Consider the following 161,597-nt stretch of genomic DNA (forward strand, 5'->3'; position numbering starts at 1 on the left):
GCAAGGGTCAGACCGCTCCGGCCGGGACTTCCCAATCCTTGCGAGATCGGGTAAAAACAGACTGACAATCGTGCGCAAGGAGCAGCTCACGCGTCCCCAGTGGACCGCGGTTGGGATCGCGGCCGCGGGCGTCGCGGCCGCCGCGGTCGCCTACGGCGCCTTCCCGTGGATCGCGCTCGGCATCGCGACGTCGTTCGGCCTCTACGGCGCCGCGCACAAGCACGTGGGGGAGCAGGTCGACGGCATCACCGGCCTCACCGTCGAGACCTTCACATCGCTGCCCGTCGCGGCCGTGCAGCTGCTCATCGTCGCGGGCGTCTCGGGGATCGGCGTCTTCTCCTTCGGCCCCGGCATCACCGCGCTCGTGATGTTCAGCGGCATCATGACGGCGGTGCCCCTCATCCTCTTCGGAGAGGCCACGCGCAGGCTGCCGCTCTCCTATATGGGGTTCCTGCAGTTCCTCACCCCGATCCTCGGCTTCCTCTACGGCTACTTCGTGATGCACGAGGAGATGCCCGTCAGCCGGTGGGTCGGATTCATCGCGGTGTGGATCGCGCTCATCATTCTCATCGCCGACATGGTCGCGCAGATCCGGCGTTCGCCCACCGCACAGACGAACACCGGGCCGATTCCCTTAGACTGAACGGGGTAGGCGCCGCGATCCGGCCGCCTGAACCCACCGGCCCCCCCCCACACACAGCAAAAGAGGTTCCATGGAACAGCGCGACCCCTTCGCGTTCACCGGTCTGACCTACGACGATGTGCTGCTGCTCCCGGCGCACACCGACGTCATCCCGAGCGACGCGGACACCTCGACCCAGCTCACGCGTCGCATCCGCCTCAACATCCCGCTGATCTCGGCGGCCATGGACACGGTGACCGAGACCCGCATGGCGGTCTCGATGGCGCGCAACGGCGGCCTCGGCATCCTGCACCGCAACCTGTCGATCCAGGATCAGGCCGAGATGGTGGATCGGGTCAAGCGCAGCGAGGCGGGCATGATCACCAACCCGGTCACCACGTCGGTCGACGCGACCGTGGCCGAGGTCGACGCGCTCTGCGGCGAGTACCGCGTCTCGGGCCTGCCCGTCGTCGACTCGAACGGGGTGCTGCTCGGCATCATCACGAACCGCGACATGCGCTTCATCGATCCGAAGGACCGCTCGCAGGTGCGCGTCTCCGAGGCCATGACGAAGATGCCGCTCATCACGGGCCCCGTGGGCATCTCCCGCGACGACGCCGCGGCGATCTTCCGCCGGCACAAGATCGAGAAGCTGCCGCTCGTCGACGACGAGGGCCGCCTCACCGGCCTCATCACGGTGAAGGACTTCGACAAGGAAGAGCAGTATCCGCTCGCCACGAAAGACGACGCCGGCCGTCTGCGCGTGGGCGCGGCGGTGGGCTTCTTCGGCGACGCCTGGAAGCGCGCGGGCGAACTGATCGACGCCGGCGTCGACGTGCTGGTGGTCGACACCGCCAACGGCGACAGCAAGGGCGTGCTCGACATCATCGCGAAGATCAAGAGCGACCCCGCCTTCGCGGGCGTCGACGTGATCGGCGGCAACGTGGCGACGTACGCCGGCGCGAAGGCGATCGCGGACGCGGGCGCCGACGCCGTCAAGGTGGGCGTCGGGCCGGGCTCGATCTGCACGACGCGCGTCATCGCGGGCGTGGGCGTGCCGCAGGTGACCGCCGTGTACGAGGCGGCGAAGGCGGCGACCCCCGCCGGCATCCCCGTCATCGCCGACGGCGGCCTGCAGTACTCGGGCGACATCGCGAAGGCGCTCGTCGCGGGCGCGTCCTCGGTGATGATGGGGTCGCTGCTGGCCGGAACCGACGAGAGCCCGGGCGACCTGGTCTTCGTGGGCGGCAAGCAGTACAAGAACTACCGCGGCATGGGGTCGCTGGGCGCGCTGCAGACGCGCGGCGAGCGCACCTCCTACTCGAAGGACCGCTACTTCCAGGCCGACGTGCCGAGCGACGAGAAGCTGATCCCCGAGGGGATCGAGGGCCAGGTGCCCTATCGCGGCCCGGTGGGCGCGGTGACCCACCAGATGATCGGCGGCCTGCGCCAGTCGATGTTCTACGTGGGGGCCCGCTCGATCGAGGAGCTGAAGCAGCGCGGCGAGTTCGTGCGCATCACCTCGGCGGGGCTCAAGGAGAGCCACCCGCACGACGTGCAGATGGTCGTCGAAGCCCCCAACTACAAGCGCTGATCGCGCATGAGAAACGGACCTGATCGTGAGTAACGAGATCGAGATCGGGCGGGGCAAGCGCGCCCGCCGCGTGTACACCTTCGACGAGATCGGCATCGTGCCGACCCGGCGCACCCGCGACCCGGAGCTCGTCTCGACTTCGTGGTCGATCGACGCCTTCCACTTCGACATCCCGGTGCTCGGCGCTCCGATGGACTCGGTCATGTCGCCCGCCACGGCCATCGAGCTCGGGCGTCTCGGCGGCCTGGGCGTGCTCAACCTTGAGGGCCTCTGGACCCGGCACGAGGATCCCGAGCCGCTGCTCGCCGAACTCGCGGGCATCGAAGACGAGGTGCGGGCCGTGCACCGCATGCGCGAGCTCTACTCGGCGCCGATCCGACCCGAGCTCATCACGGCCCGGCTCGGCGAGATCCGCGAGGCCGGCGTGACCGTCGCCGGCGCGCTGTCGCCGCACCGCACCGCGGAGTTCACCGAGACCGTGGTGCAGGCGGGTGTCGACCTGTTCGTGATCCGCGGCAACACCGTCTCGGCCGAGCACGTCGCGAAAGAGGGGCGCGAGCCCCTCAACCTCAAGCAGTTCATCTACGAGCTCGACGTGCCCGTGATCGTGGGCGGCGCCGCCACCTACCAGTCGGCCCTCCACCTCATGCGCACGGGCGCGGCCGGCGTGCTCGTCGGCTTCGGCGGGGGAGCGTCCTCGACCACCCGCGCCACGCTCGGCATCCGCGCACCCATGGCGACCGCGATCGCCGACGTCGCCGGGGCTCGCAGCGACTACCTCGACGAGTCGGGCGGCCGCTACGTGCACGTGATCGCCGACGGCGGCCTCGGCACCTCGGGCGACCTCATCAAGGCGATGGCCTGCGGCGCCGACGCCGTGATGCTGGGCGCCGCCCTCGCGAAGGCGTCCGATGCCCCGGGCCTCGGGTGGCACTGGGGGCAGGAGGCGCACCACGAGGATCTGCCGCGGGGGAGGCGCATGCGCGTCGCCCCGGTGGCGCCGCTCGCAGAGATCGTGAACGGCCCGGCGCACGTCGCCGACGGCAGCGCCAACCTGATCGGCGCGCTGCGTCGGGCGATGGCGACGACGGGCTACTCGGAGCTCAAAGAGTTCCAGCGCGTCGACGTCGTGCACGCAGAGCGCTAGGGGGCCGCGAGGCAGTTGTCTTCGACCCAGCCCCCCTCACCGGACTCGCCCGACCCCGGTCGGCAGTCCGGCCAGCCGATCCGGCAACCGGATTCGCGGTCGTCTGCACCCGCGCGAACGGATCCGCCGCAGCGATCGAAACGCCCCGAGTACCTGGGCGAGCCCACGCTCGGGCGCGTGATGCGCAGGCCGCGCTGGATCCTCGCTCTCGTGTTCGCCATGATCGTGGCCTCCGTCTTCGCGTGGCTGGGGCAGTGGCAGATGGACAGCGCTGTTCGCAACGCCGCCGTCGAGGAGGTCGACACCGAGACGCCGCGCCCGCTCCAGGAAGCCTCTGACACCCTCGTCGGAGTCACGGACGAGGGGGCCGGCGTGGTGGTGCACCTCGACGGAGCCTTCGTCCGCGGAGACTCGCGCGTCGTGTCCCCGCGCGTCAACGACGGGCAGACCGGAGCCTGGGTGGTCGGTCACCTCGTGACCGAGGCGCCCGACGCCGCTCCGAGCGCGCACCTCGCCGTCGCCATCGGTTGGGCTGCGGACGAGGCCGCCGCGGAACGGGCGATCGAGAAGCTCGAGGCGGATCCCGAGTTCTCCGAGCCGCGCACCATCGAAGGGCGCTTCATGCCGCCCGAGGGGCCGCAGGTGCCGAAGGCGGGAGAGGACCCGCAGGTGATGCACACCATGATCCCGGCCTTCCTCGCGAACGTCTGGACCGGCGTCGACAGCCCCGTCTACTCCGGCTATCTCGTGATGCACGATTCGGACGCTGCCGAGCCGCTGCTCGCCGAGGCCGGGCTCGACCCCGTCGACTCGGTCGCGCCGCTGCCCGCGGAGACCGTGAACTGGCTCAACATCTTCTACGGCGTCGAGTGGATCGTGTTCGCCGGCTTCGCGATCTTCCTCTGGTACCGCCTCACGCGCGACGCCTGGGAGAAGGAGCACGAACTCAAACTGCTTCAGGCGGCGGACGCGGAGGCCGTCCGCTGAGCCCGCCAGCGGACCCCGTTCCCTTCGACAAGCTCAAGGAACGACTCGATAGAATGGAACCCATGCAACTGCAGCCCAAGCCGTCCGACTACCCGCGCATTCGCAAGGCGTTGAGCTTCTACAAGGTCACCTCGGTGATCACGGGCGTCATGCTGCTCCTGCTCGTGGCCGTGATGGTCATGAAGTACGCCTTCAACGTGCAGCTCTTCCTGTTCACCCCCGACGGCTTCGCGCACTTCTACCCGCTGGCCCCCGAGGGAGTGGAGGCCGACTTCCTGCCGCAGGGCTTCGACCTGTTCAAGGCGATCCTCATCGCCCACGGCTGGTTCTACGTGATCTACCTCGTCTCCGACTTCATGCTGTGGAGCCCGATGCGCTGGAACTTCTGGCGCTTCATCCTCATCGCGCTCGGCGGCGTGATCCCGTTCATGTCGTTCTTCCTGGAGGCCCGCATCGTGCGCGAGGTGGATGCCTTCCTCGAGGCCCGCGAGGCCGAGGCTGCATCTGCCGCGGAAGCCCGGCTTCACTAGACTTCTATCCCAGGGTCGCGCCGATGGCGCGGTCCATCAATCCCTGAAAGGCCTGCAATGGCAGAACAGTCAGATACGGACCACCGTCCGGTCCTCGTGGTCGACTTCGGCGCGCAGTACGCGCAGCTGATCGCTCGTCGGGTGCGCGAGGCCGGCGTGTACTCGGAGCTCGTGCCGCACAGCATCACCGCGGCCGAGGTCGAGGCCAAGCGGCCCCTCGGCATCGTGATGTCGGGCGGCCCGTCCTCCGTCTACGAGGAGGGGGCGCCGCAGTTCGATCCCGCGATCTTCGAACTCGGCATTCCGATGCTCGGCATCTGCTACGGGTTCCAGATCATGGCGCACACCCTCGGCGGCACCGTCGGGAACACGGGCGACCGCGAGTACGGCGGCGTCGAGGCGCAGATCATCGGAGACGGCGGCGCGATCCTGGGCGGCCAGCCCGAGAAGCAGAACGTCTGGATGAGCCACGGCGACGCCGTGCAGCAGGCCCCCGAGGGCTTCGAGGTGCTCGCGCGCACCGCGGTCACCCCGGTGGCGGCGTTCGGCTCGCCCGAGCGCAAGCTCTACGGCGTGCAGTGGCACCCCGAGGTGAAGCACTCCGATCACGGCCAGCGCATCCTCGAGAACTTCCTGCACCACGTGGCGGAGATCCCCGCCGATTGGAACGCGGGTAACGTGATCGCCGAGCAGGTCGAGCGCATCCGCGCCCAGGTCGGCGACGCGCGGGTCATCTCGGCGCTCTCGGGCGGCGTCGACTCCGCCGTCTCCACCGCGCTCGTGCACAAGGCCATCGGCGACCAGCTCACCGCGGTCTTCGTCGACCACGGCCTGCTGCGTCAGGGCGAGCGCGAGCAGGTCGAGCGCGACTACGTCGCCTCTACGGGCGTCAACCTCATCACGGTCGACGCGGCCGATGTCTTCCTCGGGCACCTCGAGGGCGTCACCGACCCCGAGCAGAAGCGCAAGATCATCGGCCGCGAGTTCATCCGTGCGTTCGAGCAGGTGCAGCTCGACCTCGTCGCCGAGGCGAAGGCCGAGGGCGAGAAGGTGAAGTTCCTCGTGCAGGGCACGCTCTACCCCGACGTGGTCGAGTCGGGCGGCGGATCCGGTACCGCGAACATCAAGTCGCACCACAACGTGGGTGGCCTGCCCGAGGACCTCGACTTCGAGCTGATCGAGCCGCTGCGCACCCTCTTCAAAGACGAGGTGCGCGAGATCGGGCGCGAGCTCGGCATCCCCGAGGCGATCGTCGGCCGCCAGCCGTTCCCCGGCCCCGGTCTCGGCATCCGCATCGTGGGCGAGGTGACCCGGGATCGCCTCGAGACGCTGCGCGCCGCAGATGCGATCGCGCGTGAGGAGCTGACGGCGGCCGGCCTGGACTCCGAGATCTGGCAGTGCCCCGTCGTGCTGCTCGCCGACGTCCGCTCGGTGGGCGTGCAGGGCGACGGCCGCACCTACGGCCACCCGATCGTGCTGCGCCCGGTCTCCTCGGAGGACGCGATGACGGCCGACTGGACCCGCGTGCCCTACGAGGTGCTCGCCCGCATCTCGAACCGCATCACCAATCAGGTGCCGGAGGTCAACCGAGTCGTGCTCGACGTCACCTCGAAGCCCCCTGGGACCATCGAGTGGGAGTGAGCCGCGAAGCAGCTCACTCCCACTCGATCGAGGGGGCGGCCAGCCGCTGAAGGCAAAGCGGAGCTTTGCGCGGCGTTGCCGCTGAGCGCGCCTCGCGCTCAGCCGACGTGCGAAGCACGGAGGATGCTAGCCGCGAAGCAGCTCACTCCCACTCGTGATCAGCATCGCGTGGCATGCGAACGCGCCAGCGGGCACATGGGAGTGAGCGCCTCGGCGTAGCTTAGGAGAGCCCGGCCTCGGTCGGGCTTTTCTGTTGCCCTTGCCGTACGGATCCCGATCCGGCCGTCCCGTGCTTCGGATCACACCGCAAATTCGGATGAGATCGCGTGAATCGATCCGAAGCAACGGTGAGCTCCGAAGTACGGGCCCGGGGAACGGGCCGGGCCCGGGGAACGGAGCCTGGCGGATGCACGAAGGCCCGGACCTCACGGTCCGGGCCTTCGCTCTGCCTATCGGAGAAGGATCAGTCGTTGCCGCGCAGGATCGCGAGGATGCGCAGGATCTCCACGTACAGCCAGATCAGCGTGACCATGAGGCCGAAGGCCGCCGTCCAGGCCCACTTCTCGGGCACGCCACGCCGCACTCCGTTCTGGATCAGCTCGAAGTCCATGACCAGCGAGTACGCGGCGAGCAGGACGGCGAGCACTCCGATAGCTATGCCCAGCCAGCCAGATCGAAGGCCCCAAGCGTCCTCACTCGACCCGAACATCACGATGCCGACGTTGATGAGCGAGAACACGAGGTAGCCCACCATCGCGATGAGCACGATCTTGGTCATGCGGGGGCTCGTGCGGACCTTGCCGCTGCGGAACAGCAGCATGGTGACGCCGAACACGGCGAAGGTGCCGATCAGGGCCTGGGTCACGATGCCGGGGTACATGCCCTCCATGAGGCCGGACAGGCCGCCGAGGAAGAGCCCCTGGAACACCGCGTACAGCACGATGAGCGGAACGCTCGGCTCCTTCTTGAAGGAATTGACGAGGCCGAGCACGAGGCCGACGATCATGCCCGGGAGCATGAGGATCGGCATGAACCAGCCGACCGCGGCGCCCGCCAGCACGATGAGGAAGAGCCCGATGGTCTTCGAGATGGTGTTCTCGTACGTCATGGGACGCTCGGAGGGCGTGGCGACGGGCGGCTGCTCGCCGCCGAAGCCCGCCTGCGTGACGGGTTCGTCGATGCCGGGCCGCTGCGTCTGCGCAGCGGGCTGATCGTAGATGCGGCGCAGCTCGTCAGCGGTGAGGGTCTTGCCGTTGAGTGCCGGGTTGTTGCTGAGAGCCGGGTTGCTCATGCGTCGGAATCCTTTCCTGGCGTATGGGTCTCTTCCACCCTAACGAAGAAAGGGCTTCCGGGGCTGTGACTCTGCCTGATCCTCGCGCGAGTTCGCGCAGCGCGGATCGGCGCTGCGGCGCGGATAGGGTGGGATGCATGGAGACCCCGGATCCTGCGCCCCTCATCATCGGCCACCGGGGTGCACCCGGATACCGACCCGAGCACAGCGCCTCGTCGTACCGCCTCGCGTTCGAGCTCGGCGCCGACGCCGTGGAACCCGACATCGTCGCGACGCGCGACGGCGTGCTGGTCGTGCGGCACGAGAACGAGATCTCCGGCACCACGGATGTGGCTCAGCACCCCGAGTTCGCGTCGCGACGCACGACGAAGACGGTCGACGGCCGGCGCCTCACCGGCTGGTTCACCGAGGACTTCACGTGGCAGGAGCTCTCGACCCTGCGCTGCATCGAGCGCCTGCAGCGGGTGCGGCCCGACAACCGCGAGTTCGACGGCGCCGAACCGATCCTGCGTCTGCGCGACGTGCTCGCGATCGTCGACGAGGAGAGCGCTCGGCGGCGTCGGCCGCTGCGGGCGGTCGTCGAGGTGAAGCACGCTGCGTATTTCGCTGGCCTCGGTCACGACCTCGGTGAGCTCTTGATGGGTGAGCTGGCCGCGACGGGGTGGGACGAGCGGCCGGATCGCCTGGTCGTCGAATCGTTCGAGCTCGGGGTGCTGGATCGGCTGCGCGCCGCTGGCGTGCGCGCCGACCTCGTGTTCCTCGCCGAGCGCTTCGGGTCGCCGGCTGATGAGCCGGTGGGCGACGCTTCGCGGCGCAGTTTCGCCTGGTACCGCAGCGATGCCGGGCTCGATCTGCTCGCGACGCCGGCCGGCGACGGGCGACGCAGGGTCGACGGGATCAGCGTGGCGAAGGGAAACCTGATCCGGGTGAACGCGCTGGGACGCGCGACGGGGGCGACCGACCTGGTGGAGCGGGCGCACGCGCGCGGCCTGCTCGTCTACACCTGGACGCTCAGGCCCGAGAACCGCTACCTCAACGTGCGATACCAGACTTCTCTGCGCGGCGCGGAGTGGGGCGACTGGCAGGGGGAGTTCGGGCTGCTGTTGGGTTCCGGGGTTGACGGCGTCTTCGTGGACCATCCCGACCTCGGGGTGGCGATCCGCGACGCTCAAAGGTAGCTCCACGCAGCGGCCCGGCCCATCCAGCGGCACCGATTCAGGTAAAAGCACCTCGTTTCGCTCGATCGCGGTGCTGGAAGGTGAATCGGTGCCCGAAGGGCGGAAGGCGTGGGGGTCCCCGTCGGCGGGCGACCGCCGGAGTCACGCGTCCGGGACCAGCTCACCCACGAGATTGCTCTCCATGAGGCTGCGCAGCTCTGCACCGCGGTGCCCCCTGTCGAGCAGGAATCCGAGCTTCGCGGCCGCAGCCTCGAGCGTGAGGTCGGATCCGTCGATCGTGCCGGCGGCCGCCAGTTCGCGCCCGACCGCGTAGCGGGCGAGATCCACCCCTCCAGTCGCGCACTGGGTGACGGCGACCACCGGCATCGACGCGCAGACCTCCCGCAGCGCGCCGAGCATGCCCGGCCGCGCCATCGGGGCATTGCCCGATCCGTAGCACTCGAGCACGAGCCCGTCGGGGCGACCGCCGACGGCGGCGCGCAGATCCGCGGCGGTGACGGCGGGGGTGAACCTGAACGAGAGCACCCGCGCGGGTGCGGCGGGGGAGTCGAGGCCGGAGGGCGCGGCGGGCACACCCGCGGCGTTCGGGGCGAGGGGGCGCTCGGCGCGGAACGCGGAGAGCGAGACGCTATCGTGCTTGACCGCTCGAACCGCGGGGAGGATCACGCCTCCGAACGCGACGGAGACGGGAGACTGCGGCGCTGCCTTCACCGAGGCGCGGATCGCGAGGGTGAGGTTGTCGACCGCGTCGGTGCGCGGTGCGCCGTGGGGCAGCTGGCTGCCCGTCACCACGACGGGGCTGCCGATGCCGGAGAGCTCGAAGGCGAGCCTGGCCGCGGTGTGCGCGAGCGTGTCGGTGCCGTGCAGGATCACGACGCCCCGCGGTCTGTGCGTGCGCACGCGAGCGCTGATCGCGCGGGCGATGCGCGGCGCGGTCTCGGCGTCGGCGTTGGCGCTGTCGATGGCCGGGAGCAGATGGTTGATGCGGGCCTCGATGCGAAGGGACCGGCAGATGTCTGCGACGAGCCGCTCGAGGATCTCGGGGAAGTCGGGATCGGACGCCAGGCCCGCGTCGGTCTCGTGCATGCCGATCGTGCCGCCCGTCGCGAAGACGAGCACGCTGGGAGTAACCATCCCTCTATTCTGGACCGTTTCCGCTGTGCGCTGGACGGGACGGGACCGGAGCCCGCCGCGGACGGGAATGTCAGGGGTCGCGCCTAGACTGGATCCCACGATGAGCGAGTTTGAACTTCTGGAGCCCGGCGCTCCTTTCGGTGGTCCTTCTGCGGGCGGCGCCCTCGGTGCGAGCGGGCAGGATCCGCTGCTCGACGGGCTGAACCCGGCGCAGGAGCGCGCGGTGGTCTCGCGCGGGCCCGCGCTGCTGATCGTCGCAGGCGCGGGATCGGGCAAGACCCGCGTGCTCACGCACCGCATCGCCCACCTCATCCGCAATAAAGAGGCGTGGCCGAGCCAGATCCTCGCGATCACCTTCACGAACAAGGCGGCCGCCGAGATGCGCGAGCGCATCGAGGGCCTGCTCGGCGAGGGCGCTCAGGGCATGTGGGTGTCGACCTTCCACTCCGCCTGCGTGCGCATTCTGCGTCGCGAGGCCGAGCGCTTCGGCTACGTCTCGGGTTTCACCATCTACGACTCCGCCGACTCGCGCGCCCTGCTCAAGCGCATCATCAAGGAGCTCGACGCAGACACGTACGGCTTCACCCCGGCCAATGCCGGTTCGAAGATCTCGAAGCTCAAGAACGAGCTCAGCGACGCCGACGACTACGCGGCGACGATGAACGAGAACGATCCGCGCGACCGCCTGTTCGTCGAGATCTTCAAGATGTACGAGCAGGAGCTGCGGCGCGCCAATGCCTTCGACTTCGACGACCTCATCGGCCAGACAGTGCAGCTCTTCCGCGCCCACCCCGACGTGGCCGCGATCTACCAGCGGCGGTTCAGGCACGTCCTCGTCGACGAGTACCAGGACACGAACCACGCCCAGTACTCGCTGATCCGGGAGCTGACGCGGCCGGTCGAGCCCGAGCAGGTCGACGGGCTCACCCCTCCCGCACGCGATCGGGAGCTCGACGCGAGCGGCAGGATCCCGCCGGCCAGCCTCACCGTCGTCGGCGACAGCGACCAGTCGATCTACGCCTTCCGCGGTGCCGACATCCGCAACATCGTGGAGTTCGAGCGCGACTTCCCTGGGGCCGAGGTGGTGAAGCTCGAGCAGAACTACCGCTCGACGCAGAACATCCTCTCGGCGGCCAACGCCGTGATCGGCAACAACTTCGATCGGCAGGAGAAGAACCTCTTCACCACCGAGGGCGACGGGGCGAAGATCGTCGGCTTCACCGGCTATTCGCAGCACGACGAGGCGCGGTTCGTCGCCGAGGAGATCGAGGATCTGCATCGGGGCGGCATGGCTTACGGCGACGTGGCGGTGTTCTACCGGACCAACTCCCAGACGCGCGCGCTCGAGGAGCTGCTGATCCGATCCGCGATCCCGTACCGCGTGCTCGGCGGCACCAAGTTCTACGAGCGCGCCGAGATCAAAGACGCGATGGCGTACCTCACGAGCATCGCCAACCCGTACGATCCGATCGCGTGGTCGCGCCTGCTGGGCGCGCCCAAGCGCGGGATCGGGCCGATGGCCGAGGCGCACCTCGCGAACTTCCAGGAGGCGCAGGGCATCTCGTTCCACGAGGCGATGCTGCGGGCCGACGAGGTCGGCGCGCTGGGGCCGAAGCTGCGCGGCACCGTGCAACAACTCGCGGCACTCCTGACCCGGGCTGCGCGCATGGCGGCCGGGGGCGGCGCGACCGACGACTCCGCAGAGGAGGCGAAGCCCGCGCCCGTCGGCGACGTGCTCAAACTGATCCTCGACGAGACCGAGATGATCGAGAAGCTGCGCGCCAAGCGCGATCCGCAGGACGACGCGCGGGCCGAGAACCTCGAGGAGCTCATCGCTGTTGCCCGGGAGTTCGACGCCAAGCAGCCGGGCGCGGGCCTGCTCGCCTTCCTCACCGAGGTGAGCCTCGTGGCCGCCGCCGACGACCTCGATGACACGAGCGGCACCGTCTCGCTCATGACCATGCACACGGCCAAGGGCCTCGAATTCAAGGCCGTGTTCATCACCGGCGTCGAGGAAGGCCTGCTGCCGCACCAGATGTCCGTCGACGAGGTCGGCGGCATCAGCGAGGAGCGCCGGCTCATGTACGTCGGCATCACCCGGGCGCGCGAACAGCTCTATCTCACGCTGGCCTCCACCCGCGCCACCTTCGGCGACGTGTCGGTGGCGATGCCGTCGCGCTTCCTGCAGGAGATCCCCGAGGGCCTGATCGACTGGCGGCAATCGCCGGGCGAGGTCATGGGCCGCGGGGGCACGGAGTCCCGCGCGCTCAACGCGCCGCGCTCGTCGGGGTATGGCTCCGGCGGCGCGCGCTCGCGGAACCGGGTCGACTCATCGGTCTCGTTCGGCGCGGCCGGGTCGCGCGGGGGCTCCGGGGCCGCGGCCGTCAGCGAGCCGGCGAGCGGCAATATGCAGTCGGCGCTGGAGAAGTGGCGCGAGCGCAAGCGTCAGGCGAAGGCGGCGCAGGCCGCGGGCGGCGGCTTCCCCAACATGATCGGGGGAGCGGCCCGCGACAACGGCGACCTCGAACTCGCCTCGGGCGATCGGATCCGGCACGACGAGTACGGTGAGGGGCGGGTCACCGGCATCACCGGCGTCGGATCGAAACGCATCGCGCACGTCGAGTTCGACGCGGTCGGCGAACGCAAGCTGCTCGTGAAGCTGGCACCCATCACCAAGGTCGACTGAGCGGGGTCCCGGGTCCAGCTCGATACAGGCGGCCTGGTGAGGCCGCGACGCGTCGCCCCGAAATGCGATGCATTTCGTAGTGGCTCCGCGTCCCCATCACCAAGGTCGACTGAGCGGCCGCTCACCCGATGAGGACGCGGTAATCCTCCAGTATTCGCTCGAGGTCGGCCTCATCGGCGGAGATATCGCCCTCGCGCTGCATCCACTCGCCCATCTGCGAGGTGATGATGCCGTGCGCGAGCGAGGCCGCCATTGTCGCCTCGCGTGCGGGCGAGCCGAGTTTGGAGTGCTCGGGGTGCGCGAGGAGCCAGGCTGTCGCCGTCCTCGTGATGTGGTGGGCCGATTCGAGCGTGGTGATGAGTGCCAGACGCCCGGCCTCCGGCTGCTCCGCGATGAGCCGGGCCCGCAGACGTGCTACTTCGGTGTTGACGTTGTTGTGGCCGATGGCGGCGAAGATCAGCCGGAGGATGCCGAGTGTGAGGTTGTCGGGGCAGCTGTCGAGCACGAGGAAGGCCTCGTCGCCCTCGGGAATGGTGATCGCGCGACCGACGATGGCGTAGTCGCGGCCCGCGAAGTAGTTGAAGAAGGTGCTGCGGGAGATATCGGCCATCTCGCAGATCGTCTCGACGGTGACGTTCTCCACTCCGTGCTCGAGAGCCAGCTTCACCGCGGAGGTCTCGATGATGTTCTCGGTCATCCGGCGCTTGCGCGCCCGCAACCCCTCGCGCTTCGGGGCCTCGTTCTGCTCCACGTCCACCTCCGTCGTCGCTGACCGCCGGCGAGGGCTCGTGTCGAGCGTGAGACCTTGTCGGCGGAAGCGCTCCCACGATACTCGCCGAGTCTGGGAACCGGCGGTCGGACAGATCGAGAACAGGGTGAATCGAGGTGATGGCGAGGGTGAAAATGCGGAGTTTCCTCCAGACGATATGTGTAACCTGTCAGAAATGCCGATCGGGTGCGCGGCAGGGGGATATGCGGGGGAAAGCGAGAGCTATGAAATGGCTGTCCTCGTTGAAACGACGCCATAATCCGCATTCTCTCTACATCCTGCTCGCGGCTTTGATGCTGGGCCTCACGCTGCTGGTCGACGTGCTCTTCCACCGGGACATGATCAATCCCGCGCTCACGTGGTCGCTTCTGCTGTTCTGCGTGGCGGGCGGCGCGGTGGTCTTCGTGCTGGGCAAGCAGGTGCCGAGGTGGATCGGCATCGTGAGCGTGGTGATCTTCATCGTGGCCCAGACCTTCTACCTCAGCCTCGCAGACGATCCCCAGTCGGTGATCTCCTCGGTGCAGCAGTTCCCGGTGGTCGCGTTCTACCTGGGATGGTTCGTCCGCCCCCGCGTCGCGATTCCTCTGATCCTGACCTGCGTCCTCGTCTTCGGCACGACGATGTCGATGAATCCGCTGCTGTCGCCGACGGGTCCGATCGGGACCCCCGTGGCAGTGCACGCCCTGCTCGCGATGCTCTTCTGCTTCAGCGCCGGAATGTACCTCTGGCGCCGGCAGGTCAGGGCGGCGACTATCGATCCCCTCACCGGCGTCTACTACCGTCACGCACTCATGGAGCGGGTTGAGCAACGGCTCCAGCGGCGCTCGACGCAGAGGGATCCGTTCTGCTTGGTGGCCATCGACTTCGACGACTTCAAGCAGCTCAACGATGTCCGCGGGCATGCCGCGGGTGATGCGGCGCTGTTCGAGACGGCGGCGGCGTGGCGCGCTGCCGTCAGATCCTGGGATGTGATCGGGAGGATCGGCGGCGACGAGTTCGTGCTGCTGCTCCCGCACACGAGGGCGGGCGAGGCCGCGAGGATCGTCGACCGCCTGCGGGAGGGATCGCCGTATCCCTGGTCGGCCGGGATCGCGCAGTCGCGGATCGGCGATACCGCCGAAGCGATGCTCGCGCGGGCCGATCAGGATCTGTATGCGGAGAAGCAGCGGAAACCCGGATGGCGGGTGCGGAACAGTGGATAGCTCGTTGACCTCGATCATCGCGCGGGACACGGACCGGCTCGCAGCGCTCCTGCGACGCTTCGTACGGTGGCAGACGCCGTTCTCCCTGGTGAGCGCCCTGGTGCCGCTGATGCTCGTGATCGTATTCGCGGTCGATCTGCTGATCGGTCATCCGGGCATACAGCGGCGCGCCGTGAGCCTGTGGTTGGTGCTGTACCTGACCGCGACGCTGCTCCCGCTCGTGCTCGGGCGGCGGTATCCGCTCTGGGGCGGCCTCGTGGTGGTCGCCGGGATGGAGGCCTGGTCCAGCTACTTCCTGGTCTTCTCGGATCACAGTCATGCAGAGATCAACGCGCTGCTGGAGCTTCCGCTGGTCGCGCTGTACGTCGCGTGGTTCTACCCGTCCGCCGTCGCGTGGGCCTTCATCATGCTGAGCATGCTGCGCGTGTCGGGCACCCTGATCTGGCACCCCGAACTGGGGACCGGGATCGGGTCACCGGTGATCATGGTCGGATACGCGCTGATCATCATGCTGTTCTGCTTCGAAGGAGCGCGCGCGGTACGGCGACAGCTCACCGCGCAGGCCAACGTCGATGCCATGACAAGCGCGCTGAATCGGCGGGGACTCGCGGAAGTAGGTCCGCGGGCGGTGCGGCTGGCTCGGAGAGCGGGGGAGCCGCTGTCGGTCGCCGTGGTTGACTTCGACGACTTCAAGAGAGTGAACGATCTGGGAGGCCATGCCGCGGGCGACGCCGCACTGCGGGAGTCGGTGAGCGCGTGGTCCGCGATGCTCGGGATGCGAGGGTACCTCGGCAGGGGTCGTGGTTTTGTGGTGCGGCTCGGCGGAGACGAGTTCGCACTCGTCGGGCGCCTCGGGGCAGGTGAGCTCGGCGCGGAGCTGAATCGGCTGCACGACGAGTCTCCGTTCAACTGGTCCTGGGGTGTGGTCGCGGTGCAGCCGGGCGAGGGGTTGAACGAGGCGATCGCGAATGCCGACGCCGAGCTGTATCGCGCCCGGAGGGCGCGTCGGGGCGAGGGGTGATCACGGATCACGGCCCCGATCCTGCTCCTCCGCTCGCCGCGCATCGGTCTCGCCCGGGCTCCGCTCGCCCGGGTCCCGCTCGCCCGGGTCCCGCCCACTCGGCGGTGATAGACTCTCGAACTGGTCGACTTATCTCGACATCGAGACATTTTTGCCTCGGGTAACCCGAAAATCCCAAGCAAAGGACAGTACGTGGATCTGTACGAGTACCAGGCACGAGATCTTTTCGAGCGATACGGAGTGCCGGTGCTTGCCGGCATCGTCGCGGACACCCCCGAGGAGGTGCGCGCGGCCGCCGAGAAACTGGGCGGCGTCGTCGTGGTGAAGGCTCAGGTCAAGACCGGCGGCCGCGGTAAGGCCGGCGGTGTGAAGGTCGCGAAGAACCCCGACGAGGCGTTCGAGGCGGCGCAGGCGATCCTGGGGCTCGACATCAAGGGCCATATCGTGAAGCGCGTGATGGTGGCGGCCGGGGCCGACATCAAGCAGGAGTTCTACTTCTCCGTGCTGCTCGATCGAGCCAACCGCTCGTACCTCTCGCTCTGCTCGGTCGAGGGCGGCATGGAGATCGAGGTGCTCGCCGTGGAGAAGCCCGAGGCTCTCGCCCGTATCGAGGTCGACCCGATCACCGGTATCGACGCGGCGAAGGCCGAGGAGATCGCGCGCGCTGCCAAGTTCCCCGAGGAGCTCGTCGGCAAGGTCGCAGGGGTGTTCGAGAAGCTGTACGAGGTGTACGTCGGCGAAGACGCCACGCTGGTCGAGGTCAATCCGCTGGTGCTCACCGGTGAGGGCGACATCATCGCGCTCGACGGCAAGGTGTCGCTCGACGCCAATGCCGACTTCCGCCACCCCGAGCACGAGGCGCTCGAGGACAAGTCGGCGGAGGATCCGCTGGAGGCCAAGGCCAAGGCTCAGGATCTCAACTACGTGAAGCTCGACGGCGAGGTCGGCGTGATCGGCAACGGCGCGGGGCTCGTGATGTCGACGCTCGACGTGGTGGCGTACGCCGGTGAGAACCACGGCGGTGTGAAGCCCGCGAACTTCCTCGACATCGGCGGCGGTGCGTCGGCTGAGGTCATGGCGGCCGGCCTCGACGTCATCCTCGGCGACCCGCAGGTGAAGTCGGTCTTCGTGAACGTGTTCGGCGGTATCACCGCTTGCGACGCCGTGGCGAACGGTATCGTCGGCGCTCTGAACAAGCTCGGCGACGCGGCGAACAAGCCGCTCGTGGTGCGCCTCGACGGCAACAACGTCGAGGAGGGCCGCGCGATCCTGAACGAGGCGAATCACCCGCTCGTCACCCAGGCCGCCACCATGGACGAGGGCGCCGACAAGGCCGCCGAACTGGCCAACGCCCGCTAACCGACGAGACTCACCGAAAGAAGCAACAGAATGTCGATCTTCCTGAACAAGGATTCCAAGGTCATCGTCCAGGGCATCACCGGCGGCGAGGGCACCAAGCACACTGCGCGCATGCTCGCGGCGGGCACGAACATCGTCGGCGGGGTGAACGCCCGCAAGGCCGGCACCACCGTGACCCACACCGATGCCTCCGGCGCTCAGGTCGAGCTGCCCGTCTTCGCCTCGGTGGCGGAGGCGATGGAGCAGACCGGTGCTGACGTGTCGGTGGCGTTCGTGCCCCCGGCCTTCACCAAGGACGCCGCGATCGAGGCCATCGACGCGGGCATCGGCCTGCTCGTGATCATCACCGAGGGCGTGCCCGTGAAGGACTCGGCCGAGCTGTGGGCGCACGCGAAGGCGACCGGCGGCAAGACCCGGATCATCGGGCCGAACTGCCCCGGCATCATCACCCCGGACGAGGCCCTCGCCGGCATCACCCCCGCTACCATCACGGGCAAGGGACCCATCGGCCTCGTCTCGAAGTCGGGCACCCTGACCTACCAGATGATGTACGAACTGCGGGATCTCGGTTTCTCGACCGCCATCGGCATCGGCGGCGACCCGATCATCGGCACCACGCACATCGACGCCCTCGCCGCGTTCGAGGCCGACCCCGAGACCAAGGCGATCGTGATGATCGGCGAAATCGGCGGCGACGCGGAGGAGCGCGCGGCCGACTTCATCAAGGCGAACGTGACGAAGCCGGTCGTCGGCTACGTCGCGGGCTTCACCGCGCCCGAGGGCAAGACGATGGGCCACGCCGGCGCCATCGTGTCGGGCTCGGCGGGCACCGCGCAGGCGAAGAAGGAGGCCCTCGAAGCCGCCGGCGTGAAGGTGGGCAAGACCCCCACCGAGACCGCCGAGCTGCTGCGCGAGGTGTACTCGGCGCTGTAGGCGCTGCTGCGCTCTATGCGCTGCGGTGCGAACGGACGGAAACGGCTCGGATCCCTCGGGATCCGGGCCGTTTCTGCGTTCTCGTGCGTTCGGGCGGCCTTGTCCCTCGGACTGTCTTGTGCCTCCGGGGCGTCGTGACCCGCCGCTGTGGCCCTACTTTGACGTTTCGCCGCCGAGATACGGGTTTCGCAGGCCGATTCGCAGATCCGCATGCGAAATTCGCCTCTCGACGGAAAGCCGGGGCGGAGGAAATGGCCTCGCCTTATCGGGCGTCGCTGGGATCAGTATTCTTCGAGCAGGATCAGGTGGAGAGCCGCCTTCTCACGGCGCCGACGCGGTTTGATGTGCAGGATCCGTTTCGGCAAGGTGCCGCGCTGGCAGAGGTAGCAGGCCTTCGAATGCGAAACTTCGCGATCGCCGCCTGTGCGGACGACGGGCACCCGTCCGCCGTGCCCTTCCCGTACTGATCGGTAGGCCCGGTAGAAATTGCGCTTGGTGCTACGGCTCATGGGCGTCTCCGGGGTGTGACTCGCCACCTAGGCAAGATTCAATTGTAAGCAGAGTTCAGCAAACCTGGGCAGGCTCGAGGCGCCTCCTGCTCATCACTATTTCACCGAGCGATCGAAGCTCTCCCGCAGAGCTGGTTCCAGATCGGGGTACGCGAACTCGAACCCGGCCGCCTCGAGGCGTGCCGGCAGCACCCATCGGCTCTTGAGCACGAGCTCGCTCTCCGTGCGGATCCCGATCGCGCCGATCTCCAGAGCCCAGCGCGGCGTTGGCGGTCCGATCCGCGCGCCCAGCACCCGACGCACCGCCGCCATGAACTCGCGGTTGTCGACGGGGTGCGGCGAGCTGACATTGAGCGGGCCCTCGAACTCGGGATACCGCTCCAGGAAGTCGAGCACGCGCGCCACATCCTCGATGTGCACCCAGCTGAACATCTGGTGCCCGCGACCGGTGCCGCGCGCGTGAGCCGTGCCCGCTGCCCGGCGCGCTCGGCTGACCGGCCACCAGCCGTCGTACTGCGGGCCGCCGAGGCCCAGGCGAGCCAGCGCGCGCAGCGGGCCCAGCACACCGCCGTGCCCGAGCACGATCGCGCTGCGCAGGGCTACTCTGCGTGTGCCGGGTAAGTCGTCGCGGAAGAGGGCGCGCTCCCACGTCTTCGCGACGTCGACGGAGAAGCCGGCTCCGATCTCGCCGTCGTCCTCGGTCATGGGACGATCCTCGGCATGCCGGTAGATCGTCGCGGTCGCCGCATTGGCCCAGAGCGGCGGGGGTGTCTCCGCGACGGCGATGGCTCGCGACAGCTCAGCGGTGGTCGCGAGGCGGGAACGGAAGATCTCGGCGCGGTTCTCAGGGGTGTACCGGCAGTTCACGCTCTTCCCGGCGAGCCCCACCACGAGGGCGGCCCCATCGACCGCCGCGGCGATCCCGCGCTCGTCGCCCCAGCGCAGATCGGCGCCCGAGCGCCCGATCGTCACGACCTCACGGCCGGCCTTGCGATAGCGGTCGGCGAGATAGCGCCCCATGAAGCCACCGGCCCCTCCGATGACGACGCGTCCGGGCGGCCGCTCGGGAGTCGGCTCTGAGTCGGGGAAGTGCGGGTGCGCGGTCATAGCGCCAGCCTATGCGAGAGCAGCGGGCGGAGAGACGGCACCGGGTATATCGGGGCCGAGAGGAGATAATCGCATGCGGGACCGCGGTCGGAGCTGCGAAATCCGTATCTCGACGAGGAATCGAGCGTTCCTCATGACAAGCTCGGGGAACAGGGTCCTGCGACGCGCAAGGGTGCGCAGGATGACGGCTTTGAAACAGCCCTGGTCACGCCTCTGCACCTGGCGCTCACTACACTGGAGCCCATGAACCAACCCCAGGGCGCCCACCTCGTCGGCAGCATCAACTTCGACGATGCCGAGACCACGATGCGCACCGCGGCCGAGCACCTCGGCGCGCATCTCAAGCGCATTCCCGACGGCGAGGTGGGGGAGCGATTCCACTGGATCGCCTTCCAGCCCGACCGTCTGGGCCGCACCCCGGGCATCGAGCGCGTGGGCGATACCCCGATCCCGTTGCGCATGCTCGATATGCGCCCGGTGCGGATCGCCGAGGGCGTCTCGGTCGATGAGCTCGAACTCGCGCCCCTGGGGTACGCCGAGGCCGCGCTCGAATCCTGGGAGGTCTTCGCGCGCCTGAAGCGCGAGGGCGCGATCCCCGGGCACATCCGGTTCCAGGTGTCGCTGCCGACCCCGCTCGGGGTGGTGGGCAGTTTCGTCCGAGCGGAGGATCGCGCCGCGTTCGAACCGGTCTACGAGGCGGCGCTCGCCGCCGAACTCGACCGAATCCTCGGTGCTATCCCTCACGATGAACTCGCGATCCAGTGGGACGCGGCGCTCGAATTCGCGATCCTCGAGGGCAGCAGCTACGCGGGCAACCGCTACGAGTGGTTCGACGACGTGTGGGCTGGTACGAGCGAGCGCCTCGCGCGCCAGATCGATCGGGTTCCCACCGAAGTCGAGGTGGGCGTGCACCTCTGCTACGGCGACGTCGCTGAGAAGCACTTCGTTGAGCCCGCAGACACGGCGAATCTCGTGCGCTTCGCGAACCTCGTGGTGGAGGCCGCCGCGCGACCGCTCACCTGGCTGCATCTGCCGGTGCCGATCGAGCGAGACGACGCCGAGTACTTCGCCGCGCTCGAGACGCTGGCGATCCCGCAGCAGACCGAGCTCTACCTGGGGCTCGTGCACCGCGAGGACGGCGTCGAAGGCGCGGGGCGGCGCATCGCAGCCGCGCAGCAGCACGTCTCGCGCGTATTCGGGGTCGCCACCGAGTGCGGGTTCGGTCGCGCGCCCGAGGGCACGACGGTGCCGCTGTTCGAGACGCATCGGGCGGTCTCCGCCGCGCTGTAGGCGACGGGGACGCGACTCCGGTTGATCCCGGCTCAGCCGATGAACGGCAGATCGAGTCCGAGCTGGGTCGCACCTGCGCGGGCCAGCAGGAACCCGATGATCCCCAGAATCCACGCGGTGTTCTCGGCGCCCGTGCGCTGGAGCCAATCGGTGAGACGCTGCAGCGGCCGATCGACGGCCCGGGCCGCGACCACCCGGGCAGTGAGCAGCAGTAGGGCGGGCAGGATCATGACGAGGCAGTAGCCCGCGAGCATCGCGAAGCGGCTCGGCATGCCGAGCGGAGCATCCGCGATCAGGGTCATGCCGATGAGATAGGGGAGCATGCCCGCGATCTCGGCGAGTCCCGCGGCGAGGGCAACTCCCATGACCGCGGCGCGGCTGGTGCCGTCGGCGAGCAAGCGCTCGCGCCAGCGGAGGAGCCGGCCGCTCGGCTGGGCCGGTGCTCGCTCGGCCCCCGCCGCTCCTCGCGATGGCCGATGCTGCTGCGCACCCGCGTCGCTCTCGGGGCCCGCCCCGGTGCCGTCCGCCGCGACCGCGGCGAGTTCGACGGCGGCTCTGCGCTTTCGGGAATCCGAGATTCCCATCAGGATCCCCGCCGCGAGCAGGGCCACTCCGGCGACGAAGAGCACCGTCTGTCCGAGCACCGAGTCCAGGAACTCGCGGCCGACATCGATCACGTTGACGAGGCCCAGGGTGAAGAGCACGCCGATCACGAGGTAGAAGAGCGTGATCGTGCCGAGGTACAGCAGGATCCTGGCCACCTTCGGCCTGCCGGGCGCGATGAGGAAGAACAGCGGGATGAGCAGCGTGCCGACGCTGAGACCGTCGAGCAGGGCGAGGATCGCGAGCGCGAGGGGGAGCGGTACATCGGTGAGGACGGGAAGCTGGGCGGAGACGAGCATGCTGCCACTCTCGCGTGCGCGCCTCGTGCGCCGCATCGGCGGAAAGCCCGAGTGCCCCTCATACTTTGGTCGGAGAGGAATGTCGGTGGTGCCTGATTGGATGGGAGCATGACCATCGACACCCTGCAGCCGCGCGGCGTACTGCGCAGGATCGCGGATCGCCCGGCGGCTCTCGCGGCGCTCTACCTGCTGCTCGCCGTCGTGCTCGCGGCGCTGGGCTGGTCGGGGCTGTGGAGCGTGTTCTCGCTGCTACCGGATCGGGTCTCGCCGTGGTGGACGCTGGTGACGGCATCGGCGGCCTGTTCGCTCCTGCCGCTGCGGCCCCGCGCTCCCGGCGTCGCGACCCTGGCTGCAGCGGTCGTCTTCGTCGCGGATCTGCTCACGGTCGGCGGTCTCGTTCCCCTGCTGGTGCTGCTCGATCTCTTCGACGCGCACATCGTGCGACTCGGCCCCGAGCAACGCCGAAGACTCCTCGTCGTCCTGGTGCCGAGTGCGCTGGCGCCGCTCGTCGTAGCCTTCGCGCTCTCGGGCGATCTGCGCGAGGCGGTAATGGTCGGCATCCAGTTCGGCGCCCTCGTCGGGATGGCCTACTGGTACGCGAACTTCAAAGCGCAGTCGCGCGAGATGGTCGAGCTGTACCGACAGCGCGCCGAGGACGCGGCCCTGCTGGCAGAGCTCGATCGGGCGTCCGCGGTGCGGAGCGAGCGAGAACGCATGGCGAGAGAGCTGCACGACGTCGTGGCGGGTCACGTGTCCGCCGTCGCAATCCGCAGCGAGGCGGCGCTCGGCCTTCCTTCGGACACAGGCGATGCGGAGGCCGCGCGCGGGGCGCTGCGAGCGGTGCGCGACGCGAGCCTCGAAGCGCACGGCGCTCTTCGGTCGATGATCCGGGTGCTGCGTACGGGGGAGCAGGATCTCGCTCCGCCGGGGCGGGCGGATCTCGCCGACCTCGTCGATGCCGCCAACGGTGCGGGAGTCACGGCGACGCTCAGCGATGAGTCCGCGGCCGAGCTTCCGACGCCGGTCGACCAGGCGATCGGCAGCGTCGTGCGGGAGGCGCTCGCGAACTGCGTGCGGCACGCCGCGGGAGCGGAGGTCGAGGTGAGGGTGACCGCGGCGTACGATGAGGCGCGGGTCGACGTGGTGTCCCGCGGCGGCGCTGCGCTCGCGCGGCCATCGCTCGAGGGCAGCGGGATGGGGATCGCGCTGCTGCGAGAACGGGTGCTCGCGCTCGAGGGCGAGCTCTCGGCCGGCCCCGAGGGCGAGGGCGTGTGGGCGGTGCGGGCGCGTCTGCCGGTGCCGGTTCGGCCGAGCGAGGGGATCCTGCATGAACGGAACTGACGGTGCCGCGCCGAGGGTGGTGCTCGCCGACGACCACGGCATGATCCGCGAGGGGCTGCGCATGATCCTCGAGTCCCACGGCATCCGCGTCGTGGGCGAGGCCGGCGACGGTGCGGCCGCGGTCCGCAACGCTGCTGCGCTGCGCCCCGACGTCGTGCTCATGGATCTGCGCATGCCCGGCGTCGACGGTGTCACCGCCACGCAGCGGATCGTGGCCGAGGGCAGCTCCGAGGTGCTGGTGCTCACGAGCTTCGACGAGGATGAGCTGGTGTTCGACGCGATCCGTGCGGGCGCGGCGGGGTTCCTCTTGAAGACCACCGAGGCGGCGCCCCTCGTGGAGGCCGTGCGGCGAGTGGCCGCGGGCGAGGGCGTGCTCGACCCGAGGGTCACTCGGCGAGCGCTCGCGGCGCTCGCCGAGGCCCCTGCGTCGCCGGAGCCGGTGCCCCTGCCGGGCCTCGACCAGCTCACAGCGCGCGAGCGCGAGGTGCTCGCCGCAATGCGCGCCGGCGGGTCGAATGCAAGGATCGCGGTGCAGCTCGGGATCTCGGTGCCGACCGTGAAGACGCACGTGTCGAGCATCCTCGTGAAACTCGGCGCCGAGAGCCGGGCGCATGCGGCGGCGCTCGCCCGCGACGCCCCGCTCGACCCGCGCTGAGCCCGCGGGCGGTGGGGCCGACGTCGCTGCCCGCGGACGGGCGACTGCGACCCGGCGTCTTCTGCCCGCACCTCCGGGATCCGGCGTTCCGCGCCTGCCGTAGAATGGTGGGGTTGCGCGGGCAGAGCCGCGCGCTCTCGCCGATCCTGAGCTCGGCGATCCGCCGAACCGACCTGCCGTCCCGCACCGACCGGCCGCCAGGCCCGCCCCGAAAGGACCCCCGTGACCCGCCGATTCCTCCGTTCGCTCTCCGTCACCGCCGCAGCGACCGCGGCTTTGGCCCTCGGCCTCACCGGCTGCGCCGGAGGCACGGGCGCCGACTCCGGGGAGAAAGGCGCAGCAGCCTCAGGCGAGACGATCCGCATGGGTACGCAGCCCTGGCTCGGCTACGGGCAGTGGTACGTGGCCGAGGAGCAGGGCTTCTTCGCGGATCGCGGCGTCGAGGTCGAGCTGTCGAGCTTCAACGCCGACGCCGACGTGAACGCGGCGCTCGCCGCCGGCCGCCTGGACATGGCGAACGTGGGCGCGCAGGCCGCGCTGCAGTTCATCGAGCAGGGCGTCGACGTGTCGATCGTGCTCATGCTCGACTCGGCCACCGAGGCCGACGCGATCATCGCGGGCGACGGAGTGTCGAGCGTCGAGGATCTCGCGGGTAAGAAGGTCGGCTTCGAACGCGGAGCGACGAGCGAGATCCTGCTCGCCGAGGCCCTCGAAGAGGCCGGCATGAGCTTCGACGACATCGAGACGGTCGAGCTCTCGGCCGACAAGGTGACCCCCACCCTCGTCTCGGGCAGCATCGACGCGGGCGTCACCTACGAGCCCTACATCAGCGAGGCGCTCGGCTCGGGCAAGGGCATCGGCACCGTGGCCACGGCGGGCGAGTACCCCGGCCTCATCACCGACGTGCTCGTGGTTCGCGACGAGGTGCTCGAGCAGCGACCCGACGAGGTCACCGAGGTGCTCGCCGCCTGGGACGATGCGGTCGCCTACTACGCCGCGAACACCGACGAGGCCCGCGACATCATCGCGACTGGCGTCGGCACGGACGCCTCCGAGCTCGAGACCGCCTTCGACGGCGTGCACTTCTACTCCCTCGCAGAGAACCGCGAGCTGCTGAGCGGAGAGTACCTCGAGGAGACGCTCCCCGCGCTCATCGAGGTGGCGAAGCGCATCGGCCTCGTCTCGGGCGACGTCGACGCCGCCAGCGCGATCCGCACCGGCTTCCTCGGGGAGCCCGTCGACTGAGCATGGCACCCTCACCCAGCAGCGCCCCTCGCCGTCGCAGGCGTGCCCGCGTCGCCTCACCCCTGGGCCGCTCGGCCTACCTCGCGACCGCGGTGACGACGTTCGTCGTGCTCATCGCCGTGTGGACGGCTGTGAGCGCGAGCGGGCTCGTCGATCCCATGTTCCTCCCGGGGCCGGGGGCGGTCTTCGGCGCGCTCGGCGCCCAGGCGGCGAACGGCGAACTGTGGAGCGACATCGGGGTGAGCTCGTTGCGCATCGTCGTCGGCTTCGTGATCGCCACCGTCATGGCGGTGCCGATCGGCACCCTCATGGGGGTGAACGCGAGGATCGAGGCCGCGCTCGAGCCGCTCATGGACTTCATCCGGTACATGCCGGTCGTGGCATTCGTGCCGCTCACCATCGTGTGGGCCGGCATCGAGGAGAACCAGAAGTTCCTCATCATCTGGATGGGCACCTTCTTCCAACAGGTGCTGATGGTCGCCGACGCGGTGCGCCGCACACCCCGCAACCTCGTCAGCCTGGGCGAGACGCTGGGCCTCAGCTGGATCCAGCTGCTCACCCGGATCGTGGTGCCGTCGGCCATGCCGCGCATCTGGGACGCGCTGCGGATCACCCTCGGCTGGGCGTGGACCTGGCTCGTGGTGGCCGAGCTCGTGGCGGCCTCGAGCGGCATGGGCTTCAGGATCACGGTGGCGCAGCGCTTCTTCCAGACGGACCTCATCATCGGTTACGTCTTCGTGCTGGGGCTGCTGGGCCTCGTGCTCGATCAGGTGATGCGAGCCGCCGGGCGTCGGATGTTCGCGTACCAGGAGGGACGCTCATGAGCGGGCAGGATCGGGCGAGGGCTCCCAAGCTGCGCATCGGCGGTCTCGTGAAGCGCTTCGGCGCGGGCGGAGGCGCCGTGACCGCTCTCGAGGGCGTGGATCTCGAGGTCGCCGAGAACGAGTTCGTCTCGATCGTGGGAGCCTCGGGGTGCGGCAAGTCGACGCTGCTCTCGCTGGTCGCGGGTCTCGAAGAGCCGACCGAGGGCACGATCGAGGTGGACGGGCGCGAGGTCGTCGGGCCGGGGCGGGATCGCGGGGTCGTGTTCCAGCAGGCGACCCTGATGCCGTGGCTCACCGTGCAGCAGAACGTGGAGTTCGCGCTGCGGGGGGAACCCGGGCTGACGCGCTCGGAGCGGGCGGATCGCGCCCGCGAGTTTCTGCGGCTGGTGGGGCTCGAGGGCTTCGAGCGCTCCTATCCGGCGCAGCTCTCGGGCGGGATGCAGCAGCGGGTCGCCCTGGCGCGCTCGCTGAGCTACGGCCCGGACATGCTGCTCATGGACGAGCCCTTCGGCGCACTCGACGCGCTCACCCGGCGCACGATGCAGGAACTGCTGCTCGAGGTATGGGAGCAGCACCGGCTCACGGTGCTGCTCGTGACGCACGACATCGACGAGGCGGTGGTGACGAGCGATCGTGTGGTCGTGATGAGCCCGCGGCCCGGTCGCGTGCAGCGAATCATCGACGTGCCGATCCCGCGCCCGCGCACGCTGGCCTCGGAGCGCACCCCCGAGTTCCAGGGGCTGAGCGACGAGATCCTCGCGCTCATCCGCGTGCATCCCGCAGCCGAGTGAACGGCGTCCGCGAGCGGTTCGAGTACCGAGCAAAGCATCGAGTGAGCAGAGTAAGCTGCTGGCGATGAGAGCCATAGTCACAGCGGTGGTCGCCGCGATCGAGGCGGCCGCCGTCGCCGTTGCGGGCCTCGCGGCGGTCATCGTGCCCGCGCTGCTGCTGTGGACGGTGGTGTTCGGTCTCGCCGCCGAACCGAGCGCGGTCGTCGCGGCGGTCGCGGGTGCTTGGCTGCTCGCGCACCGGGTGCCGATGCGGCTCGAGGTCGATGCGCAGACCGCGCTGAGCCTCGGTCTCGCTCCCGAGCCGCTCGAGTTCGTGCTCTCCCTCGCGCCCCTCGGCATCACGCTCATCACCGTGCTGCTCGCGGCGAGGGCCGGGTGGCGGTTCGGCGCGCGCGGCGGGATCGGAGCAGCGGGAGCGCTGGGCGGGATGCTGGGCTTCGGCGCGGTGGCGTTCGGAACGGCCACGCTGGCGGCGCCGCTCCAGGTGTGGCCGCTGTGGCTGGCTGCTCTGGTGCCCGCGGTCGGTTACGGCGCGGTCTCGACCGCTGCGTTCTGCGTGCGCGCGATGCGCGATGAGCACGACTGGTGGCGGGCCTGCGTGCGTGCGGTTCAGCGAGGCGTCGAGCGAGCCGGCGCCTCGGAGTGGGCCGCGGTGCTGCCTGCGCGGGCGGGGGAGACCGGGCGTCTCGCGGTCGCGATGCTGGTGGCCCTGCTGGGGCTCGCGGGCCTCGCATTCGCCGTTGCGATCGTCGTGGGATATCCGCACGTGATCGCGCTGACTCAGGGCCTGCATCTCGATCCGCTGGGCTCCGTGCTCGTGTTCATCGTGCAGGTCGCGCTGCTGCCCGTCGCGGTGATCTGGGGTGTCGCCTGGCTGACCGGAGCGGGCTTCTCCGTCGGGGCGGGGAGTTCGGCGACACCGTTCGAGGCTCTGCTCGGGCCGCTGCCCGCGCTCCCGCTCTTTGGCGCGATCCCGCAGGGCTGGGGGGCTCTCGGGGCGCTGGTCCCGGCCCTGCTGGTGCTGACCGGGGTCGCGGTCGGCGTGCTGTTCGCCCGCCGACCGCAGCAGCGACGGGTCGGCTGGATCGCGGCCCTCGTCACCCCCGTGGTCGCGGCCCTGCTGGTCGGCCTCGCGGTTGCCGCGCTGTGCGCGCTCGCGAGCGGATCGATCGGCCCGGGTCGGCTCGAGACCGCGGGGGCCGAACCGTGGATCGCCGGCGGTTTCGCCGCTGCCGAACTCGGTGCGGGCGCGCTCCTCGGAATCGCCGCGGCTCGCATCGATCTGGGGCGGATCCGCGAGGCTCTCCCCGAGACCGCCCGCGCGATGAGCGAGCGGGTGCGCACCGTGCGGGTGCCGGGGCGGTCACGTCGGGAGAACGCCGAGGCGCTGCCCGCGCTGAGCGGGATCGGCGGCGATGCCGGGAGCTGCATGGGAACCGCCGACGCCGCTGCTGATGCCGATGAGACCGTCGACCTCAGCGCTGATGCTGATGCTGATGCCGCTGACGCCCTCGATGCTTCCGCGGGCGAGGAAGCTGCGGAGGCCGGCGGCGAGCTCGCGGCCCCCGGCGTCCACGGCTCCGAAGCATCAGGATCCGCGGCTGACGGTCCCGCGGCTGACGGTCCCGCGGCTGACGACCCTGATAGCGATGACTCCGACCTCGACGAGACCGCGGATCTCGCGGGAGCCGTCGACGATCTGGACGAGCAGGACTCGGAGGCGCTGCTGCGCGCCTACGCGTGGGATGGGCGGCCGTTGGACGACGGCGATCCCGAACCTCCGCACCGCTCCCGGTGGCGCCGGGGCCGAGAGCAGCGGTGACCGTAACCTGTTAGGCTGAGAGGGCAATCCACGGGAGTCCCGACGCGCGGGGCTGAGAGGGAGCACGCGAGCTCCGACCGTTCAACCTGATCTGGTTCATGCCAGCGGAGGAAGGAAGCCTCGATGGTGCCTGTAAGTCGTACATCCCCGATCGCCCGAACCCGTCGCGCCGCGATCCCGGTGATCGCGCTCACCGCGGTCTGCGCGCTCGCGTTCACCGGATGCTCGGGATCGGAGCCCGGCGGCGGATCCGCCGAAGCCGATAAGGTCACGCTGGTCGTGCACGACTCGTTCCCGAACGACGAGGTCGCCGAGGCGGCCAGCGCCGCGACCGGGTACGACGTCGAGGTGATCTCCGCGGGCGACGGGGGCGAACTCACCAACAAGCTCGTGCTCACCGCCGGCGCCCCGATCGCGGACGCCTTCTTCGGCGTCGACAACATCTTCGCCTCGCGTCTCGTCGACAACGACGTGGTGGTGCCGTACACCCCGTCCGAGCTGCCGAAGGGGGCCCTCGAATACGTCCTGGGCGCAGACGGCTCCGAGGGGGACGGGTCGGGCGGCGGCAGCGATGCGGCACTCGCGCTCACGCCCGTCGACACGGGAGCCACCTGCATCAACATCGACACCGGATGGTTCGAGGAGAAGGGGCTCGACGAGCCCGAGAGCTACGAGGATCTCGCCGATCCCGCATACCGCGATCTCACCGTGCTGCTCGATCCGACCGCCTCCTCCACCGGCGCCTCCTTCCTCGTCGGCACGGTCGCGGCCTTCGGCGAGGACGGTTTCGCCGACTACTGGAAGCGGCTCACCGACAACGGCGCCCGCATCGAGCAGGGTTGGAGCGACGCCTACTACGGTCAGTTCACGCAGGGCGGCGAGGGCGGCACCAGACCCATCGTGGTCTCCTACGCCTCGTCGCCCGCCTTCACCGTCGACGATGAACTGACCGCGAGCACCACGAAGGCGCTGCTCGACACCTGCACCCGTCAGATCGAGTACGCAGGTGTGCTGAGGGGGGCCGCCAACGAGGCGGGCGCGAAGGCCGTGGTCGACTATCTCGTCTCGCACGAGTTCCAGCAGACGATCCCCGACGCCATGTACATGAGCCCCGTCGACGACACCGTCGAGATGCCCGAGGCATGGGCGAAGTTTGCGCCAGAGCCCCGGGCGGACCAGACCCACGACCTCACCCCCGCGGAGATCGAGCGGGGTCGCGAGCGCTGGCTGGGGACCCTGGGCGACACGATCGGCCTCTGACGTGCAGCGGCGGAGGACGACCGCCGCGCGTGCGAGCGCGTGGGCCGTCGCGGGGTGGACCCTCGCGACGGCCCTGCCGCTCGCCTTTCTGATCGTCTTCTTCCTGTGGCCGGTACTCTCGCTCGTGGCCACCGGCTTCGTCACGGACGGTCGCCTCGACGCCTCCGCTGTGCCCGAGGTGTTCGGATCGGCCCGAACCTGGCGAGTTATCGGGCAGACGCTGCTGCAGGCGGGCCTCGCGGCTGCGCTCGCAGTGGGACTCGGGGTGCCGGCTGCATACGTGCTCTACAAGCTCGACTTCCCCGGCCGCACGCTGCTGCACGGGCTCATGACCGTGCCGTTCGTGCTGCCGACGGTGGTGGTCGGCGTCGCCTTCTCCGCGCTCTTCGGGCCCGCGGGGCCGCTCGAATGGCTCGGGCTCGATCGCACGCTGACCGTGCTCGTGCTCGCGCTCGTGTTTCCGAACGTCGCGGTCGTCGCGCGCACGGTCGGCAGTTTCTGGGCGCGTCTCGACGAGAGCTCCGCGATGGCGGCCCGCGTTATGGGAGCGGGGCGGATCAGGGCGTGGGCCACGGTCACGCTGCCGGCCCTCGCGCCGGCGCTCGCGTCGGCGGCCGCCCTCGTCTTCCTGTTCTGCTCGACATCGTTCGGCATCGTGCTGATCCTCGGCGGGCGCGAGTTCTCCAACGTCGAGACCGAGATCTACCGGCTCACCGTGCAGTTCCTCGACCTGCGCGGCGCGGCGGTGCTGTCGCTCGCGCAGTTCGTCATCGTGGGGGCGACGCTCATCGTCTCCGCGCACCTGCGGCGAGCGGGTGAGCGAGCGGTCGAGCTGCGCGAGGATGCGCCGCGCGAGAAGCGGCCGGGGATCGCGGACCTCCCGGCGATCCTCGTCTTCGCGCTCACCGCGCTGCTGCTGCACGCCGCGCCGCTCGCCACCCTGCTGTTCCGATCCCTGCGCAGAGGCGGTGGTGACGGCGGTGACGACTCGGCAGGCGGGTGGACGCTCGCGCACTACGCCGCCCTCGTGCGCCCGCCGGCCGAGCTGCCCCTGGATGAACCGGTGATCCACGCGATCGGGTTGTCGATCCGCATCGCCGCGCTCGCCGCCGCGCTCGCGCTCGCGCTCGGCCTGCTGCTCGCGCTCGTGCTGTCGCGCCGCCCCCGGTCGCGCGGGCTGCAACGGGCCCAGGGGCTCTTCGACGGGCTCGTGATGCTGCCGCTCGGAGTCTCTGCCGTGACGCTCGGCTTCGGCCTGCTCATCACGATGCACCGGCCGCTCGGGATCGGCTTCGATCTGCGCACCTCGACCGTGCTGATCCCGATCGCCCAGGCGCTCGTCGCACTGCCGCTCGTGGTGCGCATCCTGCTGCCGGTGCTGCGCGGCATCGACGAGCGGATGCGCTTCGCCGCCGCGACCCTCGGAGCCGGCCCGCTCACCGTGCTCGGCACCATCGACCTGCCGCTGCTCGGTCGGAGCGCGGGGCTCGCGCTCGGGTTCTCGTTCGCGGCGTCGCTCGGCGAGTTCGGGGCGACCTCGTTCCTCGTGCGCCCCGGAGCGCAGACGCTGCCCGTCGCCGTCGGAGAGTTGATCGGCCACCAGGCGCCCGGCAGTTACGGGGCCGGGCTCGCGGCGGCGGTCGTGCTCGGCGCATTGACTGCGGCGATCATGCTGGTCGCCGAGCGGATGCGCGTGGGCGGACGGCTCGGCGCGAGCGCGGGGACGGGCGGTGCCGCACGGCAGGGGGAGCTGTTCTGATGGAGACGCGGGATCGGCGCCCGGAGTGGACGCCTCGGCCCTTCGACGTGCTGCTGATCGACGGCCGGTCGGGGTCGGGCAAGACCTCGCTCGCGGCGCGCATCGTGCGGGAACTGCGCGGTTCGGGCGGCCCGGGCGGCCCGGGATCCTGGACCGGATCCGAGCCGCAGCTGCTGCGCGTCGAGGATCTCTATCCGGGGTGGGACGGGCTCGCGGAGGGATCCCGAGCCCTCGCGGGAGCACTCGACCGGGGTTGCTACCGCCGCTACGACTGGTATGCCGAGGCGTTCGCCGAGGAGCACCGCATCGCTCCCCGCCCGCCCCTCGTGATCGAGGGGTGCGGCGCGATCACGGCCCCGAACCTCGCCGCGGCGCGGCGGTGGGCGGAGCAGGCGCTTCCCGGGCCGGTCGCCGGGGGAACGGTGCGCAGCCTGTGGCTCGAGTGCCCGGCCGAGCTGCGGCGATCCCGAGCCCTCGCGCGCGACGGCGCGAGCTACGAACCGCACTGGGAGCGCTGGGCCGCCCAGGAGCAAGCGCACTACGCCCGGCACGAGCCGTGGCGCCTCGCGGACGAGGTGCTGCGCGTTTGAGCTTTCCCCGGAGCCGGCTCGAGCCCCGCCGTCCCGTATTTCGGAGCTCACCCGTTATGCGGATGAAACCCGGTGATCCCATCCGAATAACGGGTGAGCTCCGAAGTTCGGGCGGCCTACGGAGGAGGAGCCCGGATCCGCGGCGGGTAGACTGGGGCGCGTGCTGAAACTTGCGGTTCTGATCTCCGGCGGCGGCAGCAACCTGAAGGCGCTGCTCGACGCGGCGGCGGATCCCGAGTTCCCCGCCCGCGTCGTATGCGTGGGCTCCGACACCGACGCGCCGGGCCTCGCCCACGCCGAGGCGGCCGGGATCCCGACCTTCATCGTGCGACCCGGGGACTACGGCGATCGCGAGGAGTGGGGGCGGGCGCTCGCCGCCGCGATCCATGAGCATGGCGTGGGTGCGGGATCGGAGCCCGGCCTTGTCGTGAGCGCCGGCCTCATGCGGATCCTCCCCGCGGGTTTCGTGGGCGAGTTCTCTCCGCGCCTCATCAACACCCATCCCGCGCTGCTCCCGCTCTACCCCGGCGCTCACGCGGTGCGCGACGCGCTCGCCGCGGGCGCGACCGAGACGGGCGTGACGGTGCACGTCATCGACGAGGGCGTCGACACGGGCCCCGTACTGCGTCAGGCCCGCGTCGTGATCCGCGACGGCGAGAGCGAGAGCGACCTGCACGAGCGCATCAAACAGCTCGAGCGCCCGCTGCTCGTGCAGACCGTCCGTGACATCGCCCTCGGCGAGCTCGATCTCGCGACCCACGCCTGACCCCCGCCCGATCCATCTCCCGCCCGCCCGCCCTTACCTCCGTCAGTCCACTCGCCGCCATCGATATGACATCAGCCGAAAATATGCCCGAATCGGGCTGAATCTTCATATGTTCGGCAGATCCCATATCGAGGGCAGATAAGGAAACCACATGGCAGTCCAGAGCCACGACCCCAGCCTCTACGAGCACCGAGACATCGTGCCGATCAAGCGCGCGCTCATCTCGGTGAGCGACAAGACCCGCCTGCTCGATCTCGCCGCCGCGCTCGCCGAATCCGGCGTCGAGATCGTCTCGACCGGGTCGACGGCCGCGACCATCCGCGAGGCCGGCCACCCGGTGACCGACGTCGCCGAGGTCACGGGCTTCGCCGAGGCGCTCGACGGCCGCGTGAAGACGCTGCACCCCGCGGTTCACTCGGGCCTGCTCGCCGACCTCCGCCTCGCCGATCACCGCGCGCAGCTCGAGCAGCTCGGCTTCGCCCCGTTCGAGCTCGTCGTGGTCAATCTGTACCCCTTCGAGCAGACGGTCGCCTCGGGCAAGCCCGCCGCCGACGTCATCGAGAACGTCGACATCGGCGGCCCCGCCATGGTGCGCGCCACCGCGAAGAACCACGCCAACGCCGCGATCGTCGTCTCGCCCGGCCGCTACGACGAGATCATCGAGGCCGTGCGTGCGGGGGGCACCACCCTTGCCCAGCGCCGCTCGCTCGCCACCGAGGCGTTCGTGCACACCGCGCAGTACGACGCGGCGGTCGCCAACTGGTTCCTCGACCAGGAGGACGCCGATTGGGGCGACGCTCCCGCCAACGAAGCCCCGGCTCAGGACGGCTCCATCGACAGCATCTTCGAGACGACCGAGGGCTACGTGGGCTACGAGGTCTTCGGGCTGCGCGAGGCCGTGCTGCGCTACGGCGAGAACAGCCACCAGCGCGCTGCGCTCTTCACGGAGAACGAGGGCGCCGGCATCGCCCAGGCCACGCAGCTGCACGGCAAGGAGATGTCGTACAACAACTACGTCGATGCCGACGCCGCGCTGCGCGCCGCCTTCGATCACGAGCGCCCCGCCGTGGCGATCATCAAGCACGCGAACCCCTGCGGCATCGCGGTCGCCCCTGAGTCGGCCGAGGATCCGATCGCCGCGGCCCACGAGCTCGCGCACGCCTGCGACCCCGTCTCGGCCTTCGGCGGCGTGATCGCCGCCAACCGCACCGTCACCGCGAAGATGGCCGAGACGGTCTCGGGCATCTTCACTGAGGTCATCGTCGCGCCCGCCTTCGACCCCGACGCGCTCGCGATCCTCACCCAGAAGAAGAACGTGCGGCTGCTCGTGCTGCCGGCCGACTTCACCCCGAACCCCGTCGAGATGCGCCAGGTCTCGGGCGGCTTCCTGCTGCAGGACGCCGACCGCTCCTTCAAGCCCGCCTCCGAGTGGGAGCTCGCCACCGGCGATCCGGCCGACGCCGCCACTCTCGCCGAGCTCGAGTTCGCCTGGCGCGCCTGTCGTGCGGTGAAGTCGAACGCGATCCTGCTCGCCTCGGACGGTGCCTCGGTGGGCGTCGGCATGGGCCAGGTCAACCGTGTCGACTCGTGCCGTCTCGCGGTCGAGCGGGCGGGCGATCGCGCGAAGGGCGCCGTCGCCGCATCCGACGCGTTCTTCCCGTTCGCAGACGGGCTGCAGGTGCTCATCGACGCCGGCGTGCGCGCCGTCGTGCAGCCCGGCGGGTCCGTGCGCGATCCCGAGGTCATCGAGGCCGCGCAGGCCGCGGGCGTGACCATGTATTTCACCGGGGAGCGCCACTTCTTCCACTGATCCCGCGTCGGGATCGAACCGCATCACCAGTAGGCCGCATCGTCCGCGGTGCGCGAAGAAGAAAGAGGGAACATGGAAATCGTCAAGGGCATTCTCGTCGTGCTGCACATCGTCGGCTTCGCGCTGGTGTTCGGCGGGGCGCTCGCGCAGATCCCCGCGGCGAAGAAGGGCACGGCGCGCGTGCTGCCGATCATGCTCTGGGGTGCGCTGCTGCTGCTCGTCACGGGTCTCGCGCTCGTCGGCATGACCTATGCGCTGGGCGGTGCGCCGAACAACGCGAAGATCGGAGTGAAGCTGATCGTGCTTCTCGCGCTGATCGGCCACATCTTCGGCGTACGCAAGAAGGAGAGCCTGTCGGCCGGAGGCCTGTACGCGATGGCCGGCATGGCGCTCGTGAACGCGGGCATCGCGGTGCTCTGGCAGTAAGGGGTCGCGCGGAGATGCCGGGGCCGCGGGCCCGATGAGAGTCAGCCCGGTCTCGTTCGAGCAGTCCGTTTCAAGGACTGCGAGAAGGAGGCCGGGCCGACTCTTGTGCTGGTTCCGGGGGCCTTTCGCAGATGTAGACCTCCGGCGCCGTTGTAGACCTCTCGCACCGTAGGAGAGATCTGCAGCGGTGGGAGAGGTCTACACCGGCGGCGGGTCGGTTATGACCGCGAGGCTGTACGGCGGGGCCGGTGACGGCGAGAGCCGCGGCGGCGGGGCCGGTGACGGCGACGACTACTCCGCAGCGCGCTCGAGGGTGCCGATCTCGGCGCCCTGCTCGTCGAGCAGGGTGAGCGTGTCGCCCGCCAGCTCGGCGGTTCGGGCCTGCGAGAGCCAGGTGTCGACACCCTCGCAGTACATGAGAGTCGAACGCATGACGCCGAGGTCGACCGAGTCGCCTTCTGCGCTCCACTCGCCGCCGAGACTGTTGCAGCCGTCGTCGCCCGAGTAGCTGCCGTCCTCCTCGAAGACCAGCGACGGTTCGCCGCGGGTGCCCGGCTCGCCCCACGCGCCGACGACCGAGGGGGTGTCGGGAGCGGGGTCGGCCGTGCATGCGCTGAGAGCGAGCAGCCCCATGAGAGCGGTGGCCGAGAGCGCGAGCACGCGCAGTGTGGGTTTCATGGTTCCACCGTACGGGGGCGACCTATGCGTAGCCCTCGAATCCGGGAATCAGGCCCCGAGCCCACGCCCCCAGGTGCGCGACTCGCCGGCGGGCGACACCGTCTGCGGTACGCCGAGCGGGTTGTCGTCGCGCAGCGCCTCGGGCAGGAAGGCGGCGGGCGCGTTCTGGAACGCGACGGGGCGCAGGAACCGCGTGATCGCCGCGGTGCCGACCGAGGTGCTCGAATCGTTGGAGGTGGCCGGCCACGGGCCGCCGTGCTGCTGCGCGGGCGTGACGGCCACGCCGGTCGACCACCCGTTGAAGAGCACACGACCGACCTGACGGCTCAGCGCCGCGACGAGCGCGCGAAGCTCTGCGGCGTTGGCGGTCTCGCCCGTCGCCTCGGCCTCGCCGAGGTGCAGCGTGCCGGTGAGGTTGCCCTCGTAGAACTCGGGCATGAGCGCCGCGAGGTCGGTGCCGTCGGGCGTCTCGACCAGGATCGAGAGCGGGCCGAAGGCCTCCTCGACGAGGGCCTCCTTGCCACGGCGGAAGTCGGCGAGAGAGATCGACACGACGGTGGGCGTGGCCCACCCCTGACCGGCTTCGTCGAAGCGGATGCCGCCGGGGACGACGGTGCTCGCACCGGGGGAGGCGAGGATCGCGGCGCGTCGCTCCTCGAAGCTGCGCGCGATGCGCGGGTCGAGCAGGCGGTGCTCGGCCGCGAACGCGCCCGCGGCGGCCTCGATGGCGGCCGGGAGCCCGGATCCCGCGGGCACGAACACGAAGCCGGGCTTCGTGCAGAGCTGGCCCGCCGACCCCGAGACGCTCGTGAGGAAGCCGCGCGCGATCTCGTCCGCGCGCTCGGCGATGGCCGCCGCCGTGATGAATACCGGATTCACACTGCCGAGCTCGCCGTAGAACGGGATGGGGGCGGGGCGTGAGGCCGCGATGTCGGCGAGCAAGCGGCCCACCCCGATCGACCCCGTGAAAGCGCCCGCCTTGATCCGCGGGTCCTTCAGCACCGCGACCCCCGCTTCGCGACCGTGGATGAGGTGGAAGACCCCCTCGGGCATCCCGGCTGCGGCGAGGGCTTCGCGCGCGACCTCGGCCGTCGCGTCGGAGAGCTCGGGGTGGCCTGAGTGCGCCTTGACGATGAGCGGGCAGCCCGCGGCGAGGATCGAGGCGGAGTCGCCGCCGAGCACCGAGAACGCGAAGGGGAAGTTCGAGGCGGAGAAGTTGATCACCGGCCCGAGGGGGATGTGCGTGCGGCGCACGTCGGGGCGGGCGCCGAGCGCGAAGTCGGGATCGGCCGGGTCGATCCGTGCGTCGAGGTATCCGCCGTTCACGAGTGTGTCGGCGAAGAGACGCAGCTGCACGGCCGTGCGCACCACCTCGCCGCTCAGGCGCGCCTCCGTGAGCCCTGTCTCGCGCATCGCGATCTCGACCAGGCGATCCTTCGCGGCCTCGAGCGCATCGGAGACCGCGACGATCGCGCGGGCTCGGTCGAGCGGGGCCGTGGCGGCGAACGCCGGCGCCGCGGCGGCTGCGGCGGCGACGACGGATTCGAGTTCGGGGGAGAGGGCTTCGTTGGTCATGTGGAGATTGTGCCACGCTCGAGCGGGGCGCGGGTTCGCGAGTCTGCACAGTGCGGGAGGTCGAGGCCGTGCGTACTCGGCCACGCCGCAGCTCGGAGTCCCGAATGGCTGCTATGGGCACCGCGGATGCAGCGGAATGGGACTCCGCGTTTCACAGTGGTGACGGGTGGCATCGCCACCGGCTACCCGATCACGTCGAAGCTCTTGAGCCGCTTGCGGTCGGCCTTCGACGCCGAGTGCTGCAGAGCGAGCAGCTCGGCGTAGATGCCGCCGGACGCCGCGAGCTCGGCGGGCGAGCCGATCTCGTCGACGCGCCCGTCGCGCAGCGTGACGATGCGATCGACCTCGGCGATGGTCGAGAGCCGGTGCGCGATGATGAGGCTCGTACGATCCCGCATCAGGTCGTCGAGACCCGCCTGCACCAGCCGCTCCGACTTCGTGTCCAGCGCCGAGGTCGCCTCGTCGAGCACGAGGATCGGCGCATCCTTCAGCATCGCGCGCGCCACGGCGATGCGCTGCTTCTGCCCGCCCGACAGCTTCATGCCGCGCTCGCCGATCACGGTGTCGTATCCGTCGGGAAGCTTCGACGCGAAGCCGTCGACCGCGGCTCGACGAGCGACCGCCTCGATCTCCTCGCGCGTCGCCTCGGGTCGGCCGTAGGCGATGTTCTCTGCGATGGTGCCCGAGAAGAGCGAGGGATCCTGGAACACCACCCCGATGTTGCGGCGCAGCGCCGCGAGATCCGATCCCGCCCCCGCGACCTCGATGCCGCCCTCGCGCACCGCGTACAGCCCCAGCAGCAGATTGATCAGGGTGGTCTTGCCCCCGCCGGACTCGCCGACGAGGGCGACGCGCTCGCCGCGGCGCACCTCGAAGCTCACGCCGTCGAGCACGAGTGCGTGCTCGTCATAGCCGAAGTCCACATCGCGGAAGCGCACGACGGGCCGTTCGGAGTCGGCGTCACCGATCCCGGTCGTCGCCTTGAGCTCTCGCGGCCTCGATCCCTCGCCTCCGACGACCGCGGGATCGAGATCCATCACCTCGAAGTACGAGCGGGATCCCGCAGCCGCCCGCTGCGCCGTGTCGACGACCCAGCTGAGATTCTGCACCGGCTGGCGGGCCATCGCCATGAGCTGGATCAGCATTACCATCTCGCCCGGCGTGAAGTGTCCCGTGACGGTGCGCACGAAGATCATCGCATAGAGGGCGAAGAAGATGAGATTGAGCACGCCGCGGCGCACCGCGTCCATCGTGTGCCAGTATCGGGACTGCTCGGAGGCGAGACGGACGGTCTCGCCGAAGTGCCCCGAGAACCGATCGAGCTCGCTGCTCTCCCTCGCGAACGATTTGACCACGCGGATCTGCCCCACCACCTCGGCGAAGCGTCCCGAGGCCTCGTCGACATGCTCGTTCTTCTCTCGCTCGATGCGCTGCCACTTGCGACTGGTCAGCGCCGTCAGCCACAGGTACGCGGGGTAGGCGAGCAGGAGGAGCACCGCGAGCGGCCAGTAGTGCCAGAGGCTGATGGCGAGCACCGCGACCGTGGTCATGAGCATCGTCACGAACATGTTCGAGAACGTCTTCATGAAGTTGGTGATCTCGGTGATCGAGCGGTTGAGGCGCGCCACGATCGTACCCGTGAGCTCGTTGTCGTAGTAGCGCTGGGGCAGGGCGAGCAACTGCTCGAAGTAGCGGGTCGACAGGATCGCGCGCATGCGCTCGCTCATCACATCGCCCCAGTATCCGCCGAGATTGCTCACCACGGTCTCGACGAGGCTCGCGGCCAGCAGCGCGAGGGCGAGCAGCATCACCGTGCGGATCGCGCCGTCGGGGATGCCGGAGCCGCCCGTGACCGAACCCACCGCGTCGACCACGGTGTCGGTCGCCGCGCCGGTGATGAACGGCACCGCGATACCGGCGATCGTGACGACGGCGGCCGCGGCCATGATGGCGAGGTAGTAAGGCGTGAGAGAACGCGTGAAACGCAGGATGCGCAGAATCGTGGACAAACGGGGTTCAGCCTCCGGTGAGAATCGGTACGAACAGTGCAACGCCTCGGAGGCCGGAAGATTCCGGCCTCCGAGGCGTTGCGCGGAGAAAGCGGTTACGCGAGCTTGGGCTGCTGCTGCGTGATGCAGTGGATGCCGCCACCGCGGGCGAAGAGCGGCCGCGCGTCGATCCCGATCACCTCGCGGCCGGGATAGACGTCGCGCAGCGTGGCGAGGGCCCGGTCGTCGGCGGGGTCGTCGAACGCGCAGGCGAGCACCGCGCCGTTGAGCACGACGTGGTTGATGTAGCTGTAGTCGACGAAGCCCTCCTCGTCGCGCAGCGTCTCGGGGGCCGGCAGATCGAGGATCTCGAAACCGGACGAGGTGTCGGCGCGGTACTGCTCGGCGACCGCGCGGTTCGTCTTCGCGATGACGTGATCGGGATGCGACTCGGCGTCCTGACGGTGCATGAGCAGCACCTCGGGGGAGGCGAAGGCCGCGAGGATATCGGAGTGGCCGCGCGTGCCGAAGGTGTCGTGGTCGCGAGTGAGGCCGCGGGGCAGCCACATGGCGCTCGTCGTGCCGATGGTGCGGGTGAGCTCGGCCTCGACCTGCTCCTGCGTCCAGCCGGGGTTGCGGCCCGGATCGAGCTGCACGGTCTTGGTGAGAATGACGTGGCCGGTGCCGTCGACCTGGATGCCGCCGCCCTCGTTCGTCATCTCCGAGTTCACGAGCTCGGCGCCGGCCGCCTCGGCAACGATGCGGCCGATGTGCTGGTCGTGATCCCACTGGGCCCAGTCCTGGCCGCCCCAGCCGTTGAACACGAAGTTCACGGCGCCGAGGCGACCGTCCTCGCCGATCACGAAGCTCGGCCCGATGTCGCGCATCCACGCGTCGTTGAGCGGTGCCGTGAGGCGATCGATCTGCGCGGACAGGTACTTCGAGGCGATCTGCTCGTCACCCGGGTTGACCACGACGGTCACGGGCTCGAACTCGCTCGCGGCGTTCGCGACGGCGGCCCAGGTGGTGCGCGCCTCCTCGACCTCCGCCTCCGTGTCGCCGAGCGTATAGCCGCTGGTCGGCCATGCGAGCCAGAGCCGCTCCTGCTCGTGTCCTTCGATAGGCATGCGCCAAGTAGTCATTCAACTGCTCCTTGAATCTCGCGGCGCCACCTCAAAGCAGGCAAGCAGGCCGCTAGCACTCAAGTGTATCGCCGCGTTTGCGGTGGCACGGGTGGGGCGAGAGGCAGAAAACACACGAGAATCTCGCGATGCACGTGCGTTTTCCGCCTCTCTGCGGGAATCGGCCCCGCTCAGGATTCGTCGTCGAAGCGGAGCGCCCGCGCGATGAGCTCCTCCTGCTCGACGGCGTGCACCTTCGCCGATCCGGTGGACGGCGCAGCGGAAGCGGGGCGCGAGACCACGCGGATGAGGTCGTTCGCGAGGTACTTCGACAGCTCGAGCGAGACGAACGGCCACGCGCCCTGATTCTCAGGCTCGTCCTGCACCCACACGAGTTCGGCGCCGGGATACTGGGTGAGCACGCGGCCGAGCTGCACCTTCGGAACCGGGTAGTACTGCTCGATGCGCACGAGTGCGACGCGCGGGTCGGGGTTCTTCTCGAGCGCGTTGCGCAGATCGTAGTAGGTCTTGCCCGAGACGAGCAGCACGCGCTGCACCGCCTGGCGGTTCTCGATCTTGGGATCGTCGAGCACGGGCTGGAACGTGCCGGTCGTGAAGTCCTCGACCGCTGACGTCGCCCCGCGGAGACGCAGCATCTGCTTCGGCGTGAAGACGATGAGCGGCTTACGCGGGCGGGCGTAGGCCTGGCGGCGCAGCAGGTGGAAGTAGTTCGCGGGCGTCGACGGGCGCGCCACGATCATGTTGTCCTCGGCGCAGAGCTGCAGGTAGCGCTCGATACGTGCCGACGAGTGGTCGGGGCCCTGGCCCTCGTAGCCGTGCGGAAGCAGCATGACGACGGAGGAGCGCTGCCCCCACTTCTGCTCGGCCGCCGCGATGTACTCGTCGATCACGGCCTGCGCGGTGTTCGCGAAGTCGCCGAACTGCGCCTCCCACAGCACGAGGGCGTCCTCGCGCTGCAGCGAGTAGCCGTACTCGAAGGCGAGCGCGGCGTACTCCGACAGCAGCGAGTCGTAGATCCAGAAGCGGGCCTGCTCGTCCGAGAGGTTGAGCAGGGGGATCCACTCCTGCCCGTTCGCGCGGTCATGGAACACGGCATGGCGCTGCGCGAAGGTGCCGCGCCGCGCATCCTGGCCCACGAGGCGCACCGCGGTGCCCTCCATGAGCAGGGAGCCGAGCGCGATCAGCTCGCCGAAGCCCCAGTCGATGCCGCCCTCGCGGCTCATCTCGACGCGCTTGTTGAGCAGCTGCTGCAGCTTCTGGTGAACGGTGAAGCCCTCGGGCTTGTTCGCGAACGCATCGCCCACACGCTCGACCACCGCGCGGTCCACGGCGGTCTCGAGCGGAGCGGGGCCGGGGCCGCCGACTTCGCCGACCTCCGCGATCCCGCCGGAGCCGACGATCGGGATCGACCCGGTCTGGGCCGCGTGGGTCTCCTGGAAGGCGACCTCGAGGCGATCCTGGAAGTCCTGCTTCGCCTTCTCGTACTCCTCCTCGGTGATGTCGCCGCGGCCGACCAGCGCGCTCGTGTACAGGCGGCGGGTGGAGCGCTTGGCCTCGATGAGGTCGGTCATGAGCGGCTGCGTCATCGAGGGGTCATCCCCCTCGTTGTGGCCGCGCCGGCGGTAGCAGACGAGATCGATGATCACATCGACGTGGAAGCGCTGGCGGTACTCGTAGGCGAGCTTCGCGACCCGCACGACCGACTCGGGGTCGTCGCCGTTCACGTGGAAGATCGGAGCCTGCACGACCTTGCCGATCTCGGAGGAGTAGACCCCGGAGCGCGAGTCGAGCGGAAGGGTCGTGAAGCCCACCTGGTTATTGATGATGATGTGGATCGTGCCGCCCGTGCGGTAGCCGCGCAGCTGCGACATCTGCAGCGTCTCGTAGACGACGCCCTGACCGGCCATGGCCGCGTCGCCGTGAATGAGGATCGGCAGCGTCGTGAACGAGCCGATCGGCTTGAGATCCTGCTTCGCGCGGACGATGCCCTCGAGCACGCCGTCGACGGTCTCGAGGTGCGACGGGTTCGCTGCGAGGTAGATCGGAACCTGGGCGCCGTTCGGGGCGCTGAACACGCCGTTCGTGCCGAGGTGGTACTTGACATCGCCCGAGCCGCCCTTCTGCGACTGGGCGCCCTCGAACTCGCGGAAGATCTGACCGTAGGTCTTGCCCGCGATGTTCGACAGGATGTTCAGACGGCCTCGGTGCGCCATTCCGATGTCGACGCTGTCGACGCCGTCCTCGGCGGCATCGATGAGCATGGCGTCGAGCAGCGGAATGACGGATTCGCCGCCCTCGAGGCTGAATCGCTTCTGACCCACGTACTTGGTCTGCAGGAAGGTCTCGAAGGCCTCGGCCTCGTTGAGCTTCTCGAGGATCCGCATCTGCTCGTCGTGACTCGGCTTCGCGTACGGCACCTCGAGCTGCCCGCGCAGCCACAGGCGCTGCTCGGGATCCTGGATGTGCATGTACTCGATGCCGATCTTGCGGCAGTAGGAGTCGCGCAGCACGCCGAGGATGTCGCGCAGCTTCATGGTGCGCTTGCCGCCGATGCCGCCCGTGACGAACTCGCGGTCGAGATCCCAGAACGTGAGCCCGTGGTTCTCGATCTCGAGGTCGGGGTGCGTGCGCTGCACGTACTCGAGCGGGTCGACGTCTGCCATGAGGTGTCCGCGCACGCGGAACGAGTTGATGAGCTCCTGCACGCGGGCGGTCTTGTCGACAGCGCCGGAGACGTCGACGTGGATATCGGTGGCCCAGCGCACCGGCTTGTACGGGATGCGCAGGGCGGCGAAGATCTCCTCGTAGAAGCCGTGGCCGCCGGTGAGGCGCTCATGCACGAGTTTGAGGAACTCGCCCGACCCGGCGCCCTGGATGACGCGGTGGTCGTAGGTGCTCGTGAGCGTGATCGTCTTCGAGATGCCGAGCCGCACGAGCGTCTCCTCGGAGGCACCCTGGAACTCCGCGGGGTACTCGAGCGCGCCGGCGCCGATGATGGAGCCCTGCCCCTGCATCAGCCGGGGCACCGAGTGCACGGTGCCGATGCCGCCGGGGTTGGTGAGCGAGATCGTGGTGCCCTGGAAGTCGGCCGCGCCGAGCTTGTTGTCGCGAGCGCGCTTCACCAGGTCCTCGTAGGCCGAGAGGTACTCGTTGAAGTCGAGCGTCTCGGCGCGCTTGATCGCGGGGACGAGCAGCGAGCGGGTGCCGTCGGGCTTGGGCACGTCGATGGCGATCCCGAGGCCGATGTGCGCGGGGGCGACGATCGACGGCTTGCCGTCGACCTCCGCGTAGGCGACGTTCTGGCTGGGGAACTCCTTGAGGGACTGGATCAGCGCCCAGCCGATGAGATGGGTGAAGGAGACCTTGCCGCCGCGGCTGCGGCGGAGGTGGTTGTTGATGACGATGCGGTTGTCGATCAGCAGCTTCGCGGGGATCGTGCGCACGCTGGTCGCGGTGGGGACCGTGAGGCTCTGATCCATGTTCTTGGAGAGCGTGCGCGACATGCCGCGCAGGGGCGTGACCTTGTCCTCCTGCTGATCCGTGGCCTCGGCGCGGGCGGCCTTATGAGGGGCGTCCGCGGGGATCGGAGCCTCGCGAGGGGCGGCGTTGGTGGTGCGCGCGGGCTGCGTCGAGGTGGGGACCGGCGTGGTCGGGGGAGAGGCGGGGGCCGCCTGCGCGTTCGTTGCGGGCTGCGCGGCCGGAGCGGGCCGAGCCTCGGCAGGTCGGGCGTCGGTCTGCCGGCCGGCCTCGCGACCGTACTGCTCGAGCACCGGCCACCATGACCGATCCACAGCGTTCTTGTCGACTTGATACTGCTTCCACAGCTCGTCGACGAGCCACTCGTTTGCACCGAAATCTCCTGAGAGACCAGCCTGTCCGGTGGTCTCCGTGCGCTCCGCCAAAGCGACTTCCCTTCGTTGATGTCGTATGTGGCAGCGTGTAGCCGGGGCCGGCTCCTTAGCCGGTTTCCAGTAGACAAGCCTACGCCTTTCGGGAGCCGGGTGGGGGATGATACTCAGGACGAATCTCCATGGTCGACTGCTAAGATCGGTAGGGCTATGGACTCAGACTCTCGAAGACCGTCAGACCCCCCGAGTATCGGCCGCGCTGAAGCGCGGCCCCTTCCCACGCCGAGGAGCGGCCGGTGAACGACTGGCTCCTTCTGCTCATCGGCATTCTTCTCACCTTCGGCACCGGCATCTTCGTCGCGGCCGAGTTCTCCCTCGTCGCTCTCGACAGGCACGACCTCGAGCGGCGCAGAGCAGACGGCCAGCGCGGTCTCGACCGCGTGATCCGCGGCCTCACCCGCACATCGACCCATCTCTCGAGCGCGCAGCTGGGCATCACGCTCACCACGCTGCTCGCGGGCTACACGCTCGAACCGGCCCTCAGCGGCTTCCTCGACGCTCCGCTCGGCGCGCTCGGGGTGCCGGAGGATCTGCGCCGAACCATCAGCGCACCCGTGGCGGTCGCCCTCGCGACCGTGTTCTCGATGATCGTGGGCGAGCTGGTGCCCAAGAACTTCGCACTCGCGAAGCCGCTCGCCACAGCGAGGGCGGTGATGCCGGCCCAGGCCGCGTTCACGGTGACTTTCAAGCCCGCGGTGCTTGCGCTGAACGGTAGCGCCAACGGCTTGCTTCGCGCGATCGGCATCGAGCCCAAGGAGGAGCTCTCGGGTGCGCGATCGGCCGAGGAGCTCTCGTCGCTCGTGCGGCACTCTGCGAGCGCCGGGCTGCTCGAAGCGGATACCGCGACGCTGCTCGACCGCACGCTGCGATTCTCCGAGCTCACCGCTGCAGACGTGATGACCCCGCGACTCCGCGTGGAGAGCGTGCAGCGGCTCGAGCCGGCTCAGGCGGTGCTCGAACTCTCGGGCCGCTCGGGGTTCTCGCGGTTTCCGGTGATCGACGAGGACCGGGACGACGTGGTGGGGGTCGTGCACGTGAAGCAGGCCGTGGCCGTGCCCCGGAGCAAGCGCGGAGAGGTGCCGGTCGCCGCTCTCGCCGAAGAGGTGGTGCGCGTTCCCGAGACCATGCACCTCGACCATCTGCTCGAAGAGCTGCGCTCCTCGGGGTTCCAGCTCGGCATCGTGGTCGACGAGTACGGCGGTACGGCCGGCATCGTGACGCTCGAGGATCTGGTCGAGGAGATCGTCGGCGAGGTCGCCGATGAGCACGACCGCGCCGCCGCCGGCGTCGTCGGCACCGCTGAGCGGATGACATTCCCCGCCGACCTGCGCCCCGACGAGGTGCTCGAGCAGACGGGGATCGAGATTCCCGACGATGACTCGTACGACACGGTCGCGGGTTTCGTGCTGCGCGAGCTCGGTCGGATTCCCGAGCCCGGCGACGAGGTCTCGCTGCCCGATGGCGCGACGCTGCGGGTCGAGCGCATGGACGGGCGGCGGGTCGCGCGCCTGCGGTACACGAGTCCTCCTCAGCCGTCGCCGACCGCTGACGAGAACGGGCGAGAGGGGGACCGGGCATGAGCGACTGGATGGGAATCGTCTGGCTTGTCGTGCTGCTCGCCTTCAACGCCTTCTTCGTCGGCGCCGAGTTCGCCGTCATCTCCGCTCGCCGCTCGCAGATCGAGCCGCGGGCCGAAGCCGGCTCCAAGCGGGCCAAGACCGCGCTGTACGCCATGGAGCATGCGACGCTGATGCTGGCGACGAGCCAGCTCGGCATCACCGTGTGCTCGCTGCTGATCCTGAACGTCTCCGAACCCGCGATCCACCACCTGCTCGAGGGGCCGCTCGCCTGGACCGGCCTGCCCGCCGAGGCGGTGTCGATCGGCGCGTTCGTGATCACACTGCTGCTCGTGTCGTATCTGCACGTGGTGCTGGGCGAGATGGTGCCGAAGAACGCCGCGTTCTCGCTGCCGGATCAGGCCGTGCTGCTGCTCGCCCCGCCGCTCGTCGCGGTGTCGCGCCTGCTCAAGCACATCATCGCCGCACTCAACGCTGTCGCGAACGGCACCCTGCGGCTGTTCGGCGTCGAGCCGAAGTCGGAGACCACGAGCACCTACACGCTCGAGGAGGTCGCGAGCATCGTGAACCAGTCGACGCGCGAGGGTGTGCTCGAGGACCGCAATGGAACGCTGACCGCTGCCTTCGAGTTCACCGAGAAGCGCGCCGAGGATCTGCTGGTGCCGTTCGAGCGGCTCGTCGTGCTGCCCGTGGGTGCAACGGCCCTGGACGTCGATGCGGCGGTCGCGAGGCACGGCTTCTCCCGGTATCCCATCGCCGACGCGGAAGGCGGACTCGCCGGGTACGTGCACATCAAGGATCTCGTGCGGCTGGGGGAGGACCGAATCGCCGAGCCGATCCCCGGTAAGCGGATTCGCGAGATGATCTCGATCCACGCCGAGACCGAACTCGAGGACGTGCTCGCCCGCATGCAGGCCCGCGGCATCCATCTCGCACGCATCTACGACGGAGAGGGCGCCGATCTCGGCGTGGTCTTCCTCGAGGATGTGATCGAGGAGCTGGTGGGCGAGGTGCATGATGCGACCCGGAGACGGCGCTTCGACTGATCTACGCCGGCTCGAAGCTCGCGCGCACGGGCGCGGGCGATTCCCTGGGCGCACTCCTCTCCGCGGCTTTGCTGGTAGCCGCGGCGGTGAGTCTTTTCGCCCGACGCGGCGCCGCGACTCCCTGAACCCTGCTTCGGGTCTCACCGATGTTTCGGATCGGGAAGCCTGATCCCGTCCGAAATATCGGTGAGACCCGAAGTACGGGTCACCCGAGCCCGTAGGAGGCCCCGGTTGCCCGAGCCCGTCGGAGGCCCGGGCCTCAGCGAGCTTCGAAGACCAGGTGAGCCGCGAGCTCGTCGACACCGAGGGTGTCCTCGGCGATGAGCGGATTGTCGGGAACCTCGAGTCGCACGTCGAACTCGGCGGCCTCATCGGTGAGCTTGGTGGGGGTGACGAGCAGGCTGGTGTCGGGCCGCGTGAATCCGTCGGCGGAGAGGGTGCCGACCGCGCTCACCGTCGCCTCATCGCTCACGTCGCGCCTCAGCTGAGCGGGTTCGGTGAGTTCGAACTCGGCGTCGGGCAGGCCGGCCGCGCTCACGTCGAGCCTCGCCTCGGTGATCACGCCGTCGAGCAGCACGATGTGGCCGCTCGCGGAGAGGGTCTCCGAGATCAACGTCGAGAGTGCGTCACCGTCGGTCTCGGACAGCAGCCGGGTCTCGGTGACCTCGTATACGCGCTCCGTCGCGGCCTCGAGGAGATCGGACTCCGGCGAGGTGTGCAGCTCGATCGCCTGCACGGTCGAAGGCGAGGCGGGGGAGCAAGCGGTGAGGCACAGCGGCAGCGCGGCCGAAACGGTCGCCACCACGCTGACGGTGCGCACGGTACGGCGCGACGATACGGCGGTCACGGTTCGCGGGCTCCCTTCGCGGTAGACAAACACTCGCCGAGACTACGCTTTGAAAGTGTGAGGCCGGTGGGAGGGGCGGGCAAGCCAGGTCGCGCGCTAGGAATCGCGGAGCGCGTCGACGGGTTCGATCCGCGCCGCCTTGAGCGCCGGATAGGTGCCGGCCGCGAGGCCGACGAGCGCGCCCACCACGACTCCGACGGGTGCGGCCCACACGGCCAGCACGGGCGTCCACTGCTGCACGAGGCACACGCCGATCAGCGCGAAGAGGCCGACGACCACTCCGATGAGCCCGCCGAGCACGCCCGTGGTGAACGACTCGAGCATGAACTGGGCGATGATGTCCCGGGTGCGCGCCCCGAGCGCCCGGCGCAGGCCGATCTCGCCCCTGCGCTCCGAGACGGAGAGCAGAGTGACGTTGGCGATCCCGATTCCGCCTCCCAGCAACGCGACGATGCCGATGGCGAGGAACAGCACGTTGACGTCGGCCTCGACCCCCGATTGCAGGGTGCTCGTGTCGGCGGGCGCCGACACCTTGAAACCGTCGGGGCTGTTCGGCGAGAGCGCGATCGGGGCCTGGTGGGCGACGACCGGCCCGGCGCCGACGGCGATGCGGATGTCGAGGCTCTCCGCGGCGGTCAGGCCGAGTTCGGCTCTGGCCGTCGACAGGGGAACGATCACCGAATCGAGCAGAACGTTGCGGGTGCCCACGTCGCTCAGGATGCCGATGACGGTGTAGGCCTGGTCGTCGATGAAGATCGCGGGTTGCCCTGTGACACGGTTGATACCGAGCTGCTCGGCCGCGTCGGCCCCGAGCACCACCACGCGATCCCGCCGCTCCTCGTGACCGGAGTCGAAGAACCGGCCGGTGCCGATCTCCCCCTCCACGGTGTCGAGCAGCTCGGGCGATGCGCCGACCACAGGCGGGGGAACCTTCGGAGCGACCGAGGGATCCTGCACCCGCACCGCGTCGACGCGCGGCGCATCGGCCACCTTGGCGTACAGCGCGGCGTGCTCCACCCCTGCGAGGTCGCGCACGCGATCCACGGAGTCCCACGGCAGCCGGGCCGTGGCGCGCTCCTTGCCGCCGGGGCCGGTGCTCTTGCCGGGTTCGACCGTCACCCGCGTCGCGGCCAGTGCATCGAACTGCTGCGCGATCTGCCCGGCAGCCGTCTGCGCGAAACCGATCGTCGCGACGAGCGAGGCGATCCCGAGCACCGTGCCGATGAGTGTGATCAGCAGCCGCGATGGCCGTGCGCCGACCCCCTCGAGGGACTCCCGGATCAGGTCGCGCCGCGAGATGCCCGGGATCGCGCGTCGGGCCCTCACGCGATCTCCGAGAGTTCGCCGTCGTGCATGCGCACCCGGCGGCGGGCGGACGCCGCAACAGCCTCGTCATGGGTGATCATGACGATCGTGAGTCCCTCGGCGCCCAACTCGTCGAAGAGCTCCATGACCGCCTGGGAGTTGGCGCGGTCGAGGTTGCCCGTCGGCTCGTCCGCGAGCAGCAGCCGCGGCGAGGTGCACACAGCGCGTGCGATCGCGACCCGCTGACGCTCGCCGCCCGAGAGCGTGGCGGGTGAGAAGTCGACGCGGTGGGCGAGCCCGACCCGGTCGAGCGCCTCGCGAGCCGAGGGCTCGCGCTGCTCGCGCGGGATGCCGGCGTAGGTGCCCGCGAGCATCACGTTCTCGAGCACGCTGCGCGTCGGGAGCAGGTGGAAGGACTGGAATACGAAGCCGATCGCGCGCGATCGGAGCGCGGCGCGCTCATCGTCGCCCAGCTGCGAGACATCGATGCCCTCGAAGAGGAACCTTCCGGTGCTCGGCCGGTCGAGCAGACCGAGCGTGTTGAGCATGGTCGACTTTCCCGAGCCCGAGGGGCCGACGATCGCGAGGTAGTCGCCGCGCTCGACGGCGAGGTCGACGCCGCGCAGCGCGTTGACCGGGGGCGGACCGGGGAAGAACCTCGTGACGTCCGCGAGCTCGATGATGGGACCGGCATGGTCGGTATCACCGACCGTGCCGCTGAGCGCGCCGGGCGCCGTGCCGCGCGCCGCGCTCCTCCGCGCTGCCCGGCGACGGGCTTTCACCCGCGCCCGCGCGCGTCGCACGACCTCGCGGTCGCTCGCGGGGGGCCGGAGCGGCGCGACCGCGGGGGCGTCGGTCGGGGGAACTGCGTCGGTTGCGGGATCCGCGTCGGCGAAGAGCGCTTCGATCCCGCTCGTCGACGGGTTCATCGGCCCACCACGACCTTGGCCCCGGCGGTGATGCGCGGATCTTCGGAGGCGATCTCGACGTAGCCGTCGGCCGCGAGCCCGGCCTCGACCGGGATGTTCTCGGTCTCGGCGTCGGGACCGTTCTTCGGGTCGATGAGCAGCTCGACGCGGTCCTCGCCGCCCGATCCAGCCGAGAGCGCCGCGATCGGCACCGCGAGCACTTCTCCGTCGGTCGACGCGATCGGGATGCGCAGGCGCACATTGGTACCGCGCAGCGCGTCGATCTGTTCCGGGGTGAGTTCGCCGGGGCTCAGTTCGACCGTGTACCGCCCCGCGCCGTCGTTCGATCCTCCGGAGCCGCCGGATCCGCCCGCTCCCTCCGGGTTCTCCCCGTCGCCGGATCCCGATCCGCCGCTCTTCGGAGCCGAGATCTTCTGCACGGTGGCTGTCAGCTCGGTGTCGTCGGGGCCGGGGAAGAACGCGGTGAGCCCCTCTTCGAGCAGCTCGGCGTCTTGCTGCGAGACCGAACCGACGATCGTGAGCGTCGCGCCCGACACGCTCATGGGTGTGCCCGACAGAATGTCACCCCGCGCCACCGAGACCGCGTCGACGCGGCGCGGCAGATCCGCCAGGAACAGCACCTCGCTCGACGGCAGGGTCGGCAGCACGGCCTCCTGGGCGGTCGCGAGCTGCTGCTGCGCGTCGTACACCTGATCGGAGGCGGCGTTCACGGCCGCCCGCTCGCCGAGCACGCTCGGAGCCTGGGAGCCGACCGCTTCGTTCAGCGCGGCCTGCGCTTGCGCCAGGGAGGTGTTGGCGTCGCGCACCGCACGCTCCGCGTCCCGCAGCATTTGCTGGGCCTCAGGGCCGCCCGTGGCCGCCTCATAGCCGATCTGCTCGTAGAGCGTGCCGACGGCGATCGCCGTGTCGTAGTCGAAGACGTCGGATGCAGGATCGCCGACCCCGTACCCCATGCCCGAGAGAGCGGCCTTCAGCTGCGCCACATCGGGGCCTCGCATGCCGACCGAGAGCGTGCGGTACGAGGGCAGCTCGCCCGGCAGCACGACGACGGGCCGCCCTGCGAGTTCGAGCGCGATGTTGCCCGCCTCGAACACCGTGCCGACCTCAGGCACGTGGCCCGTGACGACGGGGCGCTCGCCGGCAGCGGAAGCGTCGATCTCCACATCGACGGCGTCGGCGTAGGTGATCTCGCCGCGCGACACGATCGTGTTCTCGATGGTGCGCTGCTCGACGGGAGCGGTCACCGGTCCGGGCTCGGGCGCAGCGGTGCGCGCGGCGAGTTCGGCGGGGGAGACGATGAACTGCATGACCCCGACTCCGACCAGCAGCGAGGCGACGGCCACGATGGCGAGCAGCATCACGAGGCGGGGGCCCGACCAGCTCCTGCGGGGTTTCTCGGAACCGGTGCGAGGCGGTTCGGGCCCCTCGGGCGGAGCCGGTTCTCGCGAGAGCGTCTCGTCGCCGGAGAGCTGCGCAGCAGCGGAGGCCTCGGGATCCGGGTCACCGGTCTCGAGGCCGAGGCTGAGAGCGGCCTCCGCGCTTCCGCTCTCCGCGCTTCCGGCCTCGGCCTCGGCGCTCCGAGATGCGGCGCCCCTCCGGCGTCGAAGCGGTGCCACGTGCTACTTCTTCTCGTCGACGCTGTACTTGGCGATGAGCGCGTCGAGCTCCGCCTTGTGCTCGTCGACGAACTTCTGCTCGAGGTCGAAGGTGATCTGCTGCACCTTGTCGTCGTAGCCGAGCTTGTCCTTGCACTCCCAGTCGGTGACGGCCATCTCGATCTCGCGCTTCTTGATCTCCGACATCTGCTTCTCGCTCGGGCCCTCCCATTTCTCGGGATCCTCGCCCTCGGGCAGCTCGTAGAGCGAGTTCGACTCCTCCATGAAGACGTTCTGCGCGTGCATGGGATTCGTGAGGTCGGTGTAGCCGGCGTCGGCCATGCACTCCGACCACTCGCGGTCGAGCTTCGCGACGTCGTCGTTGGGGCTGGTGGCCGCCGGATCCTCGTAGTTGTAGATCCCGGCCCAGACTGCTTCCATGCTCTCGAACAGCTCGGCGAACTCCGGATCCTCCATCGCGGCCATACCGGGGCCGTACATCTCCTGGGTCTCGTGATCGGCGACGCCCGAGCAGCCCATCTTGCTCCAGTCCCACTCGAAGGTGCCGTCCTCCATGGCGGCCATATCCTCCTCCGTGGGCTGGGGGCCTGACAGTGCCTCGTAGAAGGCCTGCTGCTCGGATTCGCTGAGGGACTCGATGTAGTCCTGGTTGGGGTCGACGTACTCCTCGCCTTCGCCCTCGGCCTCCATCTCGGCGCGGCCGGGGAAGTCGGTGAAGCCGTAGCCGTACTGCTCGGCGTACTCGCGGCTGCCCCAGTCGATCTCTTCGTCGTCGAAGCTGACCATGCCACCGTTCTGGGTGTTCGGCTGGTACTCGAAGCCCTCGTCGGCCATGCACTCGGCGATGAGCTCCTCGCGCTTCTCGTTGATCTTGTCGTAGAACTCCTGGTCCTGCTCTTGGCTCCCGTAGAGAGCCGACATGTATTTGGTGAGCGGGCCCTCCTCGGGTTCGGAGGACTTCTTCGAGTCGCCGCCGCTGCAGCCGGCGAGCGCGAGTAGCGACACGGTGATGAGCGCGGGGAGCGCGAGTCGGGCGGAGACGGTTCGAGACGGCATCGGCACCTCATTCTGGGTTCGCTGGGCGATCTGCCCGTGCTCAGGCTAGCAAAACTTGTGCTGCATGGATAGCACAAGTTTTAGGGCGGTAACGTCAGAATAGCGCACAAGTGTTGATGAAACGGCTCAGGAGCGGAGCCTGAAGATTGCGATTCGGCAACAGAAACACCAGCCGCCGAGCCCGCACGTGCAGAGGCGCCGTGCGCGCGACACTGAGCCGGCCCATAAGTATCGAGTCGGCCGATATGTCGCGCGAATTGCGGGACGCCTCGATAGAAACGGCCCGTCTCGACGGGGCGGCGGAGTTCGAGGGGGAGCGCCCGCGGGAGCCCCGCTCACACCTCGAGCAGGCGCCGCAGCTGCTCGCCCACCTTCTCGAATTCGATCAGGAACGAGTCGTGCCCGAACGGCGAGTCGATGCGCGTCGCGCGATCCCCGTCGAGGCTGCCCGGCGTGTGGCGCGCGATCTCGTCCTGCCCCTCGAGCGTGAAGAGGCGATCGCTCGGGATCCCGAGCACGAGCGTCGGCAGCTCGAGCGTCGAGAGAGCAGCGCGCACCCCGCCACGCCCCCTCCCGACATCGTGCGAGTTCATCGCCTGCACGAGGGTGAGGTAACTGTTCGCGTCGAATCGTCGGGTGAACTTGTTGCCGTGGAAGTCGAGATACGACTCGACCGCGAAGCGGCCGCCGTCTCCGAGCGGGCTCACCGCCGACTGCCAGGCCCGGCCGAAGCGGTCGTCGAGCTCGGTGTTGCTGCGGTAGTTCAGCAGGGCGAGGCGGCGCGCGGTGGCGAGGCCGTGGTGGGGGCCGATGCCGTCGGGGGCGTCGTAGTAGTTGCCGCCGCGGTAGAACGGGTCGGAGCGGATCGCCTCCAGCTGCACGAGGTTGAGGCCGATCTGATCCGCCGTCGTGACCGGTGGAGCTGCGATCACCGCCAGCCGCTCAGCGCGATCCTGGTGCGAGATACCCCACTCGAGCGCGTGCATGCCGCCCATCGAACCCCCGATCACGGCGGCGAAGCGGTCGATGCCGACCCCGTCGGCGAACCGGGCGGCCGCTGCGACCTGGTCACGGATCGTGAGATAGGGGAACCGGCCGCCCCACTCCTGCCCCGCGGGGTCGAGCGATCCCGGCCCCGTCGAGCCCTGGCACCCTCCCAGCACGTTGGGTGCGACGACGCAGTAGCGGCTCGTGTCGAGCGGCAGCCCCGGCCCCACGATCTCGCTCCACCAGCCGTCGGTCGGATGCCCGGGCCCAGCGTCTCCCGCGAGGTGGCTGTCACCGGTCAGCGCGTGGAACACGAGGATCGCGTTGTCGCGGCGCTCGTTCAACTCGCCGAAGGTCTCGTAGGCGATGCGCACGTTCGGGATCTCGACCCCGGCCTCGGTCGTGAGAGCGCCGACATTCACGAACTCGCGATCGCCGACGGGGTCGCCGTCGCGCCACCCGCCCGAGATCGGCGGCCGCCCCATGAGCGCGCGCAGCTGCGCGTCGGTGATGAAGTCGGTCGGGAACGAGTCCTCGGGGGTCTGCCAGTCCATAACTCACCATTCTGCCTCGGCCGGCGTTCGGGCGGGCGAATGTTACGCGGGGTCGGGTGGGGTTGGAGTGGGTGGTGTCTGGCTGATGAGGGTTCAGGGGGGCGGGTGGGTGGTGGGGCCCGGGTGGTTTCGGGCGGGCCGGGTGGTCACGGGTCCGGGCGCGGCCCGGGCCGGCGGCCGACGGGCAGCGCGGATCCCGACGGTAGGGTGTTGAGGTGCCCGCCGATCCGCCCCGCATCCCAGCGAGTCTGCTCGCCGTTGCAGCCATCTTCAGCGTCCAGTTCGGCAACGCCTTCGTCGGGTCGCTCTTCGAGAGCGTCGGGCCGCTCGGCGCGGCCGCGCTTCGGCTGGGGTTCGCCGCGGTCATCCTCATCGTGCTCGTTCGGCCGCGGGTGCGGGGGTGGAACGCACGAACCTGGCTGGGGGTCGTGCTGCTCGGGATCGGCATGGGCGGCATGAACGTCTTCATCTACCTGGCGATCGCGGAGATCCCGCTCGGTCTCGCCGTGACGATCGAACTGATGGGGCCGCTCGCCGTGGCCGCCGCGGGGATCCGACGGGCCGTCGACGCGGCCTGGGTGCTGCTCGCGCTCGGCGGCATCCTGCTGCTGGGCCTCGACGATACCGGCACGGTGACGCTTCGCGGGGCGCTGTTCGCGGGTGTCGCCGCGGCGTTCTGGGCGCTCTACATCCTGGCCTCCGCACGCCTCAGCTCTCGGGTTCGGGGGATCGACGGGCTGGTCGCCTCGGTCGCGGTCGCGGCGGTCGTGATCGTGCCGCTCGGGGCCGGGCAGGCGATGCAGGGTGTACGGCAGGACCCGGGGCTGCTCGGCGCCTTCGCCGTTCTGGCGCTGATGACCAGTGTGATCGCCTACGGGCTCGAGTTCCTCGCGCTGAAGCGCATGTCGGCGCGCGTGTTCGGCGTGCTGTCGAGCCTCGGGCCGGCCGTGGCCGCCCTCGCCGGTCTCGCGGTGCTGCACCAGCAGCTCGATGCGCGGCAACTGCTGGCGATCCTGCTCGTCGTGGCGGCGAGCGCCGGGGTCGTGGCGAGCTCCCGTCGCACGGTCTGATGCGGTCTGCCATCCTGCCTGCCGGGTCTGCCCTGATCAGTCCCCGCCCGTTCGGTCCCCGCCCATTCAGTCCCCGCCCAGCCCGTATTTCGGAGCGCACCGTTTATTCGGATCGGATCGCTTGGGTTTGATCCGAATAAACGGTGCGCTCCGAAGAACGGGAGGACAGGCTCGCGCCCGAGCACAGAAGGAACAGCGGCGTGCTACGCCCGCGCGTTCGACTCGGCGACGACGCGCCGTGCCGCGGCGAAGCCCCGCTCGAGGTCGGACTTGATGTCCGCGATGCTCTCGAGACCGACGGATAGGCGCACGAGGCCCGGGGTGACGCCGGCGGTGAGCTGCTGCTCGGGGGTGAGCTGCGAGTGCGTGGTCGAGGCGGGGTGGATCACCAGGCTGCGCACGTCGCCGATATTGGCGACGTGGCTGAACAGTTCGAGCGCGTTCACGAACGCCTTGCCCGCCTCGACCCCGCCCTTGAGGTCGAACGAGAGCACGGCGCCCACGCCGTTCGGCGCGTAGCGGTTCGCGAGGGCGTACCAGGGGCTCGACGGCAGCCCCGAGTATGAGACGCCGGCGACGTCGTCGTGGTTGTCGAGCCACTCCGCGACCTCCTGCGCGTTCTGCACGTGGCGCTCCATGCGCAGCGACAGCGTCTCGATGCCCTGCAGCAGCTGCCACACGCTCTGCGGAGCGATCGCCGACCCGAGGTCGCGCAGCAGCTGCGTGCGCGCCTTGATGACGAAGGCCACGCCGTCGCCCACCGCGCCCGTGTAGCTGATGCCGTTGTACGAGGGATCGGGCTCGGTGAGTCCGGGGAAGCGATCGGCGTGCTGCGACCAGGGGAAGGTGCCGCCGTCGACGATCACGCCGCCGAGGGTGGTGCCGTGGCCGCCCAGGAACTTGGTGGCCGAGTGCAGCACGATGTCGGCGCCGTGCTCGAGGGGGCGCACGAGGTAGGGGCTGGCCACCGTGTTGTCGACGATGAGCGGCAGGCCGTTCTCGTGCGCGACGTCTGCGACGGCGCGGATATCGAGGATCGCCGAGCGCGGGTTGGCGATCGACTCGGCGAAGAACAGCTTGGTGTTGGGGCGCACCGCGCGCTGCCAGGCCGCGGGGTCGTCCTGATCCTCGACGAAGGTCACCTCGATGCCGAGCTTCGCGAGCGTGAACTTGAACAGGTTGTACGTGCCGCCGTAGATGGAGCTCGACGAGACGATGTGGTCGCCCGAACCCGCGATGTTCAGCACGGCGAAGGTCGACGCCGCCTGGCCGCTCGCGAGGAAGAGCGCGGCGGTGCCGCCCTCGAGAGCGGCCACGCGCTGCTCGGCGACATCCTGGGTGGGATTGGTGATGCGGGTGTAGATGTTGCCGGGCTCGGTGAGTGCGAACCGGTTCGCCGCCTGATCGGTGTCGGAGAAGACGTAGGCCGTGGTCTGGTGGATCGGCAGCGCGCGGGCGCCGGTTGCGTCGAGCTGCTGGCCCGAGTGGATCTGCTTGGTCTCGAAGCCCCAGGTCTGGTCGGTCATGAAAACTCCTCGGTGAGTGGGTCGTGCGGTGGAAGGGCGCGGTAGTCGACGCGTTCGCTCGGATGGGCGATGCTGTCGAGACTACGAACTGCGCCTGAGAAGGACAATGGTGCCAGACACGGCGCGTAACGTTGCGCGGCCCCGCTCACCATTCGGGCGCGAGCGCCGTCTCGAGCTCTCGGGCGAGGGCGAGAGCGCTCCGGTCGTCGAATCGGTGTCCTTGGAGCGTGACGCCCACGGGCAGCGCTCCGGGGGCGATCGGCGCCGGGAGCGTGATCATAGGCACGCCGAGGACCGTGCCCTGGGCGGTGTTGCGCGTGTAGAGGTTGAAGATGTGCAGTTCGCGCCCGAGGTGCTCGACGGTGCCACCGATTCCGAGGGCCGGCGCCGGTGCGGGTGCGGTGGGGAAGAGGAGCGCGTCCAACTGCAGCGAGAACATCAGGCGGGAGTACGCGGCGCGAACCGCGAAGACCCGGGATCGGGCCTCGGTGTAGGCCTCGGCCGTCACCGGCGACCGGAGCTCCGCGAGCAGCACCGACCGCACGTCGGGGCTGGCGACCTCGCGCACGAGGCGCTCGAACGCGGCCTCGGGCGGGAGCTCGAGTGCCCGGCCCGCGGCATCGCCGAGCAGCCTGCGGGATTCCCACATCACCAGCGGGGCCTCGGCCGCCATGGCCGCCTCCTGGATCTCGTCGAAATCGGCGTGCACCGTCTCGAACCGGGCGGGCAGGCGGTCGAGGGCGGCCTCGAACGCCGCTCGGGTCTCGGGCCGGAGGTCGTCGCACAGTCGGGTCGGCAGCCCGATCCGGATCGGCCTGTCGGCCGCCCCCGCTGTACTTGCCGTGCCCGGCACCTCCGCGCCCGCCGCCGCAGAGGCCGGCCGCTCGCCGGCGACCCAGCGATCCACCCGCTCGAGGTCGTTGACCGATCGCGCGAACACCCCGGGGGTGTCCCGCGTGGTCGACAGCCCGAGGATCTCCGAGGTCGGCCAGCGCCCGGTGCTCGGGCGGAACCCCGCGATCCCGCAGTGCGCGGCCGGGATCGACACCGAGCCCCCGGTGTCGGTGCCGAGCGCGATCGGCACGGCTCCCGAGGCGACCGCCGCGGCGCTGCCGCCCGAGGAACCGCCCGCCGAGAATCCCGGATGGCTCGGGATCCGCGCCGCACCGAACGCGGCGTTCTCCGAGGTGATGCCGAAGGCGAGCTCGTGCATGTTCGTCGTGCCGACGACCACGGCGCCCGCCCGCCGCAGCAGCGCGACGACAGGCGCATCGACCTCCTCGGTCACGGTGTCGAACACCGGGCAGGCGGCCGAGCGACGGAAGCCGCGCACCGCGATGTTCGCCTTGACCGCGATCGGGAACGGCGCGTCGTCGCTCTGACGGGACTGCTCCTCGATCTGCGCCTCGGCGGCGAGCTGGGTCCAGGTGCCCTCGTCGGGGTGCTCGATCGGCTCGACGATGCGCGCGATGCTCGTGCTCACTGGGAGATCTCCTCCAGGTTCTTGCCCCGCGTATTCACCGCGAGGAGGTTGACGAACGAACCTAGCACCAGGAACGCGACGAGCCCCAGCATCGTCGCCTGCAGCGGCAGCTGCCCGAGCGCCCCCACCAGGAGGAACACCCCGAGCCCGCCGCCGACGTGCCCGATGCTGTCGGCGAGTGCGTAGGCGGTCGTGCGGAAGCGCGTCGGGAAGCTCTCGGCCGTCAGCGCGTACTGTGCGGGCACCCAGAGGTTCTGGCCGAAGAAGAGGATGATCGCCCCGGCGAACACGACGAGCGGCGACTCCCCGCCGAACGCCACGAGCAGGGCGCCGACGACGGCGATCCCACCTCCGACCATCATCCACAGCTTCCGCTCGAGGCGATCCACCACGCTGCGGATCGCGAACGCCGCGGCGATGAAGCCGAGCAGTCCGACCGCCGACACCATGCCGGCCTCTCCCGGCGTGTAGCCCTGCCGCACGAGCACCGACGTGAACGCCCCCGAGAACGCGTAGATCGTCAGGTAGCCGAGGCCCCAGGCCGCGCCCAGCACCGCGAGCCGACGCAGATAGAGGGGCGAGCGGAAGAGCTCCCGGATCGAGCCCCAGGTGCTCGTCGAGGGCTCCGGGATCGCGACCGGGTTCACATCCGCCGGGAGCAGCGGGGCGCGACGTGTGGCGAGCGCCTCCATGCGGGAGATCACGGCGGCGGCCTCGTCGAGGCGCCCGCGATCCGCCAGCCACCTCGGAGACTCCGGGAGCGATATCCGCAGGAAGAGCGACACCACCGCGAGCACCGCGCCGATCCCGTACACCCAGCGCCACCCCGAATCGAAGCTTTCGGAGGCGAGCGCGAAGGGCAGCCCCGAGGGCCAGTCGCCCATCGGCGTCGTGAGCCACAGACCCAGCCAGATGCCCAGCGCCGAGCCGAACGCGGCCATGATGAAGAGCAGGCTCGTGTATTTCCCGCGCAGACGGCGGGGCGAGACCTCGCTCACGAAGACGTTGATGATCGCCAGGTCGGCGCCGACGCCGATACCGGTGATCAGGCGGGAGAGCACGAAGTGAGCCTCGTCGAACGACAGCATCGAGTACAGCGACCCGAGCCCCGTGACGACCATCGAGACGATGAGCATGCTGTGGCGCCCGAAGCGGTCGGAGAGCGGCCCGAGCAGCAGCGCTCCGATGCCGTAGCCGACGAGGCTCATGAAGACGGGCAGGCCGATGAACGTGTCCGAGTTCGTCGGCGAGCAGCCGTCGACGATCTGGAGGCAGGTCTGCACGAACGAGACGTTGATGTTGAAGATGTCGTACTGCACGAAGAGCATGCCGAGGCTGATCGTGAGCACCGAGGCGGCGGTCAGGCCCCAGCGGGGGAAGCGGTCGATGCGGCGGAGGAGTTCGGCTCGCGATGCCGGTGAGACGGCCGCGGGTGACGAAGTCATCGGGGCTCCTTTGGTCGATGGAGATTGCGTCCCCGAAAGTCTCAGCCGGAAGAGGCCCCGCCCGCCATCGTCATTTCTGATGATGCCGGAGGAAGTGGGCGGCCAGCCCGGCCCGGTTGCGGGTGCCCGTCTTCTCGAAGCTGTGCGAGAGGTGCGTGCGCAGCGTCGCCGCGGAGATCCCCAGCCTTGCGGCGATCTGCTTGTCGCCCCAGCCCTCGGCGACCAACTCGACGATCTGGGCCTCGCGCGGCGTCAGCCTCAGTGGCTTCCGCGGCTCCTCGGGCCGCCAGAGCTTCGTCACCAGGTCGCCCACGCTCTGCAGCACCCTGGCATCGACGGTGTCGAAAGGACGCGCGCGTCTGCCGCGCCAGAGTCGGAGGTCGATCGAACCGGGGCCGGGCTGCGCCGCGAAGTAGTTCACCCCGTGGTACATATCCCGTCGGTGCAGGAAGTCGCGCACGAACTCGTCGTCGGGATCCGGTGCGGGGGCGACCGTCGAGGTGCGGTGGCGTTCGAAGAGCCGCGGGGTCAGCGTGTCGACGTGCCGGAAGTGCCTGTCGTAATCCTCGAGCGCGTCCTCGCCCATGCTGATCTGCACGGGATCCGAGTACGGCCCCTCGGGATCGCACACATAGGAGACGAAGATCTCGGCGCCGAGCAGCCGCCGCAGCGTCTCGCCGAGCTGCAGCCTGCGCTCGGCGAGGGGAGCGGAGGAGACGGCGATGTCGATGGCCTGGCACATCAGGGTGCGCGAAGAGTTCACAGCGGCCTCGGATTCGACGTCGAACGGAAAGCGTGCGGACTTCTATGGTAGCGGCCCGGAGCCTCGGCCGAGCCTCGGTATAGGCTCGGACCGGGTGGGCGTCGTGGGACGCGCCCGAGGACGATGGGAAGCGGGGTCGAGATGCTGAGACGGGTGGTGGTCACCGGAGCGAGTTCCGGGATCGGGGCGGCGACCGTGCGAAGATTCGCCGAGCTCGGATGGCAGACCGTCGCCGTCGCCCGCCGCGAGGAGCGTCTGCGCGCGCTCGCCGCAGAGACGGGAGCACACCCCGTCGCCTGCGACGTGACCGACGAGGAGCAGGTGTCGCGCCTGGCCGCGGAGGTCGCCGCGACGGGCGGGGCTACGGGGCTCGTCAACAATGCAGGCGGTGCGATCGGCACTGAGTCCGTCGAGCACTCCTCGAACGAGGACTGGCGCCGCATGTTCGAGGTCAACGTGATCGGGCTGCGCTCGGTCACCTCCGCACTGCTGCCGGTGCTGCGGGAGGGCGCGCGACGCACCGGGTGGGCCTCGATCCTGAACCTCACATCGACCGCCGGTCACAGCGCCTATCCCGGTGGAGGCGGGTACAACGCCGCCAAGTACGCCGCGCACGCGGTGACGGAGGTGCTGCGACTCGAACTCGCAGGCGAGCCCATCCGCGTCATGGAACTCGCCCCCGGTCTCGTGCACACCGAGGAGTTCACGCTCAACCGGCTGCGCGGTGACGCCGAGGCGGCCGCGAAGCCCTACGCAGATGTCACTCCGCTGCTGGCGGAGGATGTGGCCCGCGTGCTGGTCGGCGCCTTCGAGCAGCCGCCGCACGTGAACCAGGACCTGATCGTGCTGCGCCCCGTCGCCCAGTCGAGTGTGTTCCACACCCACCGCGGCCCGCTCGTGCCGAAGGCGGAGTGAGCGCGATGGCGAAGACACTGAGCGAGCTCGCCGAGAACGGCCACATCGCAGCCGACTGGGCCGAGGCCCTCGCGCCGATGGGGGATCGGCTCGCCGAGCTCGGCCGCTTCCTGAACGCGGAGCGCGCGGCCGGGCATCGGGTACTGCCCGCGGGGGACCGTATCCTCGCCGCGTTCCAGCGGCCGCTCGCCGACGTGCGGGTGCTGATCGTGGGGCAGGATCCCTATCCCACCCCGGGTCACCCCATCGGGCTCTCCTTCGCGACCGCGCCCGAGGTGCGTCCGATCCCGCGCAGCCTGCAGAACATCTACAAGGAGCTGCAGAGCGACCTCGGCATCCCGCCCGCGCCCCACGGCGACCTCACCGCGTGGGCCGATCACGGCGTCATGCTGCTCAACCGGGTGCTGACCGTTCGCGCCGGTGCGCCCGCGTCGCATCGCGGCAAGGGATGGGAGGCGTTCACGGAGCACGCGATCCGCGCCCTGGTCGCCCGCGGCGGCCCGCTCGTGGCGATCCTGTGGGGCAACGACGCCCGTTCGCTCGTGCCCATGCTGGGATCCGTACCGCGGATCGAGAGCCCGCACCCCTCGCCGCTGTCGGCCTCGCGCGGCTTCTTCGGATCGCGCCCGTTCAGCCGCGCGAACGAGGCCCTCGTCGCGCAGGGCACGGACCCCGTGGACTGGCGGCTCGCCGGGTAGGGGTATCGCGGGGGCCGGTTCGTTTCGATATGACGAGCCGTGGGGTAAGATAGGTGGCTGTACTTCGGCGAGGGGCGCTCCAGCGCCCGTGATCGACGCGGTAGAGCCTCTTTGCGGGCCCTTCTGACGCGCCACACGGCGAGACAACATCAAGCAGGCGGGTCACCGCCTTCGGTTGGGCGAAAGCCCGCAAGGAGAAGAACATCATGAGCGAGACGAATCAGCTCGTCGCCACCATGCGCACCAACTTCGGCAAGGGTGCGGCTCGCAAGCTGCGCGCCGCCGGTCAGACCCCCGCGGTCGTCTACGGCCACGGCACCGATCCCGCGCACATCGCGCTCGAGACCCACCCGCTGAGCCTCATCATCCGCCACGCCAACGCCGTCATCGAGCTCGACATCGAGGGCCGCAAGGAGCTCGTGCTCGTCAAGGACGTGCAGAAGGATCCGGTGCGTCAGATCATCGAGCACGTCGACCTGCTCGTCGTGAAGAAGGGCGAGACCGTCGAGGTCGAGGTCCCCGTGCACGTCACGGGCGAATCGTTCTCGGGCACCAACGCCCTGCAGGAGCTGAACACGCTCCGCCTCAGCGTTCCCGCGACCTCGATCCCCGAGCACGTCGAGGTCAGCGTGGAGGGCCTGGAAGAGGGCGCTCAGATCCTCGCCGGTGACGTGACGCTGCCCAAGGGCGCGACGCTGCTCGACGCGGTGGAGCAGCTGGTCGTGCACGTGGTTACCCCGCGCGGCACCGCCGCCGACGAGGCCGAGGAGGCCTCGGAGGAGGCAGCCGCCGAGTAACTCGGAACCGGCATTCGGGCCCGTCGGAGCGTTGGACGACCACCGCTCCGACGGGCCTCCTGTTTCTGTACTGCAAGAATGTCGGTGGTATCTGCGAGCATTCCACCCGAAGGGAGGAGCAGATGCTCCGGTTCTGGCGCACGCGAGAGAAAGTCGAGGAGCGCATGTCGGATGACAGCTGGCTCATCGTCGGCCTGGGCAACCCCGGGGCGAAGTACGAGGCGACGCGGCACAACGTCGGGCAGATGGCGCTCGATGTGCTGGCGGGGCGCCTCGGGGCGCGCTTCTCGCCGCACCGTGCGGGCGCGCGCGTGGCCGAGGGCCGCGTGCGGCCGGGCGGGCCGAAGCTGATCCTCGCGAAGTCGAACGGGTACATGAACACCTCCGGCGGCCCCGTCTCGGGGCTCGCCAAGTACTACGGCGTGCCTGCCGAGCGCATCATCGCGATTCACGATGAGCTCGACATCCCCTTCGACTCCATCAAGCTGAAGCAGGGTGGCGGCCACGGCGGCCACAACGGCCTGCGGGACATCGCCAAGGCGCTCGGCACCCCCGAGTTCTTGCGCGTGCGGGTGGGCATCGGCCGGCCGCCCGGGCAGCAGGACGCGGCCGACTTCGTGCTGCGCCCCTTCGGGGCGAGCGAGCGCGGCGCGCTGGCCGTGCTGCTCGAGGACGCGGCGGATGCCGCCGAGGCTCTCGTGGACGAGGGCCTGCTCGCCGCTCAGCAGCGCTTTCATGGAAGGGCCGTCAAATGACACTGCGCGGGATCGACCGCCTGCTCGAGGCATCCCCGTCATTCGCGCGAGCGCTCGAGACGGCCGACGGATCGGTGGCGACCGACGCCGAGTTCTCGGTTGCCGAGGGGCTGCGGGCTCCGCTCGTCGCGGGGCTGCTGCGGAGGCGCCTCGAGGCGGGGGATCGCGGGGCACTGCTCGTGATCGCGGCGACGAGCCGCGAGGCGGATGCGCTGCGTTCGGCACTCGGCTCGCTCGTCCCCGAGGCGGTCACCGCGGAGTTCCCGGCTTGGGAGACGCTGCCGCACGAGCGACTGAGTCCGAGCGCGGAGACCGTCGGGCGCCGTGCGGCCGCGCTGCGACTGCTGCGGGAGCACGCGGACGACGCGCACGGTTTCCGTCCGCTCATCATGGTCGCCTCCGTGCGAGCCGCCCTGCAGCCGGTCTCCCCGCACGCCGCGCAAGCCGAGCCGCTGGTGCTGCGCGCGGGCGAGGATCCCTCGCGATCCCCGGGGCTGCAGAGGGGGGCGGACGGGGCTCGCGCTGCCTCCGCTCACGGGGGAGCGCTCGACCTGGTCGCCCGCGAGCTGGTGCTGCGCGCCTACACCCGCGTCGACATGGTCACGCGGCGCGGCGAGTTCGCGGTCCGCGGCGGCATCCTCGACGTCTTCCCGCCCACGGCCGAGCAGGCGCTGCGCGTCGACTTCTTCGGCGACGAGGTCGATCAGATCCGCCGCTTCGCGGTCTCCGACCAGCGCAGCGCCGGCGACCCGATCCCCGAACTCGAGCTCTGGCCGGCGCGCGAGCTCCTGCTCACCGACGAGGTGCGCGAGCGCGCGGCCGAGCTGCTGCCGCGCTTCCCCGCGCTTTCCTCGCTGCTCGAGAAGATGAGCCAGGGCATCCCCGTCGAGGGCATGGAGAGCCTGCTGCCGCAGCTCGTACCGGGCCTCGCCCCGCTCACCGCACTGCTGCCCGAGGGCGGTGCGGTGGTCGTCGCATCCCCCGAGCGCGTGGCGGGCCGAGCGGTCAGCCTCGCCGAGACCAACCGCGAGTTCCTCGAGGCGGCCTGGAGCGCCGCGACCGCGGGCGCGGACACCCCGGTGCCCACCGATGACAGTGGTATGCTCTCGGTCTCCGAGCTGCGCACGGCGTCTCGCGGTCGGCCGTGGTGGACGGTCTCGACGTTCGTGGCCGATGAGTCGGAGCCGGCGGAGCAGGCCGGTCCCGGGGCGGCCGCGGAGCCCTTCGGCGCCGGTGCCGCCGGGGAGCCCTCCGTCATCCTGCGCGAGCGTAGCGAGTCGCAGGATCCCGCGGCCCCTGCCGCCGCCGCGCTCGCGATCAACGTCGCGGGAAACCCGTTCCCCCGCCCCGCGAGCGGCGCCGATGCGACCGGCTCCGCGATCCGCCTCTTCTCCGAACGCCTGCGCGAGGGATGGCGAGTCGTCGTCACCGCGCAGGGCGTCGGGCTCGTCGAGCGCGCGAGGGATCTGCTGGTCGAGGCGGGGGCCGCCGCCCGCATGGTCGACGAGCTGCCCGAGCGGCTCGAGGACGGCGTGGTGTACCTCGTCGCGGGCACCGCCTGGTCGGGGTTCGCGAGCGAGGAGGCGAAGCTCCTGCTGGCGAGCGAGGCCGAGTTCTTCGGCCGCTCGGTGAGCTCGCAGGCGGCGAGCGGGCAGAAGCTCGCACGCCGCCGCGGCAAGAACGTGGTCGACCCGCTCAAGCTCGTCGCAGGCGACTACGTGGTGCACGAGACGCACGGCATCGGCCGGTTCGTCGAACTGACGCAGCGCATGGTGCCGACCGGTGTCGGACGCGACGCCACCAAGGCGCTGCGCGAGTACCTCGTGCTCGAGTACGCGTCGACCAAGCGCGGCATGCCCAAGGACAAGCTCTACGTGCCCACCGATCAGCTCGATCAGCTGTCGCGCTACGTGGGCGGCGAGGCGCCGCCGCTCTCGAAGATGGGCGGCAGCGATTGGGCCAATGCGAAGAAGAAGGCGCGCAAGGCGGTGCGCGACATCGCGGTCGAGCTGGTCAAGCTCTACTCGGCGCGCGTGGCGTCGAAGGGGCACGCCTTCTCGCCCGACACTCCGTGGCAGCACGAGCTGGAGGAGGCGTTCCCCTACGCCGAGACCCTCGACCAGCTCACCACCATCGACGAGGTCAAGCGCGACATGGAGCGCTCGATCCCCATGGATCGTCTCATCGCGGGCGACGTCGGCTTCGGTAAGACCGAGGTCGCGGTGAGGGCGGCGTTCAAGGCGGTGCAGGACGGCAAGCAGGTCGCCATGCTCGTGCCCACCACCCTGCTCGTGAACCAGCACCTCGAGACCTTCCAGAACCGCTTCGCCGGGTTCCCGGTGCAGTTGCGAGCGCTCAGCCGGTTCCAGAGCGACAAGGAGGCGAAGGACACGATCGACGGACTCGCGGCGGGCACGGTCGACGTCGTCATCGGCACGCACCGCCTGCTCTCGGAGAGTGTGCACTACAAGGATCTCGGCCTCGTCATCATCGATGAGGAGCAGCGCTTCGGCGTCGAGCACAAGGACGCGCTGAAGAAGCTCAAGACCAACGTCGACATCCTCGCGATGAGCGCGACGCCGATCCCGCGCACGCTCGAGATGGCCGTCACCGGCATTCGCGAGATGTCGACCCTGGCGACGCCGCCCGAGGACCGTCATCCGATCCTCACCTTCGTCGGCGCCCGCAGCGACAAGCAGATCACCGCGGCGATCCGCCGCGAGCTGCTGCGCGAGGGGCAGGTGTTCTTCGTGCACAACCGGGTGTCCTCGATCAGTCGAGTGGCCGCGCAGATCGCCGAGCTGGTGCCCGAAGCGCGCGTCGCGGTGGCGCACGGCAAGCTCAGCGAGCACCAGCTCGAGCAGGTGGTGCAGGATTTCTGGGAGCGCAAGTTCGACGTGCTCGTCTCGACCACCATCGTCGAGACCGGCCTCGACATCGCGAACGCCAACACGATCATCATCGACAATGCCGACAAGTACGGGCTGAGCCAGCTGCACCAGCTGCGCGGCCGGGTCGGCCGCAGCCGCGAGCGCGCGTACGCGTACTTCCTCTACGATCCCGACAAGCCGCTCAGCGAGACCGCGCACGAACGGCTCGAGACGCTCGCCACCAATAACGAGTTGGGATCGGGCATGCAGGTGGCGCTCAAGGACCTCGAATTGCGCGGTGCCGGCAACCTGCTGGGCGGGGAGCAGTCCGGGCACATCGCGGGTGTCGGCTTCGACCTCTACCTGCGGATGATCGGCGAGGCCGTGAATACGTTCAAGGGCGAGGAATCGACCGGCCCGGTCGAACTGGTGCTCGAGCTGCCCGTCGACGCGCACATCCCCGAAGAGTACGTGGAGAGCGAGCGGCTGCGCCTCGAGGCGTACCAGAAGTTCTCGGCGGCGTCGCACCCGCAGGCGCCCGAGGACCACGTGTCGCTCGTGCTCGAAGAGCTCACCGACCGCTACGGCGAGCCGCCCGCCGAGGTGCAGCGCCTCGCAGCGGTCTCGGCGCTGCGCCGCCGCGCCGCGAAACTCGGCCTGTCGAAGGTCGTGGCCGCCGGGCCCGCGCTGCGCATCGAGCCGGTCAAGCTGCTCGACTCCCGTCGAATGCGCATGAACCGCATGTACCCCGGGGCGCGGTACACGGAGGCGACGAGCACGCTCCAGATCCCCCTGCCGGGTGGCACGGCCTCCTCGCGCAGCCCGCTCTCGGGCGTCGGCCAGCGCAACGTCGGCGACGAGGGCGACATCGTCGCCTGGACGGGCCGCGTGCTCGCGACGCTGCTCGAGGAGGAGGCGGCTGCGGAGGGCTGAGCGCGTCTCTCCGTGATGAGTATGTCGATCCGGGGCCGAGACTCGGAGCGTCCTCCTCAGGTCAGCGTCAGAGGCCCTCAGTAGGCTGGATCGCATGGACCAGGACGACGATGCCGACCACCTCAGCACCGCCTCGAGCGCTTCGCGGGCCGCGAGCGCCCCGGGTGCCGCGAGTGCTTCGCAGGCTCCCGACAGCGTGAGTGGGGCGCCGGGCCGAGACGGGGAGGCGTCCTCCCGGGAGGCGGAGGCCCTCGCGGCGGTGATGCGCACCGTGCGCACCATGGTGCATCCCGGCGGCTGCGCCTGGCACGGGGCGCAGACGCACGAGTCGCTCACTCCGTTCCTGGTGGAGGAGACCGCCGAGTTCATCGACGCCGTGGAGCGCGAGCTGCCGCCGAACGAGGTTGCGGGGGAGCTCGGCGATGTGCTCTATCAGGTGCTGTTCCACGCCGCGATCGCGGAGCGCGACGGCGAGGGCTACGATCTCGCGCGAGTGGCCGAGGGGCTCGATGAGAAGCTCGTCGCCCGCCACCCGCACGTCTTCGGAGACCGCGGGTACATGTCTGTGGAGGAGCTGCACGCGGAGTGGGAGCGTCTCAAGGAGGATGCGGCGGGGGAGGAGCGCGGATCGCGGGATCCGCTCGAGGGGATTCCCGCCGGCATGCCCACGCTCGCTCGCGCTGCGAAAGTGGTCGAGCGTCTGAAGCGGGCTCGGCTCGTCGATCCGAGCGCGGGTGAGAGTTACCCGGATGATCCGCTCGCCGGATCGATCGGCCCCGACGAGCAGCGCATGGCTGAGAACGGCATCGGGGACGCGATGCTCGCGCTCGTGGTGCGGGCGAATGCGGCCGGCGTCGATCCCGACCGTGCGCTCCGGCTCGCGGTCGACCGCTTCACCGCCCGCGTCACACACGGCGATTAGAGCGGACTCAGGATCCGGGATCGCCCCACACCGCCCGCAGTACGGCGACCGCGTCGTCGATGCTCGACCCCTCGCGCTGCGCCGCCTCGGCCAGTGCGCGCGCGTGCTCGACGACCGCTCCGGCCGCCCGCGACGCGCCGGGGGCCACGCGGGTTCCCGCGGCGGTTCGGGTGACGACGAGCCCCTCCTGCTCGATCGTGCGATAGGCCTTGGCCGCGGTCGCCTGGGCCACCCCGAAGTCGCGGGCGGTCTGACGTACGGTTGGCAGGCGCTCGCCGTCGCCGAGTTGGCCGGAGCGGATCGCCCCGCGGAACAGTTCCGCGATGTCGTCGGCGGTGCGCGGTGCGGGAGCGTCCGGGCTCGCGGGAGTCATCGCGCGGCTCCGGTGCCGCTCGGGGTCGACGCTGTAGCGGGGGCGGGGGAAGACGGATCAGGATCCGACGATGCCGCGTGGCGCCCGGCGAAAGCCGCGCGCCCGGTGTCGACAGCGAGGCGCAGCAGCAGCGCGGCTCCGATGCCCTGCACCACGTACCCGCCCAGGTGCATGAGCGGTGCGATGCTCTGATAACCGGTGCCGACGACGAAGCGCTGAGGGTCAGGGGCTCCACCGTTGTCCTCGAAGACACCGACGATGATCTGCCCGATGAAGCCGACGTGAGCCCACACCGCTCCGAGCGTGAGCAGCAAGCCGCCGAGCGCTATGAGCGTGATGATCTGGGCTGTCGAGGTGCGTTCCTCGCGCACCTCCGCGGCCGAGGAACGCGCGAAGAGGGGGCGGTTCGCATCCGTGCTGAGCAGGGCGACGAGCGCGAAGGCCGCTGTCAGCAGGATGAGCAGCGTCGCGAGGTGGTTCGGCCAGCCGGCGCCCCAGACGTAGCCCATGCCGTTCTGCATCGTCATGTAGACGGGCAACCCGGTTTCGGGTGGCACGATCCCGTAGCGATTCGCACCCGGCGGTGCGGAGACGCCGATGAGCAGCTGCCAGGCCGTGGTGATGAGGAGCAGCGAGGAGGAGGCGAGCAGGATCCAGAGTGAAGCGCGCGGCGTGAATGCCCACCAGCGGCGCCTCGGGGAGATCGCGCGCTCGCCGGGTGCGGGCAGCGGCTCGCGTCGCAGGAGCAGGGCCACCACCAGGATCACGAGTGCGGCCGCCGCGAGCGGCGCGGGTCGCTGCCACCAGCCGCCCCAGTTGTTCAGGGGGTCGAGTGTGGCGATCCAGGTCGTGACGCTTCCGACGGCGACCACGGCGAGCGATCCGGCGATCCCGATCCAGCTGAGGGTCCCCACGCGGCGGCCGCTCGAGGGCAGCGAGACGATGCGCCTGGGGCGGATCCACGAGAGTCCGAAGAAGATCAGGCCGAGGGTGAGCGCCATCTCGATGGGTGGCAGGAATTGCAGGATCATCCGAAGCCCCCAGAAGATCCAGTTCATGACTTCCATATCGCGCTCCCATCGCTCGGCGGCCCAGGGCCGCGGATCTTTGTGCTGCAAATTTAGCACAATCTTGTATTGCGATCGCAATACAAGATTGAATGTGCCGTCGAAATGACGCTCGTGGCCTCCCGCCCACGGCTGTGAGGGCAGCACTCGTCATCTCGAGCAAAATGATCCGAGACCCCGGAGCGGTCCACCCGCTTGCCTCGCGCGTGGAAGAATAGGGGACCATGGCAGCACCCGTGAACCCGCCGCGCGGCATGCGCGATTTCCTCCCCGCAGACAAGGCGCGTCGTGAGCACGCGCTCGACGTGATCAAGAGCGTCTACCGGTCTCACGGTTTCGACGAGATCGAGACCCCGGTGGTCGAGGACTACGCGCGCCTGCACGCCGGGCTCGGGGGCGACAACGAGAAGCTGAGCTTCTCGATTCTGAAACGCGGGATCCGGCCCGAGCAGTTGCAGGCCGCCGTCGAGGCGGGCAACGCCGAGCAGCTCGCCGACCTGGGTCTCCGCTTCGACCTCACCGTTCCGCTGTCCCGCTTCTACGCGAGCCACCGCGCCGAGCTGCCTCCCGTCTTCAGGGCCATTCAGATCGCTCCGGTGTGGCGGGCCGAGCGGCCGCAGAAGGGCCGCTACCGGCAGTTCGTGCAGGCCGACATCGACATCATCGGCGAATCCGGGCTGCTCGCCGAGATCGAGCTGGTCACGGCTACCTCGCAGGCACTCGCCGCGCTCGGGCTCGAGGGCTGCGTGATCCGCGTCAACGACCGCCGCATCCTCTTCGGCCTGCTCGAGCACTGCGGCTTCGCCGCCGATACTCACGACCGCGCGCTCATCACGGTCGACAAGCTCGACAAGATCGGTGCCGTGGGCGTGGTCGAGGAACTGCGCGAGATCGACGCCGAAGCCGCCGATCGGATCGGGGCCGTGCTCGCCGCGGTGGAGCCCGCGCTCGAGGGGGAGGGGATCGCACTCACGCGATCCGCCATTGAATCCGTGCTGGCGGATACCACCGAGAACCCGGGGGCTGCGGCCGGCATCGAGAACCTCGCCGCGCTCGGCGAGGCCCTCCAGGGCGCGCTGCCCGAGGGCGTGGAGGTGCGCTTCGATCCGACGCTCGTGCGCGGCATGGGCTACTACACCGGCACGATCTTCGAGGTCGCGCACCCCGGCTCGGGCAGCTCGGTCGGCGGCGGAGGGCGCTACGACGGGATGGTGGGGCGCTTCCTGGGCCAGGACGTTCCGGCGGTCGGGTTCTCGATCGGCTTCGAGCGGGTGGTGGATCTCATCTCCCTGCCCGAGTCGACCGGCCCCGAGGCGGTCGCGCTCGTCTACGACGCCGAGGTGCCCTTCGCCGAATTGGTCGCCGTGAAGCGCGAGCTTGTCGCGCGCGGCCATCGTGTGCGGCTCGAGAAGCGGCAGAAGAACATGAAGACGCTGCTGTCTCGGATCGCGGCCGAGGGATTCACGAGCTTCGCGAACGCGCGGCCCGGGATCGCAGCCGACGAGCTGGAGTTCCGCACCCTCGCCGGCTGAGCGGGTTCAGTCGCATGGCCCGGGCCGGGCGTGCTCGGTGCGTTCGTTCGGGACGCCCCACGGAGTGCCTCCGGGGGCGATGCCGTCTTATGCCGGCTGTGTTCAGCGGGTGCTGATGTTGCCGGTGGTGCCGGCGATGGGGGCGAGGATGAGGGGTCGGGTGGCTGCGGTCGCGGTGATCGTGATGGCGAGGCCTGCGGTGAACCACCAGAACCCGGTCCAGGAGATGTCGGGGGTGCCGGCGTACATGTGGCCGAGGTTCTTGAGGGCGCCTGTGGTGAGTACGAGGAAGACGTGGATGATCACGAAGAGCACGAAGAACAGCATTGTGGGGTAGTGGATCGCGCGGGCGACGGGGGCGGGGTAGAACTTGTTCAGTTTCTTGGCGTGTTCGGGCCACCATTCGCTCATGCGGATGCCGGTGAGGATCGCGAGGGGTGCGGCGATGAACACGATCGTGAAGTACATGAGTTGTTGCAGGCTGTTGTAGTTCACCCATCCGTCTTCGACGGGCCATTCCAGGGTCAGGTACTGCAGGCCCGCACTGAGTGCGTTCGGGAACACGTCCCAGCTGGTGGGCACGATTCTGGCCCAGTGCCCGGTCACGAACAAGAGCGTGATGAAGGTGAGGCCGTTGAGGATCCAGAGCACGTCGAGGCTGGTGTGGAGCCAGAGATAGATCGAGACTTTCTTGCCGCCGCGTTTGGGGGTGTAGAACGCGGGGGGTTTCTGCTGGTGCCTGACGGCGAGCCCGGAGCGGACGATGAGGGTCATGAAGAAGAAGTTCAGGAAGTGCGTCCATCTCGCCCAGGCGGGGAACCCGTCCGCGGTGTCGACGCGGGGGTGGTACTCGCCGGGGTAGCGGTGTAGGAACTCGGGTACCCCGGGAAGGGTGGTGATGCCGCGGGCGGTGAGCACGATGATGCCCGCAGCGAGGATCGCGCCCCCGCCCCACAGTGTGAGGAGTTTTGTCCACTGGGGGAGGGTGCGGGACCCGAGCATGACCGGCTCCCGCACAGGCTTCGAAACCGCCGACTCCGAGGCCCCAGGCGCGGCAGGCACGGGCGCAGCAGGCACAGACGCGGCTTGCCCGGGCACCAGCGGAGCAGGTGAAGCAGGGGCGGGCGCGGCCGCGGTCGCGGCGACTGGTGCTGACTCCATTGGGAGAGGCGCGGGGGCCGGGGCGAGCGAAGCCGTAACCGGTGCAGGGGCGGGTGCGGTGTTCGGTGCGGGATCCGGGATCGGGTCACGGAGTGCGGGCCTGGAGGCCGCCTGCGCCCCCGAGGCAGGGGCTGTGGTGGGCTTACTCGCGGACGGCACTTCCGCATTCTGGGGAGCGGCGTGCGCGGCGCGGCTCGGAGCGGGCGCCACCGCGGGGGCGTGCTCCACGGGGGGCCAGGCCTCGCCGCCGGGGGTGCGGGGCAGGCCCCGGCGTAGGCGGACGCCCGCAACCGCACCGGTCCCGGACTCCTGCACCGGCACCGCCGACTCAGCAACGGCCGGTTCAGTGACGGTCGGGGCGGTCGGCGATGCAGGAGCGTCGACGGACTGGACGGCGGAGTGTGCCGGGGCGGTCGTAGTCGCGGTCGGGGCGTCCGCCGGGAGCACTGCCGCCGCAGGGGTGGCGTGTGCGGGGGGCCAGGGGTCGCCGCCGGGGGTACGGGGCAGACCCCGACGCAGAGTGGGGGTGGTCATGTGGGGGTTACTGCTTTCGGGCATGGAGGGCCGTGATCAGTTGCGGGACGATGGTGAACACGTCGCCGACGATGCCGTAGTCGGCGACCTCGAAGATCGGGGCGTCGGGATCGGTGTTGATCGCGACGATCGTCTTCGCGGTCTGCATCCCGGCCCGGTGCTGGATCGCGCCCGAGATCCCGAGCGCGATATACAGTTGCGGGGACACCTGCACCCCGGTCTGCCCGACCTGGTGCGACGCCGGCACGTACCCGGCGTCCACGGCCGCCCTCGACGCCCCCACGGCCGCGCCGAGCACGTCCGCGAGGTCCTCGACCAGCTTGAACTGTTCTTGCGATCCCAGGCCGCGACCGCCGGAGACCACTTTCGCGGCCCCGCGCAGCTCGGGCCGTGACGAAGACTCCACGACCGCGTCGAAGCTGTCGATCCGGGCGGCGGGCTTGCCCGACCCGGGCACCTCCAGCATTTCCACGACGAGGGGCTGCGCTTCGGCGCGGGCGTCGATCGCGCCCTGCCGCACGGTCACGATCAACGACCCGGTCGTCGCCGCGGAGGTGGTGGTGTAGGCGCCCCCGTACACGGAGTGCTCCGCGGTGATCCCTTCCGCGTCCCGGGCGACACCGACCGCGTCCAGGGCCAGCGCGAGGCGCAACCGCGCCGCGACCCGACCTGCCACGTCCCGCCCGTCCAGCGAGTGCGGCAGCAGTACCGCCTCCGGGCGCACCGCCCCGATCGCGGCCACCACCGCGTCGACCGCCGGCACCCCCAGCACCGACACCTCTATCGGCGCGGTCAGCACGCGCGCCGCGCCGAGTCCGGCCGCTGCCGCGGCCAGCGCCTCGTCGGATGAGGGAACCACTGCTACCGGGGTGCCGATCTGCGCGGCAGCCCCGATCAGCCCCGCCGTCGCGGGGGCGAGGCCTCCGCCCGGCAGGGTCTCGGCCACCACCAGGATCGTGCTCTTCGAAACGTCGTTCACGCCCGCATCCCTTCTCACGCCAGCCGGTTCTCGGCCAGGAACGCGGCCAGCTGCTCGCCCGCGTCACCCTCGTCCACGATCTTCACACCCGCTGCCCGCGGCGGCCGCTCCGCCACCGACACCAGAATCGACCGGCCCGCCGACCAGTCCTCCACATCCACCCCCAGGTCCGCCAATGACAGCGTCTCCAGGGGCTTCTTCTTCGCCGCCATGATGCCCTTGAAATTCGGGAACCGCCCATCCGGCAACGCCTCCGTCACCGACACCACCGCAGGCAGCCCCGCCGACACCCGCTGCACACCCCCCTCCACCGGACGCACCCCCGACACCGCGTCCTCGGTGATCTCTACCGTGGACAGGCCCGACAGCACCGGCATCGAGAGCAGTTCGCCCAGCATGGCCGGCACCGCCCCGCCTGCCCCGTCCGTCGACGCGTTGCCGGCGACCACTAGATCGAACTCCGACCGCCGGAGCGCGGCCGCGAGCACCTCCGCCGTCAGCACCGCATCGGCACCCACCAAACCGGCATCCATCACGTGCACCGCGGCAGACGCGCCCATCGCGAGTGCCCTGCGGATCGTCGCCGTGGTCCCCTCCGGGGCCATCGACACCACCACGACCTCGACGCCGTCATGCTGATCGGCGTGCCGGAGCGCGACCTCGAGCGCGCGCTCACCGATCTCGTCCAGCACCGCCTCAGACGCACCCCGATCAGCCAGCCCCGTCTCCAGAACCAGCTTCCGGTCCCCGTATGTGTCGGGCACCTCCTTCACCAACACCGCGATTCTCATTGCGCTTCCTTCGATGTTCCGGACTGAGGAGTGGCCGATGCGGCCGGCTGCGTGCGGATCAGCCCGGTCGATACGGGCGTCTCGATCCGGTACCCGCCGAGCCCGAGGGGCTGCGTGACCGCCTTCGTGAGCACGAGGTAGACGAGCGCGCCGACGAGACAGGAGGGGATCGATGCCGTCGTGTAGCCGAAGAGCGGCGACGGCACGTAAGCGATGGGGTGCAGCAGCAGCGTGTAGGTGACGGCACCCGCCGCGAGGGCGACGAACGCCACCGGGTTCCAGCCGTACCAGTAGCCGACCGCCGACTCCGAGGCCGGCTTGTAGAGCTCGCGGATCGGCACGCGGGTGCGGCGCAGCAGGAAGTAGTCGACGATCCCGATTCCCACGAGCGGGGCGACGAGGATCGCGCCCCACGATAGGAAGCGGCCGTAGTTGTCGTACACGGTGCCCGGGAAGAACACGAGCACGGCTGCGGGGCCGAGGATCACGACGCCCATGAGCGGCCAGGCCATGCGCTGGAACAGCCTGCCTCCGCCGCTGCGCAGCGCGAGCATCGAGCCGTAGCCCTGAGAGAGGATCGCCGTGATGTTGGCGAATGCGATCGCGACGAGCGCGATGATGCCGAACACGGTACCGGTGAGCGGGATCAGCCAGTCGGTGGGCTCGGTGATCTCGAGTACGAGTGCGGCGAAGGTGCCGATGAGCGCGGCGAAGACCGATGCGCCGAAGATGCCGATCCAGTTGGGCCAGAACGCGGCTCGGGCGCTGCGGGTGAGCCGGGCGAGGTTGCCCATGTTGGGCCACCACGCGAAACCGCCGGCAACGCCGAGTTCGATGGCGATCATGAAGCTGACGTGCGGGTTCTCCTCGGGGTCGAGCGCCGGGATCGCGGTGAGCTCCTCCCAGGAGACGCGCGTGAAGATGATGACGGTGATGACGACGAGCGCGATGACGAGCGCGGGGGCGACGACCTGGCTGACGCGCTCGACCGAGACGGGGCCTCGGGAGAGGATCGCCCATGCACTGACGATGGCGATGAGGCCGAGGATGCTGACCGCGGCGCCGGTCTTGCTGAGCTCGACCCCGAAGGCCGCGTTGATGATGTTGACGACGCCGTGGCCCAGCATGATGGCGAGGATCGCCGACCAGCCCGCCGCGAAGATCGTGGAGGTGGTGATCATTATGAGGCGGGCCCCGCCGTGGCCGAAGATACCGCGCAGCATCACGAACTGCTCGACACCGTACTTCGCGGAGGCGAGCACGGGGGAGAGAGCGACGAGCAGCACCGAGATGCCGTAACCGATCACGACGCTGGCGATCGCCTCGACGGCACCCACGTAGTAGGCCACGGTGGCGCCCTGCAGAAACGCCCAGGTGGCGATCGCGAGGCCGATATTGACGGTGGAGAAGTCCCAGAATCCCCAGATGCGCTCGCGGGGGAGCAGGGGTAGTTCGTTCAGTGTCGCGTCTTCGGGGACGCGGGCGACCTTGAGGCTCTCTGTATGGATCTGCTGCACCATCAGGCGGCCCACCAGAGCAGCAGCGCCGAGGCCGCCGCGAGCGCGCCGGCGGCGATGAGGAAGTCCCTCCACGGCAGGTTGGTCTGCACCATCCCGCCGCATCCCGGTGATTCCATGCGTTCCAGGCGTCGCTGCAGTTCGACTTCAAGTTCTACTTCGTTGTCCACGTCGACCTCGATTCATGATTGGTTGACCAATCAATAAACGAGCTTGGGGAAGAAAGCGCACGAAGTCAAGAGGGTGATCATAATTGTTTGACTGACCAGTTAATGATATACTGACGTGTTATGCAGACAGTGACGTCATTGCCGGAAACACTGCCGGAACGAACCTCGGTCGTCGTCGTGGGCGCCGGCTACGCCGGTCTCTCGGCCGCTCTCGAACTCCACGACGCCGGCATCGATGTGCTGGTGATCGAGGCCCGGGAACGGGTCGGCGGGCGCACGCTCTCTCTCGTGGATGAGGGAGGAGTGGTCATCGATCACGGAGGGCAGTGGGTGGGGCCCACGCAGCGCGACTTCCTCTCGCTGGTCGAGCGCTTCGGTGTCGAGACCTTCCCCACCTACCTCGGCGGGCAGAATATCGAGCGCTGGACGGACGGCTCGAAGCGTCACTTCAAGATCGCGGGCCCCGATGACGGCCCGGGTATGCGCGAGTATGTGCGGGTCATGGAGGAGATCGATCGGATGTCTGCCGCGGTGGATCTCGAGAACCCCGCCGCGACGCCGGGTGCTGTCGAGCTCGACAGTGAGACCGTGCACTCCTACTTCGAGCGGACGGTGCAGGATCCCGATGCCCGGTTGCGCCTCGCGCTCGCGGTGCAGAGCGTGTGGACCGTCGAGCCGCGCGATATCTCGATGCTGCACTTCCTCTTCTACGTCGCTTCCGCGGGCAGCTTCGATCAGCTGATGGAGGCCGAGGGCTGCGCTCAGGAGACTCGCTTTGCGAATGGCGCGCAGGAGGTCGCGAAGCGCATCTCGGCTCTCCTCGGTGATCGTGTGCGCCTCGGCGCGCCGGTGCGGAGCATCGAGCGCTCGGAGGATGCGGTGCGTGTCGTCACGGAGGCCGGAGACGTGCGGGCGGACCGTGTGATCGTCGCAGTGCCGCCGCCGGCGGGCCAGCAGATCCTGCACGAGCCCCCGTTGCCGACGCCGCGAGCCAGGTGGCTCGCGAAGAGCCCGATGGGCGACGTTGTGAAGATCCATGTCAGCTATAACCGACCCTTCTGGCGCGACCGCGGCCTGAGCGGTGAATCGACGCTCTACGGCGATCCGCTGCTCGGCTTCGTGTTCGATAACTCTCCGCATGACGCGTCGGCGGGGGTGCTGGTCTGCTTCGTCTACGCCGACCGGGTCCGGGCATGGCGGGCCCTCGATGAGCGGGAGCGCGTGCGGGAGGTCGTCGATACTCTGGTCGACCTCTTCGGGCAGGAGGCCGCGGCCCCGGTGCGCTACGCCGAGAAGGACTGGGCGGAGGAGCGATTCATCGGCGGAGCTTACGCTGCGAACCCCGCTCCGGGGGCGTGGATCGAGCACAGCGCTGCTGGGTGGCGCACCCCAGTCGGCCGCCTGCACTGGGCCGGCACCGAAACCGCGAGCGTCTGGAACGGGTACATCGACGGCGCGATCTCGTCGGGACGGCGGGCGGCCGCGGAGGTGCGCTCGGCGCTCGCTGAGAGCGAGCCGACGGGTTACGATGGGATTTCTGAGCCCTGAGAGGAACCGCCACCATGGTTCGACCGAGTGTTGAAGACGAGCGACGCGCGCAGATCATGGCGGCGACGCGCCGAGTGATGGTGCAGCGGGGGGTCGCGATGCTGCGCGTGGCCGATGTGGCGCGCGAGGCTGGGGTATCTCCCGGGATCGTGCACTACTACTTCGCAAGCAAGGATGAGCTGATCCGCGAGACCTTCGAGGACAACTTCGCGAGTTCGCTCGAGCGGCGCGCCTCCATCCTCGACGAGCCGTTGCCCGCCGATGAGAAGCTGGACGCGCTGCTCGGCTCCTACGTGCCGCTGGATGAGGCGACGCGCGAGTCCTGGCACGTGTGGCTCGAGCTCTGGGTGGGAGCGTTGCAGGACGAGCGTCTGCGTCAGCTCAATGATGACGCCTATGACGAATGGCGCAGCCTCATGGGGAGCGTCATCGCGGAGGGGATCGAGCAGGGCGTGTTCGAGACCGATGATCTCCGCACGGAGGTGAACCAGCTGGTCTCGATGATCGACGGTCTCGCCGTGCAGGCCCTGCTCGGATCCTCGGTGATCTCCGCGGATGAGATGCACCGTATCTGCCGTGAATTCGTTCGCGATCATCTGATCGCCCGCTGACCGCTCGGGCGTTGAGGTCGGAGGTCGATCTTCGATCGCCGGGGTTGACTTCGATCCCGCGCATTCGCTAAATTAACTGATGAATCAATTAATGGCAATGATGCCTCGGATCAAGGACGACGATGCTGTTATCCGCTACTTCTGCTCTCAGCGGCGCCGACCCGGCTTCGCTGGGCTCCTTCAGCACTCCGGCCTCGGTCGCCGTGGTGGGGGCCTCCGCCGACCCCTCGAAGTGGGGGCACTGGCTTGCGCGTGGCGCCGCCCTCGGCAAGGATCGCCGCAGGGTCTACATGGTCAACCGCTCCGGGGCCGTGATCGAGGGCGTGCAGAGCCACACCTCGCTCGCCGACCTGCCGGAAACGCCGGAGCTCGTGGCGATCTCGGTGCCCGGGCCGCTCGTGCTGGGCGTCATCCGAGAGGCTCTCGAACTCGGCACCCGCGCCTTCCTGGTCGTCGCGGCGGAAATGGAGGGGGAACGGGAAGCCGCGGAGCTCCTCGCGGACCATGGAGCCCGCATGATCGGCCCCAACAGCCTCGGCATCTACTCGGCCGAGGGCAAACTGCAGCTGATGTGGGGCGGAATGCGCCCGGGCAGCCTCGCCATCGTCTCCCAGAGCGGCCAGCTCGGCAGCGAGATCGCGGCGATGGGGCAGCGCATGGGCGTCGGGGTCTCTCGATTCGTCTCGCTCGGCAACCAGACCGATGTGCGGGCCGCCGAGGTGGTTCGCACTCTCGTCTCCGACGGATTCACGCGCACCATCGGCCTCTATCTCGAGGACTTCTCCGCGGCTGACGAACTGTTCGAGGCGCTCCGGGGAGCGACGGCCGCCGGCAAGCGCACGGTGCTGCTCACAACCGGTGAGAGCAGTGCGAGCCAAGCCCTCGCCCAGTCGCACACGGGTGCTATGACCTCCTCGATGGATCTCGTCGACGCGGCGTGCCGGGCCTCCGGAGTGCTGCGCGTGCGCACACCCGCCGAGCTCGTACAGGTGGCCTCGTATCTCGATCGCAGGCCACCGCCCGCCGGCCCGCGCGTTGCGATCATCACCGACAGCGGCGGCCAGGGCGGCATCGCTGCCGACGAGGCCGCCCGGCTGGGGCTCGAACTGCCCGAGTTGAGCCGAGGGCTGCGGGATCGCCTGCGACGTCACCTGTCGAGGAGCGCCTCCACCCGCAATCCGATCGATCTCGCGGGGTCGGGCGAGGCCGACCTGGCGGTCTACGCCGAACTCCCGCGTCTGCTCGCGGAGAGCGGCGAGGTGGACGCGGTAGTGCTCTCGGGATACTTCTGCAGTTACGGCCACGACACGCCCCAGCTGCTCGAATCGGAGCGCGCGATTGCCGATCGCCTCGCCGCGGTCGAGGGGGTGCCCGTGCTGGTGCATGCGATGGCTCCCGACTCGCGGATCGCCCATCACCTGCTCGACGCGGGAGTGCCGGTCTCCGGGCGCATCGAAGACAGCCTCTTCGCGACCGCGGCCGCTCATCGACTCGGCCGACCCGCGCCCGCGCGCGGGGAACGGTGCCGGCCCCTGGCGGCGGGCACGCAGACCGAGATCCGCGAGGCGCTCGCCGCGGCGGGCATCCCCTTCCCCGAACTGCGGGTCGTACGCACCGCAGAGGAGGCGGGGGCCGCGGCTGAGGCGCTGGGCGGCACCGTCGTGCTCAAAGCGGCCTGGCTCGCTCATAAGACGGAGGCCGGGGGAGTCGCGCTGCACCTTCGAGGGGCGGTCGACGCGCGTGAGGCCTTCATTGAGATGCATGCTCGGATCGGCGACGGAGACTACACGGTGGAGGTGCAGGACACGCGTGAGCACGTCGCGGAGTTCATCGTCGCTGCTCGACGCGACGAGACCTTCGGCCCGGTCGTCACCGTCGGTTACGGCGGCACCGAGACCGAGGTGTGGACCGATGTCGCACTCGAACTCGCCCCCGTCGGCATCGACGCGGCGCGCGGCATGATCGCGAGCCTCAAGAGCTCGCGGCTGCTCGCTCCCTGGCGAGGTCGTCCCGCACTCGACAGCGAGGCGCTCGCGCGCATCGTCGTGCGCCTCGGTGCCGTGCTCGCAGCGAGCCCCGGCATTCGCGAGATCGAGTTGAACCCCGTTCGCGTCGGCATCGACGACGCGCTCACGGTCGACTGCCTCGCGATCCCCGATCCCTGATCGGCGCGCCTATCCGGCCGCCGCCTCAACCCTGCAAGACCAGCCACAGCACGAGCGACGTGAAGACGCGTCCCGGCACCTCAACGGAAGGAACCCCACATGAACCTCATGGACAGCACCCGCAGCGTCTGGAAGCTCAGCGATGAGCAGGAGGCGATCGTCGAACTCTGCGGCGACTTCGCACGCGAGCAGGTGCGGCCGCTGGGCCGCGAGGTCGATGAGGCCGACGATGGCTCCCCCCTCGAACTGTTCCAGGCGGCCGCGCAGGTCGGCATCACCGACTTCATGATCCCCGAGGAGTTCGGCGGCGGCGGTTTCACCGATCTCTTCACGCAGTGCCTGGTGCAGGAGCAGCTGTGCTGGGGCGATCTCGGCATCGGCAACTTCCTGTGCTCGAACGGCTTCTTCGCCGATCCGCTGCTCGTACTCGGATCTGAGGAGCAGAAGGAGCAATGGCTGCGGCCCCTCACCGGCGAGAATCCGATCCTCACCGCGCTCGCCACCACCGAGCCGGGCGCGGGGTCGGATGCGGCCTCCATCACCACCCGCGCGGATCGCACCGACGGCGGGTACCTGCTCCGCGGGCAGAAGGCGTGGATCTCGAACTCGGGCTACGCGGATCAGTACGTGGTCTTCGTGAAGACCGACCCGTCGCAGCGCTCCCGCGGCGTCAGCGCCTTCCTGCTCAAGAAGGGGGCGGAGGGCTTCACGATGGGCGAGCCGATGAAGAAGATGGGGCAGCGGGCGATTCGCTGCCGTGAACTGTTCTTCGACGACGTCTTCGTCCCGGAGGAGAACCGCCTCGGCGCGGAGGGCGAGGGCTTCATCGGCCTCATGAAGACCTTCGACGCCTCGCGCATCGTGCTCGCCGCCGCCGCGACCGGCTGCGCCCGTGCCGCGTACGAGTTCGCGCTGAACTACGCTCGCGAGCGGGTGCAGTTCGGCAAGCCCATCATCGAGCACCAGGCAGTCGCCTTCCGGCTCGCAGATATGGCCACTCGGATCGACGCCGCCTGGCTGCAGACCCTCCGTGCGGCTACCATGTTCGATCAGGGCAAGCCCGTGGTCGCCGAGGCGGCGATGGCGAAGCTGCAGGCCTCGGAGACCGCCGCCTTCTGCACCTGGGCCGCGGTGCAGACGCTGGGAGGCTGGGGCTACTCGCGCGAGTTCCCCGTGGAGCAGTGGATGCGCGACGCGAAGCTCGAGGAGATCGAGGAGGGCACCTCCGACATCATGCGCCTCGTGATCTCGCGGAACATGTGACCTTCGGCTATATTGACTGAAGGATCAATTATGAACGTCAAGGAGGACGTCATGCGATACCCCAGGAGAACCCTCGTCGTCGCCTCGATCGCGACAGCGGGATTGGCCCTCACCGGTTGCGTCAGTGGAGGCGGCGGCGCTCCCGATGAGCAATCGCTGACCGTCACCATGTGGGGCGGCGCCGCGCAAGAGGGGCACGTCGCCACGGTCGTGCAGCCGTGGGCCGATGAGAACGGCGTCACAGTCCAGCAGGACTCGCCCACCGACTACGCCAAGCTCGACGCGATGGTCGATGCGGGCAAGGTGAGTTGGGGAGTGGTCGAGACGGAGCCCAACTACACCGATACGGCCTGCAAAGCTGGCACGCTCACGAAGCTGAGCGACGAGGTGAAGCAGGCGGCCGAGGAGGCCGAGGTCGATCCCGCATTCGTGAGCGATTGCGGGATTCCGATTCTGCAGTATGCGTTCACGATCGGGTACAACACGGAGAAGTTCGCGGATGCGCATCCGACGACGTGGGAGGAGTTCTTCGATACGGAGAAGTTCCCGGGGAAGCGGGGTTTCTGGAAGTATGCGACGGGCGGGATCTTCGAGGCGGCGCTGCTCGCGGACGGTGTGGCGCCGGAGGATCTGTATCCGCTTGATCTGGATCGTGCGTTCGCGAAGCTCGACACGATCAAGGATGACATCGTGTGGTACGACACGGGGGATCAGCAGACGCAGCTCGTCGCGAGTGGCGAGGCGCCCCTGGTGCAGGCCTGGAACGGCCGCATCACCCAGGCCGCCGCTGACGGCCAGCCCGTCGCCAATGAGTTCGGTGAGAATCTCACCACCTACGAGCATGTGGTGATCCCGCAGGGGTACCCCAATACCGAGCTCGCCGAGGACTGGATGGTCTGGTTCCTCTCGAACCCCGAGGCGCAGGCCGACCAGGCGATCGAAACCGGATACGGCCCTGCCTCGCCCCAGGCGCTCGAGTTCATCCCGACCGAAGTGCAGGCTGAGCTCGCAGGCAGTGAGGCGGTGGACTCCCAGGCCGCGGCCACCATGGACTACGGCTACTGGGCCGAGAACTACGGCGACGTCACCGAGCGCTTCAACGTCTGGATGGCGCAGTAGATTGAGGTAGAGAAGTTCGCAGACACCGGCCCCGTCGGCTGCGCTGCCACGTGCTCGTGCAGCCGGCGGGGCGAACTTCGTCCGGTGTCAGGGCGAGTGCATACGCTGTCGGTGAACCGTTCGACTGCACGGTTCACCTTCGAGGTGGAGGGGGACGCCGTGGCCGGCCAGGCGCGAGGGGCGGAGCGCCGGGAGGACATCCTCGCGGCGACGGTGGCGCTGGTGGGAGAGCGCGGTCATCAGGCCGTGCGCGTCGCAGACGTGGCGCGGCGACTCTCGGTCAGCGCCGGGCTCATCATCTATCACTTCGGGACAAAGGAGGAGCTGCTCGCGGCCTCGTTCGCCTTCGCCGCGGAGCGAGACCTCCAGGTGGCGCGGGGGATCGCCGAGCGCGAAACGGAGCCGCTGCGGCGCCTGGTGGTGATCGTCGACTGGTACCTGCCGACGGACGCGAGCTTGCGCAGCTGGCGGTTGTGGTTGGACGGCTGGGCGGCGAGTCAGTTCGAGCCCTCGCTCGCCGAGGTGATCCGCGGGTTCGACACTGCGTGGCGAAACCTGATGACCTCTGCGCTGCACGCGTGCGCGGAGAGCGGTGCGGCGGAGATCGACGATCCGGAGGAGGCCGCGGTGCAGCTGATGTCGTTCCTCAACGGTATGGCTGTGATGAGCGTCACCGCGCCCGAGTGGGCCGGCGTCCCGGATACGACCGCGCGGGTGCGCGGGTTCCTGGCGCGCCAGTTCGGCGTTTCGTGGGAGGCGCCGGCCGCGTGACCGGGCTCCGTCGAATCGGTCTTGACTTCATTTCGGTCCTGCTGCACACTCTTAACTGAACCGTCATTTAATAAACCGGTGACGGACCGAATCAGCCTGGTTCTCGAAGAGGAGACGTGCATGAGTGTGAAAACCGTCGATGAGCGGCCGTCGTTCATGGAGATCACCTGGCATGACAGCCGCTCGGATGCGGTGGGGTACGTCGTGATCGACCGGTTGCTGCGCGGCGTGTCGAGTGGCGGTCTGCGTATGCGAGCCGGATGCACCCTGGATGAGGTGCGCGGCCTGGCGAAGGCCATGACCAAGAAGGAAGCGGTGCACCTGAGCGAGCGCCTGAACTACGTGCCCGTCGGGGGCGCGAAGGGTGGCATCGACTTCGATCCCCGCGATCCCGATGCGGCGGGCGTGCTCGAGCGATTCTTCGACAGCCTCACCCCGATCCTGCGCAGCTACTGGGCGGTCGGAGAGGATCTCGGAGTGCGCCAGGACGTCATCGACGAGATCTTCGAGCGCCGGGGCTGGGGCAGCGCCGTCGCTCCTGTGCGCCGACTGCTCGGCGACGACGCGGCGGTGGAAGCCTCGGACGCCCGGGTGGCGAAGGCCTTCGGGGTCGCAGTCGACGGGATCGCGCAGGACGAGCTCGTGGGCGGGTACGGCGTCGCCGTCGCCGCCCTGACGACGATGCGGCTGCGGGGACTCGTTCCGGGCGACGTGCGCGCGGTGGTGCAAGGGCTCGGCTCGATGGGCGGTGCCACCGCGCGCTTCCTCGCGCGGGCCGGCGTGAAGATCGTCGGCGTCGTCGATGCGGCCGGCGCGATCACCGACGAGCGCGGGCTCGACGTCGAGGCACTGCTGGCGGCCCGGGATCGCTTCGGCACGGTCGATCGCGACCGGCTCCCCGAGGGTGCGGTCGCGCTGTCCGGCGACGAATGGCTGAAGGTCGACTGCGAACTGCTGGTGCCCGCGGCGATCTCCGACTGCATCACCGTCGACAACTGCGACGATGTCGCAGCGCGACTGATCGTCGAAGCGGCGAACCTGCCGGTGACCCCCGAGGCCGAAGCGCGGCTCGCGGCTCGCGGCGTCGAGGTGATCCCCGACTTCATCGCCAACTCCGGCACGAACGCCTGGTGGTGGTGGGTGCTGTTCGGAGACGTCGACGGGAGCTGGGAGCAGTCGCGGAGGATGCTCGACGAGCGACTGGGCGAACTTACCGAGGAGGCGCTCATCGCGGCCGACGCTGCGGGGATCACGCCGCGCGAGGCCGCCCTCGGCCTGGTGGGCGAACGACTGGACCGGATCGAAATCGACGAGAGCTGAGGATCGGGATGAGCAGCGAAGCAGGTATGAGCGGATACGCGGTGCCCGAGACGGAACGCGAGCGGGCGCTCGCGGCAGGAGTCGATCCCCGCAATACCGGTCTCGCCGTCATGCAGACCCTGCGCGGATACGGGATCGATGCGGTCTTCGGCATTCCGGGTACGCACAATCTCGAGTTCTATCGCCACCTGCCGCGACTGGGCATCCGCGCCGTGACCTCGCGCCACGAGCAGGGCGCCGGCTACGCCGCGGACGCGTGGGCGCAGCGCACCGGGTTGCCCGGGGTCGTCATCACGACCTCGGGGCCCGGACTGCTGAACGCGCTGTCGTCGGTGGGCACGGCCTACTGCGAATCGCGCCCGCTGATCGTGCTGTCGCCCGGTGCGCCGAGCGGCATGGAGGGCAGCTCCATCGGCATGCTGCACGAGACGAAGGATCAGCTGGCGGCTGCGCGCGCCATCGCGGACCGGGCCGTGCGCGTCGCCAGCGCCGAGGAGGCCGTCGAGGCCGTGCACGAGGCATTCGCTGTGCTCCGCTCCGGTCGACCGCGGCCCGTGTACATCGAGGTGCCGCTCGATCTGCTCGAGGAGCCCGCGGATATCGCGATCGAGTCGCTGAGTCCGCGCGAGGCGCCGCCGGCCCCGCAGCCGGATATCGCGGATATCGAGGCAGCGGCCCGGTTCCTCGCCGAGGCCGAGCGGCCGACGATACTGGCGGGATCGGGCGCGCGCTCGGGTCGTGAGGCGCTGCAGACCATCGCCGAGCTGCTGGGCGCCCCCGTGGTCACCAGCTCGAACGGCAAGGGGGTCGTCGCCGAGTCGCATCCGCTCGTCATCGGAGCCGAGCTGAGGCTGAAAACCGCGGTGGACGTGCTCAACGAGGCCGACGCGCTCCTCGTCGTCGGCTCGAAAGTCGCCGTCGGCGAGTTCGCCGCGGGTGAGTTGGCACCGACGGGGAGCGTGATCCGGATCGACATCGATGCGTCCCAGGGGTGCAACAACCTGGCGGCCGAGCGGGTGCTCATCGGAGACAGCGGCGAGGTGCTGCCGAGCCTGCTCGACGCACTGCGGGCGCTCAGTCGGGCGGGGGAGGCTTCGAATGGCCGCGCGCCCTGGATTCCGGTCGATGAGGTGCGCGCCGCGTGCCTCGCGGAATCTGACGGATACGGTCCCGGGGTCGGCGCGGTGGCGGCTCGTATCACAGCTGCGCTGCCCGAGGGTGCGATCCTCACCGGTGACTCGTCTCAGATCTGCTACTCGGGCATCGCCGGCCACTTCCGGGCCGAGGGGCCGGCCGAGTGCATCAACATGATCACCTATGCCACCCTCGGCTACGGCCTGCCGGCGGCGATCGGAGCGAAGATCGCCGACCCGGATCGCCCCGTCGTCTGCGTCACGGGCGACGGGGCGCTCATGTTCTCGGTGCAGGAACTGCAGACCGCTGCCGAGCAGCACCTCGATCTCACCGTGATCTGCGTCGATAACGGGGGCTACGGCGAGATCGAGCAGAACGAGCGTGATCGCGGTATCGACCCGATCGCGGTCCGCCTGAGTCAACCCGACTGGCCGGCGGTCGCGCGGGCGTTCCGCGGGCGCGGCTTCGCGGTCGAGTCCGCTGGTGAGCTCGAGGAGCGGATCGCCGAGGCGGTCGAGCACCCTGGGGTCTCGCTCGTGCACGTGCCGATGGGGCTGTTCGAATAGGTGCCCCTTCCGGCGAACGAGCTGCGGGCGCGCTTCGCCAGACTGTTGCCACGGTCGAGAATGAATGCCATAGTTATCACGGTTGATTGATTAATCAGTCAATTAAAGCGTCAAGGAGGACGTTGATGAAGAAGAGACTGGTCACCGCATTCGCCGGAGTGAGCGCCGCAGCTCTGATGCTGACGGCCTGCACCAACGGCGGGGGCGGCGTGAGCGAAGACACCCTGACGATGGTCGACTGGGGCGGAGAAACCCAGCGTGTAGCGATGGAGCAGCTCTACCAGCCGTGGGCTGAGGAGAACGGCGTCACGATGAAAGAGGACCAGCCCACCGATTACGCGAAACTCGACGCGATGGTCGAGGCAGGCAAGGTCAACTGGGGGACCGTGGAGGTCGAGCCCAACTTCACGGACTCCGCTTGCGCGAACGGCACGCTTGAGAAGCTCGGAAAGGAAGTGCTCGACGCGGCGGGCGAGAACGGCGTGGACCCCGAGCTGGTGAGCGATTGCGGGATTCCGATTCTGCAGTATGCGTTCACGATCGGGTACAACACGGAGAAGTTCGCGGATGCGCATCCGACGACGTGGGAGGAGTTCTTCGATACGGAGAAGTTCCCGGGGAAGCGGGGTTTCTGGAAGTATGCGACGGGCGGGATCTTCGAGGCGGCGCTGCTCGCGGACGGTGTGGCGCCGGAGGATCTGTATCCGCTTGATCTGGATCGTGCGTTCGCGAAGCTCGACACGATCAAGGATGACATCGTGTGGTACGACACGGGGGATCAGCAGACGCAGCTCGTCGCGAGTGGCGAGGCGCCCCTGGTGCAGGCCTGGAACGGCCGCATCTTCAAAGCCCGGAGTGAGGGCGAACCCGTTGCTAACGAGTACGGTGAGAACCTCGGCACCTACGAGCAGATCGTGATTCCGAAGGGCTATGCGAACAAGGACCTGGCGCAGGACTGGATGGTGTGGTTCCTGGGCGCCACGGAAGCGCAGGCGGAGTACTCGCGTCAGACCGGCTACGGGCCCGCAACCCCTGCCACGCTCGAAGAGCTCAGTGCTGACGAGCAGAGCGAACTCGCGAACAGCCCCGAGAACATCGAGCAGCGCTCGGCCATGATCGACTACGGCTATTGGGCCGAGAACTACAGCGAAGTCACAGAGCGTCTGAACGTTTGGATGGCCGGGTGACGAGATGACTGCTACGCAAACGGAGGCGATCGCCACTGCGGCCACGTCCGACCCAGAGGGGCCGGCGAAACCGAAGCGGTCGATGAAGCGCTACTTCGCGATCGACGGCTGGGGTGCCCTGGTGCTGCCGCTCCTGCTGTTCCTGGTCGTGGTCTTCCTGGTACCGCTCGTGGCGATGCTGGTGAAGAGCTTCACCGATCCCGAACTGGGCCTCGATAACTACCGCGCCGTCTTCGCCGAGCCGCTGTATATGAAGGTGATCTTCAACACCTTCTACGTGGCGACCCTGGTGACCCTGGTGACGCTGCTGCTCGCCTACCCGTACGCCTACCTCATGACGCTGGTGAAACCGTTCTGGCGCACGGTGATGATGGTGATCATGCTGATCCCGTTCTGGACCAGCGTGCTCGTGCGCAGCTTCGCCCTGATCGTGCTGATGCGCGATACGGGCGTGATGAACACCCTGCTCATCGACACGGGGAGCACGGATGAGCCGATCACCATGCTGCGCACCTTCGGCGGCGTCGTCTTCGGCATGGTGCAGGTCTCCCTGCCGTTCGCGGTGCTGCCGATGTACGCGACGATGAGCGGAATCGACAAGCGCCTCAGCCTGGCGGCGCAGAATCTGGGCGCCCGTCCCTCGGGCGCGTTCTGGAGGGTGTTCGTGCCGCTGAGCGTGCCCGGCGTGGCCGCCGGGCTGCTGCTGACCTTCATCCAGGCGCTGGGCTACTACATCACCCCGGCGCTGCTGGGCGGCCCGCAGAACACCATGATCGGTGAGCTGATCGTGCAGCAGGTCTCCGCGGTGCTCAGGTACGGCTTCGCGGCGGCTCTCGCGACGATGCTGCTGCTGCTCACGCTGGCGTTGCTGGGGCTGGCGAGCAAGTTCCTGAACCTCGAGAAGGCACTGATGAGGAGATCCTGATGACGAAGATTCTCACACGCACCCTTCTCGGCCTGCTCGCGGTCGCGATCGCCGTCTACCTGCTGATGCCCGTGCTGGTCATCATCCCGATGTCGTGGTCCGAGAGCCCCTACCTGGCGTTCCCGCCCGAGGGCTTCACCACGCAGTGGTACGAGCGGTTCTTCTCCGACATCGCCTGGATGAGCGCCCTCGGCAACAGCCTGACCGTCGGTCTGCTGTCGGCGCTGCTCTCGGTCGTGCTGGGCACGCTCGCGGCTCTCGCCCTGGTGCGGGGCCGGTTCCCCTTCCGCGGCATCATCATGGGCGTGCTGCTCGCGCCGATGATCGTGCCGTTCGTGATCGTGGGCCTCGCCGTCTACATCACGTTCCTCAGCCTCGGGCTGACGCAGACCACCCTCGGCTTCGTGCTCGTGCACACCTGCCTCGGCGTGCCGTACGTGATGATCAACGTCGTGGCCTCGCTGAGCTCGGTGGACCGCCGACTCGAGATGGCCGCGATGAATCTGGGTGCGGGACCCGTGGAGACGTTCTTCCGCATCACGCTGCCGCTGATCTTCCCGGGCATGTTCGCGGGCGCACTGTTCGCGTTCATCACGAGCTGGGACGAGGTCGTGGTCGCGATCTTCCTCTCCGGCCCCGAGATCACGACGCTGCCGGTGAAGATGTGGTCGGGCATCCGCGTGCAGATCGACCCGACGATCGCCGCCATCTCCACGCTCTCGCTCATCGTGATCCTGGCCGCCTTCGGCTGCCAGGGCCTGGTCAAAATGTTCTCTTCCGCTTCCGAGCGTCGTCGCCGTAAGCGTATTGCCCAACTGCAGGAGGAAGTCGCATGACTGCTCAGCCCACCTACACTCAGCAGCTCTCCACGATCGGGGAGCAGGCGGGCGCGGCGATCCGCGTCTCCGACGTCGTGAAGACCTACGGCGACGTGACCGTGCTCGATCGGGTCAGCCTCGATATCAACGCGGGGGAGTTCATCACGCTGCTCGGGGCGAGCGGCTCGGGCAAGTCCACGCTGCTCAACATCCTGTCGGGCTTCACGAAAGCCGACGGCGGGCGGCTCGAGGTCGACGGAGAGGACATCACGCGCCGGCCGCCGCACAAGCGCGGACTCGGCATGGTGTTCCAGCACTACGCACTGTTCCCGCACATGAACATCTTCGACAACGTCGCCTTCGGCCTGCGCCGGCAGAAGCGGCCCAAGGACGAGGTGCAGCAGCGCGTGACCGACGTGCTGCGCATGATCCAGATGGAGCACCTCGCCGACCGCAAGCCCGACCAGCTCTCGGGCGGACAGCAGCAGCGCGTCGCACTCGCCCGCGGCATCGTCTTCGAGCCGCGCGTACTGCTCATGGACGAGCCGCTCGGCGCGCTCGACAAGCTGCTGCGCGAGGAGATGCAGCTCGAGATCCGCAGGATCCACCAGGAGCTCGGCATCACCTTCATCTTCGTCACTCACGATCAGCACGAGGCGCTGACGATGTCGGATCGAATCGCCCTGCTCAAGCACGGCAGGATCGAGCAGCTCGGCACCCCGAAGGAGCTCTACGACGCTCCGAACTCGCGGTACGTGGCGGAGTTCATCGGGGAGTCGAACCTGTTCGAGGGGCGAGTCGCGGACGGGGCGTTCACCGACGCGGGTGGCAATCGGTTCGGTATCCCGGCCGGTCAGGGCGAGCTGCTGATGGTGCGCCCCGAGCACGTGCGCGTCGCGTCCAGCCCGGAGGGGCTGCAGAACGCCGTGCCCGTGAAGGTGTTCAACACGGTCTATCTCGGCAGCGATGTGGTGGTGTACGGCCGCGCGGAGTCGGGACAGGCCATCGTCGCGCGCACCCCGGTCTCGCACGGCGCGGCGGTGCCCCTCGAGGGCGACCGGGCCGTCATGACCTGGACCACCGAGGACAGCCGGCTCGTGCCCGACTCGGAATCCGCTCCGCGCGCGTAGAGGCCGGGCCGGTAGGGGAGCCTGCTGGTGCCGCCTCCGGGCTGGTTTCGCCCGGTACGACAAGGGGGTGCGGGATCGCGAGATCCCGCACCCCCTCGGCGTTGCCGCAGGTTCAGGTGAGCAGGCCCGCGAGGCGCGCCCGCACGATCGATTCGCCCTCGTTCACCACCCGCTCGACGAGCTCCGAGGTGCTCGGCACGTCGCTGATGAGCCCCTGGGTCTGCCCGGCCCACCACACGCCGCCGTCGACCTCGCCGTTGCCGAGGGCTCGCTCGCGGCCACGCGCCCCCGATGCGAGGTGGGCGATGTCTGCGAAGGTGGTGCCCTCGCGCTGCTCGATCTCGATGATCTCGTCTGAGACCGCGTTCTTCGCGACGCGGGCCGAATTGCGGAACTTGCGGAACACCACGTTGGTGGAGCGCTCGGTGTTCTCGACGATCTGCCGTTTGATGTTCTCGTGCACCGGAGACTCGGTGGTGGCGACGAAACGCGTGCCCATGTTGACCGCGTCGGCGCCGAGGGCGAGCGCTGCGACGAGGCCTCGCGCATCGGCGATGCCGCCCGAGGCGATGATCGGGATGTCGAGCTTGTCGGCGGCGGCAGGAATCAGCACGAGCCCGCCGATGTCGTCCTGGCCGGGGTGGCCGGCGCACTCGAAGCCGTCGATCGATACGGCGTCGACGCCGATCGCCTGGGCCTTCAGCGCGTGACGCACGGTGACAGCCTTGTGGATCACCTTGACCCCGCCGGCCTTGAACGCGGGGAGGAACGGCTCGGGGTTGTTGCCGGCGGTCTCCACGAACGGCACGCCGGCCTGCACGATCGCGTCGGCGTACTCGTCGTAGGGGACCGGGTTGATCGTGGGCAGCATGGTCAGATTCACGCCGAAGGGCTTGTCGGTGAGTTCGCGGGTGCGCGCGATCTACTGAGTCAGCTCCTCGGGCGTCGGCTGGGTGAGGGCCGACAGGAAGCCGAGCGCGCCCGCGTTCGCGACGGCGGCGATGAGGGGCGCGCGCCCCACGGCCGTCATGCCGCCGCAGACGATGGGGTGCTCGATGCCGAAGGTTTCGGTGAAGCGGGTGCGGAAAGGCATGGATCCTCCTTGATCTCAGAAGCGCGCTACCGTCTTCGTATAATTGACTGGCTAGTCAATCAAAATTGTAGCGCAGAGGGCCCGGGTTCTGAATACCCGGACGGGAACGAGCGGTTCTACGCTCCGATGAATCGAGGCGCCCGGCGTTCGACGAAGGCATCGGCGGCTTCGCGGGCGTCGGCGGTGTAGGCGCAGCGTTTCTGCGCGAGGGACTCCTCGTCGAGCGCTTCGCCGAAGTCGGCGGGCTGCGGGCCGAGCAGCCGCTTCGCCGTGGAGAGCGCGAGCGGCGCCTTCGCGAGGAGGGAAGCTGCGAGTTCGGTCGCGGCAGTCTCGAGCCGATCCGGATCCACAAGTCGGGACACAAGCCCGATCTCGAGCGCATGTTCGGCCGTGACCTTCGAGTTGAGCAGGAACAGCTCCTTGGCCCGCGCCTCTCCGAGCAGGCGCGTCAGCGACCAGGCGCCGCCGTAGTCGCTCGCGAGGCCCGCGTCGATGAACGCGGTGCGGAAGACGGCCGACGTCGAGGCGATGCGCAGATCGCAGGCGGCCGCCAGTGAGAGGCCCGCGCCCGCGCAGGGGCCGCCGATGGCGGCGATCGATACCGCATCAGCGCTGCGCAGCAACTCGACAGCGCGGGCGTGGCGGCGCAGCACCCCCGCCGACTGATCGACGCTCAGGTGCGGCGGCGCGAAGACTCCCGCGGCGAACTCGTCGAGGTCCCCGCCCACGCTGAAGCAGCGCTCGCCGCCGGTCACCACGATCACGCGCACCGTCGGATCGGCGACGGCCGCCTCGACGGAGTCGAGCAGCGACTCCATGAGGGCATCGGTGAATGAGTTGCGGCGTTCCGGCCGGTTGAGCCGGATCGTCGCGGCGGCGCCGTCGAGCGCGAGCGTCGTCTCAGGGCCGGCGGCTCCCGGCGCGTTGCCGGCGGGTGAGTCGGTCATGGGTGCTCCTGCTGCTCGGGCCGCGTCTGCGGATAGATTGACTCGTGAGTCAACTCTAACGGGGTGCGGTTCGTGCCGATAGTTCGGATCTCCCCGCTCATTCGGATCGAATTCCGGTGATTCGATCCGAGATAACGGCCTGATCCGAAGTTTGGGATGCAGCTTCTCCCCACCGAGCACGTCGGCGGCTGCCGCTACACTGGGGAGCGGCGCCGACAATCGCGCCGCATACCGGCAACTGAACTCCGAAGGAGCGCATGGTGGCATTTATCGACGCGGTGATCGCCCGCGAGATTCTCGATTCGCGTGGCAACCCGACCGTTGAGGTCGAGGTCGGTCTGACCGACGATTCTGTGGGCCGCGCGGCGGTGCCCTCCGGCGCCTCGACCGGCGCCTTCGAGGCGTACGAGCTGCGCGACGGCGACAAGGATCGCTACCTCGGCAAGGGCGTGACGAAGGCCGTCGACGCCGTCTTCGACGAGCTGGGCCCCGCTATCGAGGGCTTCGCCGCCGATGACCAGCGGATCATCGACGCCGTGCTCAAAGAGGTCGACGGCACCGACAACAAGTCACGCGTCGGCGCGAACTCGATCCTCGGCGTGAGCCTCGCGGTAGCGCACGCGGCGGCGGCCTCGGCCGAGCTGCCGCTCTACCGCTACCTCGGCGGCCCGAACGCCAGCACTCTGCCCGTGCCGCTCATGAACATCATCAACGGCGGTGCCCACGCCGATACCGGCGTCGACATCCAGGAGTTCATGGCGGTGCCGCTCGGCGCCGAGACCTTCTCGGAGGGGCTGCGCTGGGGCGTCGAGGTCTATCACTCGCTCAAGGCACTGCTCAAGGAGCAGGGGCTCACCACCGCGCTCGGCGACGAGGGCGGCTTCGCACCCGATCTGCCCCACAACTCGGCCGCGCTCGACCTCATCGTCGAAGCCATCAAGCGCGCCGGCCTCGAGCCGGGCCGTGATGTTGCCGTCGCACTCGATGTCGCCTCCTCCGAGTTCTACGAGAACGGCGTCTACAAGTTCGAGGGCCAGGAGCGCACGGCCGCCGAGATGACCGCCTATTACGAGGATCTGTTGACCCGGTACCCGCTTGTCTCGATCGAGGACCCCCTCGACGAGAGCGATTGGGAGGGCTGGGCCCACATCACCGCCGAGATCGGCGATCGCGTGCAGCTCGTCGGCGACGACCTCTTCGTCACCAACCCCGCGCGCATCACCGAGGGCATCGAGAAGGGCGCTGCCAACTCGCTGCTCGTCAAGGTCAACCAGATCGGCACCCTCACGGAGACCTTCGACGCCGTACAGCTTGCGCAGCGCGCCGGTTTCACCGCGGTGATGTCGCACCGCTCGGGTGAGACCGAGGACGTCACGATCGCCGACCTCGCAGTGGCGACCAACTGCGGCCAGATCAAGACCGGGGCACCCGCGCGCTCCGACCGCGTCGCGAAGTACAACCAGCTGCTCCGTATCGAGGAGGAGCTGGGGGGAGCCGCGAACTACGCCGGCCGCGGTGCCTTCCCCCGCTTCACCGCGTAATCGCACCGGCGAACGCGCACTCGGACGAGGGACAGCACGGTGAAACGTTGGGTCGAGGATCTCGGGGCGTGGGCCTCGAGCCTCCGATTCAGCGGTTTCACCGTGCTCGTCGTCGTTCTGGTCGCGGCGGGCGCCGTGATCGTGAGTCCCAGTCTCTCCACCTATGTGCAGCAGAGGCGCGAGATCTCCGAACTGCGGGAGAGCGTGCGGCTGCACCAGGAGGCCGTCAACGAGATCGACGCCGAGCGCGCCAAATGGAAGGATCCGGTGTACGTGCGCTCCCAGGCGCGTGACCGGCTCTTCTACGTGATGCCCGGCGAGACCCAGCTGGGGGTCATCGATGACATCGTGCTGCCGGTCGAGTCCGATGAGGAGACGAGCCCCGAGCTCTCGCGCATCCGCAGCGACTGGGTGCGCGGCATCGCGGCATCCTTCCTGACCGCGGGTACCACCGACGCGCCGCTCGAGGAACTCGAGGGCGATGCCGATCCCGAAACCGCAGAACCGGCCGATACCGATCCGCCCGTCACTGAAATCGATCCCACCGCCGAGGAGCCCCAGCAATGAGCCGCCCACCCTACACCGACCCGACCCCGGCCGATATCGCCGCCGTGAGCGAGCAGCTGGGGCGCGAAGCGCGAGGCGTCGTGGGTATCGCCGCGCGAGCAAGCGACGGTGCGCCCGCCGTGGTCGCGACCGCACCGCGCCTACCCGACGGCTCGCCGTTCCCGACCTTCTACTACCTGTGCCACCCCGAAGCGGTGGCCGCGGCTTCGCGACTCGAGGCCGCCGGTGTGATGAACGAGTTCAATGAACTGCTCGCCGAGGACGAGGCGGTGCGCGCGCAGTACGCTCGAGCGCACGAGCAGTACATCGAGGACCGCGACAGCGTGGGGGAGGTACCGGAGCTCGCGGGTGTGAGCGCGGGCGGCATGCCGACACGGGTCAAGTGCCTGCACGCGCTGATCGGACACTCGCTGGCCGCGGGCCCCGGGGTCAACCCGATCGGTGACCTCGCTCTCGAGCGCTGCGGATGGCGCCCCTGATCCTCGCCGGTCGATAGACGCGCCGTCCTGCTCGCGCCCGCCCGCCGCGGCACCTCCGCCGAGAGAGCCTTCCGCCCGGCTGAAATGCGGCTGAACAGCCTCTTCGCCGATGAATATCGTTGTTTTCTGCGGGATCTCCGTCGGACCGACAATATTCGCCGCCATCGAGATGTAGTATGGGGTGTCGGGCATGATGTGCCCGGTTTTTCTGTGCCCGCGATCCGGGCATTTCACGCTCATTGCATCAAGGAGACCGCTTCGTGGCGAAGAAGATTCTGATCGTTGGTGGTGGCTACGCCGGCTTCTACACCGCTTGGGGGCTCGAGAAGCTGCTGCGCGCGGGCGAGGCCGAGGTGACGATCGTCGATCCGCTGCCTTACATGGCCTACCTGCCGTTCCTTCCCGAGGTCGCCTCGGGATCGATCGAACCGCGTCACGCGGTCGTCGCACGCCGTCGCCATCTGAACCGCACCCACAACATCGCGGGCAAGGTCACGGGTATCTCCCACGCCACCAAGACGGCCACGGTCACCCCGAACGAGGGCGAGGCATTCGACTTCGAGTACGACCACATCGTCGTCACCACCGGTTCGGTGTCGCGCACCTTCCCGATCCCCGGCATCGCCGAGAACGCGATCGGCATGAAGACCATCGAGGAGGCCGTCGCGGTGCGCGACCGCCTCGTCGGCAACTTCGAGCGTGCGGCGTCGCTGCCCGCCGGTTCGCCCGAGCGCGCACGTCTGCTCACGGTCACGGTGGTCGGCGGCGGCTTCGCGGGCATCGAGTCGATCGCCGAGCTGCGATCCTTCGCCACCTCGCTGCTGCGCCGCTACCCCGAGATTTCCTTCGAGGAGACCAAGTTCCACCTGGTCGAGGCCATGGGGCGCATCATGCCCGAGGTCACTGAGAAGCTCGCCGACTGGGTCGTCGCCGATCAGACCCGCCGCGGCGTCGATATCCACCTCGACACGCAGCTCTCCTCGGCCGTCGACGGCCACATCGAGCTCTCGACGGGTGAGAAGTACGAGTCCGACCTGATCATCTGGACCGCGGGCGTCATGCCCCGTCCGTTCCTGCGCGGCACCGACCTGCCCATCGGCCCCCGCGGCCACGTCATCGGCAGCCCCGAGCTGCGCATCACCACCGAGGACGGCAAAGCGCTCGAAGGCGCCTGGACCGCAGGCGACACCTCGCAGACCCCCGACATCTCGTCGACCCCCGGCCCCGGCGGGTTCTGCGTGCCCAACGCGCAGCACGCGGTGCGTCAGGGACGCCTGCTCGCCAAGAACATCGTCGCCGACCTTCGGGGCGAGGGCGTGCGCAAGTACGAGCACAAGAACATGGGTGCCGTTGCCGGCCTCGGCGTGAACAACGGTGTGTTCCGCTCAGGCGGCAGCTTCGCGATGAAGGGCTACTTCGCGTGGCTCGCCCACCGCTTCTACCACGGCCTCGCGATCCCCACGTGGGAGCGCAAGTGGCGCGTGTTCGGCGGCTGGGTCGGACATTTCTTCCTGGGGCGCGACATCGTGAACATCGAGGCCCTGCAGGAGCCGCGCGCCATTTTCGAGGAGTTCGCCTCACGTCCCAAGCCGAAGACCGACTGAGTCTCGCGCCTCGCGCCTCTGGCGCTTTTCGCGCTGAGCCTCGCAGGCTGGAGCCCCGCAGCATCGAGTTGCGGGGCTCCGCGCGTCTCCCGGCTTCCGGTTCGTCCTGCCGTCGTTCGGCTCTGCCCGAGGTACGGGTTTCGCGCGCTGGATCGCGGTCAGAGCTGCAAAATCCGTATCTCGACGGGGAGGTGAGAGGAGCTCTTCCTCGTGATCGTGAAGACCCTCCCGTGCGTCTCCGGGGTTTTGCCGAGCCTTGTAGTCTGAGGGCGTGCGAGCGGGGCGGGGGTTCTGGGTGACGCGGTCCGCGTCCGCCCCGCGGATCGCCCGTGCCTACTTCGCGCTGCAGGCAGCCGCGGGAGCTCTGTGGTGGCTCGGCGTCGTCACGCTGCCGCCGGTGCGCCGGGCCACGCTCGGCGCCCTCGACCCGGTCACCGTCGCGCTCGCGGACATCCCACTGTTCGTGCTCGCCTCGGCGCTCGCGGCGGTGCTCCCGGAGCCGGGGCGGCGGTGGGCGACGCGGATCGCTGTTCCCTGGACCTTGCTCGTCACGGCGGCTCTGGCGGTCTACGCGACGGCGACCGGCCTCGCGGGCTGGGGAGCGGTCATCATGGCGGCGGCGAGCTGCGGGGGAGTCGCCGCGTGGTCGCTCGTGGAACTCGGGCGGATCCCCGCGGAGCGGCTGCTTCTGGGTCCCCTCTCGTTCGGAGTCGCGCCGGCGGCGCCGCCGCGACGTCAGCTCGGCTCGACGCTGCTGCAGATGCTCGTGTTCTGGGCTCTGTTCCTCGCGGTGCTGCCCGCGGGACTCCGCCTGCTCGAGACCCGGTGGGGGCTGCACGTCGCATTCGCGGCGCCACTCCCGGCACTCGGGGGCGCACTGCTGCTCGGCGCGAGCGCACTGGGGTTGTGGTCGGCGCTCGCGATGTCGCTGCGCGGGGAGGGCACGCCGCTGCCGTCCGCGAGCGCGCGGCGGCTCGTGATCACCGGGCAGTATCGGTGGGTGCGCAACCCGATGGCGGTGGCGGGGATCGCGCAGGCCGTCGGTGTCGGTCTGCTCGCGAGCTCGTGGTTCGTGACCGCCTACGCGTTCTGCGGCGCGGTGTACTGGCACACGCTGGTGCGGCCCTTCGAAGAAGCCGACCTCGAGGCGCGCTTCGGCGAGGAGTTCGCGGCCTACCGCCGGCGGGTGCGCTGCTGGGTGCCGCGGCTCGGGCCGACGCTAGAGCAGACCCGGGCCTTGCGGCGAAGCTGACGCGTTCAGCGAGACCGACTGTTTCAGCGGCGCTGGAACGCTCGGTCTCGCTGAAGCCGTCGGTCTCGACGAGGAGAGGCCGGATCGGATTGGCGCTCGGCGCCACGCCGGAGAAGCGGAAAGCTTCGCTTTCCGCCTAATTCTCCCCGGCTGGTGAGCCGGGCGCCTCCGGCGGACAAACGCTTCGCGTTTCTCCCTAAGCCTCCGGCGCATGCTTCGCCAGGAACTCGTACATCGCGGTGTCATCGACCCCGGGGAACGTTCCCGTCGGCAAAGGCGAGAGCACGTGCTGGTGCATGCGGGCGCTCGGCCACGCCTTGCCCTCCCAGCGGGCGAGCAGCTCGGGGGAGGGAGTGCGGCAGCACGCCTCGTCCGGGCAGGTCGAAACCCGGCGCTCGGGGGTGTCGCGACCGCGGAACCACTTCGCGTCGTCGAAGGCCACACCGCAGGCGATCGCGAAGGGGCCGTGCTCCGCGTCGCCCGTCTGCACGCTCGACCAGTAGGTGCCCGCGGGTGTGTCGGTGTACTGGTAGAACTCGCTCGTGCGGTTGGTGCGGTGGAACGCCGTGCGTCCGCCCCACTTGTGGCACAGGATCTCGCCCTCGATCGATCCCGAGGCATCGCTCGGAAACGGCAGATCGTCGTTCTCGTATCCGCGCACGAGGGTGCCCTCGCCGTCGGCACGGTAGTGGTGCACGCGCAGGTCGAGGTGGCTCGTCGCGAGGTTGGTGAAGCGGTGCGCCGCGGCCTCGTGCGTGACGCCGAACGCGTCGCGCAGATCCTCGATCGCCAGATTGCGATTGCGTTTGGCCTGCTGCAGGAAGTCGACGGCGCGCGCCTCTGGCATGAGGCAGGCCGCCGCGAAGTAGTTGATCTGGAGCCGCTGCTCGAGGAACTCGGCGTAGCTCGCCGGCTCGGAGTGGCCGAGCACGCGGTGCGCCATGGCCTGCAGGGCGAGCGAGCGCAGCCCGTGGCCGCCCGGGATCGACGCGGGCGGGAGGTAGATGCGCCCGTTCTCGAGGTCGGTGATGCTGCGAGTGTTCGACGGCAGATCGTCGACGAAGATGAGGGTGAAGCCCAGCATCTCGGCGAGCATCGCGACGGTGCGGTGGGTGACGGCGCCCGTGGTGTGGCCGACCCGGCGCATGAGGTCGGAGGCGATGAGCTCGATGTCGTGGATGTAGTTGTCGCGCTCGCGCATCTGCATGCGGATGGCGGTGTTCGCGCGGCGCGCTTCCTCGGAGGTCGCTGCCGCGGCTCGGGATCGCCTGGCCAGTTCGCGATGCAGGCCCACGAGCGACTCGAGGGCCTCGTCGCTGAGCGTGCGCGGCGTGCGCACGTGGGGGAGACCGAGGCGGAGGTAGCCCGGGGTGGTCTGCGCGCGCTCGAGCTCGATTTCGAGTGCGCTGCGGTGATCCGGAGCCTCGCGGCGCAGCAGCTCGGAGGGGTCGATCCCGAGTTCCCTGGCGATGCTCTGCAGAAGGCCGAGGCGCGGCTCGCGACGGCCGTTCTCGATGTGGGAGAGCTGACTCGCCACTACGCCGACGCGCTCTCCGAGCTGCTCGAGGGTCAGGCCGGCGCGCGATCTGAAGTGCCGCAGGCGCTTGCCGAGCAGAAGCCGGTCGAGTTCGGTTTCTCCCTGGGTCGGGGTGGTATCCGGGGCCATTCCTTGACTATATGTCAAGAAAGGTCAAAATTTACAGCGAGTTTGGTGAATGGCGGGTGAATCGACTACTGAGAATGGAGTTGTTACCGATTCTTCACCGACGACGTGTGAACCCGAGGAGAACGTATGAGCGCCACCCAGGTTATCGAGGCCGAGACTGCTGCATCGGAGTCCGTGATCGCGGAACTCGTGCGTGCGAATGCGACCACCGCGAACGAAGAGGTGCTGCAGTGGGTGACCGAGGTCGCCGAGCTGACGAAGCCGGTCGACGTGGTGTGGTGCGACGGTTCGCAGGACGAGTGGAATCGCATCACCGCCGAGATGGTGGAAGCGGGATCGCTGATCCCGCTCAACAAGGATCTGCGGCCCGGCAGCTTCCTCGCCCGTTCGCATCCGGCCGACGTGGCTCGCGTCGAGGATCGCACCTTCATCTGCTCCGAGAAGGAGGAGGACGCCGGGCCGACCAATAACTGGGTCGCCCCCACCGAGATGAAGGCGGAGCTCATGCCGCTCTTCGACGGCTCGATGCGCGGCCGCACGATGTACGTCGTGCCGTTCTCGATGGGACCCGTCGGCGGAGCGATCACGCAGCTCGGCATCGAGATCACGGATTCGCCCTACGCGGTGCTCAACATGCGCATCATGACCCGCATGGGTCAGGCCGCGCTCGACGGCATCACCCCCGGCAGCGAGTGGGTGCGCACGGTGCACTCGGTGGGAGCCCCGCTGGAGGAGGGCGCCGAGGATGCGGCGTGGCCCTGCAACGACACCAAGTACATCACTCATTTCCCCGAGACGCTCGAGGTGTGGTCGTACGGCTCGGGATACGGCGGCAACGCCCTGCTCTCGAAGAAGTGCTTCGCGCTGCGCATCGCCTCGGTGATGGGGCGCAACGAGGGGTGGCTCGCCGAGCACATGCTGCTGCTCAAGCTCACCAACGTCGAGACGGGCAAGGCGTACCACCTGTCGGCGGCCTTCCCGTCGGCGTGCGGCAAGACCAATCTCGCGATGCTGCAGCCCACCATCCCCGGTTGGAAGGTCGAGACCATCGGCGACGACATCGCCTGGCTGCGCCCCGGCAAGGACGGCCGCCTCTACGCGATCAACCCCGAGGCGGGCTTCTTCGGCGTCGCGCCCGGCACCGGCGAGTCGACCAACCCGGTCGCCATGGAGACCCTCTGGGGTAACACCATCTTCACCAACGTCGCGCTGACCGACGACGGCGACGTCTGGTGGGAGGGCAAGACCGACGAGGTGCCCGCTCACCTCACCGACTGGCAGGGCAACGACTGGACCCCCGACTCGGAGAGCCCCGCCGCGCACCCCAACTCGCGCTTCACCGTGCCGATCCAGCAGACCCCCTCGCTCGCGGCCGACTGGTACGAGCAGGACGGCGTGCCGCTCGACGCGATCCTCTTCGGCGGCCGTCGCGCCACGAACGTGCCGCTCGTCGCCCGCTCACTGTCGTGGGAGCACGGCGTCTTCATCGGCGCGACCGTCTCCTCCGAGAAGACCGCGGCTCAGGAGGGCACCGTCGGCGAGCTGCGCCGCGATCCCTTCGCGATGCTGCCCTTCTGCGGCTACAACATGGCCGACTACTGGGGCCACTGGCTCGAGATGGGCGAGAAGCTCGGTGACAAGGCGCCCAAGGTGTTCCAGGTCAACTGGTTCCGCAAGGGAGCCGACGGCCGCTTCCTCTGGCCCGGCTTCGGCGACAATTCGCGTGTGATCGACTGGATCATTCGCAGCGTCGAGGGCGAGGTCGAGGGCCGTGAGACCGCGATCGGGACGGTGCCCGCCGAGGGCGAGCTGAACCTCGACGGAATCGAGGTGCCGGCTGAGGACATGGAGGAGCTGTTCTCGATCGATCCCGCCTCGTGGCTCGACGAGGCCGACCTCACCGAGGAGTTCTTCGCCCAGTTCGGCGACCGAGTGCCGGCGGCGCTGCGCGATCAGCTCGCGCAGCTGCGCAATCGACTCGGTGCGTAGCCGCCGGAGTTCCCGAGCCCGAGGCTCCGGATCCCGCCGGCCCGCCCCCCGCCTCCTGACACTGCCGAGGGGGCGCCCACAGACTGTAAGCCCCGCCGTTCTGCCCGACGGCGGGGCTTACTCTTTCCGCTGAGCGCCGATACCACCTGCGGTCGGCTCCTGCAAGGGTGTTCCGCTGCGCTGTGCAGTCGACCACGCTGGAAGCATCGCTTCGAACGGAGAACGGAAGGTGGATGCGATGAGCACACGGAAACAGATCAAGAGGGCCGCGGAAGCGACCGCGTGGAACCCCATGAAGACGCTGAGCCAGTGGGGAGTTCGCAGCTCGCACGCCTACAGCTTGGGGCTGATCTCGGTGGGGATCTCGTTCCTGACCTGGCTGTTCTCGCGCGGAAAGGGCGATGAGAAGTCGCAGTCCGACCGCTGGGGTCTTTTCATCGGCGAGTGGGCGCCCACGTTCTTCGCGCTCGGCGTGGGTCTCAAGCTCGAGGAGGAATCATGAGGGGCGCCTCGACCCGGCCGTCCGGGGACGCACTCCGCCGAGTGCCCCCACTGGGATTCGAACCCAGACTGTGCCGATTCACCCAGTGCGTGGATCGTTGATTTCGCGCCAAATCTGAATACATGGGGATCGCTCGGCCCAGATCGCAGGCAATCGGCCTGTGATCTGGGCTTTCCCATTCAAACGATAGGGATAGCTCGGGATCGATCTGGATAGCACTGCTTGCCATGCTGTCGCGATGCTGTCATTCTCGGCGGTAATCTCGCCTCATGCTGCATACCGCGATCCGTAACGGCGAGTGCCGAGCGTGATCTTCGGCGGCCCTTGCCCGTCCTGCGATCGGGGGACGCTCGTGTGGTGGGAGGCGTGGTGGGAGTGCTCCCGCTGTGATGACGTGGTCTTCCCTGGGATCGTGTACTGCCTCGACCCCGAATGTGGTGTGGTGCGGATCTTGCCGTCGCTTCCCGATCGGCTTCCCTGGGAGCCCGAAAAGTAGCATCAGCGCTGCTTCGGCTGTTTCCGTTCGACGGCGTTTGCCCACACCCACACATCCTGTGGTCCCGTCCAGCCCGGTAGTTCCAGCCTCACGAGAACCGCTTTCGGGGTGTAGGCGATCACCTCGCCGTCGAAGAGTTTGTCGTCAACCCAAGTGCGGATGAGCTGTAGCGAAACAGACACTGGCACTGGTTCGCATTCGCGTGGGAGGCCGGTTTCTTTGGCCTGCCGCTTCGAAAGCCCCAGAGGGATGACTCTCGCTTGCCATCGGTCGATCATGCGATCGATATCGGACTCCTGGACAGAGCTGGGGCGCCCATCCCGTGATCCCATCAGACTGTCTCCGCTTCCCAATGGTCCCCGTGACGACGGAGCTCGAGGAGGGCGGTCTCGGTGCCGCCGTCGCGCCGCACTAGACATTTCCAGCCGGTCTGCAACGCGGGCGAGTGCGTGATGAGGGGGTGCTCGATCGTCTCGATGAGAGGCGTGGGGGTGCCCTCGACCCGCCACCTCGCGCGCCGGTACACGAGCCGGTCAGGGAGGCCGTCTGTGGTCCAGACCACGATGCTCTCCGGCGCGTCCGGGAGGCGAGGTCCGAAGATTGATTCGAACATATGTTCGATTGTAGGCCCCGATTTCGGGAGCGCAAGCCGACAGCGAGAGTCGCTAGATATGCGACGACCGACGCTCACCACACAATGTCAGAGGGGCGGTGTAACCTCCCCGACATGGCGATACGAGACAGCACCGGCCTCGACGCGAGCGCGTCCCGATACGATGCCGCGCACGCCGAAACGGTCATCGCGGAACTCGAAGCCCAATACGCGGCCGGCGAGATCGAGCGACACGCATACCTCGAGAAGAAGCGCGGACTCGTGCGCCTCTTCCTCAAGGCCACTACGCAGCCGAAGAAGCGCCGCCGCTACGTCGAGAACTACGACGGCGACTAGGGGCTACCGCAGTCCCAATGCGCGGCGTAGCCTGAGCGCATGTGCAACTCGTACGGGCTCGGCGGCTACCTCCACGACGGCGAAGAGCCGCGCAGCCCGCTCCGACCTCTGGACCAGCGCGAGTCCGAGCGTGCGATCGCAGAGTGGGCGCAGGGCCGCGGCGGCAGGGCCGCGATCACGGGGTCGAAGGCCCGCAACCTGAACCCCATCATCCGCGCCGGATCCGATGATCGTGAGCTCGTGTTCGCGTGGTGGTGGCTCTGGCTCGACTCGTCGGGGCCTGCGAAGTTCTCGGCGTTCAACGCGCGCGACGACAAGCTCATGCGCTCATGGAAGAAACCGTTCCAGACTCGCGCCCTGCTGCCCGCCGACTGGTATGTCGAGAAAAAGGGCCGCTTCACCCTGCCCGGCGGCGAGCAGTTCGGGATCGCGGCCATCACCTCCACCGTCACCACCGATGACGGAGAGCTTACGACCTACTCGATGGTCACCCGCGACGCCCCCGCTGGCAGCGAGGCGGCCGAGTACTGGCCGCGGATGCCGCTCGTGCTACCCCGTGTCGAGCATGACGATTGGCTCGACCCAGACCGCCCCGGCGATGCAGACCTCGTCGCGCGCGTTCAGCTCGCGAGCGAGGAGATCTCGCGCGCGATGACGACCTCGGCCTGAATACAGAGATAGGGCGCTAGGGACCTCCACCCACCATTTCCGCTGTATGAATCGTCGAGAATATTGGTCCACGTTTCACTCGACACTTTGAGGTACTGTGGGGTAAGACTACGGAGGTTGCGATGAAATACGAATTGCAGACCACGTTGGGTGTCATCCTGGATACGGGCGACTCGATCGATCAGGTAATCGAGCGCTTCAGGAATGCCATGCGCGAGGTGTTGAGCGATGCTCAGTACGCCGGTGTTGCCGCACACCGAGTAGTTCTCGGCGACCGCCCCCTAGAGATCGTCGTTGGCATCCTCTTCAATGACGGCGTACGCGCGGAGTACGCTGACGATATGGCGACTGAGATCTTGGATCAGGCGATCACCCGGTTCCGCGACGAGGAAAAGTTCAGCAGCGAAGATACGCAGGTCAGCGAGGAGTCTGTCCGGCTGCAGTCGGTTTATGCATGACGCCCAACCGGCCTCGCTCTCCCGGTGAAGCTGCTGGCGCCTGGGTAGAGGACAAGTTTCGTCGTTATGGCACCGAGTTCCTCTCAGTCGTCTCGGTTTTCGCCACCGCAGTTGGTTCACTGCCCGGAGCTTTTCTGGGGCCGCTGCCTTGGTTCGGGATCGGACTAGCGCTCGCCCTCTTTGCCGCTGTGCTCCGTGGCAAGTCAACTGAGTCCCTCGATTCGATACGGACAGAGAGGCACGACGCGGTCGAACGCGCCGATGCCAGCACTCAGGCCCTCCGTGATGCGATTCAGCCGCTAGCTCACAACCTCAGTGCGTACCTCGAACTCACCGAATCACATCAGCGCCTCTCCGTGTACTGCCATCACGTGAGCGAGTTTCGGATCCTCGCCCGAGTCGCCAAGAACCCACACTTTCAGTCGGGCGGACGATCGAGCTACCCCGAAACCCAAGGCGTCATCGGCACGGTCTGGACAGGAGGCAATGCTTCCGTACGCGCGGGCAACTCCGAGACATGGCATGACTGGGTGGCTCGATTTGGATTCACTCCAGAAGAAGCCTCAGACCTGAAGATGAAGTCACACTCCATCGCGGCGGTTCGTCTCGAGTACAACCGTGAGCCGGTGGGGATCGTGCTCATCGAGAGCGAGAATCGTAATGGGATCAAGCCCGTGCAATTCGAGAAGTTGCAGAGTTCGTACATCACCAGTTCTCTCGCAGAACTGCTAGCAATTGCTGGCCCCCTCATACTCTCTCCCACAGATCAAAGCGACGACGAATCTGGGTAGCAGCTTCATACGCAGAAGATGCCCCCACCCTCCCGGAGGAGAGTGGGGGCACAGTTCATTGATGGGTCAGTCGGTGGCGTAGCGGGGCACGTAGTGCGGGCGGGCGTCGGATCCGAGCATGATGCGCTCGACGGCCGGCCACCGATCGCCGAGCCACTGCGCGACCTTCTGGTAGGCGAGGATCACGAGCGCGATCACGAGCGCCTGCAGCAGTGCGAGCGCGGGCACCGACGCGATGCCGGCCTCGGCGATCAGGCCATCGACCCATGCGAGGGCGTCGGCGAGTGCGGGGATCTGTGCGACGAGGCGGGCGACGAGGACCGCGACGAGGGCGGCCATGATGGTGCGGCGGTCCTGCTGCCGCTTGTCGGTCGGGGTTTGGGTGATCACGGTTGGTCCTTTCGGGGGTTGAGGGTGGTCTCGAGGTCGTCGACGCGCTTAGTAAGTTCGGCGCGAAGCTCACGGAGTTCTGCGCCGTCTTCGATGTCGCGTCGGTCGAGTCGGCCGATGTCTTTGCGGAGGCCACGCACGTCGTCGGCGACATAGCCGAGCGCTTGTTCGGTGCGGGCGAGAAGAGCGGTGAGCCTGTCGATGTCATCGCGGAGGTTGGTTCCGTGGCTGTTCTGTACCTGCTCGCGCACAACCTCGACTTTCCCGGAGAGCGCCGCGTCGCGTTGCTTCTGCCGCTTCACGTGGACGACGCCGAAGATGCCGCCCACGAGAGCGACGAGCACCGGGCTGCTCGCGAGCGCGACCATGGTCGTTTCGCTCATTCATCCTCCCGGTCTCGCCACTTGCGGTCCTGGTGTCGGCGGTGCCCCATGATCGCGGTGAGCACGCCGAGCACGACGAGGACGACACCGTAGCCGGAGACCACGAGCCAGGCGTGCTCACCGAACATCAGCTGTACTTCTTCTGCAGCTCAAGCCACCGCTTCAGGGTGACTTCCATGGGCTGCCCGAACTGGCTCGCGAGGTTGTTGGCGTACATGCCGCGGGCAGTCGAGTTGTCGAACTCCTCCCACGAGCCCTTCACGCCGGGCTGGTAGATCGCGTACGCGGCCGACCCGTCCTTGCGGGCCTGCTGCTTGAGGATGACGAGATGCACGGCGTCATCTCCTTTCTGGGTGCGCCTGGCGAGGCAGCACGCCTTCGTGGTGGTGGTGGATGGTGCGGGCGCGGCCTGGCCGAGCCGGCCCGGGTTCAAGGTGCGGGGGTCGACCCAGGCACCCCAGGACCAGAGGCGGTCCCGGCGTAGCTCCCAGTGGAGGTGTGCGCCGCCAGGGCCAGGTGGCCACACTGCGCCGGAGTAGCCGGAGAGCACGAGGATCTGCCCTGGGGTGACGCGCTGCCCGACACTGACCCTTGCGCTGCCCCAGGTGAGGTGTCCGAAGCGGTGCAGCATCCCGTCGTCGGCGAGCAGGTCGATGGTGAAACCGCCGAGCCCGTCGTCGCCGACGCGCACGATCGTCCCTGCGGCGGTTGCAGGGACTGGAGTGCCGGCGGGGACGGCGAAGTCGGTGCCCCAGTGCGGCGCCCAACCGACGGGGCGGGTGCCGGGCCACTCCGACACGAGAGCGGTGGAGAACGGGTAGAAGATACTGGCCACGGTCCCTCCTTTCAAGAGACAGGGGCCAGCCCACACCGTGGCGCGGGCCGACCCCGAGAAATAGGTAAGCCCCGCGCGGTGGCGGGGCTTGAGTGTGTAGTGTTTGTCGAATGAGCGACCAGGAAACGCGATCGAAGAATGCGCGATTCAGGCTCAAGCTCTTCGGAGCCACTCTCATCAGCGCAGCGATGTTCGTAGGGGTAATCCGGCTCTATGTCTGGATTGGGACGCCGAGCCCATGGCTCGGGTACATATTGACCACCTGCCTGTTCTTGGTCGCGTTCATCATCTTCCTTGTGGACCTCATGACCATCTCGGAAGCGGACACCCGCGCACGGACGCCGTACCCTCGAGTGAAGGACTTGATCATGTCGCTGCCCTTCATCGGCGCCTCGATCTCTTTTGCCGGCTCCGCGCTCACGGTCATCGAGTGGGCGCTCGAAGCTGCTGCCGCCAACTAGCCCAGTCGTCATGGTGAGATGGGGTGCCACTTCACCCCCCCTAGAAGTGGGTGAGCCCCGCACTGTGGCGGGGGTTCACGGGTCGGCCCACACCGTGGTGCGGGCCGACCCGGAATAGATAAGCCCCGCGGTGGCGGGGCTGGTGATGTCGGGGGTTACGCCGTTTCGAGGCGCATCCAGTCGCCCCATTCGAGGGAGCCACCGATGCGCATCTCGCGCGTCCAGACGCCGGTGTGCATCGTGATGCGCTGCAGCGTCGCGGACTCTGACGAGGAGCCCGAGCGGACTTCGAGCACCCACGCGGTATCGTCGGGCAGGTCCGCGGGCAGGCCGCCGATGGTGCGTCCGAAGCCGCGCCAGTCTGCGAGGTGCTCGTCCCGGTACATCTCGTCCAGCGACGTGATGTTGTCGGGAATGTTGCCGCCCGTGACCGGTTGCAGCCCCCAGGTGTGCGGGATCGGCCCACCCTCGTACTCGAACGCGCGGACGGGCACGAACCGGTTATCGATGAGCCGGCCCGACTTCACCGCCTCCATCAGCTTCGCGACCTCGAGGTTTTTCGAGTTCACGTTGAGGACGGAGCCTTGAATGACGCCGACGTGGATGGTGCCGTCGAAGTGTCGCCACATGAACACGGAGCCGGCGGTGTAGATGCCGGTGCCGTCTTTCGAGGCGATCCATTCCCGCCAGCGCCCGTACACGTTGCCCGAGATGAACGTGTTCTCGATCACCACGGATCTCGCGTTGGGTCCGGTGATGGTGACGGTGTGCGAGATGGAACTCATCAGCGTCATCAGCAGCGGATCCTGAACCGCGTTGAGCATCATCTGCGCCGTGTGTCGCATCGAGATCCGCAACCCTCCGCCTGGGTTGCTCCGGATGGACGCCCCGTAGAACCCCCACGCATCCAGTTGGGCTTGCATCGCGCGAAGGTACTTCACGGTGGGGTCCCCGCTGCCGGGCAGTTGCACCCCCAACGTGCGTGCGACGGTGCGGGGTGCGGTGTTGTTGGAGGGGATCAGCATGGACGCGAGCAGGTCCCGATACGACACCACGTCGCCCGCGGCAAGATGCGGCGGGTTCGGGAGGAACTCGTCCGAGGCGATCACCTCGACCGTCTCGTTGAGCTTTGCTTCCGTGTCGAGGATGCTGCGCGCGACGACCGCGTTGAGGACCTTCGTGATCGACGCCACCGAAGTGGTCATCACGATGTCAGGATCGCCCCACACGACCGTCTCCCGGCCCCGCGAATCGATGTCGTAAGCGCGCACCGTGGGCGCAAACTGGGGCGGCATGTCCTGAATACCAGTCAGGGTGCGCAGCGTCTGCCGCATCCGGTTCGAGGCCCGCTCATCGATGCTGTCGCGGATGACGACCGGCCCGATCGTCCCCTGCCACGGGAACGAAACTGACGTGGGGCTCGTGCGGCGCCCACCACCGAGACGCAACGAGGCGAGCCCTTCCTGCTGGTTCGCGCCCGCGGGCAGGCCACGGTGGAAGAGCTGCCCGTCAATGTTGAGGATCGTGTTCGTCTCCTCGAGGCGCGTCTCCCAGATGTGCGGGCCGGGCTGAATGCCGAGGTTCCCGCGGGTCAGGTACGCGTTCCCGACGTACGCGGTCTCGGACGCGCTCACCCCCATCTGCAACCGGTTCGAGTCCCCATCGGAGCCGAGGAAGCCGCGCTGGAAGCCCCGGTACACGTCATCCCCAGCCACAGCCATCACGGTCAGCGGCTGCGGCATCACCTCCGGGAAAGTGACGGCAAGCTGCCCCATCCCGATACCCGCGAGTTCCCCGAACTCCGCCCGCAGGTACGGGGGCGCGACCGCCCCATCCACCACCAGCGGCGGGAAGTTCCCGAGGCTGTCGCGGATCTCGGTGACGTTGCCGAGCGCATTCACGCTCACGGTTTCGAGGTTCGATGGGTCGTAGAGCGCGGTCCACCCATCACGGCGGGCGCGCTGCAGCAGCGGCCGCTCGGACGGTTCCCCGATGTACTGCCACTTCGACCAGTTGCCCTGCGAGAACGCCTTCCGCCAGTAGAACCCTGCCGCGGTGAAGATCATCTGCACCGCACTGTTCCAGTCGTTGTCGCCACGCCACAGGATGAACACGCCGTCATCAACGATGGGAGCGCCCTCGACGGGATAGGTGCGTGTGTTGCGTAGCCGCCACGTCCCGACAAGCGCGCCCGTCTGGTAGGAGTTGAGGCTCGCACCGGCTGGGATCACGCCACGGTTCCGCTCGAGCAGATTCTTCCCCGCAATCGCGGCGTCGAGTGCGGCGATCGCAGCGGCCTGCACGTCAGGGTCCATGCCCGCAAGCTCCGGGCCGAGCGCCCGGATCCGGTCATCGACCGCGCGCTGCGAGTGCGACTGCGGGCGGTTGATGTTGGCGCCGGTCGTGATATCGCCGGCGGCTTGGATCTCGCCAGCGTTAATCCATCCAGCCATCTAGATTCGGTTCCCTTCGGGTAGATACAGGACCGGGTACTTGCCGGATCTGTCGATGTATGCGGTCGTGCTGGTGTCGTGCGGTTGCGGCGGTCCGTAACCATGGGTGATGCCTGGGGCGAGAAGCGGGCCCGTGCGCATGTCGGCAATTGAGCCGCCACCGACATCGGCGTGGAAAGATGCCCAGACCGTCCACTGCTTGACCCCGTCCTGGAGCCACTCGCAGATGAGGTCGTAGAGCATCGGCGGTGTCACCGACCCCGACGCCTCCAGCCACACCGAGAAGTGCCCACCGTTGTTAAGGTCGACGGTGACGGGGATGCGGTAGTCATGGATCAGGCCGGTCGCGCCGATCCCTGGGCGTTGCGGTTTCACAAACAGCGCCGCGTGCCGCGACTCGAGGAACGTTGCGCGCTGCGCGTTCGTCAGCCGCCCGGTGTACTCGTAGCTGGCCATAAGTAGCCCCTCTCTGGGTAAGTTGGATCGCATGAGCGAAATCGAAAGCACGATCAACGCAGTCAGCGAGAGCGGCCCGCTAATCGGCGTGGGCGTAGGGCTCGCCCTAGCTGCGAAGCGTTTGTTCGGGCCGACAGCAGACGTCGTAGCTGAGGAACTCGCGGAACGTACCCGCGATAGCTTCCGGCGACGGAACGCGCAACGAATTGTTGAGAAGGCTGAACCGCTCGCGTCAGGTGCCGGACTCGCGCCACACCCGCGCACCGTTGTGAAAGTTCTCGACAATGCCACGTTGTACGACGACGACGTGATGCAGTCCTATGTCGCTGGGTTGCTCGCCGGGTCAAGAAACAGTGATGGCAGCGATGATCGACCGATCTACTACCTCAACCTCATCGACGCTCTCACAGCTCGCCAGATGCAGCTGTTCCACGCGCTCTACACAGCAGTCGTTCAAACCGCGAAACGGGAGAAGCTTCGAAGCGAAACCCCAGCGATGTTGAGATTCGCGCTGAAGTGTGACGAGCTCGAAGAGCAACTACAAGCAGCGTTCGGGTCTACCCATGAAGACCCGGCAAAGAACTCGGCACCGTTCTTCGCTCTGATGCAGCAAGGCCTCATAAAAGGCTTCGCCGCGCACGAATATGAAGACGGCGACCAGCTGATCGCGTTCTATATGACGCCGACCGGGATCATCCTCTACGACTGGGCCTACGGCATCGAAGACGAGAACATCCAGAAGTTTCTGCACCGTGAACGGCCCGAGATCAACCTACCCTCATTAACGTTCAAGACTGGACGATTCAGAGAGACAGTCCTTAGCGATCTTGAGAGCCTGCTCTGAGAGCTCAACCTGCCGCGAACGGTGCCGATCGGCCGCTACTGCGTGCCTCTCAGCACGCCACAGCAACCAGTTCGCCCATACGAACTCGCGCCAAACGATGCGAGCCAAGCCTCGATATCTGCTCATTCCCGCTCTCCTTCACAGATTGGTAGGGTCATTCCCATGCGCGCACACCTCACAGCGGCAGCCACCGCCGCACTACTGCTTGGCCTCGTCGGGTGCGGCACTGCACCCGAGAAGGCCCCCGTAGAGGAGCCGGCGGCGAGCGCGGAGACGACCGAAGTCGAACCGCTGAAGGCCGAACCCGTCGAAGAAGAAGCGACAGCGGGGACTCCGGAAGAGGCGTACCTCGCTGCAATGCGTGGCCGGCTTGCTGAGGATCGGCCGCCGATCGAGGCGACGCAGATCCCGAACGCGACCGATGAGCAGCTGCTTGAGGCTGCCGCCGCGGCGTGCGAGCAGCTCGCGTCCGGCACGGTGCACGACGAGGTGCGGGTGATCGAAGGCGAAGAACCGAATCAGCTCGGCCGGTTCATCGACAGCAGCGACATCGCGCTCTACGCCTCCGAACACATCTGCACCGACTATCAGCTGTAGACGCGCTGCAGCAGGCCGGTAGTCGGGTTCATCATCAGGACATCCGGCGGTAGGCCGGTGCCGGTGACCTGGGGCACGCTGGCGGGATTGAATCGGATTCCCGCGCCGGAGACGCCCATTCCGACGCCACCAGATGAAAGCGTCACCTCGTCGTGAGAGACCCTCACGGACGACGTGCCCTGAGCTACCGAGACGCTATCCCCGCTCGATGAGACACGAGCGCCATTCGCGAACCGCACTGAGCCGTTCCCGGTCGGGTCGATGATCATGTCGCCGACGAGGATCTTGCCGTCGCTCGTGACGATCAGATCCGCCTCGAGCGTGGTCTCACCGCGGAGCCTGGTCTTCGCGGTGACGTCGAGATCCTTCTCGATGCTGACATTTGCGCTGAAGGTCGCGTCGCCGGATACGTCGAGCTTGCCGGTGATCTCCACGTCGCCGGAGATCGTGCCATCGCCCTGCATCTCCCAATCGCCGGTCCACCGCAGCATTCCGGACCCATCGACGTCGCCCGTGATCGTGCCCGGCCCCTGCATCGTCCACGGCCCGACCTGGAGCAGGGTGCCAGTGACTTCGAGACTGCCCGACACCAACGCCGTGCCCGTGACGGACAGGCCGCCGTTCTCGATGCGGATCCACCCGCCACCGTAGACGCGGATGCCCGCGCCGCCAATCGACGCGTTCTGGATCGTCTGCACCGCGGTGCGGGCGACCTGGAGGAAGAGATCGTCCATGTCCATGCGGAGGCCGGGATGATGGACCGCCATCAGGCACCTCCTGTCGGTTGAACGCCGATCTTCACGAACTCGCCCAGATCGCCGTTGACCTTCACGACGCGGCATCGCTGCCACCCGTCCGAGATGACGGGGTCACCGTCGAAGTGCAGCCACGTCGTATCGCCCACGTCGATGCCCTCGGAGGCACGGACCTGGAAATTGCGCTGCACGGTGGGGGAGCCGTAGAGGTCGAGGTCGGCGAGCGCCATCGAATCCAACTGCAACGCGTCAGACACCGTTTTCGACGGGGTCATGAGGTCCAACACCGGAAACGGAGAGTCGTCGTTGAAGCGGGACCGGGCGAGCATGTCGACCTCACTGCCTTCTCCGAGGCGGCCCGCGTTGGTCGCGACACGGTCGGCGTCGATATCCTCGGTGAACTCGAACACGTCGGGATCCTGGGTAGTGACAGTGAGGTCGAACTCGCGGCCCGACCGCCACTTCATGCCCGCCCGGTACGCCCAATCGAAGCTCCCGTCCAGCCAGCGCGGCTGCATATACACATCGAGGCCTTCGTCCATGAGCTTGGTGAGGATGTCCCCGATGTACTCGAGCAGGTGACCCTTGACCTTGTGCGTCACCACCTCGCCGCCGCCGACCTCGACTCGAGTGACGGGGAAGCGAGTACGGTCGAGCACGCCAGTGTTACGGCCGCGGCTGATGGCCTGCCAACCGTGCTCGCCCCGCACCCCGGTCACGGTCGTCGACCACGCCGCGGTGTAGGGATGGTTGCGGTCCCAGCCGCCACGCCGATTGAACATTCGCCAGATATCGCGCAGCACAACCTGCCGTGTGGACTTCGCCTGGCTGTAGCCGCCGCCGAGGACGTACCCTCCGTACTCGACTCTCCCGTCCCGGTCGAGCGCGAGGATCCGCCGCCACGGCAGCAGCAGATCGTTCAGGTCGGCGCGGGAGTGGGAACCGTCGAGCGGGATCGTGGCTCGCCCGTTTCCCCGCGCGGACAGCAGTCGCTCCCAACTCATGTCGGACACGGGGAGGACGCCGAGTTTCTCTCCGGTGAATGCGTCGCAGGACCAGAGCTGCAGCATGAACCCTCCTAGAGGTAGGTGTCTCGGATCTCGGTCTTCAGGGACAGCCCAGCCGTGATCGACTGAGAGATGGGGCTGCCGGGTGGGATCGCCCAAGGCTGGAACGTGGGGAGCGCGCGTTGCACCCGGCTCCCGCCGATCGTGAGCCGGCCCGTTGCAAGGTCCAGTCGGTGCGGGTTTCCCGCCGTGAGTGCGCGGGTGCAGACGATGCGGCGCCCGCCCGGCCCGGTGACGGTCCACCCACCACCGTTCGCCCCCGACACGATGAGCACCGGGGTCGCACGCGCATTCCCGCGATGCCACACCGGCTCATCCGTGAACGGGCGGAGTTCGCCGTAGCGGCGAGGATCCACCGCACGGAACGTGAGTCGATAGGTGGCGTACCGTCCGTACTTCGTGATGCGGATGTCGGGCTTATCGCCCAACCGCACCCGAGCCCACGTGGCGCCGGCCGCAGTTTCTACTGACAGGGTTTCGTCCTGCCCGTCCGCACCGATTCCGAGGAGCCGTGCGATGGCTTTCTCCTGGTCGATCTCGTTGCGGGTGTTGATCTGCCCTCGGATGATCACGAGACGCGCGTCGCGGTAGACGGGTAAGTCGAAGTCGCCGTGCTGGTGAGGGATCGGGATCCGCTCATCACGAACCCCGACCCCATCGAGCCAGCCCTTCAGCTCATCCGCGTAGATCGTGTACAGCGACCGCTGGTACTGGTCGAGCCCGTTGAGCTCGACGCCCGCGATCCGTGCGATCACCGTGCACCTCCCAACTCGTCATGGACTGCCGCGACAACGAGCCGTGCCAGCTCCTGCTCGGACTGGCCCGGCGCGCCGTTGATGTTCACGTTCAGATTGATCGCGGCGCTCGAACCGGCCGCGCTGTAGCTCGGCATGGTTCCGGTCGGTCTGCTGGACTGCATGCTGCCGGTAGCGAATGCGGGGACGCCGCGCAGCGCGGATACCGGGATCACCGGATGCCCGAGCCGCTGCAGCGCCTCCATCGCGATTGCGACGTTCCGCATCTCGTATCCCGGCTTCGGGGAGATGTACGCCTCCCACGGCAGCTCACGCTCGGCGAACTTATGGATCGCGTCCATGCCCGGCGGGGCGGAGTAGAACCCCGACGCCAGGCCGCCCGTCGCGAACGCCTGAGGCGCACCGCCGGAGAAGAGGTTCCCCGTGGCGCTCCCGGCCGGCTTGTACGGGATCCCGTGCGTTTCAACGGTTGGTTGACGCACGATCAGGTCGATGAACGCTTGCCGTTTCGTGTTCGCTACCTCGTTGATCGCGTCGCGGGTCGTCTCGAGGTTCGTCGCCTTCACGGAGATGTCGCCGTCCGGCAGCGTCTCCACGGCGATGCCGAGTTCCTCGAGGCGAGCCCGGATCTCGGCCGAGTTCGGGTCGTCGATGATGATCGACTCGCCCTCGCCCAGCTCGCCGAGCTTCAGCAGCAACTCGAGAGCCTGCTGATCGATCTCATCCAGGGTGCCCTCGGTGGTGAGAAGCGTCGCCACGAGTTCGGGTACGTCGAGGTACTTCCCGATGAGCCCGTCGATCTGCTCCTGGGTCAGCCCGGCGTCCGCCATCGTCTGCTGCAGGGTCCCGATGTACGCCTCGCCCGCGTTCCGGGCGGCGTCCACGGCGCCGACGAGGTCGCCGTTGGCGAGTGCCTGATCCGATGCCGCCAGAGCTGCGTCGAGCATCGCATCCCGGGACCGGCCCATCGAGTCAGCGAACGCCAGGCCGGCGCGCGAACTCAGATCGATCGCGCCAGCCCCATCGAGGGTGGACTGCCACAGCTTGGTGCCGTTCTCGTCGGCCTGTGCGAGCCCCTCCGCGAGGGTGAGGTTCGTCTCGGAGAGACGCTTCTCCGCCTCCTCAGCGGTGATCGCGCCGCCCTGCAGCTCGTCGAGAGCCTGCTTGAGCGCCCGCACGCGGGTCTCCGCATCCGCGGTGATATCCCGTGCGACCTGCAGGGCGTCGTTGAAGCGCTGATTACTGAGCGCCGCATCGGTCATCGCGGCCGCCGCGTCACGGTCGGCCTGGATCTGCTGCTGCTTCGCCTGCGCCGCAGCCTCGACCGAGGCGCGATGCTCTTCGAGGATCTCGGAGAAGTCGCGAACGTGCCCCTGGCCCGCCATGAAGGTGGCGTTCCAGGTATCGAGGTTCGCATCCCCGGTCATCATCGAATCCGCGTACTTATCGACCGCGTCGGTGACGCGCGCGTAGGCTTCTTCGTTGCCGAGAACGGCCTGCTGCACGTCGCGGTAGGACACGCCGATCTTCTCGGCCAGCTCGGCCGCCTTGGTGTCGGCGAGCTGCGATTCGACCTGCGCCGCCGTCGCTTCGGTGAGCGCGCCGGTGGTCTCGTTGAGGGTGTCCTTGAGCGACGCAACACGGTTCTGGTGCTCCTGAACCTTCTGCTGCGCACGCGCGTTCTCGGCAGCCCACAGGCCGACCGCGGTCGCGACCACAGTGAGTGCGATCCCGATCGGGTTCGACAAGAACGCCGTCTTGAGTGCGGTGCCCAGTGCTTCCACTGACCCCTTTGCACCCATCGACGCGGTCGACAACGCACCGACAGCGGTGGTGGTGCCCCCGAGTGCGGCCTGTACCTGCGCTCGTTGCCCGAACCTTTGGAAGGTCTCCACGACGGCCGCGAGGGGCCGCTCGAGCGTCTGTGACGCCCGGTGCATCGCGAAGAACGCCGCCGCCCCGGCGAGCACCGGAGTCGGCACGGCCTCGAGGAGACGCACCGCGGGCCGCAGCACCGCGGTGACGAGCTCGACGCCGTCGGCTGCGAGGGGGAGTGCCGCGTTCAGGCTGTTCGAGAGCACTAGCGCGAGATCCCCGACCACGGGAAGCAGAGGCTTCCCCGCGGCGAGGAGATCGGCGAGTGCGCCCCGCAGCTCCGGGGACGCGGCTGCGAGGCCGACAAACGCAGCCAGTACGGGGTTCGCACTGATCCCCAGCGTTGAGAACAGCTTCCCGAGCGGGCCCACGTTCGCCCCCAGGGTGAGAACGGCGCCGGCGGTCGCGGCGATGCCGGGGGCGTGGTCGGCGAGTCGATCGAGGGACACCTCGAGCGAGTCCGCGTTCCACCGCTGTACCGCCGCCTGCGCGGAATCGAGCCCTTGCGTGAGGCTCGCGAAGAACGGCATCGACCGCTGCGTGAGGATCGATACGACGGGGATGGCCTGCTTCTCGATCGCGCGCAGCACGTCGGCGACCTGGTTTGCCCAGGACACGGCCATGCCGCCGCCCTGCGCCGACACGAACGGCTCCGCGAGGTGGGCGCCGAGATCACGCTGTGCGGCCTTGATGCGGTCGACCGCGCCGTCCCAGTTCTCCTTCACACCGTCAGCGGCACCCGCGAACTTCGCGCCCATCTCGGTGACGAGAATGTCGAGCGCTTCGCGGCCGTCGAGGGTGCCCTTGGTGATGGAATCCCGGATCTCGTTGCCGGTCTTGTTCATCCCGGCGCCGATGAGCTCGGCAGCGTCGAGGCCTCGGTAGCCGAGCTGGTTCAGGGTTTCCGCGGTGAGTTTCCCCGTGGACTGCACCTGCGCGAGGATGTTCACGACCTCGGAGATGTCCTGATTCGAGCGGCCCATTGCGGCCATGGCCTGCTGGACGGAGTCGAGGGTGGGGATCACCTTCGACGCTTCCATGCCGAAGCCCAGGAGCTGCTGCTGCGCCTGGATGAACGTCGACTTCGAGAACGGGCTGTTGCGGGCGAAGTCGTCGAGCTTCGCCATCTGCTCGTTCGCCTTCTCGGCACCGCCGAGGATCACACCGAGCGCGGTGCGCGAGTTCTGCTGCAGGCTGTTGTACGCGACGCCCTGCTTCGTGAGGATCGTCAGATACGCGCCAGCCGCGGCGGTGAGCGAGGTAGTGGCGCCGGCGGCGGTGCGCACAGCGGCCTCGGCGGCACGACCGAACGAGGCGCCCTTCTGACCCGTGTCGGCGAGCTTGCGCCCGGCCGCGTCGAGTTGGTTGTGGAACTCGGGGACGCCGTCGAGGGTGAGCGCCGCGGAAAGGCGGCCAACTTCGAAGTTCACTCGTCGTCACCTCCGTTGCGTCGTCGGTGGAGGCGCGCGAACGTGCCGCCAGTCAGGCTGTCCGGGATACCGAAAAGGGAGAGGATCACCTCCCGCAGCGATCGCCACGGCAGCGCGAGTAGTGCGGTCTCGTCGTCGGCCGGCAAGCGCGGGTAGAAGCGCTGAAGATCGGGGAGGACGTAGCCGCGCCAGTGTTCGATCGCGTGTCCCCACAGCTCCCGCGAGTCCACGCCCTCGGGTTCGTCGGTGCGGGCGTTCTCTGCCTCTAGGCGCTGGTATTCGAGGTACCAGTCGGGGTAGTCGTAGGCGCCGTACCAGCCGCCTCCGAGCTCTGTTCCCGGTCGTCCCCACTGAGCCAGGTCTGCAGCGCTTTGAATTGCTCGCCCAGCCCGGAGGATTCCATCACGCGTGCGAGGGCTTTTGGGTAACCACCCGCCTCGTCGAGGAGATCCTGCACGGCTTCGATACCGCCCCCGCCGCAGTTCCACAGGATTGCCGCCTGGGCGACTATGGTCTGTCGGGCGGCTCGGAGGTTGTCGAAGTCGCGGGCGCGTTGCTGTGCGGCCTGCTCGGCCTTGTTGGGGGCCTTCCGCCGCTTCTTGCCGCCCGTCTCGGTGTCGGGGACGCCGAGGGCGAGCTTCGCGACCCGCTCCGTGTTCTCCATGTGCTGGTCGAGGCCCTGCCCGTACATCGTGGCGCCGGTGGCGACGCCTGCGAGGAGGGCCTGGATCTCGATGCCGATCTTGCCGGGGACGGGGTAGACGGTGAAGCCGGTGCCGTCGCCGAAGTCGATGATGAGGTTACCGACGTCTTCGCGTGCGGTGGTGGGCATGGTCGTGCTCCTTGAAGGTCAGTGGGTCGTGCATGAGGGGGCCTCGGGGCGCGGCACGACCAGGCGCGCCCCGAGGAGATGAACACCCCGCGGTTACTGGGTAATGGCGGGGTTGGGGATGACCTTGCGGTCGCCCTTCGCCTGCAGCGTCAGCGAGAAGAACTCGAGATCGCTGTTGCCCGTGTTCGCGCGGCCCCAGGACGCGCTCGCGGTGAACTCGTAGGCGAGGTCGGCGATCCAGTGGTGGTAGACGCGAACCAGGATGACTTCCTTGCTCGGATCTCCACCGTCGAGATGCGCGTTCGCGGAGGCGAACATGAGCGACAGCGCCGGGTGCACCTCGCCGGCCGCGTTCTTGACGGCCTTCCCGTTGAACTGCAGGTCGAAGTTCTCGCCGGTGGTGACCATGTCCTGCTTGCCCTTGTTGGCGTAGGTGCCGGCGTCCTGGCGGGTGAGGTTCGGGTTGGGGACGAGAGCGGTGATATCGGGGTAGTGGATCCAGGTCGGCTCAGCTTCGCCGACGGGCAGGACGGCGACGTCGACCAGCCACTCGTAGCTGACGCCGTTCTGGCCCCGGGTGGGGTTCGATTCGTTGGGGAGAGTCATGGGTGCCTCCTTCTGGGCATGGAAAAGCCCCCAGCGGATGCCAGGGGCCGAGAACAGTGGGTGAGGTTCAGTCGTCCGGGTATCGGTTGCCGCGGAACGTGAGATTCTGCGTCGTCTCCGGTGCTTCCGTCGTGTTTGGCTCACCCCAGGAGGTGGAGCCGGTCTGCCGCACCCGGTCGAACCACAGACCGCCGATGCGTAGGTGCGTGTTGTCGGGGAAGAGTGCGCGGAGGTCGTCGAGCCAGTCGCGCACCTCGAGCGACCCCATGCCGGGGTGGCGGGCCCGGATCTGCACCCGAGTGTGCTCGATGTCGAGTTCTCCCGACTGGGGCAGGTACGGGGTGATGACGCACGTCGCGAGCGTCTCGGCACCGCGCCCGGTCGGGGAGTGGTCGAAGTAGATGCCGCGCACGTCGGCCGGGTAGGGTTCGGTGTCGTGGTCGGGGTTGTAGACCGCGAGGCCCGCGTCGTGGATGCGTTCAGCGATGCCGACCATGAGACGCGCGGTGTAGCGGCGCGGCACATACGGGCTCATGATCCGAGCCCCCGCCCGAGCCGAGATGCGATCGCCTGCACGTACTTCGCCTCATTCTCAACGAGAGGCTGCTCGAGGTACTTCGCCTGCCCCTCGTCGTGGTGCCAGTCGAGTTCTTCGTGCTGACGAGCAGCGTAGGGAGTGTCATAAGAGACGTGCGCCTCGAGATTCTGAGCCGTGGCGGGCGTGACCTGGCCGGTCGCTCGGAGGATGCCGGTGTCGATCGGGGCGAGCGGCTGGGAATCGCCGCGCAGCAGCTCCGCACCGTGATTCAGCGCCTCGGGCGCGTTGGCGTTGATCATCGCCGAGACGATGTCGCCGTGCCACTCGAAACTGGTTCCGCTCATCGCAGCTTCACCTCCAGCAGGTCAGCGATCTCGGGATGCTCATACCGGCCGCACACCTCGACGTGCGCCTGCCGCTCATCCGGGGTGCCGGCCCAGATCGTCACCCGCGTCTCCGGAGTCGGGATCTCTGCCACCGCCTTGCGCTCGATGTAGACCGTAGCGTCGAGCGTGGTCTCCTTGTCGTACTGGTCACCGGAGAGCTTGGCTGCGTCGACGATCAGCGCCCGCTTCACCGGCACCGGATCGCCGTAGATGCGGCGGTTCGCAGCCCCGCCGAGGTAGGGCTCGACGGTGACGAGGCCGCGGTGGACGAGCAGCTTATCGAGTGCACGTTCCACACGGCGCCGGGAGATGGGCCTACGCATCGAGCACCGTCCCGGGGATGAGGCCAGCGACGCGCAGCGCCCGCGTTGCCTTCGGCGCGAACCGGGGCAGGGCCTGCGGGTTCGGCCCCGACGAGAACGCGCCGCCGAACGACAGCGGGCCGAGCTTGACCGACTCCCCGTCATTCAGGCGTTCGAGTTCGTCGCCGTACTCGGCCACGTACTCGGCCTGCGCGCACGTCGCATCCCGCAGCGCCTCCCGCACCTTGGGGTCGACGGGCATGTCGTCTTTGTCGACGCGGTACACCGCGGTGAGGAGCATCTCGTCGACGTCGAGGGAGGCATCGCGGAGGAGACGAGCCGCACCCGCGGGCACGGGATCCGGGGCGAGGTAGTCCCTGAGGTCGTCCTCGGTGGCGTAGGTCCGGCTCATCTCAGCTCCTCTACTTGCGGCGCCTGGGCGCGGGCTTGGGCGGCTCTGACTCTTCGGCCGCTTCGACGTCGGGCTCGGGCTGCTCCGGGGAGATCCCGGCCGCTTCGAAAAGCTCGCGGGCTGCCGAGCCCGGCTCGATGTCGGCGGTCACGCCGTCGACGAACTCGACGCCACCGAACACGGTCCGTCCGGCGGGGGCGCGGGGGTCGCGGTAGCGGGGCATCAGCCCTGCTCCTTGCCCTCACCGTCGGCGGGCTTCTGCTCGCCCTTCGCCTTGTGCTCGGCGATGCGGGCCTCGAGATCGTCCTTCGTGCCCTCCTCGGAGAGCCCGAGCTGCTTCGCCTCGGCCTGAAGCTTCTGCTTCGGCGTCAGCTCGGCTGCCTCGACGGTGTAGCCGTGCCGTTCGAAGTACGCGAGCGCCGCCGGATCCTCGGTCTCGCCGACGCCGTCCGCGAAGCTCACGCCCGCGACCTTGCCGGTAAAGCCCTTCACGGGCGTATGCACCTTGGGTGCCATGATGATTCCCTCCTCAGGGATAGTCGTGGGCGTGCGGGCCGCACAGAGCCTGCACGGCCCGCACACGGGGATCGGGTCAGACCGCGATCTCGCGGAGCACAGCAGCGGCCTTGGTGGCCTTGAGCGCGACGCCGACAGGGCCGAGCTCGACGCCGCCCTCCTGCACCGCCTTCACGTTGGTGAAGTCGGGCAGCCAGGTCTCGACGAGCTGGCCGCCGGCGGTGGAGATTCCGTGGAAGCCGTCGAGCGCGACGCGGTACGCGTAGAGGTCGGTCTTGCCGTCGGTGATCGGGATGATCGGGGTGTTGGTGCCGGCCTTGTTGCCGGGATCCGCGAAGTAGATCCCGCCGTAGGACTCGCGCGTGATGGGGCGTCCGTTGGCGCCCATCAGGCCCTCGATGGGCTCGCGCTGGTACATGGACGAGCGGCGCACGATTGCGCGCACCTTGGCGAGCGCCTTCGTATTGCCGAGGATCACCGTCGGCGTGCCATCGAGCAGCGACAGGAACTCGTCGAACAGATCGAGCGCCTTGTGCGGGGCTGCCGGGTCGGTGTCGAGGTCCTGCCACGACGCGGTCGTGGTCATCTCGGTCGACGAGCCAGTGAGGGCCTTGTCCAGGCCGTCGAAGCCGTGTGCCTCTACCGCGGTGTCGCCGTTGATGACGGCGTCCTGGAACTTCGTGACGGTCGCCTTGATCTTCTGCGACATGTTCAGCGCGACGCCACCGGAGGCGGCGGGGCCGAGCTTCGCGATGACGCGGTCGATCTGGAACGTGCCGCCGAGCACGGCGAGGCCGGTGGTGTGGTGCTCGGTCTCGACGTTCGCGGGCGTGTACTCGGTGTTGAGTTCACGGAACGCGGCGGTGGGCTGCGTCTTCAGTCGACGGTACCCGTAGGTCATCGTCGCGCCGCCGCCGGCGGGGTTGACGACGTCGTCGAAGATCATCGTGTCGAGCACGGCGGATTCCTTGCGGAACTCGTCGATGACGGCGACGTCGAGGTCGGTCTGGGTGTTGCGGTTGCCTTCAGCCAGGGTGATCGGCATGGGCTACTCCTTTCGGTTAGGCGCTCATCGCGGCAGCGACAGCGCCGTCGAGCGTGGTGGGCTTGCTGGTTGTGCTCCCGGCGGGAGTTCCGCCGGACGTGTGGGGAAGCTGCGGCCCGGCAGGCGCGGCAGCGTAGGCCGGGTTCTCCTGCACGAACGTCTCCACCGCGGCGCCGAGCGCGGCCGTGTCGGTGAGGTCGATGTCCTTCACCGCGGCCTGGAACTTCGAGCTGTCGAGGAGGAGGGCGGCGTTCGCCTTGCCGTCGGCGGCCGTCGTGACGGCCTTCTCGCGCTGGAACTCGGCGAGCTGGGCCTGGAACCCGTCGCGTTCCTTCTGAGCTTGCTCAGCGGCGGCACGGGCTTCCTCGGCGGCCTTCTGCGCGGTCTGGTTCTCGGTCATGAGCTTCTGCACCTGCTCCGGGGTGAACCCCTGGATCTGGTGCGGTGCTGTCGGCTGTGCCGGTGCCTGCGGCTGCGCAGGTGCGGCGGCCTTCCCGAGCGCCTGGAGCATCGACGCGACATCGGCAGGCGACGCGGCGGGAACGGGGGCTGCGGGCTGCTGGCCGCCGTTCTCACCAGCCGCGGGGGCAGAACCGCCCTCGCCTTCGATGAGACGGATGCCGCGGAGCGCGAGCGGGGCTCGGCCGATCGACCAGCCGCACTGCGCGGGGTCGCCCTGGCGTCGAAAAGTGGTGTTCATGTGGTCGTGCCTCCTCGGCATGGGTTGAGCCCTCGCGGGCGTGGTGGAACGCCGCGGATCGGCGTACACTGGTGGGCGTAGGGCCTCCCCGGACAATGAAACGGCCGGGCTAGGGCCCTACTTCTTTGCCTCAAGCGGGATCGGGAAGAGAGCGCCGCGCGACCATACCCAGAGCTCTCGGATCTGGTTCAGCGGGTTCCGATGGTTGTACTCGCCGAGCTGCTTCCTCACGAGGTCGTCGAGGTCGTGGTTGCCGAAGTCGAGGATGAACCGATCCTTTGTGAAGCCGTGGTTCTTCCTCGCCCGCTCGACGGCGCGCTGGACGAGTTGCTTGCTCGACGCGTAGCTCGGATTCGCGGGCCGCTTCACCTCGACCTCGACCCCGTCGTGCGAGATCCACCGGAAGTCGTTGGTTGGTTTCCGGTTCGTGCTCTTCGGGATGAGGCGCACATCGTGGCCGGCGTCGGTAAAGCGCTCGTAGAACAGCACCTCGTGTGGTTCGAGATCCCAGCGTGGGCCGGTCTGGAAACCGAGGCGGCGCTGACGCTGCGCCCACGTCTGCTCCTCACGCGGAATGAGCGGAGGCGTGGGTGTTTGTCGGCCGCGGGGGTTGTTGGTGCCGCCGTCGGCGAAGTCGAGCTGTTCGCGGTATTCGCGTCGGATGATGCCGGTCTCGGCGACGTGCTTGCGGAGTGCGGCCTGTGCGGCGCCGATCTCGTCGGGGTCGCCGTCGCGCTTCGCTTGGCGCACGTCGCGCTCGAGTTCGCGGAGCTTCTCACGGTTGGCCTGCTTCTGCGGGTCGTGCGTGGTGAGCTTCGTCGTGTCGGTGCCACCGGGTAGGCCGGGGATGAGCACGCATCGGCAGTTGGGGTGTCCCCATCCGCTGGCGCGCATCTCGGCGAGCGTCGCGTCGACGTACAGCGGGGTCGGCTCGGCGGTGACAGCGTGCGGGACGATGATGTCGCCGACGGGGCCACCGTCGGTGACGATCTTCCCCTGCCAGGCCCCGCACTTCGAGCATGCGGACGCGCCGATCACGGGCGTGAACGTTGTGACCCCGGCCGTCTCCATGCTGGCGACGCTTTGGTCGCGCCAGGCGCGGGCTGCGGCGCTCCTGGTGGCCATCTCGGAGTAGGCGCCGATCGTCCACCGGCGCCCGCTCTTGTCGGTGAAGCCGGTGATGCCGTCGGCGAGGTATTCGTCGAGGATGCGGCGGTGGAGAGCCCGCGACGTCGTGACCCCGGCGAGCAGGGAGCCGACGTGCTTCGAGGTCATCGCCTGGTAGGCGTCCACCGGGGCGCGCAAGATCCGCTCGTTCAGTGCGCGCAGGCTATCGCGCAGGTCCAGCTCCACCGCGGTGACAGCGTAGGCGCCGCCGGCGGTCAGTGCGGAGACGCCCTGTGCGGCGTAGGCGGGGAAGTCGAGCAGCACGCGTGAGATCTCCGCCGACGCCCCCTTGGCGGCCTCTTCGGTCGCCCAGCGCGCTAGTGCCTCGGGGTTGACCGTGCGCACCAGGCGCTCGGCCTGCTCCCGTAGATGCTGGATCGCACGATACCGGGCGAGCGTGTCGTCCGGGGCGTCGAGGTGCTGGTCGGCGAGCCGCTCGAGCGTCTCCCTGAGTGCGTCCTCGATGCGGCGGTAGCGATCTGCGATCGCGTGGCCGATGTCGTCGATCCACGCGGCGGGGGAGTTGCCGGGCCACTGCTCTGCCATGTTGGTCCTCTCGTCTCGGGGAGTGCGAGGTGAGAGGGCCAGGGCCCGGCGAGGTGTGCGCTATTTCTCCGGCTCGTCGGGTTCGTCGTCGACGCGGCCCTCGTTGAACGGGTCGGGCGGCTGCGGCTGAGATGCCTTCTCCTCGCGGATCCGGTCAACCTCGACCTGCACCTGGACGTCGTCCCACTCGGGGTTCGCGCGCTTCACCGCCTGCCACTGCGAGATCGCGCCCGCGAGATTCAGGATGCCGATCGTCTCGGCCTCTGCCTTCGGATCCGTACGCGACAGTTCAGGGAAAGCGACGTTGAGGTCGTACCGTCCGCCGCCCTTGCCAGGGAAGAGGAGGCCGTCGAGCTCGAGCGCCACGCTCCCCATCCTGCTCAGCACGCGCCGGTCGTAGAGGTTCTTCTTCGCCCGGGTACGCTCGGTCTGCTCGGTGCGCTGCTCGATCTCCGTCGCGGTCGCCTGCCCGCCCTTCTGGTCCGGGTCGCCCCAACTCGAGGGGGAGTAGCCGGCCTTGCGGAGGATCTCGCGCATGATGCCCCGCATCGTCTGCTCGTGCTCCTCAACACGGATCGCGAACTGCTGCGCAGAGAGGTCCAGGCCATCCGCAGGCTTGCCGGGGACATTGAGGCCGAGGAACAGCTCCTGGTAGGTGTCGAACGCCGCACCGGCGCCGGGCCCGAGGCTGCGGAGGTACGCCTCGGGCACGATGAGCTTGCCGGCGCCGAGCTTCAGGTCACGAATCCATGACGAGAACGCCTCGTCCATCGCGCCGAAAAGCGGAATGCACTGGTTGAAGTCGGAGCGGCCGGCGTCGGCGAGCACGCCCTTCTTCCTCCACGACCAGGCGGGCGCGTTCGGCAGGTAGCCCGCTGTCAGCCGGTCGATGCCGGTCGGGATGCGGGACTCGGCGTCGACGAGGTCGGCGTACGCGGCGGTCTCGGGGCGGTCCTGGAGCGGCTGGCGCGTGCCGAGGTTCGTCGCGGTGCCGCGGTAGAGGGCGTGCTCGATGTAGCCGGGAGCGTGGTGCTCGAGGTGTCGCCAGTACACGTGCCCGTCGAGGAACTCGGACCAGAGAGTGACCTCGACGAGGCGACGCTGCCGGAACACGGGCACCGCGGCGTCGGCGGCCGCGTAGTCGAGCCACACGTGGTCTTCGACGTCGGTGTCCCAGCGGGGAAGGATCACGGTGGCACCGAGCGCCGCCTTGATCTCGCCCTGGCTGTTGAACATGGCCCGCGCTTCGTCGCTGTTCATGAGGCCCTCGAGGCGCGCCTGCGCCTTCTCGTCCTGCTGCTCGTCGCCCGCGAATGTCGTTTCGGGCGGATCCGAATACTGAAGATCCGACGCGAGTGTCGCGAGGTCGGCGGGGATAGGCACGTGCAGGCGAGTGCGCTGCTGCCCGGCCGGGACGGGACGACCCCAGATGATCGTCGACATGGCGCCGGCGAGGCCACCGCGGCGCGCCTGCCCGTTGCGCACGTGCGTCGCGCCGCCGCCGCGCTGGTAGAGCTTCGTGAGAGCGTCGACGTCACCGGTGAGCCAGGCGTCGTTCTCCGCGTACTGAGCGTACGCGGCCTCCCACGCCTTCGGCGGCCAGGCAGAGTTCGCGGCAGGCATCGGCATAGTGGGAACCTCCCGGTATGGTCGTGAGCTATGGAACTGTGGAATGCTCTCGCTGGTGTTGGAGCGGCTGCTGCCGTGTTGGTGGCTGTCTGGTCAGCGATCGTGGCGCACCGCGCGAACGGCCGGGCGGACAAGGCGAACGACGCTGCCGCCGAAGCGAATCGAATTGCACGTGACGCCAATGACATCGCCATCGCTGCCCTTCCAGTGCCGCGAGTGGTACTCGAATCTCGACGCGTAGAAGGCCGCCCGAACTACTGGGAGATTTTCAACGTCGGTGACGCCGAGCTCCACGAGGCGACCATTACAGCTATCGAGTTCGGCGACTCTAATGATGCGCGCGGGACCATAGGCTCAGGATTCAACTTCTCTCCCAGTGCTGGTGTCGGCTTCTACATCGAGCGGGATCACCCCGCGACGCCCGTCCGTGTGCATTTCAAGGGCACTGAGTTCCGTCGCGGACTGAGGATCAACCGCGGCGCGTACGTGGACCTCGTCTAGGCGGCGAGGCCGTAGATGTCGTAGTGCCACTGCCCGACGGTCGACTGCACCGCGTAGCGTGCGGCGTCCATCGCATGATCGTCGCGCTTCACGACTTCGTCCTTGCCGTCTTCGGCGGCCTTCGAGTCCCACTCGTACTCGGTGACTTCGGCGAGGAACGTGCTGCAGCGGTCGGTGACCAGGAGCTTGCCCTGTGCGAGGAGTGAGCCGAGGGTCTGGATGCCGTCGAGCACGGCGTTGTCGGCCGCCCAGCTCGTGACGTTGTCGTTGTGGAGCTGGGAGCGCATGGACGCGGCGGAGGGGTCGAGGAACACGAACTCGGGCGCCGGGACGTACACCTGGTCGGTGCCGTGGTTCGTGCGCAGCCACTCGCGGAAGCGACGGGAGAGCTCGATATCGGGGAGCGTCTCGCCGTGGTGCTCGGCGCTCGAGTAGTGCCACTCGTCGATGAGAACGAGGCGCGGCTGCTCTTCAGCGGTGAGGCCGAGGAGCAGGGCAACGGTGGCGTTGGTCGTGCCGTAGTCCATGCCGACTGCGAGCGTGCGCGCGATCGGCGGCAGGTCGGCGTGCCGGATGAGGTGGCGTTCCTCCGTCCACATGGGGTAGACGGCGCCCTCTGCGTTGGTCCAGAGGCCCTGGATGAAGCGCTGGTAGAAGACACCGGCATAGCTGGCGCGCATCTCGGCCTTGAACTGTTCGCTCAACGACGGGTTGTCGTCCATGGTGAACGCGAAGTGGACGAGGTTCTTCTCGCGGGCCTTGAGAATCCAGGACTTCCGCAGCCAGTGTGACTTCGAGCCTGGGTTGGTGGTGGCGAGCAGGCGGGCCCCGTCGACGCTGAGGCGGGTGATGAGCATGTCCCAGAACGCCTCGGGGATGATCGTCGCCTCGTCGACGTACGCGAGGCTGACGGTGAGGCCGCGGATCTTCGTCTCGCTCGACGCGTCGTTGGCGCCGTAGAGGTGGACGGTGCGGCCGAGGATGGTCGCGGTCTTAGCGCCGGGGGTGTAACGGATGTGCTTCGTGAGCGGCCCGAAGATCTCGGGGTTCGTGAGCAGCGAGAAGATGTTGCCGTTGATTGTGTCGAGCGTGCGGCCGACGATGATGATGACGCCGGTGCGGGGTGCGCGGAGGATCGCGAAGAGGAACGCGAACAGGCTGATGAACGTCTTGCCCGAGCGCACCGCGCCGGACCAGAGCGCGATCTTCGCTCTCGTGCAGTCCGCCACGCTGAGGAGCTGCGCGCGCGACATGATCGAGGTGAGGCCAGCGAGCGCGTCCAATCAGGCCTCCTCGGTCGTCTCCGTTTCCGGCTGCCTGAGCACCTCCGCCGCGGCGAGGATGCCCGCCTCGAGCGACTGAACCACCGACTGCGCACCCGACACGTCGGGATCCTTCTCCACGATGCGAGTCAGCTTGTCGAACGTGATCCCCGCCGTCGTCACCGCGTTGCGGATCACCTCGACGGGAGGCTTCTTGAGCAGGTGCTCCGAGTACGTGTTGTCGCGGCCGCCGAACGAGTAGACCAGGTACTCGCCGTCGAGCGAATCGAGAAGCTGCTCGGCACGGTGCGCCATCTTCTCCGCAAGCCGCGTACGCGCCGCCGCCAGGTCGATGCTCTTCGCGGCCGTCGCCTCCGCGGTCTTCGAGCGGTCGAAGCTCAGACCCTCAGCCCGAGCCCACCGGGAAACGGTGCTCTTCGCGACCCCGAGCTCACGGGCGATCGCCGAAGCGGAGAGCTCTGCGGCGTGAAGCTTGCGGAACTGGGCGCGTTTCGGATGGGAACGTTCCGCGCTCTGTGCCAAGGTTTTTCCTCCTCGACGCTCATTCGGTCTGCATTTCGTCGGTCAGCGAGAAGTTAGGCTGTGGCTCATGACCGTGGATTATGTAGTTGGCACTGCTCTCGCCGCCTTCTTCGCTTCGCTCGCTGCTGTGCTGGTTTCGATGCTGTTGGACAGGCGTGCTCGGCGGAGGGAATCTAAGAGCGCAATCCTTCGCGCTATTCAGCGGCAGCAAGAACGGCTCTGGGGGTATGAGAATGCTTTTCAGAATTCGTGTCTGCTTGGTGTCGACAATGCGGCAAGGAATAAGGGGCAGTTCGCGCCTTCTAAGCCGCCGGTTTCGATTCTTACGACAGAGGTTCGGAGTGTTGCACATCATTTCAGTGCGGATGCGCAGATCGCTCTTATCGAGACGATACGTTGCATTGATGAGGCGGAGGTAGCTAACGACGACCGATCACGGCTTGCGGACTGGAGCAGAGAGAGCGACGAACTGCGGAAGATCGCTGAACGGGTTGCTTCATGGAATATGAGGTCGCCGAGGCTTCCGCCTTATGCGCCTTCGAGGAGCTGAGCTGCCGTGACGTGCGGCGGGCTGTGGGCGCCCTGACCCGACGCACGCCGCGGTGTTCGGAAGGAATGAGAAAGGGCCGGTGACTCGACGTGGTGTCGTGTTCCGGCCCACTTGCTCGATACTTAAGTTAAGCGGTACCCCCTTCGGGTGCGAAATCTTCGGCACTATGGCGTGTCGCCTGTCGTTTCTTCGATCTCGGTTAGGAAGTCGTCGGCGAACAGGGTGACGTTGGTGATGCCTCGGTTGCGGTTGTCTCGTTCGATGCAGCCCCGCCAGTAGGCCATGAGCGCATGGTGTTCGACGACGCGTCGCCCCTGGTTGTCCCACGACCAGCCGAGGGGCGAGCGCTGCCGCCATTTCTTCATCGTCTGTACGTGCTTTCCGGTTCGCTTGGCGGCTTGCCGGTAGGTGTACCAGGGGCGGTCTTCGGTCATTCGGGGCGTTTCTCCCAGGTCATCGGGCAGCTGTCGCACTTGGCGCCGGCGAGCCCGTCGGGTCCCCAGATAGGGAGGACGGTGGCTTGGCCGCAGCCGGGGCAGGAGCGGGGCCGGTACGCCTTGAACCTGGGCTCGGCACGCGGGTAGCGGCCACGCATTTTGCGGATGGTGGCGGCGAGGTGGTCGGGGGCGTCGCCGAGTTTCCCGTCGTGTGCCAGTTGCTCGAGGTCGGGGAGGAGGTTGATCAACCATGTGCGGATCTCCGCGGCCCACGCGTACGCCTCGTCAGGGTGACAGGAGGGCAGACCCTGGGGTTCGGTCGCTCCTTGCCACATTCCGGCGCGTACGGGGCGCGGGGAGGGCAGTCCGGTGCGGTCTGCGACCTCCCTCGCGAACAACACGAGCTCGACGTACAGGGCGTCCGCGTCGTCGGCCGCTTGGGCGTTGTAGGGGAGGCGGTCTTTCTCCCCGGAGCCGTCGACGACGACCGCGCTCGTGTCCTGCGCGCGGACGGTGTGTTCGGCGAGCTCGCGCATGTGCAGGATCTGGAACGGGGCCTGATCGAGATGCCACTTGAACCACTCAGGCCAGGTGCGATCGTCCGCGCTCATTCCCTGTCCCTTCCGCCCGTTGCGGTAGCGTTCGAAGCATGAGTGATTTTCCGGAGGCGGTGGCAAAGTTCCTTCCGACACTCCTGCCCCTTATCTCGGCAATCGCTGGCGCAGGAGTGGCGTTGCTTGGTGTTCTGCTTTCCGGCCGGATTCAGCGGCAGCGCGAGCTGCGGGACGCGCGAGGAAACGCGGTTGTTGAGCTCATTCGTGCGTGGGGAGAAGCGTATCGGCGCTCCGTGCAACGCGAGTTTGAGGGATTTGAGGTGGAGGTGGAGTCGTCGGTTGCGAGCGCCCGCCTCCTGCTGCTGGTGCGGAAGAAGGATGTGCGTGACATCAGTGCGATTACGGCGATCACCACTAACAACATTAACCAGGAATCCGCGCAAGGCTTGATCGCTTTCGCTCAGGACGCTCTGATGCACTGGCACACCACCGAGTGCAGCGGGAAGGCTGCTCTGAAGCGTTTCAAGGAGACCGCCGAGAGAAACGGACTGGTCCTTCAATAGCATCACTGCTCACCTCCTACCGGCAGCCGCTCCGTAGACTGGCCGGCATGTTCGACGCGATCATGACCTACCTGCCCATCTGGCTCCCCGCCGTCATCATTGGATGCGGCGTGCAGTGGCTCATCGTGCGTAGCGCCTCGCTCTCCGCCCTCAGAAAGCACGACAGGGAGCGCTCCTGACACCCCGACCGGCAGCGGCCCGGGAGTGTAGAGCAGTCGCACCCGCCTGTTTCCCGTGAATATCGGAGGCCAGTCCCGGTCCTCAACGCGCTGGAATCCGCCATCGGTCGACTGCCACTCGTGGCGAGGGCTCTTGAACTGCCAGTCGGGGACACCGCCGAACCGCTGCCACACGCGCTGCTCGTAGACCCCGAACACCTCGGGGTCAGTCTCCGTCATGACGACGCTTCCCACCGGCAGGGTCTGTACCTCTTCGGGCGAGAGATATGGGTTGGATGCCTCGTGGAGGTCGGGTGCAGCAGCGCGAGAGAGCGCGGATGCCGTCGCCTTGTCCCAGAACGCGGGTAGGAGCGCGTCAAGCGCGGACTCCAGCGCTTCATACCAGACCCGCGAGTCGTGGCGCATACGTCCGCGAGCGTCGATTTTTACGCCTTCGATCGCGATTTCGCGCACTTCCCGCGCGTCTCCGTCCGGTACCGTGAGCGCGATGAGGTTCGCGATGCGCTGCTGCTCCACCAGAGCGTGGAGCATATGCAGCAGCGATTCATGCGCTGGGTTGTCCACTGCATCCGGGTGCCCCCGGTCGATAGCGTTCTCCCATGTGCTCCACGCTTCCGTCGCGTGGTCAATGAACTCGGTCACGATTGTTGTTCTCCTGTTACCGTGTCGCGTATGGATATCTGGTTTGTAGTTGGTGGCGTGATCCTCGCCGCAGGAGCGCTTCTGTGGCTTGCCGGCAAGATCGTTGAACGCCAGGTACGCGCAAAGAACGCACGAAAGTACGGGCACCAGCAATAAGCCCCTGAGGGGCGAGACGATCACGCATAGAGCGTTCCGATCCCGAGTAGACGGGCAACCTCAGGGCGCAGCACGCGCTCCACAACCGGCTCCCCAACCATCAGTGACATCTCCGCAGCGCGCGCCACATTCGTACAAGCACGTGGGCTATCCATCAACGCGATCACGTTCGCGATGCGCTGCTGCTCCACCAGTGCGAGCGTCGCATGCACCTGGGCTCGGGCGATCACATCCGCCTTATGCTCGCCAGTCTGCACAGGCCATTCCTCGGATGCCCACTCGTCGGAATGCTCCAGATAATGCCGCGCTTCCGCGGCGTGGTCGGTTCGTTCAGTGGTCATGTTGCTGTCCTTTCTTCAACAAGCCAGCTATGGTCAGGGATGGGCACCGAACCCACCGAGGAGGTGAGAAGATGTCCAAGGATCGCGGCCAGAAGGCCGCTAAGAAGCCCGCTGCACAAACCCTGAAGGAGAAGCGTGCGGCGAAACGGGAGAAGCTAGAGGCAGAAAGCTCTCTGCTGAGCAAACGTAAGTAGGGTGCGGGGGCGCACAGGAGGCCTGTGCGCCCCTCATCCATTCCGGACGTCATGGTCGTGTTCTCCTGTCAGGTCGGTTTCGGTGACGCCGAGACGAGCAAGCACGTCGATCTCGGCGGTAGTGAGGTTGCGGAAGGCGGTCATGCCGCCCAGATGAGGAGTTCGGGCAGGGTGAGTACGTCGCGGCAGTCTCGGCAGACGACGGCGATGTTGCCGCCTTCGATGCGGGGGATGCCGCATCGAAGGCAGGGGATGAGTCGTGCGGCCATCAGCGGTTCGCCTTCACCAGGTCGAGGGCTTGGCCGAGTTCGGTGATGGTGGTGACGTGCCGCTTGAGCGGGGTGATGAAGATGCGGAGGCGGCCGGTGCTGGTGTGGGTGCCTTCTCCGATGGTGGTGCCGTCGGGGCTGGTGATGTGGATGATGGTGCCGGTGCGGGTGCTGCGGTAGCCGGCGGTGGTGATGGTTTCTTCGAGGAGTCGGGTGCTGATCTTCGCCATGGTGGGGGCCTTTCAGAACGGGGTGGTGTCGGGCAACGGCGCCGAGGCTGCGGCGTCGTCGGGGTCGGGGATGGTGATGGCGGTGCCGGGGAGGCGGGCTCCGCATTGGTGGGCGGGGAGGATCTGGTCGGGTGGGCCGCAGTAGTGGTAGCGGTGCCAGTAGCGGTCGCGGAGCGAGAGGTGCGGGGCGCCCTGGCGGGTGTGGAGGTTGTAGACGGGGCGGTCGAGGATCACGCAGGAGCTTTCGACGCCGGGTGTGATGTGGGTGGAGTCGGCGCGCATGAGGGGGACGCCGACGGCGGCGGCGAGGTCGTATTCGGCCTCGATGACGGGGGCGCTGCAGCGGGGACAGGAGGCGGGGAAGGCGTGCCGCTTCATCGGGCACCGCCGAGGGGTGCAGTGCCCAATAGCACCGGAATCTCAGTAGAACGTCTCGTGCGCGCGTATAACCTAGTCACCCTGTTACCTATCAATGAGCTGGGGCAACTGGGAAAGTCGGTCACTATCGGACCCTCTGCTCTGTTCTGTCGCATGATTTCAATGGAGCTGGCAGGGTCTGAAGCCGAAAACCTACTGTCCCTATCGGACCCTTTCGGACCCTGACGGTGAGGGTCCGACGCGGGAGGGAGGGTCCGATAGCCGATCGTGCTCATCGGTCGCTCCAGTGGGGCTGGAACAGGCCACCTTCGTTCTGATCGTTGGCGGGCTCTTCGGGGGCCGCGAGCATGACGCCGGTGTAGTAGCGGCGCCCGTTCGATTTCACGACGTCGATGTCGAACTTCTGGCGGAGCTGCCGCCCGAATGACTGGCCGGAGAGCTCGTGCTCGTTCTCGTCGCGGCACCACTGGTCGTAGACGCGGCGCAGCTCCGACGTTGCGATGCGGGCGTGTTCGCCGCCGCCGAGCAGGCATCGGTCTTCGACGAAGCGGGCGAGGTGGTCTTCCTCTTGCTGGTAGGTGGCGGTTGCGGCGCGCACGCTGGCGGGTTCGTCGAGGCCGTCCTTCACGTAGTCGACGCAGCCTTGGATGAGCCAGGCGAGGATGCCGGGGCCTTCTTCGTCGACGAGGCGCTGTTGGAGGTTTTCGATGCGCTCTGATTCGGGGATGATGCGGGTGAATGGGATGAGGCGGAGGCGGCGCCAGAAGCTGTTGCCGCCGGACTCGACCTTGGGTTGGTTGTTGCCCATGAGCCAGAGCGTGTGGGAGGGGGTGAAGGTGAAGAAGTCTTGGCGCATGAAGCGGGCGGTGATCTTGTCGCCGCCGGTGAGGGCTTTCACTTTGGCTTCGTCGAAGCGGGTGCCTTCGTTGATTTCGGCGGCGACGACGAACCGGCGGCCCTGCAGGCTGGCGAGTTCGGTTTCGTGGCGGTCGCGGCCGGCGAGGAGGAATCCGTGGGGTGCTTCGGTGGCGTAGTCGCCGAGGAGGGTGGTGACGGTTTCGAGGAACACGGTTTTGCCGTTGCCGCCGGCGCCGTGGAGGAAGGGGAGCACGTGCTCGACGACTTGGCCTGCGAGGGAGAGGCCGGCGAGGCGTTGCACGTAGGTGATCATGGGCTGGTCTTCTCCGAAGGTGGTGGTGAGGAAGCGGTCCCAGAGCGGGGTCGCCTGCTCGGTGGGTGCGATGGTGGTCTGTTTCGAGTGGTAGAGGTGTGGGGTGGCGGGGGTGATGGCGCCGGTGGTGAGGTCGACCACCCCGTCGGGGGTGTTGAGTTGCCAGGGGTGGGTGTCGAATTCGGCGGCGGGGGTGCGGAGGTCGGGGAGGGCGCGGGCGAGGCGCACGACGTTGGTGAGCGCACGGGTGCCGAGGGATTTCACGCGGTGTTTGCGGATCTGTTCGTTGTCGGTGGGGAGGCGGTCGGCGATGTCGAGGGCGGCCTGCAGGGCGGGGGCGTCGTCGGGCGCCCACTCCCACTTGGTGCCGGTCCATTCGGCCCAGCGTCCGGCGTCGGGGATGAAGCGGAGGCGGGCGGAGTGCTCGGTGGCGAGGAGTCGGGCGTTGCCGGCGTCGGTGAGGGCGCTGGGGTCGGAGCCGACGAGCGCCGACGCCGTCGGTGCGGGTGCGGGGGTGTCGGTGCCGGTGGGCTCGGCGCCCGCGCCGGTGTCGTTGGGGTTGGGGACGGCGGTGAGGTGGCGGGCGGGGGTGAGGGCGCGGGGTGCGCGGTGCCCGTATCCGTCGGCGGCGAGTTGCTTCGCGGCGGCGGCGTGGTCGCCGCGGTGCTCGAGTAGGGCGTAGGCGCCGAATTTGGTGTACGGGGTTTCCGGGTCGAACTCGGTGGAGCTCGTGAACACGTAGAGGCGGTCGCGGTCTGACGCCTTGCCGGTGGATGCTGAGATGCCGTGCTTTTTGCCGGGGCGGCACCAGTAGCGCAGCTGTCCGCGCTGGTGGATGAGGGTCCACCCGTGCGGGGTGAGGATCTCGGCCCAGTCGGTGCGCTGTTCGTAGTCGTCGCCGGGGGTGATGTCGCCGTCCTGCTGCCGATACGTCTTCCAGAGCTCGGCAACGGGGCCCGCGGGGGCGGGTGCGATGGGTGTGGGGGTTTCGTCGAGGGTGCGGATGAGGGTGTGCAGGGCGTCGCGCTCCGCATCGGTGAGGGTCGGCATGGTGGTGGGGCCGCCGGCGAGGCGCGCCCACGGCTTCCGGGTGGGGTGGGCGGTGCCGCCGGTGGGGGCGAGCACCACGAACCCGCCTTCGCCGCGGGTCTCGGCGAGGGTGGTCTTGTCGGCGTCGCTCGCGAGCTTGGTGTTGCCGGGAACGACGCCACCGTCGATGCGGTAGAACCAGTGCACACCGCCGCTGGGGGAGAGTTCGAGCCAGCCGGTGTTGATGCGCTGCCACAGCTTGCCGAGACCGGAGTGCTCGGCGAGTTGCGCGAGCTCTGGGAGGTGGTGGGCGGCGCGTCCTTCGAGTTCGAGCATTTCCACGCCGCCGGAGACGGCGCCGGTGATCATGCCGACGCCGTGCTGGGTGTCGCGCATGAACCAGGTGTCGAGTTGGTCGACGTCGGCGCGCTGCTGCGTGTACGGCTTCCAGGCGATCGCGGGCCGCTTCGTGCCGTCGGTCGCGACGGGCACGATGGAGATGCCGGCCTGGTAGAGCTGCGCAATGGTTTCGGCGGTGTGCACGGGGTTACTCCTGGTCGCGTCGGGTGACGCGGGTGGCGGGGACGGTGATGTCGATGCGGGGGTAGGCGTGGAGGCTGCTGGCGGTGATCTGGTGGCCGCGGCCGCGGGGGCGGATGGTGTGGATCTTCCAGAGGTCGGGGTCGCCGGTGATGCGGACGATGTCGCCGACCGTGAGGGGGCGGGGTGCAGGCATGGGGGCTCCAGGGGTGGGGCCGGGGCGCCGCGTGGTGGCGGCGCCCCGGGGTGGCGGGTTAGAAGGTGCCGGCGGCGATGTGGCCGACCTGTTCGGCGGTGATGCCGAGCGCGGCGCCGATCTGGGCGTGATCGAGGGCGCCGATCGCGAGGAGCTGCTTCGCCTTGTCGGCCTGCTCCTGGGTGACGCCGGCGGGGAGCGCGTTGAACCCGTCCGCCTGCGGCGCCTGGGCCTGCGGGGCGGCCGGTGTGGTGGGCGCTGCGGCAGGCTGCTGGTACGCCTGCTGCGGCGCCGCCTGGGGAGCCGGGGCAGCGGGCGGTGCCTGCGGTGCGGGAGCCTGCTGCGCGGCCGCCGGGCCGGGCGCTGCGAGGCCGCTCGCGGGCGGCGTGTACTGCGCCTGGTACAGCTTCGCCGGGTTCGCCGGATTCTTGCTGTTGGGGTCGTTGCCGACGTAAGTGACGGTGAGCAGGCCGCCGATCGCGACGTCCTGCTGGCCTGCGGCCTGGATCGCCTGCGCGATCGCGGTGCGCATGTTCTTCGACGACACGTAGATGGTGCGGGCGCCGTCGTCGTTGGCGTCCTCGCGGGGCACGTTCGTGTCCTCGAGGGGCACGACGATGTCCATCTTCGGATCACCGTTGGGCCAGTAATCGAGGTCCTGGGACCCGAACTTCGTGGCCTGCTTCTCGAACGGCATCTGCGCGATCTTCCCGGTGACAGTGGTCCCGGGCTGCAGGAACTTGGCGGCGCGGCCGCCGGAGGGTGCGAACAGAGACATGGGGTGCTTCTTTCTGGTTGTGCAGTACTTCGGTGTCTCGGTGCTGCGGGTTACTGGAAGAGGTTCGACCGCCGCGGTTGCGGGGTCTGGGGGATCTGCCCGAGGCCGGGCAGAGGTTGAAGGGGCGCCGGGCCGGGGTCCGGTGCCGGGGTGAGGGGTCTGGGGGTGACGGGGCCGCGGCCGGCCTCGAATACGTTGCGGCGCTCGGGTTGCGGCTTCTCGCGCGCGCACCAGGGGCACCACTCGTCGTCGCAGAGCGGCTTCGCGCGCAGCGCGGCGTCGAGGCCGACGATCTGCAACAGGCCCCAGAGCGCGTTGAGCCGGTTGAGGGCCTCGACCGCGATGTGCGGGTTGTAGGGCTCGTGCCACCAGTACGCCTTTGACAGTTCGCCATCGCGGGGAAGGAAGCTGATCGCGACCTGCTTCGCGTCACCCCACCCGCCGGTCTCGGTGAAGCCCTTGCCGTAGAGGTGGGCTTGCACCCGGTACTGGCGGGAGGGACCGTGGAGGCGGTACTTCGTGAGCTGCTTCGGGCCGACGACCTTGTGATCGATAACGGTCCCCGTGGGCACGTGGAACAGGTCGGAGTGCCCGGTGATGGGGATCGCGTCGGGGCCGGTGCCGAGCATCCCGACCGTGATCTCCCATTCCGTCACCCAGTCGGAGCGTGCGAGGTCCCCGGACGGGTTCGTCGCGTCGAACCAGCGCTCGAGCTGGTCGTGCACCGCGGTGCCCACGGCGGGCTTCCACGCGGGCGGCCTCGGGGGTTCGGGGATGCCGGCGAGCTTGTACAGGATGCGACGGTCGCATTCGATACCGATCTCGCTGGGCCCGATCCGCTTCTGCAGGCTGCGCGGGTGCGCGGCGATCGCGGCTTCGATCACCCCCAGGTAGAGGGCTTCGACGGTGGGATGCTCGGACACGGGGCGCTACCGGATCGTCACGGACGGCGCCGAGTACGACTTGTACGGTTCGAGCGCGGCCGGCGCGAACTGCTTCTTCATCGCGTCGGTCGAGATCACCGCCTCGTACAGCGTCGGGTAGCTTTCGGCGGGGTAGTCGGCGGCGAGGCGCTTCTTGTCGACGGTGCCGCGTCGGCTGATCGTGACGGTGGCGTGCTCGTGCTTGTGCGTGCCTTCCCCGAGCTTCTCGATGAGTTTCGCGTCGAGGGTTTCCATCTCGTCCTTGATGCGCTCGGTCATAGCCTTGAGCTCGGCGCGGCGCAGGATCCATTCGCCGACGTGCTCGTCGGTGGCCTGGGAGGTGGTGGTGTTCATGCTGGGGTTCCTTCCGTGGTGGGGGTGGGGTCCTGTCCGAGGAGTCGGAGCAGGGTGGGGAGCGTCAGGGTGACGTTCCACGCTTCGGGGGCGGCAGGGTCGATGCCGGCGAGCCCGGTGGGGGCGACCACGACGCCGAGGTCGGCGTCCGCGTCGCCGCGGTTCACTTCGGCGATCTCGAGACGCATGTCCTGATGCGCGGCGGAGCTCACGGGATCCGGGAACACGGTCGCCACGAGGGCGTGGCCGAGGGGCGTGGTGAGGCCGGTGACCGTGCTCGACTCCGTAGTGTCGGCGGGGCTGTCGTCGAGGAGGGAGCGTACGATCGCCGCTGCGCCGACGGCTCGCGCGCTCATGCTGTGGCCTCGCGATCCGCGAACGTGTTCCGGTGCTCACCGCTGTGCCCTTTTCGCAGGGTGCACAACGTCACCGTGATCACGCTGTCGAATGCGTCGAGGACGCCGTCCCACCTGATCTCGAACCGGCACTGCGACTCGCGGAACGCCGCTGCGGCCACGTTCACGCGCTCCTCTGCGGCCTTGTAAGCGGTCACCGCTTCGAGGTAGTCGGCCTCGAGTCGACGGTGCTCGCTATCCAACTGAGAGGTGGTCATGAGGGCGCTCATGCTGCATCACCACCCGCGGGGGCGAGCGGAGACAGCGGCGTCACCGGGGCCGGCTCGGTGTCGTCGTCGACGATCTCGGCGTCCTCGACACCCGCTTCGAGCTCGAGCGGCGCCTCTCCGGCGACGTCGGCGAACTCGTCACCTTCCTCGCCGGAGAGGTCGAGGGTGTCGGGCTTCTTCCCGAGACGCTGCTCGGTGGCCTGCTGCAGGAGGTCGCGGGCGTCGTCCTCGAGGTCGCCGGTTACGGGCTCGACGCGGAGGATCCCGACCTTGGGGATCTGGGCGCCGTCTTCGTGGTTGACGCCGAGCGACTCGAACACCACGATCGCGGTGGTGAGATCGCGCTGGTAGTAGCGCTTCGCGAGGTCGCCTGCGATCGCGGCGAGCCCGTTCTTGTCGTCCTTCGGCAGCGCCGAAGCGAGCTTCACAGTCATGAGCTAGTTCCTTCCGGGTTGGTCGTGCGGTGCGGCCACCGGACGGCAGCCACGGCCTGCACCCGCTGAGGGGTGGAGGGGTCGATGGGGGAGCCCAGGTGCCGGGCGCCCATGCAGGCGAGCGCGAACCCGTCTGCGACGTTGTCGTTGCTGAGCGCGAGGTGCGGGTGCTCGGCGGCGAGCGCAGCCACCACCTCCCGCTTGTCCGGGCCCTTCCGCGAGTTCTTCACGGGCTGGTGGCCGGCGGCGTACTTCGCCCGAGTGCGGGGATAAACCTGCGCGACGTCGTGGCCGCGGGAGTGGAGGTAGGCGGCGGTGCGCCACCACAGGCCCGCCCGCTCGTGCGCCTTCCCGTTCCGGGAGCCGAGCGAGGGTGCCTCCACGACGACCAAGCACCTCGTGATGGGGACGTGCGCGACAATGCCCCCGAGCGCGGCGTGCAGGCGGTCGAGCGTGCCGGACAAGCTCGGATCCTTGCCGGGCTTCGTCTCGACGAGGCCGAGGCGCACATGCCCGGTCTCGAGACCGATCACGGCGACACCCGTGCCCGTGAGTGAGAGGTCCAGGCCGACGCTGTAACGGGGCGCGGTCATTGCTTCACTGCCTGGTCGATGCGGTGGGAGAGGCGGACGAGCCACCCCCACCACCCAGCAGGAGTACGCCCGCGACGACCCACACCGGCACCGCGGCGACGGGCACCAACCCGTACGGGATCAGTCCAGCCAGCGTGCCGAGCACCGACATGATCGCGAGCAGACACAGGCACCGCCAGATCAGCAGCGACCGGGAGAACCTTCGTCTCCGTGTAGCGCGCATTCACTGCTCGCCCCGCTTCTGCTGCTCCGCATGCGCGATCCGGCGCTCTTCCTCGCAGTTCGGGCACTGACAGCCCATGCGGATCTGCTCGAGCAGCGCACGACCGAGCGGCGAGGACGGGTCGACCTCCACCATCCCCGCGACAGGGCCAGGGCGCCGGGCGAGGTCTGCTGTGAGCGCGTCGTTCGCGAGATCGAGCATCTCCGCAAGCGCACGCTCGCGCTTCCGGCGCCGATGCTCAGCGCGGATCGTGAGCACCAGATACGTGCCCGACACGATCACCACCGCGACCGACGCGGCGAGAAGAATGGGATCCATGAGGGTTTCCTTCCGAAATTGGCAATGCTGTAGCTGGCCCTCCCCAGCGAGGGCGCAAAATTTGGACTGGGAGAACGGGGGATCGTTAGACGCTGGCGCCGGCCGGCGAGCGCTCGATCCAGGCGAGAATGTCGGGCTTCAGGTAGCGCACCGCGCCGCCGAACTTCCGCCAGGGCGGGCCGACCATCTCGTCGACCGGCTTGCCCTTGTCCTTGGTGCGCCACTCCGCGAGCGTCGCCTCAGCGATATCGTCCAGAGCACGAGACAGGGTCTTCGCCGACATCACATCGGGTGCGTCAGCGAGCAGCAGCCGCGCGGCCTGGGGCTCAGACTCCGGGGCGGTTGCGACCGCTTCTGTCGGAGCGACCGCGAGCTGCACCACCTCGGCACTCATGCTGCTGCTCCGAGGTCGAGCTGATCCGCCGGCGCGTACTTCTCGATGAAGTACTGCTGCCCCTTCCCGGTGACCTTCGGGGTCTTCGTGAGCATCACGTGCCCGTCGGGGTGCTGCCTCGTCGACTCCTTGATCTCGAACAGGCCCAGCTCCATCGACTTCTGCGTCGGCATGTTCCAATCCGAACCACGACGCCGGATCAGGTACCCATCCGCGCGGAGCTTCTCGAAGAGGCGGTTGGCGCCGAACGGGGCACCGTTCGCGCGGAGGATCTTCGCGAGATCCCCCACGAGGATCGTCGACGGGGACGCGGCCACAGCCTCCGCGAAGTGAACCTTCGGTGCGTCCGCCGTGATCTTCGCCTCGAGCCGTTCGGTCTTCGCGACGAGGATCGTGAGCGCCTGGTGCACGATCTCATCCTCAGAGAGCGCCGGCTGCGCGTTGTAAGCGCCGGTCTTGCGGATCTGGGGGAGCACCTCGCCGGTGATCCAGCGACGGAACGCCGCGGCCTCTGGCTTGTCGGAGCGGATCACCACCTCGTACATGCCGGATTCAGAGACGATGGTCATCATCTGGCGGCCACCAAGGGTATCCGCCTGATGGACACCCTTCATGTCGTAGTCGAGGCGTGCGGAGGCATTGCCGACATTCTTGATGCCGAGCACCTTGCAGAGGTCGGCGAGCACGAACCACGGCTCACCCTCGAGGACGACGACGCGTACGTGGTGCTCGTTGAAATCGAACGGTACGATCTGACTGGACATTGGGCTACTCATTTCTCGGTGTTCGGCCCGGCGTTGCAGCGCCGGGCATTTTTCGTTGAAGAGAAGGAACGGGCGATGTCGGAATTGGTGGTCGGAATCCTCTTGGCGATCCTCGCCAGCACAGTGATCCCGTGGGTAACATCGCTCGCGAGCGCCTGGCTCGAAGCCCGACGCGATATGAAGAACCGCCGTCGCGAACTCTTCGAGAAGGCCTTCGTGGCGAACAAGATGGACGGGTTTCGCACTACCTCGGTCGACGAGCAAGAACGAAATCGCGACATACAAGCGAACTTCGACGAGAAGAACCGCACATCGCTCGCGCTCCGGTCCACCTTCGGGCTGCTCGACAAGAACGTCGCATCCGTGACCGAAGGGCGGGCGATAACTGAGACCGGCACTCCAGAGCATGAGGTTCTGCGGTTGTGGGCCAATGGCCACCTCTGGGTGGCCCGGTGGAAGGCACGCAAACTGGCCAAACAGACAGCGAACATCAGCTCAGAGCCAACCCAACCCCAATAGTCGAAACGATCAGCCCGAGGACCGCTGCGATCACGACCCACGTAAGCGGAGCGAGAACGACACCCAGCAGGGACAGCACAACCCACAGCAGCCCAACCAGAATGGCCGTGACGACCGCTGAGACGATCCACCCGATCAGAGCAATCAGCAGATCCTCCATTACGCTCCCACCGCCTCGCGCTGCTCGAGGGGCGCTGGTTCAGGCTTAACCACGATCTCGCCGAGCGCGAGCCCGAAGGCATCGGCGAGGTTCGCGATCGCACGGAGCGACGGCTCTTCACCGCTTTTGTAGCGCTGAAGGGTTGCCCTGCTGATGCCCATGATGCGGGCGAGGGCTTCGTCAGACTGGATGCCGTTGTTGGTCTTGATGCGGTCCAGGAGGCCGGGGCGGAAGACCCGCGTCGGCTGAACCGTAACCTGTTCGCTTGATTCGATCATGGTTCAACTATCTCTCACGTGAACGAGGCAGTCAACTTCGTGAGTAAAATGATTTGACACCGATTCACTCGTGAGTCATTATTGAGTCATGAATCTCGCGATGAAGTGGATCGACGACCTACGCGGAACTGACTCGATCCGAGAGGTGGCTCGAAAAGCCGAGATACCGCAGCCCACCTTGGCTCGCCAGATCAACAACGCTCAGCTCACCTTTGAAACGGTGCGCGACGTGTCCCGGGCATATGGTCGCTCTGTGCTCGCCGACCTCATCGCACTGGGACATCTCAGCGAGGCCGACGCTGGCATCGAGGGAATTGAGCGCGCGCTCGCTGCTGCGACTGACGAGCAGCTGGTCGTCGAAATCGGGAAGCGGCTCGACGTCACGCCGTCCTCGATGGTGTGGGATGCCCCGGTCTCTGACGCGGTCGAGCGCGCATCCAATGTCACACGTCTGCCGCAGACTGGTGGCAAGCTCTCCGCGATCGACATGCTCGACGACGCAGGCACCGTCGAATACGACGGCCGCAAGGCAGCAGACCGAGGAGAACACCTCGCCGACAGCATCCCCGCCGCCGACGAAGACCCCGAACCCGAAGACGACCCCAAGTAGCAGAAGGAGCACCGTGCACCGCCTGATCGCCATCGCCGCCGACGCGGGCCTCCGCATCGTCATCTCCACCATCACCCCAGGCATCAAGGGCTTCATTGATCTCGCGGAACGCACGATCTACCTCTCCCGCCGCCTCGCGCCGGTCGAACTGCTCTGCACGCTCGCACACGAGCTCGGCCACTACTTCCACGGCCACGAATGCAGCACGCAGCGCGCCGAAGACCAGGCCAACGCCTACGCGTGCCGGCTCGTCATCACCCCCGAGGCGTACGCGGCCGCGGAGAAGCTCTCACCGCACGCACACGACATCGCCGAAGAGCTCGGTGTCACCGTCGACATGGTGCTCCACTATCAGCAGTTCGCCCTGCAGCGCCTCGGCGCCACTACGATCGCCCGATCACCCCTCGGACTTACCGCCTAGAAACAGAAAAAGCCCCCGGACCGCGCCCGTCGCCAAACAGAACGCGGCCCGGAGGCCCGAACACGATCCACCAGGAAGATGAACCGATGAACAACACGATATCCCAGCCTGCCCGGAAGCAGGCCCGCTGATGGCCCGCGCATGGATCACCGACCTCTGGGTGAAAGACGCCGTCGCGCTCATGCCCGACGGCTCCAAGGTGCGGATCTCGCCGACCGCCGCGGAGCGGAAAGCGATCCGCAATCTCCCCGAGCACTTCCGCACCGCGAAGTACGGCACCGGCAGCCGGTGGCGGGCGGGCTGGTACGAGCCAGACGGGCGCGAGCGCGGCAAGCTCTTCGCGTCGAAGGTCGACGCCGAAGCGTTCCTCGCCGAGCTCGAGGACAACCTCCGGTCGGGCCGCTACGCGCCGCCCGAGCTCACAGGGCAGACGTTCGCGCAGCTCGCGACCACCTGGCTCGCGTCGAAGCGGCGCCCCAAGCAGGTCACACTCGACACCTACCGCGCAGACCTCGACACGCACATCCTCCCGAAATGGAGGACGGTGCCCATCAACACGATCCAGAAAACCAACATCGAGGACTGGATCGGCGACCTGCTCGACGGGACCGCGCCGCGCGCATACACCGGCAGAATGTCCGGACGAGAGAAGAAGCCGCTTTCGCCGAGCCGGGTCCGTGATGTCGTCGCGCGCACCTTCGGTAGCGTCCTCAGATATGCCGTCGACGCAGGATGGCTCCCCAGGCACCCGATGGCGCGAGTCGAGTTCCCCCGCACGGACACCATTGAAGACCTCGCGATCCTCGACTACGCCGAGCAAGAGCGTCTCGCGAAAGCCTGCGCCAAGGTCAGCGGCGAGCATCGAGACCGAGCACTGATCCACCTCTTGGCGTCCTCCGGACCGCGGATAGGGGAAGCGACGGCGTTCCAGATCCACGACGTGCGCGCGGCTGCGCGTCGCGCTGACGTGAAGCGCACCTGGACCACGGAGCACGGGAAACGGGTGATCGGCGCGCCGAAGACTTGGGAGGAACGCGCGGTCCCGGTCCACGGCTTCGTCCTCGAAGAACTCGAACCGCTCATGGAGGACCAGCCCGCGGACGCCTGGCTCTTCCGGGTGAAGCGCGGCGGGGGAGCCGTCGACCAGCGCAACTGGCGTAACCGCGTTTGGCTCGAAGCCATCGAGCTCGCGGACCTCGTCGACGAGCGCGTGCTCACGCCGCACAAGCTGCGCCACACTGCTGCGTCGTCGGCGATCGCTGCCGGCGCGGATCCGACCGTCGTGCAGCAGATGCTCGGGCACCGTTCGCTGCGGGAGATCCACCGGACGTATGCGCATCTGTGGCCTGATCGCCTCGACGAAGTGCTCGACTCCGTCGAGGAGCACCGCGCGCGGGTGCTCGAGAAGGCGGGGGCCGCGATCGAGCTGGTGGATCCAGAGGAGGAAGTGCCGGTGCTGCTGTCGGCGGCGTGACAGAGTGTGCCGTGCTGTCAGCGTGCTGTCAAGGCCCTGATTCGTGGTGCGGTCGTGGCTACGCTGAGGGTCGTGGTTGCCAGTCACTGTAAGGGGAGTCTCGGGGAGTCGAGTGCCCCCACTGGGATTCGAACCCAGACTGTGCCGATTTTAAGTCGGCTGCCTCTGCCGGTTGGGCTATGGGGGCAACCCCACCATCTTCCCACGAGCTCCGAGGGCACGTGGATCGGAACCGAATACGAACACGAAGGAGAACCGCCATGTCGATGATCGATGACGCATCCGACGAGACCAAGAACGCGATCAAGGAGGCTCGCAGGCGCGAGCAGGAGCGGCGCGAGCACGACTCGGAAGCCGCCGATGCACCCGCGGGCGGCTCTGACGACGACCGGGACACGAGCGGAGACGTGCCCGTGGCGAATCTCGAGTGAGCCCCCGCAGGCCCGCCGGCGCGGGCGATGACGTCCGCACAGCACACGAGGCGTGTCGCCGCAGCGTAGGCTGGGGCAATGGTCTTCGCCAAAGTGCTGCTCATCATCGCGATCGTCATCGCGATCCTGCTGGCGCTCTACATGAGGTGGAGGGCATGGCATGCTCGACGAGTCCGGGAGCGAGCGGCCTGGCAGGCCGAACTCGAGCGGGATCTGCGCCGCGATTGAGGCCCGGCTCGTCGCTCGCAAGCCCTACACTTCCCCTATGACACTCGATCTGGCCGCCCCGGGGGTACGCACCGCGGCCGCCGCGCGGCCCTGGGAGCAGGCGGATCGGTTCTGGCGAACGATGGATGAAGCGACTCGGGATCGCCCGGGCCCGGTGGTCGCGCTGAGCGTCGAGGCACTCAGCGAAAATGCGCACGATCTGTTGCGCCGGGCCGGGGGCCTGCCGATCCGGGTCGCCAGTAAATCCGTGCGCTCGCGGGCCGTGCTCGAGGCGGTGCTCGCACTGCCCGGTTACCGGGGCGTGCTCGCGTTCACCCTCGCCGAGGCGCTGTGGCTCGCGGATCGCGTCGACGATGTGGTCGTCGGGTACCCGACGGCGGATCGCGCGTCGCTCGAGGTGCTGGGGCGGGACGAGCGGGCCGCGAGCCGCGTCACCCTGATGATCGACGACGAGGAGCAGCTCGACCTCATCGATGCCGTGACCGGCGCGGGGGAGCGGGCGCGGATCCGCGTATGCCTCGACTTCGACGCCTCCTGGCGCACCCGGGCGCTCGGCCACCTGGGTGTCAGGCGGTCGCCGATCCGCCGCCCGGAACGGTTGCGCGCACTCGCCGAGCAGGTCGCGGCGCGCCCCGGGTTCGCGCTGGTGGGGGTGATGGCCTACGAAGCGCAGATCGCGGGGGTGGCCGACGCGCCGCGAAAGCCGGCCGAGGGGGCGATTCTGCGGGCGGTGCAGCGCGCGAGTGCGAAGGAGCTGGCCGAGCGCCGCGCGGCGGCGGTCGCCCAGGTGCGCGAGGTCGCCGAGTTGGAGTTCGTGAACGGCGGCGGAACGGGATCGATCGAGCGCACCGCCGCCGAATCGGCCGTCACCGAGGTCGCTGCCGGCAGCGGACTGTACGGTCCGCACCTGTTCGATCACTATCGCTCGTTCACGCCGGCCCCGGCGCTCGGCTTCGGGCTCGATGTCGTCCGCAAGCCGTCGCGCGATCGCGCGACACTGCTCGGCGGGGGCTGGATCGCCTCCGGGCCTGCGGCACCGGACCGGCTGCCGCTGCCGGTGTGGCCCGGCGGGCTCTCCTTCGAGCCGCGCGAGGGCGCCGGCGAGGTGCAGACGCCGGTGCGCGGGCGCGCCGCCAACGGCCTGCGCCTCGGGGATCGGGTGTGGTTGCGGCACGCCAAGGCCGGCGAGGCCGTGGACCACACGAACGAGATCGTGCCCGTGAGGGCGAACGGGACGGCGCTCGCACCGATCCCGAGCTATCGAGGAGAGGGGCGGTGTTTCCTGTGACGGGACGATCGCGCACACGAGCGGGCGAGGTCGCGGGGCCGAACGCACGCTGGAACACTCGCTGGAGCAACTGGGCGGGCACCGAGCACTCGCGGCCGGAGCTCGAGATCGTGCCCCGCCGGGCCGAGCAGATCGCGCTCGCGGTGCAGCGCGCTCGCGAGACCGGGCGCACCGTCAAGCCGATCGGCGCGTCGCACAGCTTCACCGGGATCGGCGCGACCGACGGCATCCGCATCGACATGAGCCGCATGCGCGGCCTCGTCTCCGCCGATCCGGCGCGCGGCCGCGTCACCCTCTGGGGAGGCACCCACCTGTGGGAGCTGCCGGCGATCCTGAACCCGCTCGGCCTCGCGCTCGCGAACATGGGGGACGTGGATCGCCAGACCGTCACCGGCGCCACGCAGACCGGCACGCACGGCACCGGTGTGCGCCTCGGCGGCCTCGCGACCGGCGTGGTCGGGGCGACGATCGTGACGGGCAGCGGTGAGACGCTCGTGATCGACGAGGATCACCACCCCGAACTGCTGCCAGCCGTCGCACTGGGGCTCGGCGCGCTCGGGGTGCTCGTCACGATCACGCTGCAGTGCGTTCCCCGCTACCTGCTGCGGGCCGTGGAAGCGCCCTTGCCGCTCAACGAGGTGCTCGACGGGTTCGTGGATCGCACGCGCGAGGCAGACCACTTCGAGTTCTTCTGGTTTCCGCACACCCGCCGGGCGCGCACGAAGACCAACACCCGCTTGCCGCTCGAGGCGGGGCGCGACCCGCTGGCGCCCGCCGCCCGCTTCGCCGATGAGGAGCTCGCGAACAACCTCGTGTTCGGCGCCTGCGTGGCGTTCGGCAGTGCCGCCCCTGGCGCGGTGCCGCGCATCAACCGCTTCATCGAGGGCGTGTCGAGCAGGCGGAGCTACGCGGACGAGTCGCACCGCGTCTACGTCACCCACCGCCGCGTCCGCTTCCACGAGATGGAGTACGGCCTGCCGCTCGAGGCCGTGCCCGACGCGATGCGCGAACTGCGGTCGATGATCGAACGGCGCCGGCATCGCGTCTCCTTCCCGGTCGAGGTGCGGTCGGCCGCGGCCGACGAGCTGCTGCTCTCGACGGCGAGCGGCCGCGACACCGGCTACATCGCCGTGCACCGCTATCGCAGGGATCGGGATCGCGGCTATTTCAGCGACGCCGAGGCCATCCTCGCCGCGCACGGCGGGCGGCCGCACTGGGGCAAGATGCACACGCAGACGGCGGCCGTGCTGCGTGAGCGCTACCCGGCATTCGAGGAGTTCGCCGAGATCCGGGATCGCCTCGATCCCGAGCGCCTCTTCGCGAACCCGTACCTCACGCGCGTGCTGGGGGAGTAGGGGCTCTCGAACAGGGGTCCGGATCCGCCGGCCCTCAGCGGTTTCATGGGCTTCTTGGATAGGATGCACCCATGTCTGGTGGATTGATTGCCGCGCTCATCGCAGTCGGCGTGCTCGTGCTGCTGATCGGCTACGTCTGGATCACGTACAACTCCCTCGTCACCCTGCGCGTGCGCGTCGACGAGGCGTGGAGCGATATCACGGTGCAGTTGAAGCGGCGAGCCGACCTGATCCCGTCGCTCGTCGAATCGGTCAAGGGCTACGCTGCGCACGAGCAGGGTGTCTTCGAAGACGTGACGAAGGCCCGCGCCGAGACGATCTCCGCTCAGGGGCCGGCCGAGGCCTCCGCGGCCGAGAACCACATGCAGCAGGCGCTCAAGAGCATCTTCGCCGTCGCGGAGGCGTACCCGCAGCTGCAGGCCAGCCAGAACTTCCTGCAGCTGCAGAGCGAGCTCGTCGACACCGAGAACAAGATCCAGGCCTCGCGCCGCTTCTACAACGGAGGCGTGCGCGAGTACAACACCAAGATCCAGGTCTTCCCCAACACGCTCTTCGCACGCGGCATGGGCTTCACCGAGCGCGAGTTCTTCGAAGTCGAAGACGTCGCCTCGATCTCCGAGCCCCCGCGCATCCAGTTCTGACCGAGGCGGCACGTGTACAGCGCGATTCGCCGCAACAAGATCAACAGCGTCCTCATCATCCTGCTGTTCATCGTCATCATCGGCGGGCTGGGCTGGCTCGCGGCGTACATCTACAACTCGCCCGGCATCGTGATCGCCGTCGTGGTCTTCGCCGCGGCGTACGCGCTGTTCCAGTACTTCGCCGCAGGGCGCCAGGCCATCATGATGAGCGGCGCGCAGCGCATCACCGAGGCCGACAACCCGAGGCTCTATCGCATCGTCGAGAACCTCTCGATCACCACGGGTACCCCGATGCCCGAGGTCTACATCGTGAACGATCCGGCGCCCAACGCGTTCGCCACCGGACGCAACCCCGAGAACGCGATGGTCGCCGCCACCACGGGTCTGCTCGACATCATGACCGACCCCGAACTCGAGGGCGTCATGGCGCACGAGCTGGGGCACGTGCGGAACTACGACATCCGCGTCTCGATGATCGTCTACGGCCTCGTCGTCGCGATCGGCATGCTCGCCGACATGTTCATGCGCATGGCGTTCTTCTCGCGCGGCAATAACAACAACGGCAACCCGGTGATGCTGATCTTCGGCCTCGTCGCGATGGTCGTCGCTCCGCTCATCGCCTCCGTGGTGCAGCTCGCCGTGTCGAGGCAGCGCGAGTACCTGGCGGACGCGACGGGCGCGCTCACCACCCGTCACCCAGAGGCTCTCGCGAGCGCGCTGCACAAGCTCTCGGAGTACGGGCGGCCCCTGCAGAGGCAGCAGTCGAGCATGGCGCATCTCTGGATCGCGGATCCGCTGAAGCCCGGCATCATGGATCGTCTCTTCGCGACGCACCCGCCGATCCCGGATCGCATCCGTCGCCTGCTCGACATGGGCGGAAAATTCTGACGCCCATTTACTTGCCCTGAGGGCAGGGCAAGCGGCATCGGCGCGAAACGCTGGCGCGTTTCTTTGAGCGCCTGGCCGGGGCGGAAAATTCTGACGCCCATTTACTTGCCCTGAGGGCAGGGCGGAGGGCTCGCGGAAAGGCGTAAGGTAGAGAGCACCGAGCCAAGGAGGTCGCCCCCGCCGTGTCGAACATGTTCCGCTCCCTGTCGGTGCGCAGTTACCGCATCTGGTTCATGGGGGCGCTGGTGTCGAACATCGGTGCGTGGATGCAGGCCACGACGCAGAACTGGGTGGTGCTGACCGAACTCACCGACAACAACGCGGCGGCGGTGGGCGCCACGATGGCGCTGCAGTTCGGTCCCCAGCTGCTGCTCGTGCCGTTCAGCGGGGCGGTGGCGGATCGCTTCGACCGCCGCAAGGTGCTGCTCGTCACGCAGTCGCTGCTCATGCTGCTCGCCGCAGGCCTCGGCCTGCTGCTCATCACCGGGCACGCGCAGCTCTGGCACCTCTACGGGTTCGCGCTGGCGCTCGGCATCGTCAACGCCTTCGACACGACTTCGCGTCAGGCCTTCGTCTCCGACCTCGTCGGGTCGGCCCAGCTCTCGAACGCGGTCGCGCTCAACTCGGCCTCGTTCAACTCCGCCCGACTGGTGGGGCCGGCCGTGGCGGGCGTGCTGATCGCGGCCGTCGGATCGGGGTGGGTCTTCCTCATCAACGCGGCCTCCTTCGTCGCGGTGCTGGGTGCGCTGCTGCTCATCGACTCCCATCCGCCGAAGCCGGCGACCGGCCCTCGAGAGTCGCAGCTCCGGCAGCTCTCAGCGGGTTTCCGCTATGTCCGAGCGAGGCACGATCTGCTGGTCATCTTCGTGATGGTGTTCCTCGTGGGGGCGTTCAGCATGAACTTCCCGGTGATCTCGTCGACCATGGCCGTCGAGTTCGGCCGGGGAGCGGGCGACTACGGGCTGCTCTCGTCGATCCTCGCCATCGGTTCGCTCTCGGGGGCGCTGCTCGCTGCTCGTCGACCCGCGGCGCGCATGCGCGTGGTGATCCTCGCCGTGGGAGGCATCGGCGTCGTGAGCCTGATCGCGGCTCTCATGCCCACCTTCTGGACGTTCGCGGCCACGCTCGTCTTCTTCGGCCTCGCGATCTCGACGATGCTCACCACGGCCAACGGTTTCGTGCAGACGACGGCGGATCCCGCGGTGCGCGGTCGAGTGCTGGCGCTCTACATGGCGATCCTCATGGGCGGCACCCCGGTTGGAGCGCCGCTCGTGGGCGCCGCCGCCGACGCGCTGGGTCCCCGGTCCACGCTGTTCATCAGCGCCGCGGCCGGTCTCGCGGCGTTCGGGATCGGCGTCACCTGGTTGTTCACGGAGCGCCGGCTGCGCTTCCACCGGGATCGCGGTCTGCACCTGCGAGTGACGCATGCGGGTCGCCCCGGCCTCGACGACGACCCCGGGCGTCAAGTGGAGACGCTCACGGCGCCGATCACCATCCTGCGCCGCAGCGCGACCGCGGTCGGTGCGGGGGAGTCGGTGCCGCAGGAGGGCTCGGCGGCGGCAGCCACCGGCGCCGTGCCGATCGCCGACCTCGAGACAGTGGTCGGGCCGGCGGGGGAGCCTGACGAGACCCCGAAACGGCGGTTCGGGGATGACGGCGAAGATCCTGCGGTGCAGCCGCGCTAGCACGGGGGTTCCTGCTGAATCGCGAGTAGGCTATGAGTCGTCCCCGCGGCCGTTGCCGCACGCTCTCTGACGATGGAGATTTGATACCTGTGAGTGACTTCTTGTCAGCACAAACCCGCACCGAAACGGACTCGCTCGGCAGCCTCGAGATCCCGGCTTCTGCGTACTGGGGGGTGCACACGGCTCGCGCTCACGAGAACTTCCCCATCGCGCGCCGCCCCATCTCGGTGTACCCCGACTTCATCCGCGCCTTCGCGTGCGTGAAGCAGGCCGCTGCACGGGCCAACCTCGAGATCGGCGCCCTCGACGAGCAGCGCGCGACGCTCATCGACCGGGCGTGCGAGGAGATCAAGACCGGTATGCTGCACGATCAGTTCGTGGTCGGCGTCGTGCAGGGCGGCGCGGGCACCTCGACCAACATGAACGCGAACGAGGTGATCACCAACCGCGCGCTCGAGCTGGCGGGGCATGAGAAGGGCGACTACTCCTTCATCAACCCGAACGATCACACCAACCGCAGCCAGTCGACGAACGACACCTATCCGACCGCGATCAAGATCGCGCTCGCCTTCTCGCTCACCAGCCTGCTCGACGAGCTCGCACTGCTGGCCGACTCGTTCGCCGCGAAGGGCCGCGAGTTCTCGCACATCATCAAGGTCGGCCGCACCCAGCTGCAGGACGCGGTGCCGATGACGCTCGGCCAGGAGTTCAACGCCTTCGCCGTGACTCTTCGCGAGGACATCGATCGACTCACCGAGGCCGTCTCGTTGCTCCGAGAGGTGAACATGGGCGCCACCGCCATCGGAACGGGCATCAACGCGGCCAAGGGGTACAAGGAGGCCGTGATCAAGCACCTCCGCGACATCACCGGCCTCGAGCTCGAGACGGCCGGCGACCTGGTCGAGTCGACCAGCGACACCGGCGTGTTCATCACCTTCTCGGGCGCCCTCAAGCGCAGCGCCCTCAAGCTGTCGAAGATCTCGAACGACCTGCGGCTGCTCTCGTCCGGGCCGCAGGCGGGGCTCGGCGAGATCAACCTGCCCGCTCGCCAGGCCGGCTCGTCGATCATGCCCGGCAAGGTCAACCCCGTGATCCCCGAGGCCGTCTCGCAGGTGGCCTACTCGGTCGCGGGAGCCGACGTCACCGTGTCCATGGCCGTGGAGGCCGGCCAGCTGCAGCTCAACGCTTTCGAGCCCATCATCGCGCACTCCCTGTTCCAGTCGATCACCTGGCTCGAGCGAGCCTGTCAGACGCTGCGCGTCAACTGCGTCGACGGCATCACGGCGAACGAGGATCGTCTCGCCGACACCGTCTCGCGCTCGGTGACCGTGATCACCGCGCTCGCCCCGGTGATCGGCTACGCCGAGGCGGCGAAGCTCGCGAAGGAGGCGCTCAGCACCAACGAGAAGGTCTCCGAGCTCGTGGTCGCCCACGGTCTGCTCGACGAGGCGCAGCTCGCCGATATCCTGCAGCCGCAGAAGCTCGCGGGGCTCGCTCCCGAGACGGGCGTCATCGAGACGGTGCGGGAGGCCGCTCCTGAGAAGACCGAGGACGGCGAGGCTTCCTGAGTCGTTCGAGGGGTGCTGCGCTTCGCGCCCCTCGAACAACGCCGAAAGGCTGATTCCGCATGCAGGATCTGCGATCCTCATGCGGAATCAGCCTTTCGGCCTGTCTAGCAGCCGCCGGCTGGCGCGGGCGGCGAGCCCGCAGCCGCTATGCCTCGACGCAGTGCGAGGTGAGTGAGCCGATGCCCTCGATCGTCACGGTCACATCGGTGCCGGGGCGCAGGTAGAGCGGGGGCTTGCGGGAGCGACCCGCGCCACCGGGCGAACCGGTCGAGATGACCGTGCCCGGCAGCAGCGTGAGCGACTGCGAGATCGACGAGATCAGTTGGGCGACGGAGCGGATCATGAAGCCCGTCGTCGAATCCTGCACGCGCAGACCGTCGACATCGGTCGTGATGTGCAGCGCCTGAGGGTCGGCGATCTGGTCGGCGGTGACCACGACCGGGCCGATCGGAGTGAACCCGTCGAACGACTTGCAGCGCGACCACTGCGGTTCCTGGAACTGCACGTTGCGAGCCGTGATGTCGTTGATCGCGGTGTAGCCGAAGACGTAGTCGAGCGCCTCCTCGGGGGTGACGTTCTTCGCGGGACGGCCGATGATGACGCCGAGCTCGCCCTCGTAATCGACCTCCTCGCTGATGTGCGCGGGAAGCGGCACCTCGCCCTCGTGCGGGCCGAGCGAGTTCGGGAACAGGGAGAAGAGCACCGGACCGGAGTCGTTGTCGAGGCTCAGCTCGCTCGCGTGCTCGTCGTAGTTGAGGCCCACCGCGAGCACGATGGGCGGGCCGATGACGGCCGGGGCGAAGGCCGCCTCGGCGATCCTCGTCCACTCGCTCTCGGGAAGATCGGCTGCGGCCGCGCGCAGCCGATCCAGCTCTTCGGGGCCGGCCTCGATGAGCTGCTGCAGCGTCGGGTGGTCGGCGCCGAGGCGAGCCGCGGGAACGAAGCGTTCGTCGTTCACCACCGAGAGCTCGGGGGTGCCGGCGGGGGAGAGGATCAAGTGCGCGAATCTCACGTATCCAGCGTAGCCGACATGCCGATACCCGATGCGTTTCGAGCGGTTCCCTGACGTGTCGGCACCCGATCTTTGTGGGGAGGGCACTGCCGCGCGCGACTGCGGGGTTCCCTCAGAGCGAACGCGGCCGTGCATGTCTCGGGGATCCGCGACAATGGGGGGATGAGTGAATCACCCATGACCAAGCCCGAGATCGAGTTCCCCGAGGGGCCGGCCCCCACTGAACTGCAGATCGTGGATCTCGTCGAGGGCTCCGGCGCCGAGGCGCAGGCGAGCTCGACCGTCGACGTGCACTACCTCGGCGTCGAGTACGACTCGGGCGAGGAGTTCGACTCGTCCTGGAGCCGCGGCGAGTCGATCAACTTCCCGCTGCGGGCGCTCATCCAGGGCTGGCAGGTCGGGATTCCCGGCATGAAGGTCGGCGGTCGCCGCAAGCTCATCGTTCCCCCTGCGCAGGCGTACGGCGCCTCCGGAGGACACCCGCTCTCGGGCAAGACCCTCATCTTCATCATCGATCTGCTGGGCGTCAGCTGACGCCGAGCCCGTCTCGGGCTCGGGGGAGAGAGAAGCGTCTCCACCGGTAGCTGATCGGCGAAGGCGATTTCTCGCCTTCGCCAGCCGACGATCACCATCCGTCTCAGAGCCCGCCCGGACCTCGGGCGGGCTCTTCTGCTGCCGTGAGCTCGGAGTTCTGCCCAGGTGGTAGCGTTGCTGTGTTCAGCAAACGCCCAGCAAGAACGGAGCGGCCGGTGGCAGAGGCTCGTCAGCAAACCAGTCAGCAGATCGCGGAACCGAAGCAGCCGAGCGGCGGCATCGATCGTTTCTTCCGCATCACGGAACGCGGATCCACCTTCGGAGCCGAGATCCGGGGCGGGCTGGTCACCTTCGTGACGATGGCCTACATCGTGATCCTCAACCCGATCATCCTCTCGGGCAGCCAGGATGTGCTCGGCAACTACATCGACGGCAGCCCCGGCGGAGAGCAGGCCTTCGCTCAGGCGAGTGCCGTCACCGCGCTCACCGCCGGTATCATGACGATCCTCTTCGGCGTGGTGTCGCGGCTTCCCTTCGGCTTCGCGGCGGGGCTCGGGATCAACGCCTTCCTCGCGTTCTCCGTCGTCGGGCAGGTGACCTGGCCCGAGGCGATGGCGATCGTGGTGATCAACGGCGTGCTGATCGTGCTGCTCGCGGCAACGGGCCTGCGCCGCATGATCTTCGACGCGGTCCCCGTCGAGCTGAAGCTCGCGATCACGGTCGGCATCGGGCTCTTCATCGCGTTCATCGGCTTCGTCAACTCGGGCTTCGTCACCTCGACGGGTTCGAACTCGCCGCCCGTCGGGCTCGGGATCGGCGGATCGGTCGTCACGATCCCGACCCTGCTCTTCGTGGTGACCCTCATCGTCACCGGCGTGCTCGTCGCGGCGAAGGTGAAGGGCGGCTTGCTCGTCGGCCTGATCGGCGGCACCGTGATCGCCGTGATCGTCGAGGCGATCGCGCACCTCGGCCCGCGCGCCGGGGCTGACGGGGAGATCGCCAACCCGGGCGGTTGGGGCCTCACCGTGCCCGAGCTCGGCTCCGCGCCCTTCAGCCTGCCCGATCTCGGGCTCGTGGGCGCAGTGAGCTTCGACTTCGGCCGCGTCGGGGTCGTCACGGTCGTGATGCTGGTCTTCACGCTGCTGTTCACGAACTTCTTCGACGCGATGGGCACGATGACGGGCCTCTCGCGCGAGGCCGGTCTCGCGGATGAGAAGGGCAACTTCCCCAACATCAAGTCGGCCCTGGTCGTCGAGGGCGTCGGTGCGATCGCGGGCGGCCTCACCTCGTCGTCGTCGAACACGGTGTTCATCGAGTCGGGCGCCGGTATCGGGGAGGGGGCCCGCACGGGCTTCGCCAATGTCGTCACCGGCCTGATGTTCCTGCTCGCGATGTTCTTCACGCCGCTCACCGGGATCGTGCCCACCGAGGTCGCGGCCGCGGCGCTCGTGATCGTGGGCGCGCTCATGATGGCGCAGATCAAGAACATCGACCTGAGCGACTTCCGGGTGCTGCTGCCCGTCTTCCTGACGGTCGCCGTCATGCCGATGACGTACTCCATCGCCAACGGCATCGGCGCGGGCTTCGTGGCGTGGGTGCTCGTGCACGCCTTCAGCGGTCGCGCCCGCAGCATTCACTGGCTGCTGTGGATCGTGGCCGCGGGCTTCGTGGTCTTCTTCGCCCGCGGTCCCATCGAGGCGCTGCTCGGAGCCTGATCGCGACGGCGCTCCGCACGAGAAAGCCCCCGGTTCCGCACATCGCGGCCCCGGGGGCTTCCTCGTTCACGCTCAGTTGCCCAGGATGCGCTGGAATGCCTGCGAGTAGCGGTTGTCCTCCTCGGCGGTGAGCGAGCGCATGTCGAAGATGCGCTTCGACATCGCCTCGTCGGGGAAGATCAGCGGGTTCTCGGCGAGCGCGGGATTCAGCTTCTCCATCGCCTCCCGCGCGCCGGCGACCGGGGTGACGTACTGCACGTATTCGGCGACCTGCGCCGCCACCTCGGGCTCGTAGTAGTAGTCGATGAGCTCGTGCACCTGCTCGAAGGCCTCCGTCGCCTTCGGCATGCAGAACGAGTCGACGAAGACCGAGGCGCCGGATTCGGGCACCACGAACTTCCAGATCTCCTCGCCGGCGTCCTCGTTGAGGATCGCGATGTCGCCCGACCAGGCCATGCCGGCCCAGACCGTCTCCTGCTCGAGATCCTGCGTGTACGAATTGCCCTTGACGGTGGCGACCTGACCGCTCGAGATGTGCTTCGCCGCTACTTCCAGGGCCGCCTCGAACTCGTCGTCGCCCCAGTCGCCCTCGATGTCCACGCCCTGCTCGAGCATGATGAGCGCCAGCGTGTCGTCCTGCTCGGTGAGCAGGTTCACCTTGCCCTTGAGCTCGGGCGCCCACAGGTCCGAGACCTCGCGCACGCCCTTGGGGTACAGCTGGGTGTTGTAGACGAGGCCCGTCATGCCGGCCTGATAGGGGATCGACCACGTGCGCTCGGGGTCGAAGGACGCGTGCTGCACGAGGTCGATCATCTGGGCGTCGACATTGGGCATGAGAGAACGATCGAAATCGGTGAGCTGCTCCTGCTCGAGCAGCCGCACGAGCGTGGTGTCGGACGGGACCATCACGTCGTAGCCCGTATCCTGCTCGAGCTTCAGCTGATCCTTGATCTTGGCGATGAACGTCTTGTTGTCGTCGATGTCCTCGAAGTACTCGACGCGGATGTCGCTCTGCTCCATGAAGGCGTCGAGCGAGGGCCAGCCGCCGGTCTCGTCGTCGTAGTCGAGGTAGTAGGTCCAGTTCGCCCATCGCACGGTGCCGCGCGAGCCGTCGCCCGGACCGCTCGATCCGGCGCAGGCGGCGAGCGAGCCCATGCCCAGCATGGCTGCGCCGAGCGAGGCGCCTCGCAGCAGCTGACGGCGGTTCATGCGGGCGGCTCGCGCCCGGTTCACCAGATCTCGCACGACGGGGTCCGACGGCTGACGGAGCATGTTCCCTCCTTTGGAAACGGCGTCGCGGGCGCGACGCATCTCCGCTCCATCTTCACACAGGCGGGAGACGAAGTCCACGCGGGTGTCAATTGCGTTGACAGAGGCTTCGCCTCCTGGAGTCGTCCAAACAGCCGGGGGTCGGCTCGCCCGTCTCAGCCGGCGGGGATCCCGCGGATCAGTCCCCGAGCACCGCGCTGCGGAGCTGCTCGACCAGCGCGGGGTCCGCGGCGAACAGGAACGGCGTACCCGGAGCGGTGTCCTCGTCGCGCCCGACCACGGCGGCCCCCGCCTCGCGCGCGATGAGCAGCCCGGCGGCGAAATCCCAGGGCTGCAGCCCGCGCTCGTAGTAGGCGTCGAGACGACCAGCGGCGAAGTTGCAGAGGTCGTATGCCGCCGAGCCGATCCTGCGGATGTCGCGCACCAGCGGTAGCACCCGGGTCAGGGTCTCGGCCTGCTCGATCCGCCGCTCCACCGTGTAGCCGAATCCGGTAGCCACGAGCGCGGTGGTCAGTTCGCGCTTGCCCGAGATCGTGATCGGGGAGCCGTTCAGACGCGATCCACCGCCCTCCCACGCATCGAAGAGCTCGCCGGTGCGGGGGTTGAAGACCGCCCCGGCGATCGCCCTCCGCCCGTCGGCGCTCGCCGACGCGTCGGGCACCGTGGCCGCGATGCTCACCGTGTAAGCGGGCAGGTCGTAGAAGTAGTTGACCGTTCCGTCGATCGGATCCACGACCCAGGTGATCCCGCTGGTGCCCTCGATCCCGGCCCCCTCTTCGCCGAGCACGCCGTCGTCAGGGCGGGCGGTGAGCAGGGCCTCGACGATCAGCCGCTCCGACTCGCGGTCGGCCTCGGTGACGATATCGACCTCGCTCGACTTGCTCGCCGAGACCGAGACACCGCGGGCGCGCAACTCGAAGATGCGTTCACCCGCGGTGACGGCGACGTCCGCGGCGAGGCGGGCGAGGGTCTGAGGATCATGGGCGTTCGAATTCGCAGAGGTCATGCTCCCCAGCCTAGAGGCGTGACGGTTCCGGGCCCGGTCACCGCACCGCGGGCACCTCGTAGGCGTAGGCCTCCTCCCCGTGAGCGCCGGCGTCGATGCCGGCCTCCTCGACCTCCACGGGCACGCGCAGCCCGGTCGCGGCCTTCACCGCCAGTGCGATGATCAGCGAGACGGTGAAGGAGTACACCATCACGGAGACCACCGAGATCGCCTGCACCAGCAGCAGGCCGGCGTCGCCGCCCATGAACAGGCCGTCATCGAAGGCGAAGAACCCGAGGTAGAGCGAACCGATCACGCCCGCCACCAGGTGCAGGCCGACCACGTCGAGGGAGTCGTCGTAGCCGAGGCGGTACTTCCACTCGATCGCGAACGCGCACGCCGCGCCGGCGATGAGCCCGAGGAGCAGTGCCCACACGGGGGAGAGGTTCGCAGCCGACGGCGTGATCGCCACGAGGCCGCCGACGGCGCCGGAGGCGGCTCCGATCACGCCGGGCTTCTTGCCGCGCAGCACGTCGACGATGATCCAGCCCACGATGCCGGCGGCGGGCGCCCCCAGTGTGTTGACGAGGATCAGGCCGGCCTCGCCCGTCTCGGTGGCGAGCCCGGAGTTGAAGCCGATCCACCCGAACCACAGCAGCGCGGCGCCGATCGTCACGAGCGGAATGCTGTGCGGCTTGTGCGATCCCGGTCCGAAGCCGAGGCGCTTGCCCGCGACGAGTGCGAGCGCGAGGGCCGCCGCGCCGGCGTTGATGTGGATCACGGTGCCGCCGGCGAGATCGATCACCTCGGGCGTTCCGAGCACCCCGCCGAGGTTCTGGATCCAACCCCCGCCCCACACCCAGGCCGCGACCGGGAAGTAGACGAGGGTCGCCCACACGCCCGAGAACAGCACCCACGAGCCGAGACCGACGCGATCGGCGATCGCACCCGAGATGAGCGCCGTCGTGATCATCGCGAACACCGCGCCGAACCCGACGCCGATGAAGTCCGCGGGCGCGGTGTCGATCAGCCCGAAGTCCTTGAACGGGCTGCCCGCGAAGCCGCTCTCGCCCTCGGCGAAGTAGTTCATGCTGTAGCCGAAGAGGATCCACAGCACTCCGACCACCCCCATCGCGCTCACGCTGAAGAGCATCATGTTCACCACCGAGCGCACGCGCACGAGCCCGCCGTAGAAGAGGGCGAGTCCGGGTGTCATGATGAGTACGAGCGCGGTGCTCGCGAGCGTCCACACGTCCTGCGGTGTGAGTTCCATGGCTGCCGCCTTTCCCTGTGCCGGCGTCGAGCCGGGATCCATCGTGCGACCAGTGTGCGCCGTCGCTGTTTCATGACGGTCTCAAGGCGGTGACGCGAGGATCACCGGTGTGTTTCGAGAGCGTCACGTCGGGCGGGGAGCGCCGCGGCGGCGAAACGGTGCTAAGATGTACAGGTTGCCGTTAGAACGGCCGCGGATAAAGAGAGCCCCAGCATCCCGCTGACGGCGCCGCGCAGCAACAGAAAGGGGATCCCTATGGCACTGAGTGCAGAAGTCAAGAAGGCGATCATCGACGAATACGCGACCAAGCCCGGTGACACCGGTTCCCCCGAGGTGCAGGTCGCAATGCTCTCGCAGCGGATCAAGGATCTGACCGAGCACCTCAAGGCTCACAAGCACGATCACCATTCGCGCCGTGGCCTGCTGCTGCTCGTCGGCCAGCGCCGTCGTCTCCTGGGCTACCTCCAGAACGTCGACATCAACCGCTACCGTTCGCTCATCGAGCGTCTGGGTCTGCGCCGCTAGTCGATCGCCTTCCCGGGCTTACTGGCGCCCCGTTCCTCCTCGGAGGAGCGGGGCGCTTCTGCGTGTGCGGGCACGGTGCAACGACTTCAGGTCGTCTCGTTCAAGTAGGAGATCTTGCTCCACGCGGGCGAATCTCCGGGGCGGGTTCAGGGGGTCGTGTGAACACCGGTGTGTTGATCGTTGCTGAGTAGCTTAGTCAGGGCTTCTGCTGGGGTGTGCCAGTCCAGGGTTTGTCTGGGGCGTCCGTTGAGTTCCGCGGCGACTTGATCAAGATAGTTCTGGCTGTGTCCGGATAGGACGGTGCCTTTGGGGAAGTACTGCCGGAGGAGTCCGTTCGTGTTCTCGTTCGTGCCGCGC

General features: G+C 68.4%; 161 protein-coding genes, 1 tRNA gene, 1 pseudogene and 1 riboswitch. Of the genes and pseudogenes, 79 read left to right on the forward strand and 84 right to left on the reverse strand.

Translation table 11 applies throughout. From position 1 onward, the window contains the following. The first annotated feature begins 70 nt into the window (after nt 1-70). From AC0KXF_RS10930 to guaA, 6 genes are all read left to right on the forward strand, one after another. Entirely contained in the window at nt 71-643 is a 573-nt protein-coding gene (locus tag AC0KXF_RS10930) for an EamA family transporter (protein ID WP_473109215.1), read from the forward strand. 70 nt (nt 644-713) lie between these two features. Then, nucleotides 714-2,216 carry an IMP dehydrogenase gene (gene guaB / locus AC0KXF_RS10935; RefSeq protein ID WP_473109216.1) on the forward strand — a complete coding sequence of 501 codons (1,503 nt, stop codon included), beginning with the start codon at nt 714-716 and terminating at the stop codon, nt 2,214-2,216. Between the two features lie 25 nt (nt 2,217-2,241). Then, nucleotides 2,242-3,363, forward strand: coding sequence for a GuaB3 family IMP dehydrogenase-related protein (locus AC0KXF_RS10940; protein ID WP_473109217.1), 1,122 nt, complete (start codon nt 2,242-2,244; stop codon nt 3,361-3,363). Between the two features lie 180 nt (nt 3,364-3,543). Further along, nucleotides 3,544-4,350 carry an SURF1 family protein gene (locus AC0KXF_RS10945; protein ID WP_473109366.1) on the forward strand — a complete coding sequence of 269 codons (807 nt, stop codon included), beginning with the start codon at nt 3,544-3,546 and terminating at the stop codon, nt 4,348-4,350. A gap of 62 nt (nt 4,351-4,412) precedes the next feature. Then, nucleotides 4,413-4,880, forward strand: a complete 468-nt coding sequence (locus tag AC0KXF_RS10950; RefSeq protein WP_473109218.1) for a DUF3817 domain-containing protein — start codon at nt 4,413-4,415, stop codon at nt 4,878-4,880. A gap of 57 nt (nt 4,881-4,937) precedes the next feature. Then, on the forward strand, nt 4,938-6,521 hold the full coding sequence (gene guaA, locus AC0KXF_RS10955; protein ID WP_473109219.1) for a glutamine-hydrolyzing GMP synthase: 1,584 nt from the start codon (nt 4,938-4,940) through the stop codon (nt 6,519-6,521). Nucleotides 6,522-6,984: 463 nt separating this feature from the next. On the opposite strand, the gene AC0KXF_RS10960 is transcribed toward guaA, so the two are convergent. Continuing rightward, nucleotides 6,985-7,812 carry a Bax inhibitor-1/YccA family protein gene (locus AC0KXF_RS10960; RefSeq protein WP_473109220.1) on the reverse strand — a complete coding sequence of 276 codons (828 nt, stop codon included), beginning with the start codon at nt 7,810-7,812 and terminating at the stop codon, nt 6,985-6,987. A 137-nt stretch (nt 7,813-7,949) separates the two neighbouring features. On the opposite strand from AC0KXF_RS10960, the gene AC0KXF_RS10965 reads away from it, so the two are divergent. Next, on the forward strand, nt 7,950-8,990 hold the full coding sequence (locus AC0KXF_RS10965) for a glycerophosphodiester phosphodiesterase family protein (protein ID WP_473109221.1): 1,041 nt from the start codon (nt 7,950-7,952) through the stop codon (nt 8,988-8,990). 141 nt (nt 8,991-9,131) lie between these two features. Here AC0KXF_RS10965 and AC0KXF_RS10970 read toward each other — a convergent pair whose 3' ends face one another. Further along, nucleotides 9,132-10,124, reverse strand: a complete 993-nt coding sequence (locus tag AC0KXF_RS10970; RefSeq protein WP_473109222.1) for an asparaginase domain-containing protein — start codon at nt 10,122-10,124, stop codon at nt 9,132-9,134. Nucleotides 10,125-10,224: 100 nt separating this feature from the next. Between AC0KXF_RS10970 and AC0KXF_RS10975 the strand changes: the two genes are divergently transcribed. Continuing rightward, entirely contained in the window at nt 10,225-12,810 is a 2,586-nt protein-coding gene (locus AC0KXF_RS10975; RefSeq protein ID WP_473109223.1) for an ATP-dependent helicase, read from the forward strand. A 121-nt stretch (nt 12,811-12,931) separates the two neighbouring features. On the opposite strand, the gene AC0KXF_RS10980 is transcribed toward AC0KXF_RS10975, so the two are convergent. Beyond that, the gene (locus tag AC0KXF_RS10980) at nt 12,932-13,561 is read right to left on the reverse strand and encodes a TetR/AcrR family transcriptional regulator (RefSeq protein ID WP_473109224.1); all 630 of its coding nucleotides are present in this window, start codon (nt 13,559-13,561) and stop codon (nt 12,932-12,934) included. A gap of 242 nt (nt 13,562-13,803) precedes the next feature. On the opposite strand from AC0KXF_RS10980, the gene AC0KXF_RS10985 reads away from it, so the two are divergent. The 4 genes from AC0KXF_RS10985 to sucD all read left to right on the forward strand — a co-directional run bounded on the left by AC0KXF_RS10985 (nt 13,804) and on the right by sucD (nt 18,094). Then, a complete protein-coding gene (locus AC0KXF_RS10985) occupies nt 13,804-14,781 on the forward strand; it encodes a GGDEF domain-containing protein (protein WP_473109225.1) in 978 nt (325 codons plus the stop codon). Nucleotides 14,782-14,785: 4 nt separating this feature from the next. Beyond that, nucleotides 14,786-15,802, forward strand: coding sequence for a GGDEF domain-containing protein (locus tag AC0KXF_RS10990; protein WP_473109226.1), 1,017 nt, complete (start codon nt 14,786-14,788; stop codon nt 15,800-15,802). Between the two features lie 192 nt (nt 15,803-15,994). After that, nucleotides 15,995-17,161: an ADP-forming succinate--CoA ligase subunit beta gene (gene sucC, locus AC0KXF_RS10995; protein WP_473109227.1), complete on the forward strand. Its 1,167-nt coding sequence runs from the start codon at nt 15,995-15,997 to the stop codon at nt 17,159-17,161. A gap of 30 nt (nt 17,162-17,191) precedes the next feature. Beyond that, nucleotides 17,192-18,094, forward strand: coding sequence for a succinate--CoA ligase subunit alpha (sucD, locus tag AC0KXF_RS11000; protein WP_473109228.1), 903 nt, complete (start codon nt 17,192-17,194; stop codon nt 18,092-18,094). A gap of 281 nt (nt 18,095-18,375) precedes the next feature. Here sucD and AC0KXF_RS11005 read toward each other — a convergent pair whose 3' ends face one another. After that, nucleotides 18,376-18,630 (reverse strand): hypothetical protein, encoded by a 255-nt coding sequence (locus AC0KXF_RS11005; RefSeq protein WP_473109229.1) that lies wholly within the window; start codon nt 18,628-18,630, stop codon nt 18,376-18,378. 69 nt (nt 18,631-18,699) lie between these two features. Beyond that, on the reverse strand, nt 18,700-19,710 hold the full coding sequence (locus AC0KXF_RS11010; protein WP_473109230.1) for an epimerase: 1,011 nt from the start codon (nt 19,708-19,710) through the stop codon (nt 18,700-18,702). A gap of 243 nt (nt 19,711-19,953) precedes the next feature. Between AC0KXF_RS11010 and AC0KXF_RS11015 the strand changes: the two genes are divergently transcribed. Then, nucleotides 19,954-21,000 carry a hypothetical protein gene (locus tag AC0KXF_RS11015; protein WP_473109231.1) on the forward strand — a complete coding sequence of 349 codons (1,047 nt, stop codon included), beginning with the start codon at nt 19,954-19,956 and terminating at the stop codon, nt 20,998-21,000. Nucleotides 21,001-21,032: 32 nt separating this feature from the next. Here the strand turns inward: AC0KXF_RS11015 and AC0KXF_RS11020 are convergent, their stop codons facing one another. Next, a complete protein-coding gene (locus tag AC0KXF_RS11020; protein WP_473109232.1) occupies nt 21,033-21,902 on the reverse strand; it encodes a GAP family protein in 870 nt (289 codons plus the stop codon). A 108-nt stretch (nt 21,903-22,010) separates the two neighbouring features. On the opposite strand from AC0KXF_RS11020, the gene AC0KXF_RS11025 reads away from it, so the two are divergent. The 12 genes from AC0KXF_RS11025 (at nt 22,011) to AC0KXF_RS11080 (ending at nt 35,191) form a co-directional block, all read left to right on the forward strand. Beyond that, entirely contained in the window at nt 22,011-23,243 is a 1,233-nt protein-coding gene (locus tag AC0KXF_RS11025) for a sensor histidine kinase (RefSeq protein ID WP_473109233.1), read from the forward strand. Further along, nucleotides 23,230-23,898 carry a response regulator gene (locus AC0KXF_RS11030; RefSeq protein ID WP_473109234.1) on the forward strand — a complete coding sequence of 223 codons (669 nt, stop codon included), beginning with the start codon at nt 23,230-23,232 and terminating at the stop codon, nt 23,896-23,898. The genes AC0KXF_RS11025 and AC0KXF_RS11030 overlap by 14 nt, the downstream gene beginning before the upstream one ends. A 222-nt stretch (nt 23,899-24,120) precedes the next feature. Continuing rightward, entirely contained in the window at nt 24,121-25,143 is a 1,023-nt protein-coding gene (locus AC0KXF_RS11035; protein WP_473109235.1) for an aliphatic sulfonate ABC transporter substrate-binding protein, read from the forward strand. Nucleotides 25,144-25,145: 2 nt separating this feature from the next. Then, entirely contained in the window at nt 25,146-25,967 is an 822-nt protein-coding gene (locus AC0KXF_RS11040; RefSeq protein ID WP_473109236.1) for an ABC transporter permease, read from the forward strand. Then, nucleotides 25,964-26,758 (forward strand): ABC transporter ATP-binding protein, encoded by a 795-nt coding sequence (locus AC0KXF_RS11045; RefSeq protein WP_473109237.1) that lies wholly within the window; start codon nt 25,964-25,966, stop codon nt 26,756-26,758. Before AC0KXF_RS11040 ends, AC0KXF_RS11045 begins: the two co-directional genes overlap by 4 nt. Nucleotides 26,759-26,822: 64 nt before the next feature. Beyond that, complete coding sequence (locus tag AC0KXF_RS11050; RefSeq protein WP_473109238.1) at nt 26,823-28,580, forward strand: cell division protein PerM; 1,758 nt, start codon at nt 26,823-26,825, stop codon at nt 28,578-28,580. A 20-nt stretch (nt 28,581-28,600) separates the two neighbouring features. Continuing rightward, a riboswitch (TPP riboswitch) is annotated at nt 28,601-28,710 on the forward strand. Continuing rightward, nucleotides 28,704-29,840, forward strand: a complete 1,137-nt coding sequence (locus tag AC0KXF_RS11055) for a thiamine ABC transporter substrate-binding protein (protein WP_473109239.1) — start codon at nt 28,704-28,706, stop codon at nt 29,838-29,840. Its footprint overlaps the riboswitch before it by 7 nt. 1 nt (nt 29,841) lies before the next feature. Then, nucleotides 29,842-31,599, forward strand: a complete 1,758-nt coding sequence (locus AC0KXF_RS11060; protein WP_473109240.1) for an ABC transporter permease — start codon at nt 29,842-29,844, stop codon at nt 31,597-31,599. Further along, nucleotides 31,599-32,189 carry a nucleoside/nucleotide kinase family protein gene (locus AC0KXF_RS11065; protein ID WP_473109241.1) on the forward strand — a complete coding sequence of 197 codons (591 nt, stop codon included), beginning with the start codon at nt 31,599-31,601 and terminating at the stop codon, nt 32,187-32,189. Before AC0KXF_RS11060 ends, AC0KXF_RS11065 begins: the two co-directional genes overlap by 1 nt. Before the next feature lie 160 nt (nt 32,190-32,349). After that, the gene (gene purN, locus AC0KXF_RS11070) at nt 32,350-32,955 is read left to right on the forward strand and encodes a phosphoribosylglycinamide formyltransferase (RefSeq protein ID WP_473109242.1); all 606 of its coding nucleotides are present in this window, start codon (nt 32,350-32,352) and stop codon (nt 32,953-32,955) included. Between the two features lie 151 nt (nt 32,956-33,106). After that, nucleotides 33,107-34,765, forward strand: a complete 1,659-nt coding sequence (gene purH / locus AC0KXF_RS11075; protein WP_473109243.1) for a bifunctional phosphoribosylaminoimidazolecarboxamide formyltransferase/IMP cyclohydrolase — start codon at nt 33,107-33,109, stop codon at nt 34,763-34,765. A gap of 72 nt (nt 34,766-34,837) precedes the next feature. Continuing rightward, nucleotides 34,838-35,191, forward strand: coding sequence for a hypothetical protein (locus AC0KXF_RS11080; RefSeq protein ID WP_473109244.1), 354 nt, complete (start codon nt 34,838-34,840; stop codon nt 35,189-35,191). 291 nt (nt 35,192-35,482) lie between these two features. Here AC0KXF_RS11080 and AC0KXF_RS11085 read toward each other — a convergent pair whose 3' ends face one another. From AC0KXF_RS11085 to AC0KXF_RS11105, 5 genes are all read right to left on the reverse strand, one after another. Then, a complete protein-coding gene (locus AC0KXF_RS11085) occupies nt 35,483-35,869 on the reverse strand; it encodes an META domain-containing protein (RefSeq protein ID WP_473109245.1) in 387 nt (128 codons plus the stop codon). Nucleotides 35,870-35,917: 48 nt separating this feature from the next. Next, the gene (locus AC0KXF_RS11090; RefSeq protein WP_473109246.1) at nt 35,918-37,444 is read right to left on the reverse strand and encodes an aldehyde dehydrogenase (NADP(+)); all 1,527 of its coding nucleotides are present in this window, start codon (nt 37,442-37,444) and stop codon (nt 35,918-35,920) included. A 182-nt stretch (nt 37,445-37,626) separates the two neighbouring features. Then, entirely contained in the window at nt 37,627-39,453 is a 1,827-nt protein-coding gene (locus AC0KXF_RS11095; RefSeq protein ID WP_473109247.1) for an ABC transporter ATP-binding protein, read from the reverse strand. A gap of 95 nt (nt 39,454-39,548) precedes the next feature. Next, nucleotides 39,549-40,574 carry an agmatine deiminase family protein gene (locus AC0KXF_RS11100; RefSeq protein WP_473109248.1) on the reverse strand — a complete coding sequence of 342 codons (1,026 nt, stop codon included), beginning with the start codon at nt 40,572-40,574 and terminating at the stop codon, nt 39,549-39,551. A gap of 170 nt (nt 40,575-40,744) precedes the next feature. Further along, nucleotides 40,745-44,476 carry a multifunctional oxoglutarate decarboxylase/oxoglutarate dehydrogenase thiamine pyrophosphate-binding subunit/dihydrolipoyllysine-residue succinyltransferase subunit gene (locus AC0KXF_RS11105; protein WP_473109249.1) on the reverse strand — a complete coding sequence of 1,244 codons (3,732 nt, stop codon included), beginning with the start codon at nt 44,474-44,476 and terminating at the stop codon, nt 40,745-40,747. 242 nt (nt 44,477-44,718) lie between these two features. Here AC0KXF_RS11105 and AC0KXF_RS11110 point away from each other — a divergent pair, with 242 nt between their 5' ends. Together AC0KXF_RS11110 and AC0KXF_RS11115 are read left to right on the forward strand one after the other, a co-directional pair. Further along, nucleotides 44,719-46,062, forward strand: a complete 1,344-nt coding sequence (locus AC0KXF_RS11110; RefSeq protein ID WP_473109250.1) for a hemolysin family protein — start codon at nt 44,719-44,721, stop codon at nt 46,060-46,062. Beyond that, complete coding sequence (locus AC0KXF_RS11115; protein ID WP_473109251.1) at nt 46,059-47,105, forward strand: hemolysin family protein; 1,047 nt, start codon at nt 46,059-46,061, stop codon at nt 47,103-47,105. Before AC0KXF_RS11110 ends, AC0KXF_RS11115 begins: the two co-directional genes overlap by 4 nt. A gap of 259 nt (nt 47,106-47,364) precedes the next feature. Here the strand turns inward: AC0KXF_RS11115 and AC0KXF_RS11120 are convergent, their stop codons facing one another. The 6 genes from AC0KXF_RS11120 to metX form a co-directional block, all read right to left on the reverse strand. Further along, nucleotides 47,365-47,952, reverse strand: a complete 588-nt coding sequence (locus AC0KXF_RS11120) for a hypothetical protein (RefSeq protein WP_473109252.1) — start codon at nt 47,950-47,952, stop codon at nt 47,365-47,367. Nucleotides 47,953-48,048: 96 nt separating this feature from the next. Next, nucleotides 48,049-49,278, reverse strand: a complete 1,230-nt coding sequence (locus AC0KXF_RS11125) for an ABC transporter permease (protein ID WP_473109253.1) — start codon at nt 49,276-49,278, stop codon at nt 48,049-48,051. Beyond that, complete coding sequence (locus tag AC0KXF_RS11130) at nt 49,275-50,186, reverse strand: ABC transporter ATP-binding protein (RefSeq protein WP_473109254.1); 912 nt, start codon at nt 50,184-50,186, stop codon at nt 49,275-49,277. The genes AC0KXF_RS11125 and AC0KXF_RS11130 overlap by 4 nt, the downstream gene beginning before the upstream one ends. Then, complete coding sequence (locus tag AC0KXF_RS11135) at nt 50,183-51,802, reverse strand: hypothetical protein (RefSeq protein ID WP_473109255.1); 1,620 nt, start codon at nt 51,800-51,802, stop codon at nt 50,183-50,185. Before AC0KXF_RS11135 ends, AC0KXF_RS11130 begins: the two co-directional genes overlap by 4 nt. A 3-nt stretch (nt 51,803-51,805) precedes the next feature. Further along, nucleotides 51,806-52,858 carry a hypothetical protein gene (locus tag AC0KXF_RS11140; RefSeq protein WP_473109256.1) on the reverse strand — a complete coding sequence of 351 codons (1,053 nt, stop codon included), beginning with the start codon at nt 52,856-52,858 and terminating at the stop codon, nt 51,806-51,808. Nucleotides 52,859-53,193: 335 nt separating this feature from the next. Further along, complete coding sequence (gene metX, locus AC0KXF_RS11145) at nt 53,194-54,399, reverse strand: homoserine O-acetyltransferase MetX (RefSeq protein ID WP_473109257.1); 1,206 nt, start codon at nt 54,397-54,399, stop codon at nt 53,194-53,196. Nucleotides 54,400-54,614: 215 nt separating this feature from the next. Here metX and AC0KXF_RS11150 point away from each other — a divergent pair, with 215 nt between their 5' ends. Further along, nucleotides 54,615-55,469, forward strand: a complete 855-nt coding sequence (locus AC0KXF_RS11150) for an EamA family transporter (RefSeq protein WP_473109258.1) — start codon at nt 54,615-54,617, stop codon at nt 55,467-55,469. Nucleotides 55,470-55,672: 203 nt separating this feature from the next. Here AC0KXF_RS11150 and AC0KXF_RS11155 read toward each other — a convergent pair whose 3' ends face one another. From AC0KXF_RS11155 to AC0KXF_RS11170, 4 genes are all read right to left on the reverse strand, one after another. Continuing rightward, nucleotides 55,673-56,995 carry a bifunctional o-acetylhomoserine/o-acetylserine sulfhydrylase gene (locus AC0KXF_RS11155; protein ID WP_473109259.1) on the reverse strand — a complete coding sequence of 441 codons (1,323 nt, stop codon included), beginning with the start codon at nt 56,993-56,995 and terminating at the stop codon, nt 55,673-55,675. A gap of 145 nt (nt 56,996-57,140) precedes the next feature. After that, nucleotides 57,141-58,478, reverse strand: coding sequence for an amidase family protein (locus AC0KXF_RS11160; RefSeq protein ID WP_473109260.1), 1,338 nt, complete (start codon nt 58,476-58,478; stop codon nt 57,141-57,143). Next, complete coding sequence (locus AC0KXF_RS11165) at nt 58,475-59,923, reverse strand: MFS transporter (protein WP_473109261.1); 1,449 nt, start codon at nt 59,921-59,923, stop codon at nt 58,475-58,477. Before AC0KXF_RS11165 ends, AC0KXF_RS11160 begins: the two co-directional genes overlap by 4 nt. Nucleotides 59,924-59,993: 70 nt before the next feature. Next, nucleotides 59,994-60,686 carry a helix-turn-helix transcriptional regulator gene (locus AC0KXF_RS11170; RefSeq protein WP_473109262.1) on the reverse strand — a complete coding sequence of 231 codons (693 nt, stop codon included), beginning with the start codon at nt 60,684-60,686 and terminating at the stop codon, nt 59,994-59,996. A gap of 123 nt (nt 60,687-60,809) precedes the next feature. On the opposite strand from AC0KXF_RS11170, the gene AC0KXF_RS11175 reads away from it, so the two are divergent. The 6 genes from AC0KXF_RS11175 (at nt 60,810) to AC0KXF_RS11200 (ending at nt 68,576) form a co-directional block, all read left to right on the forward strand. Next, complete coding sequence (locus AC0KXF_RS11175; protein ID WP_473109263.1) at nt 60,810-61,601, forward strand: SDR family oxidoreductase; 792 nt, start codon at nt 60,810-60,812, stop codon at nt 61,599-61,601. Nucleotides 61,602-61,606: 5 nt separating this feature from the next. Then, complete coding sequence (locus tag AC0KXF_RS11180; protein WP_473109264.1) at nt 61,607-62,299, forward strand: uracil-DNA glycosylase; 693 nt, start codon at nt 61,607-61,609, stop codon at nt 62,297-62,299. A 206-nt stretch (nt 62,300-62,505) separates the two neighbouring features. Further along, nucleotides 62,506-63,096, forward strand: a complete 591-nt coding sequence (locus AC0KXF_RS11185; protein WP_473109265.1) for a 50S ribosomal protein L25/general stress protein Ctc — start codon at nt 62,506-62,508, stop codon at nt 63,094-63,096. A 164-nt stretch (nt 63,097-63,260) separates the two neighbouring features. Continuing rightward, nucleotides 63,261-63,851 (forward strand): aminoacyl-tRNA hydrolase, encoded by a 591-nt coding sequence (gene pth / locus AC0KXF_RS11190; RefSeq protein WP_473109367.1) that lies wholly within the window; start codon nt 63,261-63,263, stop codon nt 63,849-63,851. Beyond that, nucleotides 63,848-67,654 carry a transcription-repair coupling factor gene (mfd, locus tag AC0KXF_RS11195; RefSeq protein WP_473109266.1) on the forward strand — a complete coding sequence of 1,269 codons (3,807 nt, stop codon included), beginning with the start codon at nt 63,848-63,850 and terminating at the stop codon, nt 67,652-67,654. Before pth ends, mfd begins: the two co-directional genes overlap by 4 nt. A gap of 94 nt (nt 67,655-67,748) precedes the next feature. Further along, entirely contained in the window at nt 67,749-68,576 is an 828-nt protein-coding gene (locus AC0KXF_RS11200) for a MazG nucleotide pyrophosphohydrolase domain-containing protein (protein ID WP_473109267.1), read from the forward strand. 7 nt (nt 68,577-68,583) lie between these two features. Here the strand turns inward: AC0KXF_RS11200 and AC0KXF_RS11205 are convergent, their stop codons facing one another. Then, nucleotides 68,584-68,949, reverse strand: a complete 366-nt coding sequence (locus AC0KXF_RS11205) for a GntR family transcriptional regulator (RefSeq protein ID WP_223044504.1) — start codon at nt 68,947-68,949, stop codon at nt 68,584-68,586. Further along, nucleotides 68,946-70,016: a hypothetical protein gene (locus AC0KXF_RS11210; RefSeq protein ID WP_473109268.1), complete on the reverse strand. Its 1,071-nt coding sequence runs from the start codon at nt 70,014-70,016 to the stop codon at nt 68,946-68,948. The genes AC0KXF_RS11205 and AC0KXF_RS11210 overlap by 4 nt, the downstream gene beginning before the upstream one ends. 224 nt (nt 70,017-70,240) lie before the next feature. Between AC0KXF_RS11210 and hisS the strand changes: the two genes are divergently transcribed. Next, complete coding sequence (gene hisS / locus AC0KXF_RS11215) at nt 70,241-71,548, forward strand: histidine--tRNA ligase (protein ID WP_473109269.1); 1,308 nt, start codon at nt 70,241-70,243, stop codon at nt 71,546-71,548. Between the two features lie 102 nt (nt 71,549-71,650). Here the strand turns inward: hisS and AC0KXF_RS11220 are convergent, their stop codons facing one another. The 4 genes from AC0KXF_RS11220 to AC0KXF_RS11235 form a co-directional block, all read right to left on the reverse strand. Beyond that, nucleotides 71,651-72,550: a cytochrome b/b6 domain-containing protein gene (locus tag AC0KXF_RS11220; protein WP_473109270.1), complete on the reverse strand. Its 900-nt coding sequence runs from the start codon at nt 72,548-72,550 to the stop codon at nt 71,651-71,653. Nucleotides 72,551-73,250: 700 nt separating this feature from the next. Then, a complete protein-coding gene (locus AC0KXF_RS11225; protein WP_473109271.1) occupies nt 73,251-74,222 on the reverse strand; it encodes an electron transfer flavoprotein subunit alpha/FixB family protein in 972 nt (323 codons plus the stop codon). A gap of 14 nt (nt 74,223-74,236) precedes the next feature. Beyond that, nucleotides 74,237-75,013: an electron transfer flavoprotein subunit beta/FixA family protein gene (locus AC0KXF_RS11230; protein ID WP_473109272.1), complete on the reverse strand. Its 777-nt coding sequence runs from the start codon at nt 75,011-75,013 to the stop codon at nt 74,237-74,239. Then, a complete protein-coding gene (locus AC0KXF_RS11235) occupies nt 75,010-76,533 on the reverse strand; it encodes a purine-cytosine permease family protein (RefSeq protein WP_473109273.1) in 1,524 nt (507 codons plus the stop codon). Before AC0KXF_RS11235 ends, AC0KXF_RS11230 begins: the two co-directional genes overlap by 4 nt. Nucleotides 76,534-76,838: 305 nt before the next feature. Between AC0KXF_RS11235 and AC0KXF_RS11240 the strand changes: the two genes are divergently transcribed. The 12 genes from AC0KXF_RS11240 to AC0KXF_RS11295 all read left to right on the forward strand — a co-directional run bounded on the left by AC0KXF_RS11240 (nt 76,839) and on the right by AC0KXF_RS11295 (nt 91,257). Continuing rightward, nucleotides 76,839-78,248: a flavin monoamine oxidase family protein gene (locus tag AC0KXF_RS11240; RefSeq protein WP_473109274.1), complete on the forward strand. Its 1,410-nt coding sequence runs from the start codon at nt 76,839-76,841 to the stop codon at nt 78,246-78,248. 14 nt (nt 78,249-78,262) lie between these two features. Then, nucleotides 78,263-78,859 (forward strand): TetR/AcrR family transcriptional regulator, encoded by a 597-nt coding sequence (locus AC0KXF_RS11245; protein WP_473109275.1) that lies wholly within the window; start codon nt 78,263-78,265, stop codon nt 78,857-78,859. 122 nt (nt 78,860-78,981) lie between these two features. Further along, complete coding sequence (locus AC0KXF_RS11250; RefSeq protein WP_473109276.1) at nt 78,982-81,024, forward strand: acetate--CoA ligase family protein; 2,043 nt, start codon at nt 78,982-78,984, stop codon at nt 81,022-81,024. Nucleotides 81,025-81,123: 99 nt separating this feature from the next. Then, entirely contained in the window at nt 81,124-82,287 is a 1,164-nt protein-coding gene (locus AC0KXF_RS11255; RefSeq protein ID WP_473109277.1) for an acyl-CoA dehydrogenase family protein, read from the forward strand. A gap of 30 nt (nt 82,288-82,317) precedes the next feature. Further along, complete coding sequence (locus tag AC0KXF_RS11260; RefSeq protein WP_473109278.1) at nt 82,318-83,406, forward strand: ABC transporter substrate-binding protein; 1,089 nt, start codon at nt 82,318-82,320, stop codon at nt 83,404-83,406. Between the two features lie 111 nt (nt 83,407-83,517). Beyond that, complete coding sequence (locus AC0KXF_RS11265) at nt 83,518-84,177, forward strand: TetR/AcrR family transcriptional regulator (RefSeq protein ID WP_473109279.1); 660 nt, start codon at nt 83,518-83,520, stop codon at nt 84,175-84,177. A gap of 120 nt (nt 84,178-84,297) precedes the next feature. After that, on the forward strand, nt 84,298-85,497 hold the full coding sequence (locus AC0KXF_RS11270; RefSeq protein WP_473109280.1) for a Glu/Leu/Phe/Val dehydrogenase dimerization domain-containing protein: 1,200 nt from the start codon (nt 84,298-84,300) through the stop codon (nt 85,495-85,497). An 8-nt stretch (nt 85,498-85,505) separates the two neighbouring features. After that, nucleotides 85,506-87,197 carry a thiamine pyrophosphate-binding protein gene (locus AC0KXF_RS11275; protein WP_473109281.1) on the forward strand — a complete coding sequence of 564 codons (1,692 nt, stop codon included), beginning with the start codon at nt 85,506-85,508 and terminating at the stop codon, nt 87,195-87,197. A 125-nt stretch (nt 87,198-87,322) separates the two neighbouring features. Next, nucleotides 87,323-88,384 (forward strand): ABC transporter substrate-binding protein, encoded by a 1,062-nt coding sequence (locus AC0KXF_RS11280; protein ID WP_473109282.1) that lies wholly within the window; start codon nt 87,323-87,325, stop codon nt 88,382-88,384. 4 nt (nt 88,385-88,388) lie between these two features. Further along, nucleotides 88,389-89,309 carry an ABC transporter permease gene (locus AC0KXF_RS11285; protein ID WP_473109283.1) on the forward strand — a complete coding sequence of 307 codons (921 nt, stop codon included), beginning with the start codon at nt 88,389-88,391 and terminating at the stop codon, nt 89,307-89,309. Beyond that, nucleotides 89,309-90,145, forward strand: coding sequence for an ABC transporter permease (locus tag AC0KXF_RS11290; RefSeq protein ID WP_473109284.1), 837 nt, complete (start codon nt 89,309-89,311; stop codon nt 90,143-90,145). Before AC0KXF_RS11285 ends, AC0KXF_RS11290 begins: the two co-directional genes overlap by 1 nt. Further along, entirely contained in the window at nt 90,142-91,257 is a 1,116-nt protein-coding gene (locus AC0KXF_RS11295) for an ABC transporter ATP-binding protein (protein WP_473109285.1), read from the forward strand. The genes AC0KXF_RS11290 and AC0KXF_RS11295 overlap by 4 nt, the downstream gene beginning before the upstream one ends. A 112-nt stretch (nt 91,258-91,369) precedes the next feature. On the opposite strand, the pseudogene AC0KXF_RS11300 reads toward AC0KXF_RS11295, so the two are convergent. Together AC0KXF_RS11300 and AC0KXF_RS11305 are read right to left on the reverse strand one after the other, a co-directional pair. Continuing rightward, a pseudogene (locus tag AC0KXF_RS11300) lies at nt 91,370-92,350 on the reverse strand (NAD(P)H-dependent flavin oxidoreductase). A gap of 116 nt (nt 92,351-92,466) precedes the next feature. Further along, nucleotides 92,467-93,297: an enoyl-CoA hydratase/isomerase family protein gene (locus tag AC0KXF_RS11305; protein ID WP_473109287.1), complete on the reverse strand. Its 831-nt coding sequence runs from the start codon at nt 93,295-93,297 to the stop codon at nt 92,467-92,469. A 260-nt stretch (nt 93,298-93,557) separates the two neighbouring features. On the opposite strand from AC0KXF_RS11305, the gene eno reads away from it, so the two are divergent. From eno to AC0KXF_RS11330, 5 genes are all read left to right on the forward strand, one after another. Continuing rightward, on the forward strand, nt 93,558-94,838 hold the full coding sequence (gene eno, locus AC0KXF_RS11310) for a phosphopyruvate hydratase (RefSeq protein WP_223045175.1): 1,281 nt from the start codon (nt 93,558-93,560) through the stop codon (nt 94,836-94,838). 39 nt (nt 94,839-94,877) lie between these two features. Then, the gene (locus AC0KXF_RS11315; protein ID WP_473109288.1) at nt 94,878-95,405 is read left to right on the forward strand and encodes an FtsB family cell division protein; all 528 of its coding nucleotides are present in this window, start codon (nt 94,878-94,880) and stop codon (nt 95,403-95,405) included. After that, nucleotides 95,402-95,884, forward strand: coding sequence for a DUF501 domain-containing protein (locus AC0KXF_RS11320; protein ID WP_473109289.1), 483 nt, complete (start codon nt 95,402-95,404; stop codon nt 95,882-95,884). Before AC0KXF_RS11315 ends, AC0KXF_RS11320 begins: the two co-directional genes overlap by 4 nt. 260 nt (nt 95,885-96,144) lie before the next feature. Then, a complete protein-coding gene (locus tag AC0KXF_RS11325) occupies nt 96,145-97,488 on the forward strand; it encodes an NAD(P)/FAD-dependent oxidoreductase (RefSeq protein WP_223044482.1) in 1,344 nt (447 codons plus the stop codon). A 271-nt stretch (nt 97,489-97,759) separates the two neighbouring features. Beyond that, nucleotides 97,760-98,740, forward strand: coding sequence for a methyltransferase family protein (locus tag AC0KXF_RS11330; RefSeq protein ID WP_473109290.1), 981 nt, complete (start codon nt 97,760-97,762; stop codon nt 98,738-98,740). Between the two features lie 196 nt (nt 98,741-98,936). Here AC0KXF_RS11330 and AC0KXF_RS11335 read toward each other — a convergent pair whose 3' ends face one another. Further along, on the reverse strand, nt 98,937-100,406 hold the full coding sequence (locus AC0KXF_RS11335) for a helix-turn-helix domain-containing protein (RefSeq protein ID WP_473109291.1): 1,470 nt from the start codon (nt 100,404-100,406) through the stop codon (nt 98,937-98,939). Between the two features lie 126 nt (nt 100,407-100,532). On the opposite strand from AC0KXF_RS11335, the gene AC0KXF_RS11340 reads away from it, so the two are divergent. Continuing rightward, complete coding sequence (locus AC0KXF_RS11340) at nt 100,533-102,395, forward strand: phosphoenolpyruvate carboxykinase (GTP) (protein WP_473109292.1); 1,863 nt, start codon at nt 100,533-100,535, stop codon at nt 102,393-102,395. A 238-nt stretch (nt 102,396-102,633) separates the two neighbouring features. Continuing rightward, on the forward strand, nt 102,634-102,897 hold the full coding sequence (locus AC0KXF_RS11345) for a hypothetical protein (protein ID WP_473109293.1): 264 nt from the start codon (nt 102,634-102,636) through the stop codon (nt 102,895-102,897). Nucleotides 102,898-103,724: 827 nt separating this feature from the next. Here AC0KXF_RS11345 and AC0KXF_RS11350 read toward each other — a convergent pair. Continuing rightward, entirely contained in the window at nt 103,725-104,006 is a 282-nt protein-coding gene (locus AC0KXF_RS11350; RefSeq protein ID WP_473109294.1) for a hypothetical protein, read from the reverse strand. A gap of 114 nt (nt 104,007-104,120) precedes the next feature. Between AC0KXF_RS11350 and AC0KXF_RS11355 the strand changes: the two genes are divergently transcribed. The 4 genes from AC0KXF_RS11355 (at nt 104,121) to AC0KXF_RS11370 (ending at nt 106,260) form a co-directional block, all read left to right on the forward strand. Next, nucleotides 104,121-104,342 (forward strand): hypothetical protein, encoded by a 222-nt coding sequence (locus AC0KXF_RS11355; RefSeq protein ID WP_473109295.1) that lies wholly within the window; start codon nt 104,121-104,123, stop codon nt 104,340-104,342. Nucleotides 104,343-104,381: 39 nt separating this feature from the next. Next, nucleotides 104,382-105,011, forward strand: a complete 630-nt coding sequence (locus AC0KXF_RS11360; protein WP_473109296.1) for an SOS response-associated peptidase family protein — start codon at nt 104,382-104,384, stop codon at nt 105,009-105,011. 122 nt (nt 105,012-105,133) lie between these two features. Further along, on the forward strand, nt 105,134-105,469 hold the full coding sequence (locus tag AC0KXF_RS11365) for a hypothetical protein (RefSeq protein ID WP_473109297.1): 336 nt from the start codon (nt 105,134-105,136) through the stop codon (nt 105,467-105,469). Next, on the forward strand, nt 105,466-106,260 hold the full coding sequence (locus AC0KXF_RS11370) for a hypothetical protein (RefSeq protein WP_473109298.1): 795 nt from the start codon (nt 105,466-105,468) through the stop codon (nt 106,258-106,260). Before AC0KXF_RS11365 ends, AC0KXF_RS11370 begins: the two co-directional genes overlap by 4 nt. Before the next feature lie 66 nt (nt 106,261-106,326). Here the strand turns inward: AC0KXF_RS11370 and AC0KXF_RS11375 are convergent, their stop codons facing one another. Genes AC0KXF_RS11375 through AC0KXF_RS11390 form a run of 4 tightly spaced genes read right to left on the reverse strand, consistent with a single transcriptional unit; the run spans nt 106,327 to nt 107,868 of the window. After that, nucleotides 106,327-106,650 (reverse strand): hypothetical protein, encoded by a 324-nt coding sequence (locus AC0KXF_RS11375; protein ID WP_473109299.1) that lies wholly within the window; start codon nt 106,648-106,650, stop codon nt 106,327-106,329. Then, on the reverse strand, nt 106,647-107,033 hold the full coding sequence (locus tag AC0KXF_RS11380) for a hypothetical protein (RefSeq protein WP_473109300.1): 387 nt from the start codon (nt 107,031-107,033) through the stop codon (nt 106,647-106,649). Before AC0KXF_RS11380 ends, AC0KXF_RS11375 begins: the two co-directional genes overlap by 4 nt. After that, nucleotides 107,030-107,161, reverse strand: a complete 132-nt coding sequence (locus AC0KXF_RS11385; RefSeq protein WP_473109301.1) for a hypothetical protein — start codon at nt 107,159-107,161, stop codon at nt 107,030-107,032. The genes AC0KXF_RS11380 and AC0KXF_RS11385 overlap by 4 nt, the downstream gene beginning before the upstream one ends. Continuing rightward, nucleotides 107,161-107,868: a M23 family metallopeptidase gene (locus tag AC0KXF_RS11390; protein WP_473109302.1), complete on the reverse strand. Its 708-nt coding sequence runs from the start codon at nt 107,866-107,868 to the stop codon at nt 107,161-107,163. Before AC0KXF_RS11390 ends, AC0KXF_RS11385 begins: the two co-directional genes overlap by 1 nt. A gap of 110 nt (nt 107,869-107,978) precedes the next feature. Between AC0KXF_RS11390 and AC0KXF_RS11395 the strand changes: the two genes are divergently transcribed. Continuing rightward, a complete protein-coding gene (locus AC0KXF_RS11395) occupies nt 107,979-108,329 on the forward strand; it encodes a hypothetical protein (RefSeq protein WP_473109303.1) in 351 nt (116 codons plus the stop codon). A 155-nt stretch (nt 108,330-108,484) separates the two neighbouring features. Here AC0KXF_RS11395 and AC0KXF_RS11400 read toward each other — a convergent pair whose 3' ends face one another. Further along, on the reverse strand, nt 108,485-110,782 hold the full coding sequence (locus AC0KXF_RS11400; protein ID WP_473109304.1) for a D-alanyl-D-alanine carboxypeptidase family protein: 2,298 nt from the start codon (nt 110,780-110,782) through the stop codon (nt 108,485-108,487). Further along, on the reverse strand, nt 110,783-111,238 hold the full coding sequence (locus AC0KXF_RS11405; RefSeq protein WP_473109305.1) for a hypothetical protein: 456 nt from the start codon (nt 111,236-111,238) through the stop codon (nt 110,783-110,785). A 31-nt stretch (nt 111,239-111,269) separates the two neighbouring features. On the opposite strand from AC0KXF_RS11405, the gene AC0KXF_RS11410 reads away from it, so the two are divergent. Both AC0KXF_RS11410 and AC0KXF_RS11415 read left to right on the forward strand, forming a co-directional pair. Beyond that, a complete protein-coding gene (locus tag AC0KXF_RS11410) occupies nt 111,270-112,082 on the forward strand; it encodes an Abi-alpha family protein (RefSeq protein ID WP_473109306.1) in 813 nt (270 codons plus the stop codon). A 162-nt stretch (nt 112,083-112,244) separates the two neighbouring features. Then, a complete protein-coding gene (locus AC0KXF_RS11415; protein WP_473109307.1) occupies nt 112,245-112,679 on the forward strand; it encodes a hypothetical protein in 435 nt (144 codons plus the stop codon). Here AC0KXF_RS11415 and AC0KXF_RS11420 read toward each other — a convergent pair. The 17 genes from AC0KXF_RS11420 to AC0KXF_RS11500 all read right to left on the reverse strand — a co-directional run bounded on the left by AC0KXF_RS11420 (nt 112,670) and on the right by AC0KXF_RS11500 (nt 127,234). Continuing rightward, nucleotides 112,670-113,446 carry a hypothetical protein gene (locus AC0KXF_RS11420; RefSeq protein ID WP_473109308.1) on the reverse strand — a complete coding sequence of 259 codons (777 nt, stop codon included), beginning with the start codon at nt 113,444-113,446 and terminating at the stop codon, nt 112,670-112,672. The genes AC0KXF_RS11415 and AC0KXF_RS11420 overlap by 10 nt on opposite strands. Then, the gene (locus AC0KXF_RS11425; RefSeq protein ID WP_473109309.1) at nt 113,446-114,504 is read right to left on the reverse strand and encodes a hypothetical protein; all 1,059 of its coding nucleotides are present in this window, start codon (nt 114,502-114,504) and stop codon (nt 113,446-113,448) included. Before AC0KXF_RS11425 ends, AC0KXF_RS11420 begins: the two co-directional genes overlap by 1 nt. Before the next feature lie 8 nt (nt 114,505-114,512). Continuing rightward, nucleotides 114,513-115,256: a hypothetical protein gene (locus AC0KXF_RS11430; protein ID WP_473109310.1), complete on the reverse strand. Its 744-nt coding sequence runs from the start codon at nt 115,254-115,256 to the stop codon at nt 114,513-114,515. Further along, nucleotides 115,253-118,561 carry a tape measure protein gene (locus AC0KXF_RS11435; RefSeq protein WP_473109311.1) on the reverse strand — a complete coding sequence of 1,103 codons (3,309 nt, stop codon included), beginning with the start codon at nt 118,559-118,561 and terminating at the stop codon, nt 115,253-115,255. The genes AC0KXF_RS11430 and AC0KXF_RS11435 overlap by 4 nt, the downstream gene beginning before the upstream one ends. Then, complete coding sequence (locus AC0KXF_RS11440) at nt 118,558-118,791, reverse strand: hypothetical protein (RefSeq protein ID WP_473109312.1); 234 nt, start codon at nt 118,789-118,791, stop codon at nt 118,558-118,560. The genes AC0KXF_RS11435 and AC0KXF_RS11440 overlap by 4 nt, the downstream gene beginning before the upstream one ends. Before the next feature lie 35 nt (nt 118,792-118,826). Next, the gene (locus AC0KXF_RS11445) at nt 118,827-119,393 is read right to left on the reverse strand and encodes a hypothetical protein (RefSeq protein WP_473109313.1); all 567 of its coding nucleotides are present in this window, start codon (nt 119,391-119,393) and stop codon (nt 118,827-118,829) included. Nucleotides 119,394-119,486: 93 nt separating this feature from the next. Next, on the reverse strand, nt 119,487-119,999 hold the full coding sequence (locus tag AC0KXF_RS11450) for a hypothetical protein (protein WP_473109314.1): 513 nt from the start codon (nt 119,997-119,999) through the stop codon (nt 119,487-119,489). A 67-nt stretch (nt 120,000-120,066) separates the two neighbouring features. Next, nucleotides 120,067-120,534: a hypothetical protein gene (locus tag AC0KXF_RS11455; protein WP_473109315.1), complete on the reverse strand. Its 468-nt coding sequence runs from the start codon at nt 120,532-120,534 to the stop codon at nt 120,067-120,069. Continuing rightward, on the reverse strand, nt 120,531-120,881 hold the full coding sequence (locus AC0KXF_RS11460) for a hypothetical protein (RefSeq protein WP_473109316.1): 351 nt from the start codon (nt 120,879-120,881) through the stop codon (nt 120,531-120,533). The genes AC0KXF_RS11455 and AC0KXF_RS11460 overlap by 4 nt, the downstream gene beginning before the upstream one ends. After that, a complete protein-coding gene (locus tag AC0KXF_RS11465; RefSeq protein ID WP_473109317.1) occupies nt 120,878-121,219 on the reverse strand; it encodes a hypothetical protein in 342 nt (113 codons plus the stop codon). Before AC0KXF_RS11465 ends, AC0KXF_RS11460 begins: the two co-directional genes overlap by 4 nt. A gap of 19 nt (nt 121,220-121,238) precedes the next feature. Continuing rightward, nucleotides 121,239-121,637 carry a head-tail connector protein gene (locus AC0KXF_RS11470; protein WP_473109318.1) on the reverse strand — a complete coding sequence of 133 codons (399 nt, stop codon included), beginning with the start codon at nt 121,635-121,637 and terminating at the stop codon, nt 121,239-121,241. A gap of 10 nt (nt 121,638-121,647) precedes the next feature. Then, entirely contained in the window at nt 121,648-121,860 is a 213-nt protein-coding gene (locus AC0KXF_RS11475) for a hypothetical protein (RefSeq protein ID WP_473109319.1), read from the reverse strand. After that, complete coding sequence (locus AC0KXF_RS11480) at nt 121,860-122,153, reverse strand: SAP domain-containing protein (protein WP_473109320.1); 294 nt, start codon at nt 122,151-122,153, stop codon at nt 121,860-121,862. Before AC0KXF_RS11480 ends, AC0KXF_RS11475 begins: the two co-directional genes overlap by 1 nt. 76 nt (nt 122,154-122,229) lie before the next feature. After that, nucleotides 122,230-123,198 carry a major capsid protein gene (locus tag AC0KXF_RS11485; protein WP_473109321.1) on the reverse strand — a complete coding sequence of 323 codons (969 nt, stop codon included), beginning with the start codon at nt 123,196-123,198 and terminating at the stop codon, nt 122,230-122,232. A gap of 16 nt (nt 123,199-123,214) precedes the next feature. Beyond that, complete coding sequence (locus AC0KXF_RS11490; RefSeq protein WP_473109322.1) at nt 123,215-123,898, reverse strand: hypothetical protein; 684 nt, start codon at nt 123,896-123,898, stop codon at nt 123,215-123,217. A 117-nt stretch (nt 123,899-124,015) separates the two neighbouring features. Next, a complete protein-coding gene (locus AC0KXF_RS11495; RefSeq protein WP_473109323.1) occupies nt 124,016-125,611 on the reverse strand; it encodes a phage minor capsid protein in 1,596 nt (531 codons plus the stop codon). A gap of 60 nt (nt 125,612-125,671) precedes the next feature. Further along, complete coding sequence (locus tag AC0KXF_RS11500; protein WP_473109324.1) at nt 125,672-127,234, reverse strand: hypothetical protein; 1,563 nt, start codon at nt 127,232-127,234, stop codon at nt 125,672-125,674. A gap of 36 nt (nt 127,235-127,270) precedes the next feature. Between AC0KXF_RS11500 and AC0KXF_RS11505 the strand changes: the two genes are divergently transcribed. Continuing rightward, entirely contained in the window at nt 127,271-127,741 is a 471-nt protein-coding gene (locus tag AC0KXF_RS11505; protein ID WP_473109325.1) for a hypothetical protein, read from the forward strand. On the opposite strand, the gene AC0KXF_RS11510 is transcribed toward AC0KXF_RS11505, so the two are convergent. The 4 genes from AC0KXF_RS11510 to AC0KXF_RS11525 form a co-directional block, all read right to left on the reverse strand. Beyond that, entirely contained in the window at nt 127,738-129,024 is a 1,287-nt protein-coding gene (locus AC0KXF_RS11510; RefSeq protein ID WP_473109326.1) for a PBSX family phage terminase large subunit, read from the reverse strand. The genes AC0KXF_RS11505 and AC0KXF_RS11510 overlap by 4 nt on opposite strands. Further along, entirely contained in the window at nt 129,025-129,546 is a 522-nt protein-coding gene (locus tag AC0KXF_RS11515; RefSeq protein WP_473109327.1) for a helix-turn-helix domain-containing protein, read from the reverse strand. A 714-nt stretch (nt 129,547-130,260) separates the two neighbouring features. Continuing rightward, nucleotides 130,261-130,530 (reverse strand): hypothetical protein, encoded by a 270-nt coding sequence (locus AC0KXF_RS11520; protein WP_473109328.1) that lies wholly within the window; start codon nt 130,528-130,530, stop codon nt 130,261-130,263. Then, nucleotides 130,527-131,144, reverse strand: a complete 618-nt coding sequence (locus AC0KXF_RS11525) for a hypothetical protein (RefSeq protein ID WP_473109329.1) — start codon at nt 131,142-131,144, stop codon at nt 130,527-130,529. The genes AC0KXF_RS11520 and AC0KXF_RS11525 overlap by 4 nt, the downstream gene beginning before the upstream one ends. A gap of 38 nt (nt 131,145-131,182) precedes the next feature. On the opposite strand from AC0KXF_RS11525, the gene AC0KXF_RS11530 reads away from it, so the two are divergent. Further along, the gene (locus AC0KXF_RS11530; protein WP_473109330.1) at nt 131,183-131,650 is read left to right on the forward strand and encodes a hypothetical protein; all 468 of its coding nucleotides are present in this window, start codon (nt 131,183-131,185) and stop codon (nt 131,648-131,650) included. Nucleotides 131,651-131,652: 2 nt separating this feature from the next. Here the strand turns inward: AC0KXF_RS11530 and AC0KXF_RS11535 are convergent, their stop codons facing one another. Together AC0KXF_RS11535 and AC0KXF_RS11540 are read right to left on the reverse strand one after the other, a co-directional pair. After that, nucleotides 131,653-132,651, reverse strand: coding sequence for a hypothetical protein (locus tag AC0KXF_RS11535; protein WP_473109331.1), 999 nt, complete (start codon nt 132,649-132,651; stop codon nt 131,653-131,655). Further along, entirely contained in the window at nt 132,648-132,968 is a 321-nt protein-coding gene (locus AC0KXF_RS11540) for a hypothetical protein (RefSeq protein ID WP_473109332.1), read from the reverse strand. The genes AC0KXF_RS11535 and AC0KXF_RS11540 overlap by 4 nt, the downstream gene beginning before the upstream one ends. Nucleotides 132,969-133,039: 71 nt before the next feature. Between AC0KXF_RS11540 and AC0KXF_RS11545 the strand changes: the two genes are divergently transcribed. Continuing rightward, nucleotides 133,040-133,162, forward strand: a complete 123-nt coding sequence (locus tag AC0KXF_RS11545; RefSeq protein WP_473109333.1) for a hypothetical protein — start codon at nt 133,040-133,042, stop codon at nt 133,160-133,162. A gap of 140 nt (nt 133,163-133,302) precedes the next feature. Here AC0KXF_RS11545 and AC0KXF_RS11550 read toward each other — a convergent pair whose 3' ends face one another. The 16 genes from AC0KXF_RS11550 to AC0KXF_RS11625 all read right to left on the reverse strand — a co-directional run bounded on the left by AC0KXF_RS11550 (nt 133,303) and on the right by AC0KXF_RS11625 (nt 142,381). Beyond that, entirely contained in the window at nt 133,303-133,431 is a 129-nt protein-coding gene (locus tag AC0KXF_RS11550; RefSeq protein WP_473109334.1) for a hypothetical protein, read from the reverse strand. Next, nucleotides 133,431-133,661, reverse strand: coding sequence for a hypothetical protein (locus tag AC0KXF_RS11555; protein WP_473109335.1), 231 nt, complete (start codon nt 133,659-133,661; stop codon nt 133,431-133,433). Before AC0KXF_RS11555 ends, AC0KXF_RS11550 begins: the two co-directional genes overlap by 1 nt. A 12-nt stretch (nt 133,662-133,673) precedes the next feature. Continuing rightward, a complete protein-coding gene (locus AC0KXF_RS11560; protein WP_473109336.1) occupies nt 133,674-134,039 on the reverse strand; it encodes a hypothetical protein in 366 nt (121 codons plus the stop codon). A 271-nt stretch (nt 134,040-134,310) separates the two neighbouring features. Beyond that, nucleotides 134,311-136,782: a phage/plasmid primase, P4 family gene (locus AC0KXF_RS11565; RefSeq protein WP_473109337.1), complete on the reverse strand. Its 2,472-nt coding sequence runs from the start codon at nt 136,780-136,782 to the stop codon at nt 134,311-134,313. A 4-nt stretch (nt 136,783-136,786) separates the two neighbouring features. Beyond that, nucleotides 136,787-136,975, reverse strand: coding sequence for a hypothetical protein (locus AC0KXF_RS11570; RefSeq protein WP_473109338.1), 189 nt, complete (start codon nt 136,973-136,975; stop codon nt 136,787-136,789). A gap of 58 nt (nt 136,976-137,033) precedes the next feature. Beyond that, nucleotides 137,034-137,753: a hypothetical protein gene (locus AC0KXF_RS11575; RefSeq protein WP_473109339.1), complete on the reverse strand. Its 720-nt coding sequence runs from the start codon at nt 137,751-137,753 to the stop codon at nt 137,034-137,036. 50 nt (nt 137,754-137,803) lie between these two features. Beyond that, nucleotides 137,804-138,676 (reverse strand): hypothetical protein, encoded by an 873-nt coding sequence (locus tag AC0KXF_RS11580; protein ID WP_473109340.1) that lies wholly within the window; start codon nt 138,674-138,676, stop codon nt 137,804-137,806. 6 nt (nt 138,677-138,682) lie between these two features. After that, on the reverse strand, nt 138,683-139,030 hold the full coding sequence (locus AC0KXF_RS11585; RefSeq protein ID WP_473109341.1) for a hypothetical protein: 348 nt from the start codon (nt 139,028-139,030) through the stop codon (nt 138,683-138,685). Then, on the reverse strand, nt 139,027-139,386 hold the full coding sequence (locus tag AC0KXF_RS11590) for a hypothetical protein (RefSeq protein WP_473109342.1): 360 nt from the start codon (nt 139,384-139,386) through the stop codon (nt 139,027-139,029). Before AC0KXF_RS11590 ends, AC0KXF_RS11585 begins: the two co-directional genes overlap by 4 nt. Continuing rightward, nucleotides 139,383-139,643, reverse strand: coding sequence for a hypothetical protein (locus AC0KXF_RS11595; protein ID WP_473109343.1), 261 nt, complete (start codon nt 139,641-139,643; stop codon nt 139,383-139,385). Before AC0KXF_RS11595 ends, AC0KXF_RS11590 begins: the two co-directional genes overlap by 4 nt. An 8-nt stretch (nt 139,644-139,651) precedes the next feature. Continuing rightward, on the reverse strand, nt 139,652-140,089 hold the full coding sequence (locus tag AC0KXF_RS11600) for a hypothetical protein (RefSeq protein ID WP_473109344.1): 438 nt from the start codon (nt 140,087-140,089) through the stop codon (nt 139,652-139,654). Beyond that, nucleotides 140,086-140,682: a hypothetical protein gene (locus AC0KXF_RS11605; protein ID WP_473109345.1), complete on the reverse strand. Its 597-nt coding sequence runs from the start codon at nt 140,680-140,682 to the stop codon at nt 140,086-140,088. Before AC0KXF_RS11605 ends, AC0KXF_RS11600 begins: the two co-directional genes overlap by 4 nt. 4 nt (nt 140,683-140,686) lie before the next feature. Then, nucleotides 140,687-140,905 (reverse strand): hypothetical protein, encoded by a 219-nt coding sequence (locus tag AC0KXF_RS11610; protein WP_473109346.1) that lies wholly within the window; start codon nt 140,903-140,905, stop codon nt 140,687-140,689. Next, the gene (locus AC0KXF_RS11615; RefSeq protein WP_473109347.1) at nt 140,906-141,223 is read right to left on the reverse strand and encodes a hypothetical protein; all 318 of its coding nucleotides are present in this window, start codon (nt 141,221-141,223) and stop codon (nt 140,906-140,908) included. It abuts the gene before it with no gap. 85 nt (nt 141,224-141,308) lie between these two features. Beyond that, complete coding sequence (locus AC0KXF_RS11620; RefSeq protein ID WP_473109348.1) at nt 141,309-141,617, reverse strand: hypothetical protein; 309 nt, start codon at nt 141,615-141,617, stop codon at nt 141,309-141,311. Further along, nucleotides 141,614-142,381, reverse strand: coding sequence for a phage antirepressor (locus AC0KXF_RS11625; RefSeq protein ID WP_473109349.1), 768 nt, complete (start codon nt 142,379-142,381; stop codon nt 141,614-141,616). The genes AC0KXF_RS11620 and AC0KXF_RS11625 overlap by 4 nt, the downstream gene beginning before the upstream one ends. A gap of 18 nt (nt 142,382-142,399) precedes the next feature. Here AC0KXF_RS11625 and AC0KXF_RS11630 point away from each other — a divergent pair, with 18 nt between their 5' ends. Then, complete coding sequence (locus AC0KXF_RS11630) at nt 142,400-142,900, forward strand: hypothetical protein (protein ID WP_473109350.1); 501 nt, start codon at nt 142,400-142,402, stop codon at nt 142,898-142,900. Here the strand turns inward: AC0KXF_RS11630 and AC0KXF_RS11635 are convergent. Together AC0KXF_RS11635 and AC0KXF_RS11640 are read right to left on the reverse strand one after the other, a co-directional pair. Continuing rightward, nucleotides 142,872-143,060 carry a hypothetical protein gene (locus tag AC0KXF_RS11635; RefSeq protein WP_473109351.1) on the reverse strand — a complete coding sequence of 63 codons (189 nt, stop codon included), beginning with the start codon at nt 143,058-143,060 and terminating at the stop codon, nt 142,872-142,874. The two genes, AC0KXF_RS11630 and AC0KXF_RS11635, sit on opposite strands and share 29 nt — an antisense overlap. Further along, complete coding sequence (locus tag AC0KXF_RS11640; protein WP_473109352.1) at nt 143,060-143,338, reverse strand: helix-turn-helix domain-containing protein; 279 nt, start codon at nt 143,336-143,338, stop codon at nt 143,060-143,062. Before AC0KXF_RS11640 ends, AC0KXF_RS11635 begins: the two co-directional genes overlap by 1 nt. An 88-nt stretch (nt 143,339-143,426) precedes the next feature. Here AC0KXF_RS11640 and AC0KXF_RS11645 point away from each other — a divergent pair, with 88 nt between their 5' ends. The 3 genes from AC0KXF_RS11645 (at nt 143,427) to AC0KXF_RS11655 (ending at nt 145,843) form a co-directional block, all read left to right on the forward strand. Next, nucleotides 143,427-143,948: a hypothetical protein gene (locus tag AC0KXF_RS11645; protein WP_473109353.1), complete on the forward strand. Its 522-nt coding sequence runs from the start codon at nt 143,427-143,429 to the stop codon at nt 143,946-143,948. A gap of 13 nt (nt 143,949-143,961) precedes the next feature. Further along, nucleotides 143,962-144,369: an ImmA/IrrE family metallo-endopeptidase gene (locus AC0KXF_RS11650; RefSeq protein ID WP_473109354.1), complete on the forward strand. Its 408-nt coding sequence runs from the start codon at nt 143,962-143,964 to the stop codon at nt 144,367-144,369. Between the two features lie 130 nt (nt 144,370-144,499). Further along, the gene (locus AC0KXF_RS11655; RefSeq protein ID WP_473109355.1) at nt 144,500-145,843 is read left to right on the forward strand and encodes a tyrosine-type recombinase/integrase; all 1,344 of its coding nucleotides are present in this window, start codon (nt 144,500-144,502) and stop codon (nt 145,841-145,843) included. A 113-nt stretch (nt 145,844-145,956) separates the two neighbouring features. Here AC0KXF_RS11655 and AC0KXF_RS11660 read toward each other — a convergent pair. Further along, nucleotides 145,957-146,030, reverse strand: a tRNA-Leu gene (locus AC0KXF_RS11660). A 73-nt stretch (nt 146,031-146,103) separates the two neighbouring features. On the opposite strand from AC0KXF_RS11660, the gene AC0KXF_RS11665 reads away from it, so the two are divergent. The 8 genes from AC0KXF_RS11665 (at nt 146,104) to AC0KXF_RS11700 (ending at nt 153,927) form a co-directional block, all read left to right on the forward strand. Continuing rightward, nucleotides 146,104-146,274, forward strand: a complete 171-nt coding sequence (locus tag AC0KXF_RS11665; RefSeq protein ID WP_473109356.1) for a hypothetical protein — start codon at nt 146,104-146,106, stop codon at nt 146,272-146,274. 78 nt (nt 146,275-146,352) lie between these two features. Further along, a complete protein-coding gene (locus AC0KXF_RS11670; RefSeq protein WP_223044476.1) occupies nt 146,353-146,502 on the forward strand; it encodes a hypothetical protein in 150 nt (49 codons plus the stop codon). Nucleotides 146,503-146,539: 37 nt separating this feature from the next. Beyond that, nucleotides 146,540-147,790, forward strand: coding sequence for an alanine racemase (locus AC0KXF_RS11675; RefSeq protein WP_473109357.1), 1,251 nt, complete (start codon nt 146,540-146,542; stop codon nt 147,788-147,790). Continuing rightward, entirely contained in the window at nt 147,787-149,145 is a 1,359-nt protein-coding gene (locus tag AC0KXF_RS11680) for a D-arabinono-1,4-lactone oxidase (RefSeq protein ID WP_473109358.1), read from the forward strand. The genes AC0KXF_RS11675 and AC0KXF_RS11680 overlap by 4 nt, the downstream gene beginning before the upstream one ends. 71 nt (nt 149,146-149,216) lie before the next feature. Next, nucleotides 149,217-149,786 carry a LemA family protein gene (locus AC0KXF_RS11685; RefSeq protein WP_223044474.1) on the forward strand — a complete coding sequence of 190 codons (570 nt, stop codon included), beginning with the start codon at nt 149,217-149,219 and terminating at the stop codon, nt 149,784-149,786. 12 nt (nt 149,787-149,798) lie between these two features. Continuing rightward, entirely contained in the window at nt 149,799-150,674 is an 876-nt protein-coding gene (locus tag AC0KXF_RS11690; protein WP_223044473.1) for a M48 family metallopeptidase, read from the forward strand. 191 nt (nt 150,675-150,865) lie between these two features. Then, a complete protein-coding gene (locus AC0KXF_RS11695; protein ID WP_473109368.1) occupies nt 150,866-152,359 on the forward strand; it encodes an MFS transporter in 1,494 nt (497 codons plus the stop codon). Between the two features lie 89 nt (nt 152,360-152,448). Continuing rightward, nucleotides 152,449-153,927 carry an aspartate ammonia-lyase gene (locus tag AC0KXF_RS11700; RefSeq protein WP_473109359.1) on the forward strand — a complete coding sequence of 493 codons (1,479 nt, stop codon included), beginning with the start codon at nt 152,449-152,451 and terminating at the stop codon, nt 153,925-153,927. A gap of 145 nt (nt 153,928-154,072) precedes the next feature. Here the strand turns inward: AC0KXF_RS11700 and AC0KXF_RS11705 are convergent, their stop codons facing one another. After that, on the reverse strand, nt 154,073-154,939 hold the full coding sequence (locus tag AC0KXF_RS11705; RefSeq protein ID WP_473109360.1) for a fumarylacetoacetate hydrolase family protein: 867 nt from the start codon (nt 154,937-154,939) through the stop codon (nt 154,073-154,075). 162 nt (nt 154,940-155,101) lie between these two features. On the opposite strand from AC0KXF_RS11705, the gene AC0KXF_RS11710 reads away from it, so the two are divergent. Both AC0KXF_RS11710 and AC0KXF_RS11715 read left to right on the forward strand, forming a co-directional pair. Then, nucleotides 155,102-155,473 (forward strand): FKBP-type peptidyl-prolyl cis-trans isomerase, encoded by a 372-nt coding sequence (locus tag AC0KXF_RS11710; protein ID WP_473109361.1) that lies wholly within the window; start codon nt 155,102-155,104, stop codon nt 155,471-155,473. Between the two features lie 215 nt (nt 155,474-155,688). Continuing rightward, nucleotides 155,689-157,188 carry an NCS2 family permease gene (locus tag AC0KXF_RS11715; RefSeq protein ID WP_473109362.1) on the forward strand — a complete coding sequence of 500 codons (1,500 nt, stop codon included), beginning with the start codon at nt 155,689-155,691 and terminating at the stop codon, nt 157,186-157,188. A 72-nt stretch (nt 157,189-157,260) separates the two neighbouring features. Here the strand turns inward: AC0KXF_RS11715 and AC0KXF_RS11720 are convergent, their stop codons facing one another. The 3 genes from AC0KXF_RS11720 to AC0KXF_RS11730 form a co-directional block, all read right to left on the reverse strand. Beyond that, nucleotides 157,261-158,460 (reverse strand): ABC transporter substrate-binding protein, encoded by a 1,200-nt coding sequence (locus tag AC0KXF_RS11720; protein ID WP_473109363.1) that lies wholly within the window; start codon nt 158,458-158,460, stop codon nt 157,261-157,263. 175 nt (nt 158,461-158,635) lie between these two features. Then, nucleotides 158,636-159,463 (reverse strand): inositol monophosphatase family protein, encoded by an 828-nt coding sequence (locus AC0KXF_RS11725; RefSeq protein ID WP_473109364.1) that lies wholly within the window; start codon nt 159,461-159,463, stop codon nt 158,636-158,638. Nucleotides 159,464-159,500: 37 nt separating this feature from the next. Then, nucleotides 159,501-160,715 (reverse strand): ammonium transporter, encoded by a 1,215-nt coding sequence (locus tag AC0KXF_RS11730; RefSeq protein ID WP_473109365.1) that lies wholly within the window; start codon nt 160,713-160,715, stop codon nt 159,501-159,503. A gap of 255 nt (nt 160,716-160,970) precedes the next feature. Here AC0KXF_RS11730 and rpsO point away from each other — a divergent pair, with 255 nt between their 5' ends. Then, entirely contained in the window at nt 160,971-161,240 is a 270-nt protein-coding gene (gene rpsO, locus AC0KXF_RS11735) for a 30S ribosomal protein S15 (RefSeq protein ID WP_223044466.1), read from the forward strand. Between the two features lie 146 nt (nt 161,241-161,386). Here rpsO and AC0KXF_RS11740 read toward each other — a convergent pair. Then, nucleotides 161,387-161,597 (reverse strand): transposase (locus tag AC0KXF_RS11740; RefSeq protein WP_473108626.1); only part of this gene is annotated, 211 nt, incomplete at its 5' end.

Source organism: Leucobacter holotrichiae (assembly GCF_055791005.1).

Coding starts and splice junctions, on each gene's coding strand:
- guaB (WP_473109216.1), top strand. CDS start 714: ATGGAACAGCGCGACCCCTTCGCGTTCACCGGTCTGACCTACGACGAT.
- AC0KXF_RS10945 (WP_473109366.1), top strand. CDS start 3,544: ATGCGCAGGCCGCGCTGGATCCTCGCTCTCGTGTTCGCCATGATCGTG.
- AC0KXF_RS10950 (WP_473109218.1), top strand. CDS start 4,413: ATGCAACTGCAGCCCAAGCCGTCCGACTACCCGCGCATTCGCAAGGCG.
- guaA (WP_473109219.1), top strand. CDS start 4,938: ATGGCAGAACAGTCAGATACGGACCACCGTCCGGTCCTCGTGGTCGAC.
- AC0KXF_RS10960 (WP_473109220.1), bottom strand. CDS start 7,812: ATGAGCAACCCGGCTCTCAGCAACAACCCGGCACTCAACGGCAAGACC.
- AC0KXF_RS10965 (WP_473109221.1), top strand. CDS start 7,950: ATGGAGACCCCGGATCCTGCGCCCCTCATCATCGGCCACCGGGGTGCA.
- AC0KXF_RS10970 (WP_473109222.1), bottom strand. CDS start 10,124: ATGGTTACTCCCAGCGTGCTCGTCTTCGCGACGGGCGGCACGATCGGC.
- AC0KXF_RS10975 (WP_473109223.1), top strand. CDS start 10,225: ATGAGCGAGTTTGAACTTCTGGAGCCCGGCGCTCCTTTCGGTGGTCCT.
- AC0KXF_RS10985 (WP_473109225.1), top strand. CDS start 13,804: ATGAAATGGCTGTCCTCGTTGAAACGACGCCATAATCCGCATTCTCTC.
- sucD (WP_473109228.1), top strand. CDS start 17,192: ATGTCGATCTTCCTGAACAAGGATTCCAAGGTCATCGTCCAGGGCATC.
- AC0KXF_RS11010 (WP_473109230.1), bottom strand. CDS start 19,710: ATGACCGCGCACCCGCACTTCCCCGACTCAGAGCCGACTCCCGAGCGG.
- AC0KXF_RS11015 (WP_473109231.1), top strand. CDS start 19,954: ATGAACCAACCCCAGGGCGCCCACCTCGTCGGCAGCATCAACTTCGAC.
- AC0KXF_RS11020 (WP_473109232.1), bottom strand. CDS start 21,902: ATGCTCGTCTCCGCCCAGCTTCCCGTCCTCACCGATGTACCGCTCCCC.
- AC0KXF_RS11025 (WP_473109233.1), top strand. CDS start 22,011: ATGACCATCGACACCCTGCAGCCGCGCGGCGTACTGCGCAGGATCGCG.
- AC0KXF_RS11030 (WP_473109234.1), top strand. CDS start 23,230: ATGAACGGAACTGACGGTGCCGCGCCGAGGGTGGTGCTCGCCGACGAC.
- AC0KXF_RS11040 (WP_473109236.1), top strand. CDS start 25,146: ATGGCACCCTCACCCAGCAGCGCCCCTCGCCGTCGCAGGCGTGCCCGC.
- AC0KXF_RS11045 (WP_473109237.1), top strand. CDS start 25,964: ATGAGCGGGCAGGATCGGGCGAGGGCTCCCAAGCTGCGCATCGGCGGT.
- AC0KXF_RS11050 (WP_473109238.1), top strand. CDS start 26,823: ATGAGAGCCATAGTCACAGCGGTGGTCGCCGCGATCGAGGCGGCCGCC.
- AC0KXF_RS11055 (WP_473109239.1), top strand. CDS start 28,704: ATGGTGCCTGTAAGTCGTACATCCCCGATCGCCCGAACCCGTCGCGCC.
- AC0KXF_RS11065 (WP_473109241.1), top strand. CDS start 31,599: ATGGAGACGCGGGATCGGCGCCCGGAGTGGACGCCTCGGCCCTTCGAC.
- purH (WP_473109243.1), top strand. CDS start 33,107: ATGGCAGTCCAGAGCCACGACCCCAGCCTCTACGAGCACCGAGACATC.
- AC0KXF_RS11080 (WP_473109244.1), top strand. CDS start 34,838: ATGGAAATCGTCAAGGGCATTCTCGTCGTGCTGCACATCGTCGGCTTC.
- AC0KXF_RS11085 (WP_473109245.1), bottom strand. CDS start 35,869: ATGAAACCCACACTGCGCGTGCTCGCGCTCTCGGCCACCGCTCTCATG.
- AC0KXF_RS11090 (WP_473109246.1), bottom strand. CDS start 37,444: ATGACCAACGAAGCCCTCTCCCCCGAACTCGAATCCGTCGTCGCCGCC.
- AC0KXF_RS11100 (WP_473109248.1), bottom strand. CDS start 40,574: ATGACTACTTGGCGCATGCCTATCGAAGGACACGAGCAGGAGCGGCTC.
- AC0KXF_RS11115 (WP_473109251.1), top strand. CDS start 46,059: ATGAGCGACTGGATGGGAATCGTCTGGCTTGTCGTGCTGCTCGCCTTC.
- AC0KXF_RS11130 (WP_473109254.1), bottom strand. CDS start 50,186: ATGAACCCGTCGACGAGCGGGATCGAAGCGCTCTTCGCCGACGCGGAT.
- AC0KXF_RS11140 (WP_473109256.1), bottom strand. CDS start 52,858: ATGCCGTCTCGAACCGTCTCCGCCCGACTCGCGCTCCCCGCGCTCATC.
- metX (WP_473109257.1), bottom strand. CDS start 54,399: ATGGACTGGCAGACCCCCGAGGACTCGTTCCCGACCGACTTCATCACC.
- AC0KXF_RS11155 (WP_473109259.1), bottom strand. CDS start 56,995: ATGACCGACCAGACCTGGGGCTTCGAGACCAAGCAGATCCACTCGGGC.
- AC0KXF_RS11165 (WP_473109261.1), bottom strand. CDS start 59,923: ATGACTTCGTCACCCGCGGCCGTCTCACCGGCATCGCGAGCCGAACTC.
- AC0KXF_RS11175 (WP_473109263.1), top strand. CDS start 60,810: ATGGGAAGCGGGGTCGAGATGCTGAGACGGGTGGTGGTCACCGGAGCG.
- AC0KXF_RS11180 (WP_473109264.1), top strand. CDS start 61,607: ATGGCGAAGACACTGAGCGAGCTCGCCGAGAACGGCCACATCGCAGCC.
- AC0KXF_RS11185 (WP_473109265.1), top strand. CDS start 62,506: ATGAGCGAGACGAATCAGCTCGTCGCCACCATGCGCACCAACTTCGGC.
- pth (WP_473109367.1), top strand. CDS start 63,261: ATGTCGGATGACAGCTGGCTCATCGTCGGCCTGGGCAACCCCGGGGCG.
- mfd (WP_473109266.1), top strand. CDS start 63,848: ATGACACTGCGCGGGATCGACCGCCTGCTCGAGGCATCCCCGTCATTC.
- AC0KXF_RS11200 (WP_473109267.1), top strand. CDS start 67,749: ATGGACCAGGACGACGATGCCGACCACCTCAGCACCGCCTCGAGCGCT.
- AC0KXF_RS11205 (WP_223044504.1), bottom strand. CDS start 68,949: ATGACTCCCGCGAGCCCGGACGCTCCCGCACCGCGCACCGCCGACGAC.
- AC0KXF_RS11210 (WP_473109268.1), bottom strand. CDS start 70,016: ATGGAAGTCATGAACTGGATCTTCTGGGGGCTTCGGATGATCCTGCAA.
- hisS (WP_473109269.1), top strand. CDS start 70,241: ATGGCAGCACCCGTGAACCCGCCGCGCGGCATGCGCGATTTCCTCCCC.
- AC0KXF_RS11220 (WP_473109270.1), bottom strand. CDS start 72,550: ATGCTCGGGTCCCGCACCCTCCCCCAGTGGACAAAACTCCTCACACTG.
- AC0KXF_RS11230 (WP_473109272.1), bottom strand. CDS start 75,013: ATGAGAATCGCGGTGTTGGTGAAGGAGGTGCCCGACACATACGGGGAC.
- AC0KXF_RS11235 (WP_473109273.1), bottom strand. CDS start 76,533: ATGGTGCAGCAGATCCATACAGAGAGCCTCAAGGTCGCCCGCGTCCCC.
- AC0KXF_RS11245 (WP_473109275.1), top strand. CDS start 78,263: ATGGTTCGACCGAGTGTTGAAGACGAGCGACGCGCGCAGATCATGGCG.
- AC0KXF_RS11250 (WP_473109276.1), top strand. CDS start 78,982: ATGCTGTTATCCGCTACTTCTGCTCTCAGCGGCGCCGACCCGGCTTCG.
- AC0KXF_RS11255 (WP_473109277.1), top strand. CDS start 81,124: ATGAACCTCATGGACAGCACCCGCAGCGTCTGGAAGCTCAGCGATGAG.
- AC0KXF_RS11260 (WP_473109278.1), top strand. CDS start 82,318: ATGAACGTCAAGGAGGACGTCATGCGATACCCCAGGAGAACCCTCGTC.
- AC0KXF_RS11270 (WP_473109280.1), top strand. CDS start 84,298: ATGAGTGTGAAAACCGTCGATGAGCGGCCGTCGTTCATGGAGATCACC.
- AC0KXF_RS11275 (WP_473109281.1), top strand. CDS start 85,506: ATGAGCAGCGAAGCAGGTATGAGCGGATACGCGGTGCCCGAGACGGAA.
- AC0KXF_RS11280 (WP_473109282.1), top strand. CDS start 87,323: ATGAAGAAGAGACTGGTCACCGCATTCGCCGGAGTGAGCGCCGCAGCT.
- AC0KXF_RS11285 (WP_473109283.1), top strand. CDS start 88,389: ATGACTGCTACGCAAACGGAGGCGATCGCCACTGCGGCCACGTCCGAC.
- AC0KXF_RS11290 (WP_473109284.1), top strand. CDS start 89,309: ATGACGAAGATTCTCACACGCACCCTTCTCGGCCTGCTCGCGGTCGCG.
- AC0KXF_RS11295 (WP_473109285.1), top strand. CDS start 90,142: ATGACTGCTCAGCCCACCTACACTCAGCAGCTCTCCACGATCGGGGAG.
- AC0KXF_RS11305 (WP_473109287.1), bottom strand. CDS start 93,297: ATGACCGACTCACCCGCCGGCAACGCGCCGGGAGCCGCCGGCCCTGAG.
- AC0KXF_RS11320 (WP_473109289.1), top strand. CDS start 95,402: ATGAGCCGCCCACCCTACACCGACCCGACCCCGGCCGATATCGCCGCC.
- AC0KXF_RS11335 (WP_473109291.1), bottom strand. CDS start 100,406: ATGGCCCCGGATACCACCCCGACCCAGGGAGAAACCGAACTCGACCGG.
- AC0KXF_RS11340 (WP_473109292.1), top strand. CDS start 100,533: ATGAGCGCCACCCAGGTTATCGAGGCCGAGACTGCTGCATCGGAGTCC.
- AC0KXF_RS11345 (WP_473109293.1), top strand. CDS start 102,634: ATGAGCACACGGAAACAGATCAAGAGGGCCGCGGAAGCGACCGCGTGG.
- AC0KXF_RS11350 (WP_473109294.1), bottom strand. CDS start 104,006: ATGTTCGAATCAATCTTCGGACCTCGCCTCCCGGACGCGCCGGAGAGC.
- AC0KXF_RS11355 (WP_473109295.1), top strand. CDS start 104,121: ATGGCGATACGAGACAGCACCGGCCTCGACGCGAGCGCGTCCCGATAC.
- AC0KXF_RS11360 (WP_473109296.1), top strand. CDS start 104,382: ATGTGCAACTCGTACGGGCTCGGCGGCTACCTCCACGACGGCGAAGAG.
- AC0KXF_RS11365 (WP_473109297.1), top strand. CDS start 105,134: ATGAAATACGAATTGCAGACCACGTTGGGTGTCATCCTGGATACGGGC.
- AC0KXF_RS11370 (WP_473109298.1), top strand. CDS start 105,466: ATGACGCCCAACCGGCCTCGCTCTCCCGGTGAAGCTGCTGGCGCCTGG.
- AC0KXF_RS11380 (WP_473109300.1), bottom strand. CDS start 107,033: ATGAGCGAAACGACCATGGTCGCGCTCGCGAGCAGCCCGGTGCTCGTC.
- AC0KXF_RS11385 (WP_473109301.1), bottom strand. CDS start 107,161: ATGTTCGGTGAGCACGCCTGGCTCGTGGTCTCCGGCTACGGTGTCGTC.
- AC0KXF_RS11395 (WP_473109303.1), top strand. CDS start 107,979: ATGAGCGACCAGGAAACGCGATCGAAGAATGCGCGATTCAGGCTCAAG.
- AC0KXF_RS11400 (WP_473109304.1), bottom strand. CDS start 110,782: ATGGCTGGATGGATTAACGCTGGCGAGATCCAAGCCGCCGGCGATATC.
- AC0KXF_RS11405 (WP_473109305.1), bottom strand. CDS start 111,238: ATGGCCAGCTACGAGTACACCGGGCGGCTGACGAACGCGCAGCGCGCA.
- AC0KXF_RS11410 (WP_473109306.1), top strand. CDS start 111,270: ATGAGCGAAATCGAAAGCACGATCAACGCAGTCAGCGAGAGCGGCCCG.
- AC0KXF_RS11415 (WP_473109307.1), top strand. CDS start 112,245: ATGCGCGCACACCTCACAGCGGCAGCCACCGCCGCACTACTGCTTGGC.
- AC0KXF_RS11420 (WP_473109308.1), bottom strand. CDS start 113,446: ATGGCGGTCCATCATCCCGGCCTCCGCATGGACATGGACGATCTCTTC.
- AC0KXF_RS11425 (WP_473109309.1), bottom strand. CDS start 114,504: ATGCTGCAGCTCTGGTCCTGCGACGCATTCACCGGAGAGAAACTCGGC.
- AC0KXF_RS11445 (WP_473109313.1), bottom strand. CDS start 119,393: ATGCCCACCACCGCACGCGAAGACGTCGGTAACCTCATCATCGACTTC.
- AC0KXF_RS11450 (WP_473109314.1), bottom strand. CDS start 119,999: ATGACTCTCCCCAACGAATCGAACCCCACCCGGGGCCAGAACGGCGTC.
- AC0KXF_RS11455 (WP_473109315.1), bottom strand. CDS start 120,534: ATGAGCCCGTATGTGCCGCGCCGCTACACCGCGCGTCTCATGGTCGGC.
- AC0KXF_RS11460 (WP_473109316.1), bottom strand. CDS start 120,881: ATGAGCGGAACCAGTTTCGAGTGGCACGGCGACATCGTCTCGGCGATG.
- AC0KXF_RS11470 (WP_473109318.1), bottom strand. CDS start 121,637: ATGAGCCGGACCTACGCCACCGAGGACGACCTCAGGGACTACCTCGCC.
- AC0KXF_RS11475 (WP_473109319.1), bottom strand. CDS start 121,860: ATGCCCCGCTACCGCGACCCCCGCGCCCCCGCCGGACGGACCGTGTTC.
- AC0KXF_RS11480 (WP_473109320.1), bottom strand. CDS start 122,153: ATGGCACCCAAGGTGCATACGCCCGTGAAGGGCTTTACCGGCAAGGTC.
- AC0KXF_RS11485 (WP_473109321.1), bottom strand. CDS start 123,198: ATGCCGATCACCCTGGCTGAAGGCAACCGCAACACCCAGACCGACCTC.
- AC0KXF_RS11490 (WP_473109322.1), bottom strand. CDS start 123,898: ATGAACACCACTTTTCGACGCCAGGGCGACCCCGCGCAGTGCGGCTGG.
- AC0KXF_RS11495 (WP_473109323.1), bottom strand. CDS start 125,611: ATGGCAGAGCAGTGGCCCGGCAACTCCCCCGCCGCGTGGATCGACGAC.
- AC0KXF_RS11500 (WP_473109324.1), bottom strand. CDS start 127,234: ATGCCTGCCGCGAACTCTGCCTGGCCGCCGAAGGCGTGGGAGGCCGCG.
- AC0KXF_RS11505 (WP_473109325.1), top strand. CDS start 127,271: ATGGAACTGTGGAATGCTCTCGCTGGTGTTGGAGCGGCTGCTGCCGTG.
- AC0KXF_RS11520 (WP_473109328.1), bottom strand. CDS start 130,530: ATGACCGAAGACCGCCCCTGGTACACCTACCGGCAAGCCGCCAAGCGA.
- AC0KXF_RS11525 (WP_473109329.1), bottom strand. CDS start 131,144: ATGAGCGCGGACGATCGCACCTGGCCTGAGTGGTTCAAGTGGCATCTC.
- AC0KXF_RS11530 (WP_473109330.1), top strand. CDS start 131,183: ATGAGTGATTTTCCGGAGGCGGTGGCAAAGTTCCTTCCGACACTCCTG.
- AC0KXF_RS11540 (WP_473109332.1), bottom strand. CDS start 132,968: ATGACCACTGAACGAACCGACCACGCCGCGGAAGCGCGGCATTATCTG.
- AC0KXF_RS11545 (WP_473109333.1), top strand. CDS start 133,040: ATGTCCAAGGATCGCGGCCAGAAGGCCGCTAAGAAGCCCGCTGCACAA.
- AC0KXF_RS11550 (WP_473109334.1), bottom strand. CDS start 133,431: ATGGCCGCACGACTCATCCCCTGCCTTCGATGCGGCATCCCCCGCATC.
- AC0KXF_RS11555 (WP_473109335.1), bottom strand. CDS start 133,661: ATGGCGAAGATCAGCACCCGACTCCTCGAAGAAACCATCACCACCGCC.
- AC0KXF_RS11560 (WP_473109336.1), bottom strand. CDS start 134,039: ATGAAGCGGCACGCCTTCCCCGCCTCCTGTCCCCGCTGCAGCGCCCCC.
- AC0KXF_RS11570 (WP_473109338.1), bottom strand. CDS start 136,975: ATGCCTGCACCCCGCCCCCTCACGGTCGGCGACATCGTCCGCATCACC.
- AC0KXF_RS11575 (WP_473109339.1), bottom strand. CDS start 137,753: ATGTCTCTGTTCGCACCCTCCGGCGGCCGCGCCGCCAAGTTCCTGCAG.
- AC0KXF_RS11585 (WP_473109341.1), bottom strand. CDS start 139,030: ATGAACACCACCACCTCCCAGGCCACCGACGAGCACGTCGGCGAATGG.
- AC0KXF_RS11590 (WP_473109342.1), bottom strand. CDS start 139,386: ATGAGCGCGCGAGCCGTCGGCGCAGCGGCGATCGTACGCTCCCTCCTC.
- AC0KXF_RS11595 (WP_473109343.1), bottom strand. CDS start 139,643: ATGACCACCTCTCAGTTGGATAGCGAGCACCGTCGACTCGAGGCCGAC.
- AC0KXF_RS11600 (WP_473109344.1), bottom strand. CDS start 140,089: ATGACTGTGAAGCTCGCTTCGGCGCTGCCGAAGGACGACAAGAACGGG.
- AC0KXF_RS11605 (WP_473109345.1), bottom strand. CDS start 140,682: ATGACCGCGCCCCGTTACAGCGTCGGCCTGGACCTCTCACTCACGGGC.
- AC0KXF_RS11610 (WP_473109346.1), bottom strand. CDS start 140,905: ATGCGCGCTACACGGAGACGAAGGTTCTCCCGGTCGCTGCTGATCTGG.
- AC0KXF_RS11615 (WP_473109347.1), bottom strand. CDS start 141,223: ATGGATCCCATTCTTCTCGCCGCGTCGGTCGCGGTGGTGATCGTGTCG.
- AC0KXF_RS11620 (WP_473109348.1), bottom strand. CDS start 141,617: ATGAGTGCCGAGGTGGTGCAGCTCGCGGTCGCTCCGACAGAAGCGGTC.
- AC0KXF_RS11625 (WP_473109349.1), bottom strand. CDS start 142,381: ATGTCCAGTCAGATCGTACCGTTCGATTTCAACGAGCACCACGTACGC.
- AC0KXF_RS11635 (WP_473109351.1), bottom strand. CDS start 143,060: ATGGAGGATCTGCTGATTGCTCTGATCGGGTGGATCGTCTCAGCGGTC.
- AC0KXF_RS11640 (WP_473109352.1), bottom strand. CDS start 143,338: ATGATCGAATCAAGCGAACAGGTTACGGTTCAGCCGACGCGGGTCTTC.
- AC0KXF_RS11645 (WP_473109353.1), top strand. CDS start 143,427: ATGAATCTCGCGATGAAGTGGATCGACGACCTACGCGGAACTGACTCG.
- AC0KXF_RS11655 (WP_473109355.1), top strand. CDS start 144,500: ATGGCCCGCGCATGGATCACCGACCTCTGGGTGAAAGACGCCGTCGCG.
- AC0KXF_RS11665 (WP_473109356.1), top strand. CDS start 146,104: ATGTCGATGATCGATGACGCATCCGACGAGACCAAGAACGCGATCAAG.
- AC0KXF_RS11670 (WP_223044476.1), top strand. CDS start 146,353: ATGGTCTTCGCCAAAGTGCTGCTCATCATCGCGATCGTCATCGCGATC.
- AC0KXF_RS11675 (WP_473109357.1), top strand. CDS start 146,540: ATGACACTCGATCTGGCCGCCCCGGGGGTACGCACCGCGGCCGCCGCG.
- AC0KXF_RS11685 (WP_223044474.1), top strand. CDS start 149,217: ATGTCTGGTGGATTGATTGCCGCGCTCATCGCAGTCGGCGTGCTCGTG.
- AC0KXF_RS11695 (WP_473109368.1), top strand. CDS start 150,866: ATGTTCCGCTCCCTGTCGGTGCGCAGTTACCGCATCTGGTTCATGGGG.
- AC0KXF_RS11710 (WP_473109361.1), top strand. CDS start 155,102: ATGAGTGAATCACCCATGACCAAGCCCGAGATCGAGTTCCCCGAGGGG.
- AC0KXF_RS11720 (WP_473109363.1), bottom strand. CDS start 158,460: ATGCTCCGTCAGCCGTCGGACCCCGTCGTGCGAGATCTGGTGAACCGG.
- AC0KXF_RS11725 (WP_473109364.1), bottom strand. CDS start 159,463: ATGACCTCTGCGAATTCGAACGCCCATGATCCTCAGACCCTCGCCCGC.
- AC0KXF_RS11730 (WP_473109365.1), bottom strand. CDS start 160,715: ATGGAACTCACACCGCAGGACGTGTGGACGCTCGCGAGCACCGCGCTC.
- rpsO (WP_223044466.1), top strand. CDS start 160,971: ATGGCACTGAGTGCAGAAGTCAAGAAGGCGATCATCGACGAATACGCG.